This window comes from Donghicola sp. XS_ASV15, assembly GCF_041224595.1.
GTDB lineage: Bacteria > Pseudomonadota > Alphaproteobacteria > Rhodobacterales > Rhodobacteraceae > Donghicola.
The window spans coordinates 1-223,331 of record NZ_JBGFGN010000164.1 but is presented as its reverse complement, the minus strand read 5'-3'; the positions used below and the strand labels follow the sequence as shown (position 1 = coordinate 223,331).

Below are 223,331 nucleotides of genomic sequence, written 5' to 3'. Positions count from 1 at the left end.
GGTCCGGAATCTGGTGAGCCACCGCGAATCCAATACCAGTATCACGTCGCGCGGATTTGCCGATTATAACGCAGACAATGAGACATTTACGATCACAGCTGCAGGAAAAAAGTACGTAGACGAAATGTGAAATTGAAGCGCTTCTTAACCGAAGCGCTTTTTATATCCAGTGGGCAGCCATTTTAGTTCGCTTTTCCCGAGATGGTTTTTATCCCACACGAACCAAGCATACGCAGTTGTTCCGCTTCCTTTGCGAACGGACCCTGCTGGGTAGAAGGTGATCCGTTCCGAGAATACCCAAACCCTTGTCGGAGGGTATACATTGAAGATGTTTGCCTGACGTTTGCCACCCTCGAGAAATGCCAAGCGCAGGAGAAGCGCAAGCTTATTCTGCGCGAGTTCAAGTCCCTTATGAACAAACTCTTCTGCGCTATGAAACGGGGGGTTGGTGACAATGTTAGATGCGGTTTTATTCGAATTTAAGAAGTCGCAGTCTTTTTCGCCATATCCCCGATCGTAGAGATCAGAAGAGTGCACCTCGTAGCCGTATTCCTTGAATTGATCTGACATTGCGCCATTACCGCACGCGCATTCCCAGACATCGCCCTCGAAGGTTTCGTTTTCTATGAGGGCACGGGTTGCCCACGCAGGCGTTGGGTAAAAGTCAGGCCCCTCCAAATCTGCGACACGCTTCAGGGTGGGCTGAGGGGCCGTTACAAAAAGCGCCTTTTGTTTTTCAGACATCTGCTTCTCCCAAAAAAAATGGGTTCGCTGCGGGGCACAGCGAACCCGTAATGCGTGGCGTGGCGTAACTTACCCCTGAAGCGATCTCACTTCGATATCGCCTTCTTCGCGGGCCTGCATGGCCAGCACGGCGGCGTGGGCGCCGGCGGCGGTGGTGAAGTAGGGGATCTTGTCATAGAGCGCCACCGAGCGGATTTCGCGGCTGTCGGCCACGGACTGCGCGCCTTCGGTGGTGTTGAAGACCAGATCGATGCCGCCGTCCTTCATGATGTCGACGATGTTCGGGCGGCCCTCGTAGACCTTGTTCACCAAGGTGGCGGGCACGTCATGGCCGGTGAGCCAGTCCGCGGTGCCTTTGGTCGCGACAATCTCGAAGCCCATTTTGGCCAGAAGCTGGCCGGCTTCGAGCATCTGGGCGGTCTTGTCCTCGGTCTTGATGGAGACAAAGACGCGGCCTTCGCGGGGCAGGATGGTGCCTGCGCCCAGCTGGGCCTTGAGGAAGGCGCGGGGGAAGCTGCGATCCCAGCCCATGACTTCGCCGGTCGAGCGCATTTCCGGCCCGAGGATGGTGTCCACACCGGGGAAGCGGGCGAAGGGCAGTACGGCCTCTTTGACCGAGAACCACGGCATGTTCGGGTCCGCGAGGGTCATGGGGTCGGCGATGGGCATCTCGGTGTCCATGTCCGAACCCTCGGGGTAGGAGGGGCGGAGCGGGAAGTTCGAGAGCGGCTCGCCGGACATGACGCGGGCTGCGATGGACGCGATGGCGCTGTCGGTTGCCTTGGCCACGAAGGGCACGGTGCGGGAGGCGCGGGGGTTCACCTCGATCAGGTAGACGTCGCCGTCCTTGACCGCGAACTGGACGTTCATCAGGCCGACGACATTCAGTTCGAGAGCGAGCGCGACGGTCTGGCGCTTGATCTCTTCGATGATGTCCTTGGGCAGCGAGTAGGGGGGCAGCGAACAGGCGGAGTCGCCCGAGTGCACGCCAGCCTCTTCGATGTGCTGCATGATGCCGGTGACGTGGACATCCTTGCCGTCGGACAGGGCGTCAACGTCGATCTCTGTCGCGCCGGAGAGGTAGCTGTCGAGAAGGACGGGGCTGTCGCCGGACACAACCACGGCTTCGGCGATGTAACGCTCGAGCTGGGGCAGGTCGCGGACGATTTCCATGGCGCGGCCACCCAGAACGTAGGAGGGACGGATCACCAGCGGGTAGCCGATCTCTTCTGCGATCTTGAAGGCTTCTTCGTCGGTGGACGCGATACCGTTGTGGGGCTGCTTGAGGCCGAGGCGGTTGACCAGATCCTGGAAACGCTCGCGGTCTTCGGCAAGGTCGATCGCGTCGGGCGAGGTGCCGAGGATCGGGATGCCTTCTTCTTCGAGTGCGTTGGCCAGTTTCAGCGGGGTCTGACCGCCGAACTGCACGATGACGCCCTGCAAGGTGCCGTTCGACATTTCAACGCGCAGGATTTCCAGCACGTGCTCCAGGGTCAGGGGCTCAAAATACAGACGGTCCGAGGTGTCGTAGTCGGTCGACACGGTCTCGGGGTTGCAGTTGATCATGATGGTTTCGAACCCTGCGTCGGTCAGCGCGTAGCAGGCGTGACAGCAGCAGTAGTCGAACTCGATGCCCTGACCGATGCGGTTGGGGCCACCGCCAAGGATGACGACCTTCTTGCGGTCGCTGGGACGCGCTTCGCACTCGGGCTCGCCCATGACGGGGCTTTCGTAGGTCGAGTACATGTAGGGGGTCTGCGCTTCGAATTCCGCGGCGCAGGTGTCGATACGCTTGAACTGCGCGACGACGTTCAGGTTCTGGCGGGCGCGGCGCACTTGAGCTTCGTCGCGGCCGGTCAGCTTGGCCAGACGGGCATCCGAGAAGCCGAACATCTTGACGCGGCGCAGGCCTTCTTCGGTGACGGGCAGGCCGTCTTTCTTCAGTTCGTTCTCGACGTCCACGATTTCGCGGATACGGTCGAGGAACCAAGGATCAAAGGCGGTTGCGGCTTGGATCTGGTCGTTGGTCAGACCTTCGCGCATGGCCTGCGCAATGACGCGGATACGGTCGGGGGTCTGTTCGGCCAGTTTCTTGGTCACGGCAGCGACATCAGGCGCGCCGGGGATTTCGATCTCGTCAAAGCCGGTCAGGCCGGTTTCCAGCGAGGCCAGTGCTTTCTGCATCGACTCGTGGATGGTGCGGCCGATGGCCATGGCTTCGCCGACCGACTTCATCGCGGTGGTCAGGTGCGGCTCGGAGCCTGCGAACTTCTCGAACGCGAAGCGCGGGATCTTGGTGACGACGTAGTCGATGGTGGGCTCGAACGACGCGGGGGTCACCTTGGTGATGTCGTTGTCCAGCTCATCGAGCGTGTAGCCGACTGCCAGCTTGGCCGCGATTTTCGCGATGGGGAAGCCGGTGGCCTTGGACGCCAGAGCGGACGAGCGCGACACGCGGGGGTTCATTTCGATGACGACCATGCGGCCATCCTTGGGGTTCACGGCCCACTGAACGTTCGAGCCGCCGGTTTCAACGCCGATCTCGCGCAGAACCGCGATCGAGGCGGTCCGCATCATCTGGTATTCTTTGTCGGTCAGGGTCAGCGCAGGGGCCACGGTGATCGAGTCGCCGGTGTGCACGCCCATGGGATCGACGTTTTCAATCGAGCAGACGATGATGGCGTTATCCGCTTTGTCGCGGACCACTTCCATCTCGTATTCTTTCCAGCCCAGCAGCGATTCATCGACAAGGATCTGGCCCACGGGGGACGCGTCCATGCCGGTGCGGCAGTAGTGGATGTAGTCTTCGCGGTTGTACGCCACGCCGCCGCCGGTGCCGCCAAGGGTAAAGGCGGGGCGGATGATCGCGGGCAGACCGATGTCTTCCAGCGCTTCGAGGGCGATGGCGACGCCAGCTTCCAGATCGTAGTGGCCTTTGGCATCCTTGGGCGCGGTCACGATGGTCGCGCGGGGGTTTTCCAGACCGATCTTGTCCATCGCGTCGCGGAACAGGGCGCGGTCTTCGGCCTTTTCAATGGCTTCGCGGTTGGCACCGATCAGTTCTACACCGTGCTCTTCGAGGACACCCATGTCCGCGAGGGACAGCGCGGTGTTCAGGCCGGTCTGACCGCCCATGGTGGGGAGCAGGGCGTCGGGCTTTTCCTTGGCGATGATCTTGGCCACGACCTCGGGGGTGATGGGCTCGATATAGGTGGCGTCGGCCAGACCGGGGTCGGTCATAATCGTCGCGGGGTTCGAGTTCACCAAGATGACGCGGTAGCCTTCTTCGCGCAGGGCCTTACAGGCTTGTGCGCCAGAGTAGTCGAACTCGCAGGCCTGACCGATGATGATCGGTCCGGCTCCGATGATCATGATCGAGTTGATATCGGTTCTTTTCGGCATATCGGTAATCCCCAGGCTGGCAGTTCGGGCGCGGAGGGTGCGCAAATTGTCGTGCGTTATAGACATCGGCGACCCATCTGCAAGGGGGGATAGGGCCTAAGATGCGCCTCGGTAAAGAGCACATGGCGTAGCAGCCGCAGTTATCCGGAAAAAGGACGGAAAAAATCCCGCAGGGGGCGTTTTCTTTTCTGTCCTTGCGCGTGTAATCCCCTAAGTCCCGCCTACGGATGGCACAGGAGACCGTTTTGGAGATTCGTTTCGATCATGGCCCCATGGGTGAGGGCACCTGTTTTCAGGGCGCGCGCCGCGTGATCGAGGCGTGGTCGGCGGATCAGGTGGCTGCGGCTCTGGCTACGGTGGATGACGCTCTGGCGGGCGGTGCGTGGGTTGCTGGGTATGCCAGCTATGAGCTCGGCTATGCTTTGGAGCCGCGGCTGATGCCCTTGATGCCCGAGGGGCGGCGTGTACCGCTGTTGCGATTTGGCGTGTATGACGCGCCTGTGGTGCGCGATTTGTCGGGCGGTGCTGCGGAATTGTCCGATGTGGCCCCTGTGTGGTCGGCGGATCGGTACGAGGATGCGTTCGACCGTTTGCACGCCTATATCGGCGCAGGCGACATTTATCAGGTGAACCTGACCTTTCCGATGACCGCGCGCTGTTCGGGATCGCCCGAGGCGCTGTACGAGGGCCTGTCGCGGGTGCAGCCGGTGAAGCATGGGGCCTTGGTTCTGCAGGACGGGCTGCCCGCGATGCTGTCGCGCAGCCCTGAATTGTTCTTCCGCACCTCCGCCGATGGCGTGATCGAGACCCGCCCGATGAAGGGCACCCAGCCTCGCAGCGATGACGCCGCCGAGGATGCGCGCCGCAAGGCGTGGCTGGCGCAGGATGAAAAGAACCGCGCCGAGAATTTGATGATCGTGGATTTGCTGCGCAATGACGTGAGCCGCGTGGCTGTGCCCGGCTCTGTCAAAGTGCCCGAGCTTTTCCATGTCGAAAGCTACGCGACGGTGCACCAGATGACCTCGCTTGTGCGGGCGCAGTTGGCCGAGGGTGTGGGCTTTGCAGATATCATGGCGGCGCTGTTCCCGTGTGGGTCGATCACTGGCGCGCCCAAGGTCCGCGCGATGGAGATTATCCACGAACTCGAGCACGGTCCCCGCGACATCTACTGTGGGTCGATCGGCTGGATGGCCCCTGACGGGCGGTCCGAGTTCAACGTGGCGATCCGGACCTTGCTGGTGGACGGCGCGGATGTGACCTTGAACGTGGGGGGCGGGGTCGTGTGGGACTCCTCCGCCGACAGCGAATACGAGGAAGCCCTATGGAAAGCCCGCTACGCCCGCCTGCCGACCAAGGTTTCCGCCTGATCGAAACCATGCTCTGGACGCCCGAGGGTGGTTTCCAGCGCGGGGATGTTCACCGCAAACGTCTGGCCTTTGCCGCACGTCGGCTGGGGATTGCGCCCATCGGGGTCGAGGCGGCGCTGGCTGCGTTCACCGCTGACGGGCCGCAGCGCGTGCGCCTGACCGTTGACGCCGATGGCACGCCAGAGATCACCCATGCGCCCTACGCGCCCCTGCCAGAGGGGACGGTGTGGCGACTGGCCGTGGCCGAGACGCGGCTGGATGCCGATGACCCGTGGCTGGGCGTGAAGACCACCCAAAGACAGCTTTATGACCGCGACCGCGCCGCGATGCCTGCGGGTGTGGACGAGTTGATCTATCTGAACGGCGCGGGCCATGTGTGCGAGGGGACAATCACCAATGTCTTTGTCGATCTTGGGCAGGGACTGGTGACACCGCCCATCTCGGACGGTTTGCTGCCCGGTGTGCTGCGGTCCAGTCTGATTTGCGCGGGCAAGGTGCGGATCCAGCATCTGACGCTGGATGATCTGCGTGGTGCGCCAGCACTCTTTGTGGGGAATTCTTTGCGCGGATTGATCTCGGCCCTATTCACCGAAGCGTGAGGGAACGCTTGGGCGTGAAAACACGTTCTTTCTTCAAAGGTTTTTGAAAAAGGAACTGTGTTATGACGATTCTGACATTGCAGAAAAACGAAGAAGTTACCCATGACACCCGTCATCTGGTCTTCAACCGCCCAGAGGATTTCGACATCGAACCGGGGCAGGCCGTGGACCTGACGCTGATGCGTGACGGCTGGAAAGAAGAGGCGCGTCCCTTCACCCCCGTGATGACCGAGGATGCGTCGAAGATCGAGTTCGTGATCAAGACCTATCCCGAGCATGGCGGCGTGACCGACCAGATCCGCACGCTTGAGGTCGGCGAACAGGTCGAGGTTTCGGACCCGTGGGGGGCGATCCACGACGAAGGCCCCGGCACCTTTATCGCGGGCGGCGCGGGCATTACGCCCTTCATCGCGATCATGCGTCAGCGCGTGCAGGACAAAGGCACCATGGGCGGGGCGACGCTGATCTTCTCGAACAAGACCGAGGACGACATCATCCTGCGCGACGAGTTCGAAGAGATGCCCGGCCTGAAGACGATTTTTGTCCTGACCGACCAAGGGAGCGTGCCTCACGGAATGTACGGCGGCGCGATCAACAAGGACTTTTTGTATGACTACGCGAACCCCAAGCATGCACCCTTCTACCTGTGCGGCCCCGACGAGATGGTCGACGAGTTGGAAGAGACCCTGAAGAATCTGGGCGTGCCCGAGAAGGCGATCATCCGCGAGGACTTTTCTTAAAATTCCGGGGGCCGAAGCCCCCTTTCTACGCCTAACACGAAAACGAAATGGCGCGCCCTTGGATAGGGCGCGCCATGAGTATTTTCACAAAGCAGAAAGGGGCTTCTTTTTGCCAAAAATACTCAAATCCGGACATAAAAAGCAGCGCCGTTCCGCGAAGGAAGGCGCTGTTAAGTGAGGCTCGGGCGAGGGTCAGGCAACCCGTTGAGGTTCCTCGGGGTGGCTCAGCATATCAATTTGGCGCAGGAGCGTATGCATCGGCACGCTTGTGGTCACATCGGTGGCGCAAAGCGTGGGAAGCGTGCTGAGCGCGCCGGTGAGCGGTGTGTCGGTGATGACCAGCGCGATCTGTGCGCTGTCCGCCTTGGACGCTTGAAACGCTTTGAGATGCCTGACGGATGAGAAATAGAGTTGGACCGGAGCCTCCAACCTGTCCGAGATCAGCTCGAGAACATGGGCGGGCAGGGGCGGGGTGTCGTCGGTCCCTGCAATAATGGCGATGGCGCGAGGTTCGGTCGCCTCGGGGCTGGTGGTGAACCAGGTCTGGGCAATTTCGCGTGTGGTGGTCTGGAGCATTCTCAATTCTCCGTTCTCATGCCGGAATATCGGCGCAATGGTCAGGGTCAGAACAAGTCGGGTCTGGCTGACGGTTCCTATCTACGGGCAGCCAAAGCGGCTGCGGTGGCACTTCCTGCGAGTGGCAGCGTCGAGCGCGCCAGTCGATCTGCGAGGATAACGCTGAAGAACGGGTAAGTTTCCGTCACCTTATCGTGAGGGCGGTGTGAGGCACGCGCCTGCGATTGGACATAGGCATTTGGGCAAATGTGGATATGGCGCGGGGGACTGGCGCGGCGTAGAGATTTGGGCCGTTAGTTTCTTTGTCGAAAGGGCCCTGATCATGCGGGATTTTGCAACAGATGTGGTGTTGACCGACGGGGTTCTGGAATTGCGCCCGCTGCGGTCAAGTGATCGTGAGGGATTGTATCTGGCGGCCTCGGATCCCGCGACGTGGGCGCAGCATCCGGCCAAGGGGCGGGCCGAGCGGGCGGTGTTCGACCCGTATTTCGACTTTTTGCTGGGGGCAGGGGGCACTCTGGTCGCAGTCGAAGTGGCAACGGGGACCATTCTGGGCTGTTCGCGCTTCTATGATGTGCCGGACCAGGCCGACGGGATCGCGATCGGGTTCACCTTTTTGGGCTGCGCGTACTGGGGCGGGGCGTGGAACCGCCGGATGAAGGCGCTGATGGTTGGCCATGTGCTGCAAAGCCGCCCCGAGGTCTGGCTGCACATTGCGCCGGACAACATCCGGTCGCAGATCGCCAGCGGGCGGGTCGGGGCGGTGCATCAGTACGATGCTGATCTGGATATGGGGCAAGGTCCGGTGCCCTATAAATGCTACACGATCACAGCCCAGAGTTGGGCTGACGCCACGCGCACCCCGATCAAGGCATAAAACACGGCCGCCAAACGGGGCCTTGGCGCCCGAAATTGGCGGCTTCTCTTGACTTCTGGGGCGTGGGCATGTGTATCGGCGTCAACTTGATACCACCCGTCCGGAGAGCCTGATGCACACCTATCGCAGCCACACCTGCGCTGACCTGAACAAAGACAACGTTGGTGAAACCGTCCGCCTGTCGGGCTGGGTGCACCGTGTCCGCGACCACGGCGGCATTCTGTTTATCGACCTGCGCGACCACTTTGGCGTGACTCAGGTTCTGTGCGACCCCGACAGCCCTGTTTTCGCAGAGGTCGAGAAGGTCCGTAGCGAATGGTGTATCCGCATCGACGGCACCGTGAAAGCGCGTGACGAAGGTCTGGTGAACCCCAAGATCCCTACCGGCGAAGTCGAAGTCTTTGTCCGTGATATCGAGGTTCTGGGCGCGTCCGAAGAACTGCCCCTGATGGTGTTCGGCGAGCAGGAGTATCCCGAGGAAACCCGCCTGCGCTACCGCTATCTGGACCTGCGCCGCGAGAAGCTGCAGCGCAACATGACCATGCGCTCTGACGTGGTGTCCTCGATCCGTCGCCGCATGTGGGACAAGGGCTTCCGCGAATACCAGACCCCGATCATCACCGCATCTTCGCCCGAAGGCGCGCGCGACTTCCTTGTGCCTTCGCGTCTGCACCCCGGCAAGTTCTATGCGCTGCCGCAGGCGCCTCAGCAGTTCAAGCAGCTGATCATGGTGTCGGGCTTTGACAAGTATTTCCAGATCGCGCCCTGTTTCCGGGATGAGGATCCCCGCGCAGACCGTTCGCCCACCGACTTCTACCAGCTCGACATGGAAATGTCGTTCGTCACCCAGCAGGATGTGTTCGACACCATCTCGCCCGTGATCGCTGGCGTGTTCGAAGAGTTCGGCGGCGGCAAGAAAGTGGACGCCCCCGCCGAGTGGGCGCAGATCAGCTATCGTGACGCGGCCCTGTGGTACGGCACCGACAAGCCCGACCTGCGCAACCCGATCAAGATGCAGGTTGTTTCGGACCACTTCCGTGGTTCGGGCTTTGCGATCTTTGCCAAGCTGCTGGAGCAGGACGGCACCGAAATCCGTGCGATCCCCGCGCCCACTGGCGGCAGCCGCAAGTTCTGTGACCGCATGAACGCGTTCGCCCAGAAAGAGGGTCTGCCCGGCATGGGCTATATCTTCTGGCGTGACGGCGCGGACGGCATGGAAGCGGCAGGTCCCTTGGCGAAGAATATCGGCCCAGAGCGCACCGAAGCGATCCGTCAGCAGCTGGGTCTGGGCGTCGGCGATGCGGCGTTCTTCCTTGGTGGCAAGCCCGCGTCGTTCCAGCGTGTGGCCGGCAAAGCGCGCGATGTGATCGGCGAAGAGCTGAACCTGACCGACAAGGACCGTTTCGCGTTCGCTTGGATCGTGGACTTCCCGATCTACGAGCAGGACGAAGAAAGCGGCAAGATCGACTTCGAACACAACCCGTTCTCGATGCCTCAGGGCGGTATGGACGCGCTGAATGGCGATCCGCTGAAGGTTCTGGGCTTCCAGTACGATCTGGCCTGTAACGGCTACGAGCTGGTGTCCGGCGCGATCCGAAACCACAAGCCCGAGATCATGTACAAAGCCTTTGAAATCGCCGGTTACGGTGCGGACGAGGTGAACAAGCGTTTCGGTGGTATGGTTAACGCGTTCAAATACGGCGCACCGCCCCACGGTGGCTGTGCTGCGGGTATCGACCGTATTGTGATGCTGCTGGCCGAAGAGCAGAACATCCGCGAGGTCATCATGTTCCCGATGAACCAGCGTGCCGAAGATCTGATGATGGACGCGCCGTCGGAGCCCACCGCAGAGCAGCTGATGGAGCTGAACCTGCGCGTTATTCCGCAAGAGTAAGTCGACCTCGGCGCTATTGTGCCGAATTTAGAAACGTTCACGAGGCAGTGCGATGCGAATCGCGCTGCCTTTGTTCATTGTGGTCCTGTGTTTTTCGACAACTTCGGAGGCGCCCCATGGCGTTCGACCCCGTCTTGGCAGAAATCCGTTTTGGAACGGGTCTGTCTGCTCAGCGCTCTTTGCCAAATGGATCAGAGGATCTACTGCGTCGCTTGTCTGGCCCGGATACTGCAGCGCAGACCTATCCGGTCCCCAGCCTGATCGGTGAGGGCGGCGCAGAGGTCCGTCTGTACAACCAGCTTTTGCGCGCACGGAACAAGGCGCGCGGCACCAAGAACGAAGAGGCCGCCCGCAAGGAGTTGGTCGCGCAGCGCCGCAAGTTGCGCAAAATCGAGCTGCGGAATGCCCGTCATATTTTGTTGCGCGGAATATTGTCCGAGGACGGGTTTCGCGAACGGCTCGTTTGGTTCTGGTCTGACCATTTCACCATTGGCCCGCGGAACCAGCAGCTGCGGGCGAGCCTTGCCTCTTATGCCGAGGATGCAATTCGCCCGCATGTGGCGGGGCGCTTCGCGGACCTGCTTTGGGCGGCAGAGACCCACCCGATCATGCAGGTCTATCTGGATCAGCAGCGCAACATTGGCCCCAACAGTGTCGCGGCGCAGAAGTCGAAGAAGCAGCTGGGCCTGAACGAGAATTTGGCGCGGGAGATGCTGGAATTGCATACGCTGGGTGTGGGCGGCGGCTATACTCAGGCGGAAGTGACCGGTCTGGCAGGATTGCTCACCGGACTGCAAATCGAGAAATATACCCGGCCGGTGTTCAAGACGCGGACGGCTGAACCCGGTCCATTTATGATCTTGGGTCAGTCTTGGGGTGGCGCGCCAAAGACGCGCGAGGCGGACCTGCGCGCATTCGTTGAAGCGCTGGCTGTGAACCCGGTGACCCTGCGGCATTTGGCACGCAAACTGGCGGTCTATTTTGTGGCCGATACACCGGATGAGGGGTTGGTGGAGCATGTTGCCGCGGCGTTGATCGGCTCGAATGGCGATCTGATGGCGGGCTACCGTGCAATGCTCGAGCATCCTGCCGCATGGGATCCCGCGCCGTCGAATGTAAAGCCGCCGCTGGATTTTGTCGTCTCGGCGTGCCGCGCTCTGGATGTGCATCCTGCGATGATTGAACGGATGAAGGACCGGAACGTCCAGTCGAAGTTCCTCGTGCCGATGTCGCTGATGGGGCAGGCCTGGATGAAGCCGAACGGGCCGGACGGGCTGCCCGAAGCCGATGACCGTTGGGTCAGCCCCCAAGGTCTGGCCGAGCGCATCCAGTGGTCCATGACCGCGCCCCAAGCTCTGACGACCCGTTTGCCGGACCCCCGCGATTTTGTCGTGACGGCTTTGGCCGACCGTGCGCCAGAGGCCGTGAAATTTGCAGCCAAGGCTGCGGAAACCGAGTGGGAAGGGGTGGGACTCATCCTGTCGTCCCCCGCATTCCAGAGGAGATAAGGCGATGAAAAGACGTGATTTCCTGATCCGGTCCGCGCTCTTGGGCTGTTCTGCGGCGGCCTCGCCCTTTATGACGCCGGTCGCTTTGGCCTCGGCGCCGTGGGATGCGCGGCTGGTGGTGGTTATCCTGCGCGGCGCTATGGATGGCTTGGACATGGTGCGTCCGTATGGCGACCCCGATTATGCGGGCTTGCGCGGCGGATTGACGGGCGGCGGCGTGGGCGAGGCCGATCTGGACGGCTTTTATGCGCTGCACCCGTCGATGGAGCCTTTGCGCCCGCTTTGGCAGCAGGGGGCCTTGGGCTTTGCCCATGCGGTCAGCACGCCCTATCGCGATCAGCGCAGCCACTTTGACGGGCAGGACCTGCTGGAGGCGGGGACCGTGGGACTGGACACAGGCCGGTCGCGGGATGGCTGGCTGAACCGTCTGCTGCAAAGCGTGCCGGGGGTGAGTGGCGAGACGTCTTTTGCCTTGGGGCGTGACCAGATGCTGCTGATGCGGGGCGATGCGCCGGTCAGCACATGGGCACCCGAGTCTGACTTGAACCTAAGTGCGCAGGCGCGACTGCTGCTCGAAATGGTGAGCCATGATGATCCTCTGTTCAGCGGTGCGGTGACCGATGCCATTCATATTGCAGAAAGTCTGGGTCTGATCGACGTGCCGGAAACGGCGATGGATGCTCAGGACATGGTGAGCCAGCGGATGAAGGACAATCGCAAGCAGGCCGCGAACGGGCACCGCCTGCTTGCAGAGTTCGCCGCGGCCCGTCTGAAGGAAGAGGCGCGGATCGCGGCATTTTCTTTGAACGGTTGGGATACGCACAAAGGTCAGAAGCCTGCGATCAAGCGGGCGGGCACCCAATTGGCCGAGGTGATCGGATTGATGCAGACCGAGCTTGGGCCGGATATCTGGGGCAAGACCGTTGTGCTGGCGATGACCGAGTTCGGTCGAACTGCGCGAATCAACGGCTCGGCGGGCACGGACCACGGGACGGGCAGTGCCATGGTCATGGCGGGCGGTGCTTTGCGCGGGGGGCAGGTCTGGGCTGATTGGCCGGGCTTGGCCGAGGCGGATCTGTATGCCAAGCGCGACCTGATGCCGACCCGCGATGTGCGCGCCCACGCGGCGTGGACGTTGCGGTCGCTGTTCGGAATCGAGCAGAGTGTACTAGAGACCAAGGTGTTCCCCGGTCTCGACATGGGCGGCGATCCTCGGTTGGTGCTGTAATCAGGCGACGGCCAGCGCGTTCATCCGCTGTTGCAGCAGGGCGGCCAGATTGGCGCGCGCGGCAGCAGCGGCTTGACCGCCTTGGATCGCCCGAGAGAGGGCATCGACTGCGTCGGCCACGCTGCTGTCTTCGGCACTGATCGCGACACCCCGCAGGAATTGCAGGGCATATCCGAGCTTTGAGCAGGTTTGGTCGCGGTCCTCGTCCAGCATGTGTACCACGTGGCTTAGGTCGTCGTAATAGGCCAAGCGGTCAGGGTTGATCCGTTCTTCGTTGATCATACGCGGGCCTGTGGGGTGCCGGTTCACGGGCAGGAAGGACAGGATTGTCTCTTGAAACACTGACAGAGATTGCAGCGGTTTGGGGATAAAGGCATTGGCACCGGCTTGGAGCGCTGGGCCCTCGAGGCCGTGATCGCCAGAGATTGCGATCAAGACGGGCGGGCGCATGGCGGTGTCTGTCAATTCTGCGATCAGGTCGCAGCCGTTTCCATCGGGCAGGCCCAAGTCTACCATCAGGCAGTCGGGACGATAGATTTGCAGGTGACGGCGGGCCGAGCGCAGGGAATCGGCGCGGCGGATGCGCGCACCAGAGCGCATACACATCAGGCGCAGGGCCTCACAGGTATAGCGGCTGTCCTCGACCAGTAGCAGGCTGAGGCCGGTCAGGGGGCGCGCAGGGGTGGGGCGGGTCATTCGATAGGTCAGGTCATCGTCGTTCATCGGGCTTCTCCTCGACCCGGGCGGGTCTGGGTCAGAATACCTAGCGCATGGATAACGCATGGTTAATGGCCTGCGACCTTGGCGGCGCTTGCAATGTGCTGCGCTGCGGCGCGATAACTACCCGCGACCCAACAGGAGGAGACGACAGTATGATCGGACGTTTGAACCACGTCGCTATTGCAGTGCCAGATTTGCAGGCCGCCGCAGACCAGTACCGGAATGCCTTGGGGGCCAAGGTTGGCGCCCCCCAAGACGAGCCCGACCACGGCGTGACCGTGATCTTTATCGAATTGCCGAACACCAAGATCGAACTACTCTACCCGCTGGGCGACGATAGCCCGATCAACGGCTTCTTGGAAAAGAACCCCTCTGGCGGCATTCACCATGTCTGTTATGAGGTGGACGATATTATCGCAGCCCGCGATCACCTGAAAGAAACCGGCGCACGGGTTCTGGGTTCTGGCGAGCCCAAGATCGGCGCCCACGGCAAACCCGTCCTGTTCTTGCACCCCAAGGACTTTAACGGCTGCCTCGTGGAATTGGAGCAAGTCTGATGACAATCACCGCCGCCATCGTTCTATTCGCGGTATGCTGGTTCATGACCCTGTTTGTCGTTCTGCCGCTGAATTTGCGGACACAAGGCGACGAAGGCGAGGTTGTGCCCGGAACGCCGGCTGGCGCCCCTGCGGACTTTCGCCCCAAGCGCGTGGCTTTGATCACGACGATCTGGGGCACGTCGATTTGGGCGATTCTGGCTGCGGTGATTATCTTTGGCGGGCTGTCGATCCGGGATCTCGATCCGTGGAAGAGTGTGCGCCCGCAGCCGATCCTGACAGATCAGCAATAAGCGGTCTGCCGCGGTTAGCGCGGCAGACGATGATAGAGGTGGGTGAACATCGCGCAGCCCACCACAGGCACCAGCAGGTTCACCAGCGGGATCGACAGGGGCAGGGCCATCAACCCGCCTGCGATCCACAGGGTCAGCGCGTTGCGGCGACGCTGCTTTTTGACGCCCGCGCGGTCAGTGCGGCGGATCGCGACCATCTGGAAATATTCCCGCGCCAGCAAGAAGCCGTTCAGCGCCCAGAAGATCAGCGGCGCAAAGGGCGCGAAGATCAGATAGAGCACCAGCGCCAACAGGTTCGCGACCACGATCACCCCAAGAAAGCGGAACGAGTCTGCAATGTTGGTCGCCAGAGAGATGCGCTTGGGCGCAGGCAGGCCGGTGTAGTGCTTGTCCTCGACCGCGTCAGCGACGTCGTCCAGAAAAATGCCGGTCATGGCCGATGCCACTGGCACCATCAGGAATGTCGAGAGCAGCAGCATCAGCGGGATAGAACCCCACGAGACCACGTTGTCGACCCAAGTGACCTCGCCAATGAACGGCAGGGTCACAGAGTCCCCCAGCAGCCAGCCGACGATCCACATGACGATGGCATAGATGCCCGCCAAGAGCGCGATCGCTAGGCCGATCCCCTTGAGAAGGACCGACCGGAAGCGCGGATCGCTGAGCTGTGCGAGGCTCAGCGACAGGGCCTTGAGGATCTGGGTCATTCAGCGATCCAAGTGGTGATCTGGTCCAGATCGGGGCGCGGGCGGTCCGGCGTGGCAGCCGACGGGGTGCCAAGGTGGATGATGCCAGCCACGGTCTCGTCTGCGGTCAGGCCAAAGACCTCTTCGCGGAATTGTTTGTCATGGCTGAACAAGTTCGACACCCAGTTCGCGCCAAAGCCCATGGCCATCGCAGCGTTGACCAGCGACAGGCAGACAGCGCCAGCCGAGTAGGTCTGTTCGATCGCGGGGACCTTTTCGCTTTCTTTGGTGTTCTGCACCACAACGACAGCCAGAGGGCTATTGCCGTAGACACCGACGGGCTTGTCGATCTTGGCCTGCTCAATCCCCAGTTCGGGGCCGCGCTTGGCGATGGCTTGGGCCACACGCTCCAGCGCGGGCTTTTCCAGCACGACAAAGCGCCACGGCTCCAGTTTGCCGTGGTCGGGGCTGCGGGCGGCGGCGGTCAGAATGGTGGTCAGTTCATCGCGCGTCGGCGCGGGGGCCTTGAGCGCGGGGATGGGCGTACTGCGGCGGGACAGCAGGAAATCGAGGGCGGCTTGGTTCTTTTCGGTCATATTAACGTCCTAAACTTGTCAGGGCCTATGTCGGCAAGGTCGCGCAGCAGTTCAACCCTGAGGCAGCACATGCGCGGCGATATCGTTGATTTCCGCCTCGACCATGGCGTCATGACGGGGGCCGGGCTGGCGCGCGTCATAGGTTTCGCCCAAGGGGTCGGGAACGGTGATTGTGCTGCCTGACATCTCCTCTAGGACCGCGTGGCCGCAGAAGGGGACGTAAAATTCCGAGTAGCCCCCCTCGTGTGCCATCACGAGGCGGCCTTCGCAATGCTCTTCGGCGGCTTCCATCAGGCTGCGGGTCATCTGGCGATAGGTCTCGGCGGTGCACATCATACGGGACAAGGGGTCGACGATGGCCGCATCAAACCCGCAGGCGACGATGATCACGTCGGGGCGGAAGTCGTCCAGCGCGGGGCGGACGATCTGCTCGAACGCATAGAGATAGCCGTGGTGGCCGGTGCCGGGGGGCAGGGGGATGTTGATGTTGAACCCTTCGCCCGGACCCGCGCCGCGATCGGTATAGGCGCCGGTATCCTCGGGGTAGTTGCGGTCCTGATGCAGGCTGATGGTCAGGACATCGGGGCGGTCGTAAAAGATCGCCTCGGTTCCGTTGCCGTGGTGCACGTCCCAGTCGATGATGGCAACGCGGCCCGCCAACCCTTCGGCCATGGCGCATTCCGCGGCGATGGCGACGTTGGCAAGGATGCAGAACCCGTTGGGGTGATCGGGCAGAGCGTGGTGGCCCGGTGGGCGGGACAGGGCGTAGGCATTCGCGGTCTGGCCGGTGAGGACCGAGAACAGCGCCCCTTTGACGAGTCCCGCGCTTTGGGCGCAGATTTCAAATCCGCCGGGACCAAACGGGGCCTGATCGCCGAGTTCACCGCCGCCGCTATCGGACAGGCGTTTGAATTCCTGCAGAAAATGTTCGGGGTGGACTTGCCGCATGTCGGACCATGTGACCGGATCGGCACCGGACATCCGTAGCTCTTTGGACAGGCCAGACCGGTCGATCAGGTTTTTCAGGCGGCGCTTGGTTTCGGGTGCTTCGGGCAGACCACCGGCGACAAGAGGTTGTACCCAGCCGCCGACCGGATGGGTAAACGCATAGTGCCCGCCCCCGTGCCAGAAACATGCTTCGTCCCAGAAAAATCCTGTCGCCATCGGTCTAACCCCTGAAAATTTCGGTCAGACTAGGCGGGGGCGCTGCAGAGTGCTAGAGGGCAAATATGGCTGATCTCGACCTAACCCATCTGGCCCAAGTAGGCACCGAAATCCCTGTGCGTGTGACGCCCAAGGCATCCCGCAACGCGATCAAATCCGAGGATGGAGTGCTGCGAATCTATGTGACCACCGTGCCAGAAGACGGCAAGGCGAATGCCGCTGTGGTGAAGTTGCTCTCCAAAGCGGTTGGCGTACCGAAGTCGCGACTGGAGCTGGTAAGGGGGCATACCAGCCGCGACAAGGTGTTTCGCGTCCTGTGATCAGGCCTCGGCCCGGCGCAACGTATAGACCCCTTCGGGTAGGTCGAGCGCGGCACCAAGGTCGCGCAGTTGGCTTAGGCTAAAGGTGACTTTCATCACCTGATCGGTTCGCTGGTCATATTGTTCTAGTGTGACGCAATCCTCGAAGGCGTTGATGGTTACGTCCTCGGCCAAGGGGGAGGGGCCCTCGTCGACCAAGGTTACAACAGTCGCGTCAAACTCGTGCTCAATCGAAAACATGCTGCAATGCTACCGCGCCTCTGGCTGCTTTCAAGTCCTGCATGACATTTTGATGAACGAAGTATGTTCACACTTCGCTGTTCCATTGGGCGGATATGCCTAACCCTCTGGCAGAATGTAGAAATTCTGCTTTTGCGTTAATGTAGTGGGGCTTGCCTGCGGCGGGGATGCAACTATTTGCTGTAAAGATGAATTCTTCATTAATTTTTGGTACATTGACCAAGTGTTTCAAAAGTATCGGTAAGTCGAAAGGCGCTGGAAATACACGGGCGTTGGGCGCATTCTTCCTATAACATGAGACACCTTGTTTTGCTTGCTGCGCTGGCTGTGTTGGCCGGATGCGCTGTTCCCATTGACCAAACGCCCCCAAGAAATACGGGCGTTTCCTCCGTAAGCCCGGAGATCTCGGCGCGCGCTGACATGATCGCGAACCGCTTTGTGCGCGTGGTCGATCGTGTCGAACCGGTGGCCGAATCAATCTGCCGCGAAGAGACCGAGCGGCTGCTCTGTGATTTCAATATCATGGTTGATCCGAACCCGGACGCGCCGGCAAACGCCTATCAGACGCAGGATCGGTGGGGGCGCCCCATCATTATTTTCACCGTCGCCCTGATCGCAGATGCACGGAACGAGGATGAACTGGCCTTCGTCTTGGGGCACGAGGCGTCACACCATCTGCTTGGCCACATCAAGAAGAGCACCGAGGGCGCAAAGGCGGGGGCTGTGATCTTTGGCAACCTAGCCAGTGCCAGCGGTTTGCAGGACGAAGCCCTTGAAGACGCCGTCAATCTTGGTGCTTTAGTGGGGTCGCGCTACTACGCGAAACGCTATGAGCTTGAGGCTGACCGGCTGGGAACCCTGATCACGGTCGAAGCGGGGTATAACCCGATCCGTGGGGCGCAATTCTTTACCCGCATTCCTGATCCGGGCGACAGGTTCCTTGGCTCTCATCCGCCAAATGCCCAACGCCTGCAGGTTGTGCGAGAAGCCGCCGACGAACTCGGGTATTGATCTGTATCAACGTAGTAGGGTGCAACTAATGATGCACTCAGGCCAACCCATAGACTGGAGGCCTGAGAGATGTCTGTTTCCGAACGCTACGACCACCACGCAAAATTGGTTGCCCACATGGCGGATACGCTAGGTGTGGATCTGCTAGAGCAAATGCAACGCGGAGAACTGGACGGCGAAGACCTGCGCCAGATGGTGCACAAGTGTACGGGCTGCACCAGCCCCTGTGATTGTGCGGACTGGCTGGCTGCCAATGCGGCTGGGTCGGACGTCGCTCCGACCTATTGCCGGAACGCTCAGGCCTTTGAGTTGATGAAGGGCTAGGGTTCATGCGCTTTGCCTGCTAAGGCAGGGCCATGGAACAACTGGAAAATGTCGTGACGGACCGCGGGTCGAAATACGCGGTCTCTGGCGGTCCCGCTCGGACCAAAGCCGAAGCGGATGCGCTGCTCAAGGAGTTAAAGCGCAACAAGAAGTACGCAAAGGCGACCCACAACACGTGGGCGCTTTTGCCGTCCGAAGGTGAACCTCTGAAAAACGACGATGGCGAGAGCGGCGCAGGCATGGTGATCCTGCGGATGCTAGAGCGCGATGATGTCCGGGATACGGTCGTCGTGGTGACGCGCTGGTACGGCGGCAAACACTTGGGCGGTGACCGGTTTCGCCACGTGCAAACCTGCGTCAGAGCGTGGATTGATCAGTTCAGAGCATAGGCGATCCGGTGGGGGCCGGATCGCCAGAGCACACGCTTGGGGCGCAATTTACGCCAGCGTGCGCTTTTTGCGGCGGGACGCCATGCCACCCAGCAGCATCAGGCCAGCAGCCGCCATGGGCAGCGCAGCAGGAAGCGGGATGGGGGCGAGGTCGCTTTGACCAAAGATAAGTGCTTTGGCTTTGCCGGCCTTGTCATCGACTGCATCGATATAAAACGAGAATGTGTCGCTGGGCGATACAGTGAATTGATACGAGCCAACCTGATCCAAGCCGCCAGAGTTGTCGGTCAGTTGGATGTCAGTTCCATTCAAAATTAGTCCGAACGGGTCCCAGTTCGGAGTCCGGTCATAGCTGTTGTAGAGCCAAGTGGTGGCAAAGTTCACAATTCCTTCGAACCCAGTGAAAGTGAGCGAAGTCAGAACTCCCGAACCGCTTCTCGAGTTTGACCCAACCAATTTGTAGTAAAAGTCGAAGGCGGGCATGGTTGAGGTCTTGTCTTTGAAAGACCCGTTCCCGCCGCCATCATCGAAGGTACCGGTCGAGCCGTATGGACCTTCAAAATCCACAGTCGTCGCCTGCGCGCCGGTGGCCAGAAGCAGGCAAATTCCAGCTGCACTCAGAAACTTTAGCATAATTAAATCCTCAAATTGGAACGCCCCGTGCATTTCAGGACCAATCTATTGTGCCATTATTTTTTGACGCGTCTTCATGGAATTTTAATGATTTAGGGTTTTTTAGCTTATTTCCGATTAGGGGGTTTTCCTTGAAATGTCATATGGCTGAAATAAAAGGAAAAAATCCCACTGTTTTGAGGCAAAGTGAGGAGGCAAATTGTAGTTTTGTTTGTCTCTTATGGGGAAACAGTGCCGCGTAAGTCTCAAATGCAGAAAAACTAACGGTTTCAAGTAAAAAGCAGCGCCAAAGCGCCGCTTTTCTCGGAATCATCGGGTAGTGTAAGTGCCTATCAGGCCGATATTTTTCCCCAGAGGTCATACTCCCCTGCCTCGTCTACGTCGACTTTTACGATGTCACCAACCGACAGGCCTCCTGCGCCTTCGTCGATAAACAGGTTGCCATCGATTTCAGGAGCATCTGCCCATGTGCGGCAGGTCGCGATGCCATCTTCATCGATATCGTCAACAATCACTTCTAGGGTTTTGCCGACTTTTGCTTCGAGCTTGGCCTCTGAAATTGCTTGGGATTTCTGCATGAAGCGTTCCCAGCGATCTTGTTTGATGTCGTCCGGAACGTGGTCCGGCAATTCATTGGAACGCGCCCCGTCAACGTTTTCGTATTGGAAGCATCCGACGCGATCCAATTGCGATTCGTCTAACCAATCGAGCAGAGTCTGGAACTCTTCTTCGGTCTCGCCGGGGTAGCCAACGATAAAGGTGGAGCGCAGAGTAATGTCGGGGCACACGTCGCGCCATGCGTTGATTTCGTCCAACGTTTTGGCGGCAGCGGCGGGGCGCGCCATCCGCTTGAGCGTGTCGGGATGCGCGTGCTGGAAGGGGATATCTAGATAGGGCAGGATCAACCCCTCTGCCATCAGTGGGATCAGGTTGCGCACATGGGGGTAGGGGTAGACGTAGTGCAAACGCACCCAGGCGCCGAGCGACCCCAGATCGCGCGCCAGATCGGTGATGTGGGCGCGGTGACCGCGGTCCTCGGCATGCTTGATGTCCACGCCATAGGCGCTGGTGTCTTGGCTGATCACCAGCAGCTCTTTAACGCCATTCTCGACCAGCTTTTCCGCCTCGCGGACGATGGCGTGGGCAGGGCGGCTGACCAGGCGACCGCGCATGTCGGGGATGATGCAGAATTTGCATTTGTGGTTACAGCCCTCGGAAATCTTGAGGTAGCTATAGTGGCGCGGGGTCAGGCTGACGCCGCTGGCAGGCAGTAGGTCGATGAACGGATCGGGGCTGGGGGGCACGGCCCCATGGACTGCATCCAGCACCTGCTCGTACTGGTGGGGGCCGGTGACGGCCAGAACCTTGGGGTGATGGCCGGTGATGTATTCAGGCTCTGCCCCCAGACAGCCAGTCACGATCACACGGCCGTTTTCGTTCAACGCCTCGCCAATCGCCTCCAACGACTCCGCCTTGGCCGAATCCAAGAACCCGCAGGTGTTCACAATCACCGCATCGGCGCCCGAATAGTCGGGGCTGATGGCATAGCCTTCGGCCCGCAAGCGGGTCAGGATACGTTCGCTGTCCACTAGCGCCTTGGGACAGCCTAGGGACACCATGCCGATGGTGGGCTGGCCGGGACGGGCCTCGTCGCGGATCTGCGCGCGGGGGGCAATGTCGGGTCGCAGGGTCGGGGGGTTCTGGCTCATGGTTGGTCCACCGGCTAGCGGCCACAAGGCATGACCACCTTGCAACCAAAAACGACGAAAGGGGCCTGATCCAGCCCCCTGCTTCTTTTTGCTCTAAATACTCACTAACACGCCGCCGCCCAAGGGGCACCGACGCGTGATGATCAGCGGCGACGGTCCCGCTTGTTGTTCACGGGCTGGAACGCCACGCCAACATGGGCCTCGCAATAGGGCTTGCCTTGCTGGACAGGCAGGCCACAGAACCAGAAGTCCGGTGTCGCCGGATCGCCCACAGGCCACTTGCAGGTCCGTTCGGTCAGTTCCATCAGCGACAGCTTCTTCGCCTTCTTCTCGACTTCGCTCACTTTGGCCAGAGCCTCGGCGGGAATCTCGTTGGCCGAGGGCTGCGGGGGCAACGGCTGGCCGGCAGGAATGATCGCTTTGCGGGCAGGGGTGGTCACCGGCACAGGGCGCGGCTCGGGCGCAGGCGCGGCGGCCGCAGGGGCTGGCTCGGGCTTGGGCGCGGGTTTGGGCTTGGCTTCAGCTTTGGGCTTGGGCGCGGGTTTGGGCTCTGCAGCCGCGGCGGGCGCCGACGCGGCAGAGGCACCTGCGTTGCGGTTCGACAGACCCAGACGGTGCACTTTGCCGATCACCGCGTTACGGGTCACGCCACCAAGCTCCTTGGCTATCTGGCTTGCCGATTGGCCTTCGCCCCACATCTTTTTCAGAAGCTCAACGCGTTCGTCGGTCCAGGACATACAGCTTTCCTTGATGGTCACAGGCGTCCGGAGGGGGACTGCCTTATAGAATTTGGTCGAGGCCCTATTCTAATCATCCCGTGGCGCGTTACAAGGCACGCAAAGCATTCTAGGGAATTCGGACGATGTCACACATGAACGATATGGGCGAAAGACGCTTCGGACGCGTGAACTGGCTGGGCCTGATGACGCTGGCCGAACGCGAATGTCGCCGCTTTCTGGCTGTCTGGAACCAGACGCTGGCTGCACCGATTGTCACCGCAGGCCTATTTCTAACGATTTTCGCGATTGCAATCGGCCCAACCCGCGGCGACGTCATGGGCGTTCCCTTTGTGAACTTCATCGCTCCGGGCATCCTGATGATGACCGTGATCCAGAACGCCTTTGCGAATGTATCATCCTCGATTGTCAGTGCAAAAGTCCAAGGAAACATCGTCGACACCCTGATGCCGCCCCTCTCGGCGGGTGAAATGGTGCTCGGATATCTGGCGGGCGGCATCGTGCGCGGCGTGCTGGTGGCGGTTGTCATCGCCCTAGCGATTCTCTTGTTCCTTGGCACGGGCCTTAAGCACCCGTTCGTCGCGCTGGCATTTATCATCGTGGGCTCGGCCTTCATGGGCGGTTTGGGTATGGTCGCAGCGGTCTACGCGCGGAAGTTTGATCAAATTGCTGCGATCACAAACTTCGTCGTCACGCCGCTCGCCTTCCTGTCGGGCACCTTCTACTCGGTCGAGGCGATGCCCGTCGGCCTCTACCAGATCACCCACCTTAATCCGATTTTCTACTTCATCGACGGAGTGCGCTGGTCCGTCCTTGGGGTGTCGGATAGTAATCCGGTCTTTGGTTTCTGCTTCGGCCTGATCGCGGCGATCGCGGTAAACATGCTGGCATGGTGGATGTTCCGCACAGGCTACCGCCTCAAGGCCTAAGCGAATCTTCTTTATTTTTGCCCTGCGCCACGCTATGCGCAGGGCATGATGACCCAAACGATCACTCGTGCTGCAACAGCCCTGCGACGTCGACGCGCCTTTTTCGCGTAACGACAGCTGTCATCTTGTGCTTTTTTCGCACGCTTCTTTTTACAAAATACCCGTAATCGTTGACTTGAGCGGCCTCTCAGGCCACCAAAGCCTTCATCCACAAGGAAGAATGCCATGATCCCTTCGGTTCTGCCCACTTACAATCGTGCTCCGCTATCCTTCGTCAAAGGCGAAGGCAGCTGGTTGATCGAGGCTGACGGCCGACGTTTTCTCGACCTCGGTGCGGGGATCGCGGTAAACGCCCTTGGCCACGCCAACCCCGCCCTGACCGAGGCGCTGACCTCCCAAGCCCAGAACCTGTGGCATGTGTCGAACCTCTACCAAATCCCGCAGCAGCAACAGCTGGCGGACAAGCTGGTCGATGCCACCTTTGCCGATACCGTGTTCTTTACCAACTCTGGCACCGAAAGCTGCGAGTTGGCGGTCAAGATGGCGCGCAAGTACTGGCACGACAAAGGCCAGCCGGAGCGGCATGTGATCATAACTTTCGACGGCAGCTTCCATGGCCGCTCCTCGGCCGGTATCGCCGCCGCTGGCAGCGAGAAGATGACCAAAGGCTTCGCGCCCTTGCTGCCCGGCTTCCGCCATCTGCCTTTCGGCGATCATGACGCGATCAAAGAGGCTATGAACCAGCCCGATGTGGCCGGCATCCTGATTGAGCCTGTGCAGGGCGAGGGCGGCATTCGTCCGCTGCCCGATGTCTGTCTCAAGGGCATCCGCGCGCTGTGCGATGAAACCGGCGCCCTGATGATGCTGGACGAAGTGCAATGCGGCGTCTCGCGGACCGGCAAACTCTTTGCCTACGAATGGGCCGGCGTAAGCCCTGACATCATGATGGTCGCCAAAGGCATCGGCGGCGGCTTCCCCCTTGGCGCTGTCCTCGCAACCGAAGACGCCGCCAGCGGCATGACCGCAGGCACCCATGGCTCGACCTACGGCGGCAACCCCCTCGGGTGCGCTGTGGGCAACAAGGTCATGGAAATCGTCAGCGATCCCGCATTCCTCGACGAGGTGAACCGCAAGGCAGGACTGCTGCGGCAGGGACTGGAATCCCTCGTTGCGCGCTTCCCCGATGTGTTCGAGTCCGTCCGCGGCCTTGGTCTCATGCTGGGCATCAAATGCAAGGTTACCAACGTCGAGGTGGTCAAAGCCGCCTATGACGCGGGCCTGCTGACCGTGCCCGCAGGTGACAATGTTGTGCGCCTGCTGCCTGCCCTGAACATCCCCGACGAAGACATTACCGAAGCCCTCAACCGCTTTGAGAAGGTCGCAACCGAACTGCAACCTTGCTGACTTCATCTTTGTGAAAATACTCCGGGGGAGTCCGCGGCACGCGGACGGGGGAAGCGCCCCCCGGACCCCGGCCCCAAAGAAAGACACCGACATGAACCATTTCCTCGATATCCACAAAACGGATCAAGCCGACCTTCATAATATGATCGACCTCGCGGCGCGTATGAAAGCGGACCGCGCGGGCCAGCCCAAAGGTCGCCTGGACGCGGACAATGCGCTGGAAGGCCGTATGGTCGCTCTGATCTTTGAAAAGCCTTCGACCCGCACCCGCGTTAGCTTTGACGTCGGGATTCGTCAGATGGGTGGTCAGACGATGCTTCTGTCGGGCAAGGATATGCAGCTAGGCCACGGGGAAACCATCGCGGACACCGCGCGGGTGCTGTCGCGCTATGTCGATGCGATCATGATTCGGACCTTTGACGAATCGGTTCTGCTAGAACTGGCAGAGTACTCGGACGTGCCCGTGATCAACGGCCTGACCGACCGCACGCACCCCTGCCAGATCATGGCGGACCTTCTGACCTACCAAGAGCACCGGGGTGATATCGCGGGCAAAAAAGTGGTATGGTCCGGCGACGGCAACAACGTCTGCGCATCCTTCTTGCACGCGGCGGGTCAGTTCGGTTTCGACTTCACCTTTACCGGCCCCGAAAAGCTGGACCCCGAGGCAGAGTTCATCGGCTATGCCCGCTCCAAAGGCGTGCAGGTGTCGATTGAACGTGATCCGTTCAAGGCGGTCGAAGGTGCGGATCTGGTTGTCACAGACACATGGGTGTCCATGCACGATAGCCAATCGACCAAGGAACGGCGGCACAATTTGTTGCGCCCCTATCAGGTGAATGACGATCTCATGGCGGCCGCCAAGGACGACGCACTGTTTATGCACTGCCTACCCGCACACCGCGGCGAGGAAGTGACCAGCAGCGTGATGGATGGCCCCAAAAGCGTGATTTTCGACGAGGCGGAAAACCGTCTGCATGCGCAGAAAGCTGTCGTGCGCTGGTGCCTCGGGCTTTGACCCTCTGCGCGTTTGCACAGGCGATCTTCACTTAAAACCGCTTGATGTTCGCGCTAACGCCGTTAGATATCACACCAGTTTTGATAGGAGTGATGAATGGCTGAGGCACAGAAGATCGGTTTGATCGGCTTGGGGACCATGGGCAGCGCACTGGCGCTGAACTTGGCGGAAAAAGGTGCGCATGTCGTTGTCCAGAACCGGACCCACGCACGCGTTCCCGAATTCATCTCCGAGGCTGGTGATCTGGCCTCGAACCTAGAGGGCGCAGGCGATCTGGCCGATCTGGTCGCACGTCTGCCCCAGCCGCGGTTCATCATTCTGATGACCCCCGCAGGCGGCCCCACCGACGCAATGATCGAAGACCTGAAGCCGTTGCTGGCGCAGGGCGACACGCTGATTGACGCGGGCAACTCCGACTTCCACGACACCCGCCGCCGCACAGCGGACATGGAAGCCGCTGGCTTCAAGTTCCTTGGTATGGGCGTGTCGGGCGGCGAAGAGGGTGCGCGCCACGGTCCCAGCATCATGGTTGGTGGCACCGAAGACGCATATGCGCCCGTCAAAGACATCATCGAAGCGATCTCGGCCAAGTTCGAAGGCGCACCTTGCGCCGCACATCTGGGCCCCGATGGTGCGGGCCACTTTGTGAAAACCGTGCACAATGGCATCGAATACGCTGACATGCAGATGATCGCCGAGGTCTATGGCCTGCTGCGGGACGCTGGCTGGGACGCAGCAAAGATCGGCGCGCTGTTTGGCGATTGGGGCAAAGGTGATCTGGGCTCCTACTTGGTCGAAGTTACCGAAGCTGTCCTGACCGCCACCGACCCCGAGAGTGGCGCGGCCATGGTCGATGTCATCGCGGACAAAGCGGGCCAGAAGGGCACAGGCCGTTGGACCGTGATCGAAGCTCTGAAGCTTGGCCAATCCGCCAGCACCATCGAAGCGGCCGTCGCGGCGCGCTCTTGGTCGGCAGAGCCAGATGTGCGCAATGCAGGTGAGGCCGCTCTGGTCCCGGCTGGCACCGAAGCCGTCGTTGTCGAGCCAGAAGATCTAAAGAATGCGTTCCTTGCGGCTCGTATTCTGGCCTATGCACAGGGCTTCCGCGTCCTTCAGGCCGCATCGGACACCTATGAGTGGGATTTGGACATGGCCCGCGTCGCCGAGGTCTGGCGCGCTGGCTGCATCATCCGCAGTGTTCTGCTAGACGAGATCAGCAGCGCCCACAGCGCAGGTCTGCCAAGCGGTCAGCTTTATCTGGCAGATGGCCTGCTGCAGAAAGTCACCGGCGGACTGCCCGCTCTGCGCCGTGTCGTGGCCGCTGCCGCCATTTCGGGCCAGCCCGTTCCAGCATTGGCGAGCGCTCTGTCGTTCATCGACACCATGCGTCACGGACGTGGCACCACGAACCTGATCCAAGCGCAGCGTGACTATTTCGGCGCCCACGGGTTCGAGCGCGTGGACAGCGACGAAACCGGTTTGCACGGTCCCTGGGCCGGCCACGGGATGTAAGCGCAACGCGTTCCCCTGCACGAATCAAAAAGCCGCCCCGAAAACGGGCGGCTTTTTTTATAGAAGCCCGCGCCAGTAAATCACGGCACCCAACAGAACGATCACCGCGAACACCTTCAATAAAATGTCTGCGATCAGATGAAGGCGCTTTTTCCGGCGGTTTGGGTCGGCCTGCTTCAAAAGGTGTTTGCGCACAATCTTAGCATTCTGTTCTGCCGTCTTGGCATCGATCTGAAGCGCAAGTTTGGGATGACGGGCCAGAGCCGTGGTCTGATTAAACGCATCGGCGGCGCGGCGGATTTTACGCGGCAGCTTGCGACCGGCCCGTGCGGTTTGGGCTTCCAGGGATGCCCCCTTGATCCCCAATCGGGATTGCATCAGCCCCGAAAGTTCGGTTTCGATGGAGGCGATCTCGTTCGGGGTCATGGGTCTTCCTTCTCGCCATCCGGTCGCAAGATGGCTTATCAGGGCGCGGAAGAGACGTGAATGCAATTGAGCAGAGAAAGATTACACAAAAATGTTGAATTTTGACACCTACGGCGCCGGTGATCCTGCATTGATGATCGTTCACGGGCTATACGGATCCGCACGGAATTGGGGTGTGATTTCCCGCAGGATGGCAGACAGCCGCCGAGTGATTGCTGTCGATCAGCGCAACCATGGTGAAAGCCCATGGTTCGACGCGCATGGATATCTCGACATGGCGCAAGATCTAGCAGAGGTGATCGAAGCGGAAATGCCGAACGGGGCTATCGTTCTGGGGCATTCGATGGGGGGCAAAGCGGCCATGGCCTTGGCGCTGACGCGGCCAGAGCTGGTCAAAGGGCTGGTTGTCGCTGACATTGCACCGGTGACCTACGCGCATTCACAAATCCAGTACGTGGACGCCATGCGCGGTCTCGACCTGTCATCGATCGAGACGCGAGGCGATGCAAATCGCTTGCTCTCTGACATCGTGCCGGAAGAGGGGGTGCGCGCCTTCCTTCTTCAATCGCTCGACATCAAAGAGAAGCGGTGGCGGCTCAACCTAGACGTCCTTGGCGCCGAGATGACAGGCATCACCGGCTGGCCCCACGAACCGATGGAGGGACGTTCCTATGATGGTCCCGTCCTGTCGCTTGCCGGGGCGAATAGCGACTATGTCACCACCGAAGGACGCGAGGCCACTAAGGCGTATTTCCCTGCGGCCAAGTTCTTTAAAATTCCGGGCGTGGGCCACTGGCTCCACGCCGAGAAGCCGCGCGAGTTTGAAGCGGCCGTACGGACGTGGATTGACGCTCAGGCGTTCTCGTAAATCTGTTTGGCGACGAACCAGCTGATCGGCAATGCCACAACGAAGCCAACCGCTGCGGCGATCAGGATAGGCAAAAGGGTGTCATATCCCATCACCAGAACCACCACGATGAACGAGCCCATGAGGGTTGTGGAGATCAGGGAAAACAAAGTTGTGGCTAGTCGGAACATCGTGGCCTCCTCGGGCAGTTGCGCGTCACCCGAGGGGATTCGTATTCCAAGTGGGGAATGTGATCTTTGATCTGGATCAGCGTTTCTTCACATACTTGGTCAAGATGACGATCCGCTGGCCTTCGACGCGACCCTCAATGTGCTCTGCATTGTCTTGAACCAGTGAAATGCGGGGGACAGAGGTGCCGCGCTTGGCGGTAAATCCGCCACCTTTGACGGGCAGATCCTTGATTAGGACGACGGTGTCACCAGCGGCCAATTGCACGCCGTTTGAGTCGCGATGGATGACTTCCTTGATCTCGTTCTCGACCCAAGCGCGGCGCTCGTCATCCAGCCAGACCTGATCGCTCAGATCGCGGGCCCAGTCGTGATCGGACAGACGCTCTAGCAGACGTACTGCCAGAACCTGAGTGGCTGCATCCTCGGACCACATGGCCGAACCAAGGCAGCGCCAGTGATCAGGCTCGGTCGTCTCGGCGATCTGAGCCGCACAGACATTACAAATGTCGGTTGCAGCGCCTTCGGGGCCGCCGGTGACGGCGTAGGCAGAGGTCGCGGTTTCGGCAGAACACAGGGCGCAGGGCATCGGTAAACTTTCAGGTTGGGTCTCGTTGCCCTCCCTTAGGCCAAGAGGCGCAGGTCGAAAACATACATCTCTCCTGCGTCTTTCATCTTTGCCCAAATACTCCGGGGGAGTCCGCGGCACGCGGACGGGGGCAGCGCCCCCCAAATCCCGCCCAAAGAAAAAGGCGCCCGAAGGCGCCTCTCCAATCAATCGTCCATCTTGAGCGCGTTGATAAACGCCTCTTGGGGGATTTCGACGCGGCCGAACTGGCGCATCTTTTTCTTACCGGCTTTTTGCTTTTCCAGCAGCTTCCGCTTACGTGTGGCGTCACCACCGTAACATTTCGCGGTGACGTCCTTGCGCAGCGCGGCCAGCGTTTCGCGGGCAATCACCTTGCCACCGATTGCGGCCTGAATCGGAATCTTGAACATGTGGCGGGGGATCAGCTCTTTGAGCTTCTCGCACATGGCGCGGCCGCGCATTTCGGCGCGGGTGCGGTGCACCATGATCGACAGCGCGTCCACAGGCTCGTCATTGACCAGAATCTGCATCTTTACCAGCATGTCTTCGCGGTAGCCGGTCATCTGGTAGTCAAACGATGCGTAGCCCTTGGTCACCGATTTCAGGCGGTCATAGAAGTCAAAGACCACTTCGTTCAGCGGCAGGTCATAGACCGCCATCGCGCGGGTGCCGGCGTAGGTCAGATCTTCTTGGATGCCGCGGCGGTCCTGACACAGCTTTAGCACGTCGCCAAGGTACTCGTCGGGGACCATGATCGTCGCTTTGATGCGCGGCTCTTCGATGCGCTCGACCTTGGAGGGGTCGGGCATGTCGGCGGGGTTGTGCAGCTCGATCAGCTCACCGTCGCGCATGTAGATGTGGTAGACCACGCTCGGCGCGGTGGTGATCAGCTCGATGTTGTACTCGCGCTCGATCCGGTCGCGGATCACCTCAAGGTGCAACAGACCAAGGAAGCCGCAGCGGAAGCCAAAGCCCAGAGCGGCCGAGCTTTCCATCTCGTAGCTGAACGATGCGTCGTTCAGGGCCAGCTTCTCGATCGCGTTGCGTAGGTCGTCGAACTCGGCGCTGTCCACGGGAAACAGGCCACAGAAGACCACGGGGATCGAAGGTTTGAAGCCGGGCAGGGCGGTTTCGCAGCCCTTTTTCTCGGTGGTGATGGTGTCACCGACGCGGGTGTCGCGGACCTGTTTGATCGACGCAGTCAGGAAGCCGATCTCGCCCGGTCCAAGCTCCGCGATGTCTTGCATTTGCGGACGGAAGACACCCAGCTTTTCAACGGGGTACTGGCCGCCGGTTTTCATCATCTTGATCCGGTCGCCCTTTTTGATGACGCCGTCGATGACTCGGATAATGACCACAACACCGAGGTAGGGATCGTAGTAGCTGTCCACCAGCATCGCCTTGAGTGGTGCGTTGCGGTCGCCCTTGGGCGCTGGCAGGCGGGTCACGATGGCTTCGAGCACGTCGGGGATGCCGACGCCGGTCTTGGCCGAGATATGAACCGAGTCCGACGCGTCGATACCGATCACGTCTTCGATCTGCTCTGCCACACGTTCGCAATCGGATGCGGGCAGGTCGACCTTGTTCAAGACGGGCACGATCTCGTGGTCCGCGTCGATCGCCTGGTAGACGTTGGCCAGAGTCTGCGCCTCGACGCCTTGGGTCGAGTCGACGACCAAGAGCGATCCCTCGACCGCCTGCATCGAGCGGCTGACCTCGTAGGAGAAGTCCACGTGGCCGGGGGTGTCGATCAGGTTCAGCACATAGGTCTGACCGTCCTTGGCCGGATAGTCGATCCGGACGGTGTTCGCCTTGATGGTGATCCCGCGCTCGCGCTCGATGTCCATGGAGTCCAGAAGCTGGGCCTTCATGTCACGTTCGGCGACGGTGCCAGTCAATTGAATCAGCCGGTCGGCCAAGGTGGATTTACCGTGGTCGATGTGGGCAACGATCGAGAAATTGCGGATGTTCGAGAGCTCTGTCATGCACGGCGATATGCGGTGGAAAATAGGTTTGGTCAAGCGACTCGATGGGGCCAGAGCCCCTGTTTTGCAGCTTTTTGATCGACCGAGCACACCTAACAGATTCGTTCATCGCGCCAGATCACACGGCTGTTGCGATCCCGCTGCCCATTTCTGCGCATGATCTGACGTCCGAATGGATGGGTTCATCGGCAAATCAATGCCGATGACAACAATTCCATGGAGCAAACGGGTAGCGTTTGTTGAAAGAAAGCGGCGCTTACGGCATGCTCCTTGCAAATAGCAGTTTATAGCTAGGGACGAGCAGTGATGATCCGCAAAACCGTTACACTTCTGTGCACCGCCGGTCTTCTGGCCAGCGCAACAGCAACCGCCACGCTGGCAGGCCCCGTCGAACGCGCATGCCGCCAATCCGACCGCCCTCAGGCCTCGGCCTCGCTCTGTGGCTGCATCGGCCGTGTCGCCGACCAGACGCTGTCCCGCGCGGATCAGCGTCAGGCGGCAGACTTTTTCAAGGATTCGGACAAGGCGCAGGAGGTCAAAATGTCTGACCGCCGCAGCCACAAGGAATTCTGGGACCGTTACAAGCGTTTCGGCCAAACCGCAGAGCTTTACTGCTCCTGATCGCGCAGCGTGGCGATTAGGCCACGCGCAGCATCCTCGATCATATCCAGCGTGCCGTCGAAATCGCGGCTGTAATAGGGGTCCGGTACACCTGTGCCGGGCTTTTTGCTGTAGTCCGACAGCATGCGCACCGGCGTCGTGTTTCCATTGGGGCGGATGGCCTGCACATCGCGCTGGTTGTTCTTGTCCATCGTGATGATCAGGTCGAACCGGTCGAAATCCCCGCGCGTGATCTGGCGGGCGCGCAGGTGGCTTAGGTCATAGCCGCGCGCATTGGCGGCGATTTGCATGGGACCGTAGGGGGCCTCGCCAACATGCCACGGCCCTGTCCCCGCGCTGTCTAAAGTAAGCGCCAAATCCCCAGCCATTGCCCGCACAACGCCCTCTGCCGACGGCGAGCGGCAGATGTTTCCAAGGCAGACGAAGAGGATGCTGGTCATGGCGGGGTTCCTTTGTCAGGGTTGAATAAAAACGGGCTAACAGAGGGCGGGGCAATGGAAAAGATCGTGATTTTGACGGGTGCGGGGATTTCGGCCGAAAGCGGGCTGGGGACGTTCCGTGACGAAGGCGGCTTGTGGGCCGCGCACCGCATCGAGGACGTTGCTACTCCCGAAGGGTTTGCTCGCGATCCCAAGCTGGTTCAGAACTTCTACAACATGCGTCGTGCCCAAGCGCGCGAGGCCGAACCCAACGCCGCGCATTATGCCTTGGCCAAGCTGGAGCGAGAGTTCACTGGCGAGGTTACCGTCGTCACCCAGAACGTGGACGGGTTGCATGAACGTGCGGGCAGCCAGAACGTGATGCACATGCATGGCTTCCTTGAGGGGGCTTTGTGCGCAGGGTGTGGCCACCGTTGGCCCGCGCCCCTGAACATGAAGATCACCGACCGCTGCCCCAAATGCAAAGAGGTCGCCACGCGCCCTGACATCGTCTGGTTCGGGGAAATGCCCTATGACATGGAAGAGATCTGGGATCACCTGCGCAGTTGCGATTACTTCGTGTCTGTCGGAACCAGCGGGAATGTCTATCCGGCTGCCGCCTTCGTGCAGGACGCAGCACGCCATGGGGCCATCACGATCGAGCTGAACCTAGAGCCCTCTGCCGTGGTGTCTGATTTCGCCGAAAGCCATTGCGGCAAGGCCAGCGATATCGTGCCCGAGTGGGTCGAGAAAATGCTATCCGTCAGAAGATAAGGGCGGGCCGTTTCCGGCGCCGCCCTGCTTGGATCAGATGAGGTGAGCAGCCTTAGTGGCTATTCATCTTCCCATGGTCCATCTTTCCGTGCTCCATTTTGCCATGCTGCATGGCGCCGTGGGCATCCTGACGTTCCAGGTCGACGGGGATCTGGACTTCGATCTCGCCAGCCTTTTCAAAGACCAGCGTGACGTTCAGCATGTTTCCCTGTTCGAAGGGCGCGTTCAGGCCCATGAACATGACGTGATCGCCGCCGCGTGCCAGCGCGTGAGACCCACCTGCAGGCACGGGGAAGCCGTCTTCGACTTCGCGCATCTGCATGACGCCGTTGCCCGCGTCGATATGGGTGTGCAGCTCAATCTTTTTCGCTGCGTCCGAGCGTGCGTCGATCAACTGGTCGTCTTCGGTGCCCGTGTTTTCGATTACAAAGAACGCTGCGCCGGATTTGGCGACAGGCGAAGCCGAGCGCGCATAGGCATCTTTGATAGCGATTTCAGCGCCGGCGCACAGGGGCAGGGCGCAGACAGACAGAGCGGCAATCGCCTTGAGTGCGAAAGTCATAAGGATTTTCCTTGTTCGAGAATGGGTTGTTTTGGTCTGAGGTTGGGATCAGGCCAGAACAGGCGGTCCACGGGCGCAGGCCAACGGGGCGGCTGCGCTGTGGGCGGTCCACGTTTCGACAGGGAAATAGGCTATGCTGTGATGATAAGACGTGTGGGTCTCTGGTTGCCACACAGCGACTGCCGCCAGCAGGGTCAGCGCGCAGTCCGGGCAGTAGTGCAGGCTCGCGGGCTTGCCGTCGGCGTCGACACCGATGGTCACAGGGCCTGTGCCCGTACATAGCTCCATCTGCCCCACGGCGGGGGCCTGCCCGCGGATATAGCCCATGTGCACGGCAGTGAACGCCATAAGACAGGCCAGCAGCAGGCTGAAGATATGGAGGCCGAGTTTTCTCATCGCCAAAGATTTACGCAGGCCGCGAACCGGCCACAAGGCGGGGCATAAAAAAAGACCCTGCGCCAATGGCCGCAGGGTCTTTTTTGTCGAGTGCTCAAAAGCGGATTAGGCGGTTGCTGCCTGTGCTTTTGCGATCTCTTTTTTCACCTTCAGAGCGGTCGACGACAGCTCGGTGTCTTTTGCTTTTGCCAGGAACGCGTCCAGACCACCGCGGTGGTCGACGCTCCGCAGAGCAGCAGCCGAAATGCGTAGCTTCACGCCACGACCCAGAGTCTCAGACTGCAGGGTCACGTCGTTCAGGTTGGGCAGGTAACGACGGCGGGTTTTGTTGTTTGCGTGGCTGACATTGTTGCCAGTCATGGGGCCTTTACCGGTCAGTTCGCAGCGGCGCGACATGTTACTTTCCTCGTTTCGATCTCGATGTCAGTGGCTGGGCGCCACTGCGCCCTCGAATATCAAAGGGGCGCAAAAACCTACGCCCCTGGAATCCGTATCGCGGTCGTGTAGGTGAGATTCAGGGGAACGTCAAGCGATTCACCCGTCACTTAGGCCCAATGTTTTCAACATTTCTTGCGCTGCAAGGCTTGGCGTCGTCTCGCCTGCCGCGACCTCTGTCCCAAGGGCCTGCATTTTATCGCGCAAGGGGCCGGGGGCCGTCAACTGCGCGAGCAGGGTTTGGCGGACCTCTTCTTCGAACCAGTAGCGCGCCTGATCCGCGCGGCGCTGGTCAAAGAAGCCCTGTTCGCGGCGCCAACCGGACAGAGTCTGCATCTCGTCCCACGCGGTTTGCAGGCCGTTTTCCTCAAGCGCGGAGACGCACATCGCCTTGGGGAAGCCCTCGGGGTCTTGCGGGCGCTTTCGCAGCAGGCGCAGGGCACCGGCGTAGTCCGCTTGGGTGCGGGTCGCGACGGGCTTCAGATCGCCGTCGGCCTTGTTCACCAAGATAATGTCAGCAATCTCCATAATCCCGCGTTTGACGCCCTGAAGTTCGTCGCCGCCTGCAGGGGCCATCAGCAGGATGAACAGGTCGGACATCTCGGCCACCACAGTCTCGGACTGGCCGACGCCTACGGTCTCGATCAGGATGATGTCAAAGCCGCTGGCCTCACACAACGCCACCGCCTCGCGCGTGCGGCGGGCCACTCCGCCAAGATGCGATTGGCTGGGAGAGGGGCGGATAAAGGCCATGGGATCGCGGCTCAGCCGCTCCATTCGTGTCTTGTCCCCCAGAATGGAGCCGCCAGAGCGGGCCGAGCTGGGGTCCACCGCCAGAACCGCAACGCGCAGACCCAAGGCGGTCAGCATCATTCCGAAGCTTTCAATGAACGTCGATTTGCCCACCCCAGGCGTCCCCGACAGGCCGATCCGCAGGCCCTGACGACCGCAAGGGCGAAGGTATTCCAGCAGTTCGGTCGCCTGTTCGCGGTGGTCGGCCCGACCGCTTTCCACCAGCGTGATGGCCCGTGCCAAAGCGCGCCGGTCCCCTGCCAGAATGCGATCGCCCATGTCGGTGATGTTCATTGCCAAACCCTTCCTCCGTATCGCTGGCGTTTGTGCCAAGTGGGCAGGGCGCTGTCCACCCGTGGACGGGCGCAAACACCTGCGTCATAAGAACTATATGACCGAATTGCCCATTCACGCCGCCCTCGATGACCTGATCCAAGCCCTGCGTTCGCGCGGACGCGCCGTGCTGCAAGCGCCCCCCGGCGCGGGCAAGACGACCGTCGTGCCGCTGGCGATGATGCAGGCGGGCCTGACGGACGGGCGCGTCGTGATGCTGGAGCCGCGCCGCTTGGCCGCCCGCGCCGCTGCCGAGCGGATGGCCGAGACCTTGGGTGAACCTGTGGGCCAAACCGTGGGTTACCGAGTGCGCGGCGAATCAAAGGTGTCCAAATCCACCCGAATAGAGGTCGTGACCGAAGGCATCCTGACCCGCCGCATTCAGCACGACCCCGAACTGGCAGGCGTGGGCGCGGTGATCTTTGACGAATTCCACGAACGGTCGCTGAACGCCGATCTGGGGCTGGCTTTATGTTTGGAAGTCGCGGGCGCCCTGCGCGATGACCTGATGCTGGTGGCTATGTCCGCGACCTTGGACGCCGCACCCGTAGCGGCCCTTATGGACGCGCCCATGATCACCTCCGAAGGGCGCAGCTATCCGGTGGAAACCCGCTGGCTGGACCGTCCCCTTGGCCCCAAAGCCCGCATCCCCGAGGCCACTGCCGATCTGGTCGTTCAAGCTGTCAAAGAAACCGAAGGGGGCGTTCTGGTCTTCCTGCCCGGCGAAGGAGAGATCCGCCGCGTCGAGGGGCTGTTGAATGGCCGCCTGCCAGATGGCTGCGTCGTGCGTCCCCTTTTCGGGGCCATGGACTTTGCCGCCCAACGCGCCGCGATCCAGCCAGCCACGTCGGGCCGCAAGATTGTGCTGGCCACGTCCATCGCTGAAACCTCACTGACGATCCAAGACATCCGTGTGGTGGTCGACGCCGGCCGCGCCCGCCGGTCGCGCTTCGATCCAGCCTCTGGCATGTCCCGTCTCGTGACCGAGCGCGTCACCAAAGCCGAAGCCACCCAGCGCGCGGGCCGTGCGGGTCGCGTGGCCGAGGGCACGTGCTACCGCCTCTGGACGCGCGGCGAAGAGGGAGGACTGCAACCCTTCCCCCCTGCCGAAATCGAGAGCGCTGATCTTTCGGGGCTGGTGTTGGAGCTGGCCCAATGGGGCGCGGACCCCGCCGATCTGCCCCTGCTGACCCAGCCCAACGCGGGCTCCTATGCCGAAGCGACCGCGCTGCTGAAAATGCTGGGTGCTTTGGATGACAACGGGCGGATCACGGAGCATGGCCAGAAAATCACCCGCCTGCCGCTGCACCCGCGCCTTGCCCACATGCTGACGGTCGCAGGACGCGACGCCGCCCCCTTGGCCGCGCTGCTGGCGGACCGAGACCCCCTGCGCGGCGCCCCGGTGGACCTGTCCCTGCGCGTCGAGGCCGTCCGCGACACGCGCCGGTTCATGGAAGAGCGAAATTATCAGCCCCACCGCCCGACGCTGGAGCGCATCAAACAAGAGGCCAAGCGCCTGTCCAAAGACGCTCCCGAAGCTCGTGGCCTCAGCCTGCCCGAGATGGCGGCACTGGCCTATCCTGACCGCATTGGTGCCCGCCGCAAAGGCACAGCCCCGCGTTACCTGATGTCCGGCGGCAACGGCGCGGTCCTAGATGAAACCGACCCGTCCGCCAACGCGCCCTTCCTCGTCATCACCGACGTGGACGGAGACCGCCGCGAAGCCCGTATCCGCCAAGCCATCGAAATCCGCCAATCAGACCTGCGTGCCCTGTTCAAGGACCGCATCGCGTGGCAAGACATCTGCGAATGGTCCCCGCGCGAGGCCCGCGTGATCGCCCGTAAGCAGGAACGCCTTGGCGCGATCGCGCTAGACGACCGTATCTGGCAGGATCCCGATCCGGACCTCGTTGCCCAAGCGATGCTGGGCGGCGTGCGCCAACTGCCGCTGCCATGGACAGACGCTGCCCGCCGTTTCGCCGCCCGCGTGGAACTCGCCCGCCCGCAGGACCAGAGCCTGCCCTCAATGGAGGATGCCGATCTCTTGGCCGAGGCTGAAGAGTGGTTGCTCCCTTATCTCACCGGCGTGAAAACATCCGCGGCGTGGAAGAACTTTGACATGCTTCCCGCGCTCCGTGCACGCCTCGACTATGGTCAAATGCAGGCGCTGGATCAAAAGACGCCAGCGCATTTTACCACGCCCCTCGGACGGCAAATCCCGATCGACTATAGCGGAGAGCACCCCGAGATCGAATTGCGACTGCAAGAGATGTTCGGTCAAACCACGCACCCAACCGTGGCAGGGCAGCCTTTACGCGTGACGCTGCTCTCTCCAGCACGGAGGCCAGTCCAAACCACGATGGATATCCCCGGTTTTTGGGATTCTTCTTACCAGGATGTCCGTAAAGACATGCGAGGGCGCTATCCGAAACATCCGTGGCCTGAAGATCCGCGCGAGGCTGATCCAACTCTGCGCGCGAAACCACGGTCGTAATTTGAGTATTTATCGCAAAAAGAAGACATGAAGGCTCGCTTCTTTTTGCATTTAAATACTCAAAGCAAAGGCCGCCCCGAAGGGCGGCCTGAAAACTAAGCCTGCGCGCGGGCTTGCCCGCGCTCCGTCGGATTAGAGGTTCGGGTACATCGGGAAGCGTGCGCAGAGCTCTGCAACTTCGCCCCGGACCTTGGCTTCGATGTCTGCATTGCCGTCTTCACCGTTTGCGGCCAGACCGTCGACGACTTCGATGATCCATTTGCCGATCTGACGGAACTCTTCCTCACCGAAACCACGGGTGGTGCCGGCGGGCGAGCCCAGACGGATGCCGCTTGTGATGGTGGGCTTTTCGTCGTCAAACGGAACGCCGTTCTTGTTGCAGGTGATGTGTGCACGGCCCAGAGCGGCCTCGGTCGCGTTGCCCTTTACGCCTTTGGGGCGCAAGTCGACCAGCATCAGGTGAGTGTCGGTGCCGTGGGTCACGGTGTCCACGCCGCCCTTGTGCAGCTCGTTTGCCAGCGCCTGAGCGTTCTTGATGACCTGCTTCTGGTAGTCTTTGAAGTCGGGGCGCAGCGCCTCGCCGAACGCAACCGCTTTGGCCGCGATCACGTGCATCAGGGGGCCGCCCTGAATACCCGGGAAGATCGCCGAGTTCACCTTTTTCGCGATGGCTTCGTCGTTGGTCAGGATCATGCCGCCACGGGGGCCGCGCAGGGTCTTGTGGGTGGTGGTGGTCGCAACGTGCACGTGGGGGAAGGGGTTGGGGTATTCGCCCGCAGCCACCAGACCCGCAAAGTGCGCGATGTCCGCCATCAGGTAGGCGCCAACGCTGTCTGCGATTCCACGGAACTTCGCGAAGTCCAGCTGACGGGGGATCGCCGAGCCGCCAGCCACGATCAGAGCGGGCTTGTGCTCGTTTGCCAGTTCCTGGATCTGATCGTAGTCCACGTCGAGGGTCTGACGGGTCACGCCGTACTGAACCGCGTTGAACCACTTGCCCGACTGGTTCGGCTTGGCGCCGTGGGTCAGGTGACCACCCGCATCAAGGCTCATGCCCAGAATGGTGTCGCCGGGTTTGATCAGCGCTTGGAAGACACCTTGGTTTGCCTGCGAGCCCGAGTTGGGCTGGACGTTGGCAAACTCACAGCCGAACAGCTGCTTGGCGCGGTCGATCGCCAGGTTCTCGGCGATGTCGACATACTGGCAGCCACCGTAGTAACGGCGACCCGGGTAGCCTTCGGCGTACTTGTTGGTCATGACCGAACCCTGTGCTTCGAGCACAGCAGCCGATACGATGTTCTCGGACGCGATCAGTTCGATCTCGTCGCGCTGGCGACCCAGTTCCTGACGGATCGCGCCGAACAGGTCAGCGTCGCGGGATTCCAGCGATTCAGTGAAAAAGCCATTGTCACGGTGAGGGGCGTTCATGGGTGCCTCCATAGCCAAGGGGTACGATTGGCGCAGTACCTATAGGAAACTGTCACAAAGGCAAAGATCGTAAAACGACCTAGTGCATCTTGGCCGCGGCAATGCTGGTACTTCGGTGCAAGTTGTGATTGCTTCGGAGCAACGCTCAGCACCGGGACTCTGTTATGTCGATCCGCATCGCCTTTTCTGCCAGCAACGCCCCCATCGCGCAGTCTGCCCGGGAGGCCTTGGTGCGTCGCTATGGCGAGGTTCCTGTAGAAGAGGCAGATGTCATTGTCGCCTTGGGCGGTGATGGTTTTATGCTGCAAACACTTCATGCCACACAGGATTTGCCCGCGCCAGTCTACGGGATGAACCGCGGCACGGTCGGCTTTCTGATGAACGAATATTCCGAGGCGGATTTGCCCGGCCGTCTGGCGCGCGCCGAAGAAGAGATCATCAATCCCCTATCTATGAAGGCTGTGACCGTTGATGGCGAGGTGCACGAGGCGCTGGCGATCAACGAAGTCTCTTTGATCCGGAATGGGCCGCAGGCCGCCAAATTGCGAATCACCATCGATGGCCGTTTGCGCATGAAAGAGCTGGTCTGTGATGGCGCGCTAGTTGCCACGCCCGCGGGCTCGACTGCGTACAACTATTCGGCGCATGGACCGATCCTGCCCATTGGAGCGGACGTTTTGGCGCTGACCGCGATTGCGCCGTTTCGTCCCAGACGGTGGCGCGGGGCGCTCTTGCCGAAGAAGGCCGTCGTGCGATTTGACGTGATTGATTCGGGCAAGCGGCCTGTGATGGCAGATGCGGATTCAGCGTCTGTGACCAATGTCGCCTCGGTCGAGATCCAGATCGCCACCCACATCAAACACAAGATCCTATTCGATCCGGGCCATGGCCTAGAGGAACGGCTGATCCGCGAACAATTCGTCTGACGTGAAAAGGCGGCGCTCGGGTGAAGCGCCGCCTTTTGCGTTGGGGTGGCCCGCCCGTGGGGCAGGCCGCGTTTCGTTATGCCGCCGGATATCCAAGCGTCTTCAGCGCCGTCGCGATTTCGTCCAGAATGGCCGGATCGTCGATTGTTGCGGGCATCTTGAAGTCTTCGCCATCTGCGATCTTGACCATGGTGCCGCGCAGGATTTTGCCCGAGCGGGTCTTGGGCAGGCGGTCCACGACGACAGCCAGTTTGAAGGCCGCCACGGGGCCGATCTTGTCACGGACCAGCTTGACGCATTCCTTGACCACATCGGCGTGGTCGCGGTCGCAGCCGGAATTTAGACACAGGAAGCCAAGGGGCAGCTGGCCCTTCAGTTCGTCCGCCACGCCGATCACCGCGCATTCGGCCACATCGGGGTGGGAGGCCAGAACCTCTTCCATGCCGCCGGTGGACAGACGGTGGCCCGCGACGTTGATCACGTCATCGGTGCGCGCCATGATATAGAGGTAGCCGTCCTCGTCCTTCATGCCCGCGTCGCCGGTTTCGTAGTAGCCGGGGAAGGTGTTCAGGTAGCTCTTCTTGAAACGCTCTTCGGCGTTCCACAGGTTCGGCAGGGTACCGGGGGGCAGAGGTAGCTTGATCGCGATCGCGCCAAGGGTGCCTGCCTCGACCGGATGACCAGCCTCGTCCAGAATTTGCACATCGTAGCCGGGCATCGGCACCGAGGGGCTGCCGAGTTTCACAGGCAGTTCTTCGATCCCCAGCGGGTTCGCTGCGATCGCCCAACCGGTTTCTGTCTGCCACCAATGGTCAATGATCGGCACGTTCAGCTTTTCCTGCGCCCATTCGATGGTCGCGGGGTCCGCACGTTCGCCCGCCAGATAGACCGCACGCAGACCGCTCAGGTCGTACTTCTTGATGAACTCGCCGGTCGGGTCTTCGCGGCGCACAGCGCGGAAGGCGGTCGGCGCGGTAAAGAAGGATTTGACCTTATGCTCGTCGATAATGCGCCAGAAGGTGCCCGCATCGGGGGTGCCGATAGGCTTGCCCTCGAAAACGATGGTGGTGTTGCCGGTGATCAGGGGGCCATAGCAGATATAGCTGTGGCCCACGACCCAACCCACGTCCGACGCAGCCCAGAAGACTTCGCCGGGTTCGACGTTGTAGATGTTCTTCATCGTCCAGTTCAGCGCGACCAGATGACCCGCGGTGGGGCGCATGACGCCCTTGGGCTGGCCGGTGGTGCCCGACGTATAAAGGATATAGGCGGGGTGGTTGCCCTCGACCGGAACGCATTCCGCAGGCTCAACGCCGTATTGGAAGCCGTGCCAGTTGTAGTCGCGGCCCTCTTCCAGATGGGCGACTTCCTGTTCGCGCTGGAAAATCACGCAGAAGTCGGGCTTGTGCTGCGCCAGTTCAATCGCGCCGTCCAGCAGGGGCTTGTAGTGAACCACGCGGCCGGGCTCGATCCCGCAGGAGGCGGCGAGGATCGCCTTGGGGGTCGCGTCGTCGATGCGTACGGCCAGTTCGTTCGCTGCAAAGCCGCCGAACACGACCGAATGCACAGCGCCGATACGGGCGCAAGCCAGCATCGCTTCAAGCGCCTCGGGGATCATGGGCATGTAGATGATGACGCGGTCGCCCTTTTCGACACCCTTGGCGCGCAGAGCACCGGCAAGGCTGGCCACGCGGTTGCGCAACTCGAAATAGCTGATCTCGCGCTTGGTGTGGGTGACGGGGCTGTCGTAGATGATGGCGGTCTGGTTGCCGCGGCCTGCCTCGACGTGACGGTCCACAGCGTTCCAGCAGGTGTTCACCTTGGCGTCTGCGAACCATTCGTACAGGGGCGCATTGTCATCATGCAAAGCTTTGGTGGGCTTTTCATCCCAGTCAATCGCCTCGGCCTGAGCCATCCAGAACCCCTCGGGGTCGTCCTTCCAGCTCTTGTAAATATCCTGATAGCCCATGCCGTGCTCCTCCAAATTCTCCTCCGTCAAAGTGCTAGGGCACCGAGGGGCGTTTGGGCAAGCGCGTTACCGTCAACATAGGGCCGAATTTGCAAAATGCCGCAGGTGCAGCATCGTGTGGTTTGCAAACCCTTTTCAACTTTTCAGTCAAGCGGTCAGAAATCTGTCAATTTGCAAACCTCGGCCCCGTGGGGCTGCAAATCCGCGTGTGTTCAGAGAATCACCTGACCCTAAACGAGAACAGCACCGGAGGGCCGGTGCTGACCATTGGTGAATTCGGGCTATCGGGTTAACCGTAGTGGGCTACAGGTGTTCCCGCGATCGCAGCCATGTTCAGCAACCCGCGCGAACTGATCGAGTGGTTCACGATATGCGCGCGGTTGCCCATGCCCATCAGGATTGGGCCGACTTCAAGTCCGCCGCCCTTCATCTTGAGGATGTTGCGCACGCCGGATGCTGCATCTGCATGGCCAAAGACCAGCACATTCGCCGCGCCTTGCAGGCGGTTTTGTGGGAACACGCGCGCGCAAAGGTCGGGGTCAAGCGCAGCGTCGATGTTCATCTCGCCCTCGTAGACAAAGTCGCGGGGCAGGCTGTCCAGAATGTCGATCGCGGCCCGCAAACGGCGACCGGTGTCGCACTGGGTCGAGCCAAACTGCGACTGGGCACATAGCGCGATGCGCGGGGTCAGGCCAAAGCGTTTGACGTGACGCGCCGCGCCGATGACGGACTGCGCGATCTCTTCGGGGGTGGGTTCCGAGCGGACGTGGGTGTCCGCGATGAATAGCGGGCCGTCCTCTAGGATCATCATCGACAGGGCGCCATGGGGGCGGTGCTTTTTGCTGCCGAGGATCTGCTCCACGTATTTCAGGTGCCAGCGGTATTCGCCGAACGTGCCGCAGATCATGCTGTCTGCTTCGCCGCGCTGCACCATGACGGCGGCAATCGCGGTGGAGTTGGTGCGCATGATCGCACGGGCCAGATCGGGCGTGACGCCGTCGCGGCACATAATTTGATGATAGGTCTCCCAGTAATCCCGATAGCGCGGATCGTTTTCAGGGTTCACCAAATCAAAGTCGCGACCGTGGCGAATGTTCAGGCCCATACGCTCGCAGCGCATCTCGACCACTTCGGGGCGGCCGATCAGGATCGGTTTCTCGGTGGTTTCCTCGAGGATCGCTTGGGCGGCACGCAAGACGCGCTCGTCCTCGCCCTCGGCAAAGACGATGCTGCGCGAGGCCGAGCGGGCGGCGTCGAACACGGGGCGCATCAGCAGAGCGGATTTGAACACGGACTGGTTCAGGCGCTCTTTGTAGGCCTCAATATCATCCAGTGGTCGGGTCGCTACGCCGGTTTCCATCGCGGCCTTGGCAACCGAACTGGAGACGACGCCTACCAGACGCGGGTCGAACGGTTTGGGGATCAGGTAGTCCGCGCCAAAGGTCAGCTGTTCGCCCTGATAGGCGGCGGCAGCCTCTGCGCTGGTGGTCGCGCGGGCAAGGGCGGCGATGCCGTCAATGCAGGCCAGCTGCATCTCGTCGTTGATCTCGGTTGCGCCCACGTCCAGCGCGCCGCGGAAGATGAACGGGAAACACAGGACGTTGTTCACCTGATTGGGGAAGTCGCTGCGGCCCGTCGCGATGATCGCGTCAGGGGCCACTTCGCGTGCCAAATCGGGCAGGATTTCGGGGTTCGGGTTCGCCAGAGCAAAGATGATCGGCTGCTTGGTCATCTTCGAGACCATCTCGGGCTTCAGCACATTCGGGCCCGACAGGCCAAGGAACATGTCCGCGCCATCAATCACGTCTTCCAAGGTGCGGAGGTCAGACTTCTGGGCAAAGGCTGCCTTCTGTGGGTTCATGTCCACATCGCGCCCTTCGTACACCAGACCATGAATGTCGCAGAGCCAGACGTTTTCGCGTTTCACACCCAGTTTCAGCAGCATGTTCAGACAAGCGATGCCTGCCGCGCCGCCACCGGTCGAGACGATCTTGATGTCTTCGAAATTCTTGCCCGCCACGTGCAGCGCGTTGGTGGCCGCTGCGCCAACGACAATCGCGGTGCCGTGCTGGTCGTCGTGGAAGACGGGGATGTTCATCCGCTCGCGGCAGATTTTCTCGACGATAAAGCAGTCGGGGGCTTTGATATCCTCGAGGTTCACCGCGCCAAAGGTCGGCTCCAGCGAGCACACGATGTCAGCTAGCTTCTCGGGGTCGCTTTCGTTCACCTCGATGTCAAAGGCATCGATGTTCGCAAACTTTTTAAAGAGGACGGCTTTGCCTTCCATCACGGGCTTCGATGCCAGCGCGCCAATGTTTCCCAGCCCCAGTACTGCGGAGCCGTTTGTGATGACCGCCACGAGGTTGCCCTTGGACGTGTAGCGGGCGGCGTTCTGCGCGTCTTCCTTGATCTCAAGGCAGGCTTCGGCGACGCCGGGCGAATAGGCGCGGCTTAGGTCGCGGCCGTTGGCCATCGGTTTGGTTGCGCGAATTTCAAGCTTACCGGGCTTGGGGTGTTCGTGATAAAACAGAGCTGCCTGACGCAGCGTTTCATTCTGTTGTTCTGACATGACGCGTCCCCTCTGGGAATTTTTGTTTAGCGTTAAACTATTTCCCTTCGCGTTTAAAGATGGCGAATTGTAAAACCTTCGCCGCACTGCCGCAAAAATGGGTGACGTGGCGCGGTTCTGCCGGTCAGGCACTTGCCAATTTCGGTGCGACACGGTTCACTGCCTTTGACCATTTGATCAAACGGCGGAGAGCCCCGATGTCCCTGCGCGATGACGCGATGAAAGTCCGTGAAAACGCCTATGCGCCCTACTCGAAATTCAAGGTCGGGGCGGCCGTTCGGGCCACCGATGACATCGTGCATCAAGGCTGCAATGTCGAGAATATCGCCTATCCAGAGGGCACCTGCGCCGAGGCGGGCGCGATCGCAGCCATGTGCGCGGCAGGCGGCAGCCGTGACATCGCCGAGGTCTATGTGATCGCGGACAGCCCGACGCCTGTGCCGCCCTGCGGTGGCTGTCGTCAGAAGCTGGCCGAGTTCGGCAAGGCCGATACGCCTGTGACGCTGGCGACCGTCGATGGCGCAGAATTCAAAACCACGATCGGGGATTTGCTGCCCGGCATGTTTGACGCCAGCCATATGGTGCGCACCTGATGGACACGCGCGGTCTGCTGTCTGACCTGCGGGCGGGCCGCGTGCCTGCGTCCGATGACCTGCGGGCCTTTGCGCTAGGGCTGGGTACGGGCGAGGTCAGCGATGCACAGGCTGGTGCGTTCGCGATGGGTGTCTGCCTCGGCGCTTTGGGGCAGGAGGGGCGTGTTGCCCTGACGCTGGCGATGCGTGACAGCGGTGATTGCCTGTCTTGGGATCTGAACGGTCCGGTTCTGGACAAGCATTCGACTGGCGGACTAGGGGACTGCACCAGCCTGATCATCGCGCCTGCGCTGGTGGCATGCGGTGCCTATGTGCCAATGATCTCTGGCCGCGGGCTAGGGCACACTGGCGGAACACTGGACAAGCTGGAGGCGATCCCCGATTTGCGCACCGACCTGTCCGAGGCGCGATTGCGCCGTCAGGTTGCCGAAGTCGGCTGCGCGATTGTCGGGGCCACGGGCCGGATCGCGCCTGCGGACAAGCGGCTCTATGCGGTACGGGATGTGACCTCGACGGTGGATAGCCTTGATCTGATCACGGCCTCGATCCTGTCCAAAAAACTGGCGGCAGGGCTTGGCGCACTGGTGCTGGATGTAAAGTGGGGCACGGGCGCGTTCATGACATCGCCGGAGGCCGCGCGAGACCTAGCGCAGTCTCTTGTGAGCACCGCAAATGCGGCTGGGTGTCCGACGACTGCCCTGATCTCTGACATGAACCAACCGTTGGCCTCCGCCATGGGCAACGCTTTGGAAATTGCCGAGGCGATGGCGGTTCTAACAGGCGCTGCGCGTGGGCCGCTCTTTGATCTGTCCTGCGCTTTGGGTGCCGAGGTTCTGGTGTCTGGCGGATTGGCACAGACTGTCGCGCAGGGGATCACCCAGATGCAAACCGTGATCACCAGTGGCGCAGCGGCCGAGGTGTTCGAGCGGATGATCGCAGCCCAAGGCGGGCCGCGCCGGTTCGCCAGCGAGTGGGCGGCCTTGTTGCCCGAAGCGACTGTGATCCAAGAGGTGTACACGCCCGAAGCGGGCGTTGTGACTGCCATGGACGGCAAGGCGTTGGGGGCTGCCGTAGTCGCATTAGGCGGCGGCCGGTTGGTCGAGACGGATCAGGTCGACCCATCAGTCGGAATATCGGACATGGTGCGGTTGGGGCAGCGGCTCGATCGCGGCGCCCCCATCGCTCGCATCCATGCGCGGACCGAGGCCGAAGCAGACCGCGCGGCGCAGGTTGTGCTCGCGGCGGTGCAAATCGGCGAAGCGGTCGACGCTGCGCCTTTGGTTGTCGAAAGGATCACGGCATGACCCGCGCATTTCTGGTGGTAATGGACTCGGTCGGGATCGGCGGCGCGCCGGATGCGGATCAATTCTATAACGGCGATCTTCCGGACACAGGCGCGAATACCCTGGCGCATATCGCCCAAGCCTGTGCCGCTGGCCGCGCCGTAGAGGGACGGAGCGGACCGCTGGCGTTGCCCGTGCTGGACGCGCTAGGCTTGTCTGCCGCAGTTCAATTGGCAAGCGGCGCACGGGCAGAGGGCCTTGGCGCAGTGCCTTCTGGTTTGTGGGGCGCGGCAACCGAGATCAGCCGAGGCAAGGATACCCCGAGCGGCCATTGGGAACTGGCGGGGGTGCCAGTGCCTTGGGACTGGACGTATTTTCCCGACACCGTTCCTGCGTTTCCTAATGATCTGGTCGCAGAAGTCGCCAAAGCGGCGGGTGCCGATGGCATCCTTGGCAACTGCCACGCGAGCGGGACAGCGATCATCGACAAACTGGCCGAAGAGCATATCCGAACCGGACAGCCGATTTGCTACACCTCTGCCGACAGCGTGTTCCAGATCGCCGCGCACGAAGAGCATTTCGGTCTGGAACGTCTGCTAAAGCTGTGCGCGGACATCGCGCCGACATTGCACGAGATGAAGATTGGCCGCGTGATTGCGCGGCCGTTCGTCGGGGATGCCGCGACAGGCTACACCCGCACAACCAACCGCAAGGATTTCGCGCTCGCGCCCCCAAGCCCGACCCTGTGCGATTGGGTTAGTGGGGCAGGGCGCGAAGTGATTGGAGTCGGCAAGATTGGCGACATCTTTTCCATGCAGGGGATCACCCATCTGCACAAAGGCAGCGATGCGCAATTGATGGACCATCTGGATCGACTGGTGGACGACGCGCCCGAGGGCAGCCTGACCTTTGCCAATTTCGTCGAGTTTGACAGCCTCTATGGCCACCGCCGCGATGTGTCGGGCTATGCCCGCGCGTTGGAATGGTTTGATGCGCGGATCGGGCAGATCCTACCGCGCTTGCATGATGGGGATCTGCTGATCATCACTGCCGACCACGGGAACGATCCTACGTGGCACGGAACGGACCATACCCGCGAACGCGTGCCCGTATTGGGCTATGGCGTGGGGGCGAAGCCGATCGGACAGGTTGCCTTTGCCGACGTGGCTGCCAGTATCGCGGCACACCTGAATATCCCCGCCCAAGGGCCGGGAAGGAGCTTTCTATGACAGAAGAAGAGATGGAACATCCGCCAGTCAACCTGCCCAAGGTCGAGCTGCACACCCACATCGAAGGGGCCGCGCAGCCGGACTTTATCCGCCAGCTAGCGTTCGAGAAAAAGACTGACATCAGCGGGATTTTCGACGCGCGCGGGGCCTACAAGTACAAAGGGTTCCTCGAATTCCTACAGGTCTACGAGGCTGCGACCACGGTCCTGAAATCCCCCGAGGATTTTCGCCGCCTGACCTTGTCGGTGCTCGAGAATGCCGCCGAGAATGGAGTCATCTATATGGAAAGCTTCCTGTCGCCCGAATTCTGTGGCGGGGCAGATGTGGGCGCGTGGACCGAATACCTGCACGCCATTCAGGACGGCGCCGCCGAGGCGGAAAAAAAATACGGGATCAGTATGCGCGGCGTGGTGACCTGCATCCGCCATTTCGGACCGGACAAAGCCAAGCTGAGCGCGATCTGCGCCGCCGAAACAGCCGGTGATTTCGTGACCGGCTTTGGCATGGGCGGCGACGAAAACGCGGGCCACCAGCGGGACTTTATGTGGGCTTATGACTGCGCCCGCGAGGCTGGGCTGGGCCTGACCACACACGCCGGTGAATGGCGCGGCCCCCAAGAGGTGCGCGATGCCATCGACGATCTAAAAGTCACCCGCATCGGCCACGGCGTCCGCTGCATCGAGGATATGCGACTCGTCGAACATCTGGCCGAACGAGAGATCACGCTAGAGGTCTGCCCGGGCTCGAACGTCGCGCTCGGCGTCTATCCCGACCTAAAAAGCCACCCGATTGAGCGGCTGCGCGCGTACGGGGTGAAAGTCACGGTATCGACTGACGATCCGCCTTTCTTCCACACCACGATGCAGCAAGAGTACGCCGGACTGACGAAAACCTTTGGCTGGGATGCCCGCCACTTCAAAGAAATCACCCTCAATGCCGTTGCGGCTGCTTTTTGCGATACAGGCACCAAAGACGCGCTGACCAAACGACTGGAGGACGCATTTTGATCGACCAATCCAACCCGCCCCACCTGACTGTCGTCGATCACCCGCTGGTCCAACACAAGCTGACCCACATGCGCAAAGCGGGAACACCCACCGGTGTCTTTCGGCAACTCCTGCGCGAGATCAGCCAGCTCTTGGCATACGAGATTACCCGTAATCTGGAGATGACCAAAGAGACGATCGAAACCCCATTGTGCGAGATGGAAGCGCCGGTTCTGGATGGCAAAAAGCTGGCCCTGATCTCGATCCTGCGGGCTGGGAATGGCCTACTGGACGGCGTGCTTGAACTGGTGCCATCTGCCCGCGTTGGCTTTGTTGGGTTGTATCGCGATGAGGAAACACTGGAGCCCGTCGAGTACTATTTCAAAGTGCCCGAAGCGATGGACGAACGTCTGGTGATCGCAGTTGATCCCATGCTCGCGACCGGAAACTCCGCTGTGGCGGCCATCGACATGCTGAAAAAGGCAGGGGCCAAGAATATCCGCTTCATGTGCCTTTTGGCGGCGCCCGAGGGTGTGGAAACAATGCGCAAGGCGCATCCTGATGTTCCTATCGTCACCGCCTCGCTGGATGAGCGTCTGAATGAACACGGATACATCGTTCCTGGTCTTGGCGACGCTGGCGACAGGATGTTTGGTACCAAGTGATGTGGTAGTTATTGCGTTACCCCCAACCACTGTGCAATCTGTGCACAGTGTTACTGGGGGTTTACTATGAATAGACTCTTTGCGGCTGCCACCGCGTGTCTTGTGTCTACGGGAGCTGCATGCGCGCAGACACCCGTCAACTTTCCACCGTCCGATTTCGAGGGCCGCCAGTTTGTGGATAACAAGGGCTGCGCCTATATTCGCGTGGGTGTTGGCCCGACCGTAGACTGGATTCCACGCATGACCCGCAGTCGCGATCAGGTCTGCGGACTTCAGCCGACCTTCCGTACCCCAACCCAGACGGTCGAAGCGCCCGCCGCGCCCACACCTACGCCAGCACCCGCCGCAAAGCCTGCACCTGCACCGGCTAAAGTGGCCGTTGCGCCCACACCGCAGCCCAAAGTCGTCGTTGCAGCGCCTGCAACCACGACAAAACGGACCGCTAAATCCGCCCCGACGCCGACTGTCGCGAGCAAAGTGGCGACACGCCCCACGGTTGCGTCCAGAACCGTGCTTGCTCCCACCTCGGTGACCTCATCACAAGCTGTGCGGACCGCCTCGGCGCCCTCGGCTGTAGGATCGAGCGTCTGTCCGGAGCGTACGGGCGTCAGCGCCCAATACACCAACAGTCAGGGTGTCCGTTGTGGGCCTCAGTCGGTCTCGCCGGTCAAAGTTCTGAGCGTCGGCGGTGCAAACCAGCCACTGCCGGAACCGCCAAAAGGGTACACGCGCATTTGGCAAGACGATCGCTTGAACCCCTATCGTGGTCCGCGCACCGCGGCAGGCAACGCGCAGAGCGATGCCGTCTGGGACAAGCAGACCCCACGCAACCTGCGCACTGACCCCGGCGCCCAAGCTGTGCGAACGTCAAGCCTTGCTCCGATTTCAGTCCAAGGGGCCGGCAGCTACGTTCAGGTCGCGACGTTCTCGGTCGGCAAAAACGCGCAGCGCACAGCGCAGCGCTTTCAGTCAGCTGGTTTTCCGGTGCGCATTCTCAGCACGCGAAGCGGTCAGCAGATCGTTATGGTTGGTGCAGTCCCGGGCGGAAGCTTGCAGCAAACACTTGCCTCGGCACGTCAGGCTGGTTTCTCGGACGCGTTTATCCGCTAAACGTCAGGACTCGCAGATGCCTTGAATACTAATCCAGTCCCCGTCGCTCATAAGCTGCGGGGGCAGGGTTGCTTTGAAAGGATCAGCGGCGATCAGAGCCTGCGCTTCCGCGCGCGACGGGCCTAGTCCTTGTGCATAGGGAGTCGTAGCGATGCCCTTTTCCTTGAACAGTTCCAAAAGTCGCGCAGTCTCAATCGGGCGCTGTGGCGCAGACATCAGCTGGTCCGCATAGTCTTGTAATGCTTCGTCGGGCACAGCCCCTGTTGTAAGAAGCCTGATCACCGCCAGCAGGCTGCTGGCCTCCAATACCTCTGCCAAAGGATCATTTCGCGTGGCACGAAGGGATTCAGCCAAAGCGAAACCAGCAAGCACGCTGGGGTCTTCGAAGTCTTCCACCAGTGATTTGTGCAAAAGAATCGTGCCGCCAGGCAGGTGCATGGCCTTCTTCGGACCACCGGGCAGGATCATCAGTTTGCGGTGTGGTTGATCGTCAAAGAGTTTGGCACCAAGGCGAGATAGCGCCGGCGAGCCAAGGCTGTCACGACACTCTGCTCCCGTGCGGTCTGTGACATGATTAATCAGCGCGATCCCGATCTGGGCCCGTTTGACAGGGGGAACAACCGTGGCGGCATGGCTGCGTAGAACATCTGGCAACCACAAGAAAGAGGCCGCTGCGACGCACCCTGCCACCACCGTCAAGACGCCCCAGCGCAGGCGTCTCTGTTTCGGACGAGACCGGTCGATGGCAAGACGCAGTTTTTCTATAGCCTCAATCATGACGATCTCGTCGCCATCGATCTCTAGGGTCTCGCTCGGGTCTCCATCGGGGTGATAGATGGCAGGCAAACTACCGGGATTGGCGCGGGCGACAGCCGGGATCGACCAGTGCGTAAGTGCGCGGCTCTGCATATCCATGACAACAATGGTGGCATCCCCCAAGGACACGACAACGTCCTGCCGTGGGCAGTCTGGCCGTTCACGCCAAACGCCAACGGCTTCCAGCCGCTGATATTCCTTGAGTGCAGTCATGTGTGCCCGATCTTGTCGTTTTCTAACCGATAGCACGGGTTACAAAGCACCGTCCATGCCGGTCAACCTGCCTTTTGATCCGTCTCTCTTCTCTTTGGTTGAGGCATCTGGGGCAAGGGCGTCGGCATGTTTCTTTTTGCCTTAAATACTCAAAACGCCGCCTCTTTCGAGAGGCGGCGTCACGCTTGGTATTCTAATCGCGATTTCAGGCGGCGTATGCGTCGCCTTCGCCGTACTTCTTGTAGAAGCTACTGTTCTTGTCCGCCATCTGGCGCAGCAGGGCAGGGCACGCGAACCGCTCGCCGAACTTTTCGGTCAGCTGATCGCAGACTTCGGCGGCAAAAGGCGCGCCGATGATGTCCAGCCAGCTGAACGGACCGCCGGACCAAGGCGCAAAGCCCCAGCCAAGGATCGCGCCAACGTCGCCCTCGCGGATGTCTTCCAGCACACCTTCTTCGAACGCGCGGACGGCTTCCAGAACCTGCGCCATGAGCAGACGGTGCTGGACCTCGTGCAGATCGGGCTGCTGCTCGGCATGGGGGTATTTCGCCACCAAGCCTTCCCACAAACCGGTGCGCTTGCCCTTTTCGTCATAGGCATAGAAACCGGCCGCGGATTTGCGGCCCAAGCGCCCTTCGTCCGCCAGCCAGAACAGCACTTCATCCACATCGTCGTTGGTGTAGTCTGCGCCCATCGCGGCCTTGGTCGCCTTGGCGATCTTGACCCCCAGATCAATCGAGGTTTCGTCCGTCAGCTGTAGCGGGCCCAAGGGCATCCCGACCAGCTTGGCGGCGTTCTCGATCAGGGCGGGGCTGACGCCCTCGTGCACCATGCGGATGCCTTCGTTGATGTAGGGGATGATGCAACGGTTCGCATAGAAGAAGCGCGCGTCATTCACCACGATCGGCGTTTTGCGGATCTGGCGTACGTAGTCCAGCGCCTTGGCGACAGCCACATCGCCGGTCTTTTGACCCTTGATAATCTCGACCAGCATCATCTTCTCGACGGGGCTGAAGAAGTGGATACCGATGTATTTCTCGGGTCGCTTGGAGGCCTTGGCCAGTTCCGAAATCGGCAGGGTCGAGGTGTTGGTGGCAAAGATGCAGTCCTCGCCAATCACGGCCTCGACCTGAGCGGTCACTTCGGCCTTGATGGCGGGGTCTTCGAACACGGCCTCGATGATCAGGTCACAGCCTGCCAGCGCCTGATAGTCAGTGGTGGCGGTGATGCGGGACAGCACCTGTTCTTTCTTCTCGGGCGTGGCCTTTTTACGGGCGATGCCTTTGTCCATGTAGCTGGCGGTGTAGTCGCGTCCCTTGTCAGCGGCAGCCTGATCGCGGTCCAAGAGAACTACGTCGATCCCCGCCTGAGCCGACACCAGCGCGATGCCTGCACCCATCATGCCAGCCCCTAGAACGCCAACTTTCTTGACGGTCTGATCGGCCACTTCGGGACGGTTCGCGCCCTTTTCCAGCTTTTCTTTGTTGATGAACAGGGACCGGATCATCGCGCCGGAACTGGGGTTCATCAGGACGTGGGTGAACCAACGGGCCTCGATCTTGAGCGCGGTGTCAAAGGGCACCATCGCCCCCTCATAGACCGCCGACAGCAGCGCCTTGGCCGCCGGATAGACGCCCTTGGTGTTGCCGTTGACCATCGACGAAGCGCCGACAAAGGTCATGAAACCCGCAGGGTGATAGGGCGCGCCACCGGGCATCTTGTAGCCCTTGGCGTCCCAAGGTTTCACGATGTCCTTGTCGGTCGCCGACAGCACCCAAGCGCGGGCGTCGGCCATGGGATCAGCGCTGACCTCATCAATCACACCCAGCATCTTGGCCTTCTTGGGGGCGTTCAGCTTGCCTTCCAGCAGCAGTGGCGCCGCCGCCATTGCGCCCATTTTGCGGACCAGTCGGGTGGTGCCGCCCGCGCCGGGGAAGATGCCGACCATAATCTCGGGCAAGCCGATCTTGGCCTTGTCGTTGTCGGCGGCAAAGATGCGGTGGCACGACAGAGGCAGCTCTAGTCCGATCCCCAGCGCGGTGCCGGGCAGAACGGCCGCCACAGGCTTGCCGCCCTTGTTGGTCTTGGGGTCCATGCCCGCGCGTTCGATTTTGCGCAGCAACCCGTGCATGTTCATGATGCCGTCGAACAGGCCCTCAGCGGGGTTGTCGCCCGCGCTGTCCTTCATCTTGGCGATGATGTTCAGGTCCATGCCGCCAGCAAAGGTGTCCTTGCCGCTGGTGATGATGATGCCCTTCACTGCCTCGTCCGCCAGCGCGTCGTCCACCAGATCGTTCAGCGCTGCCAGTCCCTCTAGCGACAGCACGTTCATCGACTTTTCTTTGACGTCCCAAGTGATCGTTGCGATCCCTTCGGCGTCTTTAACCATAGTGAAATCGGTCATTTCGAATTCCTCCTCGCAGGTCTGACGCCCGCTTAAACCCGTTCGATGATGGTGGCTGCGCCCATGCCGCTGGCAACGCAGAGTGTGGCAAGGCCGGTGCTTTTGCCCGTCCGCTCCAGTTCGTCCAGCAAGGTGCCAATGATGATCGCGCCAGATGCCCCCAAGGGGTGACCCATCGCAATCGCGCCGCCGTTCACGTTCAACTTGTCGTGGTCCACGTTGAAGCGCTGCATAAAGCGCAGGACCACGGCGCTGAACGCCTCGTTCACCTCAAACAGGTCGATGTCGCTGATCGACATGCCGCTCTCGCTCAGGATTTTTTCGGTGACGGGCACGGGGCCGGTCAGCATGATGGTCGGGTCAGTGCCGATCTTGGCCGTGGCGCGGATCACGGCGCGGGGTTTCAGGCCGTGACGCTCGCCGAACTCCTTGGAGCCGACCAGAACGCCCGCCGCCCCATCCACGATGCCGCTGCTGTTGCCCGCGTGGTGGATGTGGTTGATCCGCTCAAGATGGGGGTACTTCATCAGGGCGATCTTGTCGAAACCGGGCATGACTTCGCCCTGATCCTTGAAGCTGGCCTTGAGCGCGCCAAGGGCCTGCATGTCGGTGCCGGGGCGCATGTATTCGTCGCGGTCCAGAATGGTCAGGCCGTTCACATCGCGAACTGGAACGATGGATTTGTCGAACCGTCTGGCGGCCCAAGCCTCGGCGGCGCGGCGCTGGGATTCCACGGCAAAGGCATCGGCGTCATCGCGGCTGAACCCGTATTCGGTGGCGATGATGTCCGCGGCAATGCCCTGCGGGACAAAGTAGTGATCCATGGCTACGGTGGGATCGACGGCCACAGCCGCGCCATCGCTGCCCATGGCCACGCGGCTCATCATTTCAACGCCGCCCGCGATATAGGCATCGTCCGAACCGCCCTTGATCTGGTTGGCCGCCAGATTGACCGCCTCCATGCCTGACGCACAGAAGCGGTTGATCGACAGACCCGGCACGTTCTCGGCCAGATCAGAGGCCATCACCGTGGTCCGCGCCAGACAGCCGCCCTGCTCCATGACTTGGGTCGCGTTGCCCCAGATCACGTCCTCAAACTCGTCACCTGCCAGATCCGAACGCTCTTTGAGTGCGTTCAGGATCGTCGCGCCCATACGGACGGCGGTAACCTCGTGCAGGCTGCCATCCTTGCGGCCCTTGCCGCGTGGGGTGCGCACTGCGTCATAGATAAAGGCGTCAGCCATCTGCCTCTCCTCCTAGTCAGATATTTGTGTGTCAGGCCCGGTCCGACGGGTTGCCAGGCATGAGGTCATACGGGTGTTTCCAGCCGGGCAGGGCGCTGATGCGGTCCAGCCAGGCGTCGATGTTTGGCCATTCGGCACGGTCAAAGCCGAACTCCTCGGGGTAGAACAGATAGCCGCAGCAGGTCAGGTCAGCGTTGGTTACACCGTCCCCTACGATCCAGTCGCGGCCCTCAAGGTGTTTGTCGAGAATGGCATAAGTGCCTTTCAAGCGCCCCTGCAAGAATGCGATCACCTCGGACTGGCGCTTGTCCTCAGGCATAAAGTTCAGCAGGAACCGCGCGATGCCAGCAAAGGACGAGAGCTTGTGATTGTCCCAAAACTGCCAGCGCAGAACTTCGCGCTCTTCCTCCGGCGTAGTGCCACCGAATTTACCGGTCTTCTCGCCGATGTACCGCTGGATCACCGCCGATTGTGTTAGCTTCAGATCGCCATCCACCAATACTGGCGCTTCGCCCATCTCGTTCACTTCGGTGCGGTAGGCTTGCCCGCGCGTCTCTCCATTAAAGAAATCGATATAGACCGGCTCCCACTCCAGACCGGACAGCTCCAATGCCAAAGCGGCTTTATAGGAATGTCCGCTCTCTCCGAAACAATGCAGCTTGATCGTCATTTCTAAATTCCTTTTCCGGTTCTGACCGATGGGGTCCAACAGTTGAGTATTTGCAGCAAAAAGAAGCCTTAAACCTTTCTGCGGATCATCAGCCTTTAACCAGAATCACCAAAGTTTGATCTCGCGGTACAGGCTGGGGAGCCGATGACCGCCCAAGGAAGAGCCCCGTTTCGGATGTACCGCAGTCGCGGCGCGCGACCCGATCCGGAGCGGGGTGATCTGCCTCTCTTTCTTGGTAAAAATACCCTCGCGCCGAAGGCGCTCTGACATATCCACCAGAACCGACTTCACCGTTTCCGCGCCTCGAGTTCCGAGTTGAACAAGCGCAGGCGATGGGGAAAGCGCTCCTCGTGCATCACGCTGTCGAAGTTTTCAAAGATGAACGACAGGGCTTCCCCCTCATCAAGCCCCGCCTCCTGTGCAAAGCGGCGAAGGCGGCGGTAGCCGTCTTCGGTCATGGCAACAGGAAATCGGCGGGTCAGGCGCAGGCGTTTGGGCATAGGTTCCTCGGTTTGATCAGATGGGGCCGAAGGTGCCGGCCCCTGTGGCTGATCAGAAGTTAGCGGCCTCCAGCGTCATCACCGTATCAGCGCCGGTCTCAATACGCGACAGGTGCAATGCGGTGGCGGGCAGTTGGCGCGCCATGTAGAACCGGCCTGTTTCGATCTTGGTCTGGTAGAACTCGGGGTCCGATGTGCCGTTTTTCAGCGCCGCATAGGACGCCTGCGCCATCTTCGACCACATCAGGCCCAGACACACGTGCCCGAACAGGTGCATGAAGTCATAGCTGCCAGAAAGCGCGTTGTGCGGGTTCTTCATGCCGTTCTGCATGAAGTACATGCCCGCCGCTTGCAGGTCCTTGCTCGCCTTTTTCAGCGGATCAAGGAAGTTGGCTTTCAGCGCCTCGTTGCCCTCGTTCTCTTTGATGTAATTCTTCACCATGTCAAAGAACGCCATGATGGTTTTGCCGCCATTCATCGCCAGCTTGCGGCCCACAAGGTCCAGAGATTGGATGCCGTTGGTGCCCTCGTAGATCATGGTGATACGGGCATCGCGGACGAACTGCTCCAGCCCCCATTCCTTGGTAAAGCCCGACCCGCCAAGGGTCTGCTGAGCCAGAACGGTGGTCTCGAAACCTTTGTCTGTCAGAAAGCCTTTGATGACCGGTGTCAGCAGCGAAATCATGGCATCCGCATCGGCGTCCGATTTGCGGTGCGCTTCGTCGATCATCTTGGCGCCCCAGAAGGTGAACGCCCGCGCTCCTTCGGTGAAGCTCTTTTGCATCAGAAGGTTGCGGCGCACATCGGGGTGCACAATGATCGGATCTGCGGGGCCATCGGGGTTCTGCACACCCTTGACTTCGCGGCCCTGCAGACGCTCGCGGGCAAAGCCCAGAGCGTTCTGGTAGGCGACAGCGCCTTGGGCATAGCCTTGCAGGCCTACACCCAGACGGGCTTCGTTCATCATGGTGAACATGGCGCGCATGCCTTTGTGCATTTCGCCGATCAGATAGCCGGTCGCGCCGTCATAGTTCATCACACATGTCGCGTTGCCGTGGATGCCCATCTTGTGCTCGAGGCCGCCACAAGACACCGCATTGCGATCCCCCAGTGAGCCATCCTCGTTCACCATGAATTTGGGCACGATGAACAGAGAAATCCCCTTGGTGCCTTCGCCGCCGCCGGGGGCTTTGGCCAGCACCAGATGGATGATGTTGTCCGTCAGGTCATGCTCACCCGCCGAGATCCAGATCTTGGAGCCGGTGATCTTGTAACTGCCGTCGTCCTGCGGCTCTGCCTTGGTGCGGATCAGGCCCAGATCGGTGCCGCAGTGGGGTTCGGTCAGGTTCATGGTGCCGGACCATTTACCCTCGATCATGTTGGGCAAGTATTTGGCCTTCTGCTCGGGCGAGCCGTGGGTCTGGATCGCCGAGATCGCGCCATGAGACAGGCCCTGATACATGTTGAAGGCCATGTTGGCCGACACGAACATCTCGCCCACGGCAGAGTTCACCAAGTAGGGCATGCCCTGACCGCCATATTCGGGGTCGCAGTCCAGACCGATCCAACCGCCCTCGCACATCTGGTCATACGCGTCCTTGAACCCCTCGGGGGTGGTCACGACGCCATTTTCCAGTTTGCACCCTTGTTCGTCGCCCACTTTGTTCAGCGGCGCCAGAACGTTTTCCGACAGCTTTGCAGCCTCGTCCAGGATGGCCTGCGTGGTATCGCGGTCCAGCTCGTCATAGCCGGGGATATCGGATTGGGCGACATTCAGAACATCGTGCAGGATGAACTGCATGTCCTTTACCGGAGCGGTATAGGTCGGCATTGGTCTCTCTCCCTTGGTCGCGGCGGATTACTCGGCCGCTTTATTCGTCTGCTTCAGCGAGGCGATGACTTTCTCCGCCCACTTCAGCTGGTCCTTCAGATCGTCGATGGCCTCGTTCAGCTCGTCACGCTGCTGCTCCATGGCGTGCAGGCGCTCCAGCCCGACCTCGTGGGTGCGGGACAGCTGTGTCAGCTGCTGGTCGCCCATGTGGTACAGGTCCAGAAGCTGGCGGATTTCTTCGAGGCTGAAACCGAACCGTTTGCCGCGCAGGATCAGCTTGAGCCGCGCACGGTCACGTTTGGTGAACAGGCGCTTTTGCCCGTCACGAATAGGAAAGATAAGCTCTTTGGCTTCGTAAAAGCGAAGCGTCCGAGGCGTTACGTCATAGGCCTCGCACATTTCGCGGATGGTCATGATGCGATCGTCCATGACGGGTCTCCTGATAGTGTTCGCGCACCAGAATTCGGTTTCTGGTCACACCATACTACAAGAGTTGACGTTGACGTAAACGGTACGTCACGTCACCTTTTTGTGTGACGGAGGGTCACTTTTGAACTGAACGGTTCATTTTTCTTTCAGAAGGCTCTCTTGCACTTCATCCCGCAGCTGTCGCAGCTCTGTCATGGCGGTTTCGATCTGGGTTTGCTGCTCGTGCAACTCGCCTAGCTGGCGGTTTGCCATCTCGATCCATGCTTCCATCTGGGCCGTGGTACCTTCTTTTTCGTAGATCAGCAGCCACTGGCGAATTTCTTCGAGTTGGAAGCCGAACCGGCGTCCGCGCAGAATCAGCGTCATACGCGCCACGTCACGAGGCGCATAAAAGCGCGACCGCCCTTCGCGCTCGGGGGCGAGCAGTTCGATATACTCGTAGTAGCGCAGGGTGCGCGGGGTAACGTCGAACTTGGCACACATTTCTTTGAAGCTGAGACGAGTCTCGGACATCTGGCTCCTCCTTGGTTGAGCCGGAGCGTAGGGCGAACAATGGGGCAGGGCAACTGTCACCCTTTACGGACGCGGCGTGAATGCTCCATACCAAGAGCAACCAAGGAGTTTACCAATATGAGCGCGGACAAGGCGAAAATCGCAGCGCAGTTTATACAGGCGATTCCCCACTCTCGGGCGTTGGGTATGAATCTGGTCGAGATTGGAGATGGCGAGGCCGTGATCGAAATGCCCTATGACACCAAGCTCATCGGCGATCCCGACACGGGCGTGATCCATGGTGGTGCCGTCAGCGCACTGATGGATACCTGCAGCGGAGCGGCGGTCATGAGCCATCCTGACGCGCCCACTTCGACCGCGACCATTGATTTGCGAATCGACTACATGCGTGCCGCGACACCCGGTCAGACCATCCGCACCCGTGCCTATTGTTACCAAGTGACCCGCAGTGTTGCCTTTGTCCGCGCCGAGGCGGTGGACGAAGACACTGCGCGCCCCGTCGCCACGGCCACCGGTGCCTTTACTTTCGAGAGGTCGAAATGAGCCGTCCCCGCCCCGAACCCGTTCAAGTGGTGAAACAACGTCGCGACGCCGCGCTCTCCGCTCTGGTCGAGCGCGTGCCTTACATCCAGTTCCTTGGGATCAGTTTTGATCGCCGCGGGGATGAACTGACCGCGACCATGAATTATGACGAAAAGCTGATTGGCAATCCGATGCTGCCCGCCCTGCATGGGGGCGCGACGGCGGCGTTTCTGGAAACGGCCGCGATTATCGAACTCAGCTGGCAAATGATCTGGCCCAGCATCGAGAGCGACAGCCATGAATTGCCGCCTTTGCGGATGCCCAAGACAATCGACTTCACAGTGGATTATCTGCGCTCTGGCCTGCCGCGCGACGCCTATGCCCGTGCACGGGTGAACCGCTCGGGCCGCCGCTACGCAAGCGTCCACGTCGAGGCATGGCAGGACAACCGCGAGAAGCTGTTTGCTCAGGCGACGGGGCATTTCATGATGCCCCAAAAGAATGACTGACACCCCCGTACCGCGGGCCGTGACCCATCGCAGAGTGCTCAAAATCGCTCTGCCTATCGTGCTGTCCAATGCCACTGTGCCGATCCTCGGGGCGGTGGATACGGGGGTCGTTGGTCAACTGGGTCAGGCTGCCCCGATTGGGGCTGTCGGCATTGGCGCGGTGATCCTGACAGCGGTCTATTGGATCTTTGGCTTCTTGCGCATGGGAACCACAGGGTTCGTGAGCCAAGCCGAGGGGGCAGGCGACCGCTCCGAAATCGCCGCGCTGCTGACGCGGGTGCTGATTATTGCCGGACTGGCTGGCTTTGCGCTGATCCTACTCCAGCAACCGATCTTTGCAGCAGGGTTTGCCCTCTCACCTGCTTCGACCGAAGTCGAGGCGCTGGCCCGCGACTACATGTCGATCCGCATCTGGTCGGCCCCAGCGCCGATTGCCTTGTACGGAATTACAGGCTGGCTCTTGGCCCAAGAACGAACACGCGGCGTTCTGGTTATCCAGATCATCATGAACGGCACCAATATTCTGCTCGACCTGTGGTTCGTGTTGGGGCTGGGCTGGGGCGTCCAAGGCGTGGCGCTGGCGACACTCATGTCGGAAGTCTTCGGCCTCTGCGTCGGTCTCTGGCTCTGCCGGACGGCGTTTCGAGTTCCCGCATGGCGTGACTGGCCCCGCGTGCTGGACCGCGTGCGCCTTCGTCAAATGGCGCTGGTCAACTCGGACATCCTGATCCGCTCCTTGCTGCTGCAAGCGATCTTCATGGGATTTCTGTTCGTCAGCGCGCGGTTCGGAGACGTGGCGCTGGCGGCCAACCAAGTTTTACTTCAATTCCTGAACATCACGGCCTACGCGCTGGACGGTTTCGCCTTCACCGCCGAAACGATAGTTGGCCAAGCCCTCGGAGCGCGCAGCACACCCATTCTGCGCCGCGGTGCGGTCCTGACCTCCGCTTGGGCTGTCGGCGCGTCAGTGTTGCTAGCCTGCGTCTTCGCTGTCGGAGGGGGCACCATAATCGACATCATGACCACGGCCCCCGAGGTTCGCATCGCCGCGCGAGAGTTCCTGCCGTGGATGGTGGCGGCCCCGCTCCTTGGGGTGGCGGCGTGGATGCTGGACGGTATCTTTATCGGAGCAACCCGCTCGCAGGACATGCGTAACATGATGATCGTCAGTTTTATGATTTACGTGGTCTCCGTTGTCGCGCTTGTCCCACCTTACGAAAATCACGGTCTCTGGCTGGCGTTCAACATCGCGTTCGTCGCCAGAGGGGTCACCCTTGGCCTGCGCTACCCCGCTTTGGAACGCAGCGCAGCCTGACTTCTTTTTGCTCTAAATACTCAAACAGAAAGGCCACTTCCCCATCGGAAGTGGCCTGACCAAAATGAGTGCGGGGCGCGGCCCCGCACGCTTTATCTTATTTCGCGCTGATGCGGCCGTCGGTATAGGGCGTGTAGGGCGCATTGGCTGCGATGTAATCCGCTGTGACGTCTGCCAGATCGGGGCCGAAGTCATAGGCGTTCTCTGCATCGCGGAACATCTTGTAGCCGTCGCCACCGTTGCGCACGTAGTTGTTGGACACAACGCCATAGGTCGCAGCAGGATCAATCGGCTCACCGCCAACCATCACATCGCTGATACGGCTGCCCGGCTCAGCGCTTGCGTCAAAGACAAAGCTCATGCCCGCGACTTGGGGAAAACGTCCGGCTCCTTCTTCGATCTCACTCACACCATTTTCCAGCGCGTCGATCATGGTCTGGCCCGTGACTTGGAAAGTCGAAAGGGTGTTTTGGAAGGGCAGAACGGTCAGGACTTCGCCCATGGTGACTTCGCCTGCGTCAATGCTGGCACGGACGCCGCCGCCGTTCTGGATGGCGATCTGGATGCCTTGGTCTTTGACACGGTCGAGCATCGCATCCGCGATCAGAGTGCCCATCTGGCATTCCATCGCGCGGCAAGAACTACGGTCGCCGTCGATGGCTTCGGCCGTCTCGGCCACGACTCTGCTGCGAATTTCTTCCAGCGGCTTCGCGGCTTCGGCGATGCGCTCGACAGTCGGCGCGTCTTCGGTCACGGCCGCGTCCATGATGATCGGAGCGCCGCTGGCCGAGATGATGTTGCCTTCATCATCAAAGACGACGTTCAGCTCGCCTAGGAATTTGCCGTAGGCATAGGCTGACAGGATTTGGGTGTCATTGACCACGGTGGGGTAAGGGCCTTCGGCGCCGTCCATTTCACCCAGAAGAGTGTTCGTGTGACCGCCGACGATCACGTCAACGCCGGTGGTTTCTGACGCGACGCGCTGGTCTACCGCATAGCCCGAGTGCGACAGTACGATGATCTTGTTCACGCCCTCGGCGGTCAGCTTGTCGACTTCGCCCTGAACCGCATCCACCGGATCGGTAAAGATCACCTTATCCCCGGGCGAGGCCAGCTCGTCGGTGTTCTGGGGCGTCAGACCGATCAGGCCCAGCTTCTCGCCGTTGCGCTCGATCACGGTAGACTTCATCAGCTTGTCCGCAAGCGCAGGCTCCATCGAGACATCTGCGTTCGACATCAGCACGGGGAACTCGACCGCATCCATGAAGCCCGCCAGCACTTCGGGGCCATCATCGAATTCGTGGTTGCCGACGGTCATGCCGTCATAACCGAGTTTGTTCATCATCTCGGCGGCAAGTTTGCCTTTGTAATAAGTGTAGAACAGGGTGCCCTGAAACTGGTCACCGCCATCGAAAAGGACGGTGTTTTCATTGCGGGCGCGGGCCTCTTCGACGGCTGTCACCAAGCGGGCACTGCCGCCAAAGCATTCGCCAGCTGCGTTATCCTCGGAAGAGCAGCCGCTGTCATATTTGCTGATGGGTTCGAAACGGGCGTGAAAGTCGTTGGTGTGAAGGATGGTCAGCGCATAATCGGCCGAGGCCGCAGAGGCGGTAATGGCCAGAGCGGCGCAGGTGCTGAACAGACGGATCATCGGGAAACCTTTCTTTCGACTCAGTCTAATGGGACGATGCTAAGGGCATTACATCTGAACTGGCGACATCTTTGTGAACTTGACGTGGGGGCGTGCAGGGGCCATCACCGCATTATGCTCATTTACAAGATCTTTCGGGCCCACGAATGGGCGCTTTTGGAAACCCAAGGCAGCACGACCGGCGCTCCGGTCGATGTGTCTGACGGATACATCCACTTCTCGACTGCGGCGCAGGCGCGCGAAACGGCGGCAAAGCACTTTGCCGGAGAAGAGGGGCTCGTCCTGCTTGGGGTGACGACGGACACCATGGACGGCGACCTGCGCTGGGAAAAATCGCGCGGTGGCGCGCTGTTCCCGCACCTCTACCGTGACCTGCGTATGACCGATGTGGCGTGGCACAAGCCGCTGCCGCTAGGGCCGGACGGGCACTGCTTTCCCGAGGAAATGGTATGAAGATTCTCGAACAGATTGGGATGCGGGCGATCCGGTCCTTTGATCCTGAAACGGCGCATGGACTGGCGCTCAAGGCGCTGACGTCGGGGCTGGCTCCGCGTCCGAAAACCGTGACCTCGCCGCGTTTGGCGACCGAATTGGCGGGCTTGTCGCTGCCCAACCCGTTGGGATTGGCAGCCGGTTTTGACAAGAACGCGGTGGCCTTGCATCCGCTGGCCAAGGTCGGCTTCGGCTTTGTCGAGGTTGGCGCGATCACCCCCCGCGCGCAGCCCGGAAACGCCCGTCCGCGCCTGTTCCGTTTGGAAGAGGATCAGGGCGTGATCAATCGCTTTGGCTTCAATAACGAAGGCATGGTTGTCGCGGCAGAGCGTTTGGCGCAGCGCCCGCGCGATGCGGTGATCGGCCTGAACCTTGGCGCGAACAAAGACAGCGACGACCGCGCCAGCGACTACGCCAAGGTTCTGACCAAGTGCGGGGACTATCTGGATTTCGCGACTGTCAACGTTAGCTCGCCCAACACCGAAAAGCTGCGGGACCTGCAAGGTCGCGAGGCTTTGACTGCACTGCTCGATGGCGTGACCGAGGCAAACAGCAAGCTGGACCGTCCGATTCCGATCTTTCTGAAGATCGCGCCGGATCTGGACCACGATGGCTTGGCCGAGATCGCGGAAGTTGCGATCCAGACAGGACTGTCCGCGATCATTGCGACGAACACGACCCTGTCGCGCGACGGTCTGAGCAGCAAGCACAAGGGCGAGATGGGGGGACTGTCGGGGCAGCCCTTGTTCGAGAAATCGACCCGTGTTCTGGCCGAACTGTCCAAACTGACCGAAGGGCGCATTCCTCTGGTTGGTGTCGGCGGCATCAGCAATGCAGATCAAGCCTATGCCAAAATCCGTGCAGGGGCTTCGGCGCTGCAGCTTTATTCGGCGCTGGTCTATGGCGGGCTATCGTTGGTCGAAGAGATCCTGCAAGGGCTGGACGAACGCCTGCTGCGCGATGGGTTCGCAACCGTCGAGCAGGCGATAGGCTCGGGGCGCGGCGACTGGCTCTGACCGGTTGATCTGCCGCAGTATCTGCACCACCTTTCGAAGGGCGAGGCATTGAGCCTCGCCTTTTTCATAGAGGGCTCGGGGATGTGCGGACGATTTGCAATAACGCTGCCGGATCAGGCGATGGCCGATGTTTTTGACGCAGCGCCCTCGAATGATCTGCCGGATACACCCAATTATAATGTCTGCCCGACGAATACAGTGCACGTCGTGGTTTCTGCCGAGGCGCGGCGGATCGTGCCCATGCGCTGGGGATTCATCCCGCACTGGTACAAGGCACCCAACGACGGCCCGCTGCTGATCAATGCCCGATCCGAGACGATCGCCGAGAAGCCCGCATTTCGCGAGGCTTGTCGCGAACGGCGCTGCATTCTGCCCGCAACTGGGTTCTATGAATGGACAAAATCGGCCGAGGATGCGCGGCTCCCTTGGTATATTTCACGCGCGGATGAACAGCCTATCGCCTTTGCCGGGATCTGGCAGGAGTGGGGCACGGGGGACGACCGAATGCGCACCTGCGCCATCGTCACCTGCGGCGCGAATGATCCGATGAAAGCGATTCACCACCGGATGCCTGTTATCCTTACGCCAGACAGCTTTGGCCTGTGGCTTGGAGAAGAGGGCAAGGGCGCCGCGCGGCTGATGCACGCCGCGCCTGGCGACGCACTGGTCTGGCATCGCGTTGATCCCAAAGTGAATTCCAATCGTGCAGAAGGAGAGGATTTGATCGAGCCGATCGCTTGACCTTCCTGAAAAGTTGCAATATCTCTCTGCCCACTGCGCGGGTGTTGTGTAGTGGTAAGACCTTAGCCTTCCAAGCTAATGACGCGGGTTCGATTCCCGCCACCCGCTCCAGAAACTTTCCATAAAATTTGGTGCCTGCTGGCAGATAAACTTGTCCAACGAGTTGCGTGCTTCTTTCGTGACTAGATTGCTTTGGTAGCGGCTGCTCAAATAAGTCGTCCGCAAAGCCCTTCAAGTCAGCATTCCCATGGCAGGTCCAGAGGGCCCCGATTGTGTGCAGATAGAGATTTCTAAGCATCTCGAACGCCTCACGTCCGCGAAGATTGGTCCGAACTCGTTTGGCAGAGGGCCTAAAGATCCGCCATACCGCGCAACCAAACTTAGCGAAGGGAAACCTTTGCTTGACCGCGTAGCGCCACGCGGCCATGTATCCCCCGTTATTTCGGAGGACCCATGGCACGAACTCCTGTTTTGAACGCGCAGCAAGTGGAACGCGAGAAATCCAAGCGTGTGGGCGCGTTACGCGCGCTGTTTCCGTTTCTGGCGCCATACAAAGGGCTCGCTGGTTTTGCCCTGATCGCACTGGTTCTGACGGCATCGATTTCGCTGATGCTGCCCTTGGCTGTGCGCCGCGTCGTCGACAATTTCGGCGCGCAGGACGGGGGGATGCTGAACCTGTACTTCAGCGCCGCACTTTTGCTGGCTGGATTGTTGGCCGTGGGGACTGCACTGCGCTATGCGTTGGTGACGCGCCTAGGGGAGCGCGTGGTCGCGGATATCCGCAAAGCCGTCTTTGGCCGCATGGTCGGGATGAGTCCCGCGTTCTACGAAAACATCATGACTGGCGAAGTACTGAGCCGGATTACAACGGACACGACGCTGATCCTGTCGGTCATCGGGTCGTCCATCAGCGTAGCGTTGCGGAACGTGCTGATCCTGTTTGGCGGCCTTATCCTGATGCTTGCGACGTCAGCCAAGCTGACGGCGCTGGTACTGCTGATTGTCCCGCTGGTCTTGGTGCCGATCCTGACGCTGGGCCGCAAGCTGCGCGTGCTGAGCCGTGAAAACCAAGACTGGATCGCGACCAGCTCCGGCGAGGCGTCCGAGGTGCTGCTCTCGGTCCAGACCGTCCAGGCATTTACCGCCGAAGCCGCCAGCCGCGCTCACTTTGGCGAGGTAACTGAAAAGTCCTTTGACGCTGCCCGCCGCCGGATCACCACGCGCTCTTTCATGACGGCGATTGTGATCTTTCTCGTGTTCGCGGGGGTTGTCGGGGTGCTGTGGATTGGTGCGCTGGACGTCCGCGCGGACCAGATGTCCGCGGGGGCCTTGGTGCAGTTCGTGATCTATTCGGTCATGGTTGCGGGCTCCGTCGGCGCCCTGTCCGAAATCTGGAGCGAATTGCAGCGTGCCGCCGGTGCGACAGAACGTTTGGTGGAACTCCTGCACGCGGATGATGCAGTTGTCGATCCCGAAGCGCCGGTCTCTTTGCCTGCCCCGGTCAAAGGCGAGATCACCCTTGATCATGTCAGCTTTACCTATCCCGCACGCCCCGACGCACCTGCGCTGCGTGACCTGTCACTGCATGTCAAAGCAGGAGAGACAGTCGCGCTTGTCGGCCCTTCTGGCGCGGGCAAATCTACTGTAATCCAGTTGTTGGAACGCTTCTATGACCCGACCGAGGGTCACGTCATGCTGGACGGCGTGGCCTTGGACACGCTCAGCCGCGATGCGTTCCGCCGACACATGGCGCTGGTCCCGCAAGATCCGGTGATCTTTGCGGCCTCGGCACGAGAGAACATCCGCTTTGGTCGCCCCGATGCAACTGATGCCGAGGTCGAAGCCGCCGCCAAAGCTGCCGCCGCCCATGACTTCATCTCTATGCTTCCTGACGGGTACGACACCTACGTTGGCGAACGGGGCGTTATGCTGTCCGGTGGTCAAAAGCAGCGCATCGCGATCGCTCGCGCTATCCTACGCGACGCGCCGGTCCTGCTTCTGGACGAAGCCACCAGCGCCTTGGATGCCGAATCCGAACGACTGGTACAGGCCGCCGTGGACGAGCTGTCCAAGGATCGCACCACCATCGTCGTCGCGCACCGTCTGGCAACTGTTAAAAAAGCTGACCGGATCGTCGTGCTGGAAGACGGGCAGATTGTTGCGCAGGGCACCCACGAAGAACTGGTCGCCGCTGATGGTCTCTATGCAAAACTAGCGCGTTTGCAGTTCACTGACGGCTTTTCAGGAGAAAAGTAACGCTACGGCGCAACAAGTTTATCTTTCGTTGCGTAAGTCTTGCGCCCCGCCGTTGCTCCGCTCACATTGAGAGGTGGGAGACAAGAAATCTGCGACCAAGCAGGTTCAGGGAGGAAGCATGCCATACGCGTCGTATGCAGATCGCGCTGCGATCGAAACAGAAATGCCTTGGGCGGACAGAGATGTGCCCAAGACCATGTACAAACTGCTGGAGCGCACCAAAGAGCAGTTTGGCAAACGTCCGTCGGTCAGTTTCCAGCTGACCTCTAGCCCCAAAGATGCGGGCGAAACCCTGACATGGGCGGAACTGTTCGAAAAAGTCACCCAGACTGCAAACCTACTGCGCAGTCTGCGAGTCGGTCCCAAAGATTCGGTCGCGCTGCTTCTGCCCAACTGCTCGGAAACGGTGATGGCGCTGCTTGGCGGGATGGTCGCAGGGATCGCGAACCCGATCAATCCGCTGCTGGAGCCAGAGCAAATCTCTGCTATCCTGCGGGAAACCAATGCCAAGGTGCTGGTGACGCTGCGGGCCTTTCCCAAAACAGACATCGCGCACAAGGCGGCCGAGGCCGTGCGCTTTGCGCCGAACGTGCATACCGTGCTCGAGGTTGATCTGCTGCGCTACCTCAGCCCACCAAAGTCGTGGATCGTTCCTCTGATCCGGCCCAAGGCGCCGGACTATGCCCACGCAGACGTGCTGAATTTCAACAAGGCGATTGCCAAACAGAATACGACGCTGGATTTCGTAGATGCCGACGAAGATCGCGTCGCTGCATACTTCCATACGGGCGGGACCACGGGCATGCCCAAGGTCGCGCAGCACAAGTATTCTGGGATGATCTACAATGGCTGGCTTGGGGCCAAGCTGTTGTTCTCTGCAGATGACAATGTCATCTGCCCGCTTCCGTTATTCCACGTTTTCGCCGTTCATCCAATTCTGATGTCGATGATGTCCAGTGGTGCGCATGTGATCTTTCCCACGCCAGCGGGGTATCGAGGCGAGGGCGTCTTCGACAACTTCTGGCAGTTGGTAGAGCGGTGGCAGGTGACGTTTATGATCACCGTCCCGACGGCTGTGTCCGCGCTGATGCAGCGACCTGTGGATGCGGATATCTCGTCGCTCAAGACAGCGTTCTCGGGCTCTGCGCCGATGCCTCTTGAGCTATTCAAGCGGTTCGAAAGCAGCTGCGGCGTCGCAATTTGCGAGGGCTACGGCTTGACCGAGGCAACCTGCCTTGTGTCGATCAACCCGCCTGCGGGGGAAAAACGTGTTGGCTCGGTTGGTATCCCATTCCCCTACACGGACGTTAAAATTCTACGTCAGTCGCCGGATGGGCCTGTGGAATGCAGCGTGGACGAAGTGGGCGAGATTTGCGTCGCGAACCCCGGTGTCTACGCGGGCTCTACCTACACAGAGGCGGACAAGAACCGGGACTTGTTCCACTACGACACCTTCTTGCGCACGGGTGACCTTGGGCGCATGGATGCAGATGGCTACCTGTGGATCACTGGCCGCGCCAAAGACCTGATTATTCGCGGGGGGCACAACATTGATCCTGCCGAAATAGAAGAGGCTTTGTTGACCCACTCGGCGGTCGCGTTCGCTGGTGCGATCGGACAACCGGATACGCACTCGGGCGAGATGCCCTGCGCCTATGTGGAACTTGTCGACGGGGCCGAGGTCTCGTGCGAGGAATTGTTGGCCCATGCCAAGAAACACATCCACGAACGCGCTGCGCATCCCAAGCATCTCGAAATTCTGGATGAATTGCCCAAGACTGCAGTGGGCAAGGTGTTCAAACCCGACCTGCGGAAAAGCGCGATTCGTCGCATTTATAACTCTGCACTCTCTGGGACGGGAGCAGAGGTGATCGAGGTCATCGATGACAAGAAGCGCGGGCTGACCGCCATCGTGCAGAAGGGCGCGTCGACCGACCCCGCCGCAGTTGAGACGGCGCTTGCAATGCATACGCGCCCTTGGGATTGGGCCGAGTAATGCAAAGGGGCGCAGCACGCGCCCCTTAATGTTTATTGCGCGGTATAGCCGCCATCGACCAGGTGGTACGAGCCCGTCACGAAGCTGGCTTGATCCGACAACAGATATGTCACGAGGCTTGCGACCTCTTCGGGTGTTCCAAGACGTTTTTGCGCGTGTTTTTCCGCCAGCGCGGTTTGGGTCGCGTCGTCCAGAGTCTGATCCACAAGCGGCGTGTGGATGAAGCCCGGGCCCACCGCTGTCACTCTAATATTGTCCACTGCGTGCTCTAGGGCGGCCGACTTCGTCAGGCCAATGACGCCGTGTTTTGCCGCGACATAGGCCGACGAATTCTCGATGCCCACCGAGCCGAGAATCGATGCGATGTTTACGATTGCACCGCCACCTGATTCTTTCAGAGCGGGGATCGCGTAGCGCATACCGTAAAAGACCCCGTTTAGATTGACATCAATCACCTGCCGCCAGCTGTCGGTCGGGTATTCCCCGACGGATGCGCTTGCCCCGCCGATTCCGGCGTTGTTCACTAGAAAGTCCAGCCGGCCCGTTTGATCGACCGCGAATTTCACCAAGCCCTGAACGGATGATTCGTCGCTCACGTCCGCCGCAAAGCCAAAAGCTGTTTCGCTGATCTCTTTGGCGGCTGCGTTCGCCTTGTCCTCTTTGAGGTCGGCGACCACGACCGTCGCACCGGAATCGGCCAATTGCTTTGCGATCGCATAGCCAATTCCTGATGCCGCACCGGTCACAATGGCGGTCTTCCCGGTAAAATCGATATTCATAACCTACTCCTTTTCCGCGAATTTTTGCGGTTGAGAGAGATATGGGCGCATTTTTTTGATCTGACAGGGAGGGGTGCGGAAACCTTGTGTGCCTCTGTGCAGAGTGCGCGCGCAAGTCTGCACGGAACACAGAAAGGGGGCAGATTATGGCGCTTGAACCGACTTGGATTTTCTGGGGTAAATGGTGCTGCAGGGGAGGATTGAACTCCCGACCTCTCCCTTACCAAGGGAGTGCTCTACCACTGAGCTACTGCAGCGTCCGAACCATAAAGGCGTTTGATCTGAGCGGGTTAGCGTCCTCTGATCAGAGGTGAATGCTGTGCCGCTGTGTCAGCGCCGTGTTGGTGAGGGGGCTTCTAATAACAAAATTCAGGGTGTGCAAGGGCAATCTGGACGGTTTTTTCATCAGGATGTAGGAACAGGGCATGAAAAAAGATTCCGAGCCCCAGAACCCCAAGAAATACAAGGATCCGAGCCGTGAAGATCGGCTGAAGGCCGCGCTCAAAGCCAACATGGCAAAGCGTAAGGCTCAGGCAAAGGCTCGTGTCACGACCTCCGAGCAGGACAAGGAAGAGAACTAATGGATTCAATCATCGTAAAAGGCGGCACCGAACTGCGCGGCCAGATCCCGATCGCCGGCGCCAAGAATGCCTGCCTGACGCTGATGCCAGCGACTCTTTTGTCCGAGGAGCCTTTGACCCTGACGAACGCGCCGCGTTTGTCGGACATCAGGACTATGACCCTGCTTCTGCAGTCCCTTGGAGCCGAGGTTCAGAGCCTGAATGATGGCCGCGTTTTGGCGCTGTCGTCGCACGGGTTGAACAACCACAAGGCCGACTACGATATCGTCCGCAAAATGCGTGCGTCGATTCTGGTGCTGGGCCCGATGCTGGCCCGTGACGGCCACGCTGTTGTGTCGCTGCCCGGCGGCTGCGCCATTGGCGCGCGACCCGTGGACCTGCACCTGACCGCGCTAGAGGCCATGGGCGCAGAACTTGAACTGAAGGACGGCTATGTCCACGCCAAGGCAGCGGGTGGCCTGAAGGGCGGGATCGTTGATTTCCGTTTCGCGTCTGTCGGCGCGACCGAGAACGCTCTGATGGCGGCGACGTTGGCCAAAGGCACCACGGTCCTGAACAACGCGGCCCGAGAGCCCGAAATCGTCGATCTGGCGCAGTGCTTACGCGCGATGGGCGCTCAGATTGAAGGCGAGGGCACCAGCCGAATCGAAATTCAGGGCGTTGAGCGTCTGAATGGCGCGACTCACCAAGTCGTCGCAGACCGAATCGAAATGGGCACGTACATGCTGGCCCCCGCGATTGCTGGCGGTGAAGTCGAGGTCTTGGGCGGTTCGATCGACCTGCTTGGCGCATTTGTCGAAAAGTTGGAGGCGGCAGGCGTCTCTGTTGCCTCAACCAAGGACGGTGTTCTGGTGTCGCGCAAGAATGGCCGCGTTGATGCGGTAGACGTCACCACCGAGCCTTATCCTGGCTTCCCCACCGATCTTCAGGCACAGTTCATGGCGATGATGTGCACGGCGAATGGCACCAGCGTTCTCGAAGAGAAGATCTTTGAGAATCGCTTCATGCACGCGCCGGAACTGATCCGGATGGGCGCCGATATCGAGGTTCACGGCGGCACTGCCAAAGTCACCGGTGTTGACCGTCTGCGTGGTGCACCTGTGATGGCGACAGACCTGCGCGCCTCTGTCTCGCTGATTCTGGCGGGTCTGGCAGCCGAAGGCGAAACCCGCGTGAACCGCGTGTATCACCTCGACCGTGGATACGAGAGCGTGGAAACCAAGCTTGGCGCCTGCGGTGCCAACATCGAAAGGGTCAAAGAAGAGTGACACAGGACGCCCGTTTCGAAGACGCCAGCCCCAAGCCCCTGAACATCGGGGCAATGGATGCCGATGACCTACAGGTGATTTCGGCCCTCGTACAGGATGCGGTCCTGCCCGTGGGCGAGATGACCTATGAACGCGGGGCAGGGCGTTTTGCCTTGCTGCTGAACCGCTTCCGCTGGGAGGACAAGTCTGCCGCGCGTCCTGAACGCGTGCAGGCTGTGCTGGCCTTTGAAACCGTGCGCGGCGTGTCATCCCAAGGCATCGACCGCAGCGACAAGGACACCGTTCTGTCGCTGCTATCGGTCGAGTTCGCCGAAAGCGATGCCCCGAGCGGTCACGTCACCCTGCATTTCGCAGGGGACGGCGCCCTGCGTCTGTCGGTCGAGGCGGTCGAGGCGACCCTGCGCGACGTGACCCGCCCCTATTACGCGCCTTCGGGCAAAGTGCCTGATCACAACGCCTGATGAGGCCAAAGCACCGGTAGTTCTTGAGGACAGCGCCCCTGCGGTCTATGTCTGCGCTCATAAAATTAGGAGCCGCAGCCCATGCCCGTATGCCTGTCCACTCGTGACGCAGATTTCGAAGCCCAGTTCACCGCGCTGCTCGGTGCCAAGCGCGAGGACAGCCCCGATGTGGATCATATCGTGGCAGAGATCATTGCGGACATCCGTGCGCGCGGCGACGAGGCTCTGCTAGAGTATACTGCGAAATTCGACCGAATGGACCTGAATGCGGATCAACTCGCGTTCTCGGAGGCCGAGATTGACGCACTGATCGCAGAGGTCCCCACCGAAGAGCGCGAGGCTTTGGAATTGGCGGCCGCCCGCATCCGCGCCTACCACGAGCGTCAAATTCCCGAAGATCAGCGCTGGACCGATGAGAGCGGCGCAGAGCTTGGCTGGCGTTGGACCCCTGTTTCGGCGGCTGGTCTGTATGTGCCCGGTGGTCTGGCGTCCTATCCCAGTTCGGTCCTGATGAATGCCATTCCGGCCAAGGTCGCTGGGGTGCAGCGTCTGGCGATCACCGTGCCGACCCCTGATGGCGTGGCGAACCCCTTGGTCCTGCTGGCAGCGCGCCTGTCCGGCGTAGACGAAGTTTACCGCGTGGGTGGGGCGCAGGCCGTGGCCGCGCTGGCCTATGGCACCGAGACCATCCAGCCTGTCGATAAAATCACCGGCCCCGGCAATGCCTTCGTCGCGGCAGCCAAGCGCCGTGTGTTCGGCAAGGTTGGGATCGACATGATCGCGGGCCCTTCGGAAATTCTGGTGATCGCGGACAAAGATAATAACGCGGACTGGATCGCTTTGGACCTGATGAGTCAGGCCGAGCACGACGAAAGTGCGCAATCGATCCTGATCACCGACAGCGAAGATTTCGCGCGCGAGGTCTGCGCCGCAGTGGATCGCCAACTTGAAACGCTAGAGCGTCGCGTGATCGCGGGCGCCAGTTGGCGCGATTTTGGCGCGGTCATTGTGGTAGACGATCTGGATCAGGCCGCGCAACTGTCTGACCGCATCGCGCCAGAGCACTTGGAGCTGTGTGTGGCCGACCCTGACGGCCTGTCGGACAAGATCACCCACGCGGGCGCGATCTTCCTCGGGGCTTGGACGCCAGAGGCGATTGGCGACTATGTCGGTGGCCCGAACCACGTGCTGCCCACCGCGCGCTCGGCCCGTTTCAGCTCTGGCCTCTCGGTGATGGATTTCGTCAAACGCACGACGCTGGCCAAAATGAACCCCGCCGCGTTGCGGGCCATAGGGCCTGCGGCTGAGGTGTTGGCAAAGTCAGAAAGCCTGCAGTCGCACGGCCTATCCGTGACCGCACGTCTGCAAACTCTGAATGATTGATTGCTATGGCTGCTACGATTTATCACAATCCCCGCTGCAGCAAATCGCGCAATGCCCTGACTATTTTGCAGGCCGCAGGGGAAGAGCCCGAGGTTGTTGAATATCTGAAAACCGGATGGACGCGCGACTTGCTGGAGTCACTTTTTGCGGACGCGGGGATCGCTGCCCGCGATGCCCTGCGCAAGGGCGAAGCGCCGGCCAAAGAGTTGAGGCTATCAGCGCCTGAAACCACGGATGATCAGATCATCGAAGCCATGATTGCGCATCCCATTCTGGTCGAGCGCCCGATTGTCCGCACGCCCAAAGGCGTCGCGCTCTGCCGCCCTATGTCGAACCTGTTGCCTCTGCTGGCCGCATCTCTGCAAGGCCCCGTGACCGATGCCAAAGGCAAGGTGCTGGTGGATAAAGAAGGAAATGCGCTGTGACCGAAACGCCAAATGTTGACGACACCTTGTTTCAGACCTTCGACCCTGCGCGTCTGTTCGAGGCGCAGCGCAGCACCCATGCCCCGCGCATTCTGGTTCTTTATGGTTCGCTGCGCGAGCGGTCCTATTCGCGCCTTCTGGCCGAAGAGGCGGGCCGCATTCTGACCCGCCTTGGTGCCGAAGTGCGGTTTTTTGATCCCAAGGGGCTGCCCTTGCCTGACGCCGAAGACGCCAACCACCCCAAGGTCTCAGAGCTGCGCGAGCTGGCCCAATGGGCCGAAGGCATGGTCTGGTCCAGTCCCGAACGCCATGGCGCGATGACCTCGGTTATGAAAGCGCAGATCGACTGGATTCCGCTGTCCTTGGGCGGCGTCCGTCCAACTCAGGGTAAGACACTGGCGCTCTTGCAGGTCTGCGGCGGAAGCCAAAGTTTCAATACGGTCAATCAAATGCGCATTCTGGGACGCTGGATGCGGATGCTGACGATCCCGAACCAGAGCAGTGTCGCCAAAGCCTTTCACGAGTTCGACGCGGCAGGCCGGATGCTGCCAAGCGCCTATTACAACCGCGTTGTCGATGTCATGGAAGAGCTGGTGAAATTCACTTGGCTGACCCGCGATCTAAACGATTACCTGCTGGATCGCTACAGTGAACGCGTCGAGACAGCCGAGGAACTGTCGCAACGGGTGAATCAGAAATCGCTCTGATCGGGGCAATCCGCTTGCACCTATCCCGATGGTCACTAAAGATACGGTCAAAGAAAGTAACTGTTAGTGCCCCCTCTTATGTCTCGTATCTCAAATATCACTCTGGACGACAGCGCCCTCCCGCCGCCGACCCCCGAGATTGAACAGGAACGCCGCGTGGCAATGTTCGATCTTCTAGAGGATAATAGCCTTGTCTTGCCTGCACGGGATGACCGTCCCGCGCCTGGCGGCCCCTATCATCTGGATCTGTCGATCCGTGACAAGCGTCTTGTCTTCGACCTGAACACCGAAGGCGGCGAGAAGGCCGCTGAATTTCACCTGTCACTTGGGCCGTTCCGCCAAGTGGTCAAAGACTACTTCCAAATCTGCGCCAGCTACTTTGACGCTGTGAAAAAGATGCCCCCGAGCCAGATCGAAGCGATCGACATGGCCCGTCGCGGCATCCACAACGAAGGCGCGCGCATCCTCCAAGAGCGTCTCGAAGGAAAAGCCGAGATCGATATCGACACGGCGCGGCGTCTGTTCACCCTGATTTGCGTTCTGCATTTCGGAGGGTAGTGGTTGACGCGGGAGGTGCCTCAGTCGGTTTTGTTCTGCTGCGATCACAACGCGGTACGGTCCCCCATGGCCGAAGGCTTGATGAAAAAGCTGTACGGGCAGCAATGCTACGTCCAGTCGGTCGGCGTAAAGAATGACATGGAGATCGACGGCTTTGCCGTTTCTGTCTGCAAAGAGGTCGGGGTGGAGTTGGACCGACACCAGTCCCGCAGCTTTGATGAGATGGAGCAATGGGGCGACGATCTTTCGTCCTATGACCTGATTATTGCACTGTCTCCCGCCAGTCAGCGGCGCGCGTTGGAACTGACCCGTTTCTTCCATCTCGACGTAGACTATTGGCCTATCCTCGATCCGACAGGTTTGGGGGAAACTCGCGACGCGAAGCTGGTGCAATATAGGGCAGCTCGTGACCAGATTGTTCAGCGGCTAACGGATGCATTCGGGCCGCCAGAAAGCGAGAATTGAATGAGCGCGACCGACGTACTGCGCCGTTATTACGACGCATTTAACGCAGGCGACACCGACGGCATGCTGGAGTGCTTGTGCGACGACGTGGCGCACCACGTGAACGAGGGTAACATCCGCGTGGGCAAAGAAAAATTTGCAGAGTTCAACGCCCACATGACCCGCTGCTATAAAGAAAACCTGACCGACATCGTGCTGTTCGAAGCCGAGGGTGGCACACGCGCAGCGGCCGAGTTCACTGTGAACGGCACCTATCTGGAAACGGACGAAGGCTTGCCCGAGGCCAAAGGCCAGACCTACCGTCTGCCCGCTGGCACATTCTTTAGCCTCGAGGGCGACAAGATCACCCGCGTGGTGACCTACTACAACCTCTCTGATTGGATTCGGCAGGTCCAGTGACCCTACGTATTGAAATCCTGAGGGGCGAAGCGCTGGACGCGGCACTCGATGATGTGGCGCGTCTGAGGATCACTGTATTTCGCGACTGGCCTTATCTGTACGACGGCTCGCTAGAGTACGAACGCAAGTATCTAGAAGTCTACCGCCAGAGCGATCAGACCGTGCTGGTGGGCGCGTTCGACGGCACGCGGTTGGTGGGGGCGGCCACGGGCACCCCGATGCTGGACCATGCCGAGGATTTTGCGACCGCCTTTGAGGGCGCGGGCTATGACCTTGTGAACATCTTCTACTGTGCAGAATCTGTTTTGCTGCCGGACTATCGGGGGCAGGGCGCAGGTCACCGTTTCTTTGACCTAAGAGAAGCGCATGCGCGATCAGTCGGGGCGCAATACACAGCCTTCTGCGGCGTGCAGCGTCCAGCGGATCATCCGATGCGTCCCGCGGACTATGCTCCGCTGGATCCCTTTTGGCGCAAGCGGGGATACCGTCCGCTCGACGGGGTCATTGCACGGTTCAGCTGGAAAGATGTGGGCGATACTTCCGAAACGAAAAAGCCGCTCCAGTTCTGGATACGCGACCTTTCGTCCGAAGGTTAAAGCTGAGGGGGCCAGGGGGTTGGGGGATTTGGGGTGAAGCGCTCGTAGCGGGCCACTCGTACTCTGATACCGACCGTTGAACTCTTTACCGTCACTCGCAAACATGCGCCGTTAGGAACAGCTTCTTCGCGTGGACGGGTGAAACGGTCACTCTGTAAAAGGTTACTTCCGACCAGTGGCGCCGCTGGCGCCCCTCTACCCGGCGTGAACCGAGTAGGATTGGTATACCGGCTATGCTTGCAAAAATCTTGGTCGCATCGGTGCAGAAATTACTGCCTTTTGTTGAGGCTCCTGACTTAAGGGTTGTAAGCTCAACGTCTTGCGAAGGGTCGGGCCTACATGCAAATTTTGGAATCACGTGAATGGGAGCCCAAAAGATGAAAGTCGCGACCGCAGCCTATCCGATTGAATGGCACGATTCTTGGCAAAGCTACGCGGACAAGGTCACGCGCTGGGTGCATGACGCAGCGGAGAACGGGGCCCAGATGCTTGTTTTCCCAGAGTATGGCGCAATGGAACTGGCATCCTTGGCTGGCGCAGAGCAGGCGGGGGATTTGGCTGGGTCGATTCGGGCCGTGTCGGACCGCGTGGCAGAGGCGGATGACCTGCACCGCCAACTGGCGCAGGACACGAAGACCTATATTCTGTCGGCAAGTGCGCCGGTGCCAGACGGGGATGTGATCGTGAACCGCGCTCGCTTCTTTAACCCCGCGGGCGCGATGGACTGGCAGGACAAACAGATCATGACCCGCTTCGAACGCGAAGATTGGGGAATCGCCGGAGGCGGCCCGCTCAAGATATTCGATACTGCGTTCGGAAAGGTTGGCATCCTGATCTGCTATGATTCGGAATTTCCACTTTTGGCGCGCGCTTTGGTTGATGCAGGCGGCGAAGCGATCCTTGTGCCCTCCGCGACCGAAGCGCTCAGTGGATACAGTCGCGTTCGTATCGGCGCGATGGCTCGTGCGCTGGAATGTCAGTGTGTAACGGTCATGGCCTCGAACGTGGGAGATGCCCCGTGGTGTGACGCTGTTGACCTGAATGTGGGGCGCGGCGGCGTCTTCTGCCCGCCGGATAAAGGGTTTGACCCCACGGGCGTTCTGGCCGAAGGTGTGATGAACCAGCCGGGCTGGACCTATGCCGAGATCGACTTTGACCAGATCGCGGAGGTCCGAAAAGACGGCGTGGTGCTTAATTTGACCCACTGGGAAGAGCAACTGCCGCGAGTTTCTGCGGTGGAATTGTCACCTTTCTGAGATTGTTCTTGAAAATCTGCTACAATCGGCCCAATTAGTGGCGCGTCCTACATGAGGGCGAGACTAATTATGGAGTGAACATGGCCAAGGAAGAATTGCTCGAATTTCCCGGCGTCGTGAAGGAACTCCTGCCTAATGCGACATTCCGGGTCGAGCTTGAGAACGGCCATGAGATCATCGCACACACGGCAGGCAAGATGCGCAAAAACCGCATCCGTGTTCTGGCTGGCGACCGCGTACAGGTGGAAATGACCCCCTACGATCTGACCAAGGGTCGGATCAACTACCGCTTCAAGTAAACGAAGTGGCTTTAATCCTCGGCTCAGGCAGCCCGCGCAGGCGGGAACTGTTGGCGCAAATGGGCGTCGTGGCCGATGATATCCGGTCGCCGGATATTGATGAAACGCCGGAGCGGGGCGAACAGCCCCGTCCATACTGCGAACGCATGGCGCGGGAAAAGGCTTTGGCCGTTCCCGGCGGTGCGGACGACATCATTCTCTCTGCAGATACGACCGTCGCGCTAGGGCGCCGCATCTTGGGTAAGCCCGAGAACGAGAAAGAGGCAGCCTCTTTCCTGCTCGCGCTGTCCGGTCGCCGTCACCGTGTGATCACCGCTGTTGCGGTGCGCAAGGCGGGCAAGCTGTGGGAAAAATCTGTCGTCACCCAAGTCATGATGAAGCGCCTCTCGGACAACGAGCTTAACACCTATCTCGCCAGCGGTGACTGGAAGGGCAAGGCAGGCGCATACGGGATCCAAGGCGCAGCCAGCGCGTTCATCCCGTGGATCAACGGATCATTTACTGCGGTTGTCGGTCTGCCGATGGCAGAGACCGCGAACCTCTTGCTCGCCGCAGGATATCCTCTTTACGGAGAATGAAGACATGAAAGGTCGTCTGATTGCCTTGGACCACATCGGAGAGGTCGAGGCTGCTGCACTTATGGTGGATGGCAAACTCGAAGACCTTCTGATCGACAGCGATATGCCGCGTCCGGGCACCATCTATCGCGCCATTGCTGACCGCCCCATGAAGGGGCAGGGTGGCATGTTCCTGAAAACGCCCGATGGCAACTGCTTCTTGCGTCAGACCAAGGGGCTGGCCCCTGGGGATGCGGTGCTGGTGCAGGTCACCGGTTATGCCGAGCCGGGCAAAGCGATGCCTGTGACCTTGGACGTCCTGTTCAAGAGCCGCTACGCCATCATTACCCCCGACAAGCCCGGTCTGAATATCAGCCGTTCCATCCGCGACGATGATCGCCGTGACGAATTGCAAGGCATCGCCAAGGGAACGATGCAAGGCAGCGAGTTTGGTTTGATCCTGCGTTCTGCCTGCGCCGAAGCGGACGACGAAGAGATCGCCGAAGATGTGACAGCCATGCTCGACATGGCGAATGCCGTGCTGGCAGACCGCGAAGGCTCTGAGCCTGAGAAGCTGGTCGAAGGCGATGGCCCCCACCTGTTGGCATGGCGCGAATGGTACGAACGCGCGACCGTCGACGCAGAGGCTGGCAGCTTCGAAGCCAACGGTGTTCTAGACGCGATAGAGGACCTGTCCTCTCCCAAAGTCATGCTCGAAGGCGGCGGGTTCATGTTTGTCGAGCCGACTCGCGCTTTGGTCGCCGTGGATGTGAACACCGGCGGGGACTCGTCTCATGCAGCTGGGACCAAAGCGAACTTCGCTGCTGCACGCGCCATTCCGCGCGCTCTGCGCCTGCGTGGTCTTGGCGGCCAGATTGTGCTGGACTTGGCCCCTATGCCCAAGAAAGAGCGCCGGACGTTTGAAACCAGCCTGCGTGCGGCCTTCAAAGCGGACGGGATCGACACCGCACTTCTGGGCTGGACGACCCTTGGCCATTTCGAACTGCAGCGCAAACGCGAGCGCCGTGTCCTACGCGATTGCTTGCCCAAGGTATGACCGATGGCCTGCCCGATCTGTGATAAGCAAACCGATCCGAAGTACCGTCCGTTCTGCTCCAAGCGCTGTGCGGACATCGATCTGGCCAAGTGGATGACCGGCTCTTATGCCGTGCCGTCCACCGATCCCGATGACTTGGAACAGGCCCTTGAGGAGGCTGAACAAAAAAAATCAAAACCCCACTGATTTTTTCTGTTTCGGGTCTGGACACTCCCGAGAACTGCGCATAATACAGCGCTCACCCGAACGGACAACGTTCACCCAGCCCGGGTAGCTCAGGGGTAGAGCAGTGGATTGAAAATCCTCGTGTCGGTGGTTCGATTCCGCCCCCGGGCACCATTTAACTCTCTGACAAAAAATGGTTTAGCTGGCACATCTGGTGCCAACCGAGGCAACATTTGTGGCCTGCTATTCGGCGACATATCTGAAGTCATGCCTGCGATGAGAGGCCCCATTCTCTAGCTGGGTCGTGGCGCATGAATGGTCAGCCGCACACCTAACCTAACTCTTTCACGCAGCCCAAGTGACCTGAATGCGGTGTGAAAGCTCACGTGCTTTCATGGGACAGCCGTGCAATCAGGTCGTCCATGACCGCTGCGTTTTGCATCCGTAAGATCGACTCGGCTGCCGCCATGTCGTGGCGCCGCATTGCGTCGATGAGCAGGGTCATCTCTTCGGCCATGATTTTGCGGCGACCCGCACCGTAGCGATAATTTCGGCGGAAGGCGAAAATTGTGTCCCACCCGCGCAGGAATACACGGAGCGCTTCTTGGTTGCCTCCAAATTCCATGATGCGGGCGTTGAAGCGACGGTTGCTCTCGATGGCCTCTGTGTCTCTGCCTGCGTCGATTTGGCTGCGGTAGTCTTCGGCCAGTGCTTCTAATTCGCGAATGCGTTCCAATGTCAGCTTTCGCATTCCGCTGCGCACAGCAAAAATCCGTAGTTCGGTGTTTAACTCGAACAGGTCCGTGACATAGCTGCTGTCCAGTTTTCGGACTGTCGCGCCGCGGTTGGGCTCGATGCTGACCAGCCCTTCGCCTTCTAGCTTTCGCAGGGCTTCACGCAGGGGCATGGTCGAAAATCCCAGCCGTTTGGCCAGTTCGCTGGTTTTCAGGCGCTCGCCGGGGGTGACCCGACCGGCAAGGATGTCTTCTCGGATCAGGTTGGTCACCTGATCCACTGAGTTTACGGCACTATCGGCTGGCAAAGTTGCTTCATCTTCCATGCGCAGAATGTTGATCAACCCGCCTTGCGGATCAAGGAGATATGTTCGGCGTCGATCAGGATCGTCCCGTCCTTGCGGCACAGGCGCACGGCTTCGGTAATGACCCCCGCAGGTCTCGAGCTGCTCTCGCGTTTGCAGGTGAAGTCCATTTCTACATAGACCTCGTCCCCCGCCAGAATCGGCGTTTTGAACCGCACGTCATTCCAGCCGAGCGACGCAATCGAGGTATCCTCGTAAAGCTTCAGTTCGGTCTTCAGTCCCTCCATCAGGGATAGACCATAGAGGCCATGGGCGATGATTCCGGGGAAACCGGCCTTCTTGGCGTAGCCCTCATCCGTGTGCAGGGGGTGATGATCCCGCGTTAGGCGGCAAAAATCCGCAATATCCTGTGCTGAAATTTTGTGCGTTCCGGTCGTGTAAGTCGTGCCGACGACCACATCTTCGTAAAACAGGTTCATGAGTAAGCCTTCTGCACCTGCCGCGCGATGATCATCCGCTGGATCTGGTTGGTGCCTTCGTAGATCTGGCTGAGTCGCACATCTCGGAACAGGCGCTCGATGCGGAACTCGCGGGAATAGCCGTTGCCGCCGTGGATTTGCAGCGCGTTCGAGATGTGAATCTGCGCCATATCGGTGGTGAACAGCTTGGCCTGCGCGGCCTCCATCGCGATAGAGTGGCCCGCGTCATAGAGCTTGGCCGCGTTGTGGATCAGCAGGCGCGCCGCCGAGATATCCTTGGCCATATCGGCAATCATGAACTGGATCGCTTGGTGTTCAAAGATGGGCTTGCCGAACTGCTTGCGGTCGTTGGCGTATGTGATGGCGTCTTCCATCGCGGCCTGCGCCATGCCCAATGCCATGGAGGACATCATCAAACGGGCAAAGTTGAAGTTCCCCATGGCCATCTTGAACGCGCCGCCTTCGGGGCCGATCAGGTTGGTGACGGGCACGCGGACCTCGTCAAATGTCACCATGCATTCGGCCAGACCGTGCATCCCCAGCAAGTCTTCGGACTTGCCTTTGATCACGCCCGCGCTGTCGGTTTCGACAAGGATGCAAGAGATGCCTTTGTGACCGGCTTCGGGGTCGGTTTTGGCAAACACCATGATTACATCGGCGATCTGGCCAAAGGTCACCCATGCTTTGGTGCCCTTGATCACGTACTCGTCGCCGTCGCGGATCGCCGTTGTTTTCATGGCCGCGACGTCCGATCCTGTGTCCGGTTCAGTAACAGCGGTAGCCGGAATGACGGAGCCGTCTAGGATGCCGGGGATCCAGCCCTTGGTGGTCTCCGACCCGTGGTGATCTAGGAAAATCGCGGCCTCGACCGGAATGGCGAATGCGTTGCCGACCGCGCCGGAGCCGCGCGCGATCTCTTCCATCACGATGCAGGCGGCCATGGCATCAAGGCCCACGCCGCCCGCGTCTTCGCTGAGTGCGACGCCGAACAGACCCTGTTCAGCCAGCGCGTTGTAGATTTCGCGGGGGAATTCATCCTCGCGGTCGATGGTGGCAGCCGCAGGGGCGACCACGTTTTCCGAAAGCTTGCGCGCGGTGTCCCGCACCATGCGCTGCTCTTCGCTGTAGAACTGATCCAATGAGATCTCCAAATTCCAAAAACTGATACTATTTGATCAAGAGCTATCGCCGCGACTCGATCCGGTCAAGTCGAGGCAATGCCCGCGTGAAAGGCATCAGAGGGCTCTCGGTCGCAAAAATAGACGATCACGTGTTTTGGATCGGCGTTATAAGCCTTTGCCGCTGCCGCTGTGATTGCGCGGGCGGCCTCCGCTTTCGCCTTCTGGGGTCTCGGAAAGGCGTGAATCTTTATAAAAATGCGGTAAAATTCGGCGTTTGTGCCAAATTTTCCGGCATGTCCGTAGGAATTTGCGGGTGCCGAAAAATAATAGCAGGTCACGATATCTGCGCTGATCCCGTAGGCATCGCAGAGCCCTTTGGTCATGGATTCCGTCGCAACCTCCCGTATTTCTTGGGAACAGTCGTTGTCGATGATTTCGATAAAGGGCACGGGTCTTCTCCTGTTGGTTGTGCGTGCGCAGCATTCGATACGAATAACGGGCGTTGACTTAGTATCTGATCAGAAGAAGGTTGAGTGCAACAGATTTACGAACAGGCCCAAATCGGGCCGCAGAAGGAAAAGACCACGATGACGTTCAAGGGCAGCTATACTGTTTGTGTGACCCCCTTCACCGCTGAGGGTGCGGTCGATTTGCAGGCGCTGAAGTCCTATGTCGATTGGCAGATCGAAGAGGGCGTGCACGGCCTGATCCCTCTTGGCAGCACGGGCGAATTCCTGTCTCTGACCCACGATGAGCGCACCGCTGTCGCCGATACCGTTATTCGTCAGGCAGATGGCCGCGTGCCTGTCCTGATCGGCACCGCCGCCGAATGGACCGACGAAGCTGTCGATCTGAGCAAGGAGGCAGAGACCCTAGGCGCGGACGGGGTGATGCTGGTGCCGCCATATTACTCGTCGCCCACCGACGCGGAACTGGTGGCCCACTTCACCCGCGTGGCCGAAGCGATTTCGATCCCCGTGATGCTGTATAACAACCCGTTCACCGCGAATGTGGACCTGTCGGCGGATCTGGTCGGGCGTCTGTCCGAAGTGGACAATATCTCTTACATCAAGGACACGTCCAAAAACGTGCACCGCGTGACCGAACTGCTTGAGGCGTGCCAAGGCCGGATGACGGTATTCGCCGGCTACTACCCGTGGGAAAGCTATCTGGCAGGGGCCGAGGGCTATAGCTCTGTCATGTCCAACATCGCGCCGAAACTGTCTGCCGAAATGTTCGACAAAACCGTCGATGGATCGGGGCAGGGGCATGACCTCTATGTCCAGAGCCTGCCGCTGATCAACGCGCTGGCCGGTGACCTGTATGTGTCGGCCACCAAGGCCGCGATGAAAATGATCGGTCGCTCGATGGGCGATCCCCGCCCGCCGCGTTTGCCCTTGCCCGAGGCCAAGCGCGCGGAGCTTGAAGGAATTCTACGAACACTCGGGTTCATCGCCTGAGCGCACGGCGCCTCGCGCCACAATAATAAAGACCCCTCCCCAACAGTGAGTTTAACAAGGATACGCATGATGAAACTGACCAACATTGCACTTTGCGCCGCTATGGCGATCACCGCTGTCGCCGCACCTGCCTTTGCTCAGGACATCACCCTGAAAGCCAGCCACAACGCGAACGCAGACGAGCCTTATGGCGTTGGCCTGCGCAAAATGGCTGAAGTTCTGGAAGCCAAGACCGACGGCGCGGCCACCATTAACGTGTTCGACAACGCCACCCTCGGTGACGAGATGGAGAGCATCCAAGGCACCCAGATGGGTACCGTGGACATCGCAGTGACCGCAAACTCGACCCTGTCGAACTTTGTCCCTGATCTGTCGGTCTTCTCGCTGCCCTTCATGTTCGAAAACGCCGAGCAAATGGACCGCGCCCTGAGCGACCCTGCCGTTCGCGACGCCATTCAGGCGGAGCTGGAAAAGCAGGGCTTCCACCTGCTGGCCGTCTTCTCGGCAGGCACCCGTCACATCATGACCAAGAAGCCGATCGAAACACTGGCCGACATGGAAGGCCTGAAGATCCGCACCATGCAGAACCCTGCGCACGTGGATACCTTTAACGCATTTGGCGCGAACGCGACCCCGATTGCCTACACCGAACTCTATGGCGCACTGGAAACCGGCGTTGTTGATGGCGCAGAAGCGGCCAACACCAACTTCTACTCGCAGAAGTTCTACGAAGTTGCACCCGACTGGGCCGTTGTTGGTTGGCTGGAGCTGGTCGCGCCCGTGATCATGGGCAAAGCGGCCTATGATGCTCTGCCCGAAGATGTTCAGGCGGCTCTGGATGAAGCGGGCCTTGAGGCCGGGAAATTCGAGCGCGCCACTTATCTGGCCAGCGACAACGCACGCTTTGCGGACCTGGAAGAGGTCGGCGTGAAGATGACCCGTCCCGACACCACCGAATTCCGCGAAGCAGCCGCCCCCGTTCAGCAGAAGTATCTGGAAACCGAGGGCCAGAAGAAAATCTTCGAACTTCTGAAATCGGTCGAGTAACCCTTCCTTACTTGACCTAACGTTCCCGGCCGTGTCGCTTCCTGTGCGGCCGGGGCTTTAAGATTGGAAAGTTTCGCCCATGTTCGCCCCTCTCGAACGCCTATGTCTGATTTTGCGTGCTGTCGCCTCTGCTGCGGTGGTCATCCTGTTCACCGTGATGATGGTCTCGGTTCTGGTGCAGATCGGCGGGCGATACGTCTTTAACTACTCCATCGCTGCCGCGTCCGAGATAGCGACGTTCAGCCAGATCTGGCTGGTGCTTCTAGGCTCCGGCGTTGCTTTGGCTCGCGGCCAGCACGTCGCAATCGACATGCTGCCGGCCAAGCTGCCGCTGCCCTACGCCCGCGTTGCGCTGGTCTTGATCGCCGTGGTTGTCGCGAGTTTCCTGTGGGTTTTGGCCTATGGCACCCAGCCCCTGATCAAGATGGGCGCGTTCCAGCTCTCGCCAGCCCTGCGCGTCCCGATGAAGTATATCTACCTCTGCCTGCCCATCGGCGCCGGATACATGTCGCTCGAGTTGCTGCTCGCCGTGATCCAGCGCTGGGACAATCCCTTCCCCCCGCCCGAAGCTGACCCAGACCCCGAGGAGGCCATCTGATGCTGGTTATCGCACTCGCCTTCCTGTTCCTTCTCGCCCTTGGCGTCCCTGTTGTCTTCGTCCTTGGCGCCTCCGCGGTGCTGGCGCTGATCACCACGACCGACGTGCCCGTCGCCATCGTCAGCCAGCGTGTCTTTGCCGGACTGAACTCCTTTACCCTGATGGCGATCCCGTTCTTTGTGTTCGCTGGCGTGATCATGGACGCAGGCGGCATCTCTCGCCGGATTGTACAGTTCGCCTCGGCTCTGATCGGCTGGGTCGTCGGCAGCCTTTACCAAGTCAGCTGCGTTGCGGCGGCGGGTCTGGCGGCGATCTCGGGCTCTGGCTCGGCGGATACCGCTGCGATCTCGGCAATCATGCAGCCGCAACTGCGCCGCAAAGGGTATGACGTCGACTACGGCGCGGCCCTGATCGCCTGCGCAGGCTCTATCGCGCAGGTCATCCCGCCAAGCCTGACCATGGTGATCCTTGCCGTCGTGTCCAACGTTTCCATTGGTGCGCTGTTCATCTCGGGTATCCTGCCTGGCGCAATGTGCATCCTGATGCTGATGATCATCTCTTATTTCAAAGCCCGCAGTGGAGGTGACGTTTATCGAGACAGCGAGCCCTTTACCCTGCCGCGCCTTGGCCGCACCGCATGGGCCGCTCTGCCCGCAGCTGGTATGCCCATCCTGATCCTCGGCGGAATTCTTGGCGGCGTGTTCACCCCCACCGAAGCGGCGGCTGTCTCCGGCTTCTATGGTCTGTTGGTGGGCGCGTTCGTCTACCGTGACCTGAAACTCAGCGCACTGCCCGGCCTGATCCTGAAAACCGCGTCCCTGTCTGCCGCTGTCATGCTGATCATCGGCACCGCGAGCGTCTTCTCTTGGCTGATTGCCAACGCGAACGTGCCCCAAATCCTTGGTGAATGGATCAAGAGCGTCTCGTCCAGCCAGGTTGTGTTCCTGATTATCGCGAACCTCTTGTTCCTGTTCGTCGGCATGTTCCTCGAAACCATCGCGGCGATCCTGATCATGGTGCCGGTCCTGGCCCCGATCGCTGTCACCATGGGCGTCGATCCGCTGCATTTCTCGCTGCTGGTGATCCTGAACTGTGCCATCGGCACGGTGACCCCGCCCTACGGTGTGTCCCTGTTCGTGGCATCCTCGGTTGCTGGACGGTCGGTGATGCAGGTGTCCCGTCGTCTGGCGTGGCCGCTGGCGGGCCTGTTCTCCATGCTGATCGCAGTGACCTTTATCCCTGAACTTACGCTGTTCCTGCCCCGCATGTTCGGCCTGATTGATTAACTAGAAAGACCACCACTCATGACCACACTCAAAGTCACCATCGCCGGTATCGCATTCGACGCCAAGTTCGAAGAAGACGCGCCCAAAACCGTCGCCGCATTCAAAGCGCAGCTACCCTACAAAAGCAAAGTCGTTCACGTGCGCTGGTCGGGCGAGGGCGTGTGGATCCCCCTTGGCGATACCGATTTCGGCGTCGACTACGAGAACCACACCACCTATCCCGCGCCCGGTCAGTTCGTGCTGTATCCCGGCGGCATTTCGGAGACCGAGATTCTGCTCGCCTATGGCGGCGTGAACTTTGCCTCCAAGATGGGGCAGCTGGCGGGCAACCACTTCATTACCCTGACTTCGAACCTCGATAAGCTGAAAGAGATCGGCCCCAAGGTGCTGTGGGAAGGCGCGCAGGACATCCTGTTCGAAGAAGTTTAAGCGAAAGAAAGACACGCCATGACCGCATCCCCCATCAGCTTTGGCGCCCGTCTGCGCCAGTTGGCCGACGCGCGCGGTGATCAGACCGCACTGGTTTTCCTGCCGGGCGTGGGGGAAGCGCAGACCTATTCGTGGCGTGACCTGAACGCGATGGCCGACCGCTTTGCCCGTGCGCTGGTGGCGCGCGGTGTGGGGCAGGGGGATGTGGTGGGCTTTGCCTTGGGCAACGTGCCTGCCCACATCGCGCTGGCCGTTGCGATCTGGCGGGTCGGCGCGACGACGATGGTGCTGGACCCCGGCATCAAGCCCGAAACCGCCGCCGCGATGAAAGAGCGTAGCGGCGCGGCTTTGGTCGTGTCCCAGCGCACGGGCGTCGGCGAGATGACCCAATGCGATTTCGAGGCTCTGGCGAATAGCCTGCCTGAAACAGGGGTCGAGGATCGCATCTCGACCCCCGGCAAGATCGTTCTGTCCGGTGGCTCGACCGGCCTGCCCAAGATGATGTGCGACGAACGGCCGTTCGTCCGCGTGCCCGGTGCAAGCTGGGGCCGCGTGGCTCCGCGTTTGGGCTTCCGCTGTGATCAAGTGCAACTGGTGTGTGGGGCGATGTCCCACAACGCGCCGTTCACTTGGGCGCAGAATGGGCTCTTTGAGGGGAACACGCTGGTGCTGATGGAGCGGTTCGACGCCGTCCGCGCCCTGCAAGTCATTGACGCATATCAGGTCGGTTTCGCGATGGTCGTCCCCACCATGATGGTCAGGATGTACGACCGCTTGGCGGCCAGCGGCGCGTCCCTAAGCAGCCTGCACGCCATGTACCACACCGGCGCGCCCTGCGCCGCTTGGCTGAAGGAAGCGTGGATCAACGTCCTCGGCCCCGAGCGCGTGACCGAGATGTATGGCTCTGGCGAAAACACCGGCCAGACTACGATCACAGGGGCCGAATGGCTGACCCATCGCGGGTCGGTCGGGCGCGGGTTCGAGACCGATATCCGCATCTATGGCCCCGATGGCATCCTGCTGCCCACGGGCGAGGCAGGCGAGATTTTCATGCGCCCCGATGACCTTGGCGGGCGCAGTCACTACGCGGGCCCGAACGCCCCGCAGCCCGAGCGTGACGCCGATGGCTATCAAAGCATCGGTGATGTCGGTTGGCTGGATCAGGACGGCTACCTTTACCTTGGCGGACGGCGCGATGACGTGATCAACACGGGCGGCGTCAAGGTGCATCCTGAAACCATCGAGGGTGTGCTGCTGCAGTTTCCCGACGTGGCGGATGCGGTGGTGTTTGGCGCCACAGATCGCGAATGGGGGCAACGCATCGTGGCCTGTCTGGAGCCCAAAGCAGGTGCACAAATCGACCATGCTGCACTGCGGAAATTCTGCGCAGAAAAACTGAGCCCCCAAGAGGTGCCCAAAGACATTTCTGTGTTGGATGCGCTGCCTCGCGACGGCTTTGGTAAGATCCGGCGCAAGGCCTGCGCCGCAGAATGGGCAGAGACACGGACCGACGCCTGAACAGCGCGGTAGATATCAGGGAAATCCAGTGAAGCCGTTGATGTGAATAGGAAACCTTCTTCGACTTCTACTATTTGAAAAACAAATATCAGGCTCATGAATGACTATCGCAGGCTATATTAACAGCCGCTTTTGATTGCTCTAGCCTGATCTCAGACAACACAAAGGGATCATCATGGGCGCACTCGACGGAATCCGGGTACTCAGCTTTAACCACTTCCTGTCCGGCCCTGCTGCGGCGCAGCATTTGGGCGATATCGGTGCGGATGTCATCACGGTCGAACCCTTGACCGGCGCGTTCCAGCGCAACTGGGCCGTGGCCAATAGGTTCGTGGATGATACCTCGGTCAACCATATCACCACGGGGCGCAACAAACGCTCGATCGCGGTCGATCTGAAGTCCCCCGAAGGTATCGCGGCGGTCAAGAAACTGATCGAAACCGCTGATGTGGTGATGGAGAATTTCCGCCCCGGCACGCTGGACAAACTGGGCCTCTCCGAGGCCGAGATGCGCGCAGTCAACCCGCGCATCATCATCGCGACCACCACCGGATACGGCATCGACGGCCCCTACGCTAAACGCCCCGGTCAGGACGTTCTACTGCAGGCGATGTGCGGTCTGGCCGCGCACACCGGCAGCATGGAGAGCGGTCCGGTCGCGGTTGGCTCTGTCCCGATTGACCACCATGCGGCGGCGCTGACTGTCGCAGGGATCATCGCGGCGCTGTTCGAGCGCGAGCGCACCGGTGTTGCGCGCCGCGTGGACGTGAACATGTTGCAAGCTGCTATGGACTTGCAGGGTGAATCCATCACCGCGTGGATGAACGGCGCCGAAAAGGCAGGTCCGCGTGGGCAGGACGGTATGGCCAACTGGTTCAGCCCCGCGCCCTACGGGATTTATGCGGCCAAAGACGGTCACGTCATGATTTCGATGTCCACGCCGCCGCAGTTGTCCGGTGCGTTGAACCTGCCGCAACTGGCGGAGCTGAGCGCGGACGAAGGTTTCAGCAAGCGTGGTGAAATCTCGCGCCTCGTGGCGGCGGGCATGGCCACGCTGACCACCGAAGAGGCCGTGGAAAAGCTGACCGAAGCAGGCGTCTGGCACGAGGTTGTCCGCGACTATGACGGTCTGCTTGACAACCCGCAGGTCGATCACCTGCAGGCCTTTACCGACATGCCGGGATCGCAGGGCTCGACCTTTAAAATGCTGTCCCACCCTGTCCGCTACGACGGAGAGGTCCCCCCCATCCGCACGATGCCTCCCGCCTTGGGCGAGCAAACCCGAGAGGTGTTGGCCGAGGCTGGCGTGGATGCCGCTGAGATCGATCGCCTGATCGATGCGGGCGTCGTAGTGCAAACCAACAAGATGCGCAGCTAAGCCTGCGCCCCGAGACTTGGAGTAAGTTATGGATTTTACGATTTCCGACGAGATGAAGATGGTCACCGAAGCGGTGGGCAAGTTCGTCCGCGAAAAGGTGCAGCCGCTGGAATGCGAGACCGAAGAAAACGCGGAAATTCCCGCCGATAAACTGGCCGCTGTCCGCGCCGAGGCGCAGGAACTGGGCTTTTACGCCATGAACATGTCCGAAGAGGTCGGCGGCGCTGGCCTTGGCGTGATGGATATGTGTTTGGTCGAGGAGCAGTTGGGGCAGACCTCGGACGCCTTGATCCGCCGGATTTTTGGGCAGGTCTACCCGATGCTGGAACAGTTCGAGGACGAGGCGCTTCGTCAGAAGTACCTCTATCCCACTGTCAAAGGCGACAAGATCTGCGCCATGGCAATCACCGAGCCGGGCGCAGGCTCGGACGCGGCGGCGATCAAAACCAACGCGCATTTGGACGGGGACGAGTGGGTTCTGAACGGGACCAAGCACTTTATCTCGGACGGTGACATTGCGGATTACGTGATCGTCATGGCCGTGACTGACGCCGAAAAGGGTGCGCGCGGCGGGATCACCCTGCTGATCGTTGACAAAGGCACGCCCGGTTTTCAGGTCACCCGCAACCAGCCCATGATGGGTCACCGCGGCTATGGCCACGCGGAGCTGTATTTTGACAACGTGCGTATCCCCAAGGGCAACGTGCTGGGAGAGGTCGGCAACGGCTTCAAGGTGATGATGGCCAACGTGGGTGGCATTCGTTTGGGCCACATTGGTGCCCGTGCGGTCGGCATGGCTTCCCGCGTGCTCGAGATGATGCGCGAACACGCAGCCACCCGTAAACAGTTCGGTCAGCCCATCGGCGACTTCCAGATGGTGCAGCAGATGATCGCCGACAGCGCGATGGAAATCTTTGCCACCCGCATGATGGTGCTGAACACCGCATGGGAAGAGGACAATGGCATGGACCCGCGCGACAAGGTCTCGATGGTCAAGGTTCAGGCCTCGGAAATGCTGGGTCGCGTGGCGGATCGGGGCATTCAGGTCTTTGGCGGCTACGGCTTTACCAAGGAACTGCCGCTAGAGCGCATCTACCGTGATGCCCGCGTAACCCGCATCTACGACGGCACCTCCGAAGTGCACCGCATGTTGATCGCCCGCTCGGTGATCAAGCGCGGCCTGACCCTGTAATCGAAAGGATTTCCCATGACCACGCTTCCCGCCACCGGCGACAGCATCACCTTTCGCAAGACCATGACCGTGGCCGAGCAGGGGTTTTTTACCGGCATCACCGGCAACATGACGAAATCCCACGTGGATCGCGCCTATGCCAAATCCGTGGACCTGCCCGATATGTCGGTGTTCGAACTCGCGGCTGCCGGTCTGCTGACCACCGCTTTGGGGCGCCTCTGCGGCGCTGACTGGCGGATAGGTAGCTTCAACGCTGCGTTTGGCGCGTCGTTCCCTGTGGGATCGTCATTGGCCGCCACCGCGACCGTGACCGAGGCTACCGATCAGGCCATCGACTGCACCCTGACCATCGCGGTCGAGGGCACAGAGACCATCACCGGCACCGCCCGCATGGTCCCGCTGAAGGGGTAAGCCATGTATGACATCCGCAACATTGACGAGCTGACCGTGGGCGACCGCGTGAGCGTCTCTAAAACTGTGACCGAGGCGGACGGCGCTATGTATATCGCCGCGACCGGCGATTTTGGCCCCGTCCACGTGGACGAAGGCTATGCCAGTACCACACGCTTCGGCGAACGCCTTGCCCCTGGCATTCTGGTCGCGGGCATCTGCACGTCCGTCCTGACCGCTGAACTGGTTGGGACTGTGGGCGTGTCGATCCGCGACAGTTTCTGGTTCACCGGCGCGGTCCGCTATGGCGACACGATCACCTTCGACATCTGGATTTCTTCGAAGGACGAAGAAAACCGCACCGTCGACTGGCAGGCCAGCGCCCGCAACGAAGAGGGCGTCGAAGTCCTCAAGGCTGATGCCACCCTGAAATTCCCGAGAAAACGAGTGACCCAATGACCATTTCCGCCAAAGACCTGCGTGGCATCACCGTCGCGACCGTCCTTCCCTTTGACGAAGCCGGTGGGATTGACTGGGATGGCTACAGCGCCGTTCTGGACCACTGCGCCAAGCCAGAGACGACCGATTGCGTCTTCGTAAACGGCCACGCGGGCGAAGCGACCGCTCTGACCGACGCCGAGAAGATGGAAGTCATCAAGCGCACCCGCGAGCAGATTTCCCCCGACCAGCCGCTGCTGGCAGGCGTTGTTCCCACCGGAATCCCCGACGCCCTGCGTCAGGCCGAAGCGGTGCGCGAGGCGGGCGCCGATGTGGCCGTGATCTTCCCGCCCGAAGCTTTGGGCGGCGGCAACGCCAACACCATGGCCGCGGTCAAGATGTACGAACTGCTGGCCAAAGAGCTGCAAATGCCCCTGTCGCACTTCCAGTTCCCGATTGCCTCTGGCTTTGGGCTGGCGACCAATGTGCTGGCCGAAATTGCGAAAATCCCCGAGGTTGTCGCGGTGAAAGAGGGCTCTGCCACTCTGCTGGCCTATGACGAAAACCGCCGCGCGATCAATGCTGCGGACGACAACACCGCGATCCTGCCCTCGAACTTTCACTGGTTCTTTAGCCAAGTGGCATTGGGTGGCGACGGTATTCTGTCGGGGCTGGCCAGCCTTGTGCCCGGTCTGCTCAAAGACCTGTGGGATGCGTCCGAAAACATGGATCTTGCGGCAATGCGCGCGGCGAATGATCGTCTGTATCCGGTGGTCCGCGCGATCTATGGCCCTGCACCCGTGGTCGACATGCACACCCGCATGAAGGACGGTCTTCAATTGATGGGCGTGATCAAGAACGCGGCCCCCCGTCTGCCCCTGCTGCCCCAGTCGGAAGAGATCCGAGATGGTGTCCGTCAGGCCCTGATCAAAGCCGAGGTGATGTGATGAGTGCGGCGCTGAACGGCGGCCTCTATGCGGCGACCATCTGCCCAATGCACGATACGGGTGGTCTGGATTTCACAGGCCTAGAGCATCACTTCGCTCAAGTTCTGTCCGATCCCGGTCAGGCGGGCCTATTGCTGAACGGCCACGCGGGCGAGGGCATCCACATGTCCCGTTCTGAGCAGGCCGATGTCGTTCGGATTGCCCGCGAGGTTGCCGGCAAACGCCGTATCCTTGCCGCCGTCAGCGCCGAAAATACCGAATTCGCCGCGGCCGATGCACAGGCCGCTCTGAAGGCTGGCGCCGATGCGATTATGGTGTTCGCTCCGTTTTCGTGGGGCTTGGGTGTGGATCCGCGTGCTGTCGTTGCGCATCATCGCGGTATTGCCGAAGCCACCGGCGCACCGATCTATCTGTTTCAGGGGTCGGTCGCCTCTGGCGGTCTGCATTACGACGTGGACCTGCTGAAACAGCTGCTCGAAATAGATGCCGTCGCAGGCATCAAAGAAGGCAGTTGGGAGGTCAAAGCCTATGAGACCACCCTGCGCACCACCCGCGAGGCGCGCCCTGATGTGGCGGTCATGGCCTCGGGCGACGAGCATCTGTTCGGCTGCTATATGCTGGGAAGTGACGGTTCTGCTGTTAGTCTGTCCGCGCTGGTGCCTGACCTGATCACGGCACTGGATACTTATGTGCGCGCTGACCGCATCGCGGATGCCCTGAAAATCCACACCGCGCTCTATGATCTGGCGCGTCTGGTCTATGCCCGTCCCGGCCATCTGGCCGCCGCACGGCTCAAGGCCTGCCTTGCCGCGATGGGCCGTATCGACAGCCCTGCCTGCCGCGCCCCCACCCCCCGAATTTCCAGCGCAGAGCTTGACGCCCTCATGGCTGCTCTGCGCCCCTGTCTGGAGCTTTCCGCATGACCGCCCTGCAAACCCACATCGTGTTCGTTGATGTCGCCCCCGAGGATGAAGCCGCCTTTGACGACTGGTACGAAAACACCCATCTACCCGATATTCTGGCCTGTCCCGGTTGGCTGGATGCCCGCCGTGAAAAATGTCTAGAAGGTGGGCCGCGCCACGTGGCGATCTACACGATCACCGGTCCCGAAGCCTATGAAACCCCCGAGTTCGAGGCTATCAAAGGCTTTGGTCCTTTCACGGACAAGGTCAAAAATTTCAAGCGCATCCGCCTGACAAAGTCCTGAAAACACAAGGATCAGAACCATTCCCGATATCCTGAACCTTCGCCAGTTGGAAATTCTGCGCGCCGTTGTGACCTATCGCACCACGGTCGGCGCGGCCGAGCGGCTGGGGATGTCTCAGCCCTCGATCTCTAACACCATACGGCATATTGAAACGGTTCTGGGTTTCCCCCTTTTCGAGCGTGTCAGCAATCGGCTGTCCCCGACCGAAGAGGCTCTGATCCTACTCGAAGAAGCCGAGCCCCTGTTCCACCTGCGCGACGCAGTGAACCAAAGGGCAGGGGATCTGCGCACGGGCCGAATCGGGCGCATCCGCATCGCGGCCACGGCCGAACTCAGCGAGTCCGTCCTGCCCCGCGTTATCGCCGACTATGCCCGCGATTTCCCCCGCATTCAGTTGTCACTGGAAACGCGCCCCTTGGACAGCGTCCTGCAAGTGGTCGAGAATGGCGTAGCGGATGTGGCCTTTGCTATGGCCCCCTATGAGCGGCAGGCAATGAACTACGAGCAGATTGCCGATTTGCGTCCCGTATGCTTGCTGCAAGAAAGCGATCCGCTGGCCAAACTCGACGTGATCACGGCCAAGGATCTGATGGGCGCCGCACTGATCGGACCGCAAGTGTCCACCCGGATCGGCCTGATGTTGGCCGATAGTTTTCGCGCGCAGGGGCTGGAGTATCGCCCTTCGATTGAGACGCGCTTTATGAACGCCGCTGTGCGTATTGTCCGCGATGGCTGGGGCGTTGCCTTGGTCGACGAGCTGTCAGCCCATACCGAATTACGCCCCGGTCTGGTGATCCGGCCCTATGGTTCAGAGCAGAGCTTCGATCTGTGCGCAGCCATGCAGAAAACCAAAGTCCCCTCGCGCCAGACCCGCCGCTTTATCGAGGTGTTCCGCGAACGGGTCGCCTTGCGGCTCAAAGAGGTGCGGGCTGAAAGCCAGCGGCCTATCGCCTGACTTTGGCTAGAGCCGCTGCGCCGCCTTCAACAATCAGGTTTGTGTCGTTGGTCACCACGATTGCCGCCGCGCCAAGGTCAAGCGCATAAGGTGCAACCAATTCGGGCGGTAGGCCCATCACACCGAAATCACAGTTGTTCTTTTGCGCCGCTTTGGCGATCCGTCCAAAGGCCTGCCTGACATCCTCGTGGTTTAGGTCGCCGCGCCGTCCAATCCCGTCTGCCAGATCGTTTGAGCCTATCATCAGCATGTCGATGCCTGGTGTCGCCGCGATCTGATCGACATTTTCCAGTGCTAACGCACTTTCGATCATTGCGATGACCTGCGTGCCAGCTTCTGCGCGCGCGCAAAGCTCTGCGGCGGGGACAATCCGGTAGTCCAATGCGGGCAAGGGGCCGGGTAGGGCGCGGCGCCCGTTGGGCGCAAAGCGGCAGAGCGCCGCGATGTTTTGCGCCTGTTCGGGCGTGTCCACATGTGGGACGATCACGCCGGAGGTCCCGCAGTCCAGAACCCGCGCGACATCCCCAGAATTTGGACCCGTCACACGCCCGTAGACGGGCAGTCCCGCTGCGATACCCGTGCTGGCGACCTGACCCAGATCGCTCAGTCCGAGCGGGCCGTGCTCCATATCGACAACAACGAAGTCAAAGCCTGCCCCACGCGCGAGCAGGATCGATTCTGCGCGCGCGGCCAAGCAGAGAGCGAGCCCAAAATGTGATCTACCCTGAGGTGAATCTGGCAAATTTGATGATCCAATTTTCATTTTGAGCAGCCTTTCTGATCTGAAGATGCCTAAATACTGATCGCTCTGGATCACAAAATTCAAGTAAATCACACTTTCGATGGCATTAAATACTCTGGCTCGCGATATTAATAGTCGCCGGCCTTTACTGCGCGGCGCGCACTGCGCAGCATCGAGAAAAGGCAACAAAATACCATTTGATCCAAGGTCTTGCGCCGTTGGACTGTGCCGAGTGAACGAGAGGTCCGCTATGCCATCCCCTGAAACCCCCACGACGGATAGGTCCGGCCAAGCGCAATCTGGCGCGTTTCAAAATGTGATCAGATTGGGTGCTGGCGCGCTGATGGTCCTGCGCCGTGTCGTGGACAGCGTTGCGCTCTTGCTCTTGGCGTATATGGCGGGGGCCATCCTGATCCAGATCATCGGTCGCTACTTCTTTAACTATTCGATCGCATGGAGCGAAGAGACCGCCACGTTTGCCCAAGTTTGGCTGACCTTGCTCGGTGCTGGGATTGCCATGCGCTACAACCAGCACGTCGGCGTTGACGTGCTGATCCGCAAAGCGCCGCTGCCTGTTCAGCGGGTTTGTAATGCGGCGGGGCTGGCGTTGGGGGTCTGGTTTTTGGCCGTTGTCGTCGTTGGGTCATTTTCAATGGTGGCGATTGGCTTGATCGTCAAATCACCCGCTCTGCGTATTCCGATGGCCTGGCCTTACATGGCTCTGCCGGTCGGCTTTGGCTACTTTCTGATCGAATTTGCCGTGACCTTCGCACCCAAGGTTCTGCGCCCCGAAACCGACAATTCTGAGGTGCCCGCATGATCTTCGCTGGCGGAGGCTTCCTCCTTCTTCTTGTGTCGGGCGTACCGATTGTCTTGGCTCTTGGGATTGCCGCTCTGGTGGCGATTGAGCTGACCACCACAGTGCCCCTGTCAATCGTGGCGCAACGGGTCTATGGCGGGATCAGCTCGTTTACCTTGATGGCCATTCCGTTCTTTGTCGCTTCGGGTCTGCTGATGGAGGCTGGCGGCATCGCGCGGCGGTTTGTGAACCTTGCCAGTGCGTTGGTGGGCTGGATCACCGGCTCGCTTTATCTGGTGTCGATCGTGACAGGCACGGGTCTGGCAGCGATTTCCGGCTCTGGCTCGGCGGATACCGCGGCCATCAGCGCGGTTATGACTCCCGAGATGCGCAAGCGTCGGTACAACATTGATCTGGCTTCGGCCGTGATTGCAGCGTCAGGCTCGTTGGCGTCGATCATCCCGCCGTCGATCGTCATGATTGTGATCGCGATTACCGCGAACCAGTCAATTGGCGCTATGTTCCTTGGCGGTATCGTGCCCGGACTCTTGGTTGTCGCGGGACTTATGGGGGGCTGCTGGTTGCACGCCCGTCAGGACGAAGCTGTTCAAACCGACCGCGAGGATTTTAGCTTCGACAAGCTGGCCAAAGCCTTCATCGCTGCACTGCCCGGCATGATCGTGCCCGTCGTGATCATTGGCGGCATCATCGGCGGCGTGTTCACCGCGACCGAAGCGGCCTGCGTGGCGCTGTTCACCACACTGCTGGTCACCATGGGTATCTACCGCGAACTGACCTTCAAGGATTTGCCGCGCCTCTGCCTCAAAGCGATCAGCCTGTCCGCCACCGTTCTGATCATCGTCGCCACAGCTTCGGTCTTTACCTGGTTCATAGCGACCCAAGGTCTGCCCGCCCTGCTGCGCGACTGGTTGACCGGCGTGACTGACAGCCCCTTTGTTTTCTTGCTGATCGTGAACGTCCTGCTGCTGATCGTCGGCATGTTCATGGAAAGCATCTCGGCCGTCCTGATCCTGCTCCCGATCCTGCTGCCCATCGCGCGCAGCTATGGCATCGACCCTGTTCAGTTCGGCGTCACCACTGCGCTGAACCTGTCCATCGGCCTGATCACACCGCCCTACGGCATCTGTCTTTACGTCGCCGCGACCGTTGCGGGCCGCCGGATCGAGCAGGTGTCGCGCAAAGTGTGGCTGCCCCTTCTTTGCATGCTGGTCGCGCTGATGCTGGTGACCTTTGTGCCTGCTGTTTCTCTTTGGTTGCCGTCGGTCCTGATGTGATCGGCGGACGCCAACTCCTCCTCCAACCAAAACATCAACAGGGAACTACCATGAAAACCGTTTTCACCACTTTTGCCGCTGTCGCCGCTCTGGCAGCTGCCGTGCCTGGCTTCGCTGCCGACTACACCTTCAAGGCCGCGCACACCAACGCTGCGAACGAAGTGCAGGACATGGGTCTGCAAAAGATGAAAGACCTGCTCGAAGAGAAAACCGACGGCGCTGCGACCATCGAAATCTACGCAGGTGGCCAGCTGGGTGATGAACAGCAAACCGTCGAAGGCGTGATGATGGGCACTGTCGATATCGCCATGACCTCGAACGCGATGCTGTCGAACTACGTCGAAGACTACAAAGTGTTCGATCTGCCCTTCCTGTTCCCCTCGATCCCCGCGCTGGGTGAGAAGGTCGACGCGAACTGGGGCATGATGGAAGAGGCGGCAAACGAGTCCGGTTTCGAATTGCTGGCAGTCTTTTCGTCGGGCATCCGTCACCTGATGACCGCAAACCCCGTGAACTCGATCGAAGATCTCGAGGGCATGAAAATCCGCACCATGCAGAACCCCGTGCACGTCAGCGCCTTCCGCGAGTATGACGCGAACCCCACCCCGATGTCCTATTCAGAGCTTTACGGCGCGCTGCAGTCGGGCGTTGTTGACGGCGCTGAAGGTGCCTCGACCGGTTATGATGGCATGAAGTTCTACGAAGTTGCGCCCAACTTTGCGCTGGTTGGCTGGCTGAACATGACCGCCCCGATCACCATGCAGAAGTCCAAGTTCGACGCACTGCCCGAGGATATCCAGACCGCACTTCTGGAAGCCGGTTCCGAAGCGGCAACTTGGCAGCGCCAGTACGTTGTCGATCAGGAACACCCCCTTTTGGACAGCTTCCGCGAAAAGGGTGTGAACATCACCGAACCCGATACCGCTCCGTTCATCGAGGCGTCGAAGCCCCTCTATGAAACCGAGCTGACCACCGATGGCCAGAAGGCGCTGTTTGAAGCTCTGACCAACTAAGTTACCCCCTGTCGGGGCCTGCACCCCCTTCCGTTCGTCCGCAGGCCCCGACGTTTTTTGAAAGCTTACCCAATGCTCGATATCGCTATCCGCAACGCCGAAATCGTCACTGCCGGTGACCGCATCCATGCCGAGATCGGCATCCGCCAAGGGCGCATCGTCGCGATCGCCGAAAACGTCGGGCTGGCGCGGCAGGATATCGACGCCAAAGGCCTGCTGGTCCTGCCCGGCGGGATCGACGCGCATGTGCACCTTGAACAGCCTCAGGGCGGCGGCGTGGTCATGGCCGACGGATTCGAGAGCGGCACGCGCTCTGCCGCGGCGGGCGGGAACACCACCGTCATGCCCTTTGCCCTGCAGCAAAAGGGACAGTCCCTGCGCGAGGCCGTCGATGCCTATCATGCTGCGGCCAAGGACAAGTGCTATGTGGACACCTCGTTCCACCTGATCATCACCGACCCGACCCCGCAGGTGCTGGGGCAAGAACTGCCCGCCATGGTCAAGGCGGGCTATACGTCCTTCAAGGTCTTTATGACCTATGATGACATGGTGCTGAATGACCGAGAGCTGCTAGATGTCTTCGACGTGGCGCGCCGCGAAAAGGCGATGGTCATGGTCCATGCTGAGGGCTATGACGCCATCAAGTACATGGCCCGTCGGCTGGAAGAGGCCGGTAAAACCGCGCCCTACTACCACGCCGAAAGCCGCCCCCAGAGTGTTGAGCGTGAAGCCACCCACCGCGCGATTTCCCATGCAGAACTGACCGACGTGCCGATCACCATCGTTCACGTGTCGGGCCGCGACCCGATGGAACAGATCCAGTGGGCCAAGAAGCGCGGAATGAACGTCTATGCCGAAACCTGCCCGCAATACATCGCTCTGACCGCCGATGACCTAAAGGGTCTGAACATGGACTTTGAAGGCGCGAAATACGTATGCTCGCCGCCCCCGCGTGATCTGGATAGCCAGAAGGCCATCTGGGAAGGCCTGCGTGACGGGACGTTCGACATCTTTTCTTCCGACCACTGCCCGTTCCGGTTCGAAGACGAAAAGGGCAAGGATGCGCCCGGCGCGCGCACCAATTTCAAATGGGTGCCGAATGGTATTCCGGGCGTCGAAACGCGCTTGCCGATCCTGTTCTCCGAAGGCGTCAGCAAGGGCCGCATTTCGATTGAGCGGTTTGTCGAACTGACTGCGACCAATCCCGCGAAACTCTTTGGCCTATACCCGAAAAAGGGGACCATCGCGGTGGGTGCGGATGCAGACCTGACCTTCTGGGACCCGGAGCGCGAAGTCACGATTTCCCAATCCCTGATGCACCACGACTGTGATTACACGCCGTACGAAGGGCTAGCGGTCAAAGGCTGGCCCGTTCGTACCATCCTGCGCGGCGAAACCATCGCGTTGGATGGTGACGTGCTCGGTGCCCCGACGGATGGCGAATATCTAGAACGTGGAACCAGCCGCGCGTTTGGTGGATGACGCGGCTGCGGCTCACCATCTTAGATATCGGTGGCCGGCAAAGGCGCCTATCCCCGTAGCAATAAAGATCGCTAGCCCATACCACGTGACATAGAACAAGGGTGAGTCCTCGTCGCAGTGCAGGGCGTAGCCAGCTGCGGCCAACCCACCAATCGCCAAACCCAGAAGTGCGCCGGTGCGTGTAGGGCGCGTCGTCGCCCCTTTGCGCAGCAAGCGTATTCCGGCGATCAAGGGCAGGGCTGAAATGGCCGTGATCGACACGAGGCAAGCAGCCGCAGTTTGCCCCATGATCTCTGTTCCGATGGCTGCGGGTTGCGTGTTTGATAGTTGCATCACAAACAGCGCGACGGCCACTAGCGCAGGCGGGATCAGCATCCACAAGGGCGGTGTTGCCGCGGGGCGCGAGGTCGACAAAGCAAAGGGCAGGGCGAGACCAGCCAGCAACAGTGGCACGATATTCTTTGCCAGCGTGACAGGTTCTTGGAGTGCCGCCCCGAGATCAGCACGAATGCCAAGGATGGCGAGAATTCCACCGAGACCCATGGCAAGAGCTACGCCGATCCATCCTGCCGCGCGGGAGAGGTCCAGCGGCTCGGGCGCAGGGCGCGCAGCGAGGTCGGCGATGAACGCGTCGGTGTCCTGAGGGGTCGTCAATTCTTGGTCCTTTCGGCAATGCGTGCCAGTTGTCTCAGAGCGCGGTGCAGGGCCACCCGCGCAGAAGAGGCCGAGAGCCCCACCTTTTCGCCTGCATCTTCGGCGCTTTCGCCTTCGAGGGTCATAGATCGCACCAGCGCGGCGCCGCGCCCGTCCAAATGGCTCAGCATGTATTCAGCGTCCTTGCCCGCCAGCGGTACAGCGGCCGACAGATCCTCGAGGGTTTCGGAAAACGGCTCGATCGGCACGTGAATGATAGCGCCCCGGCGGCGAAAGGCATCCACGACCTTGTAGCGGGTGATCGCATAGACCCATGGTTTGACGGGCGTTCCCTCTTTCCATGAGCCGCGCTTGAGGTGGATGGCCAGCAGAACCTCTTGGAGGATATCTTCGTGCTGGTGTTCGGGCAGGCTGCTGCCTTTGGCGCGGATGACGGTCCGTATTGCGGGCGTGATGCGGCGCAGGAACTGCGCAAAGGCCGGACCATCCCCTGCATTCGCGCGTCTTAACAGCTCTGCGAATTCGTCCGGTTCGGCCACTTTCTCCTCCGCGCACGTGTCGCCCCGTTTGGTCTGAGTATACGGCGCGGGCCGTGCGGCGCAATTGGCAGAGAGGGCAAGCATGGCTGTCTGTGTCACGTGTGATCCAGCCCCAACTTGTGATCCACCGAAATGCGCCCCGGTCCCATGGCGATCAACGCGATTAGGGCTGAGGCCCAGAGCCCGTGTGTGATCCAAGCGCCCGGATAGACGAAGATCTGGATCGTCGCGGTCATCACCAACAGGCCCAGAGCTGACAGGCGGGTAAAGAGGCCAATGATCATCAGGGCGGGTAGGATGTGTTCGGCCAGTGTGGCCAAAACTGCGGCCAGTTCATGGGGGATCAGGGGCAGGGCGTATTCGTGTTCAAACAGGAAGTACGTGCTGTCCTTGATCGAGACCCCCTCGACCTTGGTGCGGCCTGATTGCAGGAACACCGCAGCGGGAAAAATGCGCAAGGCGAGAGCGGTGAAGGATGCCGGAATGCGGTCCCCGAGCGCGTTCAATTTGGTGATCGGTGTCATGTCTTGGGGCTCCCTTCGGTCAGCACTCCGGCCTGCATCAGACTGACCAGCAATGGTTGCGGATTGAACATCGGATCCTTGAGCGATCCCGACGCGGCGGCAGAGGCCAGAGGGCGCCCCATGCGCAGGGCTTCGATCATCTCAGCTTCGGCCGGGCTAATTGCTGCGACGGGCACGTCGAAAATGCGGTCGCGCAGGACCAATGCGATTTCACCGCTGTGGCCGATGGGGTGCGTTTCGAAGCCGGGCTGATTGCGTGTCCAGATCGACACTGCGGCATAGCGCAATTTCAGAACTTGGACCGACGGATGCAGCCCCATGCGCAAGGTTTCTGGGTTGGCGCTGGTCAGCGTGCTGGCTGCGATCGGCTCGGCATCTGCTGCGTGAAAGGCCACACCGCGCGCGTATTCGATCCGCGCCACATCACCGAGGTAGGGGTACTCCTTTAGCGGCGAGAACCGGTCGAGGAAGATGGCAAACTCTTTGCCCCATTCCTGAAGGACGGGCGAGGTCGGCTTGTGATGCTCGATGAACACCCGCGCCATCGCGCCAAAGAACGCGTCACCGACCAGCCGCCGGATCACGGGGTAGCGGGCGTTCAGCGCTTCGGTCAGGCTGACCATCACGTTATTGCGGTAGACGTCAAAGCGCTGCTCGGCCTCTGACGGGTCGAGTGCGGTGATACCTGTGGGCAGCGGACCGCCTGTCAGGGCGCGGTCGAACGCCGCCAGTGTTTCATGATGCGAGGTCAAGGCGTGCCCCTCCTTGTGCCAGAATGTCTGCAGCAGCGCGGGCCTCGGCCGCCAGTATGGGCCAGTCGGGCAGATCGTTGTCCCATTCGACCAGCGTGGGCAGCGCGCCAGTCTGCGCGATGACATGGGCAAACAGGGACCACACGGGGTCAGCCACGGGCGAACCGTGGGCGTCGATCAGAAGGGGGCCAGAGGGCAATTCTTCGGTACTGTGACCGCCAAGGTGGATTTCCCCGACCGAAGTCAGCGGGAACGCGGCAATGTAGTCATAGGGGTCTTGGCCATGGTTGGTGCAGGACACAAAGACGTTGTTTACATCCAGCAGCAGCCCGCAGCCGGTGCGCTGAATGATCGCCTTTAGAAAATCGGTTTCGCTGATCGTAGATTGTTCGAACAGCACATAGGTCGAGGGGTTTTCCAGCAGCATCTTGCGGCCCAGAACTTCTTGGACCTGATCGATATGGTCGCAGATGGTCTGCAGTGTTTCCTGTGTGTAGGGCAGGGGCAGCAGGTCATTCAGGTATTCGGCCCCGTGGCTGGACCATGCCAGATGCTCGGAAAAACTGTCGGGCTGATAGCGGTCGCATACGGTTTTCAGGCGCTGCAGGTGATCTGCGTCCAAACCGCGCTGTCCGCCGATGGACAGGCCAACTCCGTGCACGGACAGGGCATAGTCGTCGCGCAGAGCGGTCAACTGTGCGTGCGGCAACCCGCCAGCGCCCATGTAATTCTCGGCATGAATTTCAAAGAAGTCCACGCGCCGCGCGTCGTTGCGGATGGCGGTGAAATGGTCGGGCTTGAAGCCGACGCCGACAGATGCAGGAAGTCCGGTCATGGCAATACCTTTGGGGCAAATGAAGGAAAGGGGGCGCCGTTGGGGTAGCGCCCCCAAGCGCGTCTTAGGCAGGAATGTCGCGGGTCAGAGCCTCGAGCGAGCCCATGCGCGATTTGCCCATGTCATCCGAAGGCAGCTCCATGCTGACGCAGGTACCTGCAGGGACCAGCTTCCATGCGTTGCCCTGATAATCGACTTTCGATGTGCCGGCGCAGGTGGTGCCGGGGCCAGCGGCACAGTCGTTCTGACCGGCCAGCGCTACGCCATAGCATTTCTCCATGTCATCCGCCGCGTGTGCGGGAATGGCTGCCATGGCACCCAGAGTACAGGCCAGCGAAGCACCCAGAACGATGTTGTTTTTCAATGCGGTCATTTTAGCTCTCCATCACTAAATCAAAGGGCGTTCTCCGTTGCCCTTCACTGATCAGTTCGCAGAGAGGCGGCCCATCGTTACGGCGCTCACACCCCCGTTATGGCGGTTGGGGAATCCGTGATGGGTGTTACAGAAATCGGCCGTTTTCGCGGGAATTTTCTGGATTTTTGCTCGGCCATTGGAGGAGCTTTGAAACAAAAAGGGCGCAGCCGTAGCCGCGCCCTTGGATATTTTGGTGCCCGCCCGTGCGGGGAGAGCAGGCCTTAGGCCTTCAGATCAAAGCGATCCGCGTTCATGACCTTGGTCCATGCCGCGACGAACGCCTTCAGGAAGGGCTCGGTGCCATCGTCTTGGGCGTAGATCTCGGCATAGGCCCGCAGGATCGAGTTCGAACCAAAGACCAGATCCACGCGGCTGGCGGTCCACTTGGACTGGCCGGACTTGCGGTCACGGATCTCATAGGTGCCGTCACCGATCGGATGCCAGGTGTTGGCCATATCTGTCAGGTTCACAAAGAAGTCCGTGGTCAGTGCGCCCTCGCGGTCGGTGAACACGCCGTGTTTGGTGCCACCGTGGTTGGTGCCCATGGCGCGCATACCGCCGACCAGCACGGTCATCTCGTGCGCGGTCAGACCCAAGAGCTGCGTGCGGTCCAGCATCATCTCTTCGGCCGAGACGATGTAGTCCTTCTTCAGCCAGTTGCGGTAGCCATCGTGGATGGGCTCCAGCGGTTCGAAGCTCTCTGCATCCGTTTGCTCGGCAGTTGCGTCGCCGCGGCCGGGGGCAAAGGGCACTTCGATATCGTGACCGGCGGCTTTCGCGGCCATCTCGACGCCGACGCTACCGGCCAGCACGATGGTATCCGCAACACTTGCACCGAACTGCGCGGCCAAGGGCTCCAGCACCGAAAGGACACGGGCCAGACGCTCGGGCTCGTTACCGTCCCAGTCCTTTTGCGGGGCCAGTCGGATACGGGCGCCGTTTGCACCGCCGCGCATGTCAGACCCGCGATAGGTGCGTGCACTGTCCCAAGCGGTGTTCACCATGTCCGCAACGGTCAGACCGCTGGCGGCAATCGCTGCCTTCAGGCCCGCGACGTCGTATCCGGTGGTGCCTGCGGGGATCGGGTCCATCCAGATCAGGTCTTCTTGGGGCACATCGGGGCCAAAGAAACGTGCCTTGGGGCCCATGTCACGGTGCGTCAACTTGAACCAAGCGCGCGCAAAGGTGTCCGCAAAGTACTCGGGGTCCGCCATGAACTTCTGGCAGATCGCGTTATACGCGGGGTCCACCTTCATCGCCATGTCAGCATCGGTCATGATCGGCATGCGGCGGATCGAGGGGTCCTCGACGTCAACCGGCATGTCCTCTTCCTTGATGTCAACAGGCTCCCACTGCCAAGCGCCTGCGGGGCTCTTCTTGAGTTCCCACTCGTGGCCGAACAGCATGTCGAACCAGCCCATGTCCCACTGGGTGGGGTTCTTGGTCCAAGCGCCTTCGATACCGGATACGACAGTGTCACGGCCGATGCCGCGGCCTTTGGTGTTCATCCAGCCGATGCCTTGGTATTCGACATCAGCCGCTTCGGGATCTGCACTCAGATCTGCCGCGTCGCCGTTGCCGTGGCATTTGCCGATAGTGTGGCCACCTGCAGTCAGGGCTGCGGTTTCCTCGTCGTCCATGGCCATGCGGGCAAAAGTCTCGCGGACCTGTGCTGCGGTGGCCATGGGGTCGGGCTGACCATTCACGCCTTCGGGGTTCACATAGATCAGACCCATCTGCACAGCGGCCAGCGGGTTTTCCATGGTGTCGGGCTTGGTCACGTCGTCGTAGCGGTTGTCCGACGGTGCGAGCCATTCTTTTTCAGCGCCCCAGTAAACGTCCTTTTCGGGATGCCAGATGTCTTCGCGGCCAAAGGCAAAGCCAAAGGTCTTCAGGCCAGCAACTTCGTAGGCAATGGTGCCCGACAGGATCATCAGGTCGGCCCACGAAATCTTGTTGCCGTACTTCTTCTTGATCGGCCACAGCAGACGGCGGCCCTTGTCGGTGTTCACGTTGTCGGGCCAGCTGTTCAGCGGCGCAAAGCGCTGGTTGCCGGTGCCGCCACCACCACGGCCATCAGCCAGACGGTACGATCCCGCTGCGTGCCAAGCCACACGGGCGAACATGCCGACATAGCTGCCCCAGTCTGCGGGCCACCAGTCTTGGCTGTCCTTCATCAGATCACGAAGATCTTGCTTCAGCGCTTCGACGTCCAGCTTTTCCAGCTCTTCGCGATAGTTGAAGGTCGGGCCAAAGGGCTGAACCTTGGTGTCATGCTGATGCAGGATGTCGAGGTTCAGAGCATTCGGCCACCAGCTGGTGACGGAATTTTCGTTTGAGGTTTGTCCCCCGTGCATCACCGGGCATTTGCCAGTCATCGGTGCGTTGCCGTCCATTGTTTTTCCTCCGAGTCATTCACGTTGGTTTGCAATTAAAGTGGCCTCGATCGCCTAAAGTTCCAGCAACTTTAGAATCGTTTTCGAAGCGCCTTGCTGAGGACAGTATGCATTGGTGTTGATAAAATATAATCGTATGTTTTTCTTGTTGTGATAATTTCATATTATCACAATTTCTGCACGCGCATCCTGCGCTGCAGCATGAGAAAGCCCCCACGCAGACCGGCTGCGCAGGGGCTTTGACTTACCAAGCATATATAGCGGTCAAGCGTAGAAACACGCCGCCAGATGTCGTTCGCCCATCAACTCAGGCCGGTCCGCGCGGCATTTGTCGGTGGCTTTCCAACAGCGCGGGGCAAAGGCGCAACCCGCGGGCACGTTCAGGGGCGATGGCAATTCGCCCGTCAGCTTGATCCGTTCCTTGTGGTGCTCTGGGTCGGCGACCGGAGTCGCGGACAGCAGCGCCTGAGTGTAGGGGTGCGAGGGGTTCTGAAACACGTTCTCTTTGCTGCCCTTTTCCACGGCGCGGCCCAGATACATCACGATGACATCATCGGCCACGTGACGCACGACGCTCAGGTCGTGCGAGATAAACAGATAAGCCAGTCCCAGACGTTCCTGCAGATCCGTCAGCAGGTTTAGCACAGACGATTGGATCGACAGGTCCAGCGCAGACACAGGTTCGTCAAGCACCAGCACTTTGGGGTCCAGCATCAGGGCGCGGGCGATAGCGATCCGCTGGCGCTGACCACCCGAGAACATATGCGGGTAGCGGTCGAAATGTTCAGGGCGCAGGCCGACCATGTTCAGCATTTGGCGGGCGCGATCTTCCTTCTCGGACTTGGACAGGTCAGGGCGGTTGATGACCAAGGGCTCCATCAGGATTTGCCCGATCCGCTGCCGCGGATTCAGCGATCCGTAGGGGTCTTGGAACACAATCTGCACCGACTGCCGCAGGGACGCCCATTGGTCGGGTGTCACCGCGTTCCCGTCCAAGGTCAGAGTACCGCTGGTGGGTTCCTCGATCATGGTGACCATTCGGGCCAGCGTGGACTTGCCGCAGCCCGACTCGCCTACCACGGCCAGCGTCTTGCCTGCATAGAGTTCAAAGTCCACGTCCTGCACGGCGCGTAGTGTTTGCGGTTTGCTGAAGAGTCCTCCGCCGACGGCATAGTGGCGCGCCAAATGGGTGGCGGTCATTACAGGCGCATCGGTCATGACGCGATCCTCCGGTCAGTGTTCAGCGGGTAGTGACAGCGGGCATAGCCCAGATCGGCGCCCAAAGGCGCAGGCGAGATCGTACGGCAGTGATCGTTCGCGAACTGGCAGCGCGGGCTAAAAAGGCAGCCTGCGGGCCGGTCGAACTGGCCGGGCACCACGCCAGGGATCGTCGGCAGACGCTTTTCGGTGGCGCGCTCGGGCAGGGCGCGTAGCAGGGCGTCCGAATAGGGGTGGTGCGGGGCGCGGAACAGGTCGCGGACGGGACGCTCTTCGATCTTTTGACCCGCATATTGAACGCTGACGCGATGCGCGGTTTCCGCTACCACTCCCATGTCGTGGGTGATCAGAACCAACCCCATCCCGCTGTCTTCGCGCAGGGATGTCAGCAGGTCGAGGATTTGCGCCTGAATGGTCACGTCCAGCGCAGTTGTGGGCTCGTCCGCGATCAGCAGCTTGGGTTTGCAGGCAATCGCCATAGCGATCATCACACGCTGGTTCATGCCCCCAGACAGCTGGTGGGGAAAGGACGACAGACGCTTTTCCGGCGCGGGAATGCCGACCTGTTCAAACAGTTCGATCGCCCGCTTATGGCGCGCGGCGCGGTCCATGCCCAGATGCTTGCGCAGGGCTTCCTTGATCTGCCAGCCCACGGTGAAGCAGGGGTTCAACGACGACATCGGCTCTTGAAAGATCATGGCAAGGTCTTTGCCGATAATCCGGCGGCGTTCCCTGCCGCTCATGTTCAAGAGGTCATGCCCGTCAAAGGACAGCTCGTCGGCGGTCACTTTGGCGGTCCACGGCAACAGGCCCATTAGCGCCAGCATGGACACGGACTTGCCCGATCCACTCTCGCCCACGATGGCCAGAATTTCGCCGTTCGCGACGTCCTGATCCACACTGTCCACAGCACGGAACATGCCAGTCGAGGTCGAGAACTCGACGCTCAGGTTGCGAATACGGAGGAGGCTCATGTCTCAGCTCCTTTTCAGCTTGGGATCAAGGGCATCGCGCAGGCCATCGCCCATCAGGTTGATCGCCAGAACGGTGATCAGGATGGCCACACCAGGGAAGGTCACGACCCACCACGCGCGCAGAATGAACTCTCGCGCTTCGGCCAGCATGGTGCCCCATTCAGGGGTCGGGGGCTGTGCGCCCATCCCCAGAAAGCCCAAGGCCGCCGCATCCAGAATGGCGGTCGAGAACGACAGCGCCGCCTGCACGATGATCGGGGCCAGACAGTTGGGCAGGACCGTGATGAACATCAGCCGCATTAGGCCAGCACCGGCGACACGGGCTGAGGTCACGTAGTCCTTTTGCCGCTCGGACATGACCGAGGCGCGGGTCAGGCGGACATAGTGGGGCTGCAAGACGATGGCGATGGCGATCATCGCGTTGGTCAGAGATGGTCCCAAAACGGCCACCAGCACCAAGGCCAGCAGCAGCGAGGGGAACGCCAGAATGATGTCCATCAGGCGCATGATAGTGGTGTCGAGCCATTGAGGTGCGAAGCCTGCCAAAAGCCCGATGATGATCCCCCCAGCCGAGGCGATCGAGACCACAACAATTCCGACAAAGAACGAGAACCTCGCCCCGACGATCAGGCGGGACAGCATATCGCGGCCCAAAGGATCGGTGCCCAGTGGGAACTGCCAGCTGCCGCCCTCTTGCCAAACAGGGGGCTGCAGGATGTTACCACGGTACTGCATGGTCGGGTCATGAGGCGCAATATACGGGGCCAGTGCGGCGACGATCAAAAAGGCGCCAAAGACCCAAAGGCCGATCACGGCCCCACGGTTTTCGCGGAAGTAGTACCAGAATTCACGCAGGGCGCTGGGACGGGACGGAGTGTTGGACATCTCGGTCATCAGCGTTTCCTAATCTTGGGGTTGATGATGCCATAGAGGACATCGACGGTCAGGTTCACGATCATCACCATCACGGCGATCAGCAGCAGACCGCCTTGGACCACGGGGTAATCGCGGCGGAAGATGCTATCGACCATCCACTTGCCGATGCCGGGCCAGCTAAAGATCGTTTCGGTCAGGATGGCGCCAGCCAGCAAGGTGCCCACGGACAGGCCAATCACGGTGATCACGGGGATCAGCGCGTTGCGCAGGGCGTGGACAGCATTGATGCGCGACGGCGACATGCCCTTGGCACGGGCTGTGCGGATGTAGTCTTCGCCCAAAACTTCGAGCATCGCGGAGCGGGTCTGGCGGGCGATGACCGCCAGAGGAATGGTGCCCAGAACGATGGTCGGCAGGATCAGGTGGCGGATCGCGGACCACAGCGCGCCCGACTGGCCGGACATGATCGCGTCATAGATCATAAAGCCGCTCGCATTCGGGAAGTAGTAGACTAGATCGATGCGCCCCGACACGGGCGTCCATTGCAAGATTCCAGAGAACACGATGATCAACAGCAGCGCCCACCAGAAGATCGGCATCGAATATCCGATCAGCGCGGTGGACATCAACGCGCGGTCAAAGAACTTGCCGCGGTTCACGGAGGCGATCACGCCAGCGGGCAGGCCCAGAGCCACAGCGAAAATCATCGCGCAGAGCGACAGCTCCAGCGTCGCGGGGAAGAGGGCAAAGAACTCGTCCCACACCGGACGCTTGGTCACAAACGAATTGCCCAAGTCGCCTTGGACAACGCCGGTCAGGTAATTCCAGAACTGCACGTACATCGGCTGGTCAAACCCGTATTGGGCGGTCAGCTCTGCGTGGCGTTCGGGGGACATGCCGCGTTCACCTGCCATCACGATGATCGGGTCACCGGGCAGCAGGCGGATAAAGGCGAACGAAATCAGCGTGACGCCGATAAAGGTCGGGATAAACGTCAGAAGACGCGAGGCGAAATATTTCAGCATTCCAGCACCCGTAGTTCGGTCGGGAAGGTTGTAAGGGATGTGCTCCCTGCGTCGGTGATCAGCACGTCATCCTCAATGCGCACCCCGAGACGTCCAGGGACGTAGAGGCCGGGCTCGTTGGTAAAAACGGTGCCAGCGGGCAGGGTCATGTGGTTGCCGCGCATGATGTAGGGGGCTTCGTGCACTTCGCGGCCCAGACCGTGGCCGGTCTTGGTCCGGATGTATTCGGCAAAGGGCGACGTTTCGAGCACGCCGGTGACCGCATCGTCGATCTCGTGCGCGGTGACGCCGCCACGAGCAATCTCATGGCCACGGTTGTTTGCGCGGCGGACGGTATCGTACAATTCCGCGTCTTCGTCTGCGACATGGCCAACGAAAAAGGTGCGCGTGATGTCCGCACAGAACCCACCCCAGCGCGCGCCAAAATCAAACAACAACGCGTCGCCGGATTTTATCGGGACATCGCGGGCCTCGGCATGGGGGCGGGCAGAGTTCTCGGCAGCGGCGACGATCGGGCGAAAGGCGTGGTCAGACGCGCCCTCGGCGAACAGGTTCAGGACCAGCGCCTGCTCAATCTGCTTTTCGGTGTGGCCCATCTGGATCGTTTCGAGGGTGCGTTCCAAAGCGCGTTCCGAAATCTGGATCGCGGTGCGCATGGCCTCGATGTCTTCGGGCGTTTTGATCATCCGCAGGGCCGAGATTTCGCGCTCTGCGTCCACGATTTGCACGCCAGCGCGGGCGGCAGTCATCGCGTGGTGGATAAAAACCCGCATGACCTGACCTTCGACTGCGATGCTGTCGGCGTTCAGGTAGTCCATGAAGCCCGCAAATGCCTCGGCATAGCCGGTCTGATCGCGCCAATCAAACACGGGTCCGTCAAAGCCGACGAGCTCCCAGCTTTGCAGCTCCAGATTTGGGACGATCGCTGCGGCACGTCCGTCGGCGCAGGCGGCCAGCACAAAAGGGCGCTCATTGCTCATGAACGGGTGGTGGACCACGCGGGTGAAGTTCGGGCCGGGGACCAGCGCGACTGCGTCGACGCCAAGGCTACGCGCCACGGCGGAGTAATCGGCCAGCCTGTCAGAGAGAGTGCCAGTCATGTGTCCCTCGGGAATAATGCAAAAAAGGGACCGGCGCTGGAATGCGCGCCGATCCCGATTGTCAAACGTTCGCTTACTTCAGGCCAACTTGGTTGAAGATGTGGCCCCCCAGCGGGTGCACAACGTAGCCGTCAACCTCGGGGCGGGTGACCATGTACACAACCGAGTGCGCAATGGTGGCCCAAGGTGCCTGATCCTTGAAGATCGCCTGAGCTTCTTCGTAGAGCTTGGTGCGCTCGGCTTGGTCGCTGGTCACCTTGGCGGCCTTTACGACTTCGTCGAACTCTTCGTTGCACCACTGTGCGCGGTTCGAGCCGCCCACAGCATCACAGCCCAAGAGAACAGCAAGGAAGTTGTCCGGATCGCCGTTGTCACCGGTCCAGCCCAGCAGAACTGCGCCGTCACGGTCGGTGGCTTTCGAACGCTCCAGATACTCGCCCCACTCGTAGGACACGATCTCGACGTCCACACCCACTTCGGCAAAGTCCGACTGCATCAGTTCTGCCATGCGGCGGGCGTTGGGGTTGTAGGGACGCTGAACGGGCATAGCCCAGATTTTCATCGACAGATCGCTGACGCCGGCTTCTTCGAGCATCGCCTTGGCGGCTTCGGGATCATAGGCGTCGTCCACGGTCGCATCGCTGTAGGACCACATGGTCGGCGGGATCGGGTTCTTGGCGATTTGGCCAGAGCCTTGGAAGACCACATCGATGATCGCCTGCTTGTCGATCGCCATGTTCAGCGCCTTGCGGACGGTGGGGTTGTCGTAGGGGGCAACCTGAGTGTTGTAGGCCAGATAGCCGACGTTCAGGCCCTCTTGCTCCAGCACTTCGACGCCGTCGTCAGCCTTCATCGCTTCGATGTCAGCGGGGTTCGGGTAGGCCATGACATGGCACTCGCCAGCTTGAACCTTCTGGTAACGGACCGACGCGTCGGGCGTGATCGCGAAGATCAGCGCTTCGACCTTTGCAGGCTCACCCCAGTAGTCGTCGTTGCGCACGTAGCGGACAACGGCGTCTTTCTGGTAGGCTTGGAACGTGAACGGGCCGGTGCCAATGGGCGACTGGTTCACCATCTCGGGGGTGCCCGCTTCGAGCATGGCATCTGCGTATTCTTTGGACACGATCGAGGCAAAGTCCATCGCCATGTTCGCGATAAACGGCGCTTCGGGGCGGTTCAGGTGGAAGGCAACGGTGTAGTCGTCAACCTTTTCGATCTCTTTGATCAGGTCGGGCATCGACATGCCGTTGAAGTATTCCCAAGTACCGCCGGACACTTCGTTGTAGGGGTTCTCGGGGTTGCCCTGGCGATCAAAGGTAAAGATCACGTCGTCCGCGTTGAAGTCGCGGGTCGGGGTGAACATGTCGTTCGAGTGGAATTTCACGCCCTGACGCAGGTTGAAAGTGATGGTCATGCCATCTTCCGAAACCTCATAGCTTTCGGCCAGACCGGGCTGGGTCTCGGTGGTGCCGACCTTGAATTCGACCAGCTGGTTGTAGATCGGGTGGCTGGACGCATCAAAGGTGGTGCCAGCAGTATAGAGCGCGGGGTCAAAACCTTCGGGCGACCCTTCGGAGCAGTAGACCAGAGCCTGCGCATGCGCGCCGCCAGCGGTCAGAGCCATAGCCGCAGCCATGCCTAGCATTTTTGCCTTAAGTAACATTCGATCAACCTCCATGTTGACTCTAATGGTGTGGATTTCCGGTGTCTGATGCACCGTTTGCCCGCTTGTGCGGATCTGCTCTCCGGCCGCGATGGGCCGGAAACTTAACCCTCGCCCTCGGTCGAGGCGGGGGGGAGCCGACGCTGGTCGTTGACCGTTAATACGCTGAGCGTTCCGGTCCAGAGTATGCGCGCCGGATGGTCGGTCAGGTTGGCCCATGCATGGGGAACAGTGCCGCTATAGTGCAGGCTGTCCCCGGGACGCATGGTAAAGGTCTGACCGTCGAGGGACTGTTCGATCTGTCCCTCGAGAATATAAATGATCTCCTCGCCTTCATGGGACACGGTCTCGGACTGGTAGCCCGCCGGAACGTGCATGATGTAGGACGACATTTCCGACCCGGGATAATCGTTGCTCAGCGCCTCGTAAGTGATCGAGGATCCTGCCAGCGAAAACTGCTCGCGCTGTGCGGCGCGGCTGATCGCATCGGTCGGCTTATTGGTTTTGATGAAATACTCCAGCCGCACGTCCAGCCCTTCGGCCAGTTGCGCCAGAGTGCCAAGTGTCGGCACCGCCAGATCCCGTTCGATCTGGCTGACATACCCGACCGAAACGCCTGCCGCTTCGCTCAGGCCCTGCAGGGTCATCCCCAGCCCTTTGCGCCGCTTTCGGATCAGCGCGCCGAGCTGTGGCCCTGTGGGTTTGTCCATAAGTGTGGGTGAGTCACTCTGCATGGCCGCGAGTATTTGACCACATGATCAATAAACGCAATAAATTTTTTTCTGTTGGTAAAATTTTTTTACTAAGCCATTCATGATGCGTGGAAATTGAGCATCTGTGTTAGTAGAACAAGGCTAACGCGACCTCGGGGCAAGCGCGAAGTGTTCCCCCACGTCAACGCAAATGGAGAGACTATGCTGCGAGTCAATGTCATCGGTGCGGGCAAGGTCGCGCGGACATTCATGCTCTTGTTCCAAGGGGCAAAAGGGATCCAAACGCAGGATGTGTTTAGTCGATCTATAATGTCCGCCGAGGACGCTGTCGAAGCCGCTGGCGGGCGGGCTGTTACCAGACTAGGGCAGATGCGACCTGCGAACTTATGGTTTCTGACTGTTCCAGATGACCAGATTGCGGCGGCGGCGGCGGAACTTGCGGCGTCTGGGGCAAAGCCTTCGGCGATTGTTCATTGCAGTGGTTGTCTGTCGTCAGCGGTGCTTGGGCCCCTTCTGGAGGCGGGATGGCACACGGCGAGTTGTCATCCGGTGCTTAGCTTTGCCGATCCATTTAGTGCGCGGGATCAGTTCGCGGGGACTTATTGTGCGGTCGAAGGGAATGAAGATGCGGCCGCGCTGGTTTCGGATGTTGTCTCGCGCTTGGGCGGTGAGCCGTTTCCAGTAGATGCGGAAAAGAAAGCTCTCTATCACGCCGCGGCGGTGTTCTCGATTAACTTTGCCGTCGTCTTGCAGGCCGTCGCGGCGGAAGCGTGGGCCGAGGCCGGCGTGCCGGATGACGTCGCGACTGCGCTACGGGACAAGCTCTTGGGTGGGGCGGCGGCGAATGTCGCAAAACTTGGATCGCAAGCGGCCCTCACGGGGCCGGCCGCGCGGGGGGACCGGGCGGTTTTAGACGCGCAGGCAAAAGAGGTTAGCGCGTGGCATCCAGATGCGGGGCGCATTTATCGCGATCTAAGCACCCTTGCAGGTCGGCTCAAAGCAACCGGAAAAACGCTACCCTAACGGATTAGGCGGATAGAGCGTTAGAGGACGCTGTCAGTGGCAGGGTTTCTGTATCCACCATCTCGAATAGATTGACGGTCGAGCGCGTGAGGCGTCGCGCCATCGCATTCATGACGGTGCTGTTTTGTTGGTAGAGCGCCAACATTTCGACAGCGATCAACTCTTTGATCAGCAGTCCGACCCGCTTGCGATTGCGTCGCACGACAATCACGGCGGATCTTTTTGTGAATGTCCCCGGTTGCAGGCCAAAGATAGACGCGAGGCAGTATATCGGCAGCAATTCGTTGCGGTTGCTGATGCTGCGAACAAACCCGTCGGCGTCCGGTCCGCCGATATCCTCGCGCCATGGGATAATCTCGATCACCTGTTCGAGGTTGATGGCACAGGGCTTTTCGGCATCTAGGAGCAGACATTGCAGATGTTGACCGCTATTTGCGGCTTTGTCTTCGGCATTTGTGTTCCTGACGGAGACTTTGCCAAGGTCCGTGATACGGGGCTCTTCTAGCATCGCGGCATAGTGCAGAACAACGAAGTTGTCTTGGTCGTCCCGAGATACAATGCCCTGTATCAGATGAGGGCACGCGTAAATGGTGTCGGGCACAGCGCCAAGATCCGTCTCGCTGATACGAATGATATCGACCACGCGGTCGACACGGATCGCGAACCGGTCTCCGTCTTTTAGGCGCACCACAACGGCCGAGGTCCGCTTGGTATCCGAACTGCCCGAGGACAGACCCAAGAGTGCGAGCGGGTCTAGCAAGGCCAGTTCGTACCAATGGGACTTGATTGTACCGCAGCAGATCTCGCTGCGAGCGCTCCAGCCATTGACTTCGGAAGAAGGGATCGTGGTCTCGATCTGGGTGATGGGCAGGCACATCTGGATGCCATCGGTTTCAAATAACAAAAAGCGGTCGCTGTGGTCCAGATTGCGCTTGGCCTCGCGGGAATCTCTGACCAGCGGGACGCTCTCCGAGTACAGCTCTTTGATGTCAAGCAGCGGGAAAACCATCTCATTGTCCGTGGCCATCTTGCCCACGATCCGAGAGGGCTTGGCCCGGTTGTTGTGCCGCAGCTCGTGGGCGTCGCAGTCCGTGCGTTTGACTAATTTCACGGCGGATTGGGCCACGATCCCCAAGAGCATCTTTTCGTGTGTCAGAATGACGACCACGCTCCGCTCTGATGTCTCAGTCCCGGTGCTGAGCTCTAGAAATTGCGGCAGGTCCAGCACAGGCACAATCTGACTGCGCAGCGCGAAACAGCCCAGAACGCCCTGCTCGATAGAAGGAAGAGGGTCGAATTGGGCAGGGCAGGGCACGACTTCGCGCACCTGTGTCACGGGGACGGCCACGTTGAATTCACCTAGATCAATGACCGCCAACGTGTCCTCTCCGGCATGCTTCGCAGAAGAGGCTTTGGATTTGGCTTCGTTGGTGGTCGTGATCTCCATGGCCCGCCCCTTTTAAGTGTTCACCGAAGAAAGTGCCTCGATCAGTTCGACGACTTCTTTCGAAACCGAGTCCTGATCCTTGGCCAGTTCCGAAATGGTCGTGATCGACTGCGCGGTATTGTCCACGGCCTCGACGATGCTGCCAAAGGCTTTGCTGGCCGATTGCGACCGTTCGGTGCCCATCGTGACTCGGCTGGTGCTCTCGGAAATCAGTTTGGTGATTTCCATTGCCGCTTCGGAACTGCGCTCGGCCAGTTTGCGGACCTCTTCGGCCACAACCGAGAACCCAACGCCATACTCGCCCGCGCGGGCCGCTTCGATGGCCGCATTGAACGCCAGAAGATTGGTCTGGTTCGCAATGTCGCTGATCACACGGACCATCTCTGAAATCTCGTTCGATGATTTTGCGATCAACTCGATGCTGTCGATAGCGTTGTCCAACGCTTCGTTTCCGGCGGCCGCGCTTTGTTTGGTGTCCTTGGACCGCGACAGAGCATCAGCGGTTGATCCATTGATCGCTTCGATCGAGCCTGCCAGACGCGCCACCGCTTGGGTCATCGCAAGAGTCTTGTCGTTGATCGCCTCTTCGAGTTGCACCTTTTCGGTGATGTCATGGGCGTACTTGATCACCCCTACGATGTTGTTCTTGGCATCGACCAATGGTGAATAGGTGGCATGGATCCAGACGTCGCGGCCGAACTTGCCCATCCGGTGGAACCTGCCATCGCGCGTCTCGCCTTTGGCCAGCGAGATCCAGAAATCCCTATATTCCTTTGATCGGATGTAATCCGGCGAGCAGAGCATCGAATGGTGCTGATCTTTGATCTCGCGCATGGAGTAGCCGATAATGCGCAGAAAGTTGTCATTTGCCTTGAGGATATTGCCATCGAGATCAAATTCCACCACGCCCTGCGAGCGGTCCAGCGCCTCGAATTTTGACTCAAACTCTGCATTGCGTTTGCGGCGTTTGGTGATGTCCGTTGCGAACTTCACGACCTTGACCACGTTGCCGTCAATATCAAAAATCGGGTTGTAGTTGGCCGAGATGAAGACCTCTTTGTTGTCCTTTCCAATTCGGACATATTCCCCCGTGTGATATTCGCCCCGTGTCAACTTGGCCCAGAATTCAGCATAGGCCGCGCTTGCAGCCACTTCTGGGCTCACAAACATGCTGTGATGTTCACCGATCACGTCTCCGGGCTGGTAGCCCATGAGCGCCAAGTAATTCTTGTTGGCATGAATGATGCGACCATCTGTGTCGAACTCGACGATACTCTGCGCGCGATCCAGCGCTTTGACTTTGCCCTCGAAGTCTGCGTTGCGCATCCGGTTGGTTGTGATGTCCTGCGCTACTTCGACGATTTTGGCGATGCGGCCATTTAGGTCCAAAACCGGCGCATAGGTCGACTGAACAAAGAAGCTCATCCCACCTGCGCCATATTTCCGGTACTCTCCCGTTGTGGGGCGACCAGCGGCAACCTCGTTCCAGAAACGATTAAAGGCGAGCGTGGGTGTGCCCTCGCGCGACCAGAGTGCCGCAGCGGACAGCTCCGGAAGATCGCCCTTGGTGTAACCGGTCATTTCGTAGAACTTGCCGTTCGCTTTTAGAATGCGGCCATCCGGCGCATATTCGACCATCATGTGGTGCTTTTGCACGGCGCCTAACACGCCCTCAAGCTCGTTGGTCTGGACCTTGGCTTCCGTCACATCCATCGCGATCTTGATGACCTTGATGACGGTGCCGTCCGGCCCTGTAATCGGGTTGTAGGTTGCCTGAATCCAGACCGGCTCGCCATCTTTGGTATAGCGCTTGTATTCACCAGAATCGAACTCGCCGCGTCCCAGCTTTTGCCAGAACTGCTTGTAGGCGGGGCTTTCCCGCTCTTCGTTGTCGACAAAAATCCTGTGGTGTTTGCCTGCGATCTCTTCTTTTCGATAGCCCATCAGGTTGCAGAAATTTGAGTTCGCGCCAATGATCGTACCGTTCAATTCGAATTCGATGACGGCCATGGCCTTGCCCATCGCGCGCAGGCGGCCCGTGTTTTCAGCGGCCGCCTCTTTGACGGCGGTGACGTCCATCGCGTATTTGACGATGCGCACGATTTTGCCATCGGGCCCAATGATCGGGTTGTAGTTCGCACGAATCCAGACAGAGCGTCCATTTCGGGTGACCCGCTCAAACTCCCCGTCGCGCACTTCGCCCTCGCGCAGCGCTTTCCACAATTCGGTATATTCGGGGCTGTCCGCATAGGATTTGTGGCAGAACATCCGGTGGTGGCGGCCAATCACATCCTCGAGCGTGTAATTCATCAAGCGCAGGAAGTTCTCGTTGGCGTATTGTACGCGCCCCTCGAGGTCGAATTCAATCACGGCCTGCGCACGATCGATTGCCGAAATCTGCCCAACAAGATCAGTGTCCTGGGGCACCAGATTGCCGATGATCATAAGCGATCCGTCGTTCAGATCGCCTCGGCCATGCAGCACCAAGAAGGTTACACCCTGCTTATCGTCCTTCAGATGAAGGTGCAGCATCTTGTGCCCGCCTTCGTCCGCGGCTTTTCTGAGCGATGCGAGCAGGTAGTCGCCCTCGCGGACATAATTGGTGATTGGCGTACCAGCGAGGTCGCGCCCACTAGGGGTCAGCACCGTATCGGCGACATCGTTGGTACTGACAATCATGCCGTCCTTGGAACGCACCTGCATCACGAGGCTTGCGCCCATCATGAGTTTTGATGCGGATGTCACCAGCGGTGCAGGGAAATCTCCGGGCATGGTGCAAACTCTCCTTCAGTCTTGCGGACCGTTTGTTCTAACTCAGGCGCCGGAATTCGCGGCGATGTACTCTTGGATTCGGGCCATCATGTCGGGCGACATGCTGCTGAAATCCGGTTGTGCAGAGCCGGGCGCAACTGGCCGCAAGGTGAACTGGCGCAGCACGTCTTGAACTTCGCGGATCGACTTCTGCATATTCTGTGCCGACTCGGACATCGTTTCGGATTGTTGCGAATTTTCCATGGTCGTTGTGGTGAACGCGCCAAGGGCGTGACTGATCTGCGCAGTTCCGCGTGACTGCTCTTGGCTGGACTGTTCGATACGCTGAGTCTCGCTCTCGATTTGCACAATGTTCTCGGCGATCGTGGCAAAAGAATGCTCGGTTTCTGCCGCCAATTCGGCCCCCAGCGAAACGCGTTTGGTGGAGTCTTCGATCAGATCGGCTGTCTCGCGGGCAGCCTTGGCCGAACGTCCCGCAAGGTTCCGCACCTCTTGGGCAACCACCGCAAACCCGCGTCCGTGATTGCCTGCGCGTGCCGCTTCGACCGCTGCGTTCAGGGCCAGCAGATTGGTCTGGAACGCGATGTCATCGATGGCCTTGATAATGCGGCTGATGTCATTCGAGGATTTCTGAATATCCTCCATCGCGGTGACCATTTCTGTGATCTTGCCCTTGCCGCCGGTAACTACGGCCATTGCGTTGCGGACCAGTTCGGTCGAGCCCTTGGTCGCTTCGGCGTTGGCTTGCACCATGGAGTCGGTCTGCTCCACACTGGCAGCGATACGCTCGACGTTTTCTGACTGCAGTTGGGTGTTTTTATTCAGACTGGTCGCGCTTGACGCCACATCCGAGATGCCTGCACTGAGGTGATGGATCTGGCGATCAACCTCTGACACTTTGGCATTCAGGCCGGTGAACGCTTTGGAGAATTCCTCGACAATGCACTTGTAGACACCAACATGACGCTCGGGATCGATGTCTACAGACAGGTTGCCGTCAGTCATTGCCTCTGTCAGTCGCGAGATTTCTTGTGATACGTCGATGAGGCTCTGGCGTGCCTGCGCGATCGCTTCAGAGATTTGGACGCCTTCGCCTTGGAGGTCCGGGACTTCGATTTCTGTATCGCCGTTCGCGATGGCCTTCATCGCGCCCATGACGGTATTCTTGATGTCAATGTGGTGCGCGATCATGTTGTTCACGCCCTCGGCGACTTTGGCGTAGGTTGCATCAAGCGATGGGTCGTTGATCCGCGCGCTAAACTGACCTTTGGCCTGCGCGTCGGACATGGTCGAGACGCCGTTGATCAGTGCTTTGACCTGATTTTCGGCATGAATGGCTTCGGTGCGGTCGGTCCATTCGACATAGACACATCGTAGGTTGCCGGCATCGTCAAATTGGGGCGTGGCAGTGAAATGCAATGTGCGACCACCAAGCACAAAGCCAGCTTTGTGTGCGCCCGTCATGCCTTTGATCAGGTTGCGCTGTCGCGAAGGAGTCTTGTGAAACTGGTCGATCGATTTGCCAATGACCTGGTTCACATCAAAGTCGGGCAAGTCCTGACGGATTGCGCCCTCCAGATCTTGAAACATGCTGTACGCGGCCTTGTTCACGTATTCCACAGTCATGTCCGACCGCGCGACCATGATAGGATTGGATAGGATATCCAGTGCTGCGCATGTTTCAGGGTTCAGGTTGGTCATGTCTCGTCTCGCCGGTTCAGAAATCGTCCTACTTATCAACGGCAAGTCTCAGGCATCGTTAGCCTATCTTTTGGTGAACCTGATCCGGAATAAGGCATGCGAGCTAAACAGCTGAGAAAATGTATGAGTCATAGATGTTTAACGTAGGTCTTCTGCCCTCGTTGATCTGATGGAGTGTGCTTTGGACAAAAAAGAAGGGGCGCAAGTGCGCCCCTTCGATACATCTTAATCCTATGGATTTACTCCGACAGAACGAACGGTGCGGTGTAGTTGCCTGCATTGTCCGCGTTGATGATCATACAGTCAAACAGCTGCTTTTCTTCTGCGACCTTCAATTCGCCGGTCTTGATGAAGTGGTCTGCCTGGCGCACTGCTTCTTCCGAGAAGATGGCGACGGGCTGCAGAACGGTGTAGGCCATTTCGCCTGCTTTCACTGCTTCGACTGCGTCGGGCGAACCGTCAAAGCCGCCGATGGTCATGCCTTCCAGCTTGCCCGCTTCTTTCAGAGCTGCGATTGCACCCAGCGCCATCTCGTCGTTACCCGAGATTACAGCGTTGATGTCCGAGTTTGCCTGCAGCATCGACTGCATCTTGTTGTAGCCTTTGGTGCGGTCCCAGTCGGCCACTTCCATCGCCACTTTTTCCAGATCGGGGTACTGGGTCAGAACGGTTTCGTAGCCGTTCGAACGGGTCTGTGCGTTGTTGTCCGAGGGTGCGCCGAATAGTTCGACATACTTGCCTTCGTCGCCAACGACTTCAACCCACTGCAGCGCACCCAGAGCCGCGCCCTGTGCGTTGTTCGACACCAGCTGCGCTTTGGCCAGACCCGACTGGTTGATCTCTGCGTTCACAAGGAACACGGGGATGCCCGCATCCACAGCCTTCTTCACCGCACCGATCGAGCCGTCCGCGTTCGCGGGGTCAAGGATGATCGCTTTGGCCTGGTTGGTGATCGCGGTGTCGATCAGGGTGCTTTCGGTGTTGGTGTCGCCCTTGTGTGCGCCAACGGTGGTCTCGTAGCCAAGCTCTTCGGCGGTTGCCTTGGCGACGGCACCTTCGGTGAACCAATAGGGGTTCGAGGGGTCGTTTACGATGATGGTCATCAGGCCGTCTGCCCAGGCGCCCGACGCCATCAGGGGTGCGGCTGCAACTGCTGCGAGCAGGATCTGCTTACCTTTGGTGAACATGGTGGTCTCTCCCTTTGGATTTGGTTGTTTGAAACTGTGCCAGCGGACCGGCGGGTATCTCGCAGGGGGCGGCTCCTCCTTTGGCCGGGTGCCCCTGCGCAGAATTCAGGATTTTCTGGGCTTGGCCTTGTACTGGATGCTGTTCAGCAGCACGGCCAGAACGATCACGGCGCCGGTGAAAACGGTCTGCCAGTAAGCACTTACCCCAATGATAACGAGGCCGTCAGACAGGAAGCCGATAACAAAGGCACCCAACATGGTACCGCGAATTGTGCCGCGGCCACCCGTCAGGGCTGCGCCGCCAATCACAACGGCTGCAATCGCTGTCAATTCGTAGGTAGTGCCTGCGGTCGGACCCGCCGAGGTCAGCTGCGAGGACAGCACCAGACCTGCGATTGCCGCACAAACACCGGACATCATGTAGACGGCGATCTGCACACGCTTGACCGGAACGCCGGACAGTTCAGCGGCGCGGGCGTTGCCACCAGACGCATAGAGCCAGCGGCCAAAGGACGAGCGCGACAGCATCAGGCCGACCGAGATCGCCAGGACGGCCAGAATGATTACACCGATCGGCACATTGGCGATGCGGTTAAAGCCCAGCCAGTCAAAGCCGGTGTTGCCGAGTTCCGGCTTACCCGCCAGATTGTTGAAGGTCAGGCCGTTGGTCATCAAGAGCGCAACGCCGCGCGCCACGTACATCACACCAAGGGTCGCGACAAAGGCAGGGACCTTGAAGTAGGCAATGAGCACGCCGTTGACCGCGCCGACAATGGCCCCAAGGACGAGCGTCAGCAGGACGACAGCCCAAACCGGCGGGTACAGGATGACGCCAGCGGCCTCGATTGTGACGCCCTGCATCAGCCAACCCGCGACCACGCCGCAAAGGCCAAGGGTCGAGCCGACCGACAGGTCGATCCCGCCGTTCAGGATGACCAGCAGCATCCCGATGGCCAAGAAGCCAAAGATCGCCACGTGGCTGGACATGGTCAGGAAGTTGCTGACCGAGAAGTAGAAGGGCGACAGGATCGAGAAGATCACAATAATCGCGATCAAGGCAAAGAAGGCGCGACCTTCGAGCAGCAGGCGGCCAAGGTCAAAGCCTTCGCCGAACAGACCCGAGCGCGAGGATTTCGAAGATGAACTGAGTGCAGACATGATCTGGGAACTCCGTATGGATTAAGCGGCCACGGACTCGCCAGAGGCGGCCATGATCTGTTCTTTGGTTGCGTCGGGTCCGAATTCGGCACTGATATGGCCCTTGTGCATGACGATGATGCGGTGGGCGATGGACAGGCATTCACTGACTTCGGAGGTCGAATAGAGTACGGCGAGCCCGTCACGGGCGCGCTCTGCGAGCAGGCGGAACACCTCGGCCTTGGCGCCGATGTCGATGCCGCGGCTGGGTTCATCCAGCATGATAACCGTGGGGTGGGTCGCCAGCATCTTGCCGATCACGACCTTCTGCTGGTTGCCGCCTGACAGCGAGCCGATTGCCGCGTCGCCACCGTCCGTTTTGACGGTCACGTCACGGATCGAGTCCTCGATCAGCTGGTTCTCGTCCTTGCGAGAGGTGAAAATCCCGCGCGTGAACTTGCGGATGCTAGCCAGAGACAGGTTCTGCCCCACGCTCATGGTCTGCACCAACCCGTCGCGCTGGCGATCCTCGGGAACCAAGCACAGGCCGGACTCGATGCGTTGGGCGATGGTCAGGTGGCTGACCTCGTGACCGTGAAGCCGGACTTCGCCAGCCGCTTGGCCCATGCGGCCCGCGACGGTTTCCATCAACTCGGTTCGTCCGGCCCCCATGAGACCATAGATGCAGACGATCTCACCTGCTTTGATATCCAGCGACAGGTTGTCGACGACGGCAAAGCCTGCGCCAGCCTCGTCCATAACGGTCAAGTCCTGAATTGACAGGGCAGGGGCGCCAAAGTCGTAGCCTGACGGCGGGGAGCCCAGATCGAAGTTCTCGCCCACCATGTTGCGGACGATCCACTCCAGATCGATTTCCGAACGCGGTGCGTAGGCGGTCATGTTGCCGTCGCGCAAAACCACGGCGTGGTCGGTGATGGTGAGCGCCTCTTCGAGGTGGTGTGAGATGTACACAATCGACACGCCGCGGCTGGTCAGGTCACGGATGACCTTGAATAGTACCTCAACCTCGGTCGCGGACAGGGCCGAGGTCGGCTCGTCCATGATCAGGATGCGCGATTTGACCGACAGGGCGCGCGCGATTTCGACGATCTGCTGCTGACCCAGACGCAATTCCTCGACCGGGGTCAGGGGATCAATGTCTTCTTCCAGCTCTTCCATCAAAAGACGGGTCAGGCGTTCTTCTTCGGCGTAGTCGATGCCGGTGGGCGTGCGGATTTCGCGTCCCAAGAAGATGTTGTCGCGTACGGTCATATTCGGCGCGAGGCTCAGTTCTTGGTGAATGATCGAAATACCCAAGGACTGCGCGTGGCTCGACGACGTGAAGCTGACCGGCTGACCGTCCAGCAGGATCTTGCCCGTCGTGGGTTGGATCACACCGGACAGCACTTTCATCAAAGTGGATTTGCCCGCGCCGTTTTCGCCGAACAGGGTCGTGACCTGTCCGCGGTGGATATCAAAGTTCACACCCTTGAGCGCGTGCACGCTGCCATAGGATTTGGCCACGTTGCGCGCAGCAAGGACAACCTCTTGGGTGTCTGGCGTTGCCTGTGGGATATCGTTCATTGGACCGACAGCTCCACCGGCGTGACCAGCCAGTTCTTGGCGCTGAGCATGGTGAACACGCCCGTGACCTCGATGGTTTTGCCGGTCAGGTTTTCGCGGTCCAGATCTGCCAGAACCTCGGCTTTCATGGCGTTGTTAATGCCCGAGCCTGCGTTCTGGTATTCGATCTGGTTGGTGAAGTCGCCGAACGAAATGGTGCCCATCGCGTCGCGCAATTCGGTACCGTTGACGGCAGGGCCGGTCTGGACGCGGACCTTGGCGTCCTCCATCCCCTCGATCGCGACGTAGAAGGTGCCAGATTTGCCTTCGCCCACAACGCCAGTAAAGGTCACGGGCATCACAGGGGCGATCCCTGCCATCACGCCGTATTTTTCGCCTGCGGCTTTCTTGTCGGCGACCGCCTCGACAAACAAGGTCTTGGCGTCGACGGCACGTTCCTGAACAAACGTGCGCACTTCTGGGAACGTCTCTGCCCCAAATTGTTCGGGCGAGAAGCCCTGTTGGCGCACATCCTGTTCAGATCCAATGCGTACAACGGTGGTGTCGATGGCCATAGCGGCGACCACGGCCAGACAGATTGCCCCAAAGATGATCGCAGGGCGTTTGCTATTCTGGGCAATCTGATGCTGGGTCTCGGACTGGTAACTCATATCGGTCTGACCTTTCCTGTGACTGAAAGACGACGTGCGGCGACTTGGAACATGGACAGGGTCATGCTTGCTGACAGCAAATCAGCCGGGACTCGTCCCGAAGTGAACGGGCGTTTTGGCGCATTCTCTTTTCCTCCCTCTGCCGGAACATCCGCACCCTCCACTGTGCATCTGGACCTTCCGGGTCACCGACCGTAGTCGATGATATAAATAAGTTATAAACCACAAATATTGCGGTAGCTCTCTCATGGTCGAATGCTTTCGGTCAAGGCCGTTCAAAAGATCGTGCACCTATCAGTGGGGTGCCTGTCGTTTGATTCTCGTCAGATTCGCGATGCTGATGTGGCATCAATTCGTCTAACGATCCCTTAATTTAAGGGGAATATACGGCCTCTTCCTATTCGAAGAGAGCGAGGCGCTGTGCCCCGTGTGTCGATAACTGTACATGAAATTTTTTACGACGAAAGTAAAAAATTACATGTACAGCGCCGAATGTTTGCGTTATGTCTGTGATATGAAGGGCGCACCTATGGGGGTGCATAGGAACTTTGCGCGTTGTTGATGGCGTTTGTGGTCAGGGGAGTGACCAGCCTGTCCGACGCGAAAGGGAGGATACTATGAACGGGTACGACACGAGGGTGCGGCCATGACCGATATCATTATCGGCATCGACGCGGGCACTTCGGTGATCAAGGCTGTGGCCTTTGACCTGCGTGGCCGCCAGCTGGGGACGAGTTCTGTCCTGAACCACTATCTTAGTGGTGCTGACGGGTCTGCGTGCCAATCACTGGACCAGACATGGACCGACTGCGCAACGGCTTTGTGCGGGCTCGGCGAAAAGATACCGGATTTGGCGGCGCGGACGGCGGCTGTGGCTGTTACAGCGCAGGGGGATGGCACTTGGCTGGTTGGCGCGGGCAATTGCCCTGTGTCGAACGCTTGGCTCTGGCTGGATGCCCGCGCGGCTCCGACAGTGCAAGACCTGGCAGCAGGCGCACTGAACCGTGCGCGGTTCGAGGCGACTGGCACTGGTCTGAATACGTGTCAGCAAGGCACGCAGATGGCTCATATGGACCGCTACGCGCCGCACCTGCTGGATGGCGCCGAGGTCGCGCTGCACTGCAAGGATTGGCTCTACCTGTGCCTGACAGGTGAAAGGGCGACCGACCCGTCCGAGGCCAGCTTTACTTTTGGCAACTTTCGCACCCGTCAATACGATGACTTGGTGATCGAGGCATTGGGCCTGACCCATCGCCGCCACTTGCTGCCAAAGATCATTGACGGCACGCAGATCACCCATCCGTTGTCCGCTGAAGCGGCTGCACAAACCGGTCTGCTGGGCGGAACGCCCGTGTCGCTCGGGTACGTGGACATGGTGATGACGGCGCTCGGGGCAGGGGTCCACACCGGAACCGCTGGCGCGGCGTGTTCGACCATCGGCTCGACAGGCGTGCATATGCAGGCGAAACGGTCCGGCGATGTGCACTTGAATGCCGAAGGCACTGGCTATGTTATCGCGCTGCCCGTGCCGGATGTGGTTACGCAGGTGCAAACCAATATGGCGGCGACACTGAACATCGACTGGGCTCTGCGTTTAGCCGCGGACTTGATGAGCGATACCGGCAAGCCTGTAGATTACTCGGATCTGGTTGGCCGGATCGAAGGCTGGGTCAGCCGCGCCAAGCCCGGCGCGATCATGTACCACCCTTATATCTCGGAGGCGGGCGAGCGCGGGCCGTTCGTGAACGCCAACGCCCGTGCAGGCTTCACCGGCCTCGCAGCCCATCACCGGTTCCCCGATATGCTGCGCGCCGTGATTGAAGGGCTCGGGATGGCAGCGCGCGATTGCTACGCCGCGATGGATGCTGACCCGACGGAACTGCGGATCACCGGCGGCGCAGCGCGATCGAACGCCCTGCGCCAAATTCTGGCCTCTTGCATCAAGGCCCCGGTGCGCGTCTCCCAGCGCGAAGAGGCAGGTGCCGCCGGCTGTGCGATGATGGCTGCGGTTGCCATCGGCGCCTATGACACCATGGACGATTGCATCGCGGAATGGGTGACCCCATTGCTCGGGCAGGCCGAACAGCCCGACCCCGAACTGTCCCGAATTTATGATCAGGTCTTCCCCGCCTATGTCTCTGCCCGTCAGAGCCTGCGGCCCGTGTGGGACACCCTACAGGGCGACCCTCGTGCGCCTTGGGTGAACGCGACCGATCCCAAAGATGAACACACTGAAATGACTTTGGACGCGACCCTCTTGTCCGAAAGGAGCGAGCCATGACTGATAAAATGGTCGATCTGTTTGTAATTGGCGGCGGCATCAACGGTGCCGGCGTGGCACGGGATGCGGCTGGTCGCGGCCTGTCCGTGGTGCTGTGCGAGAAGGATGATTTGGCCCAAGGGACGTCCTCTCGTTCCGGCAAGCTGGTCCATGGAGGCCTGCGCTATCTGGAATACTATGAATTCCGTCTGGTCCGCGAGGCGCTGATCGAGCGCGAAGTTCTGATGAATGCCGCGCCCCATATCATCTGGCCGATGCGCTTTGTCTTGCCCCATTCTCCGGATGATCGCCCTGCGTGGCTCGTGCGGTTGGGACTGTTCCTGTACGACCACCTTGGCGGTCGCAAGAAGCTGCCCGGCACCCGCACCCTGAACCTACGCCGCGACCCAGAGGGCGCGCCGATCATGGATCAGTACACGCGCGGCTTTGAATACTCGGACTGTTGGGTCGATGACGCCCGCCTAGTTGTGCTGAACGCGGTCGATGCCGCCGAACGCGGGGCCGAGGTTCTGACCCGCACCGCCTGCACCAGCGCCCGCCGCGAGGATGGCGCGTGGACCGTGACCACCAAGAATTCGATGACGGGCGAGGAACGTACCTTCCGCGCAAAATGCATCGTGAACGCGGCGGGCCCGTGGGTTACGCAGGTGATCAACAATGTGGCCGGCTCGAACTCCAGCCGGAACGTGCGTCTGGTTAAGGGCAGCCACATCATCGTTCCCAAGTTCTGGGAGGGGCAGCAGGCCTACTTGGTGCAGAACCACGACAAGCGCGTGATCTTCATCAACCCCTACGAGGGCGACAAGGCCCTGATCGGCACCACCGACATCCAATACGAAGGCCGCGCCGAAGAGGTGACCGCCGACGAGTCCGAGATCGACTATCTGATCAAGGCCGTTAACCGGTACTTTAAGGAGAAGCTCCGCCGCGAGGATGTGGTGCGCAGCTTCTCGGGCGTGCGTCCGCTGTTTGACGACGGGCAGGGCAACCCCAGCGCCGTGACCCGCGACTATGTGTTCGACATCGACGACCAGAATGGTGTGCCGATGCTGAACATCTTTGGCGGCAAGATCACCACTTTCCGCGAGCTGGCCGAACGCGGCCTGCACAAGATCGCTGACTACTTCCCGCAGATGAAGGGCGACTGGACCGAACACGCGCCTTTGCCAGGTGGGGATATGCCCGACGCGGACTACGAAGCCTTTCGCGAGAAAATGAAGGCCGACTACCCGTGGATGCCCCGCGCCCTGCGCAAGCATTACGGTCGCCTTTATGGCACGCGCATCGCTCAGATCGCCGGTGATGCGACGGCTCTGGACGGTTTGGGTCAGCACTTCGGCGGCAACCTATATGAGGCTGAAGTCGCCTATCTGGTGCAGAACGAATGGGCCCAAACCGCCGAGGATATCCTCTGGCGCCGGACGAAGCACCGCTTGCACATGACCGAGGCTGAACAGGCCGCCTTTACCGAGTGGTTCGAAGCAAACGTGGACAAGGCAGCGTAACGATGGCTCTGACACTTTCCCTGAACACCAATCCTATGGTGAACCGCTACGCTGACCCCGATGATCTGATCGAAACGGTGGCGCGGGATCTGAAGATCCGTGACCTGCAGCTGACCCACGAATTCATCAATCCCAGTTGGCAGGCCAGTACCATCCGCCGTCTGACTCGCCAGATGAAGGCCGCCATGGACCGGACCGGTGTGCGCGTGACCAGCGGGATGACCGGCCCTTATGGGCGGCTGAATCACTTTGGGCATCCCGACGCGGATGTGCGTCGCTACTACGTGGACTGGTTCAAGACCTTTGCTGACATCATCGGGGATCTTGGCGGGACGTCGGTCGGAACCCAGTTCGCGATCTTTACCTATCGGGATTTCGATGACGCGCAGCGCCGCGAAGACCTGATCCAGATCGCTATCGATTGCTGGGCCGAGGTGGCCGAGCACGCCAAGGGTGCAGGTCTCGACTATGTCTTCTGGGAGCCCATGAGCGTGGGCCGAGAGTTCGGCGAGACCATCGCCGAGTGCATGAAGTTGCAGGACCGTCTGACTGCCGCCGATATGGCGATTCCCATGTGGATGATGGCGGACATCGATCATGGCGACGTGACCAGTGACAATCCCGATGACTTTGACCCCTACGCGTGGGCGCGGGCCGTGCCGCAGGTCAGCCCGATCATTCACATCAAACAGTCGCTGATGGACAAGGGCGGGCACCGTCCCTTTACCGCTGAGTTTAACGCCAAGGGCCGTATCCAGCCGGAACCGCTGCTCAAGGCGTTCGACGAGGGCGGGGCGAAAGACAACGAAATCTGTCTCGAGCTATCCTTCAAAGAGCGTGACCCGAACGACCGCGAAGTGATCCCCCAGATCGCCGAGAGTGTCGCATTCTGGGCACCGCACATCGACAGCGGCGTTCAGGACCTGAATATTTGAGCCGACGCGACGACCTTTGCCGTGTTTGGCACGAAAAAGTCGCCTGCGGCGCTTGAACTTATCTTTCGGCGCGGGCACATCTGTACTGTTCTCAGGGCGGGGTGAAATTCCCCACCGGCGGTGATAGCCCGCGAGCGCCTGCCATAGCGGTAGGGTCTAGCAGATCCGGTGGAATTCCGGGGCCGACGGTTAAAGTCCGGATGGAAGAGGATGGTCAGTGGCACCGCTACACGCGGGGCCGGTGGCTTCTATCGCCTTGGGACCATTTGTTAATACCAAGGATGGTTCCATGACTGAAAAACTGAATATCGCCTTCATCAAAGCACGTTGGCACTCGGACATCGTCGATCAGGCGCTGGTCGGGTTTAAAGCCGATATGGATGCGTCGGACGTCGCCTATGAGGTGACTGCGATTGACGTGCCCGGTGCGTTCGAGATGCCCCTGCTGGCCAAGAAGCTTGGCGAAAGCGGCAAGTATGATGCGATCGTTTGTGCGGCTCTGGTCGTTGACGGCGGCATCTACCGCCATGATTTTGTTGCCCAAGCGGTTGTGACCGGCCTGATGGATGCGCAGCTGGCCACCGGCGTTCCGACCTATTCGGTCTCGCTGACCCCGCACCACTTCCAGCCTAGCCAAGAGCACATGGGCTTCTACTTCGACCACTTCGTCAAGAAGGGCGCAGAGGCCGCCAGCGCGGTCCGCATGGTCGCGGCCATCAACGTCTGATCCGACAGCGAAAGGCGGCGCGTGGCGTCGCCTTTTTCTTGTTGGTTGACTTTACCTTTGGTGAATTATTTTTCAGACTGAATAAAATTTTGCAAAGGCGGTGATGCACGGTGGCGAAGCCAAACGGAAACGGCGATTCAGAGATGTCCATGGCGCTGCGCGCGGCGTGGCTGCATTACGCGGGCGGCTTGACCCAAGCGGCTGTCGCCAAACGTCTTGGCGTGCCATCGGTGAAGGCGCATCGCTTGATTGCTCGCGCTGTTGCCGAGGGCGCCGTCAAGGTAACTGTCGAGGGCGATATCGTCGAGTGCGTCGATCTGGAAATGCAACTGTCAGAGCGCTTTGGCCTCGAGTTTTGCGAAGTTGCCCCCGATATCGGCGAAGAAGGGCTGCCGCTGCGCGCTTTGGGGCTGGCAGGGGCCAGCTATCTGCGGCGTGAGCTAGAGCACGGCGATCACGCGGTAATCGGTCTGGCCCACGGGCGGACCTTGGCCGCGAGTGTGCAGCAACTGCCGCGCATGGATGGGTTGAAGCAGCGTTTCGTGTCGCTCCTGGGGGGGCTGGCAAGAAATTTCTCGGCGAACCCGCACGAGGTGATGCACAAGCTGGCAGAAAAAACGGGCGCGCCTGCGTTTATGATGCCAGTGCCATTCTTTGCCAACACGGTCGAGGATCGTGAAGTCATGCTGCACCAGAAGGGCGTGGGCGAAGTGTTCGAGATGGCGAACAACGCGGATCTGAAAATCGTTGGAATTGGCACGGTAGAGCCGGATGCGCAGTTGGTGCATTCCGGCATGATCGAACACGAAGAGATTGAAGAAATCAAAGCCGCTGGTGGGCGCGGGGAAATGCTGGGGCATTTCTTTGATGCAAACGGGGCCGTGATGGAAACGACCCTGACAGCGCGGACCCTTGGAGCCTGCATGGGCGAGGGCGATGAGATCGTCGCGATTGCGGGTGGCGCGGATAAACTGGCCGCCATTCACGCTGTGCTCTGTAGTGGCAAGCTCAAGGGCTTGATTACGGATGAGTTGACCGCGCAGGCGCTGCTAAATCTCTGATCCGACATCGCTACAAAAAGGAAAAGCGGCCCGTGGGCCGCTTTGCACTATTCTGATTGTCGCCCGTGATTACAGGATCGACTGACCGGTTGCAGCCCAATCCTTGGCGAACTGGTCCAGACCTTTGTCGGTCAGAACGTGCTTGGCCAGACCTTTGATGACCGCAGGCGGGATGGTTGCAACGTCGGCACCCAGAACGGCAGCGTCTTTGACGTGGTTCGGCGTACGTACCGATGCGGCCAGAATTTCGGTCTCGAAACCGTAGTTGTCGTAGATCGCGCGGATGTCTGCGATCAGCTCCATGCCGTCGATGTTGATGTCATCAAGGCGGCCGATGAAGGGGCTGATGTAGGTTGCGCCTGCTTTGGCAGCCAGCAGAGCCTGGTTTGCGCTGAAGCACAGGGTGACGTTGGTTTTGACGCCCTTTTTGGTGAAGTAGCGACACGCCTTCAGACCGTCGAGGGTCAGCGGCAGCTTGATCACAACGTTGTCGGCGATCTGTGCCAGGTGGTCACCTTCGGCAACCATGCCGTCATAATCCATGGCAGCAACCTCGGCGGACACGGGGCCGTCGATCAGTGCGCAGATTTCCGCGATCACTTCTTTGAAGTCACGGCCCGACTTGGCGATCAGGCTGGGGTTGGTGGTCACACCGTCCAGCAGACCGTAGTCGTTCAGTTCTTTGATGTCCTCGACAACAGCGGTATCGACGAAGAATTTCATGGGGTCTCTCCTGATTAGGCCATCAGTGCTTTTGCACGTGCGATGATCGCCTCTTTGGTAATTCCGAATTGTTCATACAGCTCCTCTGCCGGAGCCGACGCGCCGAAGCTGGTCATGCCGATCACGTCATCTTCGCGGGCCACATAGCGTGTCCATCCGAACTTGCCAGCGGCCTCGACTGCGATGCGTGGAGCACTGCCCAGAGTCGCGGCCTTATAATCATCATCTTGGGCTTCGAACAACTCCCAGCTTGGCATCGACACGACAGCGACGGATTTGCCATCCGCATGCAGAGCCTCTGCGGCCTCAATGGCCAGCGACACTTCGGTGCCGGTCGCGAGCAGGGTGATATCACGGCCCTCGCCAAACTGGCGGATGACGTAGGCGCCCTTTTCCGACAGGTTTTCGCCGGTTTCCTCTAGGCGCAGTTGCGGCACACCCTGACGGGACAGGGCCAGCAGCGATGGGGTCTTGGCGCTGCGCATGGCGATATCCCAGCATTCCAGCGTCTCGACCACGTCGGCGGGGCGGAAGCTGTAGAGGTTGGGCATGGCGCGGAGCGATGCCATGTGTTCGACCGGCTGGTGGGTCGGGCCATCTTCGCCAAGGCCGATCGAGTCGTGAGTCATCACGTAGACGGTCGGGATCTCCATCAGGGCAGACAGGCGGATCGCGTTGCGGACATAGTCCGAGAACACCATGAACGTGCCGCCATAAGGGCGCAGGCCGCCGTGGACCAGCATGCCATTCATGGCCGCGCCCATCGCGAATTCACGGACGCCGTAGCCGACATAGCGGCCTGACTTTTCTGCGGTGAACTGGCTGTCGACAGCAGGCACGCGGGTCAGGTTAGAGCCGGTCAAGTCAGCCGAGCCGCCGATCATTTCGGGCAGGACTGGAGTGATCGCTTCAAGTGCGATCTGGCTGGCCTTGCGGGTCGCAACCTTTTGCGGGTTCGCGAACAGGTCCGCGCGGGCTTTGGCTATTGCAGTCTTGTAGGCATCAGGCAACTGGCTGGTCAGGCGACGGCTGAATTCACTGCGGGTGTCGGCGTCTTTGGCCGCCAAACGGGCTTCCCACGCCTGACGCGCCTCTGCGCCACGCGTGCCGATCGCCCGCCATTGGTCCAGCAGGTCTGCGGGAATTTCAAAGGGCGCAGCGTCCCAACCCAAGGCCGCTTTGGTCGCTGCGGCTTCGCCCCCGCCAAGGGGCGAGCCGTGCGAGCTGGCGGTGCCAGCCTTGTTCGGGGCGCCAAAGCCAATCACGGTCTTCATCGCGATTAGGCTGGGTTTACCAGTTTCTGCCTTGGCGGCGGTGATGGCCGCGTCCAGCTCGGCGGGGTTGTGGCCGTCACAGGATTGCACGTGCCAGCCGCAAGCGGCCAGACGGGCTGGGATGTCTTCGCTGAACGACACAGAGGTCGGGCCATCAATTGTGATCTCGTTGTCGTCGTACAGAACGATCAATTTGCCAAGGCCAAGGTGACCTGCCAGTGAAATCGCCTCTTGGCCGATGCCTTCTTGCAGGCAGCCATCGCCGAGGAACACATAGGTGTGGTGATCGACAACATCGCTACCGAATTCGTCGGCCAGACGGCGCTCTGCCATCGCCATGCCAACCGCGTTCGCGATGCCCTGACCAAGGGGACCGGTGGTGGTCTCAATACCCTTGGCGTGGCCGTATTCTGGGTGGCCTGCTGTGATCGCGCCCTTCTGGCGGAAGTTCTTGATCTGATCCAGCGTCATGTCTTCGTAGCCGGTCAGGTGCAGCAGCGAATAGAGCAGCATCGACGCGTGGCCGTTCGACAGGACGACGCGGTCGCGGTCAGGCCAATCGGGGTTCGCAGAGTCAAATTTCAGGTGGTTCTTGAACAACACGGTTGCTGCATCGGCCATGCCCATGGGCGCGCCGGGGTGGCCGGATTTCGCAGCCTCGACCGCGTCGATTGACAGGGCGCGAATGCAGTTGGCCAGAGCAAAAGTTGCGGGATCAATTGCGGCTTTGTCAGCCACCAGAACGTCTTTGGGCATCTCAGTCCTCCTTCGTTGGAGGTGTGTTAGCGCCCAAACTGAATCGTAACAAGAAAAAATCACAAAATCACAAAAATTGTGTTGATCATGTTATGTTTGATGTTACGACTGCACTCACCGTTTCGCTGGGGTATTTGAAGCCAAAGTGAAGCAGACAAAGGTTTGGAAGATGAAACGCGACGAGCGCCAACAAGCGATCATGGACCTGCTGGTCGAGCAGGGATCGGTAGATCTGGAGGATCTGGCGCAGCGATTTGTCGTCTCGAAAATGACCATCCACCGCGATCTGGATGAGCTGGAGCAGGCGGGCGTTTTGCGCAAAATCCGCGGTGGTGCGACGACCGAAGCAGGCACCCAGTTCGAATCCGATTTCCGGTTTCGCGAACGGCGCAGTGGCGCGGCCAAGGATCGGATGACGGACGAGGCGCTGAAGCTGGTCGAGCCCGGTATGACGGTAATGGTCAACGATGGCTCTACCGCAGCGGTGCTGGGGCGGCGTCTGGTGGAAAAGCGTCCATTGACTGTGATCACCAATAACGCCGCGATCATGGATGCGCTGAGGGATGAAAGCGGGATCACGCTGATCGCCTTGGGCGGGACTTATTCGGCGAAGTTTAATGCTTACTTTGGCGTTGTGACCGAAGATGCATTGGATCGCCTACGGGCGGACATTGCCTTTATCTCTGTGCCCGCGGTGGCGGGGATGGAGGCGTTTCACATGGACGACGAGGTGGTGCGCGCCAAGCGCGCGATGCAAGCATCGGCGCGGCAGAGTTGCCTTTTGATTAACCACACTCGTTTCGAACGCACGGCCCTGCACAAGCTGTGCGACCTCACTGATTACACTGCGATTATCACCGACGACACACCTCCGCAGGCCGCGCTAGACGCGATGGCCGAGGGCGGGGTGGACCTGATCGTCGCCAACTAAAGGACCCAAGGACATGACCGCCTCATTCTGGATCGGAACCAGCTGGAAGATGAACAAGACCCTCGCCGAAGCGATGGTTTTTGCAGAGGCTCTGGCCGCTGCGGATGGCGGTCGCGACGAGCGCATCCAGCGCTTTGTGATCCCGTCGTTCACCAATGTCCGTCAGGTCAAGGACGTACTGGCCGAGACCTCGGTCAAAGTGGGCGCGCAGAACATGCACTGGGCCGATCAGGGCGCGTGGACCGGCGAAGTGTCCCCCTTGATGCTCAAGGACTGTAACCTCGACATCGTGGAACTGGGGCATTCGGAGCGCCGCGAGCACTTTGGCGAGACTGACGAAACTGTTGGCCTGAAGACCGAAGCGGCTGTGCGTCACGGAATGATCCCGCTGATCTGCATCGGTGAAACCCTGCCCGAACGCGAAGCTGGCCGCGCTGCTGAAGTGCTGGAGCAGCAGGTACGCGGTGCCCTGTCCAAACTGTCGGATGACCAGAAATCGGCAGAGATTCTGCTGGCCTACGAGCCCGTCTGGGCCATCGGCGAGAACGGCATTCCCGCAACGTCAGAGTATGCGGATGCGCGTCAGGCCGAAATCATTGCCGTGGCCCAAGACGTGCTGGGGCGCAAAGTGCCCTGCCTCTATGGTGGTTCGGTCAACCCCGGCAATTGCGAAGAACTCATCAGCTGCCCGCATATCGACGGGCTGTTCATCGGCCGCAGTGCTTGGAACGTCGAGGGATACCTCGACATTCTAGCCAAATGCGCGGCCAAGATTTGATCCCAGAGGAGAGATCCACATGAAAATTGCAGTAGCAGGCGATAGCGCAGGCGAAGGTCTGGCAAAGGTTCTGGCCGATTACCTTGGCGACAAATATGAGGTGTCCGAAGTGTCGCGCACCGACGAGGGCCCCGATGCCTTCTACGCGAATCTGTCGGACCGCGTATGCAACGGCGTCCTGGATGGCACCTACGACCGTGCGATCCTGTGCTGTGGCACCGGCATCGGTGTGTGTCTGTCGGCGAACAAAGTTCCGGGCATCCGCGCCGCACAAACCCACGACACCTACTCGGCAGAGCGCGCAGCCCTGTCGAACAACGCGCAGGTTATCACCATGGGCGCGCGCGTGATCGGGTCGGAACTGGCCAAGGCGATTGCCGACGCGTTCCTGTCCAACAGCTTTGATGAAAATGGCCGCTCGGCGGGCAACGTCAACGCGATCAACGATCTGGACGTGAAATACCGCAAGTAACTCCCAAGGCTTGCGGTGATCGAAAGCGCGGCACACCCCAACGGTGCCGCGCTTTTTTGTGCCTTACTTCTCGGCTTCCATGCAGCGCAGATAGGCCTCGACCTCTTCTTTCGCGCCAAAGATCAGGGCGGAATGCTCGTGACCGTCGGTCGCGACTTTGTCGAGGATCTGCTGGTGGCCGTCCGTGGCCAGACCGCCCGCGGCCTGCATCAAATAGGCCATCGGCATCGCCTCGTAGACCAGTCGTAGGCGGCCGTTCTCATAGCCCTCGCGGCGGTCGCCGGGGTACAGGAACATGCCCCCTTGCAGCAGGATGCGGTGCAGATCGCCCACGGCTGCAGCAGGCCAGCGCATGTTGTAGTTCTTGCCACGTGGGCCGTCTTTGCCGGCCAGAATCTCGTCGATATAGGCGGTCATGCCAGCACCCCAATGGCGGGCGTTGGATGCGTTATACGCAATAACTTTGGTGGTTTCGGGCAGTTGCAGGTTTTCGACAGTGACGCGCAGCATGTCGCTGGCGCGGTCGTAGACGGCGATGGTCACGCCTTCATCCATGGCAAAGCCGAAATCCATCGAGTGTCCGAAGGACGCATAGCCTGCCGCAACGATTGAATGGCCGTCCTGCAAGAAGCCCTTGTCCGATGCGGGCACAATCGAGAACAGCATACCAAGGATCGCGCCAACGCCGATGCTGCCGGACCCGTCGATGGGGTCGATCGCAACGTCATAGGCGCCGTCTTCGTTCAGAGTCAGGACTTCTTCGGATTCTTCGGACAGCATCAGGCGCACGCCCGCAGCCTTCAGGACATCGACCATGTAAACGTGGGTGCCCAAATCAAGCGACTTCTGCTTGTCGCCGCTTTCGTTCACACCAACGATGGCCGCCGGATCGCCATAGAGCGCACCGGCCGCCAGACGGTCGGCGATGGGCATCAGCGAGTCCGCGATGGCTTTGATGATTTTGGCGGGACCACCGCGCGAGGCCAGATAGTCGTCCAGCGGCTGAGCGGTGCAAGCGGTGTGGTTGGTTAATTCCAGCATTCGTAACCCTTCGTGAAATGACTTGAGGGGCCACGTGGCTGTGCCCCGAACATCGGTGTGACACTAGCCATAGATCGGGAATGCAACAACTCTGCAATCGAGAAAAGCTGTTGCACCGCGTCTGTTTAGCGCAACCATCACAATGGGCGCATGTGGCGGGCCTGTGGTCGGCCCGCCAGCAGGTTCAGAATCCGATGGTTTTGAAGTCTTCGGCGCTGTGGCGTTCAGCCAGTTGGCCTTCGCCGGTGCGGTTTACCACATTGCCGCGCTGGACGGCGGGGCGGGCGGCCAGATCAGCGGCCCAACGCAGGACATTTTCATATTCGGACACGTTCAGGAACTCGGCCGACCCATCGTACAGGCGACCTTCGACCAGACCGCCGTACCAAGGGTAGATTGCCATATCCGCGATCGAATACTCATTGCCTGCAACGAATTTGCGATCCGCCAGATTGGTATCCAGAACGTGCAGCTGGCGCTTGGTTTCCATAGTGAATCGGTCAATGGCGTACTGGATCTTCTCGGGGGCATAGGCAAAGAAATGGCCGAAACCGCCGCCCACGTATGGGCCAGCGCCCATCTGCCAGAACAGCCAGTTGAACACTTCGGCGCGGGCACCAGCCTCGGTCGGCAGGAAGGCCCCGAATTTCTCGGCTAGATAGGTCAGGATCGAGCCGCTCTCGAACACGCGCTGGCCGTTCGAGCGGTCCATCAGCGCAGGAATTTTCGAGTTGGGGTTGATGTCGACAAAGCCGCTGCCGAACTGGTCGCCGTCCCCGATCTTGATCAGCCATGCGTCATAATCGGCCTCGGAGTGACCTGCCTCGAGCAGTTCCTCGAGCATGATTGTGACCTTCTGCCCGTTGGGTGTGCCCATCGAATATAGCTGCAGGCCGTGTTCGCCTACGGGCAGCTCGACCTCTTTGGTCGCGCCCGAGATGGGGCGGTTGATGTTGGCGAATTGGCCGCCGTTGCCGGGTTCCCAGGTCCAGACGGCGGGGGGCGTGTAGGGGGTATCGGTCATACTCAATCCTCTTGTTCAAACGCGTTAGCGGCAACTTAGGGGCGCAAACCGGAAAAGGGCAGGCCAAACTGCGAGGTTTTCTGTGAGAGAGGGCAGGGGCGGTGTGCATCTGCCTGCTGCCTGTACGCACATCTTGTCTGATGAGTCGCTTGGTGCGGAGTCGATTTGATCTAAGAAGAATCCGTAGATTCACTTTACTCGGATCTAGCACCCTGTTTTTCATGCTGATTACAAGTCTGTCATACGTATTGACAACTTGTCCGACAATTTGTCATACAAGTTGACGTCGGGCGCAGGAGGTGCGCCGAAGGGAGGACACTATGAACAAGATTTTGAAGATTGCTTCGGTATCCATTGTGGCGCTGACCAGCGCGGCATCCATTGCGCAGGCAGCAGAGTGGCGCGGGTGGGCAATCCACCCCGAGGATTATCCGAACACCGTCGCGATGCAGTCCTTTGCGGACCAAGTCGCCGAAGTCACCGAGGGCCGCATTGCACCCACCGTCTACGCCAACGGCATTCTGGGCAGCCAGCCCGACGCGATCGAGCAGGTCCGCAGCGGCGCGCTGGCTTGGGCGAACTTCAACATGGGTCCGATGGGTGAAATCGTGCCCGCGACCAACGTGCTGTCGCTGCCGTTCATCTTCCGCGATGTAGAACAAATGCACCACGCGATGGACGGCGATGTTGGTCAGCAGTTCAGCGACGCGCTGAGCGAGGCGGGCATCGTGGCTCTGTCGTGGTTCGATAGCGGCTCGCGCAGCTTCTACAACACCAAGAAGCCGATCCACACCCCCGCCGATGTCGAGGGTCTGAAGTTCCGCGTCATGAACAACGACCTGTACGTTCAGATGGTCGATCAATTGGGCGGCAACGCGACCCCCATGGCCTATGGTGAGGTGTATCAGTCCCTGCAGACAGGGGTGATTGACGGGGCAGAGAACAACTACCCCTCTTATGAGTCCTCCAACCACTACGAGGTCGCCAAGTATTACTCTATCACCAACCACCTGATCTTGCCCGAGTGCCTCTGCGTGGCTGAGTCGGTTTGGGAGGGTGTCTCGGACGAGGATAAAGCTGCGGTCAAAGAGGCCGCAATGGAAGCAGCTCAGCTCCAGCGCCAGCTTTGGGCTGAACGCGAAGCCAAGAGCCTCGAGGTGGTTGAGGCGGCCGGTTCCATGGTGAACGAGGTCGAAGATCCTGCGGCCTTCCAAGCGGCGATGGAGCCGATCTACGCGAACTTTATCAGCGCACATCCCGACCTCGAGTCGCTGATCAAAGACATTCAGGCGACTGAATAAGCGGGTATCGGGCCGCATGTCCCCAATGCGTGCGGCCCAGCATTCTTCGGGGAAGACCGACGTGGAACACGAACTAGAAAACACGGCGCGCGGGCCGGTTTACCGCGTTCTGGCGGCGCTGGCGCAGACCTGTTTGGTGATCGCGGGCGTGCAGCTGGTCACGCTGATCTCGATTTTTGGTTGGCTGGTGTGGGGCCGTTATGTGCTGAACGACACCCCTACATGGGTCGAGCAACTGGCACTGTTGCTGGTGGTGTGGATCACCTTTCTGGGTGCTGCGGCAGGCGTGTGGAACAAGAGCCACCTGTCCATCGATTTCGTCCGCGAGATGATGCCCAACCCGCTGCGGATCCCCATGCGCTGGATCGCCGTGATTGCTGTCTGTGTGTTCGGCGGGTTCCTTGCGTGGCAGGGTTGGACGCTGGCTGAAAAGACGTGGCCGCGGAATATCCCCATGCTCGGCATAGCCGAGGGCTGGCGCGCGGTGCCCATGGCGATCTGCGGTGCCCTGACCGTTGTGTTTTCCCTATATCACGTGGGCGAGTTGGCCCGTGGTGACTACAAACTGACAGGAGAGCTCTAGTGGGCCTCGCGGTACTATTCGGAATTTTCGGGCTGGGTCTGTTTTGTGGCATGCCCGTAGCATTCGCGCTGGGTCTGGCTGCGGTGGGTGGCTTTCTCTACGAAGGGCTGCCCCTGTTCATCGGGTTCCAACGCATCCTGTCCGGTGTCTCGGTCTTTTCGCTGCTGGCGATCCCGTTCTTTATCTTTGCGGGCGAGTTGATGATGCAGGGCGGGATTGCGAACCGTCTGGTGCGTCTGGCGTCTTCGGCTGTGGGGTCGGTGCGCGGTGGCTTGGGCGTTGTGAACGTCCTGTCTTCGATGTTGTTCGGCGGCATCTCTGGTTCGGCTGTGGCGGATACCTCGGCTCTTGGTTCGATCCTGATTCCTGTCATGAAGGACAAAGGCTACGACCCCGACTATGCGGTGAACGTGACGGTCACGTCATCGGTGGCAGGCATCGTAATCCCGCCCTCGCATAACATGATCCTGTATGCAGTGGCCGCAGGAGGCATGTCAGTCTCCAAGCTGTTCATCGCGGGCATCGTGCCCGGCATCCTGATGTGCCTGTGTCTGGCCTTGGTCGCTTATTGGGTTGCGGTGCGTCGTGGCTATCCGGCAGAAACCTTCCCCGGTTTCAAGGCGCTTGGCGTGGCGACCATCGTGGCACTGCCCGGACTGATGACGGCCGTGATCATTGTGGGTGGCGTTCTGTCCGGCGTGATGACGGTAACAGAGTCTGGCGCATTCGGGGCCATCTGGGCCATCCTCATGACCACGCTGGTCTACCGCGAACTCACATGGCCTGCTTTCAAGCTGGCGGTGATTACCTCGGTGCGGACGACAGCGCTGGTAATGCTGCTGGTCGCGACGGCCTCTGCCTTCAGTTATCTGCTCGCGCTGTATCGTGTTCCCGATCTTCTTGGAAATTTCGTTACCGGTATCAGCGATAATCCGTTAATCATCCTCCTGATGATCAATTTGATCCTCTTGGTTCTGGGAATGATTATGGACATGGCCGCATTGATCCTGATCTGTACGCCGATTTTCCTGCCCGTTGCGGTGGGACTGGGAATGGACCCAGTGCAATTCGGTGTGATCCTGATGATGAACCTAGGCTTGGGTCTGTGCACCCCGCCTGTCGGCGCTTGCCTGTTCGTGGGCTGTGTCGTGGGCAAAATCCGGATCGAGCAGGCGGTGAAATCGATCCTGCCGTTCTACCTCGCAATTCTGGTGGCGCTGATGCTCGTCACCTACGTGCCGGCGTTCTCTATGTTCTTGCCGAGCCTGATGGAGTGATTTTCATGATGAAACGACTATTGATCACTGGCGCTGCGGGCGGATTGGGCACCATGTGCCGCACCCGTCTGGCGCATATGGCCAACATCCTGCGTTTGTCTGACGTCGTGCCGATGGGAGAGGCTGCTGCCAACGAAGAGCATGTGGTCTGCGATCTGGCAGACGAAGCCGCGGTCTTTGAATTGGTCAAGGATTGTGACGGGATCATCCACTTGGGTGGTGTGTCGGTCGAGAAGTCCTATGACCTGATCGAGGCGGCTAACATTCGTGGTCTCTATAACCTGTACGAGGCGGCGCGCGCGAACGGCAAGCCGCGGATCGTGTTTGCGAGTTCCAACCATACGATTGGCTACTACCCGCAGGACCAGCGCCTGACCGCAGACATGCCCACGCGGCCTGATGGGTGGTATGGTATCTCCAAGGTATTTGGCGAAGCTGTTGCCAGCATGTATCACTCGAAGTTCGGCCAAGAGACGGCGCTGCTGCGCATCGGCTCGTGCTTTGAAAAGCCCAAGGATCGCCGGATGATGGCAACGTGGCTGAGCTATGATGATTTCGTGTCACTGATGGAGCGGGTGTTTGCAGTGCCGAAACTGGGCTGCCCGATCATCTGGGGCGCGTCGGACAATACCTGCGGATGGTGGGATAACAGCCATCTGGGATGGCTGGGGTGGAAGCCCAAGGACGACAGTGAAGTGTTCCGCGAAGAGATTGAGCAGCAGCCCCGCAAGGCCGCCGACGCGCCAGATGTCCTGTGGCAAGGCGGGATGTTTACGGCAGAACCTGTGCATCGTGACTGAGGCCGCTTCCGCCTCCGGCGGGAGTATTTTGAGCAAAAAGAAGACAGGAGCGCTTTGTGGTTTGGCTGTTGGGATGGCTTGGAGCGCAGAGGAGATGAGAGATGGGATTTGAACCGCACGGCAAGCATTTGGTGGCCGGTGAGTGGGTTGCGGGCGACGCGACGTTTAAGAACGAGCCGGTGAGCGGCGCTGCGTTCGCGTTCAGCGTTGGTACGCCCGAGCTGGTGGATCAGGCGTGTCAGGCCGCCGAAGAGGCGTTCTGGGAGTATGGCTATTCCAGCCGCGAGACGCGCGCGCAGTTTTTGGAAGCGATCGCCGACGAGATTGATGCGCGCGGCGAGGCGATCACCGAGATTGGGTGTGCTGAGACTGGCCTGCCCGAGGCGCGTCTGGTGGGCGAGCGCGGTCGGACTGTTGGACAGATCCGTTTGTTTGCCAGCCATATTCGCGCAGGGGACTATCTGGACCGCCGGTATGATGAGGCTCTGCCGGATCGGGCGCCTTTGCCCCGTCCGGACCTGCGGATGATGCAGCGGCCCATCGGGCCAGTGGCGGTGTTCGGGGCCTCGAACTTTCCTTTGGCCTTCAGCACGGCGGGCGGCGATACGGCAGCGGCTTTGGCGGCGGGCTGTCCTGTTGTGGTCAAAGGCCATGGCGCGCATCCCGGCACCGGCGAGATTGTGGCCGAGGCCATTGCGGCGGCGGTGGAAAAGTGCGGCATGCCCAAGGGTGTGTTCAGCCTGATCCAAGGCGGCAAGCGCGATGTGGGGCAGGCTTTGGTGCAGCACCCGCTGATCAAGGCGGTTGGCTTTACCGGATCGCTCGGCGGCGGCCGCGCGCTGTTCGACCTGTGCGCGCAGCGGGACGAACCCATTCCGTTCTTTGGCGAGCTTGGGTCTGTAAACCCGATGTTCATGCTGCCCTCGGCTGTGGCGGCGCGTGGGGCCGCTTTGGGCGAGGCGTGGGCCGGATCGCTGACCATGGGCGCGGGGCAGTTCTGCACCAACCCCGGGATCGCGGTGGTGCTTGAGGGTTCCGAAGGCGAGGCGTTCGCTGAAGCGGCGCGCGCGGCGCTGTCCGAGAGCGGCGCGCAGGTCATGCTGACCGACGGGATCGCGGCGGCCTACCGCGATGGCGCGGCCAAGATGCAGGGCGCGGCCGGGGTGCAGGACATGCTGACATCCATGTGCGACACCCGCGAAGCCAAGCCGTTCCTGTTCCGCGTTTCTGCCGATGACTGGATCGGCAACCACGCCCTGAGCGAAGAAGTCTTTGGCCCGCTCAGTCTGGTGGTCGTGGCCAAGGACGAAGCCCAGATGATCGAAGTCGCGAAGTCGTTCGTCGGCCAGCTGACCGCGACCCTGCACATGGACGATAGCGATGCCACTCTGGCGCGCCGTCTGCTGCCGGTGCTCGAGCGCAAGGCAGGCCGGGTGCTGGCCAACGGCTTCCCCACAGGGGTCGAGGTTTGCGACAGCATGGTTCACGGCGGGCCCTATCCGGCGTCGACAAACTTTGGCGCCACCAGCGTGGGCACCCTGTCCATCCGCCGATTCCTGCGCCCCGTGTGCTACCAGAACATCCCCGCGTCGATCCTGCCGGACGATTTGGCGTAAGACCATCCAAGGAGACTAGAAAATGACCCCCAACGAGATCAAAGCAGCCCTTGGTTCGGGACTGCTATCGTTCCCCGTGACCCATTTCGACGGCAACGGTGCGTTCCAGCAGGACAGCTACCAGAAGCATATCGACTGGCTCGCGGGCTTTGATGCACCGGTTCTGTTCGCGGCGGGCGGCACGGGCGAATTTTTTTCGCTGACCCCATCGGAAATCCCGACCATCGTGCAGGCGGCCAAGGAAAGCGCAGGCAAAACCGCTATCGTGTCTGGTTGCGGCTATGGCACCGAAATGGCGGTCGAGATTGCTCAGTCCGTGCAGAAGGTCGGCGCGGATGGCATCCTTTTGCTGCCCCACTATCTGATCGACGCCCCCCAAGAGGGCCTGTTTGAACACGTCAAGAAAGTCTGCCAGTCGGTCGATTTCGGCGTGATGGTTTACAACCGTGACAATGCGGTGCTGCAGCCCGATACCCTTGCGCGCCTGTGTGATGAATGCCCCAACCTGATTGGCTTCAAGGATGGCACTGGCGATATCGGTCTGGTCCGCCAGATCACGGCCAAGATGGGCGACCGTCTGACCTATCTGGGGGGTATGCCCACCGCAGAGCTGTTTGCCGAGGCCTATCTGGGTGCCGGGTTCACCACCTATTCCTCGGCCGTGTTCAACTTTGTACCCGCGCTGGCGAACAAGTTCTACAACGCGCTGCGGGCCGGGGATCGCGCCACTTGCGAAGACATCCTGAAAGGCTTCTTCTATCCGTTCATGGACCTGCGTTCGCGCCGCAAGGGGTATGCTGTTTCGGCGATCAAAGCGGGTGTCCGCCTGGTTGGCTTTGACGCGGGCACCGTGCGGTCGCCCTTGTCGGACCTGACCCCCGAAGAAGAGCAGATCCTGCAGCAGATCATCGACGCCAACCCCGTCTGAGGTCCAAAATGAAGATCACCGACGTTCGCACCCACCTGTTGGAATACCGACTCGAGACGCCGTTCGAGAGCGCCTCGATGCGGTTCGACCGCCGCGCCCACGTGCTGGTGGAGGTCATCTGCGACGATGGCACCATCGGGTGGGGCGAATGTTTGGGGCCAGCGCGCCCCAACGCGTCGGTCGTCGCGGCCTACAAGGGCTGGCTAATCGGTCAGAATCCCATGGAGACCGAGAAAATCTGGGCCACTTGCTATAATGCGCTGCGCGATCAGGGTCAGCGCGGGCTGGCGGTCACAGCCTTGTCCGGCATTGATGTCGCCCTGTGGGATATCAAGGGCAAGGTGCTGGGCCAGTCCGTGTCCATGCTGCTGGGGGGCCGCTTCCGCGAGAGCGTTCGCGCCTATGCCACCGGCAGCTTCAAACGCGACGGCGTGGATCGGGTCGAGGATAACGCCAGTGAAATGGCCGCTCACAAGGCTGCCGGTTTCCACGCCGCCAAGATCAAGATCGGCTTTGACGTAGACGAGGATCTGCGCGTCATCCGTGCCGTGCGCGACGTGATGGGCGACGACATGCGCCTGATGATCGACGCCAACCACGGGTATGACGTGGTGGATGCGGTGCGTCTGGGGAACAAGGCCGCCGACTATGAAATCGACTGGTTCGAAGAGCCTGTCGTCCCCGAACAGCTGGGGGCCTATGCCGATGTGCGCGCCCGCCAACCGATCCCCGTGGCAGGGGGCGAGACATGGCACACCCGTTGGGGCTTTGCCGAGCCGTTTGCCAAGCGTCTGGTGGATATCGCGCAGCCTGACCTTTGCGGGGTGGGCGGCTTTACCGAGATGCGGCGCGTGGCCGATATGGCGGCGACCAGCGGCATCCGTCTGGTGCCGCACGTCTGGGGCACGGGCGTGCAGATTGCGGCGGCGCTACAGTGGATGGCGACGCAGATCCCCAGCCCCGTGCGCCCCAATCCCGTCGATCCGATCATGGAGTTCGACCGGACCCACAACCCCTTCCGTCAGGCTGTTTTGACCACTCCGATTGAACACCAGAACGGCGTCGTCCAGATCCCGAACGCACCCGGCTTGGGGATCGAGATCAACCGCGACGCGCTGCGTGAATTTGCCATGAAGGATGCGTGATGATTGACCGCAAACTAACCGGCGAGCCGCCGAAAACCATCCTGCCGCGCGGCACCATCGACACCCAGATGCACATGTACGTGCCGGGGTATCCGGCGGTGGATGGCGGGCCGGGCCTGCCACCCGCGCCCCTTCCGACCCCTGACATGTACCGCCGCGCGATGGAATGGCTCGGGATCGACCGCGTGGTGATCACCCAAGGAAACGCCCATCAAGCGGACAACGCATGTCTTTTGGCCTGCGTGGCCGAGATGGGCGATCTGGGTCGTGGTGTGGCGGTGATCAGCAAGGAAACCTCGGACGCCGAAATGGAGCGCCTGACAGAAGCTGGTATCGTCGGCGCGCGGATCATGGATCTGCCCGGTGGAGCTGTGGGCCTGGAGCAGCTAGAGGCCGTCGATGCCCAGGCTGCCGATGCGGGTTGGATGACCGCCGTGCAGTTCGACGGCACCGCCTTGCCCGATCTGGAGCCGCGTCTGAAGGCACTGAAATCCCGTTGGGTTCTAGACCATCACGGCAAGATTTTCGGCGGCGTCACTCCCACCCATGTGGACGCGATCAAGCGCTTGATTGACACGGGCAATGTCTGGTTCAAGTTCGCGGGCTGCTATGAGGCGACGCTGGTCGGTGGCCCCGACTACCCCGATATCGCCGAAGTCGCTCGGGACATCGCTGCCTATGCTCCCGAACGCGTCATCTGGGGCACCAACTGGCCGCATAATCTGGCGAAAAAGACCGAAGATTACCCCGATGACGCTGACTTGACCGATACAGTTCTGTCTTGGCTGCCAGACGAGAAATCCTTGCAGTTGGCACTGGTAGAAAACCCTCAGGAGCTTTACGGTTTTCCCAAATGGGAGTGAGGCATGAGACTGGTTTCTATCGGGGAATGTATGATTGAGCTGTCGGGCGCCGGAGCGAACCTCTGGCGTTCGGGTTTTGCAGGGGACACGTTTAACACGGCTTGGTACGCACGGGCGACTTTGCCCGCCGGATCAGTGGATTACGTGACCTGCGTGGGCACCGATCCGGTGTCGCAGCAGATGCTGGATTTCATGGGGGCAGGGGGCATCGGCACCGAATACGTGATGCGCCATCCGACCCGCGTGGCGGGCCTGTATATGATCACGCTGAAGGACGGTGAGCGCAGCTTTACCTACTGGCGCGATCAGGCGGCGGCGCGCTGTCTGGCCGATGATCCAGCGGCTTTGGCCGCGGCGGTGGACGGGGCTGATCTGGTGTACTTCTCGGGGATCACCTTGGGCATTCTGACCGCTGATCGCCGCGCCGCTTTGCTCGAGGCTCTGCAGGGGCAACGAGTCGCTTTTGATCCCAACCTGCGCCCGCGCCTGTGGCCAGACACCCAGACGATGTGCGAGGCCATCATGCAGGCTGCGCGGGTCAGTGAGATTGCCCTGCCGAGCTATGAGGATGAAGCGGATTATTTCGGGGACGCGGACCCTCAGGCGACATTGCAGCGCTACGCGGATGCGGGCGCGACCGAAATCGTGGTCAAGAACGGCGGTGGCGACATGCTTGTGCTGGCGGACGGCGAAACCCACCTGATCGAACCCGGTCCCAAGGCGCAGCCCGTGGATACCACTGGCGCGGGCGACAGCTTTAATGGTGCGTATTTTAGTGCCCGCTTACAGGGCGTACCCGCACCCGAAGCGGCGCGTTATGCCCACGGGATCGCTAAGCAGGTGATTGGACACAAAGGGGCGCTCATGCCCATGGACCAGATCGCAAAGGACGCGGCATGACCCGCATTCTTGCCTTTGGTGACAGCCTAACATGGGGCCACAAGCCCGAAGATGGTACCCGCCATCCCGCAGAGTTCCTGTGGCCAAACGTACTAGAACGGGAACTCGGGGTCGAAGTGATTTCCGAAGGCCTCGGTGGCCGCACCACTGTGTTCGACGATCACTCCGGTCCCTGTTGCCGCAACGGCGCCAAGGTGCTGCCAATCCTACTGCAGTCCCATAGCCCGCTGGATTTGGTGATCGTGATGCTTGGGACTAACGACCTGAAGCCCACGATCTGTGGCCGCGCCGAGGGCGCAACGGCGGGGATGAAGCGTCTGGCGCAGATCATTCGCACGCACCCCTATGACGGCATCGGGCAAGCGCCCAAGGTGTTGCTCGTCTCTCCGCCGCCCTGCGTGATCGGGCCGGATGGTGTGACGGGCGGTGGGCGTGATGTGGCAGAAACCCAGCGCCTCGCACCCATGTATCAGCAGTTGGCGCTGGACCTTGGCGTTGCGTTTTTCGATGCGGGAACGGTTGCCACAACCTCGGCCATTGATGGCGTGCATCTGCCCGCAGAAGACACTGCTGCTATCGGCCGAGCTCTGGTGGAACCGGCGCGGGAACTTCTCGGGCTGTAGAGCTTAGAGCGCATCCCGCAAAAGGGCGCGGTAACGCTGCTGACTACCCTTGAGATGTTGACGCATGGCAGCGCGGGCGCCTTCGTCGTCGCCGTTTGTAATCGCGGTGACGATGCTGTCATGCTCGCTGTTGATCATCTCGATGTAGCGCTTCGAGGCCGCGTTCGGGTCCGCTGCGTCCAATCCACGCCGCGGGATGCTGTTGGGGCCGATCATCTGAAGAAATTCCCCAAAGCGCGGATTGTTCGTGGCTTCGGCAATAGCGAGGTGCAGGGCGAAATCTGCCTCAGTCGACGGTTCGCTGGCATTGTTGAGTAGGGTCACACTGCGCAGCGCGTCTAAGATATTTTCTTCTTGGGAGGGGCTTCGGCGTTGCGCGGCAAGGCCGGCGGCTTCGACTTCGACGGCAGTGCGGAGTTCCAGCAGTTCGATCATCGAGGATAGGCGTGCACTATCAATATTCGTGAACGGGGCGGCAACCTGCTCCGAAGGCGGCAAAATATAGACGCCGGAGCCTTGTCGCGCCTCGACCAAACCGTCTGCGCGCAAAGCGGCGATGGCTTCGCGTACGACGGTGCGGCTGACGGCGTGTTCGCGGGTCAGTTGGGCCTCGCTCGGGAGCTTGTCACCAGGATTGTAGCTGCCAGATTGGATCAGCGCGCGTAAATCGTCGCTGAGTGTAGCTACCAATGATCGTCTTGTTGGATGGCTGATCGCTTTGCTCCTGATTTCGGTGGGTTGGGCGGTGCCCATCCCTCTGAAGCGCCGTGGCGCTCTTGTCTTGTGTCCTGAGTATATAGTTACAGGACAGCCCAAGAGAATTGCAATTGCCGCTGTGCGAAGGGGTTAGATTCCTACGGGGGGCGGGGAACCGTTTCGGCTCTGATGGAGTTGGCTCATTGGCCGAAAAAGGAGAGATGCCGTGGTGGGAAAATACCTCTGGAAGCTGCGGCAGGTGCTCAAGGAAATCTGGGTACGGGTTCTTGGGTATGGTCTGGTGGCTGTGCTGGCGGCAGTGGTATCGCCCACGCTTGCGCCGTACGTGCCCCAGAATATGCGGTTCGATCCAGGCGACGGGGCGGTTGAAGAGGTCCTGCAGATCATCGCATCGTCAATGTTGGCGGTGACCACCTTCTCTCTGTCGATCGCAGTGCAAGCCTATGCCGCTGCCGCGACGTCCGCCACGCCTCGGGCGACGGCGCTGCTACAGCAAGACCCCACGACGCAGAATGTTCTGGCAACATTTCTAGGTGCGTTTTTGTTCAGTCTGATGGCGATTATCGGGCTCGAGGCAGGGCTTTATAGCGATGATGGCAAATTTCTGTTGTTCGTGGCGACAGTGCTCGTTGTGGCGACGGTTGTCTTGGCCCTGCTGCGCTGGATTTCGCATCTGATAAATTTTGGTCGGATGAATGATACGCTGGCGCGGGTCGAGCGTGCGGCGATCCAGTCGATCAAGGTTCGGGTCGAGAACCCTTGTCTAGGCGGTGTCCCACGGCTTGGCGCGGTCCCGCCTGACGCGCGTGCAATCTACCCCGTCGAAGTGGGATATGTGCAGCACGTAGATGTAGCAGGCCTGCAAAAAAATGTCGAAGAACAGGAGCGAGAGGTTTGGGTGGCAGAACCTCCGGGTCAATTTGTGCATCCTGCGAACCCGATCCTCTACGTGTCAGGCGGGCCACTAGACGAGGAGCAAGAGAATACCCTGCGCGAAGGCGTGACGGTCGGACCCGAGCGCAACTTTGATCAGGACCCGCGGTTTGGATTGGTCGTGATGTCAGAGATCGCGCTGCGCGCATTGTCCCCGGCTGTGAATGATCCCGGTACCGCGATTGACGTCATCTCGCGGCAGGCCCGTGTCCTGTCGCACTGGAAGCCTGTGTCCGTTGACGCTCCGGCGTGCGATAAAGTGCATGTGCCACCCATTACGGGACAAAACTTGATTGAAGACGCCTTTCACGCTCTTGCGCGGGATGGTGCGGGTTTTGTCGAAGTGCAGGTGCGGCTGCAGATGGTCCTGAGTGCACTGGCTGGAAGCGCGCCTGATATTTTCGAAGAGGCGGCGCGCGCGCTCGCGACACTCGGGATCGAGCGGTGCGAAACTGCAAAGATGTGCGAGGGTGACATGGCGAATGTCCAATCCCATGCATCTCTTGTTCGGAATGTGTAATTCCAAATTTGCGCCAAAAGTAATTTCGGAACCTTTTAACGAGTAGCGCGTCTCTGTACTAATTGCTGTATTTCGGGCGTCCGATTGGGGGGATATTTGTGAAGCAGACGATGAAACACGATCACGGTCCCGTCTGCGGGCAATTGGTGCCCAAACAGGATCTTCTTCAGCGCCTGCGCGACGAGAGCCGCAGCGCCCACGAAGCTCTGGATCAGAGCTTCCTTCCGTTTCAGAAAAATCCAGCAGAACACCTGAAGCCCTTTCTTGCGGCGCAAATGGCTGGTCTCACGGCATTATCAACAGCAGTGCGTACCTCGCCTGACCGCGAAACACTGGGTCTGATCTCTGAGATGTTGGACCGATTGGAGCAAGACTGCCGACATTATGGGCTCTCTGTTCCTGTGGTGCGGCACAAGCGTGAGCTGCATCCTGTGGCACTCTCCTACTTGGTGATCGGGTCGCGATTGGGGACCGAAGTTCTGCGGCGAAAGTTGATGGAAAGCGAATTGGACCACGTGCCACTTTATTTCGCGCCGCAAGAATACAAGGCAATATGGCGGGAATTGTGCCTCAGGTTGGGGGCAATGCCGGCTATCGGCGCCGAAGCAGAGGATATCTGCACTAGCGTAATTGCGGGTTTCGAGCTATTCCAAGAGGCTGAAACCCTGACACGCGATCTGACAGAGAAATCCTTGTGACAGATGCCATTTCTTCCGGTTCGCCCTACGAGGGCGAAGTTGATCTGACGACTTGCGACCGTGAACCGATTCACATTCTGGGGCGCGTACAATCCTACGGCGCGCTCGTCGCAGTATCGTCCGATTGGATGATTCAGCACGTCTCTGAAAATATCGGATCCTTTGTCGGATCGACGCCTGCAGAGCTTGTTGGTACGCCGCTGGACACGGTGCTGCCCGCAGCCGCCATGTCGCGCATCCGCGCCAAAGTTCTAGATGGCCGCGAAAGTGTGAACCGGTTGTTCGGTATCCGCCTTATGGATCCTATGGTCAGGTATGATGTGTCGATCCATCGGAGTGGCCGTCATCTGATCATCGAGTTCGAGCCAAAGGCAGACTCGACGCGCGATGATGATTCACTGTCCGACGTCTATCCACTGATCCAACGTATTCGCGCGGCGGGCTCGCTAACGCAGGTGACAACCGAAGCGGCACGGGCCGTGCGGCTCCTGTCCGGTTTCGACAGCGTCATGGTCTATCAGTTTCAGGCAGACGATTCCGGATCGGTGGTGGCCGAGGATCGCCGTGGTGATTTGCCTAGCTATATGGGGCTGCGGTTTCCTGCCTCTGACATTCCAGTGCAGGCGCGTGCATTGTACAAGCGCAGTCTGCTGCGGCTGATTGCTGATGTGAACGACGAAGGGGCCGCAATCCATCCCCAGGTCTCGCCCGAAGGCAAACCGCTGGACCTGTCTTTGTCGGTCACCCGTGCAGTTTCCCCGATCCACATCGAATATCTGCGGAACATGGGTGTCGAAGCTTCTATGTCCGTGTCCATCATGCGCAACGGAGAGCTTTGGGGCCTGTTCGCGTGTCACCATCGCACGCCGCGCCACGTAGAGTTTGAACGCCGCACAGCGATCGAGCTTTTTGCCCATCTGTTCTCTTATGAACTCACCCACCTTGAAGAGCAGCAGCGCAGCCGCGCCCAAGGAGAAATGGCCAACCTGCAGACCCGCCTGATGGCGTTGATGGCAGATGGCGATGACCTGTCGGAGAGTTTGCTCAAGGTTTCGGGGGATCTGCGGGATGTCATCCCCCATGACGGGATGGTGCTTTACGCTGATGGGGATTTCCACGCCACTGGCGGGACCCCGACCGAAGAAGAATTCAAGGGACTCGCACGGTTCTTGAACACCACAGCTGCGTCAGGTGTCTTTGCGACAGATTGCATCGGAGGTCAGTACCCTCCTGCAGCGGATTGTGTCGACCGGTTTGCGGGGCTGCTGGCCATTCCGATTTCGCGCCGGCCGCGTGACTATCTGGTGCTGTTCCGCCGCGAGATCGCAACTGCTGTGACATGGGCTGGAAATCCCACCAAGCCGGCCGTGCCAGGCCCGAACGGATTGCGCCTGACACCGCGCAAGAGTTTTGAAGCCTGGCGCGAGATCGTCGCAGGCCACTGTGCGCCTTGGAACCAACACACGCGTCATTCGGCGGAATTGCTTCGCGTCCTTCTGCTGGAGATTTTCCTGAAAATCACCGACGCGACGGCTGATGAACGCAAAAAGGCGCAAGAGCGGCAAGAGCTTCTGATCTCTGAGTTGAATCACCGTGTTCGCAATATCCTGAACTTGATGCGCGGACTGGTAAAGCAGAGCGTGCAAGAGCGCGACACTATCGGTGAGTTCACCACGCGTCTTGATGGCCGAATCCAGTCGCTTGCACGGGCCCATGATCAGCTCACAGATGACGAGTGGGATTATGCATCGCTTTTGGACCTGATTGATCTGGAACTGGCAGCTTATGTCGGCAAGAACAGCGAGCGGATTGAAATTCTGGGCACAGATGTTCAGATCGCGCCCAAAGCGTTCACCAATCTGGCTTTGGTGGTGCACGAGTTGGTCACCAACTCGGTCAAATACGGGTCTCTTGGAAGCGAAAGCGGTCGTTTGATCATCGCGTTGGGGCAGGACACCGCCGGTGCGTTGACCATCGATTGGCGCGAGCGCGGGGGGCCGCCCGTCACGCCGCCCAAGCGCCGTGGTTTCGGATCTTCGATCATCGAGCGTTTCGTCCCGTTTGAACTGCAAGGTGAGGCCGACATTCAATACAAGATGACCGGCGTCGAGGCGCGGTTCGTCATTCCGGCAAGCTACGTGCAGTTTGTGGCTAAAGAAACCAAGAGGGACGAGAACGCCGATGCTGCGAGCGGCCCCGTATCGTTGCAGGGTGTCTCGCTGGTTCTTGAGGATACTATGATTATCGCGATGGATGCCGCAGACATCCTGACCGAGATGGGTGCCCAAGACGTCAGGATCGCGTCAAACGTCGCGGATGCTCTGCGCGAGATCGAGGCAAACACCATCGAGCTGGCCGTTCTGGATGTGAATCTCGGGTCTGAACAATCCCTACCGGTGGCCGAAAAACTGGCCGAACTCGGTGTGCCTTTCATTGTGGCAACTGGCTACGGTGACAGGGATGATCTAACCGGTTTGTACCCGCCATGCCCCTTTGTCCGTAAGCCGTTTTCGAACGAAACGCTTGAAGTGGCTATATCCACGGCTATGTCGCACAGCAAAAAGTGATTTTGCTTTATGTGCTAAAGTCTGTAGGGTCGGTCATGTGAAAGGTGGGTTCCAGAGACGATGAGTATCCTTCTAGGTGATTTACATATTGACGCATCCGCGCTGGAGACAGTGATCGGGACCGTAGCGCGTCGCGCTGATCTTTGCGTCAAAGTCCTTGATCCGAAGGGCGTTATTCGAGCGGTGAACCCGCGCGGGCTCGACCTTTTGCAGGTTCAAAAAGATGACTTTTGCGGGAATGTTTGGACGGACCTGTGGGATGGCGAATCCCAACAGCGTGCCATCAAGGCGGTCGAGCAGGGGCTTGGCGGTATAGCGAACAGCTTTACCGGCACGTTCCAGACCGGAGACGGCGTGACGCGGTCTTGGGTCATTGAAGTTGTGCCGCTTGAGTTGCAGTCAGGTGGGGAGCCATCGCTGTTGGTCATCTCGTCCGATGTGACATCGCGCCCTTACACTCTTGATGCTTCGCCCGACGCAATCGCCTCTCTTGAGGCATTGTTCGAGGCAAACAAGGCTGCGCTTCATAATCTGAACAACATCGTGAGCATGACCGCAGGGGCGGCGCGCATTCTGTCCCGTCAACCAGATGCATCCAAAATCGAGATGCTCTCGCAGCACCTGCACGAGTGCAGCCTGAAGTGTAACGAAGCGATTGCCCGTCTGCAGGGCGCGGTCGAGGCTGTCGAAGGCACCCAGAATACGAAGAATTAACTCTTCGGCAGAGTGCGGGCCACCAACTCTACAAAGCTTGAATAGCTGTCAAAGCTGGCCGTCTTCGGGATGCTGGCCGGATCGGTCTTGTGGTAGCCGGCTGTGTACAGCAAAAAGGGCAGGTCCGCGCGGCGGGCGGTCTCTGCATCGACTTCGCTGTCTCCCACATAGAGAATTGCGCCTTCGCCCATTGCATCTGCGGCGGCAAAGAGCATGGCAGGGTCGGGCTTGTGATGGGGCAGAGTGTCGCCACCGACCACTGCGTCGAAGAATGATGCCAGATCCAAGTGCTTCAGGATCGCCTCGGTTGCAGCGAATGGCTTGTTTGTGCAAATCCCAAGCTTGTGCCCTTGATCTCGCAGCGAACAAAGAGCGTCAACAACGCCATCGTAGATTACGGTCAGGTCCACCGCACTGACGTAGCCAATCTTAAAGGCGGTCAACAGGCGACCTTGTTCGCTGTCTGGAATATCCCGCGCGGCCCGCATTCTGGCGACAAAGGTGGGTGCGCCATTTCCGATAAAGCTGCGGGTTTGCTCTAGGGTGATCGGGCTGTAGCCTTCGGCCCCAAGCACGCCATTTGCGACGGCTTGGATGTCCGGGGCGCTGTCGATCAGCGTCCCGTCCAAATCAAAAATGATCCGCGCCATTCAGAGTGCGCTTTCGGCCGCAGTGCGGATGGTGGAAATGTTCTTGCCATAGACGTCTGGCGCATCGACAGAACCGCCGCGGAACACCGCAGAGCCCGCCACCAAGACATCTGCCCCCGCAGCAGAGACCAGCGGCGCAGTGGTCGGATCAACCCCGCCGTCGATTTCAATGTGGACAGGGCGGTCGCCAATCATTTCGCGCAGTTTGCGGATCTTGGTGGTCATGTCGATGAACTTCTGACCGCCGAAACCGGGGTTCACGGTCATCACGCATACCAGATCCGTCAGGTCCAAGAGGTGTTCAATCGCATCCGCAGGGGTGCCAGGGTTCAGCGCGACGCCTGCCTTCATGCCAGCGCCGCGGATCGCTTGCAGCGTCCGGTGGATGTGAGGGCCTGCCTCGATATGAGCAGTCAGATAGTCGGCGCCAGCATCCGCGTAAGCGTCAATATACGCGTCCACGGGACTAATCATCAGATGTACGTCCATGACGGTTTTCACATGAGGACGGAACGCTTTGACGGCGGGCGGGCCAAAAGTCAGGTTTGGTACGAAGTGGCCATCCATGACATCCACATGGACCCAGTCAGCGCCTTGGGCTTCGATGGCCTGAATTTCCTGACCGAAGTTGGCGAAATCTGCCGACAGGATCGAAGGGGCAATTTTGATAGACCGGTCAAAGCTCATCTGGCGTCTCCTTGGTGGCGCGAAAAGCCGCGCGGAATCTTGATGATGGGTCTAGCGTATTTACCCGTTTTTGGCAGCGGCAAAATGCGCGCTGTGATACGAAGGTTGGGCTAAATGGTTCGCTCAAAAAATAAGCAATTGAGAGAATCATGGGTAATAATTGCGCGTTGCTTCATTGTGGTGTCACGCTCTGCGCGGGATAGTCCTCGCAGGAGGACAGAATGAAGACCCCGCCACTCATAGTTTTTACCGATTTAGACGGCACCCTTTTGGATCATGACACCTATGACTGGTCGCCAGCAGAGCCGGTTTTAACAAAGCTGACCGAGCAGGGTATTCCGGTCATCCTCACAAGTTCGAAAACCGCGCCCGAAATCGCAGAGTTGCGCAGTGCGATGGGACTCGACCGCTGGCCTGCCATTTGTGAAAACGGGGCTGGTGTGATGCCCGCAGGTGCAGGGGAGCTTCCTGATCCCGGACCCTATGCCAAGCTGCGCGCGGCCCTAAATGAGGTGCCCTCAGAGCTGCGGCAATACTATCGCGGGTTCGGTGATATGGATGCAAACGGCGTTGCCGATGCAACAGGGCTTCCTGTCGGTAGTGCCGCCAAGGCTGCGACTCGCGCATTTTCCGAACCGGGAATATGGTCCGGGTCGGACGCAAACCGCGACGCTTTTATTGCAGCCCTGGCTGATCTTGGGGTGACATGTCGGGATGGCGGTCGCTTTTTGACGCTAGGGTGGGGGCGCCTGAAATCTGATGCCATGGCCGAGGTGCTGGATATGTACGGCACACCGCCGAGCATCGCTTTGGGGGACGCGCCCAATGACATTGAAATGATCGAACAAGCCACCCATGGCGTGATCATCCCCAACCCACACCGCACGCCTCTGCCCCCTGTAAACGGAGAGCTGGAGGGGCGCGTGATCAGGGAACTTTCGCCTGGCCCGACAGGTTGGGCACACGCGGTTCAAACGCTCCTGCGCCGTTATGAATAATGAATAAGGATCAAAGCTTTGGCTGATTTTCACCAGAATGGACACATCGCTACGCTTCATAACCTGCGGGCCAAAACCGCAGAAGAAATGAGCCATGAGCTGACCACTTTTTCAAAGGACCGCAAGATCACCCTGATCCTGCCTTGTCTCTATTCCGAGTTGGAGCTGCCCGCGATTGAGAGCATCGTCGACGAGCTCTCGCGGGTCCCATATTTGCATCGGATTATCATCGGGCTCGACCGCGCGAATGCAGAGCAATATGCACATGCCGTCAAGTTCTTCTCGCGTCTTCCACAGAACCATGTGGTGATCTGGAACGATAGCCCGCGTAATCTGGCGATCGGGGAGCGGCTCAAGGCGCACGGGCTGTATCCTTCCGAGCCGGGTAAGGGAAAGAACGTCTGGGGTTGTCTGGGCTATATGATGGCCTGCCGCGATAGCTCGGTGATGGCGATTCACGACTGTGATATCGTGACCTACAACAAGGATATGCTCACGCGTCTCGTTTATCCGGTTGTGAACCCGCGGTTCCCCTATCAATTGTCCAAAGGGTACTATCCGCGGATCGGCGATGGAAAGATCAACGGCCGCGTCACCCGTCTGCTGGTCAGCCCATTGCTCATTGCCTTGAAGAAGGTGGTAGGGGACAAGGACTACATCGATTTCCTGCGCAGCTTCCGCTATCCGCTCTCGGGCGAATTCGCGATGCGTACAGCGATGTTGCCCGACCTGCGCATCCCCAGTGATTGGGGGCTGGAAATCGGTGTTCTGTCCGAAGCTTGGCGCAACTTGGCACCCAAGTCGGTGTGTCAGGTCGAGATCAGTGATGCCTACGACCACAAACATCAGGAGCTGTCACCCGAGGACGCGGAAACAGGTTTGAACCGCATGTCCACCGACATCTGCAAGGCGATCTTCCGCAAGCTGGCAGCGGACGGCACAGTCTTTACCGGAAACGTGTTTCGAACGCTCAAGGCGGTATACTACCGTACGGCTCTGGACCTGCTCGAAAGCTATTACAACGATGCCGAGATGAATGGCCTGTCGATTGACCGCCATAAAGAAGAGCGCAGCATCGAACTGTTTGCTGAGAACATCATGAACGCGGGTCATGCCTTCCTTGATAACCCGTTCGAGACCCCGTTCATTCCCACGTGGTCACGTGTGCACGCAGCGGATTCGATGCTGATGGCCGACATGCTGACAGCGGTCAAACAGGACTACGCAGATCTCGCCTGATCTCCAAGCTGCAAATCGGTAGCGACCCAGCTGAGGTATTCCCTGAGCGCTGGGTCGTTCCGTTTGCAGTAAGACCACTTCATGTGCTTTTGCACCGTGATGAATCCGGCTTGTCGCAAGATATCCAGATGCCGACTCGCGGTCGGCTGAGCGATCTGTAGTGCCTCGGCAATCAGACTCATACACACGCCGAATTGCTTAGGGTCCGCAGACCACTGACCTGCAAAGTGGGTTTCCGGTGCCGCCAAAAGGCGCAGGATCTGTAGCCGCTGCGCGCTGGCCATCGCTTTTATTTGAATTGATCGGTCCATGCGTCTATTCATATCGTTAATTAGCTAAATGACAATGGGAGGATGGTTGATGCTAAAGCTACCCCACACCTCGGTGATCGAAGGCAATCAGGTCCGTTGGGGATGCCTGGGGCAAGGACCTGCTCTGGTTGCTTTGCATGGCACACCGTTCTCCGCGCAGGTCTGGCGTCGGATCATTCCGCATCTTTGTGCGGACCGGACTGTCTATTTCTATGACATGCCCGGATACGGACAGTCAGAAAAGCGAGAGGGGCAGGATGTATCCTTGGGTGTCCAGAACACCGTGCTCGCTGGATTATTTGCGGAATGGAATTTGAACAAGCCAGATGTGCTGGCTCATGATTTTGGCGGCGCGACGGCCCTGCGTGCGTGCTACCTGAATGGTCTACGCTACAGGTCTTTGACGATATTTGATGCAGTCGCTCTTGCGCCTTGGGGCTCGCCATTTGTTCAGCATGTGCGCCAGCACCAAGAGGCCTTTGCGGGTATGCCAAGCTATATGCACGAAGCATTGCTTCGGGCATATTTGCAGACCTCGGCAAACGTGCCACTGACCCAAGAGGCGATGGGAATCTATGCAGAACCGTGGATCGGTCCGGTTGGCCAGCCAGCGTTCTACCGCCAGATCGCGCAAATGGATCAGCGGTATACGGACGACATCGAAGGGCTTTTTGGCGTCATGGACTGCCCAGTCACCGTTCTATGGGGAACCGAAGATGCGTGGATCCCGTTTGCCAAAGGCAAGGAACTCGCGGCCAAAATTTCAGAGGCACCGCTTGTTCCGATCTGGGGGGCGGGCCATCTGGTTCAAGAAGACCGCCCCGAAGCCATCGTTGCGGCGGTCCTGAAGACCATTCGCCTTACTGGCGATTGCTGATCCAGCGGCATTGATAAGGCTCGAGTCGGATTTTGGTCCCTGACGGATGGATCACGTCGCCGGTCAGCAGGTCGTACCAGTCGTGCCCGTCGATGAGGTTGATCGCGACGGGATCGATCTCAAGCACCTCGTCGCTGACGTTGTGGAGGGCAAAAATCGACTGATCTCGCTCCAGACTCTGGCGCCAGATGCCAAAAATCCGGTCGTCCAGTTGGAGCGTGAATTGCGTGGCGTTTGGATGGAACGCGGGCTGCCGTCCGCGGATCGCAATCCGTCGTTTCATCTCGGTCAGCACGCGGCTCTGGGTGCTTTGGGGATCAGACAGCGCGGTATTCAAGGCGGGATAATCCCAGCGATGGCGATTAATCGCGCGGTTCACACCCGTCTTCTCAACACCAGCCAGATCATTTGCGGTCGCTAGTAGAACATGGATGTAGAAGGCCGGGATCCCCTCTAGCGCCATGACAATGCTCTGGGCTGCAAGGAAACGTTCGATTTGCAGCGCGTCCTGCCCCTTCATCGTGCCCTTGAGCGCGTCAAAGAACGTAATGTTCAGCTCATACGGGCTTTGACCGCCATTGGGCAGGCTCCGCATGGAAACGAGGCCGCCGTGGGCTTTGACGCAATCGATGACCTGCTCGGTTTCGATAGGTGGCAGAATCCCTTCGGCGGGGCGCATTCCAATCCCGTCATGGCTGGCCGAGAAATTCAGGTAGGCACATCCAAGTTGAGCAGGGGGCATCGTCGCCTGCCATCGGTTCAGGTATTTCGCAGAGCCCGATAACATTGCGTGTAGCAGCAGGGGCGGCAGCGAAAAGTTGTAGACCGCATGTGCCTCGTTTCGATTGCCAAAGTAGGACAGATTTTCGGCATTCGGCACATTGGTCTCGGTCAGCAGGATCACAGGCTCCTGCGCGAAATCCGCCAGCAACCGCATCAGGCGCACAATGGCATGGGTCTGCGGCATATGGATCGATTTGGTGCCGATTTCCTTCCAGATAAAGGCCACGGCATCCAGACGAACGATGCGTACACCGTTGTCGATATGCAGACGGGTGACCCGCAAGAATTCCAAAAGAACCTCTGGATTGCGGAAGTCCAAATCGACCTGATCGTGGCTAAAGGTGCACCAAACGTGGCGTGTGCCGTTGGCGGTTTGCACTTCGCGCAGCAGGGGCTGAGTTCGCGGTCGCACCACGTCGGACAGATCATCTTCGGGCGAGGCCTCAAAGAAGAATTTGTCATAGGGCTCGTGGCCCTGACGGTATTCATTGAACCAAGTGGACTGGCTGCTGACATGATTCAGCACCAGATCGGACATCAGTTTGAACTCTTTAGCGATGCGCTGAATGTCCGGCCAATCCCCCAGAGTGGGGTTCACCGCGCGGTAGTCCGTTACGGCAAACCCGTCGTCTGAGGTAAAGGGAAAGAAGGGCAGGATATGAACGCCGTTCACCACACCTTTGAGATGACGAGTCAGAAAATCACGCAACAAATCCAAAGGTTTGTGCTGCCCGTCACGGATCGAATTCCCGTAGGTGATGACCATGCAGTCACGTTCTGACCACAGGTTGTTCGAAGGGAAACGCGCGCGTTTGCGGCGCGATGTGCCTTCGGGCCAGAAGGCGTCTTGAACTGCTTGGCTGAGGTCTGCGGGGTTGTGGTCGGGGTAAATCTGCGTGAGCAGGTCGTGCAGGCGGATCAGAAAAGGGTCGCGCATAATCAAATAGGGCCTTCTTTTTAGGCCAGACTAAGCGCTCGGTCTGCGAAGGAAAGCCCTGTAACTCAGGAAAGGCCCGTATGGCGGGCATCCGCTGAATAATTGGGCAAGGCGTTGTTCAGGCTTGGGGTGCGCAGAACAACTTGTAGAGCATATTGATAACCTGCGAGGTGCGATCATCAGCGAGGCTGTAATAGACGGTTTTGCCATCGCGGCGGGTCGCAACCAGACCTTCTTCGCGCAGACGGGCTAGCATCTGGCTGACCGCTGCCTGACGGATGTTCAGCAGTTGCTCAAGCTCGCCGACGCTGCGCTCTCCCGACCCCAGATGGCACAGGATCATCAGCCGGCCCTCATGGGCGAGGGTCTTTAGATAGGCCGCTGCCGCTTGGGCGCTGCTGGACATCTCTGTTGGTTCTGCTTGCAAGTCGTCTAAGGTCACTGTCGTTCGATTCTTTCGTTTAGTGGAAACAATATAGACACCGCGCAACGGGATTTCGAGAGGGTAGAGGTCTAGTCCGCTTCCGCAATCTTGCTAAGCAAACCTGCCAAACGGACGGGATCGGCAAAGAAGGGTGAATGGCTGCAATCCATCGCGTAGACGTCTGCCTCTGGCCAGGTTTCGGTCATCGTGCGCTGGTATTCAGGGGGGATGGTTCTGTCTTGGTCGCAGCGAATATAGCTTTTGGGAACAGAGGCGTAGTTGTCGCCGAGTTGGATCGCCGTTTCTTGCGGCTTAATTGCTTGTGGGCCCAGACGGGTCAGCGCGTAGGCGACGGTTTCGGGCGGGCAATCGTGATAGAAAACGTCTTGGGCCATTTCCGGATTGATCCCGAAGCTGAGCCCATCGGGGGACTTGATCACGGCTTTCATAAGCGGTTGGTAGGGAGCCTCTCGACGCATCTCTGCCAGATTGGCGCCATCACGGGGCGCGTAGGCGCATAGGTAAACCAGACGCGCGAACCGGCTGGGGTCCAGTTCGGCGGCACGGGAGATCGGGAAGCCTGCCATACTATGACCGACCACGATAGTCGGCCCCGCCATCGCATCCAGAATGGCATGCGCATATAGGTCCAATGTGACTTCGTCGAGGGGGGTGGCATCTGACCCGTGACTCGGCAGATCAATGGCACGCGCAGCGTGGCCGCGTGTGCCCAATGCGGGGATCAGGTCCCGCCAACACCACGCGCCGTGGCATGAGCCGTGGATCAACAGAAAATCACTCATGACAGGTGTCCAGTGGCGTTCAGAAAATCGGTCAGAACGCGGGCATAGGTCTCGGGCTGGTCGGCGCAGGGCAAATGGCCAGCGCGGCGGATCAAGGTGAACTCCGATCCGGGCACCAATTCGGTGGTTTCGCGCACCAGATCAGGCGGCGTCGAGGCATCGTTGACCGCTCCAATGCCCAAGGTGGGCAGCCTTAGTCCGCTGGTTGGCGTGTAAAAATCCGTGCCCCGGATCGCTTCCATTGCTGCGATGTAGCCCTCAGGCGAAGTGCGTTCGAGGATGTCTTTGATGCGTTGAATATGGGGCTGCGCTAGGTCTTGCCTCGGGAACCATCGCTCCAGCGAAGCTTTTACCATGGCCGAATGCCCTTGGGTCCGCGCCGCTTCGATGCGCTTGTCCCATAGGCTCTCGTGCCCAATACGTGCAGCGGTGTTGGACAAAATTAGGCTGCGCACCAGATCGAGCCGCTTCACCGCGATCCCTTGCGCCACCAATCCTCCGATCGACAGACCACAAAAGGCGACATCTTTCAGGCCAAGGTGTTCGAGCAGACGCTCAGCGTCACGCACCATCGCTCCCATCGTGTAGGGGCCAGAGGGCACGTCCGATTGCCCGTGGCCGCGCAGGTCATAACGGATAACGCGCAAGGTGTCAGGCAGGGCTGCGCAGACCGCGTCCCAGATGGTCAGGTCGGTTCCAAGCGCGTGGACAAGCACAAGCGCTGGGGCGTGTTTGGGGCCGTCGTCGCGGTAGTGGAGTCGCAAGTCCGGTAGGTAAGCAATGGGCATCTGAGACGTGGTGATGGAGGTTGTTAATCTGTGGAATTTAGGCCGCGGCCGGTATGGCGGCAACCTCTTCCAACGTGGGTGGTCGAAACCCGCCGATCAGTCCAGATGGGTCAGAGCCTGAGCAAAGATCGCAGGGTCGACGTTGCCGCCGGAAATGACGGCGATGACCGCATCCCCTTCGATCTGGTCCGCTTTGAAAAGCGTGGCCGCTAAAGCAACCGCACCGCCCGGCTCGGCGACGACTTTCAAGCGCAGGAAAGCGAGCGCCATCGCGCGCACCGCTTCGGCGTCGGTCACGATGATGCCGGGACCGCAAAGCCGCTGTAGTATGGGAAAGGTCAGATTGCCGGGCTGCGGTGTTATAATCGCATCGCACAGGCTTCCCGTGTGGCGATCGTTTGACAGGATCTGACCCGCCGCCAAGGAACGGGTCGTGTCGTCGAAGCCAAAAGGCTCAACAGGGCGCACCCGCATTTCGGGTGCGCGATCTTCTAGTGCCAGCGCAACCCCCGCCGTCAAGCCGCCGCCGCCGCAGCAGACCAGCACATCCGCTTGTGTGACGCCAAGGTCTGCCGCCTGCTCTGCTATCTCTAGGCCCACGGTGCCTTGGCCAGCGATCACCATTGGCTCGTCATAGGGTCTGACCAAGGTCAGGCCGCGCTCTGCACTCAGAGTTTCGCCGATGGCTTCGCGGCTTTCACCGCCGGCGCGGTCATAGGTCACGACTTCGGCGCCAAGGGCCTTGGTGTTGGCCAGTTTCAGGGCAGGGGCATCCTCTGGCATGACGATCACTGCTGGAACGCCGTGGCGCGCGGCGGCCATAGCGATGCCTTGGGCGTGGTTGCCGCTGGAATAGGCAAGAATGCCCTTGGCACGCGTTTCCGGGTCAAGGGCAGACAAAGCCGACCACGCACCGCGGAATTTGAACGATCCAGTGTGTTGAAGGCACTCTGGCTTGAGAAGGACGCGGCGACCCGCGATCTCATTCAAAAAGGGTGACTCCAGCAGCGGGGTGCGGCGGGCGTGGCCCTTTAGTCGTTCAGCAGCAGCGGCGATTGCAGCGATGTCGGTCATGCGGGAACCTGAATACTCTCTAGAACAGCGTTAATCGCCTTTAACGCCTCTGGTTCATCGAGAAAAGGCACGTGTCCGCGTTCAGGCACAGTGACCGAAACAATGTCGGGATGGCGGCGGGCCATCTCGGCCACCGTCGATTCTGACAGCAGGTCGGAATTTGCCCCGCGGATAACGGCAACCGGTTTGCCTTTCAACGCATCGAAAAAGGGCCATAGATCCGGCAGCGTGCCGTCAGTTGATTGTTCGGCCAAAGCCGTCGCAAGGCGCGGATCATAGCGCAGAACCACTCTGTTCTCGCCCTGCCGATACAAGGCGGCGGCATGGTCGCGCCAGCGGGACAGGGGCACATTCGGGTTCTCCTGGCCTTCGGATTTGGCCAACGCCTGCGCGGCGCTTTCCAGATCGGGGTAATCTGGTGTGACGCCGACATAGTCCTTGATCCGAGCAAGGCCCGCTTCGTCAATATGCGGTCCAATGTCGTTCAGGATCACACCTGCCAAAAGTTCGGGATGTGTGGCCGCAAGCCCCATGGCGATCAAGCCCCCGCGAGACGTGCCCAAGATCACAATGCGGTCCAGACCGAGATGTGCACAGAGTTCAAGCACATCGCTTGCCTCTCTGGGGACAGAATAGTTCAGATAGTCGCCGTCCCATTCCGACAGTCCACGACCGCGACTGTCTAGGGTGATCACTCGCACGCCTTTGAGATGGGGCAGGACATATAGAAAGTCGTCGCTGTTGCGGGTCAATCCGGGCAGACACAAGACCGCAAGGCCTTTGCCTTGATCTGTGTAATGCAGGCTCAGGCCATCACTGGTGTCAAAGCGGGGCATCAGATTTCCTCCAAAACATCTGTAACTGCAGTCAGGTCTTTAGAAACGAAACGTGGCCGCCATGGCATTCTGTCGACCGGCAACCCTGCACGGTTCACCCACAGCGTATTGAAGCCGTAGCCCGCGGCACCTGCCGCATCCCATCCGTTCGAAGAAACGAAGAGCACATCATCCGCGCTCGTGTCAAACGTTGAGCCAACCAGATCGTAAACGGCGTAGTCTGGTTTATAGACGCCTGCTTCCTCAACAGAAATCAAGCCGTCCAATAGATCGGCGACTCCGGCAGATGTGACAGCATCCTCCAGCATCTCCGGGTCGCCATTTGACAGTATAGCGCAGCGGACGCCGCGCGCCTTGAGGGCGCGCAGTGTGGCTGGCACTTCGTCATAGGCAGGCAATGCCCGATACAGGTCCAAAAGCTGGGCCCTGAGACTCTGGTCTTCGTGTAGGCCAAGTGCCTCTAGCGACCAGTCCAGACTGTCTTGGGTCACCTGCCAGAAATCGGTGTGTGCCCCCGTGATGGCCCTGAGCCACGTGTATTCCAGCTGCTTTGCTCGCCACCTCTCGGACAAGGCGGGCCAATGGTCCGCCAATGCCTGTCCCTCTGGCGTGGACGCAGCCTGTTTGGCGGCGCCCGACACGTCAAAGAGCGTGCCATAGGCGTCGAAAATACAGGTTGATGTCATCAAGGTCTCCTCCCCTTGTCGGGACAGAGTGCACGTATTCCCTATAAAATAAAAGCGGTTTGCAATCCGGGGGGACGATCCCTAAGTTTGTAAGCATCGCAAAGGAGAACCCGCGCAACGGACCGTGGCCTCCGCCAACTCACCCTCCGAAAATGTAGAAAGCGAGTCCCTCATGACCGAAGCAAAATCGGGCGATAAAGTACGCATCCATTACACTGGCACCCTGAACGATGGCAGCCAGTTTGACAGCTCGGCGGGTCGTGACCCACTGGAATTCACTCTGGGCAGCGGCCAAGTGATCGCTGGCTTTGACAAAGGCGTCACTGGCATGACTGTCGGTGAGAAAAAGGAAATCACCATTCCCGCAGCCGAAGCCTATGGCGAGCGTCAGGAAGAAGCCTGCCAGCCCGTGCCGCGCGCGGACATCCCCGCAGACATCCCGCTGGAAGTTGGCCTGCAGCTGCAGATGCAGACTCCCTCGGGTCAGGTTGTTCCTGTGGTCGTTCAAGAAGTCACCGAAGAGCAGGTGGTTCTGGACGCAAACCACCCGCTGGCCGGGCAGGACCTGACCTTCGCGCTGGAGCTGGTCGAGATCGCCTGATCTCTTAGCTCAAGTTGATTTGACAGGGCGGCCTTTGGGTCGCCCTTCATTTTTTGGGGGAGGCAAACGGAAAACGCGCACCCGTGAGGATGCGCGTTACGAGATCAGGTCGCGAGCAAGATCAGAGGTTGTCGGCCTGCGGCATCCCCAAAACATGGAAGCCGCCGTCAACCGTGATGATCTCGCCACTGGTGCATGCGCCGTAATCAGAGGCCAGATAGACAGCGGTGCCGCCCACCGCTTCGAGCGTGGCGTTGTCCCCGAGGGGGGCATTCGTGCCGGTGTGCTTAAAGGTTTTGCGTGCGCCGCCGATGGCTGCGCCTGCCAGTGTTTTCATCGGGCCGGGCGAGATCGCATTCACGCGGATGCCCTGTTGGCCAAGATCGTTGGCCAGATAGCGGGTTGCCGACTCCAGCGCTGCCTTGGCCACGCCCATCACGTTGTAATAGGGCGTCACGCGGTTAGAGCCCTGATAGGTCAGGGTCAGCAGGGTACCGCCGTTCGGCATCATCTCGGATGCGCGGCGCGCCACGTCGATGAAGCTATAGCAAGAGATTTCGAGCGAGTGCTTGAAGTTGTCACGGCTGGTGTTGATGAAACGGCCGGTCAGCTCGTTCTTGTCCGAATACGCGATCGCGTGAACGACAAAGTCGATGCTGTCCCAACGCTCTTTGAGCGCGGCAAAGCCTGCGTCCAAGGAGGCCTCGTTGGTGACATCCATGTCGACCAGCAGGTCTGAGCCCACGCTCTCTGCCAGCGGTTTGACCCGCTGACCGAACGCCTCGCCTTGGTAAGAGAACGCCAGTTCCGCGCCCTCGGCGGCCATTGCGCTGGCAATGCCCCAAGCAATCGAGCGGTTGTTGGCGACACCCATCACCAGACCGCGCTTGCCCTTCATCAAATCAGCCATCTTCTAAAATCACCCCAGATACTTGCTGAGCAGCATGGACCCGTTGGTCCCGCCGAAACCAAACGAGTTGGTCATAACAGTGTCGAGACCCGCGTTATCCACGCGCGCCGTTGCAATCTCTTCGGGCTTCAGCGCGGGGTCCAGCGTTTCGACGTTGATCGACGGTGCGATGAAGTCGTTTTGCAGCATCAAGAGGCAGTAGATCGCCTCTTGGGCACCGGTGGCACCTTGGCTGTGACCGGTCATCGACTTGGTCGACGAGATCAGCGGCGTGCTGCCCTCGCCAAAGACGCGGCGAACCGCTTCGACTTCGCCCACATCGCCCACGGGGGTCGAGGTGCCGTGCGCGTTGATGTAGCCAACTTTGCGCTCGGGGTTCAGGGACTGAAGCGCCAGACGCATGGCGCGCTCTCCGCCTTCGCCGCTGGGGGCAACCATATCGTGACCGTCCGAGGTCGCGGCGTAGCCGGTGACTTCGGCGTAGATTTTTGCGCCGCGGGCCAGAGCGTGCTCTAGGTCTTCCAGAACGACGATGCCGCCGCCACCACCGATGACAAAACCATCACGGTCCGCGTCGAACGCACGCGAGGCTTTCTCGGGGGTGTCGTTGTATTTCGAGGACATCGCGCCCATCGCGTCGAACAGACAGGACAAGGTCCAGTCCAGCTCTTCGCCGCCGCCCGCGAACATCACGTCCTGCTTGCCCATCATGATCTGCTCGGCGGCATTGCCGATGCAGTGCAAAGAGGTCGAGCACGCCGAGGTGATCGAGTAGTTGATGCCCTTGATCTTGAACGCGGTCGACAGGTTCGCCGAGATGGTCGAGCTCATACACTTCGGAACCGCAAAGGGCCCGATCCGCTTGGGCGACATGTTCTTCAGAACCGTCTGGTGGGCAGCGAGCATGGAGCTGGTCGAGGGACCGCCCGAACCAGCCACAAGGCCGGTGCGCTCGTTCACGATGTCCGACTCTTCAAGACCGGCATCGGCGATGGCCTGCTGCATGGCGATATGGGCATAGGCCGCACCGGGGCCCATGAAGCGCAGGGTGCGCTTGTCTAAGTGCTGGGTGACATCAAGGTCGATCGCGCCTGCGATCTGGCTACGAAAGCCGTATTCCTTCATGTCCTCGTTGGCGGTGATGCCCGAGCGGCCAGCCTTGAGGCTGTCCAGAACTTCGGCGGCATTGTTACCAATGGACGAAACAACGCCCAATCCTGTGACGACGACGCGGCGCATGGCGCACTCCTCTTCCCTGATGGAAATCGTGATGGATTAGCTCTCGGAGAGAGCGACCTTCATATCTTTGACCTGATAGATGACTTCGCCATCGGCCTCGACGATACCGTCGGCCACGCCCATGGTCAGACGACGGGTCTGCACGGCTTTGGTGAAGTTCACGCGATAGGTCAGCATTTTGCGATCGGGGCGGACCATACCGGTCAGTTTGACTTCGCCGACACCCAGTGCGTAGCCGCGACCCTGCCAGCCGCGCCAGCCCAAGTTAAAGCCGGTCAGCTGCCACAGGCCGTCCAGACCCAGACAGCCGGGCATGATCGGGTTGCCGGGGAAGTGGCAGTCAAAGAACCACAGGTCCGGTGTAATATCGAATTCTGCGATGATGTGGCCTTTGCCATGCTCGCCGCCATCGCCAGACACCTCGGTGATCCGGTCCATCATCAGCATCGGCGGGGCGGGCAGCTGTGCGTTTCCGGGTCCGAACAATTCACCGCGGGCGCATTTCAGCAGCTCTTCTTTGTCGAAGCTGGTGGGATAATCGGCCATCGAGGCGGCTCCTTACTATGGATTTACGGTCATTTCGCGTTTCGCACCCCTTAGCACCCGCGCGCAAAGGGTGGCAAGGGCATGACGATGATCCGCGGCGTTATACGTCCGATTGGATGATCAATTCGAGGCGTTGAAAAACCCTAGGGAAACGTCCTATATTCTCTTCTAACCCAGAAAAGCCCGAGGCAGCATGACTACCAAAGCGACAGAACGCGGAACCGACTGGCTTGCGACAGCAGGTTTGCGCCCGACGCGGCAGCGTTTGGCTCTTGCCGAGTTGCTGGTTGGCGATGGCCAAGACCGCCACGTCACCGCAGAGAGCCTGTATTCCGCTGCGCTGAAGCAGGGGCACAAGGTGTCGCTGGCGACAGTATACAACACCCTGCGTGCGTTTTGCGACGTGGGCCTGATCAACGAGGTGACGGTGGATGGCTCCAAAAGCTATTTCGACACCAATACCTACGACCATCCGCATTTCTATTGGGAAGACGAAGCGCGACTGACGGACGCCCCGGCCGAGGATCTGGAGATCATCAGCCTACCCAACGCCCCCGATGGTATGGAAATAGCCAAGGTCGACGTGGTAATCCGCCTGCGCCGCAAGTAACAGCCACGCACTGGGGAAGGGGAGGGGCCGCACGAGGCCCCTTTTTTATTGCTCAATTGTGATCTTCAGATCTTGGAGAGTCCTAACGACATCTTCTCTGGCAATGCGCCAGCTTTGCTGAAGGCCGAGCACACTTGCTGTGATGTCATAGTCTGGGTCGGTCTTTAGGCCGGTTTGTGCTGCCGCAAGGTCATGGTGGAAATCAGCCAGACCAAAGCTGCCCGCTGAGCCTGCGGTTTTGTGCACCATCGACGTGATCTCGACACGGTTCTCGTCCGTGTGTGGCATCTGGCCGAGTTGTTCCATGACCTGGTCTGTCTCGGACAAGAAGCGGCCCACCAGTCCTGCGATCTCTTCGGCTTGCAAATCGCGCGCAAGAGATTTGATGACGTTGTCTTCTTCGGCGTCCATGTCCCCGTCATCGAAATCGTCGTCGATGTCTTCGTCCTCTCCGATCCACTCGTTCAGGCGCTTGGTCAACTCGTTGCGCTGGACGGGCTTGTTCAGGACCGCATTCATACCTGCATCGATAAAGGTCTTCACCTCTTCGGGCATTGCGTGGGCCGTGACGGCTAGGATGGGGGTTAGTTTGTTCGGGCTGTCACTGCTGCGGATGTGTTTTGTGGCAGTTATGCCATCCATGCCTGGCATGCTGATGTCCATCAGGATCGCGTCATAGTGGTCAAGGCTGCTCTTTTCGACAGCCTCCATCCCGTTGTGGGCTTCTGACACCGTATGGCCCTGATGCTCTAGCATTTCGCGCAGGACGCGGCGGTTGATCTCGTTATCTTCGACCATCAGCAGATTTGCGTCACGGTTCGGGGTGGCGAGCGCGGCAAAGGGCATGGCTTCTTCGGAGCGCTCAGTCATCACGATGGGTAGGCGCACCCAGAAGAGGCTGCCTTCGCCCAATTCGCTTTCGACACCAATCTGTCCGCCCATCATCCGCACCAGTCGGCGTACGATGCCGAGTCCAAGGCCGGAGCCTTCGGCGTTGCGATCGTAATCGTTGTCGACGGTTTCGAAGTCGTCAAAGACACGATCCAGTTCGGTTTCTGGAATGCCGCAGCCGGTGTCAAGAATGCGCAGTTCCAGTTCATGCCGCCCGTCCACGGTCAGCGGTTCAAGGATTTCAGCTTCGACAGTGATCTCGCCATTGCGGGTGAACTTGATCGCGTTGTTCACGAGGTTGAGAAGGATTTGGCGCAGGCGGGCACGATCAGAGAGAACGCCCTGAGCCACATCGCCAACCCATTCGTAGTGAAGTTGGTTTTCGTTATTGCGCGCCAGCGCGAGTTGTGAGGCCATGACCTCTTGGATCAGGCGTTCGGGATCAAAGCTGGAGTTGTTCAGTACGTCGACGTCAGTCTCGAGCTTGGTCAGATCGAGCACGTTGTTGATCAGGTCCAGCAGAACGCGACCAGAGAACTCCATATTCTCTATATAAAAGCGTTGTTTTTGGTCGACCTTGGTCTGGCGCAGCAAGTCCAACATACCGAGCAGACCGTTCAAAGGGGTCCGCATTTCGTGGCTCATGATCGCCAGGAAGCGTGATTTCGTCTTCTCGCCTGCCAGCGCGCGATCCCGGGCGTCGACCAGTTCCCTCTCTGCTTGCTTGCGATCAGAGATGTCTCGAATAAAGCTGACAAAGAACGTCTCGTCATCGGTTTCGACCCGCTCAATTGACAATTCGACGGGGAAGATCGCGCCGTTCTTGCGCATCGCTTCGATCTCGATCCGGCCGCGGCCAACAAGACGTGTCTCTCCGCGATCCCGCATCCGCTGCATGCCGATTTCGTGGGCGCGGCGGTATTCTTCGGGGATGATCAGATCGGTCAGGCCGTGACCGACAGCCTCGGCGCGGGTGTGGCCAAAGACCTTTTCGGCCGCGCCGTTGAAATGGTGGATAAAGCCGTCTGTGTCGACCACGAGGACGGCGTCGAGCGAGGTGTCTAGAATTGTCTGGAGACGGGCAGCCAAGTGGCGTTGTTCGGTCGCAACGCGTTCGTTTTTGCCTGCAAGCCGGAACAAAATTAAAACTGTGATCGCCAGTGCGATCATCATGCCGATCGTCATCGCGCCAAGCAATTGCATGGTGCTCAGAATGGTCTCACGCGCAATCGAGGAAATTGCTACGAAATTCTGTAGGTTTTCAAGCGATGCACTGCGGACGAGCGATGCGATGCGCTGGTCCATTGCGCGAAGTTGGTTGATCCCGTCCGCGAGGGCGGCGTCATTCGCATCAATCAGCGGAATAGCGCGATCCAGTTCGTTTCGGATTACGCCAAAGATCGCACGCGTTTCCTGCCCGCTTTCATACTTGTACAGCCCCCGCAGGTTGGAAACCGTGTCGACGCGGCTGTAAAAGATGTCGAACTTCTGACGCAAATCCCTGAGCTTCGCAGGATCAGAAGAATGGCTGTCGGCATCCAGAAGCGAGCTCGAGAATTTCAGGTATTCGACTTCGAGCTGAGAAAGGGTCCAGATGACGCTGTCAGAACTGGCGTATTGCAGCTCTTTTTGTTTTTGGAAAACAGAGAGCGTCAGGGTTATGACGGACGCCAGCGCGATAAAGATGAACAGAATTAACGCGACCATTCTCAGGCCGCGTCCTTTTTGCAGGATATTTTCCGCTTTTGCTCTCCGCGTCACACCCGTGCCTCGGCCTTAGTCCAGAACTTCGATGGAACGGAGTTGCCAGATGCTGTTCGAGTAAATCACCTCGCTTTGGAATTTGATGTCCATATCGTAGGGGTACACGAGCCAGAGCGGACCTTTGGTGCGGACCGACATCGGCGCCCCATCCAGTTTGGTCGCGATCACCGGTCCCGGAAACCCATCCGTTCCTGCGTCCATCTCGATGGCGTAATCGTTCAGCGCGGTCGCGCGCAGTTGCGTTGTGCCAGCGCCCACGGCCTCTAGAATGGATTGCAGCGTTGGGCCGGAAAATTCGGGTTCGCCTTCGGTCCATTGGGTGGTGGTGGCAAATGTCTCCACCCCGAGAGCTTCGAGCATTTCAATGTCAAAATCCGCCTGATCGCCGTTGTTGGTTTCGGTGATTTGCCCTGTGACGGTCAAAACCACTTCTCCGCTTGGTGCATCAAGTGCAGCGGCGGCAATGGGGGTCAGAGCAAACGTTGCGAGTGTGACCACTTTACCCAGAAATCCTATGGCAGACATCAAGGCCCCTCCTATATTGAAATCTCTAGGAAATGACTTACCACGCCCTCCTAATGGCGGGCACCTGATCAAAGGGGCGTGTGGTACATCCTAAAGGTTGTATTTGGGTCAAAACCACTGACCAGGCTCCATCAGGCCCAAATCCATAAGCTGGGCCGAATCCCATTCGAACCTGGTCGACGCATGCCACATAAAGGTATTGATATTAAAAGCGCTTCCGGGGTTTCGCCGCAGCGCTTTGGCCGCACGAAAACTGGCGACGGCAGCCGTCAGGTTGTGGTGCCACGGACAGGAATAGGTATTGTATTCTTCCTCAGTGAACGTGAAGTCATCGCGCAGCAGCACATCGGGCTTTGCTTTGAAAATCGAGATTCGGTCGATTTTGCGTTTGGGCTTTGGAACGAATTCTTCGAAGCGCCATCTCAGACCTCCAAAGAAATCGAGCTGCCGTTCTTTGGGGTGGCGCATGGCATCAGGTCGGCCAAGTGCGAAGTAGCCTGAGCGGTCCAGATAGGCCTCGTCTAGACTGACAGCGTCGGGGTTTGCTTCCAGATCCTCCGCATAAAGGTCGATGACGTAGGTCAGCATCGCATCCCTACGCTCTTCGGTGTGGAAGGTGACCATCTCGCCGATCGTTCGGCTCTCGCAGAACGGAAAGAAAAGATACTCGGCGTTATAGCAGTAAAAGAGCCACTCTTTGGGCATCTGCATTGCAACCGCGTTGACGGCCTGTTGCACCGCGTGGTCCGGCAAAAGATCGTACGCAACGAAGTGAACCTTTTCCGAATCCGGACCCTCGGTGATGTGGGGTTCGATTTCGATCGTCGGCCCACCAAAGACGACCACGTGCCGAAATCCAAGGCACAGGTGGTGCAGAATGGTCGAGTCGACCTCGACCGGATCCTCTGCAAAAATCAGGGCCACCGGACCTTTGGCAAAAATTGCCGTCCCACGTTTCAAAAAGTCGTTCAAATTCGCGTAGTTCATTCGCTGATCCTATGATGCGATCGCGCACAGGTTGGGTCATTCTGCCCGCCATTGCAAGATAAGGCCCGAGGGGATAAAAGCTGCGCTCAACTTTCCCCATAGAGAACCGGAACCGCGTCATGGCCGAGCCCAAGAAGCTGTACATCAAAACCTATGGCTGTCAGATGAACGTCTACGACAGCGAGCGGATGGCCGAGGTCATGGACGGGTACGTCAAAACCGAGACACCCGAAGACGCGGACATGATCCTGCTGAACACCTGCCACATTCGTGAGAAGGCCGCTGAAAAGGTCTATTCCGAACTGGGCCGGTTCAAGAACCTCAAGGTCGAGAAGCCCGATCTACGCATTGGTGTTGCAGGCTGTGTCGCTCAGGCCGAGGGCGAAGAGATCATGCGCCGCCAGCCCATGGTCGATCTGGTAGTCGGTCCCCAGAGCTATCACCGTCTGCCCGAACTCGAGGCAAAGTCGCGCGCCGGTCAGAAGCCCGTGGACATCGACTTCCCCGAGGAAGACAAGTTCGAAAAGCTGAAAGGCCGCCCCAAAGCGTCGCGTGGCCCGACCGCTTTCCTGTCCGTCCAAGAGGGTTGTGACAAGTTCTGCGCGTTCTGCGTGGTGCCCTATACTCGCGGTGCCGAAGTGTCGCGTCCCGTTCAGCAGATCATCCGCGAGGCAAATGATCTGGTCGAACGCGGCGTGCGCGAAATCACCCTGCTGGGTCAGAACGTGAATGCCTACCACGGCGAAGGCGAGGGCGGCACGTGGTCGCTGGCCAAGCTGATTTGGGAACTGGACAAGGTCGATGGCCTGGAGCGCATCCGCTTCACCACCAGTCACCCCAATGACATGTCCGATGACCTGATCGAGGCACATGGCACCTGCAAAAAATTGATGCCTTACCTGCACCTGCCTGTGCAGTCTGGCTCTGACAAGATCCTGAAGCGGATGAACCGCAGCCACACCGCCGAAGAATACCTCAAGCTGATCGAGCGTATCCGCGAAGCTCGCCCTGATATTCTGATGTCGGGCGATTTCATTGTCGGCTTCCCCGAAGAAACTGAAGAGGATTTTCAGGCGACCATGGATCTGCTCGAGGCGGTGAAATACGGCTACGCCTATTCTTTCAAATACTCTACCCGTCCCGGCACGCCCGCAGCAGAGCGTGAACAGCTGTCCGAAGACGTGAAGTCTGAACGCCTGTCGCGCCTCCAAGAAGTTATCACACGTCACCAACGCGAGGTGCAGGATGATATGGTCGGCCGCAAGGTAAACGTACTTTTTGAAAAGCCCGGTCGACTAGAAGGTCAGATGGTCGGTAAATCAGAGTATCTGCACGCGGTGCACGTTCAGGCCGATGGCGTACAAGCTGGCGATCTGCGCGAGGTGGAAATCACTGAAAGCGGTCCAAATTCCCTACGCGGCCAGATCGCCTGATTCGGTTGCTAAACCTCTCAAAGTGTTGACTGTCCCGTTATTCTCATCATTATGGGGGTAACGGGCTTATTGTTTTCGTTTGGGTGTTGGTTACGTTTCTCTTAGCCGGATTTAAATCATTTTCCCCAATAGATTAGACATGAGCCTTTGGGGTAAGTTTGAATTAATGTTCCTATTTGCGAAAAAGTTCGGATCGGGGAAGGATCGATGACAAAAATAATTACACGCACAGTGAGCGCGGTTGTTGCAGCTTGCACTGTGGTGGTGGCGGGCGCTGCATTCGCGCAGCAAGGCTTCGTCACAAACGAAACATACGGGGTGCAAAGCGTGCGTCAGGGCGCGACCGTTACTGTCCAAGGTGAGCGTTACACTCCGACGATCTGGATTGATCCCGACGGGTGCGAGCACTGGGTGATGGACGATGGTGCCGAAGGCTACATGACGCCCCATGTGCGCCGCGACGGCACGCCTGTCTGCCACGAGCGCAACCTGTGCGGTGTCCTGAATACCGATCAGTACTTTGCGACAGACAGCTACAAAATCAGCAGCGCTGGCCGTCAAAGCCTGATGCAGTTCTTTCAGGGTGCGGATGCGCGCGCTTACATCGTTGCGGGTCACACGGACAGCCGTGCCAGCGACGAGTACAACATGAAGCTTTCGCTGAACCGTGCCAACGCGGTGGCTGCCGTCGGCAACTCTGTTGGCGCTCCGGTGATTGATATTCGCGGCTACGGCGAACGGATGCCCAAAGCATCTAACGCGACCGTAGAGGGCATGGCGCAAAACCGCCGCGTCGAAATCTTCTGCATCCGGTAAAGTGAGGAAAATATGAAACTCATCAAATCCCTTCTTATCGGTTCTTGCGTGCTGACCCTGGCCGCCTGCGAAGGTGGCACTTGGGAAGGTGGCCTCGTTGGTGGCAACAACGGTGATATGACCCGTGACCGCGGCATCGACTCCAAAGATCTGAGTCAGCTACAGGCCGGTATCTGGGTTGATCCGACCGGCTGCGATCACTGGATTATCGACGATGGCGTCGAAGGCTACCTGTCTCAGCGTCTCGACAAATACGGCAAGCCCGTATGTTCCGGCGCGGCCCCGCCGACCATTGCGACTGGCGACTTCAAAGAGGGCGCGACCGCAATCATCGGCGACCCGATCTAAAAATCGCAACTGCTTCAAAATTCACAGGAACCCCGGCTTCGTGTCGGGGTTTTTCATTATGTGCTTGTCACAATCGCGTACCAAGACTTGCGCAGGCCTTCTGAAGTTGGCAGCATCAAGAAAAGACTTAGCGGAGAGCAACTTGAAATTACGTGCCCCGTCCGCCAGCAGAAGTGAGCTGGCCCATGGCTGAACTCTTCATTGAATTCGAAGATAACCGTCTGCTGTCAACGCTTTGCGGCGAATACGACAGGCACCTGACCCAGATCGAAAAGGCGCTGACCGTTCAGTTGGTCCGCCGTGGGAACCAGATCACCATCATTGGCGAACAAGAGAATGCAGACACCGCTTTGGATGTGCTGGAGACCTTGTACGAACGTTTGGAGACCGGACGTCCGGTCGAGCCTGCGGATGTGGACCGCGAATTGCGGATGGACACCCATCCGCCGGAGCCCGCGTCGAAAGGCGACCAGCTCGAGATGTTCGGGCGTGGCAATTACGAGATCAAGACCCGCAAAAAGGTCATCGAGCCGCGCACCGACGCGCAGAAGGCCTATGTGAAGTCCTTGTTCGAGAACGAATTGGCCTTTGGCATCGGTCCCGCAGGCACCGGTAAAACCTATCTGGCTGTGGCTGTTGGCGTGTCGATGTTCATCGACGGCAAAGTGGATCGCATCATCCTGTCCCGTCCCGCGGTCGAGGCAGGCGAGCGTCTGGGCTTCTTGCCCGGTGCGATGGAAGACAAAGTCGATCCGTATATGCAGCCGCTCTATGACGCGCTGAACGATTTTTTGCCCGGAAAGCAGCTGGCCAAGCTGAAAGAGGAAAAGAAGATCGAGATCGCGCCGCTGGCCTTTATGCGCGGCCGGACTCTGTCGAATGCCTTTGTAGTGCTGGACGAGGCGCAGAATGCCACGACCATGCAGATGAAGATGTTCCTGACCCGCTTGGGCGAAGGCAGCCGCATGGTGATCACGGGCGACCGCTCGCAGGTCGACCTGCCGCGCGGTGTTCAGTCGGGCTTGGCTCATGCTGAGCAACTGCTAAATGGGATCAAGGACATCAGCTTCAGCTACTTCACGGCCAGCGATGTTGTGCGACATCCTCTGGTGCGCGCGATCATCGAAGCGTATGACGAGGACTCGCAGAAGGCGTTTGAACGCCAGCAGCAGCGTCAGCAGCAACAGTAGGGCACAGCATGATCACCGATTGCGTCATCGAGGACGACCGCTGGGAAGAGGTCGGTCTCGAAGAGTTGGCCGAAAAGGCCGCAACCGCAGTCCTCGACCATCTGAAACTTGGCACGGACGGCTGGGAAATCGCCGTCCTTGCCTGCGATGATGCGCGGATCAAAGAGCTGAACGCCGACTTTCGCGAAAAGGACAAGGCCACGAACGTTCTGTCTTGGCCATCCGAAGAACGCGCGCCCGATTCGCCGGGCGAGACTCCGTTTTACCCCGAAACTGCCGATCCCGACGGCCCGCCCGAAGAGTTGGGCGATATCGCAATTTCCTATGACACCTGTCTGGCCGAAGCCGAGGCGGGGGGCATTCCGTTCGAGAACCATGTGATTCATCTGACCGTTCATGCCGTGTTGCACCTGCTCGGGCACGACCATATCGATGACATGGATGCAACGCTCATGGAGGGGATCGAAACGGAAATACTTGGCAAAATGGGTATTCCTGACCCATATACTCTATAAAGCAACGGACAGGTTGCGGGTTTTGGAACAGGATTAATGGGCGACACCAACGACGGATCTTCTATCGCAGCGCCAGGCGCGCTTCCGGTGGATGGGGATGAAGCGGCAAATAACAGCGGATTCCTGCGGAAATTCTTTTCAATCATAGGCCCTTCTGGCGACGAGACCGAAGACGGTGAGGACACCCCAGACGGGGGCGCACCCACGGTTGGTCTGGCGAACTTGCGCCGCATGAGGGTCGAAGATGTCGCGATTCCCAAAGTTGAGATTGAAGCTGTCCCCAACGACATTTCCCTCGAAGGTCTGGTCGATGTGTTCCGCGAGAGCGGGATGTCGCGTCTACCGGTGTACGAGGGCACTCTCGACACACCCGTTGGGATGATCCACCTCAAGGACTTTGCCCTGAAGCACGGGTTTGGCGAGACCGAGACATTTGACATCAACGGGCTGATCCGACCGCTGCTTTTCGTCCCGCCGTCGATGACGATCGGGGTGCTGCTGCAAAAGATGCAGACAGAGCGTCGGCACATGGCACTCGTGATTGATGAATATGGTGGTGTGGACGGTCTGCTGACCATTGAAGACCTGATCGAACAGGTCGTGGGCGAGATCGAGGATGAGCACGACACAGATGACGACCAGTTCTGGACGAAAGAGCCGAACGGTCGTTACATCGTGCTGGCCAAGACGCCTCTGGACGACTTTGAAGAAGAACTGGGGCACTCCCTGACCGACAACGAAGACGTCGACGAAGAAGAGATCGATACCTTGGGTGGTCTGATCTTTATGTTGGCTGGCCGTGTTCCAGCGCGCGGCGAGGTGATCCAGCACCCTGCGGGCTTCGAGTTCGAGGTGATTGATGCTGATCCGCGACGCATCAAGCGCATGCGCGTCCGTCCAACACCCGAAGGCGGAGTGGCCGCTGAATGACCCAACGCTTGCGGCGCCTCATGATCGGGTGGGGCGCCCCTCTGGTATCTGGCGCCGTGGCCGCGATGGGTCAGGCGCCATTTGATTTTCTGCCCGCCCTTATTGCGGGTTTCGTGGCGGCTTTCTGGTGGTGGTCGCGATGCGCTTCGCCGAAACAGGCTGCCAAGTTCGGCTGGCTCTTTGGTACCGGCTATTTCGCTGTCACGCTGTCATGGATTGTCGAACCCTTCTTGATCGAACCAGAGGTGTTCGGCTGGATGGCCCCCTTTGCGTTGATCTTTATGGCGGGCGGTTTGGCGCTGTTTTGGGCGTTGGCGGGCTATGTGGCGCGCCAGCTTGGTGGTCATCCTGTGGCCTATGCGGGGATGCTCGCGCTGGTTGAACTCTTGCGGGCGTATGTGCTGACCGGCTTTCCTTGGGCGCTGGCCTCGCAGGGTTTGGTGGATTGGGGTGCCTATCAGGCCGCCGCATGGATTGGACCGCATGGCGTGAATTTGGTCTTCTTGACGGTCTGCGCGTCGGTGCCTTTGGTCGCGCGGCGGCGGTGGGTGGCTGTCCCCGTCGCGGCTGCACTCGGGGGGGGAACCTTTTGGCCCATTCCTGTTCAAGACATTTCAGAGAATGCTCCGATTGTCCGCATGATCCAACCCAACGCGGTTCAGAGCCAAAAATGGACTGACGACAACATCCGCAAGTTCTTTGACCGGCAAGTGGCCTTTACTGCGGCGCCTGCGGAAGCCCCTCCGGATTTTGTGGTTTGGCCGGAAACATCGGTGCCCTTTTTGCTCGAATACGCTGGTCCCGCGCTCGGCCATGTCGCGCAGCAGGCCGGGGGCGCCGACATTGTGCTAGGCATTCAGCGCCGCGGAGAGGCGAATGACTGGTACAACTCGGCTGCTCTGGTGCTGCCCGACGGCGAGATTTCAGAGATCTATGACAAATACCATCTTGTCCCGTTTGGCGAATATCTGCCATTTCAGAAGTTCTTTGATCGCTTTGGTTTGACCGGTTTGGCCGCCATGGGAGTTGGCGGTTACTCAGCAGGAGACGGGCCGCATCTGGTCGATGTCCCGCAAATCGGTCAGGTCTTGCCACTCATATGCTACGAGGCGATTTTTCCGCAAAATGTCTTTTCCGCGCCCGAACGTCCGGCGCTGTTGGTGCATTTGACCAATGACGCATGGTTCGGTAATTTCTCCGGTCCCTATCAGCACTTGGCGATTGCGCGGATGCGCGCGATCGAGTCCGGTATCCCTGTGGTTCGTGCCGCGAATACAGGGATTTCTGCCGTGATTGATAGTTATGGGAATGTCACCGGATTGCTTGGCTTGAACACTGCGGGCTATTTGGATCGGCCTCTCCCGCCTGTCCGAAAGGCGACAATCTACAGCCATATTGGCGATTGGTGCGCGTTGCTCTTGATTTTAGGAGTAGTTGCGACAGCTTTCCAATTTCGCGGTCCGTTTTCCGTTGACGCGGAAGAAGGACAGGCATAGGTCCCTTGTTCATATTCCTGTCACAACGGCTTCCTGACGTGGCGGGCAAACTTCTATCGGAGCACTTCAATGACCAGACAGAACTACATCTTCACCTCGGAATCCGTCTCCGAGGGGCATCCTGATAAGGTGTGCGATCGTATCTCGGACGCGGTGCTCGACGCGCTGTTGTCAGCCGAGGAAAACGCGCGCGTGGCTTGCGAAACCTTTGCGACCAGCGGGATGGTGGTTGTCGGCGGCGAAGTGGGCTTGTCCGATCAGGAGCAGCTGCGCAACTACATGGGCAGCATCACCCAGATCGCCCGTGATTGCATTCGTGACATCGGCTACGAGCAAGAACAGTTCCACTGGAACACCTGCCACGTGCTGAACTTCTTGCATGAGCAGTCCGCGCACATTGCGCAGGGTGTGGACCGTGATGGGGCGGGCGACCAAGGGATCATGTTTGGTTTCGCGACCAACGAAACCCCCGAGCTGATGCCCGCGCCGATCCAGTACGCACACGCGGTGTTGCGCCGTCTGGCGGATGCACGCAAATCCGGCGCGGAGCCGACCCTGCGTCCTGACGCGAAGTCGCAGATTTCGTTGCGCTACGAGGACGGCAAGCCGGTTGAAGTGACCTCGATCGTGCTGTCGCACCAGCATGCGGACGAAGCGCAGACCAGCGACGACATCCGCGCGATTGTCGAGCCCTATATCCGCGAGATCATCCCGGCTGAATTGCTGACCGCGAAGACCGAGTGGTGGGTGAACCCCACTGGGACGTTTGTGATCGGTGGCCCCGATGGGGACGCGGGCCTGACGGGTCGCAAGATTATCGTGGATACCTATGGCGGCGCGGCCCCCCACGGCGGCGGTGCATTCAGCGGCAAAGACCCGACCAAAGTGGACCGCTCTGCCGCCTATGCTGCGCGGTATCTGGCGAAAAACATCGTGGCTGCAGGTCTGGCAGACAAGTGCACCTTGCAGGTGAGCTACGCGATTGGCGTTGCGAAGCCCCTGTCGATTTACGTGGATTGCCACGGCACAGGGAAAATCGAGGAGGCCGCAATCGAGGCAGCGATTCCCCGCGTGATGGACCTGTCACCCCGTGGCATCCGCACGCATCTGGACCTGAACAAGCCGATCTATTCGCGCACCGCAGCCTACGGTCACTTTGGTCGCGCGCCCGAAGCGGACGGCGGATTCAGCTGGGAGCGCACCGATCTGGCAGAGGCTCTGGCCCGCGAGATCCGCTGATTTTCGGTGACATAGAGATATGCAGGCGGGGCCCCTTGTGGGCCGTGTTTCGTTTTTGAGTATTTAAGGCAAAAAGAAGCTGGGGCTTGTTTTGGGCAGAGCGCGGCTTTATTGGGCAGGCCATGAGCGACGAGACACCGAAAACACACCCCTCTGGCGCGCCTTGGCGTAACTTCTACGGACGGTTCAAAGGGAAAACCTTGCGGCCGAACCAGAAGGAGTTTCTGGCAGAGGATCTGGAGCCTTTGTCCCCTGGTCCGGTCGGTTGGGATGTGAACCCTGACCGCGAGAAGCTGGATGTGGAGGCCATTTTTGACGGGCGTCCGTTGTGGCTGGAGATCGGCTTTGGGGGCGGTGAGCATCTGGTGCACATGGCTAAGACCTATCCCGATATGGGGATCATAGGGTGTGAGCCGTTTATCAACGGTGTTGCCATGCTGCTGGGGAAAATCCGCGAGGCTGGCGTGACCAACCTGAAGGTGCACCCCGGTGATGCGCGCGATCTGTTTGACGTGCTGCCCGATGGCTGTGTTGAGAAGGCGTTCCTGAACTACCCTGATCCTTGGCCGAAAAAGCGGCACCATCGCCGCCGGTTTGTCACCCAAGAGCATTTGCAGCCCTTGGCGCAGGTGATGGCCCAAGGGTCTGAGTTCCGTGTGGCCACCGATATTCCCGACTATGTCCGCCAGACCATGCAAGAGGTTCCGCAAGCCGGTTTCGAATGGCTGGCCGAGGGGCCTGCTGACTGGCGCGCGCCTTGGGGGGACTGGATTTCCACGCGCTACGAGCAGAAAGCTTTGCGCGAGGGGCGCACGCCCCATTACATGACTTTCCGTCGCCGCTGAGGGCGATAGACCATGCCCTTTGTTTGCGATAACAGAAGGGCAGATTGATTGAACGAGGAACGCCCGATGTCTGCACATGGCACGCCCATCCCGATGACCGCCTATGCCTCTGGTCCGTTGACCGGCGAGGCCCATGTCCCCGGGGACAAGTCGATCAGCCACCGCTCGTTGATCCTTGGAGCTATGGCTGTGGGCGAGACCAAGATCACAGGTCTGCTGGAAGGGCAGGACGTATTGGATACCGCCAAGGCGATGCAGGCGTTTGGTGCCGAAGTCACCAACCACGGTGGCGGCAACTGGTCGGTCAAAGGTGTCGGCGTTGGCGGCTTTGCAGAGCCTGACAACGTGATCGACTGCGGGAATTCCGGCACTGGCGTGCGTCTGATCATGGGCGCAATGGCGACGTGCCCGATCACCGTGACCTTTACTGGCGATGCCAGCCTGAACAAGCGCCCGATGGCACGCGTGACCGATCCGATCGCGCTTTTTGGCGCGCAGGCGGTTGGTCGTAGCGGTGGCCGTTTGCCTATGACCATTGTGGGCGCGGCAGAGCCGACCCCTGTGCGCTACACCGTGCCGATGCCTTCGGCGCAGGTGAAGTCGGCGGTTCTGCTGGCTGGTCTGAACGTGCCGGGCGAGACAGTGGTTATCGAGAAAGAAGCCACCCGCGACCACACCGAGCGCATGCTGGCTGGCTTTGGCGCCGAAATTTCGACTGTGGAGACCGAAGAGGGCCGTGTCATCACCCTAAAGGGCCAGCCGGAGCTGAAGCCACAGGACATCACCGTACCGCGTGATCCATCGTCGGCGGCGTTTCCTGTCTGTGCGGCGCTGGTGACCCCCGGCTCTGACGTGCTGATCCCGAATATTGGCCTGAACCCGACCCGCGCGGGCCTGTTCACCACCCTGCGCGAGATGGGCGCGGACCTGACCTATGAGAACGAGCGTGTCGAGGGCGGCGAGCCTATGGCCGACTTGCGTGCCAAGTATTCGCCCAACATGAAGGGCATCACAGTGCCGCCCGAGCGCGCAGCTTCGATGATCGACGAATACCCTGTGCTGTCTGTGGTTGCGGCGAACGCGACCGGTGACACCGTGATGCGCGGCGTCAAAGAATTGCGCGTCAAGGAAAGCGATCGGATTGATGCAATGGCCAAGGGCCTACGCGCCAACGGGGTCGAGGTCGAAGAGGGCGATGATTGGTGGATCGTCAAAGGTCTGGGTGCAGGTAATGTGCCTGGCGGCGCGACCTGTGAGACCCATCTGGATCACCGCATTGCCATGTCCTTCCTCGTGGGGGGGCTGTGTAGCCAGCAGCCGATCAGCGTGGATGATGGCGGCGCGATTGCCACCAGCTTCCCGATCTTCGAGACGCTGATGGGCGGCCTTGGGGCGAAAATCGAGCGGACGTAATGTCTTGGGGCGGCCTTCGGGGCGCCCTATCGCTTTCAGAAGGGATGCATGGTTCAGGGCGGGTGCTTGTGCGGGGCAGTCAGCTATAAGGTCGATGCTGAGTTGGGGCCGATCACCGGTTGCCATTGCAACCAATGTCGTAAAATCAGCGGTCACTCTTCCGCGGCCGCCCCAGCGCCCAAAGACGCGGTCGCGATTACGGGCGAAGTGCGCTGGTATCGCTCTAGTCCCGGTACGCAGCGCGGGTTTTGCCCGACCTGTAGCAGCTATCTGTTCTGGGAGGAATTTGATGGTCTGCTTTACCTGATGGCGGGCACGTTCGAGGCCCCGACCGGTTTGACGATGGATAGGCACATCTTCTACGGGTATAAGGGCGACTACTACGAGGTCGATGACGGGTTGCCGTGTTATCAGACTGGTCGTCGTAGCCCCGTGATCAAAGGCTGAAACGGGGCGGGTTGCCCCTGTGGGCCGCTTGGGCTACCAATCTGTCCTCTGACCCAGATGGAGGCGAAAACGGTGGCGTTTACTGTGGCAATCGATGGACCTGCGGCGTCCGGCAAAGGTACGATTTCCCGAGCAATCGCGGCCCATTTCGGGTTCGCGCATCTGGACACGGGCCTGCTCTATCGTGCGACAGGGCGCAAAACGCTGGACGGAACCCCCGCGCTCGAGGCGGCTCAGACTCTGGTTGCAGAAGATTTGCAAGGGGACGGTCTGCGCGCACCCGAAGTGGCGCAGGCGGCAAGCAAGGTCGCTGCGATGCCTGACGTTCGCAAAGCGTTGGTCGATTTCCAGCGCGCTTTTGCGGCGCGGGCTGGGGGCGCGGTTCTGGATGGGCGCGATATTGGCACCGTCATTTGCCCCGATGCCGAGGTGAAGCTGTTCGTCACAGCCAGCGATGATGTGCGGGCCGAGCGTCGCTGGAAAGAACTGACCTTCAAAGGGCACAAGGTGTCGTTGGAAGAGGTACTGGCCGATCTGCGGGAGCGCGACCGTCGAGACAGCACCCGCGCAGATGCGCCCATGATTGCAGCCGATGATGCACTGCAACTGGATACCACCAGCTTGTCGATCGAAGATGCCGTCGCTGCCGCCGTCACACGGATTGAGACGCGTCAGGCGGAACTGGCCAAGCTCTGATGGGATAGGCTGACCTGCATTTTGCGATAGGGTTGGCCTTCTTTCAGCGCGGGTTTGCCAAAGGGCGCAAACCCAAAACGTGCGTAAAAGGGCATGGCGTTTTCGCGGGCGCTCAGCCACACGCGGGAAGCGCCTTGGTCGGCAGCGCGCGCCAAAGCATGACGCATCATTTGGGTGCCGATCCCCTTGCCCTGACAGTCGGGACGGGTGGCAAACTTGCGGATGCGGGCCGAGGTCCCTTCGCCAAACAGGGACAGGACGCACACCAGATCAGGCCCTAGATAGGCACCGAAATGCTGGGCCGACTCGTCGCCCTCCACGCGGCTGAAATCCACCGGATGATCGGGCCAAAGCACGGAATGGCGTAGGGGCAGGGTGTCCTTGGCGCTGATTTGAACGATTTGAACCTGCATTGGGGCCTGTTTCGCTGGGTTTCACGGGGTCTGGTGCTTGCCAGTGGGACGAAAATCGCTTATCCCGCGCCTCGTCAACATGGCAATGGCCAGACGGAACCCAAGGGTCGGATACACCAACCGGCCCTGATTTGTTTGAAAATCGCCCGAAAGACCAACCCAAAGACCGGCGGAGACAACCGCTCGGCCAGAAAAAACGTTAGTAAAGGAAAAACGGACGCTATGGCGAACGCAATGATGGAGGAATTCGAAGCCCTCCTGCAAGAAAGCTTCGAAATCGACACCCCCGAAGAAGGTTCGGTTGTCAAAGGCAAGGTCATCGCAATCGAAGCGGGCCAAGCCATCATCGACGTAGGCTACAAAATGGAAGGCCGCGTTGATCTGAAAGAATTCGCAAACCCCGGCGAAGCTCCTGAAATCGCAGTCGGCGACGAAGTAGAAGTGTTCCTGCGCTCTGCTGAAAACGCCCGCGGCGAAGCTGTTATCTCGCGCGAGATGGCACGCCGTGAAGAAGCATGGGACCGCCTGGAAAAAGCATACGCAGACGATGCACGCGTCGAAGGCGCGATCTTCGGTCGCGTCAAAGGTGGCTTCACCGTCGATCTGGGTGGCGCAGTTGCGTTCCTGCCCGGCTCGCAGGTTGACGTACGCCCCGTACGCGACGCAGGCCCGCTGATGGGTCTGAAGCAGCCCTTCCAGATCCTGAAAATGGACCGTCGCCGTGGCAACATCGTTGTGTCGCGCCGCGCCATCCTGGAAGAGTCGCGCGCCGAGCAGCGTGCAGAAGTCATCGGCAACCTGTCCGAAGGTCAGGCCGTCGAGGGTGTTGTCAAGAACATCACTGAGTACGGTGCATTCGTTGACTTGGGCGGCGTTGACGGCCTGCTGCACGTCACCGACATGGCATGGCGCCGTGTGAACCACCCCTCCGAGATCCTGTCGATCGGCGAAACCGTCAAGGTTCAGGTCATCAAGATCAACAAAGAAACCCACCGCATCAGCCTGGGCATGAAGCAGCTGCAAGCCGATCCGTGGGATTCGGTTGCTGCGAAGTACCCGCTGGAAACCGTCCACACCGGCCGCGTCACCAACATCACCGACTACGGTGCGTTCGTGGAGCTGGAGCCCGGCGTCGAAGGTCTGGTGCACGTTTCGGAAATGTCGTGGACCAAGAAAAACGTCCACCCCGGCAAAATCGTTTCGACCTCGCAGGAAGTCGAAGTCATGGTGCTGGAAATCGACGAAGCCAAGCGTCGCGTTTCGCTGGGTCTCAAGCAGTGCATGCGTAACCCCTGGGAAGTCTTTGCTGAGACACACCCCGAGGGCACCGTTGTCGAAGGCGAAGTCAAGAACATCACCGAATTCGGTCTGTTCATCGGCCTCGAAGGCGACATCGACGGCATGGTTCACCTGTCGGACCTCACCTGGGAAGGCCGCGGCGAAGACGTCATCGGCGACTACACCAAAGGCGACGTTGTCAAAGCGGTTGTCTCGGAAGTCGACGTCGAGAAAGAGCGCATCTCGCTTTCGGTCAAAGCAGTTGACGGCGATCCCTTCGCGGACGCAATCGGCGGCGTGAAGCGCGGCTCGATCATCACTGTTGAAGTGACTGCGATCGAAGACGGCGGCATCGAAGTCGACTACGAAGGCATGAAGTCCTTCATCCGTCGTTCGGACCTGTCGCGTGACCGTGCGGACCAGCGCCCCGAGCGTTTCCAGGTTGGCGACAAGATCGACGTGCGCGTCACCAACGTCGACAGCAAGTCGCGTCGTCTGGGCCTGTCGATCAAGGCACGCGAAATCGCAGAAGAGAAAGAAGCCGTCGAACAGTTCGGCAGCTCGGACTCGGGTGCATCGCTCGGCGATATCCTTGGCGCAGCGCTGAAGGGCAACGAGTAATCCTCGTTCCTTAAATCAAAGTGTTACGAGCCCCGCAGGTTTCTGCGGGGCTTTTTCGTGCCTGATTCGGCTGCGAAGTGCACAACTTTGGCGATTTCTGTGCTGCGGCATTCCTGCAAAAACGGGTTTGGCTGGTGGAAACACACCATTTTTGAGGTGAACGCTCCGATTTCATTTCGTTTTCAGATGTTTGACCCTATTATTAAATTTACAAGATACAAAGCTGGCGAGGGGGAGACATCTGATGATCCGTTCGGAACTCATTCAGATCATTGCCGACGAGAATCCGCATCTGTACCAACGCGATGTCGAGCGCATCGTGAACACCGTGTTCGAAGAAATCACCGAGGCGATGGCACGCGGTGACCGGGTTGAATTGCGCGGCTTTGGCGCATTTTCGGTCAAGAAGCGTGATGCGCGGATCGGTCGCAATCCTCGAACAGGTGAGACTGTTGAAGTCGACGAAAAATTTGTACCTTTCTTCAAGACCGGCAAGCTGCTGCGTGACCGGTTGAATGGTTTGGAAGAGTCTGAAGAAGAATAATGATCCGCTATATTCGTTATGCATTTTTGGCCGTGATTGCGGTCGTTTTGGTCGCGATCGCCGCGGCCAACCGTGAAGCTGTCAGCCTGCAATTGCTGCCCGAAGGTCTGGCGGACATCGCTGGCTGGAACTTCATGATCGAGCTGCCCTTGTTCCTTGTGATCTTTGCCAGCGTGATCACTGGTCTTTTGATCGGGTTCGTCTGGGAGTGGATGCGCGAACACAAGCACCGCGCCGAAGCTCGCCGTCAGAAAAACGCGGCGCAGAACCTGAACCGCGAAGTCGAGAAGCTGCGCGGCGAGAAGCACAAGGGCAAGGACGAGGTGCTGGCCCTGTTGGAGAGCAACGGCTAACCCATGCCCTCTGGAATCAGAGTTAAGATCTGCGGTCTGAGCACCGCAGAAGACGTGCGCGCTGCGGCAGAGGCCGGGGCGCGCTACGTTGGTTTTGTGTTCTTTCCCAAGAGCCCCCGTAACGTGACCATCGAACAAGCCCGTGATTTGGCCGTCGAGGTGCCTTTGGGTGTGGCCAAGGTGGCTTTGACTGTGAACGCGGATAACGACCTGTTGGATGCGATCACAGGGGCTGTACCGCTCGATATGATCCAGCTGCACGGGTCCGAAAGCCCAGAGCGTGTGACCGAGGTCAAAAAGCGCTATGGCCTGCCTGTGATGAAGGTCGTGGGTCTGTCGGGCGCGGATGATCTGGCGCGTATTGCCGAATACGAGACGGTTGCCGACCAGATCCTTGTGGATGCCAAGGCGCCCAAGGACGCGGATTTGCCAGGTGGCAACGGGTTGTCCTTCGACTGGCGTCTGCTGGAGGGGCGCGAGTGGGCGGTGCCGTGGATGCTGGCAGGCGGTTTGCACGCAGGCAATGTGGCCGAGGCGATCGCGCGGACGGGCACCCGTCAGGTTGATCTATCTTCTGGTGTCGAAAGTGCGCCGGGCGTCAAAGATCCCCAGAAAATCAAGGAATTCATGCAGGCCGCTCTGGCCTGATGCACCCCTTTGTGGCGGCGGTTTCGCGATGGCGGGACCGATTGCCGCTTTTCGCTGGAAATGCCGCTCTATGTTGCATATCCACGTGCAAAATCTCAGTTGAAAGGCGCCCGAGATGAATGATCTTTTCAACAGCTTCATGACCGGACCCGATGACAAAGGCCGCTTTGGCAAATTCGGCGGACGGTTCGTGTCGGAAACGCTGATGCCGCTGATCCTCGAGCTTGAGGAGCAGTACGAGCATGCCAAGACCGATCCCGAGTTCTGGGCCGAGATGGACTACCTGTGGAAACACTACGTAGGCCGTCCGTCGCCGCTGTATTACGCAGAGCGCCTGACCGAGCAGCTTGGCGGGGCCAAGGTGTACTTCAAGCGCGACGAGCTGAACCACACCGGCGCGCACAAGATCAACAACGTGCTGGGTCAGATCATTCTGGCACGCCGCATGGGCAAGACCCGCATCATCGCGGAAACTGGCGCAGGCCAGCACGGCGTTGCGACCGCGACCGTCTGTGCGAAATTCGGTCTGAAATGCGTTGTTTATATGGGTGCACACGACGTTGAGCGTCAGAAGCCCAACGTGTTCCGGATGCGCCTGCTGGGGGCTGAGGTTGTGCCTGTGACCAGTGGTCGGGGGACCCTGAAGGACGCGATGAACGATGCACTGCGGGACTGGGTGACCAACGTGGAAGAGACCTTCTACTGCATTGGCACCGTGGCTGGTCCGCACCCCTATCCCGCGATGGTTCGCGATTTCCAAGCCATCATCGGCAAGGAAACCCGCGAGCAGATCATGGAAGCCGAAGGCCGTCTGCCCGACACTCTGATCGCTGCGATCGGCGGTGGTTCGAACGCGATGGGCCTGTTCTATCCGTTCCTTGACGACAAAGAAGTCGGCATCATCGGTGTCGAAGCGGGCGGCAAGGGCGTGAACGAAAAGATGGAGCATTGCGCTTCGTTGACCGGCGGTCGTCCGGGCGTGCTGCATGGCAACCGCACCTACCTGCTGCAGGACGAAGATGGCCAAATCCTTGAAGGGCATAGCATTTCTGCAGGTCTCGACTATCCGGGCATCGGCCCAGAACACAGCTGGCTGCACGAAACGGGCCGCGCGGAATATGTCTCGATCACCGACAAAGAGGCGCTTGAGGCGTTCCAGCTGTCGTGCAGCACCGAAGGCATCATCCCCGCGCTGGAGCCTTGTCACGCGCTGGCCCACGTTGCCAAGATCGCGCCGACTCTGCCCAAAGACCACCTGATCGTCATGAACATGTGTGGCCGTGGCGACAAAGACATCTTTACCGTGGCGCGCCATTTGGGTGTGAACATCGCGGGCGAAGAGGGCCGCGATCTGGGCTAAACCCCGCCGAACAGCTTAATGACTGATGAACAGCCCCGCAGGTTCGCCTGCGGGGTTTTTCGTGTCTGGCCCATGAAAACAAGGGGTTTGGCGATGCCAGTTCACGTATGGCTGGCGTATGGCCCGCGTCATGACGTTCGGTGCAGCGAAACGTTCGCGTGAGACAGATGCAACCGGCTGATTCCAGTGAATCATTCCAATTTGAGAGAGTTGGGTGCGGGGCAGGGGAGGCGATCTGCTTGAGGTCTCCTGCCACGCGGCAGTGATGAAGAAGACCTATCGCGTTTGGGTTGAGGTTATTTTGAATAAAGTTCGGCGCAATGTTGCGAATTTATATATTGAGACCGACGGAACGCTAGGATCTGACGCGTATAAACCAGAGTTTATGCAAGAAATCCGGCGCATTTTTCACATGTTTATATCTCTGAGAGAATTCACGGACCTGTGAGAAGGCGGCAGGCAAGAGAGGTAGCCAGCGACAATTGCTGGCCCAAAAGGAGACCTCGAAATGACCAAGCTTTCAAAGATCCGCGTTGCCCTGCTTGCTGGTGCGGTAGCGATTGGTGCGCCCGCCAACGCAATGACCTTTGCCGATGTGGCGATCGCGGCCGCTGGTGCGTCCCATGCAGCGCGCGCCGGTCATGACAAAGCTGAACGTGCCAAGCCTGGCCGCTCGAAGAAGCAGCACAAAGGGGGCCGTAAGAAAGGTCACGGTAAGCATAAAGCGGACGAGACCGATGACACGTCGACTGACGATACGACGACAGACGATACCTCGACTGATGACACCACGGACGACACGTCGACCGACGACACCACGACGGATGACACCACCACTGACGATACGACGACCGACGACACCACAACAGACGACACCACTGCGGGCTAACCTCGCGGATCACGGATGCCTGTGACCCGCGTGACAGGCTTACAAACTTCGGGCTCCCTGCGCCGTGCGCGCGGGGGGCTTTTGGTGATTTTACGGGGCTCATCCTTGATACAAAAGCTACTGACTTTGATGTTTCTTTGCCTCTGGGTGCTGATGCCCGGTGCGGCGCAGGCGCAGTCCATCAAGGATGCGTTCATCGCGGAACTGGCCGCAGAGGGGTATTCCGAAATTCACGTCTCGCGGACGCTGCTGGGGCGGCTCCGTTTCGTGGCGACGGGCGCTGCCGGAACCAGAGAGCTTGTCGTTCTGCCCGGCAATGGCGCGGTTCTGCGCGATCATACTGTGCCGAAGGATGAGAGCGCCGAGGGCGACGCGCGGACCAAGACGGTGACTGCGGCCGAGGAGCCTGTGGCCCGGACCACCGAGGCGCCAGAAAAACCCAACAATCCCGAGCCAAAAGGCGACAAAGGCAAAGACCGCTCTGATGGGGGCGAGGATAGAAGCCGCGACCACGGGTCCGACGACAAAGGGCATGACAAGGGCGGAGACCGCGGAGGCCGGCGATGACAGAGCATGTCCAAAAGAAGCGCATCGAACGGGCGGCCATGGTGTCCGTCATTGGGTTGCAGGCCTTTTGCGCGCTGGTCTTTATCTGGGAAATTGTGATTTCTGTCTTTGAGCTGCCATTCAATCTGGTCCCATGGAGCCTGTTTGAACTGGTTGAAATCGGCGCTGCTGTGGGCTTGTTTCTGGGGATTGTTCTAGGGGGTGTTGTTCTACGGACCACCGCCCTGCGAGCGAAGCGCGCCGAGGATCGCTTGCGCGCAGCGTCGCGCGAATTTCTGGATCTGCTCGAAGAGCGGTTTCTGGAGTGGGGGCTGACACCGGCCGAACGGGACGTGGCGCTGTTTGCCTTTAAGGGGCTGTCCACCGCCGAGATCGCGGGGATGCGCAACACGTCCGAAGGCACGGTCAAAGCGCAGACCGCCGCCATCTATCGCAAGGCCAGTGTGTCCGGCCGTGCGCAGTTGATGAGCGTGATTATTGAAGACCTGCTGATGGACGAAACCCAGCCCAGTCCGTTCCGTCAGGCGGCAGAGTAAATTTCGAGCACTTCGAGCGGGATGATGTCGAGGGCGCGCTGGTGTGTGGCCTCGAGATCAACCTGAGGGGCGCAGCCCTCGTCATGGGCCTGTAGGAAGCGGCTGGCGCAGAGGCACCATTTGTCGCCGGGTTTCAAACCGGGGAATCCGAACTCCAGTCGCGGGGTGGACAGGTCATTCCCCACATATTTCGAGAATGCGAGGAATTCGGCGGTCATGACGGCGCAGACCGTGTGGCTGCCTTGGTCCTGCCAGCAGGTGTTGCACGACCCGTCGCGGAAGAAACCGGTCAGCGGATCGGTGGAGCAGGGGCGCAAGGGGCCGCCGTTCACGTTGAGGGAAGGTTCCTTTTCCATCTGCTCTGCCTTTCTGAATGCCTTTGGTAGGATAGCCCAGCGCGGGCGGCTGACCAGCCCTAGCGGAACTTGTCGGCCAGCTTTTGCAAGGGCGTGCGCGTGTCTTCGGCAGGGGCCTGCGGTTCGGGCGCGGCTGCGGGCTTAGGTTCTGGCTTCGCCTTGGGCTTTTTCGCAGGATCGCCGCCGGTGCTGCCATTGCGGGGCGGGTTCACGCGCAGGGCGACCGCGTTCTGGAATTTCGAATTGTCCCCACGGGCGAGGGCAGGGGCCCCGTCCGAGATGCCGCGCATCATGTCGTCGAGCCAGCCTTGTTCAGCCTTGGCGAAATCATTCAGCACGTAAGAGGCGACTTTGTCCTTGTGACCGGGATGGCCGATGCCCAGACGGACGCGGCCATACTCGGCCCCGATGTGCTGGTGGATCGAGCGCAGGCCGTTGTGGCCCGCGTGGCCGCCGCCCTGTTTGACGCGCAGCTTGCCGGGGGCAAGGTCGAGCTCGTCGTGAAAGACGATGACGTCTTGCGGCTCTAGCTTGTAGTAGCGCATCGCCTCGCCGACGGACTGGCCGGACAGGTTCATGAAGGTTTCGGGCTTGAGCAGGATCGCGCGGTCGGAGCCAAAGCGGCCCTCGGTGATTTGGCCGTTGAAGCGGGACTTCCACGGGGGGAAGCCGTGGTCGGCGGCAATCTGGTCCAGTGCCATAAAGCCGATATTGTGCCGGTTGCCTGCGTATTTCGCACCGGGATTTCCAAGACCGACGAAGAGGAGCATCTGGAACCTTCCTTGCTGATGTGTTGCGGTGGCATATATGCCAACTCAGGGCAGCCTTCGCCACCCTTGCCGCAATGACAAAGACGTAAAGGAGAGGCTGATGTACCTCACGATGAACCGGTTCAAAGTCAAAAAGGGATCCGAAGAGGCGTTCGAAGAGGTCTGGCGCAGCCGCGACAGCCATCTGAACACCGTTCCCGGTTTCAAAGCGTTCCACCTGATGAAGGGGCCAGAGGCCGAGGACTATGTCCTGTATGCCTCGCACACCGTGTGGGAAGATGAGGCGTCGTTCGTGGCGTGGACCAAGTCCGAGGCGTTCCGCATGGCCCACAAGGGGGCGGGCAGCAACAAGGACATGTATATGGGACCGCCAGAGCTAGAGATTTTCGAGACCGTCCAGTCGGTCGCCTGATCCCCAGACCCCAGACCACTGGGCAACAAAAAACGGAGCCCGAAGGCTCCGTTTTCCGTATCCGATAGGATCAGAGGGGGGAAGATTACTCTTCGCCGCCTTCTGCTTCTTCTTCGTCGTCGCCACCAACGAGGCCCGCGGGCGCCGAGATGTTCGCGATGACGAAGTCACGATCGGTGATGGTGGGGCGAGTGCCCTCGGGCAGGGTGATGTCCGAGATGTGGATCACGTCGCCGATCTGGCGGCCTGCCAGGTCAACAACCAGCTTCTCGGGGATGTCGCCTGCGGTAACCATCAGCTCTACGTCGGGACGTACAACGGTCAGAACGCCGCCTTTTTTCAGGCCGGGGCACTCTTCGTCGTTGATGAACTCTACGTGGATGTAGAGGTTCACGCGCGAGGTGCGGCGCAGACGCATGAAGTCAACGTGGGTCGGCAGGTCTTTGACAACATCACGCTGGACGTTGCGGCAGATGACGCGCACGTCTTCTTGGCCTTCGACCTTCAGGTTCCACAGCTGCGACAGGAAGCGGCCGTTCTTCAGCGCTTTGATCAGCTTGTTGTAGGGGATGTTGATCGGCTGGGGGTCAACGCCACCGCCGTAAACAATACCAGGGACGAGGTTCTCGCGACGAGCTTGACGAGCGGCCCCCTTGCCTGTCCCCGTGCGCACTTGTGCTTCGAAATCAAGGACTTCACGTGCCATGATTTAATCTCCAAAAATTGTGGGCATCCTCCAAGGGTGTATGCCCGGTCAATGCCGGTTCGCGCCGGCCCAAAAACGAAGCGTCCCGCGCTGGTGGGCTGCGGGACGATCCGTTCGCGGGCGTATAGTCGAAATTAGCTGAAAGGGAAAGAGCGTATGGGCGCAAAACAGGCCGGAAAGGCTGGAAAATCCCCTGTTTTGCGGGCGTAGAGGCTGTTTCGGGCCGCCGGTCAGGCGGCTGATTCGGTGTCCTCTTGGGGGGTGCTCAGATAACCGCCAGATGCAATGAGCGCGTCATAGAGCGCGTATTCATCGGCGCGTTCCTCGCGGAAGCGCAGGGCCAGTTCGTCCGAGATGGGGGTGGGGGCCTTGGGCGAGACGTTCTTGCGCGGGATTTTCATCGGCTCTTCGAAGATGTTGGCCAGAAATTCGTCCAAGAGTTCCGCGTGCTCGATCGCAAAGAGATGGTGCATGCCGTTCTTGCCGGATTTGCCCGCGAGAAAGTTCATTTGGGTGCCGACGGCGGCAACCGAAGGCGGTTTGAACTGGAGCGAGAGTTCGATGAACTGCTCGAAACTCATATTGGCGGTCGAGTTTTTGTCGTCGGCTTTGAGCCGCGAGCGGTATTTGTACCAGCTGCGCATCAGGTCGAGCGGTTCGCGCATGACGGCCATCCGTTCGGGGTGCAGGTTGAACGCTTTTCGCAAGAAGGGGCCGAAGCTGCGCTCGTACTTGCGCATGTTCAGGTGTTTCACCGCAGGGGCGCCGCGCATGACGATGTCGGCCTTGCCCTTGAGGGCGGCTTGGTAGGAGGTTGTGCCGGTCTTTGGGACGGCGAAGAAAACCAGATTGTGTTTCAGAAAGACCAGCATCAATTCATCCGTGTTTTCTTATGGTTGTCTGTGAGGGTGGCGACTTGTCAAGCTGTCTGACCGGTTGGAGGGGCTGTGTTGCGCGCGTGCCGCGCGTGGGGCCTGCGGCCTGATGGGTATTTGGGCCAAGAAAGAGGAGGCGGGGTCGCTGGAAATTCGGGTGGGGGTCGCGTATTGCTTGGAAATGATTGTGTTTGGAGGATGCCATGGCGCCTGAAGAGGTCGAAGCTCTTTTTACCCGCAGCAGTGGTGAGTATCTATTTGCCCGCTGGGGCCGCCCGATTGCGCCGGTGGTGTTCGGGGTCGAAGAGGCGACTTTGCAGGTGGTCAAGGGCGCGCTGGAGGCTGTGGTCGCGCTGGCGGGGCATCAGCTGGCCGAGACCGATCCGGAGCTGGGCTCGAACCTGATGGTGTTCTTTTTCCGCGAGTGGAAAGAGTTGACCGAGGTGCCGCACATGGAACAGTTGGTGCCGGATCTGGGGCCACTGGTTGGGCGGCTGGAAGCGGCGGATGCCAACCAGTACCGGTTCTTCCGGTTTGACAAGGACGGGGCGATCCGCGCGGCCTTTGTGTTCCTTCGGATGGACAAGGAGCTGTCCAAGGTGCCGGCAGAGACCCTGGCGCTGAGCCAGATCGTGCAGACCATGCTGCTCTGGTCGGACGAGGCGTTTCGGGATCGCAGCCCCTTGGCTGTGGCGGGGGATCATACGATCCTGCGGCCCGATTTTGCGGGGCTGATCAAGGCGGCCTACGATCCTGTGATGCCCGCGATGGCGCAGGACCCGAGCCACGCCCTGCGCTTGTCGGCGCGGGTGGCGATGTACGCGCCGGACTGACGCGGGGTGTAAGCGGGTGTTGTGGGTTGCTCGTGCTGAGGGGCGGCCTTAGGGTCGGCCGTGTTCAGCAAGAGGCACTTTTATGACGCACCGGTTTTCCTTGCGGGTCTATTACGAAGACACCGATCTGGCGGGTATTGTTTACTATGCCAACTATCTGAAATTCATCGAGCGGGCGCGGACCGAGTGGGTGCGCGGGCTGGGTGTGGATCAGAAGGCCCTGAAGGAATCAGAGGGAATCGTTTTTGCGGTGCGGCGCGTGGAGGCCGATTACCTGTCACCTGCACGTTTCGATGACGATTTGGTGGTCGAAACCACGCTCGAGGCGGTCACGGGCGCTCGCATTATTCTGCACCAACAGGTCAAGCGCGGCGAGGAAGTGTTATTTGCCGCACAGGTGACCGTGGTCGCGCTGTCCGAAACGGGCCATCCGGCGCGGCTTCCGGCGAGTATTCGCCTGCTTCTGCACTAAAAATGCCACTATTTCGCCTTGCTGACGCGCTTGTGTTGGCAAGGCACTCCAAAACTCTGTATTTTGCTGCGAAACTAACCGCGCATTGAAAAGTGCGGATCTGAAGGCAAGAGCAGGCATATGGACGCAACGACCCTCGCAGTGGCGCAGGAGATTGATTTCTCCTTCTGGGCCCTTTTTGCACGCGCGACATTCGTCGTTAAAATCGTAATGATCCTATTGATCGCCGCCTCTGTGTGGGCGTGGTCAATCATCATCCAGAAGTACATCGTGTACCGGAAGGCCAAGCGCGAATCCGCGGTCTTTGACGATGTGTTCTGGTCGGGCGAGCCCTTGGACGAATTGTTCGACAATCTGGGGCCGGACCCGGAGGGACGACAGGAACGGATTTTTGCGGCCGCGATGACAGAGTGGCGCCGCAGCCATGACGCCGAAGGCCATCTGATCCCGAACGCCCAAGCGCGCATTGAACGCAGCATGAACGTGGCGATCACCCGCGAGGCGGATGATCTGCAGGGGCAGCTGGGCTATTTGGCGACCATCGGGTCGGTGACCCCGTTCGTGGGTCTGTTCGGTACAGTGGTCGGTATCATGAACTCTTTCATTGAGATTGCAGAGCAGCAGAACACCTCGCTTGCGGTTGTTGCCCCCGGTATCGCCGAGGCGCTGCTGGCGACCGCGTTGGGTCTGCTGGCGGCGATCCCGGCGGTTGTGTTCTACAACCAACTCAGCACCATTTCGGACAAGATTTTGGGCGGGTACGAGGCGTTTGCCGACGAATTCTCGACCATCCTGTCGCGCCAGCTGGATAGCTGATCCATGGGCGCGGGTGTCATGAAACGAGAGAGAGCGTCCGGCGGCCGTCGCCGCAGTCGGGCGCAGCCGATGGCCGAGATCAACATCACGCCTTTTGTGGACGTGATGCTGGTGCTCTTGATCATCTTTATGGTCGCGGCGCCGCTGATGACTGTGGGTGTCCCCGTAGAACTGCCGAAATCGGCGGCGGGCGCGCTGTCTTCGGATCAGGAAGAGCCGCTGACCGTGACCATGACCGGCGATGGCCGCGTGATGATCATGACCACCGACGTGGCGATGGAAGATCTGGTCAGCCGTCTGCAGGCCATTGGCGCAGAGCGGGCGACGACCAAAGTGTTTTTGCGGGCCGATGGCAACGTCCCGTATTCGGATGTGATGACAGTGATGGGTGCGCTGAGTGCGGGGGGCTTCCCCGATATCGGTCTGGTGACCGATGCTGGCGGGGCGCGCCTGACAGGGTCTGGGAACTAGGGGCGAACGGTGAAGACCGGCACCTATATCTCTGGCGCAGGGCACACGGTGCTGCTGCTGTGGGTGATCTTTGGGGGCACCTTCAACTCGGAGCCTTTGCCTATCGAGAACGCCACCGATGTCTCTCTGATCTCGGCCGAGGAGTTTGCCGCGCTGACTGCGCCGCAGACCGCCGAGGACGCCGAAGAGGTCGTGCCCCAGCCGACAGAGGCCGAGACGCCACAGGAGTTGGATCAGGCGCTGCGCCCTCCCGAACTGCCTGTGACGCCGCCGCAGCCCGAGCCGGAACCGGAGCCTGAACCCGAACCGGTCCCGCAGCCGGAGCCCGAGCCCGTGATCCCCGAGGTCGCGGCAGAGGCCCCCGATGCGCCGCCGAGCGACACGCCGACGCCCGAAGAGGCGCCCCGCGTGGCGCCCGAGCCGGTCGAGGCCCCGCCCGAGGATGTCGAGGTTGCGCCCGAACGCCAAGAGGCTGCGGATGCCGAGGTGCCCGCAGAGGCCCCTGTGCAAGAAGAACAGCAAGCCGCCGCACCCGAGGCCGCAACGACAGAGATCGTGACCGAAGCCGAGGAGCCTGCCTCGTCGATGGAGCGGTCCTTGCGTCCGATGATGCGCCCGAACCGTCCGACGCCGCCACCGGTCGAGACCGCTGAGGCCGAAGAGCCGGCAGAGGAAGAGCCGCCCGCCGAGACGCCGGCAGAAGAGCCGGAACCAGCTGCCGATCCGTTGGCCGGTGCGCTGGAGGGCGCGTTGGCCGAAGCTTTGGGCGGCGCGACCAGCGAGCCTGCGCCAAGCCGCAGTGCCGCCCCGCCCCTGAGCGCCGGAGAGCGTGAAGGTCTGCGCGTGTCGGTCCAGCAGTGCTGGGTTGTGGACGTGGGATCGCAAGCGGCAAACGTGACGGTCGTGGTCGGCATGAACATGAACCCCGACGGAACCGTGGATCAGGGCAGTATCAACCTTGTGTCCGCGTCAGGGGGCGAAGGCCCCGCCGTCGAGACCGCCTATCAGGCCGCGCGCCGCGCCATTTTGCGCTGCCAACGCCAAGGATATCCGCTGCCCTCGGAAAAATACGAGCAGTGGAAACAGATCGAAATGACTTTTGATCCTTCGCAGATGAGATTGCGTTAGGGTCACCCCAGGAACAGAGACTCACCGAACGTGAGGATGGAGTAATGATGAAACCCTTTGCACACGCCCTCGCTCTGGCACTTGCTCTGGTCGCTGGCACCGCTGCGCCTGTTTTTGCGCAGGGCGGGCCGCTCCGGATCGATATTACCCAGGGTGTGATCGAGCCGATGCCGATCGCGGTCCCGCAATTCGTGGCGGAAACCGCTGGTGCGCAGGATATGGCCGCGCAGCTGACCCGCGTGATCGCCGCCGATCTGGTGGGCACCGGCCTGTTCCGCGAGATCCCGCGCGAGGCGCATATCAGCACCATCAGCAATTTCTCGGCTCCGGTGCAGTATGCCGACTGGAAGGCCGTGAACGCGCAGGCGCTGGTGACGGGCGCGGTGTCCACGGATGCGAGCGGTCGTCTGATCGTGAAATTCCGTCTGCATGACGTGTTTAGCAACGGCGAGATGGGCGAAGGCCTGCAGTTTGCGGGCACCACCGATGGCTGGCGCCGCATGGCCCACAAGGTCGCCGATCAAGTCTATAGCCGCATCACCGGCGAGGGCCCGTATTTCGACAGCCGCGTTGTGTTCGTATCCGAGCAGGGCCCCAAAGCCCAGCGTCAGAAGCGTCTGGCGATCATGGATTACGACGGCGCGAACGTGAACTACCTGACCGACAGCAGCAGCATCGTGCTGGCGCCGCGCTTTTCGCCCACAGGGGATCGCGTGCTTTACACCAGCTACGAAAGCGGCTTCCCCCGCATCTATGTGATGGACGTGGGCAGTGCGACCCGTCGCCCGCTGGCCGATCAGCCCGGCACCATGAGCTTTGCCCCCCGTTTCGGGCCTGACGGTAACACTGTGGTCTATTCGGTGACCGAGGGCGGCAATACCGACCTCTATTCGCTGAACCTTGCGTCGGGTCAGCGCAACCGTTTGACCAGTGCGCCCTCGATCGAGACTGCGCCGAGCTTTAGCCCCGATGGCAGCAAGATTGTGTTCGAGAGTGACCGCTCGGGCAGCCAGCAGCTGTACATTATGTCCGCGAGTGGCGGCGAGCCGACCCGCATCAGCTTTGGCGATGGCCGTTATGGCACGCCCGTGTGGTCGCCCCGCGGCGATATGATCGCGTTCACCAAGCAGAACAAAGGCCGCTTCCACATTGGCGTGATGCGCGTGGATGGCAGCGAAGAACGTTTGCTGACCGCATCGTTCTTGGACGAAGGCCCGACTTGGTCGCCCAATGGCCGCGTGATCATGTTCACCCGTGAAACGCAGGGCGAGAATGGTGCCGCAGCGCTGTACTCGGTCGATATCTCGGGCCGCAATCTGAAGCGTGTCAGCATTCCCGCAGGCGGATCGGACCCCGCGTGGTCTCCGTTACAGCGGTAACCGTATCTTGGGCGCAAGCCTTGTGTTATAAAGCTCAAAAATCGAAAGAGCAGGAATCTAAATCATGAAAACTCTTGGCACAATCGCAGTTCTCGTTGCGGCCCTTGGCCTCTCGGCGTGTTCCAAAACCGGTGCGGACCGTTTTGGCGCGGACGGGGGCGCTGGTGCGGGCGCAGGCTATGGCGCAGGCGCAAATGGTGCCTATGGCGATCCGTCGAGCCCCGCGTATTTCCAGCAGGCGGTTGGTGATCGCGTGCTGTTCCTTGTGGACCAGTCGTCGCTGACCGCAACCGCGCAGGAAACCCTGTACAAGCAAGCTCAGTGGCTGCTGACCAACAGCGATTACAAAGCAGTGATCGAAGGTCATGCGGACGAGCAAGGCACCCGCGAATACAACATCGCGCTGGGTGCGCGCCGTGCGACCGCTGTGCGTGATTTCCTGATCTCGCAGGGTGTGCCCGCGACCCGTCTGGAAACCGTGTCGTATGGCAAGGAACGCCCCATCGCTGTCTGTTCGAGCGAGGACTGCTATTCGCAGAACCGCCGTGCTGTGACCGTGATTTCGGGCAGTGCCTTTTCCAGCTGATTTGTGACCGCGTTTAAAAGGAGTTTGGGATGATCCGGCAGACCTTGGGTGCGCTGATGATCGGGACAGTTCTGGCTGTTGCGCCTGTTTGGGCGCAGCAGGCGGACGAGGCAACACTGGCGGATTTGCGTCAGCAGTTGTCTGTGCTGAATGTGGATATCCAGCGCCTGAAGCGCGAGCTGTCCACCACAGGCGCGCCCGGTGGATCGGTGCAGGGCGGATCGGTGCTGACCCGTGTGGACGCCATCGAATCCGAAATGACCCGTCTGACCAACCGGATCGAGGAGTTGGGCCACCGGATCGAAACCGTCGTCACCGCGGGTACCAACCGCGTGAACGATCTGAACTTCCGTCTGTGCGAGTTGGAAGCCAGCTGCGATATCTCGACCCTAGAGGATATGCCGCGTTTGGGCGGGGCAGAGACGGGGGCGGCTATGCCGGTCTCTCCGATCCAACCTGCGACGGGCGGGTCCGAGTCCGCTGGCACCGAATTGGCTGTCAGCGAGCAAGCGGATTTCGACCGTGCGCAACTGGCCCTGACCGAAGGGCGCTTTGACGAGGCGGCGGCGGATTTCGCTGCGTTCATCGAGGCGTATCCAGGCAGTCCTTTGACCGCGACGGCCCATCTGGGACGCGCCAAGGCGCTGAAGCAGCAGGCTGACACCCGCGAAAGCGCGCGCGCTTATTTGCAGGCGTTCTCCACCGATCCCGAAGGGCCCGGCGCTGCCGAAGCCTTGACCGGATTGGGATCGGCTCTGGGCCAGCTTGGCCAGTTGAACGAGGCCTGCGTGACCTTGTCCGAGGTCAGTGTCCGTTTCCCCGGTGATCCGGCGGTGTCCGATGCCAGCACGGCGATGGGCGATCTGGGCTGCTCGTGAGCGCGGCGCTTCGTAACGTCATTGCGCGGCTTCGGGCCGCGCCACAGCCCCTCGGCATTGCGGTGTCGGGGGGCTCTGATTCTGTGGGGTTGATGCGGGCTGCGGTGGCGGCGGGGCTGAAACCGCAGATCGTGACCGTGGATCATGGCCTGCGGGCTGAGTCGCGGGCCGAGGCCGAGGGCGTTGCCGAAGCGGCGCGGCTCTTGGGGTTGTCCCACGACATTTTGGAATGGACCGACTGGAGCGGGCACGGGAACCTGCAGGACGCGGCGCGCCGTGCGCGGCAGCGATTGATCGGTGCGTGGGCGGCGGAGCGCGAGATTCCCGTGGTTGCCTTGGGGCATACTCAGGACGATCAGGCTGAGACGGTGCTGATGCGGCTGTCGCGGGCGTCCGGCGTGGATGGACTCTCGGCGATGCCCGAGTGGCGCGAATCCTATTGGGGCCACTGGTGGCGTCCGATGCTGGATTGCCCGCGTCAGGACATCCGTGACTGGCTGACGGATAGCGGAGTGTCTTGGGTCGATGATCCGTCCAACGAGAACGAACGCTTCACCCGTGTGAAAATGCGCAAGGCAATGCCGCTGCTGACAGAATTGGGGATCGGGGCAGACGTTTTGGCGCAGGTGGCCCTGCACCAGCAGCAAGCGCGGGACGCTTTAGAAGAAATTACATCGGATTTGGCTGCGCAAATTGCCACAGTCGATGGCGGCGTGCTGGAATTACAGGCAGAGCCCCTGTGGGCCGCCCCGACAGAAATTTCGCGCCGTCTGATATTGGCGGCGTTGCGCTGGATCGCGCCCGCGCCCTATGCGCCGCGATCTGATGCGGTCGAAGGGGCGATCGCGAATCTGCGGGACGATCAGCCCACGACCTTGGCCGGATGTGCCCTGCGCCCGCGCAAGGGCACGATCGCGATTTTCCGTGAATACAACGCCGTGCGCGACATCACAGCCACGCCTCCAGCCTTGTGGGACGGGGTGTGGCAAGCCATCCCGCCGACAGGTGCCGAACCCGCCGAAATCCGCGCTTTGGGCCCCGAAGGCATGCGCCAACTGCCCGACGGGCGCCCCGACACGCGCCCCTACGCTGCCCTGATCGCAGAGCCAGCGGTGTGGAAAAACGATCGATTGATCGCCGCGCCGATGGCCGGTTGGGCCTGTGGATGGCAGATTCATCGTGAAATCGGGGCAGATGATTTCACTCAAAGCATCTTATCGCATTGAACCTCGCTTCTGACTCTCTATTTTGATGTGAAAAGGTCAGGGCGCGTCTCTGGCTTTGGACTTCAAGGAGATGACTTTTGCAAAACGCGCGTAGCATCGCATTCTGGGTCGTGCTGTTTCTGCTGGTCCTTGCCCTGTTCAATCTGTTCAGTGGCAGCGGCACCTCGATGCAGAGCCAGACCGTCAGCTATTCGGAGTTTGTGCAGTCTGTGGACAACGGCAACGTCGCCCGTGTGACGCTGGATGGGGAAACCATCCGCTTCCAAGGCAGCGATGGTCGGGACTACCAGACGATCAAACCCGGTGACGCTCAGATCACCCAGACCCTGGTCGACAACAACATTCCGTTCGAGGCACGGAGTCAGGAACAGAGCGGTCTTCAGACCTTCCTCGTGTCCCTGCTGCCGTTCCTGCTGCTGATCGGCGTCTGGATTTTCTTTATGAACCGGATGCAGGGCGGCGGCGGTGGCCGTGGCGGCGCTATGGGCTTTGGCAAGTCCAAGGCCAAGCTGCTGACCGAGAAGCATGGCCGCGTCACCTTTGACGACGTGGCAGGCATCGACGAGGCCAAAGAAGAGCTGGAAGAGATCGTGGAATTCCTGCGCAACCCGCAGAAGTTCAGCCGTCTTGGCGGCAAGATCCCCAAAGGTGCGTTGCTGGTTGGCCCTCCGGGTACCGGTAAAACGCTGCTGGCCCGCTCGATCGCGGGTGAGGCGGGTGTGCCCTTCTTTACCATCTCGGGCTCTGACTTTGTGGAAATGTTCGTGGGTGTGGGCGCAAGCCGCGTCCGTGACATGTTCGAACAGGCGAAAAAGAACGCGCCCTGTATCGTGTTCATCGACGAAATCGACGCTGTGGGCCGTGCCCGTGGTGTTGGCATCGGCGGCGGCAACGACGAGCGTGAGCAAACCCTGAACCAGCTGCTGGTCGAAATGGACGGCTTCGAGGCGAACGAGGGCGTGATCATCATCGCGGCCACCAACCGCCGCGACGTTCTGGACCCCGCACTGCTGCGTCCGGGCCGCTTTGACCGTCAGGTCACCGTGCCGAACCCCGACATTAAGGGCCGCGAAAAGATCCTGGGCGTTCACGCGCGCAAGACCCCGCTGGGCCCCGACGTCGACCTGCGCATCATCGCGCGCGGCACGCCCGGTTTCTCGGGTGCGGATTTGGCGAACCTCGTGAACGAGGCCGCGCTGATGGCCGCTCGTATCGGTCGTCGTTTCATCACGATGGAAGATTTCGAAAACGCCAAGGACAAGGTCATGATGGGCGCCGAGCGTCGCAGCATGGTCCTGACCGCTGACCAAAAGGAAAAGACCGCTTACCACGAGGCTGGTCACGCCGTGGTCGGTCTGGAACTGCCCCAGTGTGATCCGGTCTACAAAGCGACGATCATCCCGCGCGGTGGCGCCTTGGGCATGGTCGTCAGCCTTCCGGAAATCGACCGCCTGAACTGGCACAAGTCGGAGTGCGAGGAAAAGCTGGCGATGACCATGGCGGGCAAAGCCGCCGAGATCATCAAGTACGGCGAAGACATGGTCTCTAACGGTCCGGCTGGCGACATCCAGCAGGCGTCTGCTCTGGCCCGTGCCATGGTCCTGCGCTGGGGCATGTCGGACAAGGTCGGCAACATCGACTATTCCGAAGCCCACGAAGGCTACTCTGGTAACACCGCAGGCCTGTCGGTCTCGGCCCACACCAAAGAACTGATCGAAGAGGAAGTGCGCGGCATCATCCAACGCGGATACGAGCGCGCCTACCAGATCCTCACTGAAAAGAACGAAGAGTGGGAGCGTTTGGCCAAGGGTCTGCTCGAATACGAGACCCTGACCGGCGAAGAGATCAAGCGCGTCATGCGCGGCGAGCCTCCTCAGGCCTCTGGTCAGGATGACGAGGATGACGCTGGCTCCAGCAGCATCACGGCGATCCCCAAAACCCGCGGCAAGAACAAGCCGTCGGGGGACACACCGGAACCTGAACCCTCGGCATAACGCCATATCAAACGCCCCGCCCAAGAGCGGGGCGTTTTGCTTTTCCGGCCTCAGGCGCCCCGAACGAAATTCCCCGCTTCTTTTTGCCGAAAATACTCACTATCCCGAAGGGGCACACAGTCTCGACGGACGAAAGGACTCACCATGCCCGCCCTCAAGCCCACATCCTTCTCCGCAAAGATCACGTGGCTGGGGCACGTGCCAGACCGCGACGCATCGCTGGCGTCAGAGCCGCTAGAGCAGATGGACCTGACGTGGGCTGGCGTTGCAACCGAATCTCACGGGGGCGAAACCCGCCCTTCTTGCAGCCGCGTGAAATCACAACACCCCAAGGGCACCGAGATCGCCAATGTCCGCCAGCTAACGATTCTGTCGGCCGAGCAACTGTCTGAAATCGCTGCCGAGATGGGCGTTGATGCGTTCAACCCCGCGTGGGCGGGGATAAGTATCGTGATTGAGGGCATTCCCGATTTCACCCATGTGCCGCCGTCGTCGCGCCTTCAGGCCGAGAGCGGGGCGACGATTGTGATCGACATGGAAAACCGCCCCTGCCATCTGCCCGCCAAGGTCATTGAAGAAGAGGCGCCCGGCAAAGGCAAAGCCTTCAAAACTGCCGCTCTGAACCGGCGCGGTGTGACCGCTTGGGTCGAGCGTCCTGGTGCGCTGAAGGTGGGCGATACCTTGCGCCTGCACATCCCCGACCAGCCAGTTTGGCAGCATCTGGACGCCGCGCGCGCTGAATAAAGCGGTTAGGGCCGATCCGGCACTTGTTCTGAGGTGCAGAACCGATTACCTGCGGGCGCAACACTCGCCCGCAGGAGATATGACAGGATGGACAGGACGCGCCGCGCCCCTACCGAATGCCCCGACATGCCTACCTTGCGTGCCCAGATAGATGATCTGGACACCCAGCTTGTGGCCCTATTGGTTGAGCGCGCGACCTATATCGACCGCGCCATCCAGTTGAAACCGGACGCAGGTTTACCCGCCCGTATTCGCGACCGAGTCGAGGAAGTTGTCGCTAACGTGCGCAATAAGGCGGATTCGCAGGGGCTTGACCCCGATTTGACTGAGAGCCTCTGGCGCAAGATCATCGACTGGTCGATCGATCGCGAGGAACGGGTTCTCGGGACCCACAAGGAGTAACCAGATGACCGCGAAGATCATCGACGGCAAGGCCTTTGCGGCCACGGTACGCGAAAAGGTGGCAGGCCATGTTAGCCGCCTGAAAGAAGAGCACGGCATCACCCCCGGTTTGGCGGTGGTTCTGGTGGGTGAGGACCCCGCGTCGCAAGTTTATGTCCGCTCCAAGGGCAAGCAGACGGTCGAGGCTGGCATGAACAGCTACGAGCACAAGCTGGACGCCGCCACATCCGAGGCGGATCTGCTGGCGCTGATTGATCAGCTGAACAACGATCCGGCGGTTCATGGCATTCTGGTGCAGTTGCCGCTGCCCGATCATCTGGACAGCGATCTGGTGATCAACTCGATTGATCCGGCCAAGGACGTGGACGGTTTCCATATCTCGAACGTGGGTCTGTTGGGGACCGGTCAGAAGGCCATGGTGCCTTGCACGCCGCTGGGCTGCCTCATGATGCTGCGCGATCATCACGGGTCGCTGTCGGGTATGGACGCGGTCGTGATTGGCCGTTCGAACATCGTGGGCAAGCCGATGGCGCAACTCCTGTTGGGGGAAAGCTGCACTGTTACCATCGCGCATAGCCGCACGAAGGATCTGGCCGATGTGGTTCGCCGCGCCGATATCGTGGTTGCCGCTGTTGGCCGCCCCGAGATGGTTCCCGGCGACTGGATCAAAGAAGGCGCGACCGTGATCGACGTGGGCATCAACCGCATCGACGCTCCGGAGAAGGGCGAGGGCAAAACCCGTCTGGTGGGCGACGTGCATTTCGAGAGCGCTGCTGCCGTTGCGGGCGCGATCACCCCTGTTCCGGGCGGCGTGGGCCCCATGACCATTGCGTGCCTGTTGGCGAACACCGTCACCGCGTGCTGCCGCGCGAATGGACTGGCAGAGCCTCAGGGTCTGACCGCGTAAGCCGGTTCAGGATGGGCGAATTCAAAGGTGCGCGGTCCGCGGGACCGCGCGCTTTTTTGTTTGTGGGGTGCTCGGGACCTCACCAAAGCAGCAACGAAGCCTGCCCGCGCGCATGGACTGGCGTGACAGGCGGCGGCCTCCGTCTCAAGGAAAATAGCGGTATCCCCGCGTGCCGCGCGGAGCCTCCGCGATTTGCCTTGCGCCGGAGCCCTTTGCCCGTCTCTTGGTCCTGCGTGCGAGGGCAGGCTCCGAAGCAGCAGGGGTCAGGTGCGGCGTTCAAGCTTGGTGGCGAGGTGGATCAGGCTCTCGATCTCTTTGACGCCGCGGGCGCTGCCGATCCATTCGAGGGTACGGTCCAAAGTGGCGGTGTCGTCTGTGGCAACCTCGATCACCAGATCATAGCGGCCCGAGGCGCTGTGGATGGCCTTGACCTCTGGCAGGGATTTGATGCGTCCTACGATGGCCGAGGTTTCGTGAGGATCTGTGCAGACCAAAAGCGTGCCGCTGATGGCGGGGCGGGCGCCCGCGCCGAGGCGGATCGAGTAGCCCTCGATGACGCCGGATTTTTCCAGACGTTCAAGACGCGCTTGGACCGTAGTGCGGGCCAAGCCGATGCGGCGCGCGATGGTCGAGACGCTCATGCGGGCATTTTCCGACAGGGCTGCGATCAGGGCGAGGTCTGTTGCGTCAAGTTGCATGGTCTGCACCGGTCCTTGGGCAAATTGCTTTGCCGAATCATACGATATGACTTTGCATTTCGGCAAGGTGATGAATGCCTGACAGTCTGGCGCGGATGGATGATGGTGGCTGGACTTGTTGGATAGGCCGACTACTGTCGGAAGAAAGACCGCTATGGAGGACAGCATGGAGAAGTTCGGCAAGAGCCAGCCGGTGACGCGCCGCGAGGACATCCGTTTTCTGACCGGCGGGGGGCGTTATGTCGATGATATCGTGCCCGACGGCGCAGGTGTCGGGGTGTTCTTACGCTCTCCGGTGGCCCATGGGCGGATCACCACGCTGGACGTATCAGCAGCGCGCGAGGCGGAGGGCGTGCTGTGTGTGTTGACCTGCGAGGATCTGATCGCGGCGGGCATGAATGTGGCCATGCGCGGGATGGTTCTGACGAACCGCGATGGCAGCAAGGCGGCTGCGCCGGAGCGGCCCATGCTGGCGCGGGACGTGCTGCGATTCGTCGGGGAGCCTGTGGCGCTGGTTGTCGCCGAGACGGCGCAAGCGGCCAAGGATGCGGTCGAGTTGATCGAACTGGACTACGAAGAGCTGCCCGCAAAGCTGGATTATGATGCGGGCGGGCCTGTCGTGCATCCCGAAGCGCCGGACAACTGTGCCTTTGATTGGGACATGGGGGACGAGGCTGCGACGGAGGCAGTGTTCGCCGAGGCCGCCCATGTGGTGTCGCTGGAGATCGAGGACAACCGGATCATCGTAAACTCGATGGAGCCGCGCGGCTGTTTCGCCGAGTGGGACGGCAGCCGCTTGCACTTTGCCTTTAACGGGCAGGGCGTGTGGGCGATGAAGGGCGATCTGACCAAGGCGATGGGCTTGGAGCCAGAACAGATTCGCGTCACCAACCCCGATGTGGGGGGCGGTTTCGGCATGAAGGCCATGGGCTATCCTGAATATTTCGCGGTGGCGCAGGCGGCGCGGGTTCTGGGCAAGCCGGTGAAATGGTTCGCCGAGCGGACGGAGTCGATGCTGTCGGACAATGGCGGGCGCGATCTGGTGTCTTGCTGCGAGATGGCTTTTGACGCGGATCTGAAATTGGTGGGGTACCGCGTGGACACGCGATGCAATCTTGGGGCCTTTAATTCCGAGAATGGGCAGCTCATTCAGGCGGGTTTGTTCGCCAAGGTGCTGACCGGCACCTACGATGTGCAGACCACCTATTTACGGTCGCGCGGTTTTTACACCAACACGGTTCAGGTGGACGCCTATCGCGGCGCAGGCCGCCCGGAGGCGATCTATGCGCTGGAACGCTGCATGGATCACGCGGCGCGGATGCTGGACGTGGACCCGATTGAGCTGCGGCGGCGGAACTTTATCCCCGTGGATGCCTTTCCCTATAAATCGGCGTCAGGGGAGTTGTACGACGTGGGGGACTTCAATCGCGTTCTGGATCGGGCAGAGGCCGAGGCGGACTTAAAGGGTTTTGCCGCTCGTAAAGACGCGAGTGCGGCACAGGGGCGTCTGCGTGGCATGGGCCTGTGCTACTACATCGAGAGCATCCTTGGCGATCCGTCCGAAGGGGCGAAAGTCGAATTTCACGACGATGGCACCGTGTCGATCTATGTCGGTACGCAGTCGAACGGGCAGGGGCACGAGACCGTCTATGCGCAGTTCCTGAGCGACCAGACCGGCATTCCGGTGGAGCGGATTTCTGTGATCCAAGGCGATAGCGACCTGATCGCGCAGGGCGGCGGCACGGGCGGGTCCCGCTCTGTGACCACCCAGAACACCGCGACTTTGGCAACGACGGCCAAGATGATCGAAGCCTTCGCGGCGTTTCTGGCCGAGGCTGAGGACGTATTGGCAGATGATGTCAGCTTTGACGACGAACGCTTCCGGATCGAGGGGTCGAACACCGCCCCCACCATGCTGGAGGCGGCGCAGATGGCGCGGGATGCGGGGCGTGACGATCTGCTGACCCACGAGGCGCGGGCCAAGCTGCCCGGTCGGTCTTATCCGAACGGCGCGCATATTGCAGAGGTCGAGATTGACCCTGATACCGGCGTTGTGACCGTGGACCGCTATACCGTGGTCGATGATTTCGGCAACCTCATCAACCCTTTGCTGGCCGAGGGACAGGTCCATGGCGGGGTCGCCCAAGGGATTGGCCAAGCCATTTCCGAGCATGTGGTGTATGATGATACGGGCCAGCTTTTGACCGCGACCTTTATGGATTACGCGATGCCGCGGGCAGTCGATTGCCCTTGGGTGTCGTTCACGTCAGAGCCTGTTCCCAGCACGGCAAATATCATGGGAATGAAGGGCTGCGGCGAAGCTGGCACAGTTGGTGCACTGGCTGCTGTAGGGAATGCGGTGCAGGACGCCGTTTGGAGCAGAGGGATCACGCGGGTCGACATGCCGTTCACCCCTCTGAAAATGTGGGAGCTGTTGAAGAGCCATGCAGTGGCGGCTGAGTGATACGATTCTGGGTTGGCTTCGCGCCCGCCCCAAGGAAATCCACACGGCGCGGCAATACACCCGCCAGCCGGTCACTCATGTTATTATTCTCGACGGTACCATGTCCCGCCTCACCTTGGGGATGGAGACGAATGCCGGCCTGACTTACCGCCTGCTGCACGAGGTTGGGATGCCTGTGTCGCTGTATTACGAAGCGGGCATCCAGCTGCAGGATTGGCGCAGTTGGAACGACGTGATGCAGGGCCGGGGGCTGAACCGCCAGATCCGGCGGGCTTATGGTTATCTGGCCTCGCGCTATCATCCCGGCGATCGGATCTTCTTGTTCGGGTACTCGCGGGGGGCTTATGCGGTCCGCTCATTGGCTGGGGTGATCGACAGTGTTGGCCTGCTGAAGGGGCCAGAGGCAACGGTGCGCAATGTGCGCAACATCTACCGCATGTATCAGCGCGGCGTGCATGACACGGATCGCGCGTTCCTGAGCCGCGTGTGTCACGACGAGGTCCCCATCGACATGGTCGGCGTTTGGGACACGGTCAAGGCGCTGGGGAACCGTCTGCCCTTTTTCGCGGCGGCGGCGGACCGGAAATACAAGTTCCACAACCATCTGCTGGGGCCGTCGATCCGCCACGGCTATCAGGCGCTGGCGCTGGATGAGACGCGCGTCGGGTTTTCGCCAGTGATGTGGGAGACGACGGATGATTGCCCCTCTCATGTGGAACAGGTCTGGTTCCGCGGCACCCACGGGGATGTGGGCGGGCAATTGGATGGCTTCCTAGAGGCGCGGCCCTTGTCCAATATCCCGCTTGTCTGGATGCTGGAAAAGGCCGAGGACTGCGGGCTGACATTGCCGCAGAACTGGCGCTACCGTTTTCCCACGGACCCTAGGGCGCCGAACATGGGAACGTGGCGCGGTCTGGGAAAAGTGTTCTTGGCGCGCAAGGCACGGACCGTGGGCGCAGACATCTCTGAGTCGCTGCACGAAACGGTTCATGGCCGCTATGATGACCACGTGTGGGCCAGCGATCAGGCTGCGCGGGCGGCTGTGGTGCCCCCGCCGACCTTGGCGTCAGAAGCGATCCCGCCCAAGGATATCGTGATTAACTGATCGTAAGCATCGTGGTCGACGCGGTGGCGTAGAGCTTGCCATCCTCGACCCCAGTGATGCGTGCATGGGCGACGCCGGTGCGGCGGCCTGCGTGATCAACCTCGCCCACGGCCTCGACGTCCATTCCAACGGGAATCGGGCGGATGATGTTGACCTTGAGTTCCAGTGTCAGGGAATGCTCGCCGGGTTTGCTGGTGCTGTTCACCGCGCCGCCAAGCGCACTATCTAGCAGCGTTGCGTACCAGCCGCCGTGGGTCGAGCCGACCAGATTGGTGTGATCGGATTTGGGCGCACCGCGCAGGGTGACGGTGCCATGGGCGGCGTGGATCATGGAATAGCCCATCGCGGCCCAGATCGGGGGCTCGGGCGCTTCGCCATTGATGATCCGCAAAAGGTTGTCGAGCCCCGAAAGCTCTGGGCTTAGCGGGGCGTCGGAAGAGGTGTCTTTGGTCATAAATCCTGCCGGTCACGAAAAAGGGACATGCTGCGTGTGCAACATGCCCCGATTGTCTGGATCAGGCAACGTTCTCGAGCTTGACCTGTGGGGTGACGCCAAGGGCGTGGCACACGTCGCGGGTCAGTTCGGGACGGTTCAGGGTGTAGAAGTGCAGGTCTTCGACGCCCTCTTGCAACAGCTCGTCACAGAGTTCGGTGCACAGCGCGGTCGCCAGCAGGTCCTGACGGCCGTCGCGGATCGCTTTGTCGAACGCTTCGTCAAGCCATGCGGGGATCGAGGTGCCGCAAGCGGTCGAGAACTTCTTGACGCCCTTCCAGTTTTCGATCGGAAGGATGCCGGGGATGATCGGCGCGGTGATGCCTGCATCGGCGCAAGCGTCGCGGAAGCGCAAGAAGGTCTCTGCCTCGAAGAAGAACTGGGTCAGCGCTTCGGTTGCACCGGCGTCCAGTTTGCGCTTCAGCCACTCAACGTCCGCTTTGTGATCGGTCGCCTCGGGGTGCTTCTCGGGGTATGCGCCCACACGCAGGGTGAACTTGCCGGTATCGGCCAGCGCGCTGATCAGCTCGCAGCTGTCGGCAAAGCCTTCGGGGTGCTGCTGGAAGCCGCCGGTCCCTTTGGGCGGGTCGCCGCGCAGAGCCACGATCTGGTTGATGCCTGCCTCTGCATAGCTGTTGGCGATGTTCAGCGTCTCTTCGCGGGTGGCGTTGACGCAAGTGAGGTGAGCCGCTACGGGCAGACCGGTGGTCTTGTGCAGGGTGGTCACAGCCTCGTGGGTCAGGTCACGGGTGGTGCCGCCCGCGCCGTAGGTGACCGAAATAAAGCGAGGTCCCATGGGGGCCAGCACCTGCACGGTATCCCAGAGACGGAACGAAGCTTCCAGCGACTGGGGCGGGAAGAATTCGAAGGAAATGCGCGGTGCGGTCATGGATCAACTCCTTTGCTATGTCGCTCTTGTCTCATAAACGTCGTTGTGAGACAAACTCATTATTTTCAACATCAACATGAGCCAAACTCCAAGATGCACATCGAGTTCCGCCATTTGCGCAGCATCAAAGCCATTCACGAGGCGGGCGGTTTGGCCCGCGCGGCGGATATTCTGAACATCACGCAGTCTGCTTTGTCCCACCAAATCAAAGGGTTAGAAGAGCAGTGCGGCGTCGAGTTGTTCGTGCGCAAATCCAAACCCATGAAATTGTCGGCCGCCGGTTTGCGTTTGTTGCGGGCGGCAAATCGAATTTTACCAGAGGTCGAAGCCATTCAGGAAGAATTCATGGGGTTGCGGTCTGGCAAGTCCGGCAGGCTTCACATCGCGATCGAATGCCATGCGTGCTTCGAATGGCTCTTTCCGGTGCTGGAAGAGTTTCGCAAGCTGTGGCCCGATGTGGATGTGGACATCCGCCCCGGTCTGGCGTTTGACGCTCTGCCCGCCTTGCAAAAGGAAGAGGTGGATGTGGTCGTATCGTCGGACCCCGAAGACCTGCGTGATGTGATTTTCGAGCCGCTTTTCGACTATCACCCGATCTTTGTGGCTTCCAAAGACAACCCGCTGGCCAAAAAACCCTATATCGAGGCAACCGATTTCCGCGGCGAGACGTTGATCACCTATCCGGTAGAGCGGTCGCGTCTGGACATTTTCAACCAACTTCTGACGCCGGCCAAGGTCGAGCCCGCCGCTGTCCGTCAGGCCGAACTGACCGCGGTGATTCTGCTCTTGGTCGCCTCGAACCGCGGCGTTGCCGTTCTGCCTGATTGGGTGGTCCGCGAGGTGAAGTATAATAGTGACTATGTCACGCGCCCCCTGACCAAGAACGGGATCACGCGCCGCCTCTATGCCGCTCTGCGTGAAGAGGATCGCCAGAAACCCTATATGGTTGATCTGCTGCGTCTGGCCGAAGAAGAAGCACACAAGCTTCAGGCTGTTTGAACGGGAATCAGCCCTTGGCAAACGGGGTTTGAATGCGTAAACGGGCGCCTTGAGACAAAGGAGCCGGTTGGATGCAGGGCAGCGCAAATCTGAACATCATGATCAAGGCGGCACGCAAGGCGGGCCGTTCGCTGGTCAAGGACTTCCGCGAAGTCGAAAACCTTCAGGTCTCGCGCAAGGGCGCGGGCGACTTCGTGAGCCGCGCCGACCTGGCTGCAGAGCACATCCTGCGCGAAGAGCTGCTGGGCGCCCGTCCGACCTATGGTTACCTCGGCGAGGAAACCGGCGAAGTGAAGGGCGAAGACCCCACCCGTCGCTGGATCGTCGACCCGCTGGACGGCACCACCAACTACCTTCACGGCATGCCCCACTGGGCCGTGTCGATCGCGCTCGAGCACAAGGGCCAGATCGTATCGGCCGTGGTCTTTGACCCTGCCAAGGACGAGATGTTCTTTGCCGAAAAGGGCGCGGGCTGCTGGCTGAACGACCAGAAGCGTTTGCGTGTATCGGGCCGCCACCAGATCGTCGACTCGGTGTTTGCGACTGGCGTTCCGTGGGGCACCAAGCGCACTCTCCCCGCAACCATCCGCGACTTGTCGCGCCTGATGCCCGAATGCGCTGGCGTCCGCCGTTGGGGCGCAGCCTCGCTGGATCTGGCTTACGTGGCCGCTGGCCGCTACGAAGGCTACTGGGAACGCGAAATGCACTCGTGGGACTTCGCGGCGGGTATGCTGCTGGTCTCCGAAGCGGGCGGCATGGTTGGTCCGATCCGCGAAGGCCGCGATCCGCTGGAAGATGGCGAAATTCTGGTTGCGAACCCCGATGTTTACGACCGCTTCGCCAAGATCATCCGCGAAGTCTGATCACCGCGCTTCACCGATTTTCAAAGGCCGCTCTCTACTGGAGCGGCCTTTTGCGTTTCTACCTGCGCCTGACCCGAGGCACCTGAGTCCGGTGCCACGTGTAGTCGCGCTGGATGCTGCGCAAGCCGATCTGTCGATCCCAGAAACGGCGACCGCCTTTGCGCCGCCACAAGGGCCACGTCAGCGCAATCCCGGCAACGAACCCGCCGATGTGGGCCCAATAGGCGACCCCGCCTTCGTCGGTCGGCGTTCCCAGTCCGCCAAACAGCTGGAACGTAAACCACAGTCCCAGCATAAGCCACGCGGGCACGGTAATGACCCGCCAGATAATGATCAGGATCAGCAGAATATCGACACGCGCCTTTGGAAACAGCAGCAGATAGCCGCCCATTACGCCTGCGATTGCGCCCGAGGCTCCGACCATCGGGACAGAGCTGAACGGTTCCGCAGCGATCTGAAACACGGCTGCTGCCAAACCCGAGGCCAGATAGAACAGCAGATACCGACCCCTGCCGAACTGCTCTTCCATGTTGTCGCCAAAGATATAGAGAAACAGCATATTCCCTGCGATGTGCATGAAGCTGCCGTGCATGAACATCGAAGTGAACAGCGTGTACAAATGCTCTCCGTGCGTGATCAGCACGGGAAACATCGCATACTCTAAGTAGACGCGCTGCAGCTCTGCATCGCTGACCAAAAGCGGCCAATGACTGAAAAATGCCAGCACATTCGCCGCGATCAAGGCGTAAGTGACATAAGGCACCTGCCTCGACGGGTTCTGGTCTCTGATCGGAAACATATCTTATGAGATCGGGCGCGGAGCCCCTCCGGTCAAGGCCCACCCCGAATTAACCTTACTCATCCCTTCATCTTGGCCAAAATACCTCGGGGGTGCGGGGGCTGGCCCCCGCCTGCGCGTTCGAAGAAGGCGGCAGCCCATTGTAACTGCCGCCTACGTCTAGGTATCGACTGCGCTTAGGACGATGCAGCCAGCAGGGCGGCGTTTCCGCCCGCTGCAGTGGTATCGACGCAGACATGGCGCTCGTGACGGGCATGTCCGATGTCGGGTTGGCCGGTGATCAGAGGCAGGATCAGGCCAGTGCGTTCGCTCAGAGCCACGCCGTAGCCGCGCGCTGTTGCGTCATCGCCCCAGTAAACCACGCCAGAGATACCGCGCAGTGTGCGCAACGCGGCTGGCGCAACGGCTCCGGTAGCCACCACAGCTACACCGCCAAGGGACCGGATCGCCGCAGCTTGCTCTTCCGCGAGCGCCTTGGTCGGGCCAAGGCACAGGACAGGCGGTCGGGCCATTGCGGTCAAGCGGTTCGATTCGCCGGTCGGGCCGGGCAGGGTGATGGTCGATGGCGCTGGGCCTTCGCCCGCTTGGTCCACCAGCTTTTGCAATTTGGCTTCCGCCATCGGAACCGGCCACTCGGCGGCCTGCGCGGGGGCGGGGCGCTTGGTGAAACGGGTCAGATAGTTCGGGCCACCTGCCTTGGGGCCAGTGCCGGACAGACCTTCGCCGCCAAAGGGTTGGCTGCCGACGATTGCACCGATCTGGTTGCGGTTGACGTAGATGTTGCCTGCGTGGACAGCCTCGGTCACGTGCTGCACACGGTCATCGATCCGCGTTTGCAGGCCAAAAGTCAGGCCATAGCCCGTGCCGTTGATGTCCGCGATCACCTGATCGAGCTCGCCTGATTTGAATGTCGCCAGATGCAGCACGGGGCCAAAGATTTCGCGCTCCATTTCCTTGATCGAGCCGATGCGCAGCAGGGTGGGCTGGGCAAAGGTGCCTTTGCTCGGGGTATTCAGCTGGTGCAGAACGCGGCCCTCGGCTCGGGCGGCTTCGATATAGGTCTGGATGCCGGACTGGGCCTCGTCGTCGATGACGGGGCCGACGTCGGTGCTGATGTCCCACGGGTTGCCGACGGTCAGGGTGTTCATCGCGCCGATCAGCATCTTTTGCAGGTTCGGGGCGATGTCTTCCTGCACGTACAGGCACCGCAGGGCCGAACAACGCTGACCTGCAGATTGGAAGGCGCTTTCGATCACGGCTTGGACCGCCTGTTCGGGCAGGGCGGTGCTGTCCACGATCATGGCGTTCAGTCCACCGGTTTCCGCGATCAGCGGGGCACCGGGTGCCATGTGTTTCGCCATGGAACTCCGGATTTTCAGCGCGGTTTCGGTCGAGCCGGTAAAGGCCACGCCGCCCTCGCGGGCGTCCGAGGTCAGCGCCGCGCCCACATCCCCTGCACCGGGCAAGAGTTGCAGGGCCGTCGCGGGAACGCCAGCCTCGTGCATCAGTTGGACTGCGCGGAAGGCGATCAGGGGCGTTTGCTCGGCGGGTTTGGCCAGAACGGCGTTGCCGGTGGCCAGTGCGGCGGACACCTGACCGGTGAAGATCGCCAAGGGGAAGTTCCACGGCGAGATACAGGTGAAGGTGCCCACGGGCGCGGCTTCGGGTGCGTTTGCAGCGTAGTAGCGCAGGAAGTCGACGGCCTCGCGCAGTTCGGCGATGGCGTCGGGCAGGGACTTGCCAGCCTCGCGGCTGATCAGGGCGAAAAGCTCGCCGTAGCTCGCCTCAAACAGGTCGGCGGCGCGGTTCAGGACGGCGGCGCGGGTGGCACGGTTTGCGGCCCAAGGGGTGGCAGCGGACAGAGCGGTCTCCACGTCGGCTGGCGACGCAAAGCTGACGGTGCCTGGAATGTCGCCAGGGAGAGCAGGGTTCGCAACGTCAATCGCGGTTTCTGGTGCAGGCGCTCCCGCCAGCAAGGGCGCGGCGTGCCACTGGTGCGCGCGCCAGACGTTGCGGTCGTGCTCTACGGTCGACAGGGTTTGCGCGTGCTCGATGTCCCAACCCATAGAGTTGGGGCGTTCGCCGAACAGTTCGGGGCCCGTCAGCAGGTGATCGGGGCGACCCGTGACCGCGTCAAAGGGATCGGCGGCCACAACCGAAGGCGGGACTGCCTCGTTAACGATTTGGTTCACGAACGAACTGTTCGCGCCGTTTTCCAGCAGGCGGCGGACCAGATAAGCCAGCAGGTCGCGGTGGGCCCCAACGGGGGCGTAGATGCGGCAGCGGGTCTTTTCGCCGGTGTGCACGATGTCATGCAGGCTCTCGCCCATGCCGTGCAGGCGCTGGAACTCGAAGCTGTCGCGGTCGCTGCCCGCGTAATGCAGCACGGCCTGAACGGTGTGCGCGTTGTGGGTGGCGAACTGGGGGTAGATGCGGTCGGTCATTGACAGCAGCTTCTTGGCGTTCGCGATGTAGCTGATGTCAGTGGCGTGCTTGTCGGTGAAAACGGGGAAATCGCTGACGCCCATGACCTGCGCGTGCTTGATTTCGGTGTCCCAATAGGCGCCCTTGACCAGACGGACCATGATCTTGCGATCAAGGCGCTGCGCAGTTTCATAGAGCCAGTCGATCGCAGCACCTGCGCGTTTGCCATAGGCTTGGACGACAATGCCAAAACCCTCCCATCCGGCCAGACGGGGATCGGCCATAGCGGCCTCGATGACTTCGAGCGACAGGGCCAGACGGTTGGCTTCTTCGGCGTCGACGTTCAGGCCCATGCCCGCATCGGCAGCTTGGAGGCACAGCTTGGTCAGACGTTCGACCAGCAGGGGCATCATCGCGTCGCGCTGTGCCACGGTATAGCGCGGGTGCAGGGCCGAGAGTTTGACCGAAATGCCGGGGTTTTTGCGGATGTCCTGATGGGTGCAGGCGTTCGCGATGGCGCTGATCGCACGGGAATAGGCGGTGAAATAGCGCTCTGCATCCTCGTAGGTGCGGGCAGCCTCGCCGAGCATGTCATAGGAATAGGTGTAGCCGCGCTCTTCCATCTTGGCGGCGCGTTTCATGGCGGCTTCGATGTTCTCACCCAGCACGAACTGGCGGCCCATTTCCTTCATCGCGCGGCCGACGGCGGTGCGGATGACAGGCTCGCCCAAACGGCGGATGGCGCTGCGCAGATGGCCCACAGGTCCGGGCTTCTTTTCCTCGAGCACCTTGCCCGTCAGCAAGAGCGCCCAAGTCGAGGCGTTCACCAAGGACGAGGTCGAGTGGCCCATATGCTTGCCCCAGTCGCTGGGGGCGATCTTGTCTTCGATCAGGGCGTCGATGGTGTCGGCGTCGGGCACGCGCAGCAGGGCCTCGGCCAGGCACATCAGGGCGATGCCTTCGTCCGTGGACAGGCCGTATTCCGCCAGAAAGACCTCCATCAGGCCCGGATTGGTACGACCGCGGATGTCGGTGACCAGTTTTGCGGCGTTGGCGGAAATCTGGGCGCGATCTGCGGCGGATAGGTCTGCTGCCTCTACCAGAGCGGCCAGCACAGCGTCTTCATTGGCGTAGGTGGCTGCGTCAATCCGCAGGGGCAACGCCATCTTCTCATCTAGCATCATGGTGTTCCTTTCCCGTTTGGGCCATAATATAGAAGGATATGTGGTCAGTTTTCCCGATGTTGCGGAGTATGGCCATTCACATCGACTTTATTTTAGGGGTTTTGCGATGCAAGATGATCAAGCGAACCTTGACCGGTTCGATTACGCGATTCTGTCCGAGCTGGGCCGCGAGGCGCGGCTGAGTGTGACCGAGTTGGCCAAGCGGATTGGCTTGTCGAAATCCCCCACCCAAGCGCGTTTGCGGCGGCTGGAAATGTCGGGGATCATCATTGGGTATCGCGCCCTGTTGGATCCGGTGAAGCTGGGGCTGGACCACGTGGCCTTTGTCGAGGTGAAGCTGGCGGACACCAGAGAGGCGGCCCTGACCGCGTTCAACCGCGCGGTGGCCAAGATCGCAGAGGTCGAACAATGCCACATGATTGCGGGCAATTTCGACTACCTGCTGAAAATCCGCACACGGGACATGGCGTCCTATCGTCAGGTGCTAGGGGAGAAGATCTCGACCCTGCCGGGGGTCTCGCATACCTCGACCTTCGTGGTGATGGAGGCGGTCAAGGAAACCGTGTCTGGGGATTTGACTTGACGCAAGCGGGGTGCGGCACAGATCATCGGTATGATGAAACAGTTGCTGCTCTTGACGTTGTGGCCCGCTGCCGCGCTGGCCGAATGTCCGCCTGACCCCGCACAGGAACAGGCGCTCAGTGCGGTTGTGTCCCGTTTTGCCAAGGCGCCGGATCGCAATGTCGCGCTGGATTTGCACAACCGCATGTGGCGGGTTCTGACCGACGCGCCGGACCAGACCGCGCAGGACTATCTGGATGCGGGGATGGAGCGGTTCCGGATGGGCGATTTTTCGGCTGCGATTAAAGCCTTTGACGCCCTGACCGACTACTGTCCCAACTATGCCGAAGGGTACAACCAGCGCGCCATTATCCGCTTTGTCCAAGAGGACTACGAGGCCGCGCTGCCCGATATCGATCGTGCCTTGTCGTTGCTGCCCCAGCACTTGGGCGCCATGACGGGTAAAGCGATGACCCTGATCGCCCTTGGCCGTGACGCAGAGGCGCAAGTCATCCTGAAACAGGCGCTGACCCTGAACCCGTGGCTGCCGGAACGCGCTTTGCTAAAAGAGCCGCAAGGCGAGGAATTATAACACCTATTCCAAGTTGCATTCCCCGCACAGAACGGTAATGTCCGCGCACCCAGACACGTGCCCGCGTGATGGAATGGTAGACATAGGGGACTTAAAATCCCTAGGCCTTTGTGCCGTGCCGGTTCGAGTCCGGCCGCGGGTACCAACGCAAGCTCCAAGCCATTGTTTTGCCTCGGCTTTAACCCAGGTTGGAGCCGCTGTAGACCATGTCGGAGACCATTTTAGTCCCATACTCGTTCACCAAGGACGGTGTTTACTACTTTTCGCGCCGGATTCCGTCGGATCTTTCGCACTACTATCTCGCATCCCGCATCCAGTATTCGCTTCGGACCAAGGCGGCTCGTGTTGCAGCCTCTCGGTCGCAAAGAGCGGCACAGCAACTGGACGAATATTGGTACCATCTTCGGCTGCGGCAGAAGAATTTGCCTGGACAGCATATGCTTCGGCAAGCGCGGGATGGGGCAGGGATAGCCGCGTTCTCAAATGTCCATCAGGCACTACCGCAGCAGCCTGTAAGCGCCTCAGTGAAGCTCTCTGAAGCCGTGGGAATCTATCAACGGCTCAAGGGTCAAGGGAAGTCAGAGACGTTCCTGAGGGCGACAGAGCGGTCCTGTGGCTACGTCATCGACGCTGTGAAAGACAAGGACATCACAAGCTACACACGTGCCGATGCGAATAGGTTTCGTGACGCCCTGATTGAACGTGGTCTGGTCGGAAGTAGCATCACCCGCATCATGGGAACGGTCAGGGCAGTCATTAACTTCGCAGCTAGTGAGCTGGGCGTCAGCATCAACAACCCTTTCACTGGCGTGTACTATGATCGCACCGCTGGTGTCGAAGATCGTGAACCTGTGCCGATGGGTCACGTCCGTCAAGGTGGTGTAATTTGTCGGGTGGCCTGAGGTCATGATCAGGCGGCTTTTATGCTGAGAATTGGGTCTGTCTCCTCGTTGTCGATCTGAGCGAATGCCTCGACCATCATGTAGCGGCTGGCGGTTT

229 protein-coding genes, 4 tRNA genes and 2 riboswitches (1 of these 235 running past the window's edge) are annotated in these 223,331 nt (G+C 60.1%); of the genes, 142 read left to right on the top strand and 91 right to left on the bottom strand.

The genetic code is table 11. The annotated features are described in order from the left end of the window. Positions 1 to 130: the 3' portion of a hypothetical protein gene (locus AB9K37_RS19400; RefSeq protein WP_369842036.1), read on the top strand. 170 nt of this gene lie to the left of the window's left edge; the window shows 130 of its 300 coding nt (coding positions 171-300); its start codon lies beyond the left edge, outside the window; its stop codon occupies positions 128 to 130. A 14-nt stretch (positions 131 to 144) separates the two neighbouring features. Here the strand turns inward: AB9K37_RS19400 and AB9K37_RS19395 are convergent, their stop codons facing one another. Both AB9K37_RS19395 and carB read right to left on the bottom strand, forming a co-directional pair. Continuing rightward, positions 145 to 744 (bottom strand): NAD(P)-dependent oxidoreductase, encoded by a 600-nt coding sequence (locus AB9K37_RS19395; protein WP_369842034.1) that lies wholly within the window; start codon positions 742 to 744, stop codon positions 145 to 147. A gap of 69 nt (positions 745 to 813) precedes the next feature. Further along, complete coding sequence (carB, locus tag AB9K37_RS19390) at positions 814 to 4,146, bottom strand: carbamoyl-phosphate synthase large subunit (RefSeq protein ID WP_369842031.1); 3,333 nt, start codon at positions 4,144 to 4,146, stop codon at positions 814 to 816. A 245-nt stretch (positions 4,147 to 4,391) separates the two neighbouring features. On the opposite strand from carB, the gene AB9K37_RS19385 reads away from it, so the two are divergent. The 3 genes from AB9K37_RS19385 to AB9K37_RS19375 all read left to right on the top strand — a co-directional run bounded on the left by AB9K37_RS19385 (position 4,392) and on the right by AB9K37_RS19375 (position 6,852). Continuing rightward, positions 4,392 to 5,513: an aminodeoxychorismate synthase component I gene (locus AB9K37_RS19385; RefSeq protein ID WP_369842028.1), complete on the top strand. Its 1,122-nt coding sequence runs from the start codon at positions 4,392 to 4,394 to the stop codon at positions 5,511 to 5,513. After that, a complete protein-coding gene (locus AB9K37_RS19380) occupies positions 5,468 to 6,112 on the top strand; it encodes an aminotransferase class IV family protein (protein ID WP_369842025.1) in 645 nt (214 codons plus the stop codon). Before AB9K37_RS19385 ends, AB9K37_RS19380 begins: the two co-directional genes overlap by 46 nt. Before the next feature lie 62 nt (positions 6,113 to 6,174). Further along, positions 6,175 to 6,852 carry an FAD-binding oxidoreductase gene (locus tag AB9K37_RS19375; RefSeq protein WP_369842023.1) on the top strand — a complete coding sequence of 226 codons (678 nt, stop codon included), beginning with the start codon at positions 6,175 to 6,177 and terminating at the stop codon, positions 6,850 to 6,852. A gap of 192 nt (positions 6,853 to 7,044) precedes the next feature. Here AB9K37_RS19375 and AB9K37_RS19370 read toward each other — a convergent pair whose 3' ends face one another. Then, complete coding sequence (locus AB9K37_RS19370; protein ID WP_369842021.1) at positions 7,045 to 7,428, bottom strand: hypothetical protein; 384 nt, start codon at positions 7,426 to 7,428, stop codon at positions 7,045 to 7,047. 322 nt (positions 7,429 to 7,750) lie between these two features. Here AB9K37_RS19370 and AB9K37_RS19365 point away from each other — a divergent pair, with 322 nt between their 5' ends. The 4 genes from AB9K37_RS19365 (at position 7,751) to AB9K37_RS19350 (ending at position 12,935) form a co-directional block, all read left to right on the top strand. Then, complete coding sequence (locus AB9K37_RS19365) at positions 7,751 to 8,305, top strand: GNAT family N-acetyltransferase (protein ID WP_369842018.1); 555 nt, start codon at positions 7,751 to 7,753, stop codon at positions 8,303 to 8,305. A 112-nt stretch (positions 8,306 to 8,417) separates the two neighbouring features. Then, complete coding sequence (gene aspS, locus AB9K37_RS19360; protein ID WP_369842016.1) at positions 8,418 to 10,199, top strand: aspartate--tRNA ligase; 1,782 nt, start codon at positions 8,418 to 8,420, stop codon at positions 10,197 to 10,199. A 116-nt stretch (positions 10,200 to 10,315) separates the two neighbouring features. Beyond that, positions 10,316 to 11,707, top strand: a complete 1,392-nt coding sequence (locus tag AB9K37_RS19355) for a DUF1800 family protein (RefSeq protein WP_369842014.1) — start codon at positions 10,316 to 10,318, stop codon at positions 11,705 to 11,707. 4 nt (positions 11,708 to 11,711) lie between these two features. Further along, positions 11,712 to 12,935: a DUF1501 domain-containing protein gene (locus AB9K37_RS19350; protein ID WP_369842012.1), complete on the top strand. Its 1,224-nt coding sequence runs from the start codon at positions 11,712 to 11,714 to the stop codon at positions 12,933 to 12,935. Here AB9K37_RS19350 and AB9K37_RS19345 read toward each other — a convergent pair whose 3' ends face one another. Further along, on the bottom strand, positions 12,936 to 13,658 hold the full coding sequence (locus AB9K37_RS19345) for a response regulator (RefSeq protein WP_369842010.1): 723 nt from the start codon (positions 13,656 to 13,658) through the stop codon (positions 12,936 to 12,938). Positions 13,659 to 13,807: 149 nt separating this feature from the next. On the opposite strand from AB9K37_RS19345, the gene mce reads away from it, so the two are divergent. Then, the gene (gene mce / locus AB9K37_RS19340; RefSeq protein ID WP_072705042.1) at positions 13,808 to 14,212 is read left to right on the top strand and encodes a methylmalonyl-CoA epimerase; all 405 of its coding nucleotides are present in this window, start codon (positions 13,808 to 13,810) and stop codon (positions 14,210 to 14,212) included. Further along, a complete protein-coding gene (locus AB9K37_RS19335; RefSeq protein WP_369842007.1) occupies positions 14,212 to 14,505 on the top strand; it encodes a DUF1467 family protein in 294 nt (97 codons plus the stop codon). The genes mce and AB9K37_RS19335 overlap by 1 nt, the downstream gene beginning before the upstream one ends. 14 nt (positions 14,506 to 14,519) lie before the next feature. On the opposite strand, the gene AB9K37_RS19330 is transcribed toward AB9K37_RS19335, so the two are convergent. The 3 genes from AB9K37_RS19330 to AB9K37_RS19320 are packed head-to-tail and all read right to left on the bottom strand — an operon-like array spanning position 14,520 to position 16,951. Further along, the gene (locus AB9K37_RS19330; RefSeq protein ID WP_369842004.1) at positions 14,520 to 15,212 is read right to left on the bottom strand and encodes an EI24 domain-containing protein; all 693 of its coding nucleotides are present in this window, start codon (positions 15,210 to 15,212) and stop codon (positions 14,520 to 14,522) included. Then, the gene (locus tag AB9K37_RS19325) at positions 15,209 to 15,787 is read right to left on the bottom strand and encodes a nitroreductase (RefSeq protein WP_369842001.1); all 579 of its coding nucleotides are present in this window, start codon (positions 15,785 to 15,787) and stop codon (positions 15,209 to 15,211) included. Before AB9K37_RS19325 ends, AB9K37_RS19330 begins: the two co-directional genes overlap by 4 nt. A 51-nt stretch (positions 15,788 to 15,838) precedes the next feature. Continuing rightward, positions 15,839 to 16,951, bottom strand: coding sequence for a class II histone deacetylase (locus AB9K37_RS19320; RefSeq protein ID WP_369841998.1), 1,113 nt, complete (start codon positions 16,949 to 16,951; stop codon positions 15,839 to 15,841). A 65-nt stretch (positions 16,952 to 17,016) separates the two neighbouring features. Here AB9K37_RS19320 and AB9K37_RS19315 point away from each other — a divergent pair, with 65 nt between their 5' ends. Next, entirely contained in the window at positions 17,017 to 17,271 is a 255-nt protein-coding gene (locus tag AB9K37_RS19315; RefSeq protein WP_369841995.1) for a DUF167 domain-containing protein, read from the top strand. Here AB9K37_RS19315 and AB9K37_RS19310 read toward each other — a convergent pair whose 3' ends face one another. Then, positions 17,272 to 17,511, bottom strand: coding sequence for a hypothetical protein (locus AB9K37_RS19310; protein ID WP_072705059.1), 240 nt, complete (start codon positions 17,509 to 17,511; stop codon positions 17,272 to 17,274). Between the two features lie 420 nt (positions 17,512 to 17,931). Here AB9K37_RS19310 and AB9K37_RS19305 point away from each other — a divergent pair, with 420 nt between their 5' ends. The 3 genes from AB9K37_RS19305 to AB9K37_RS19295 all read left to right on the top strand — a co-directional run bounded on the left by AB9K37_RS19305 (position 17,932) and on the right by AB9K37_RS19295 (position 19,235). Beyond that, positions 17,932 to 18,522: a M48 family metalloprotease gene (locus AB9K37_RS19305; RefSeq protein WP_369841991.1), complete on the top strand. Its 591-nt coding sequence runs from the start codon at positions 17,932 to 17,934 to the stop codon at positions 18,520 to 18,522. 69 nt (positions 18,523 to 18,591) lie between these two features. Continuing rightward, positions 18,592 to 18,846: a DUF6455 family protein gene (locus AB9K37_RS19300; RefSeq protein WP_369841988.1), complete on the top strand. Its 255-nt coding sequence runs from the start codon at positions 18,592 to 18,594 to the stop codon at positions 18,844 to 18,846. A gap of 32 nt (positions 18,847 to 18,878) precedes the next feature. Continuing rightward, positions 18,879 to 19,235 carry a YigZ family protein gene (locus AB9K37_RS19295; protein ID WP_369841985.1) on the top strand — a complete coding sequence of 119 codons (357 nt, stop codon included), beginning with the start codon at positions 18,879 to 18,881 and terminating at the stop codon, positions 19,233 to 19,235. Positions 19,236 to 19,283: 48 nt separating this feature from the next. Here AB9K37_RS19295 and AB9K37_RS19290 read toward each other — a convergent pair whose 3' ends face one another. The 3 genes from AB9K37_RS19290 to AB9K37_RS19280 all read right to left on the bottom strand — a co-directional run bounded on the left by AB9K37_RS19290 (position 19,284) and on the right by AB9K37_RS19280 (position 22,314). Continuing rightward, a complete protein-coding gene (locus AB9K37_RS19290) occupies positions 19,284 to 19,868 on the bottom strand; it encodes a hypothetical protein (protein ID WP_369841982.1) in 585 nt (194 codons plus the stop codon). Between the two features lie 332 nt (positions 19,869 to 20,200). Continuing rightward, a complete protein-coding gene (gene rimO / locus AB9K37_RS19285; protein WP_369841979.1) occupies positions 20,201 to 21,577 on the bottom strand; it encodes a 30S ribosomal protein S12 methylthiotransferase RimO in 1,377 nt (458 codons plus the stop codon). Between the two features lie 143 nt (positions 21,578 to 21,720). After that, positions 21,721 to 22,314, bottom strand: coding sequence for a GcrA family cell cycle regulator (locus tag AB9K37_RS19280; RefSeq protein WP_369841976.1), 594 nt, complete (start codon positions 22,312 to 22,314; stop codon positions 21,721 to 21,723). Between the two features lie 125 nt (positions 22,315 to 22,439). Between AB9K37_RS19280 and AB9K37_RS19275 the strand changes: the two genes are divergently transcribed. The 4 genes from AB9K37_RS19275 to gndA all read left to right on the top strand — a co-directional run bounded on the left by AB9K37_RS19275 (position 22,440) and on the right by gndA (position 27,177). Further along, the gene (locus AB9K37_RS19275) at positions 22,440 to 23,243 is read left to right on the top strand and encodes an ABC transporter permease (RefSeq protein WP_369841973.1); all 804 of its coding nucleotides are present in this window, start codon (positions 22,440 to 22,442) and stop codon (positions 23,241 to 23,243) included. A gap of 225 nt (positions 23,244 to 23,468) precedes the next feature. Then, the gene (locus AB9K37_RS19270; protein WP_369841970.1) at positions 23,469 to 24,647 is read left to right on the top strand and encodes an aspartate aminotransferase family protein; all 1,179 of its coding nucleotides are present in this window, start codon (positions 23,469 to 23,471) and stop codon (positions 24,645 to 24,647) included. A 91-nt stretch (positions 24,648 to 24,738) separates the two neighbouring features. After that, on the top strand, positions 24,739 to 25,665 hold the full coding sequence (gene argF, locus AB9K37_RS19265; protein WP_369841968.1) for an ornithine carbamoyltransferase: 927 nt from the start codon (positions 24,739 to 24,741) through the stop codon (positions 25,663 to 25,665). A gap of 96 nt (positions 25,666 to 25,761) precedes the next feature. Then, on the top strand, positions 25,762 to 27,177 hold the full coding sequence (gene gndA / locus AB9K37_RS19260; protein ID WP_369841965.1) for an NADP-dependent phosphogluconate dehydrogenase: 1,416 nt from the start codon (positions 25,762 to 25,764) through the stop codon (positions 27,175 to 27,177). A 57-nt stretch (positions 27,178 to 27,234) separates the two neighbouring features. On the opposite strand, the gene AB9K37_RS19255 is transcribed toward gndA, so the two are convergent. Further along, a complete protein-coding gene (locus AB9K37_RS19255) occupies positions 27,235 to 27,603 on the bottom strand; it encodes a hypothetical protein (protein ID WP_369841962.1) in 369 nt (122 codons plus the stop codon). A gap of 91 nt (positions 27,604 to 27,694) precedes the next feature. Between AB9K37_RS19255 and AB9K37_RS19250 the strand changes: the two genes are divergently transcribed. Continuing rightward, positions 27,695 to 28,471 carry an alpha/beta fold hydrolase gene (locus tag AB9K37_RS19250; protein ID WP_369841959.1) on the top strand — a complete coding sequence of 259 codons (777 nt, stop codon included), beginning with the start codon at positions 27,695 to 27,697 and terminating at the stop codon, positions 28,469 to 28,471. Here AB9K37_RS19250 and AB9K37_RS19245 read toward each other — a convergent pair. The 3 genes from AB9K37_RS19245 to lepA all read right to left on the bottom strand — a co-directional run bounded on the left by AB9K37_RS19245 (position 28,456) and on the right by lepA (position 31,212). Next, positions 28,456 to 28,641 carry a CTP synthetase gene (locus tag AB9K37_RS19245; RefSeq protein ID WP_369841956.1) on the bottom strand — a complete coding sequence of 62 codons (186 nt, stop codon included), beginning with the start codon at positions 28,639 to 28,641 and terminating at the stop codon, positions 28,456 to 28,458. The two genes, AB9K37_RS19250 and AB9K37_RS19245, sit on opposite strands and share 16 nt — an antisense overlap. A gap of 76 nt (positions 28,642 to 28,717) precedes the next feature. Continuing rightward, positions 28,718 to 29,227, bottom strand: a complete 510-nt coding sequence (locus AB9K37_RS19240; RefSeq protein ID WP_369841953.1) for an alkylphosphonate utilization protein — start codon at positions 29,225 to 29,227, stop codon at positions 28,718 to 28,720. Positions 29,228 to 29,412: 185 nt separating this feature from the next. Continuing rightward, positions 29,413 to 31,212: a translation elongation factor 4 gene (lepA, locus tag AB9K37_RS19235; RefSeq protein ID WP_369841950.1), complete on the bottom strand. Its 1,800-nt coding sequence runs from the start codon at positions 31,210 to 31,212 to the stop codon at positions 29,413 to 29,415. 306 nt (positions 31,213 to 31,518) lie between these two features. Between lepA and AB9K37_RS19230 the strand changes: the two genes are divergently transcribed. Further along, entirely contained in the window at positions 31,519 to 31,833 is a 315-nt protein-coding gene (locus AB9K37_RS19230; RefSeq protein WP_072705103.1) for a hypothetical protein, read from the top strand. Here AB9K37_RS19230 and AB9K37_RS19225 read toward each other — a convergent pair. Continuing rightward, positions 31,821 to 32,273 carry a low molecular weight protein-tyrosine-phosphatase gene (locus AB9K37_RS19225; protein ID WP_369841946.1) on the bottom strand — a complete coding sequence of 151 codons (453 nt, stop codon included), beginning with the start codon at positions 32,271 to 32,273 and terminating at the stop codon, positions 31,821 to 31,823. The genes AB9K37_RS19230 and AB9K37_RS19225 overlap by 13 nt on opposite strands. A gap of 54 nt (positions 32,274 to 32,327) precedes the next feature. Between AB9K37_RS19225 and AB9K37_RS19220 the strand changes: the two genes are divergently transcribed. Continuing rightward, positions 32,328 to 33,026 (top strand): NAD-dependent deacylase, encoded by a 699-nt coding sequence (locus AB9K37_RS19220; protein ID WP_369841943.1) that lies wholly within the window; start codon positions 32,328 to 32,330, stop codon positions 33,024 to 33,026. A 52-nt stretch (positions 33,027 to 33,078) separates the two neighbouring features. Here the strand turns inward: AB9K37_RS19220 and AB9K37_RS19215 are convergent, their stop codons facing one another. The 4 genes from AB9K37_RS19215 to meaB form a co-directional block, all read right to left on the bottom strand. After that, positions 33,079 to 33,588, bottom strand: a complete 510-nt coding sequence (locus tag AB9K37_RS19215) for a copper chaperone PCu(A)C (RefSeq protein ID WP_369841940.1) — start codon at positions 33,586 to 33,588, stop codon at positions 33,079 to 33,081. A gap of 48 nt (positions 33,589 to 33,636) precedes the next feature. Beyond that, on the bottom strand, positions 33,637 to 33,984 hold the full coding sequence (locus tag AB9K37_RS19210; protein ID WP_369841937.1) for a hypothetical protein: 348 nt from the start codon (positions 33,982 to 33,984) through the stop codon (positions 33,637 to 33,639). A 105-nt stretch (positions 33,985 to 34,089) separates the two neighbouring features. Next, the gene (gene rpmB, locus AB9K37_RS19205; RefSeq protein WP_369841934.1) at positions 34,090 to 34,380 is read right to left on the bottom strand and encodes a 50S ribosomal protein L28; all 291 of its coding nucleotides are present in this window, start codon (positions 34,378 to 34,380) and stop codon (positions 34,090 to 34,092) included. Between the two features lie 138 nt (positions 34,381 to 34,518). Continuing rightward, a complete protein-coding gene (meaB, locus tag AB9K37_RS19200; RefSeq protein ID WP_369841932.1) occupies positions 34,519 to 35,505 on the bottom strand; it encodes a methylmalonyl Co-A mutase-associated GTPase MeaB in 987 nt (328 codons plus the stop codon). Positions 35,506 to 35,602: 97 nt separating this feature from the next. Here meaB and hrpB point away from each other — a divergent pair, with 97 nt between their 5' ends. Further along, the gene (gene hrpB / locus AB9K37_RS19195) at positions 35,603 to 38,038 is read left to right on the top strand and encodes an ATP-dependent helicase HrpB (RefSeq protein WP_369842050.1); all 2,436 of its coding nucleotides are present in this window, start codon (positions 35,603 to 35,605) and stop codon (positions 38,036 to 38,038) included. Between the two features lie 132 nt (positions 38,039 to 38,170). Here the strand turns inward: hrpB and glyA are convergent, their stop codons facing one another. Next, positions 38,171 to 39,466: a serine hydroxymethyltransferase gene (glyA, locus tag AB9K37_RS19190; protein WP_369841930.1), complete on the bottom strand. Its 1,296-nt coding sequence runs from the start codon at positions 39,464 to 39,466 to the stop codon at positions 38,171 to 38,173. A gap of 164 nt (positions 39,467 to 39,630) precedes the next feature. On the opposite strand from glyA, the gene AB9K37_RS19185 reads away from it, so the two are divergent. Continuing rightward, positions 39,631 to 40,392 carry an NAD kinase gene (locus tag AB9K37_RS19185; RefSeq protein WP_369841928.1) on the top strand — a complete coding sequence of 254 codons (762 nt, stop codon included), beginning with the start codon at positions 39,631 to 39,633 and terminating at the stop codon, positions 40,390 to 40,392. 76 nt (positions 40,393 to 40,468) lie between these two features. On the opposite strand, the gene prpE is transcribed toward AB9K37_RS19185, so the two are convergent. Both prpE and AB9K37_RS19175 read right to left on the bottom strand, forming a co-directional pair. After that, complete coding sequence (prpE, locus tag AB9K37_RS19180; protein ID WP_369841926.1) at positions 40,469 to 42,361, bottom strand: propionate-CoA ligase PrpE; 1,893 nt, start codon at positions 42,359 to 42,361, stop codon at positions 40,469 to 40,471. A 289-nt stretch (positions 42,362 to 42,650) separates the two neighbouring features. Next, positions 42,651 to 44,930: an NADP-dependent malic enzyme gene (locus AB9K37_RS19175; protein WP_369841925.1), complete on the bottom strand. Its 2,280-nt coding sequence runs from the start codon at positions 44,928 to 44,930 to the stop codon at positions 42,651 to 42,653. Positions 44,931 to 45,127: 197 nt separating this feature from the next. On the opposite strand from AB9K37_RS19175, the gene AB9K37_RS19170 reads away from it, so the two are divergent. The 6 genes from AB9K37_RS19170 to AB9K37_RS19145 all read left to right on the top strand — a co-directional run bounded on the left by AB9K37_RS19170 (position 45,128) and on the right by AB9K37_RS19145 (position 50,796). After that, complete coding sequence (locus tag AB9K37_RS19170) at positions 45,128 to 45,523, top strand: cytidine deaminase (RefSeq protein ID WP_369841923.1); 396 nt, start codon at positions 45,128 to 45,130, stop codon at positions 45,521 to 45,523. Beyond that, positions 45,523 to 46,827, top strand: coding sequence for a thymidine phosphorylase (locus tag AB9K37_RS19165; RefSeq protein WP_369841921.1), 1,305 nt, complete (start codon positions 45,523 to 45,525; stop codon positions 46,825 to 46,827). Before AB9K37_RS19170 ends, AB9K37_RS19165 begins: the two co-directional genes overlap by 1 nt. Beyond that, positions 46,824 to 48,035: a phosphopentomutase gene (locus AB9K37_RS19160; RefSeq protein ID WP_369841918.1), complete on the top strand. Its 1,212-nt coding sequence runs from the start codon at positions 46,824 to 46,826 to the stop codon at positions 48,033 to 48,035. The genes AB9K37_RS19165 and AB9K37_RS19160 overlap by 4 nt, the downstream gene beginning before the upstream one ends. Beyond that, entirely contained in the window at positions 48,032 to 49,042 is a 1,011-nt protein-coding gene (locus tag AB9K37_RS19155) for an adenosine deaminase (protein ID WP_369841915.1), read from the top strand. The genes AB9K37_RS19160 and AB9K37_RS19155 overlap by 4 nt, the downstream gene beginning before the upstream one ends. Further along, on the top strand, positions 49,039 to 49,686 hold the full coding sequence (gene upp, locus AB9K37_RS19150) for a uracil phosphoribosyltransferase (protein WP_369841912.1): 648 nt from the start codon (positions 49,039 to 49,041) through the stop codon (positions 49,684 to 49,686). Before AB9K37_RS19155 ends, upp begins: the two co-directional genes overlap by 4 nt. 66 nt (positions 49,687 to 49,752) lie before the next feature. After that, entirely contained in the window at positions 49,753 to 50,796 is a 1,044-nt protein-coding gene (locus tag AB9K37_RS19145; RefSeq protein ID WP_369841909.1) for an SPOR domain-containing protein, read from the top strand. A 3-nt stretch (positions 50,797 to 50,799) separates the two neighbouring features. Here the strand turns inward: AB9K37_RS19145 and AB9K37_RS19140 are convergent, their stop codons facing one another. The 8 genes from AB9K37_RS19140 to AB9K37_RS19105 form a co-directional block, all read right to left on the bottom strand. After that, positions 50,800 to 51,825 (bottom strand): hypothetical protein, encoded by a 1,026-nt coding sequence (locus tag AB9K37_RS19140; protein ID WP_369841906.1) that lies wholly within the window; start codon positions 51,823 to 51,825, stop codon positions 50,800 to 50,802. Between the two features lie 205 nt (positions 51,826 to 52,030). Then, a complete protein-coding gene (locus AB9K37_RS19135) occupies positions 52,031 to 54,229 on the bottom strand; it encodes a 3-hydroxyacyl-CoA dehydrogenase NAD-binding domain-containing protein (protein WP_369841904.1) in 2,199 nt (732 codons plus the stop codon). 32 nt (positions 54,230 to 54,261) lie between these two features. Then, positions 54,262 to 55,473: an acetyl-CoA C-acetyltransferase gene (locus AB9K37_RS19130; protein ID WP_369841901.1), complete on the bottom strand. Its 1,212-nt coding sequence runs from the start codon at positions 55,471 to 55,473 to the stop codon at positions 54,262 to 54,264. A gap of 31 nt (positions 55,474 to 55,504) precedes the next feature. Beyond that, positions 55,505 to 56,143: a glutathione S-transferase family protein gene (locus tag AB9K37_RS19125; protein ID WP_369841898.1), complete on the bottom strand. Its 639-nt coding sequence runs from the start codon at positions 56,141 to 56,143 to the stop codon at positions 55,505 to 55,507. A gap of 287 nt (positions 56,144 to 56,430) precedes the next feature. Continuing rightward, positions 56,431 to 56,643, bottom strand: coding sequence for a hypothetical protein (locus tag AB9K37_RS19120; RefSeq protein ID WP_072705163.1), 213 nt, complete (start codon positions 56,641 to 56,643; stop codon positions 56,431 to 56,433). A gap of 52 nt (positions 56,644 to 56,695) precedes the next feature. Beyond that, the gene (locus tag AB9K37_RS19115) at positions 56,696 to 58,474 is read right to left on the bottom strand and encodes an acyl-CoA dehydrogenase C-terminal domain-containing protein (RefSeq protein ID WP_369841896.1); all 1,779 of its coding nucleotides are present in this window, start codon (positions 58,472 to 58,474) and stop codon (positions 56,696 to 56,698) included. A gap of 27 nt (positions 58,475 to 58,501) precedes the next feature. Further along, on the bottom strand, positions 58,502 to 58,903 hold the full coding sequence (locus AB9K37_RS19110) for a MerR family DNA-binding transcriptional regulator (protein WP_072705169.1): 402 nt from the start codon (positions 58,901 to 58,903) through the stop codon (positions 58,502 to 58,504). 135 nt (positions 58,904 to 59,038) lie between these two features. Then, positions 59,039 to 59,416, bottom strand: a complete 378-nt coding sequence (locus AB9K37_RS19105) for a MerR family DNA-binding transcriptional regulator (RefSeq protein WP_369841894.1) — start codon at positions 59,414 to 59,416, stop codon at positions 59,039 to 59,041. A 117-nt stretch (positions 59,417 to 59,533) separates the two neighbouring features. Here AB9K37_RS19105 and AB9K37_RS19100 point away from each other — a divergent pair, with 117 nt between their 5' ends. The 3 genes from AB9K37_RS19100 to AB9K37_RS19090 are packed head-to-tail and all read left to right on the top strand — an operon-like array spanning position 59,534 to position 61,762. Next, a complete protein-coding gene (locus AB9K37_RS19100; RefSeq protein ID WP_072705174.1) occupies positions 59,534 to 59,959 on the top strand; it encodes a PaaI family thioesterase in 426 nt (141 codons plus the stop codon). Further along, complete coding sequence (locus AB9K37_RS19095; protein ID WP_072705177.1) at positions 59,956 to 60,447, top strand: PaaI family thioesterase; 492 nt, start codon at positions 59,956 to 59,958, stop codon at positions 60,445 to 60,447. The genes AB9K37_RS19100 and AB9K37_RS19095 overlap by 4 nt, the downstream gene beginning before the upstream one ends. Then, a complete protein-coding gene (locus AB9K37_RS19090) occupies positions 60,440 to 61,762 on the top strand; it encodes an MATE family efflux transporter (RefSeq protein ID WP_369841891.1) in 1,323 nt (440 codons plus the stop codon). The genes AB9K37_RS19095 and AB9K37_RS19090 overlap by 8 nt, the downstream gene beginning before the upstream one ends. A 97-nt stretch (positions 61,763 to 61,859) precedes the next feature. Here AB9K37_RS19090 and AB9K37_RS19085 read toward each other — a convergent pair whose 3' ends face one another. Beyond that, a complete protein-coding gene (locus AB9K37_RS19085; RefSeq protein ID WP_369841890.1) occupies positions 61,860 to 63,413 on the bottom strand; it encodes a bifunctional UDP-sugar hydrolase/5'-nucleotidase in 1,554 nt (517 codons plus the stop codon). Positions 63,414 to 63,527: 114 nt separating this feature from the next. Between AB9K37_RS19085 and AB9K37_RS19080 the strand changes: the two genes are divergently transcribed. The 6 genes from AB9K37_RS19080 to AB9K37_RS19055 all read left to right on the top strand — a co-directional run bounded on the left by AB9K37_RS19080 (position 63,528) and on the right by AB9K37_RS19055 (position 69,914). Further along, entirely contained in the window at positions 63,528 to 63,866 is a 339-nt protein-coding gene (locus AB9K37_RS19080; RefSeq protein WP_369841888.1) for a DUF952 domain-containing protein, read from the top strand. After that, a complete protein-coding gene (locus AB9K37_RS19075) occupies positions 63,863 to 64,921 on the top strand; it encodes a quinone-dependent dihydroorotate dehydrogenase (RefSeq protein ID WP_369841886.1) in 1,059 nt (352 codons plus the stop codon). Before AB9K37_RS19080 ends, AB9K37_RS19075 begins: the two co-directional genes overlap by 4 nt. A gap of 81 nt (positions 64,922 to 65,002) precedes the next feature. Beyond that, positions 65,003 to 65,662 carry an SOS response-associated peptidase gene (locus AB9K37_RS19070; RefSeq protein ID WP_369841884.1) on the top strand — a complete coding sequence of 220 codons (660 nt, stop codon included), beginning with the start codon at positions 65,003 to 65,005 and terminating at the stop codon, positions 65,660 to 65,662. Between the two features lie 37 nt (positions 65,663 to 65,699). After that, positions 65,700 to 65,773, top strand: a tRNA-Gly gene (locus AB9K37_RS19065). Positions 65,774 to 66,115: 342 nt separating this feature from the next. Next, complete coding sequence (locus AB9K37_RS19060; RefSeq protein ID WP_369841882.1) at positions 66,116 to 67,918, top strand: ABC transporter transmembrane domain-containing protein; 1,803 nt, start codon at positions 66,116 to 66,118, stop codon at positions 67,916 to 67,918. Positions 67,919 to 68,036: 118 nt separating this feature from the next. Next, positions 68,037 to 69,914, top strand: a complete 1,878-nt coding sequence (locus tag AB9K37_RS19055; RefSeq protein ID WP_369841880.1) for an acyl-CoA synthetase — start codon at positions 68,037 to 68,039, stop codon at positions 69,912 to 69,914. A 32-nt stretch (positions 69,915 to 69,946) separates the two neighbouring features. Here the strand turns inward: AB9K37_RS19055 and AB9K37_RS19050 are convergent, their stop codons facing one another. Both AB9K37_RS19050 and AB9K37_RS19045 read right to left on the bottom strand, forming a co-directional pair. After that, positions 69,947 to 70,693, bottom strand: a complete 747-nt coding sequence (locus AB9K37_RS19050; protein WP_369841878.1) for an SDR family NAD(P)-dependent oxidoreductase — start codon at positions 70,691 to 70,693, stop codon at positions 69,947 to 69,949. A gap of 182 nt (positions 70,694 to 70,875) precedes the next feature. Then, positions 70,876 to 70,950 (bottom strand) — tRNA-Thr (locus tag AB9K37_RS19045). 168 nt (positions 70,951 to 71,118) lie between these two features. Here AB9K37_RS19045 and AB9K37_RS19040 point away from each other — a divergent pair. From AB9K37_RS19040 to AB9K37_RS18965, 16 genes are all read left to right on the top strand, one after another. Further along, on the top strand, positions 71,119 to 71,274 hold the full coding sequence (locus AB9K37_RS19040) for a hypothetical protein (RefSeq protein WP_303967527.1): 156 nt from the start codon (positions 71,119 to 71,121) through the stop codon (positions 71,272 to 71,274). After that, on the top strand, positions 71,274 to 72,542 hold the full coding sequence (gene murA / locus AB9K37_RS19035; protein WP_369841876.1) for a UDP-N-acetylglucosamine 1-carboxyvinyltransferase: 1,269 nt from the start codon (positions 71,274 to 71,276) through the stop codon (positions 72,540 to 72,542). The genes AB9K37_RS19040 and murA overlap by 1 nt, the downstream gene beginning before the upstream one ends. Next, positions 72,539 to 73,003 (top strand): DUF2948 family protein, encoded by a 465-nt coding sequence (locus AB9K37_RS19030; protein ID WP_369841874.1) that lies wholly within the window; start codon positions 72,539 to 72,541, stop codon positions 73,001 to 73,003. The genes murA and AB9K37_RS19030 overlap by 4 nt, the downstream gene beginning before the upstream one ends. A gap of 81 nt (positions 73,004 to 73,084) precedes the next feature. Further along, positions 73,085 to 74,386: a histidinol dehydrogenase gene (gene hisD / locus AB9K37_RS19025; RefSeq protein WP_369841872.1), complete on the top strand. Its 1,302-nt coding sequence runs from the start codon at positions 73,085 to 73,087 to the stop codon at positions 74,384 to 74,386. Between the two features lie 5 nt (positions 74,387 to 74,391). Next, positions 74,392 to 74,811: an arsenate reductase (glutaredoxin) gene (gene arsC / locus AB9K37_RS19020; RefSeq protein ID WP_369841870.1), complete on the top strand. Its 420-nt coding sequence runs from the start codon at positions 74,392 to 74,394 to the stop codon at positions 74,809 to 74,811. Continuing rightward, positions 74,808 to 75,518, top strand: coding sequence for an arsenical resistance protein ArsH (gene arsH, locus AB9K37_RS19015; protein WP_369841867.1), 711 nt, complete (start codon positions 74,808 to 74,810; stop codon positions 75,516 to 75,518). The genes arsC and arsH overlap by 4 nt, the downstream gene beginning before the upstream one ends. A gap of 78 nt (positions 75,519 to 75,596) precedes the next feature. Further along, entirely contained in the window at positions 75,597 to 76,076 is a 480-nt protein-coding gene (locus tag AB9K37_RS19010; RefSeq protein WP_369841865.1) for a UPF0262 family protein, read from the top strand. Positions 76,077 to 76,079: 3 nt separating this feature from the next. Continuing rightward, positions 76,080 to 76,541: a low molecular weight phosphatase family protein gene (locus tag AB9K37_RS19005; RefSeq protein ID WP_369841862.1), complete on the top strand. Its 462-nt coding sequence runs from the start codon at positions 76,080 to 76,082 to the stop codon at positions 76,539 to 76,541. Beyond that, positions 76,542 to 76,940 carry a ketosteroid isomerase-related protein gene (locus AB9K37_RS19000; RefSeq protein ID WP_369841860.1) on the top strand — a complete coding sequence of 133 codons (399 nt, stop codon included), beginning with the start codon at positions 76,542 to 76,544 and terminating at the stop codon, positions 76,938 to 76,940. After that, a complete protein-coding gene (locus AB9K37_RS18995) occupies positions 76,937 to 77,536 on the top strand; it encodes a GNAT family N-acetyltransferase (RefSeq protein WP_369841857.1) in 600 nt (199 codons plus the stop codon). Before AB9K37_RS19000 ends, AB9K37_RS18995 begins: the two co-directional genes overlap by 4 nt. A gap of 377 nt (positions 77,537 to 77,913) precedes the next feature. Then, entirely contained in the window at positions 77,914 to 78,792 is an 879-nt protein-coding gene (locus AB9K37_RS18990) for a carbon-nitrogen hydrolase family protein (RefSeq protein ID WP_369841854.1), read from the top strand. A gap of 80 nt (positions 78,793 to 78,872) precedes the next feature. Then, a complete protein-coding gene (gene infA / locus AB9K37_RS18985) occupies positions 78,873 to 79,091 on the top strand; it encodes a translation initiation factor IF-1 (RefSeq protein WP_021097168.1) in 219 nt (72 codons plus the stop codon). Positions 79,092 to 79,096: 5 nt separating this feature from the next. Continuing rightward, the gene (locus AB9K37_RS18980) at positions 79,097 to 79,669 is read left to right on the top strand and encodes a nucleoside triphosphate pyrophosphatase (protein ID WP_369841850.1); all 573 of its coding nucleotides are present in this window, start codon (positions 79,097 to 79,099) and stop codon (positions 79,667 to 79,669) included. A 4-nt stretch (positions 79,670 to 79,673) separates the two neighbouring features. Then, positions 79,674 to 80,705 carry a ribonuclease E/G gene (locus AB9K37_RS18975; RefSeq protein WP_369841848.1) on the top strand — a complete coding sequence of 344 codons (1,032 nt, stop codon included), beginning with the start codon at positions 79,674 to 79,676 and terminating at the stop codon, positions 80,703 to 80,705. Positions 80,706 to 80,708: 3 nt separating this feature from the next. Beyond that, entirely contained in the window at positions 80,709 to 80,891 is a 183-nt protein-coding gene (locus AB9K37_RS18970) for a DNA gyrase inhibitor YacG (protein ID WP_369841845.1), read from the top strand. 78 nt (positions 80,892 to 80,969) lie between these two features. After that, positions 80,970 to 81,044, top strand: a tRNA-Phe gene (locus AB9K37_RS18965). 208 nt (positions 81,045 to 81,252) lie between these two features. Here AB9K37_RS18965 and AB9K37_RS18960 read toward each other — a convergent pair. The 4 genes from AB9K37_RS18960 to AB9K37_RS18945 form a co-directional block, all read right to left on the bottom strand. Then, positions 81,253 to 81,930, bottom strand: coding sequence for a GntR family transcriptional regulator (locus AB9K37_RS18960; RefSeq protein WP_369841843.1), 678 nt, complete (start codon positions 81,928 to 81,930; stop codon positions 81,253 to 81,255). Positions 81,931 to 81,944: 14 nt separating this feature from the next. Continuing rightward, entirely contained in the window at positions 81,945 to 82,388 is a 444-nt protein-coding gene (locus AB9K37_RS18955; protein ID WP_369841840.1) for a MaoC family dehydratase, read from the bottom strand. Next, positions 82,385 to 83,527 carry an acyl-CoA dehydrogenase family protein gene (locus tag AB9K37_RS18950; RefSeq protein WP_369841838.1) on the bottom strand — a complete coding sequence of 381 codons (1,143 nt, stop codon included), beginning with the start codon at positions 83,525 to 83,527 and terminating at the stop codon, positions 82,385 to 82,387. Before AB9K37_RS18950 ends, AB9K37_RS18955 begins: the two co-directional genes overlap by 4 nt. Positions 83,528 to 83,592: 65 nt before the next feature. Then, positions 83,593 to 83,958, bottom strand: coding sequence for a hypothetical protein (locus AB9K37_RS18945; protein WP_369841836.1), 366 nt, complete (start codon positions 83,956 to 83,958; stop codon positions 83,593 to 83,595). An 84-nt stretch (positions 83,959 to 84,042) separates the two neighbouring features. Between AB9K37_RS18945 and dapA the strand changes: the two genes are divergently transcribed. The 14 genes from dapA (at position 84,043) to AB9K37_RS18875 (ending at position 96,354) form a co-directional block, all read left to right on the top strand. After that, entirely contained in the window at positions 84,043 to 84,969 is a 927-nt protein-coding gene (gene dapA, locus AB9K37_RS18940) for a 4-hydroxy-tetrahydrodipicolinate synthase (protein WP_369841834.1), read from the top strand. A gap of 69 nt (positions 84,970 to 85,038) precedes the next feature. Next, positions 85,039 to 86,016, top strand: coding sequence for a TRAP transporter substrate-binding protein (locus AB9K37_RS18935; RefSeq protein ID WP_369841831.1), 978 nt, complete (start codon positions 85,039 to 85,041; stop codon positions 86,014 to 86,016). A gap of 79 nt (positions 86,017 to 86,095) precedes the next feature. Next, positions 86,096 to 86,614 (top strand): TRAP transporter small permease, encoded by a 519-nt coding sequence (locus AB9K37_RS18930; RefSeq protein WP_369841828.1) that lies wholly within the window; start codon positions 86,096 to 86,098, stop codon positions 86,612 to 86,614. Then, the gene (locus AB9K37_RS18925; RefSeq protein ID WP_369841825.1) at positions 86,614 to 87,900 is read left to right on the top strand and encodes a TRAP transporter large permease; all 1,287 of its coding nucleotides are present in this window, start codon (positions 86,614 to 86,616) and stop codon (positions 87,898 to 87,900) included. The genes AB9K37_RS18930 and AB9K37_RS18925 overlap by 1 nt, the downstream gene beginning before the upstream one ends. An 18-nt stretch (positions 87,901 to 87,918) precedes the next feature. After that, complete coding sequence (locus tag AB9K37_RS18920) at positions 87,919 to 88,329, top strand: DUF3830 family protein (RefSeq protein WP_369841822.1); 411 nt, start codon at positions 87,919 to 87,921, stop codon at positions 88,327 to 88,329. Between the two features lie 18 nt (positions 88,330 to 88,347). Further along, entirely contained in the window at positions 88,348 to 89,847 is a 1,500-nt protein-coding gene (locus AB9K37_RS18915) for a class I adenylate-forming enzyme family protein (protein ID WP_369841819.1), read from the top strand. Between the two features lie 175 nt (positions 89,848 to 90,022). Next, entirely contained in the window at positions 90,023 to 91,225 is a 1,203-nt protein-coding gene (locus AB9K37_RS18910; RefSeq protein ID WP_369841816.1) for a CaiB/BaiF CoA transferase family protein, read from the top strand. A 28-nt stretch (positions 91,226 to 91,253) separates the two neighbouring features. Further along, complete coding sequence (locus AB9K37_RS18905) at positions 91,254 to 92,417, top strand: acyl-CoA dehydrogenase family protein (protein WP_369841814.1); 1,164 nt, start codon at positions 91,254 to 91,256, stop codon at positions 92,415 to 92,417. Between the two features lie 15 nt (positions 92,418 to 92,432). Beyond that, positions 92,433 to 92,828: a hypothetical protein gene (locus AB9K37_RS18900; protein WP_369841812.1), complete on the top strand. Its 396-nt coding sequence runs from the start codon at positions 92,433 to 92,435 to the stop codon at positions 92,826 to 92,828. Positions 92,829 to 92,831: 3 nt separating this feature from the next. After that, entirely contained in the window at positions 92,832 to 93,266 is a 435-nt protein-coding gene (locus AB9K37_RS18895; RefSeq protein WP_176855656.1) for a MaoC/PaaZ C-terminal domain-containing protein, read from the top strand. Next, positions 93,263 to 94,192, top strand: coding sequence for a dihydrodipicolinate synthase family protein (locus tag AB9K37_RS18890; RefSeq protein ID WP_369841809.1), 930 nt, complete (start codon positions 93,263 to 93,265; stop codon positions 94,190 to 94,192). Before AB9K37_RS18895 ends, AB9K37_RS18890 begins: the two co-directional genes overlap by 4 nt. Beyond that, a complete protein-coding gene (locus AB9K37_RS18885; RefSeq protein WP_369841806.1) occupies positions 94,192 to 95,115 on the top strand; it encodes a dihydrodipicolinate synthase family protein in 924 nt (307 codons plus the stop codon). The genes AB9K37_RS18890 and AB9K37_RS18885 overlap by 1 nt, the downstream gene beginning before the upstream one ends. Next, on the top strand, positions 95,112 to 95,399 hold the full coding sequence (locus AB9K37_RS18880; RefSeq protein ID WP_177158348.1) for a DUF4286 family protein: 288 nt from the start codon (positions 95,112 to 95,114) through the stop codon (positions 95,397 to 95,399). Before AB9K37_RS18885 ends, AB9K37_RS18880 begins: the two co-directional genes overlap by 4 nt. A gap of 46 nt (positions 95,400 to 95,445) precedes the next feature. After that, on the top strand, positions 95,446 to 96,354 hold the full coding sequence (locus AB9K37_RS18875; protein WP_369841804.1) for a LysR family transcriptional regulator: 909 nt from the start codon (positions 95,446 to 95,448) through the stop codon (positions 96,352 to 96,354). Here AB9K37_RS18875 and AB9K37_RS18870 read toward each other — a convergent pair. Beyond that, on the bottom strand, positions 96,344 to 97,048 hold the full coding sequence (locus tag AB9K37_RS18870; protein WP_369841801.1) for an HpcH/HpaI aldolase/citrate lyase family protein: 705 nt from the start codon (positions 97,046 to 97,048) through the stop codon (positions 96,344 to 96,346). The two genes, AB9K37_RS18875 and AB9K37_RS18870, sit on opposite strands and share 11 nt — an antisense overlap. A 298-nt stretch (positions 97,049 to 97,346) precedes the next feature. On the opposite strand from AB9K37_RS18870, the gene AB9K37_RS18865 reads away from it, so the two are divergent. The 4 genes from AB9K37_RS18865 (at position 97,347) to hydA (ending at position 101,685) form a co-directional block, all read left to right on the top strand. Next, a complete protein-coding gene (locus tag AB9K37_RS18865; RefSeq protein WP_072703025.1) occupies positions 97,347 to 97,916 on the top strand; it encodes a TRAP transporter small permease in 570 nt (189 codons plus the stop codon). Next, positions 97,913 to 99,190 carry a TRAP transporter large permease gene (locus tag AB9K37_RS18860; RefSeq protein ID WP_369841799.1) on the top strand — a complete coding sequence of 426 codons (1,278 nt, stop codon included), beginning with the start codon at positions 97,913 to 97,915 and terminating at the stop codon, positions 99,188 to 99,190. Before AB9K37_RS18865 ends, AB9K37_RS18860 begins: the two co-directional genes overlap by 4 nt. 50 nt (positions 99,191 to 99,240) lie before the next feature. Next, positions 99,241 to 100,203, top strand: coding sequence for a TRAP transporter substrate-binding protein (locus AB9K37_RS18855; RefSeq protein ID WP_369841797.1), 963 nt, complete (start codon positions 99,241 to 99,243; stop codon positions 100,201 to 100,203). A gap of 72 nt (positions 100,204 to 100,275) precedes the next feature. Then, the gene (gene hydA / locus AB9K37_RS18850) at positions 100,276 to 101,685 is read left to right on the top strand and encodes a dihydropyrimidinase (protein WP_369841795.1); all 1,410 of its coding nucleotides are present in this window, start codon (positions 100,276 to 100,278) and stop codon (positions 101,683 to 101,685) included. A 12-nt stretch (positions 101,686 to 101,697) separates the two neighbouring features. On the opposite strand, the gene AB9K37_RS18845 is transcribed toward hydA, so the two are convergent. From AB9K37_RS18845 to AB9K37_RS18780, 14 genes are all read right to left on the bottom strand, one after another. After that, a complete protein-coding gene (locus AB9K37_RS18845) occupies positions 101,698 to 102,339 on the bottom strand; it encodes an NrsF family protein (RefSeq protein WP_369841792.1) in 642 nt (213 codons plus the stop codon). Continuing rightward, positions 102,336 to 102,878, bottom strand: coding sequence for a sigma factor (locus AB9K37_RS18840; protein WP_369841789.1), 543 nt, complete (start codon positions 102,876 to 102,878; stop codon positions 102,336 to 102,338). The genes AB9K37_RS18845 and AB9K37_RS18840 overlap by 4 nt, the downstream gene beginning before the upstream one ends. 95 nt (positions 102,879 to 102,973) lie before the next feature. Further along, positions 102,974 to 103,402, bottom strand: a complete 429-nt coding sequence (locus tag AB9K37_RS18835) for a DoxX family protein (protein WP_369841787.1) — start codon at positions 103,400 to 103,402, stop codon at positions 102,974 to 102,976. Beyond that, positions 103,399 to 104,154, bottom strand: coding sequence for a DUF2063 domain-containing protein (locus tag AB9K37_RS18830; protein ID WP_369841785.1), 756 nt, complete (start codon positions 104,152 to 104,154; stop codon positions 103,399 to 103,401). The genes AB9K37_RS18835 and AB9K37_RS18830 overlap by 4 nt, the downstream gene beginning before the upstream one ends. Further along, positions 104,138 to 104,989, bottom strand: coding sequence for a DUF692 family multinuclear iron-containing protein (locus AB9K37_RS18825; protein WP_369841783.1), 852 nt, complete (start codon positions 104,987 to 104,989; stop codon positions 104,138 to 104,140). Before AB9K37_RS18825 ends, AB9K37_RS18830 begins: the two co-directional genes overlap by 17 nt. A gap of 64 nt (positions 104,990 to 105,053) precedes the next feature. Beyond that, positions 105,054 to 105,362 (bottom strand): DUF2282 domain-containing protein, encoded by a 309-nt coding sequence (locus AB9K37_RS18820; protein WP_369841780.1) that lies wholly within the window; start codon positions 105,360 to 105,362, stop codon positions 105,054 to 105,056. Positions 105,363 to 105,625: 263 nt separating this feature from the next. Next, positions 105,626 to 107,800, bottom strand: a complete 2,175-nt coding sequence (gene katG, locus AB9K37_RS18815; RefSeq protein ID WP_369841777.1) for a catalase/peroxidase HPI — start codon at positions 107,798 to 107,800, stop codon at positions 105,626 to 105,628. 264 nt (positions 107,801 to 108,064) lie between these two features. Beyond that, positions 108,065 to 109,018, bottom strand: coding sequence for an ABC transporter ATP-binding protein (locus tag AB9K37_RS18810; RefSeq protein ID WP_369841774.1), 954 nt, complete (start codon positions 109,016 to 109,018; stop codon positions 108,065 to 108,067). Next, a complete protein-coding gene (locus tag AB9K37_RS18805; protein WP_369841771.1) occupies positions 109,015 to 109,992 on the bottom strand; it encodes an ABC transporter ATP-binding protein in 978 nt (325 codons plus the stop codon). Before AB9K37_RS18805 ends, AB9K37_RS18810 begins: the two co-directional genes overlap by 4 nt. 3 nt (positions 109,993 to 109,995) lie before the next feature. Then, positions 109,996 to 110,886: an ABC transporter permease subunit gene (locus tag AB9K37_RS18800; RefSeq protein ID WP_369841768.1), complete on the bottom strand. Its 891-nt coding sequence runs from the start codon at positions 110,884 to 110,886 to the stop codon at positions 109,996 to 109,998. Continuing rightward, positions 110,886 to 111,893, bottom strand: coding sequence for an ABC transporter permease subunit (locus AB9K37_RS18795; RefSeq protein WP_369841766.1), 1,008 nt, complete (start codon positions 111,891 to 111,893; stop codon positions 110,886 to 110,888). Before AB9K37_RS18795 ends, AB9K37_RS18800 begins: the two co-directional genes overlap by 1 nt. Next, positions 111,887 to 112,993, bottom strand: a complete 1,107-nt coding sequence (locus AB9K37_RS18790; RefSeq protein WP_369841763.1) for a M24 family metallopeptidase — start codon at positions 112,991 to 112,993, stop codon at positions 111,887 to 111,889. The genes AB9K37_RS18795 and AB9K37_RS18790 overlap by 7 nt, the downstream gene beginning before the upstream one ends. Positions 112,994 to 113,066: 73 nt before the next feature. Beyond that, positions 113,067 to 114,656, bottom strand: a complete 1,590-nt coding sequence (locus tag AB9K37_RS18785; protein WP_369841760.1) for an ABC transporter substrate-binding protein — start codon at positions 114,654 to 114,656, stop codon at positions 113,067 to 113,069. A 104-nt stretch (positions 114,657 to 114,760) separates the two neighbouring features. Further along, positions 114,761 to 115,366: a helix-turn-helix domain-containing protein gene (locus AB9K37_RS18780; protein WP_369841757.1), complete on the bottom strand. Its 606-nt coding sequence runs from the start codon at positions 115,364 to 115,366 to the stop codon at positions 114,761 to 114,763. Between the two features lie 204 nt (positions 115,367 to 115,570). Between AB9K37_RS18780 and AB9K37_RS18775 the strand changes: the two genes are divergently transcribed. After that, the gene (locus tag AB9K37_RS18775; RefSeq protein ID WP_369841754.1) at positions 115,571 to 116,392 is read left to right on the top strand and encodes a Rossmann-like and DUF2520 domain-containing protein; all 822 of its coding nucleotides are present in this window, start codon (positions 115,571 to 115,573) and stop codon (positions 116,390 to 116,392) included. Between the two features lie 4 nt (positions 116,393 to 116,396). Here the strand turns inward: AB9K37_RS18775 and AB9K37_RS18770 are convergent, their stop codons facing one another. The 7 genes from AB9K37_RS18770 to AB9K37_RS18740 all read right to left on the bottom strand — a co-directional run bounded on the left by AB9K37_RS18770 (position 116,397) and on the right by AB9K37_RS18740 (position 126,870). Then, on the bottom strand, positions 116,397 to 117,839 hold the full coding sequence (locus AB9K37_RS18770; RefSeq protein ID WP_369841751.1) for a chemotaxis protein CheW: 1,443 nt from the start codon (positions 117,837 to 117,839) through the stop codon (positions 116,397 to 116,399). Between the two features lie 12 nt (positions 117,840 to 117,851). Beyond that, the gene (locus tag AB9K37_RS18765) at positions 117,852 to 120,611 is read right to left on the bottom strand and encodes a PAS domain S-box protein (RefSeq protein WP_369841748.1); all 2,760 of its coding nucleotides are present in this window, start codon (positions 120,609 to 120,611) and stop codon (positions 117,852 to 117,854) included. A gap of 42 nt (positions 120,612 to 120,653) precedes the next feature. Beyond that, the gene (locus AB9K37_RS18760; protein ID WP_369841745.1) at positions 120,654 to 122,312 is read right to left on the bottom strand and encodes a methyl-accepting chemotaxis protein; all 1,659 of its coding nucleotides are present in this window, start codon (positions 122,310 to 122,312) and stop codon (positions 120,654 to 120,656) included. Positions 122,313 to 122,551: 239 nt separating this feature from the next. Next, on the bottom strand, positions 122,552 to 123,499 hold the full coding sequence (locus AB9K37_RS18755) for a D-ribose ABC transporter substrate-binding protein (protein WP_369841743.1): 948 nt from the start codon (positions 123,497 to 123,499) through the stop codon (positions 122,552 to 122,554). Positions 123,500 to 123,604: 105 nt separating this feature from the next. Next, on the bottom strand, positions 123,605 to 124,657 hold the full coding sequence (locus tag AB9K37_RS18750) for an ABC transporter permease (protein WP_369841740.1): 1,053 nt from the start codon (positions 124,655 to 124,657) through the stop codon (positions 123,605 to 123,607). 21 nt (positions 124,658 to 124,678) lie between these two features. Then, positions 124,679 to 126,220 (bottom strand): sugar ABC transporter ATP-binding protein, encoded by a 1,542-nt coding sequence (locus AB9K37_RS18745; RefSeq protein WP_369841737.1) that lies wholly within the window; start codon positions 126,218 to 126,220, stop codon positions 124,679 to 124,681. Then, a complete protein-coding gene (locus tag AB9K37_RS18740; protein WP_369841733.1) occupies positions 126,217 to 126,870 on the bottom strand; it encodes a DUF2291 family protein in 654 nt (217 codons plus the stop codon). Before AB9K37_RS18740 ends, AB9K37_RS18745 begins: the two co-directional genes overlap by 4 nt. A 646-nt stretch (positions 126,871 to 127,516) precedes the next feature. Between AB9K37_RS18740 and AB9K37_RS18735 the strand changes: the two genes are divergently transcribed. The 5 genes from AB9K37_RS18735 to AB9K37_RS18715 all read left to right on the top strand — a co-directional run bounded on the left by AB9K37_RS18735 (position 127,517) and on the right by AB9K37_RS18715 (position 133,379). After that, on the top strand, positions 127,517 to 129,151 hold the full coding sequence (locus AB9K37_RS18735; RefSeq protein WP_369841731.1) for an FGGY-family carbohydrate kinase: 1,635 nt from the start codon (positions 127,517 to 127,519) through the stop codon (positions 129,149 to 129,151). Further along, positions 129,148 to 130,656, top strand: coding sequence for a glycerol-3-phosphate dehydrogenase (locus AB9K37_RS18730; RefSeq protein ID WP_369841728.1), 1,509 nt, complete (start codon positions 129,148 to 129,150; stop codon positions 130,654 to 130,656). Before AB9K37_RS18735 ends, AB9K37_RS18730 begins: the two co-directional genes overlap by 4 nt. 2 nt (positions 130,657 to 130,658) lie before the next feature. Further along, complete coding sequence (locus tag AB9K37_RS18725; protein ID WP_369841726.1) at positions 130,659 to 131,591, top strand: sugar phosphate isomerase/epimerase family protein; 933 nt, start codon at positions 130,659 to 130,661, stop codon at positions 131,589 to 131,591. An 83-nt stretch (positions 131,592 to 131,674) separates the two neighbouring features. Then, a riboswitch (FMN riboswitch) is annotated at positions 131,675 to 131,807 on the top strand. Positions 131,808 to 131,880: 73 nt separating this feature from the next. Beyond that, positions 131,881 to 132,318: a 6,7-dimethyl-8-ribityllumazine synthase gene (locus AB9K37_RS18720; protein WP_369841723.1), complete on the top strand. Its 438-nt coding sequence runs from the start codon at positions 131,881 to 131,883 to the stop codon at positions 132,316 to 132,318. A 110-nt stretch (positions 132,319 to 132,428) separates the two neighbouring features. Further along, positions 132,429 to 133,379, top strand: a complete 951-nt coding sequence (locus AB9K37_RS18715; RefSeq protein ID WP_369841719.1) for a sugar-binding transcriptional regulator — start codon at positions 132,429 to 132,431, stop codon at positions 133,377 to 133,379. A gap of 69 nt (positions 133,380 to 133,448) precedes the next feature. Here AB9K37_RS18715 and fsa read toward each other — a convergent pair whose 3' ends face one another. Together fsa and tkt are read right to left on the bottom strand one after the other, a co-directional pair. Next, the gene (gene fsa, locus AB9K37_RS18710; RefSeq protein ID WP_369841716.1) at positions 133,449 to 134,102 is read right to left on the bottom strand and encodes a fructose-6-phosphate aldolase; all 654 of its coding nucleotides are present in this window, start codon (positions 134,100 to 134,102) and stop codon (positions 133,449 to 133,451) included. 14 nt (positions 134,103 to 134,116) lie between these two features. Beyond that, positions 134,117 to 136,132 carry a transketolase gene (gene tkt / locus AB9K37_RS18705; protein ID WP_369841714.1) on the bottom strand — a complete coding sequence of 672 codons (2,016 nt, stop codon included), beginning with the start codon at positions 136,130 to 136,132 and terminating at the stop codon, positions 134,117 to 134,119. A gap of 169 nt (positions 136,133 to 136,301) precedes the next feature. On the opposite strand from tkt, the gene AB9K37_RS18700 reads away from it, so the two are divergent. From AB9K37_RS18700 to AB9K37_RS18690, 3 genes are read left to right on the top strand one after another with little or no spacing between them, the layout of a single operon-like run. Continuing rightward, positions 136,302 to 137,063 (top strand): DeoR/GlpR family DNA-binding transcription regulator, encoded by a 762-nt coding sequence (locus tag AB9K37_RS18700; protein WP_072705355.1) that lies wholly within the window; start codon positions 136,302 to 136,304, stop codon positions 137,061 to 137,063. Positions 137,064 to 137,076: 13 nt separating this feature from the next. Continuing rightward, positions 137,077 to 137,841: a triose-phosphate isomerase gene (locus tag AB9K37_RS18695; protein ID WP_369841711.1), complete on the top strand. Its 765-nt coding sequence runs from the start codon at positions 137,077 to 137,079 to the stop codon at positions 137,839 to 137,841. A 19-nt stretch (positions 137,842 to 137,860) separates the two neighbouring features. Further along, on the top strand, positions 137,861 to 138,313 hold the full coding sequence (locus AB9K37_RS18690; RefSeq protein WP_072705360.1) for an RpiB/LacA/LacB family sugar-phosphate isomerase: 453 nt from the start codon (positions 137,861 to 137,863) through the stop codon (positions 138,311 to 138,313). A 63-nt stretch (positions 138,314 to 138,376) separates the two neighbouring features. On the opposite strand, the gene AB9K37_RS18685 is transcribed toward AB9K37_RS18690, so the two are convergent. Both AB9K37_RS18685 and yghU read right to left on the bottom strand, forming a co-directional pair. Next, positions 138,377 to 139,354, bottom strand: a complete 978-nt coding sequence (locus AB9K37_RS18685) for a class 1 fructose-bisphosphatase (protein ID WP_369841708.1) — start codon at positions 139,352 to 139,354, stop codon at positions 138,377 to 138,379. 184 nt (positions 139,355 to 139,538) lie between these two features. Continuing rightward, complete coding sequence (yghU, locus tag AB9K37_RS18680; protein WP_369841706.1) at positions 139,539 to 140,378, bottom strand: glutathione-dependent disulfide-bond oxidoreductase; 840 nt, start codon at positions 140,376 to 140,378, stop codon at positions 139,539 to 139,541. A 320-nt stretch (positions 140,379 to 140,698) separates the two neighbouring features. On the opposite strand from yghU, the gene AB9K37_RS18675 reads away from it, so the two are divergent. From AB9K37_RS18675 to AB9K37_RS18630, 10 genes are all read left to right on the top strand, one after another. Then, the gene (locus tag AB9K37_RS18675; RefSeq protein WP_369841703.1) at positions 140,699 to 141,679 is read left to right on the top strand and encodes a TRAP transporter substrate-binding protein; all 981 of its coding nucleotides are present in this window, start codon (positions 140,699 to 140,701) and stop codon (positions 141,677 to 141,679) included. Between the two features lie 61 nt (positions 141,680 to 141,740). Beyond that, positions 141,741 to 142,262 (top strand): TRAP transporter small permease, encoded by a 522-nt coding sequence (locus AB9K37_RS18670; protein WP_369841700.1) that lies wholly within the window; start codon positions 141,741 to 141,743, stop codon positions 142,260 to 142,262. Continuing rightward, positions 142,262 to 143,539 (top strand): TRAP transporter large permease, encoded by a 1,278-nt coding sequence (locus AB9K37_RS18665; RefSeq protein ID WP_369841698.1) that lies wholly within the window; start codon positions 142,262 to 142,264, stop codon positions 143,537 to 143,539. Before AB9K37_RS18670 ends, AB9K37_RS18665 begins: the two co-directional genes overlap by 1 nt. Before the next feature lie 5 nt (positions 143,540 to 143,544). Continuing rightward, positions 143,545 to 144,339, top strand: coding sequence for an NAD-dependent epimerase/dehydratase family protein (locus AB9K37_RS18660; protein ID WP_369841694.1), 795 nt, complete (start codon positions 143,545 to 143,547; stop codon positions 144,337 to 144,339). A 101-nt stretch (positions 144,340 to 144,440) separates the two neighbouring features. Then, positions 144,441 to 145,955, top strand: coding sequence for an aldehyde dehydrogenase (NADP(+)) (locus AB9K37_RS18655; RefSeq protein ID WP_369841691.1), 1,515 nt, complete (start codon positions 144,441 to 144,443; stop codon positions 145,953 to 145,955). A gap of 22 nt (positions 145,956 to 145,977) precedes the next feature. Then, on the top strand, positions 145,978 to 146,883 hold the full coding sequence (gene kdgD / locus AB9K37_RS18650) for a 5-dehydro-4-deoxyglucarate dehydratase (RefSeq protein ID WP_369841688.1): 906 nt from the start codon (positions 145,978 to 145,980) through the stop codon (positions 146,881 to 146,883). 8 nt (positions 146,884 to 146,891) lie between these two features. Then, the gene (locus AB9K37_RS18645; RefSeq protein ID WP_369841685.1) at positions 146,892 to 148,028 is read left to right on the top strand and encodes a mandelate racemase/muconate lactonizing enzyme family protein; all 1,137 of its coding nucleotides are present in this window, start codon (positions 146,892 to 146,894) and stop codon (positions 148,026 to 148,028) included. After that, complete coding sequence (locus AB9K37_RS18640) at positions 148,028 to 148,891, top strand: amidohydrolase family protein (protein WP_369841682.1); 864 nt, start codon at positions 148,028 to 148,030, stop codon at positions 148,889 to 148,891. The genes AB9K37_RS18645 and AB9K37_RS18640 overlap by 1 nt, the downstream gene beginning before the upstream one ends. A gap of 3 nt (positions 148,892 to 148,894) precedes the next feature. Further along, entirely contained in the window at positions 148,895 to 149,791 is an 897-nt protein-coding gene (locus AB9K37_RS18635; RefSeq protein ID WP_369841679.1) for a sugar kinase, read from the top strand. Beyond that, positions 149,788 to 150,414 (top strand): SGNH/GDSL hydrolase family protein, encoded by a 627-nt coding sequence (locus AB9K37_RS18630; protein WP_369841676.1) that lies wholly within the window; start codon positions 149,788 to 149,790, stop codon positions 150,412 to 150,414. Before AB9K37_RS18635 ends, AB9K37_RS18630 begins: the two co-directional genes overlap by 4 nt. A gap of 3 nt (positions 150,415 to 150,417) precedes the next feature. Here AB9K37_RS18630 and AB9K37_RS18625 read toward each other — a convergent pair whose 3' ends face one another. After that, on the bottom strand, positions 150,418 to 151,104 hold the full coding sequence (locus AB9K37_RS18625; protein ID WP_369841673.1) for a FadR/GntR family transcriptional regulator: 687 nt from the start codon (positions 151,102 to 151,104) through the stop codon (positions 150,418 to 150,420). 232 nt (positions 151,105 to 151,336) lie between these two features. On the opposite strand from AB9K37_RS18625, the gene AB9K37_RS18620 reads away from it, so the two are divergent. The 4 genes from AB9K37_RS18620 (at position 151,337) to AB9K37_RS18605 (ending at position 156,563) form a co-directional block, all read left to right on the top strand. Then, on the top strand, positions 151,337 to 152,584 hold the full coding sequence (locus tag AB9K37_RS18620; RefSeq protein ID WP_369841670.1) for a DUF2254 domain-containing protein: 1,248 nt from the start codon (positions 151,337 to 151,339) through the stop codon (positions 152,582 to 152,584). 110 nt (positions 152,585 to 152,694) lie between these two features. Continuing rightward, positions 152,695 to 153,282 carry a biliverdin-producing heme oxygenase gene (locus tag AB9K37_RS18615; protein ID WP_369841667.1) on the top strand — a complete coding sequence of 196 codons (588 nt, stop codon included), beginning with the start codon at positions 152,695 to 152,697 and terminating at the stop codon, positions 153,280 to 153,282. Beyond that, positions 153,279 to 155,849 carry an HWE histidine kinase domain-containing protein gene (locus tag AB9K37_RS18610; RefSeq protein WP_369841664.1) on the top strand — a complete coding sequence of 857 codons (2,571 nt, stop codon included), beginning with the start codon at positions 153,279 to 153,281 and terminating at the stop codon, positions 155,847 to 155,849. Before AB9K37_RS18615 ends, AB9K37_RS18610 begins: the two co-directional genes overlap by 4 nt. A 60-nt stretch (positions 155,850 to 155,909) precedes the next feature. Further along, positions 155,910 to 156,563, top strand: a complete 654-nt coding sequence (locus AB9K37_RS18605) for a PAS domain-containing protein (protein WP_369841661.1) — start codon at positions 155,910 to 155,912, stop codon at positions 156,561 to 156,563. Here the strand turns inward: AB9K37_RS18605 and gph are convergent. After that, a complete protein-coding gene (gene gph, locus AB9K37_RS18600) occupies positions 156,560 to 157,213 on the bottom strand; it encodes a phosphoglycolate phosphatase (protein WP_369841658.1) in 654 nt (217 codons plus the stop codon). The two genes, AB9K37_RS18605 and gph, sit on opposite strands and share 4 nt — an antisense overlap. Then, a complete protein-coding gene (gene rpe / locus AB9K37_RS18595) occupies positions 157,214 to 157,900 on the bottom strand; it encodes a ribulose-phosphate 3-epimerase (protein ID WP_369841656.1) in 687 nt (228 codons plus the stop codon). Positions 157,901 to 158,121: 221 nt separating this feature from the next. Here rpe and AB9K37_RS18590 point away from each other — a divergent pair, with 221 nt between their 5' ends. Further along, positions 158,122 to 158,898 (top strand): HAD-IIB family hydrolase, encoded by a 777-nt coding sequence (locus tag AB9K37_RS18590; RefSeq protein WP_369841654.1) that lies wholly within the window; start codon positions 158,122 to 158,124, stop codon positions 158,896 to 158,898. Positions 158,899 to 158,916: 18 nt separating this feature from the next. Further along, positions 158,917 to 160,137: a glycosyl transferase gene (locus AB9K37_RS18585; protein WP_369841651.1), complete on the top strand. Its 1,221-nt coding sequence runs from the start codon at positions 158,917 to 158,919 to the stop codon at positions 160,135 to 160,137. On the opposite strand, the gene AB9K37_RS18580 is transcribed toward AB9K37_RS18585, so the two are convergent. Continuing rightward, the gene (locus AB9K37_RS18580) at positions 160,119 to 160,319 is read right to left on the bottom strand and encodes an ArsR/SmtB family transcription factor (RefSeq protein ID WP_369842047.1); all 201 of its coding nucleotides are present in this window, start codon (positions 160,317 to 160,319) and stop codon (positions 160,119 to 160,121) included. The two genes, AB9K37_RS18585 and AB9K37_RS18580, sit on opposite strands and share 19 nt — an antisense overlap. 178 nt (positions 160,320 to 160,497) lie before the next feature. On the opposite strand from AB9K37_RS18580, the gene AB9K37_RS18575 reads away from it, so the two are divergent. Next, the gene (locus AB9K37_RS18575; protein ID WP_369841648.1) at positions 160,498 to 161,325 is read left to right on the top strand and encodes an alpha/beta fold hydrolase; all 828 of its coding nucleotides are present in this window, start codon (positions 160,498 to 160,500) and stop codon (positions 161,323 to 161,325) included. On the opposite strand, the gene AB9K37_RS18570 is transcribed toward AB9K37_RS18575, so the two are convergent. From AB9K37_RS18570 to AB9K37_RS18540, 7 genes are all read right to left on the bottom strand, one after another. After that, positions 161,309 to 163,045 carry a sugar phosphorylase gene (locus tag AB9K37_RS18570; RefSeq protein ID WP_369841645.1) on the bottom strand — a complete coding sequence of 579 codons (1,737 nt, stop codon included), beginning with the start codon at positions 163,043 to 163,045 and terminating at the stop codon, positions 161,309 to 161,311. The genes AB9K37_RS18575 and AB9K37_RS18570 overlap by 17 nt on opposite strands. A gap of 118 nt (positions 163,046 to 163,163) precedes the next feature. Continuing rightward, on the bottom strand, positions 163,164 to 163,451 hold the full coding sequence (locus AB9K37_RS18565; RefSeq protein WP_369842044.1) for an ArsR/SmtB family transcription factor: 288 nt from the start codon (positions 163,449 to 163,451) through the stop codon (positions 163,164 to 163,166). Between the two features lie 107 nt (positions 163,452 to 163,558). Then, positions 163,559 to 164,272 (bottom strand): alpha/beta fold hydrolase, encoded by a 714-nt coding sequence (locus AB9K37_RS18560; RefSeq protein ID WP_369841642.1) that lies wholly within the window; start codon positions 164,270 to 164,272, stop codon positions 163,559 to 163,561. Continuing rightward, positions 164,269 to 165,060 carry a 3-oxoadipate enol-lactonase gene (gene pcaD, locus AB9K37_RS18555; protein WP_369841639.1) on the bottom strand — a complete coding sequence of 264 codons (792 nt, stop codon included), beginning with the start codon at positions 165,058 to 165,060 and terminating at the stop codon, positions 164,269 to 164,271. The genes AB9K37_RS18560 and pcaD overlap by 4 nt, the downstream gene beginning before the upstream one ends. Before the next feature lie 96 nt (positions 165,061 to 165,156). Continuing rightward, positions 165,157 to 166,134 carry a threonine/serine dehydratase gene (locus AB9K37_RS18550; RefSeq protein WP_369841636.1) on the bottom strand — a complete coding sequence of 326 codons (978 nt, stop codon included), beginning with the start codon at positions 166,132 to 166,134 and terminating at the stop codon, positions 165,157 to 165,159. After that, complete coding sequence (locus tag AB9K37_RS18545) at positions 166,131 to 166,970, bottom strand: alpha/beta fold hydrolase (protein WP_369841633.1); 840 nt, start codon at positions 166,968 to 166,970, stop codon at positions 166,131 to 166,133. Before AB9K37_RS18545 ends, AB9K37_RS18550 begins: the two co-directional genes overlap by 4 nt. Continuing rightward, complete coding sequence (locus AB9K37_RS18540; RefSeq protein ID WP_369841630.1) at positions 166,970 to 167,659, bottom strand: haloacid dehalogenase type II; 690 nt, start codon at positions 167,657 to 167,659, stop codon at positions 166,970 to 166,972. Before AB9K37_RS18540 ends, AB9K37_RS18545 begins: the two co-directional genes overlap by 1 nt. Positions 167,660 to 167,828: 169 nt before the next feature. Here AB9K37_RS18540 and AB9K37_RS18535 point away from each other — a divergent pair, with 169 nt between their 5' ends. Then, positions 167,829 to 168,257 carry a peptidylprolyl isomerase gene (locus AB9K37_RS18535; RefSeq protein ID WP_369841627.1) on the top strand — a complete coding sequence of 143 codons (429 nt, stop codon included), beginning with the start codon at positions 167,829 to 167,831 and terminating at the stop codon, positions 168,255 to 168,257. Positions 168,258 to 168,378: 121 nt separating this feature from the next. Here the strand turns inward: AB9K37_RS18535 and AB9K37_RS18530 are convergent, their stop codons facing one another. From AB9K37_RS18530 to fabA, 3 genes are read right to left on the bottom strand one after another with little or no spacing between them, the layout of a single operon-like run. Next, positions 168,379 to 169,167: an enoyl-ACP reductase gene (locus tag AB9K37_RS18530; protein WP_369841624.1), complete on the bottom strand. Its 789-nt coding sequence runs from the start codon at positions 169,165 to 169,167 to the stop codon at positions 168,379 to 168,381. 9 nt (positions 169,168 to 169,176) lie between these two features. After that, positions 169,177 to 170,406: a beta-ketoacyl-ACP synthase I gene (fabB, locus tag AB9K37_RS18525; protein ID WP_369841621.1), complete on the bottom strand. Its 1,230-nt coding sequence runs from the start codon at positions 170,404 to 170,406 to the stop codon at positions 169,177 to 169,179. Between the two features lie 36 nt (positions 170,407 to 170,442). Continuing rightward, positions 170,443 to 170,952: a bifunctional 3-hydroxydecanoyl-ACP dehydratase/trans-2-decenoyl-ACP isomerase gene (gene fabA / locus AB9K37_RS18520; protein ID WP_369841618.1), complete on the bottom strand. Its 510-nt coding sequence runs from the start codon at positions 170,950 to 170,952 to the stop codon at positions 170,443 to 170,445. A gap of 193 nt (positions 170,953 to 171,145) precedes the next feature. Here fabA and irrA point away from each other — a divergent pair, with 193 nt between their 5' ends. After that, positions 171,146 to 171,562, top strand: a complete 417-nt coding sequence (irrA, locus tag AB9K37_RS18515) for an iron response transcriptional regulator IrrA (protein WP_369841615.1) — start codon at positions 171,146 to 171,148, stop codon at positions 171,560 to 171,562. 45 nt (positions 171,563 to 171,607) lie between these two features. On the opposite strand, the gene AB9K37_RS18510 is transcribed toward irrA, so the two are convergent. The 3 genes from AB9K37_RS18510 to AB9K37_RS18500 all read right to left on the bottom strand — a co-directional run bounded on the left by AB9K37_RS18510 (position 171,608) and on the right by AB9K37_RS18500 (position 175,729). Then, positions 171,608 to 174,160 (bottom strand): ATP-binding protein, encoded by a 2,553-nt coding sequence (locus AB9K37_RS18510; RefSeq protein WP_369841612.1) that lies wholly within the window; start codon positions 174,158 to 174,160, stop codon positions 171,608 to 171,610. 69 nt (positions 174,161 to 174,229) lie between these two features. Then, positions 174,230 to 174,742, bottom strand: coding sequence for an oxidoreductase (locus AB9K37_RS18505; RefSeq protein ID WP_369841609.1), 513 nt, complete (start codon positions 174,740 to 174,742; stop codon positions 174,230 to 174,232). A 108-nt stretch (positions 174,743 to 174,850) separates the two neighbouring features. Next, entirely contained in the window at positions 174,851 to 175,729 is an 879-nt protein-coding gene (locus AB9K37_RS18500; RefSeq protein WP_369841606.1) for a hypothetical protein, read from the bottom strand. Between the two features lie 119 nt (positions 175,730 to 175,848). Here AB9K37_RS18500 and miaB point away from each other — a divergent pair, with 119 nt between their 5' ends. The 12 genes from miaB (at position 175,849) to AB9K37_RS18440 (ending at position 187,097) form a co-directional block, all read left to right on the top strand. Then, the gene (miaB, locus tag AB9K37_RS18495) at positions 175,849 to 177,162 is read left to right on the top strand and encodes a tRNA (N6-isopentenyl adenosine(37)-C2)-methylthiotransferase MiaB (RefSeq protein ID WP_369841603.1); all 1,314 of its coding nucleotides are present in this window, start codon (positions 175,849 to 175,851) and stop codon (positions 177,160 to 177,162) included. Between the two features lie 207 nt (positions 177,163 to 177,369). Further along, positions 177,370 to 177,978, top strand: a complete 609-nt coding sequence (locus AB9K37_RS18490; RefSeq protein ID WP_369841600.1) for an OmpA family protein — start codon at positions 177,370 to 177,372, stop codon at positions 177,976 to 177,978. Between the two features lie 12 nt (positions 177,979 to 177,990). Further along, on the top strand, positions 177,991 to 178,326 hold the full coding sequence (locus tag AB9K37_RS18485) for a hypothetical protein (RefSeq protein ID WP_369841598.1): 336 nt from the start codon (positions 177,991 to 177,993) through the stop codon (positions 178,324 to 178,326). Positions 178,327 to 178,511: 185 nt separating this feature from the next. Further along, positions 178,512 to 179,516 carry a PhoH family protein gene (locus AB9K37_RS18480; protein ID WP_369841596.1) on the top strand — a complete coding sequence of 335 codons (1,005 nt, stop codon included), beginning with the start codon at positions 178,512 to 178,514 and terminating at the stop codon, positions 179,514 to 179,516. Positions 179,517 to 179,524: 8 nt separating this feature from the next. Beyond that, positions 179,525 to 180,031, top strand: coding sequence for an rRNA maturation RNase YbeY (gene ybeY, locus AB9K37_RS18475; protein WP_369841593.1), 507 nt, complete (start codon positions 179,525 to 179,527; stop codon positions 180,029 to 180,031). A 36-nt stretch (positions 180,032 to 180,067) separates the two neighbouring features. Next, positions 180,068 to 180,961 (top strand): hemolysin family protein, encoded by an 894-nt coding sequence (locus AB9K37_RS18470; protein WP_369841590.1) that lies wholly within the window; start codon positions 180,068 to 180,070, stop codon positions 180,959 to 180,961. Continuing rightward, a complete protein-coding gene (gene lnt, locus AB9K37_RS18465; protein ID WP_369841587.1) occupies positions 180,958 to 182,457 on the top strand; it encodes an apolipoprotein N-acyltransferase in 1,500 nt (499 codons plus the stop codon). The genes AB9K37_RS18470 and lnt overlap by 4 nt, the downstream gene beginning before the upstream one ends. A gap of 14 nt (positions 182,458 to 182,471) precedes the next feature. After that, positions 182,472 to 182,521: riboswitch (SAM-SAH riboswitch) on the top strand. A 5-nt stretch (positions 182,522 to 182,526) separates the two neighbouring features. Continuing rightward, positions 182,527 to 183,696, top strand: coding sequence for a methionine adenosyltransferase (metK, locus tag AB9K37_RS18460; RefSeq protein ID WP_072705521.1), 1,170 nt, complete (start codon positions 182,527 to 182,529; stop codon positions 183,694 to 183,696). A 122-nt stretch (positions 183,697 to 183,818) separates the two neighbouring features. Next, a complete protein-coding gene (gene trmB / locus AB9K37_RS18455; protein WP_369841584.1) occupies positions 183,819 to 184,541 on the top strand; it encodes a tRNA (guanosine(46)-N7)-methyltransferase TrmB in 723 nt (240 codons plus the stop codon). Between the two features lie 66 nt (positions 184,542 to 184,607). Beyond that, complete coding sequence (gene aroA / locus AB9K37_RS18450) at positions 184,608 to 185,954, top strand: 3-phosphoshikimate 1-carboxyvinyltransferase (RefSeq protein ID WP_369841581.1); 1,347 nt, start codon at positions 184,608 to 184,610, stop codon at positions 185,952 to 185,954. 48 nt (positions 185,955 to 186,002) lie between these two features. Further along, complete coding sequence (locus AB9K37_RS18445) at positions 186,003 to 186,401, top strand: GFA family protein (protein ID WP_369841579.1); 399 nt, start codon at positions 186,003 to 186,005, stop codon at positions 186,399 to 186,401. Positions 186,402 to 186,473: 72 nt separating this feature from the next. Then, complete coding sequence (locus AB9K37_RS18440; protein WP_369841576.1) at positions 186,474 to 187,097, top strand: d(CMP) kinase; 624 nt, start codon at positions 186,474 to 186,476, stop codon at positions 187,095 to 187,097. Here AB9K37_RS18440 and AB9K37_RS18435 read toward each other — a convergent pair. Next, positions 187,073 to 187,510 carry a GNAT family N-acetyltransferase gene (locus AB9K37_RS18435; protein ID WP_369841574.1) on the bottom strand — a complete coding sequence of 146 codons (438 nt, stop codon included), beginning with the start codon at positions 187,508 to 187,510 and terminating at the stop codon, positions 187,073 to 187,075. The genes AB9K37_RS18440 and AB9K37_RS18435 overlap by 25 nt on opposite strands. A gap of 222 nt (positions 187,511 to 187,732) precedes the next feature. Between AB9K37_RS18435 and rpsA the strand changes: the two genes are divergently transcribed. From rpsA to AB9K37_RS18395, 8 genes are all read left to right on the top strand, one after another. After that, positions 187,733 to 189,409, top strand: coding sequence for a 30S ribosomal protein S1 (gene rpsA, locus AB9K37_RS18430; protein WP_369841571.1), 1,677 nt, complete (start codon positions 187,733 to 187,735; stop codon positions 189,407 to 189,409). A gap of 244 nt (positions 189,410 to 189,653) precedes the next feature. Continuing rightward, positions 189,654 to 189,953 carry an integration host factor subunit beta gene (gene ihfB / locus AB9K37_RS18425; RefSeq protein WP_369841568.1) on the top strand — a complete coding sequence of 100 codons (300 nt, stop codon included), beginning with the start codon at positions 189,654 to 189,656 and terminating at the stop codon, positions 189,951 to 189,953. Positions 189,954 to 189,955: 2 nt separating this feature from the next. Further along, positions 189,956 to 190,306 (top strand): LapA family protein, encoded by a 351-nt coding sequence (locus tag AB9K37_RS18420; protein WP_369842041.1) that lies wholly within the window; start codon positions 189,956 to 189,958, stop codon positions 190,304 to 190,306. 3 nt (positions 190,307 to 190,309) lie between these two features. Then, entirely contained in the window at positions 190,310 to 190,954 is a 645-nt protein-coding gene (locus AB9K37_RS18415; protein ID WP_293707050.1) for a phosphoribosylanthranilate isomerase, read from the top strand. 115 nt (positions 190,955 to 191,069) lie between these two features. Next, on the top strand, positions 191,070 to 192,314 hold the full coding sequence (gene trpB, locus AB9K37_RS18410) for a tryptophan synthase subunit beta (RefSeq protein ID WP_369841565.1): 1,245 nt from the start codon (positions 191,070 to 191,072) through the stop codon (positions 192,312 to 192,314). A 508-nt stretch (positions 192,315 to 192,822) separates the two neighbouring features. Beyond that, on the top strand, positions 192,823 to 193,203 hold the full coding sequence (locus AB9K37_RS18405; protein WP_369841563.1) for a hypothetical protein: 381 nt from the start codon (positions 192,823 to 192,825) through the stop codon (positions 193,201 to 193,203). Positions 193,204 to 193,308: 105 nt separating this feature from the next. Continuing rightward, positions 193,309 to 193,770 (top strand): hypothetical protein, encoded by a 462-nt coding sequence (locus AB9K37_RS18400; protein ID WP_369841560.1) that lies wholly within the window; start codon positions 193,309 to 193,311, stop codon positions 193,768 to 193,770. Further along, positions 193,767 to 194,306, top strand: a complete 540-nt coding sequence (locus tag AB9K37_RS18395) for a helix-turn-helix transcriptional regulator (RefSeq protein ID WP_369841558.1) — start codon at positions 193,767 to 193,769, stop codon at positions 194,304 to 194,306. The genes AB9K37_RS18400 and AB9K37_RS18395 overlap by 4 nt, the downstream gene beginning before the upstream one ends. Here AB9K37_RS18395 and AB9K37_RS18390 read toward each other — a convergent pair. Together AB9K37_RS18390 and pth are read right to left on the bottom strand one after the other, a co-directional pair. Continuing rightward, positions 194,291 to 194,662 carry a DUF2237 family protein gene (locus AB9K37_RS18390; protein ID WP_369841555.1) on the bottom strand — a complete coding sequence of 124 codons (372 nt, stop codon included), beginning with the start codon at positions 194,660 to 194,662 and terminating at the stop codon, positions 194,291 to 194,293. The two genes, AB9K37_RS18395 and AB9K37_RS18390, sit on opposite strands and share 16 nt — an antisense overlap. 59 nt (positions 194,663 to 194,721) lie before the next feature. Continuing rightward, positions 194,722 to 195,432, bottom strand: coding sequence for an aminoacyl-tRNA hydrolase (pth, locus tag AB9K37_RS18385; RefSeq protein WP_369841553.1), 711 nt, complete (start codon positions 195,430 to 195,432; stop codon positions 194,722 to 194,724). A gap of 100 nt (positions 195,433 to 195,532) precedes the next feature. Here pth and AB9K37_RS18380 point away from each other — a divergent pair, with 100 nt between their 5' ends. Further along, complete coding sequence (locus AB9K37_RS18380) at positions 195,533 to 195,844, top strand: antibiotic biosynthesis monooxygenase (RefSeq protein ID WP_369841550.1); 312 nt, start codon at positions 195,533 to 195,535, stop codon at positions 195,842 to 195,844. An 85-nt stretch (positions 195,845 to 195,929) separates the two neighbouring features. Here the strand turns inward: AB9K37_RS18380 and AB9K37_RS18375 are convergent, their stop codons facing one another. Continuing rightward, positions 195,930 to 196,550, bottom strand: a complete 621-nt coding sequence (locus AB9K37_RS18375) for a 50S ribosomal protein L25/general stress protein Ctc (RefSeq protein ID WP_369841548.1) — start codon at positions 196,548 to 196,550, stop codon at positions 195,930 to 195,932. A 230-nt stretch (positions 196,551 to 196,780) separates the two neighbouring features. Next, positions 196,781 to 197,422: a hypothetical protein gene (locus AB9K37_RS18370; protein WP_369841546.1), complete on the bottom strand. Its 642-nt coding sequence runs from the start codon at positions 197,420 to 197,422 to the stop codon at positions 196,781 to 196,783. 206 nt (positions 197,423 to 197,628) lie between these two features. On the opposite strand from AB9K37_RS18370, the gene AB9K37_RS18365 reads away from it, so the two are divergent. From AB9K37_RS18365 to folD, 13 genes are all read left to right on the top strand, one after another. Then, positions 197,629 to 198,258 (top strand): hypothetical protein, encoded by a 630-nt coding sequence (locus AB9K37_RS18365; RefSeq protein ID WP_072705609.1) that lies wholly within the window; start codon positions 197,629 to 197,631, stop codon positions 198,256 to 198,258. An 82-nt stretch (positions 198,259 to 198,340) separates the two neighbouring features. Continuing rightward, on the top strand, positions 198,341 to 198,730 hold the full coding sequence (gene ybgC, locus AB9K37_RS18360; RefSeq protein WP_369841544.1) for a tol-pal system-associated acyl-CoA thioesterase: 390 nt from the start codon (positions 198,341 to 198,343) through the stop codon (positions 198,728 to 198,730). 120 nt (positions 198,731 to 198,850) lie between these two features. Next, entirely contained in the window at positions 198,851 to 199,546 is a 696-nt protein-coding gene (tolQ, locus tag AB9K37_RS18355; RefSeq protein WP_369841542.1) for a protein TolQ, read from the top strand. A gap of 3 nt (positions 199,547 to 199,549) precedes the next feature. Then, entirely contained in the window at positions 199,550 to 200,017 is a 468-nt protein-coding gene (gene tolR / locus AB9K37_RS18350) for a protein TolR (RefSeq protein WP_369841539.1), read from the top strand. A 9-nt stretch (positions 200,018 to 200,026) separates the two neighbouring features. Next, the gene (locus AB9K37_RS18345) at positions 200,027 to 201,145 is read left to right on the top strand and encodes a cell envelope biogenesis protein TolA (protein WP_369841537.1); all 1,119 of its coding nucleotides are present in this window, start codon (positions 200,027 to 200,029) and stop codon (positions 201,143 to 201,145) included. Between the two features lie 47 nt (positions 201,146 to 201,192). Then, positions 201,193 to 202,524: a Tol-Pal system beta propeller repeat protein TolB gene (gene tolB, locus AB9K37_RS18340; protein WP_293707104.1), complete on the top strand. Its 1,332-nt coding sequence runs from the start codon at positions 201,193 to 201,195 to the stop codon at positions 202,522 to 202,524. Between the two features lie 64 nt (positions 202,525 to 202,588). Further along, positions 202,589 to 203,110: a peptidoglycan-associated lipoprotein Pal gene (gene pal, locus AB9K37_RS18335; protein ID WP_072705558.1), complete on the top strand. Its 522-nt coding sequence runs from the start codon at positions 202,589 to 202,591 to the stop codon at positions 203,108 to 203,110. A 29-nt stretch (positions 203,111 to 203,139) separates the two neighbouring features. Next, the gene (ybgF, locus tag AB9K37_RS18330) at positions 203,140 to 203,988 is read left to right on the top strand and encodes a tol-pal system protein YbgF (RefSeq protein ID WP_369841534.1); all 849 of its coding nucleotides are present in this window, start codon (positions 203,140 to 203,142) and stop codon (positions 203,986 to 203,988) included. After that, the gene (tilS, locus tag AB9K37_RS18325; protein ID WP_369841531.1) at positions 203,985 to 205,214 is read left to right on the top strand and encodes a tRNA lysidine(34) synthetase TilS; all 1,230 of its coding nucleotides are present in this window, start codon (positions 203,985 to 203,987) and stop codon (positions 205,212 to 205,214) included. Before ybgF ends, tilS begins: the two co-directional genes overlap by 4 nt. Before the next feature lie 77 nt (positions 205,215 to 205,291). After that, on the top strand, positions 205,292 to 207,208 hold the full coding sequence (gene ftsH, locus AB9K37_RS18320) for an ATP-dependent zinc metalloprotease FtsH (RefSeq protein ID WP_072705564.1): 1,917 nt from the start codon (positions 205,292 to 205,294) through the stop codon (positions 207,206 to 207,208). Between the two features lie 144 nt (positions 207,209 to 207,352). Next, a complete protein-coding gene (locus AB9K37_RS18315) occupies positions 207,353 to 207,952 on the top strand; it encodes a sulfurase (protein WP_369841528.1) in 600 nt (199 codons plus the stop codon). An 87-nt stretch (positions 207,953 to 208,039) separates the two neighbouring features. Beyond that, positions 208,040 to 208,354: a chorismate mutase gene (locus tag AB9K37_RS18310; RefSeq protein WP_369841525.1), complete on the top strand. Its 315-nt coding sequence runs from the start codon at positions 208,040 to 208,042 to the stop codon at positions 208,352 to 208,354. Between the two features lie 4 nt (positions 208,355 to 208,358). After that, positions 208,359 to 209,261, top strand: a complete 903-nt coding sequence (folD, locus tag AB9K37_RS18305) for a bifunctional methylenetetrahydrofolate dehydrogenase/methenyltetrahydrofolate cyclohydrolase FolD (RefSeq protein ID WP_369841523.1) — start codon at positions 208,359 to 208,361, stop codon at positions 209,259 to 209,261. A 263-nt stretch (positions 209,262 to 209,524) separates the two neighbouring features. Here the strand turns inward: folD and AB9K37_RS18300 are convergent, their stop codons facing one another. Beyond that, complete coding sequence (locus AB9K37_RS18300; RefSeq protein WP_072705572.1) at positions 209,525 to 209,959, bottom strand: Lrp/AsnC family transcriptional regulator; 435 nt, start codon at positions 209,957 to 209,959, stop codon at positions 209,525 to 209,527. 166 nt (positions 209,960 to 210,125) lie between these two features. Here AB9K37_RS18300 and AB9K37_RS18295 point away from each other — a divergent pair, with 166 nt between their 5' ends. Both AB9K37_RS18295 and AB9K37_RS18290 read left to right on the top strand, forming a co-directional pair. After that, a complete protein-coding gene (locus AB9K37_RS18295; RefSeq protein WP_369842038.1) occupies positions 210,126 to 212,423 on the top strand; it encodes a xanthine dehydrogenase family protein molybdopterin-binding subunit in 2,298 nt (765 codons plus the stop codon). Next, a complete protein-coding gene (locus AB9K37_RS18290; protein ID WP_369841520.1) occupies positions 212,404 to 213,528 on the top strand; it encodes a DUF2235 domain-containing protein in 1,125 nt (374 codons plus the stop codon). The genes AB9K37_RS18295 and AB9K37_RS18290 overlap by 20 nt, the downstream gene beginning before the upstream one ends. On the opposite strand, the gene AB9K37_RS18285 is transcribed toward AB9K37_RS18290, so the two are convergent. Then, positions 213,521 to 213,982, bottom strand: a complete 462-nt coding sequence (locus AB9K37_RS18285) for a PaaI family thioesterase (RefSeq protein ID WP_369841517.1) — start codon at positions 213,980 to 213,982, stop codon at positions 213,521 to 213,523. The genes AB9K37_RS18290 and AB9K37_RS18285 overlap by 8 nt on opposite strands. 61 nt (positions 213,983 to 214,043) lie before the next feature. Beyond that, on the bottom strand, positions 214,044 to 214,910 hold the full coding sequence (gene metF, locus AB9K37_RS18280; protein ID WP_369841515.1) for a methylenetetrahydrofolate reductase [NAD(P)H]: 867 nt from the start codon (positions 214,908 to 214,910) through the stop codon (positions 214,044 to 214,046). 93 nt (positions 214,911 to 215,003) lie between these two features. On the opposite strand from metF, the gene AB9K37_RS18275 reads away from it, so the two are divergent. Both AB9K37_RS18275 and AB9K37_RS18270 read left to right on the top strand, forming a co-directional pair. Continuing rightward, entirely contained in the window at positions 215,004 to 215,909 is a 906-nt protein-coding gene (locus AB9K37_RS18275) for a LysR family transcriptional regulator (protein ID WP_369841513.1), read from the top strand. 71 nt (positions 215,910 to 215,980) lie between these two features. Next, positions 215,981 to 216,772 (top strand): inositol monophosphatase family protein, encoded by a 792-nt coding sequence (locus AB9K37_RS18270; RefSeq protein ID WP_072705583.1) that lies wholly within the window; start codon positions 215,981 to 215,983, stop codon positions 216,770 to 216,772. A gap of 58 nt (positions 216,773 to 216,830) precedes the next feature. Here AB9K37_RS18270 and AB9K37_RS18265 read toward each other — a convergent pair whose 3' ends face one another. Beyond that, the gene (locus AB9K37_RS18265; RefSeq protein ID WP_369841510.1) at positions 216,831 to 217,571 is read right to left on the bottom strand and encodes a rhomboid family intramembrane serine protease; all 741 of its coding nucleotides are present in this window, start codon (positions 217,569 to 217,571) and stop codon (positions 216,831 to 216,833) included. Positions 217,572 to 217,747: 176 nt separating this feature from the next. After that, entirely contained in the window at positions 217,748 to 221,176 is a 3,429-nt protein-coding gene (gene putA / locus AB9K37_RS18260) for a bifunctional proline dehydrogenase/L-glutamate gamma-semialdehyde dehydrogenase PutA (RefSeq protein WP_369841507.1), read from the bottom strand. 109 nt (positions 221,177 to 221,285) lie between these two features. Here putA and AB9K37_RS18255 point away from each other — a divergent pair, with 109 nt between their 5' ends. From AB9K37_RS18255 to AB9K37_RS18240, 4 genes are all read left to right on the top strand, one after another. Then, a complete protein-coding gene (locus AB9K37_RS18255; RefSeq protein ID WP_303962052.1) occupies positions 221,286 to 221,762 on the top strand; it encodes an Lrp/AsnC family transcriptional regulator in 477 nt (158 codons plus the stop codon). A gap of 30 nt (positions 221,763 to 221,792) precedes the next feature. Further along, a complete protein-coding gene (locus AB9K37_RS18250; protein WP_369841503.1) occupies positions 221,793 to 222,332 on the top strand; it encodes a tetratricopeptide repeat protein in 540 nt (179 codons plus the stop codon). 59 nt (positions 222,333 to 222,391) lie between these two features. Continuing rightward, a tRNA-Leu gene (locus tag AB9K37_RS18245) sits at positions 222,392 to 222,477 on the top strand. Between the two features lie 61 nt (positions 222,478 to 222,538). Then, entirely contained in the window at positions 222,539 to 223,234 is a 696-nt protein-coding gene (locus tag AB9K37_RS18240) for a DUF6538 domain-containing protein (RefSeq protein ID WP_369841501.1), read from the top strand. Positions 223,235 to 223,331: the final 97 nt, after the last annotated feature.

Coding starts and splice junctions, on each gene's coding strand:
- AB9K37_RS19395 (WP_369842034.1), bottom strand. CDS start 744: ATGTCTGAAAAACAAAAGGCGCTTTTTGTAACGGCCCCTCAGCCCACC.
- carB (WP_369842031.1), bottom strand. CDS start 4,146: ATGCCGAAAAGAACCGATATCAACTCGATCATGATCATCGGAGCCGGA.
- AB9K37_RS19380 (WP_369842025.1), top strand. CDS start 5,468: ATGGAAAGCCCGCTACGCCCGCCTGCCGACCAAGGTTTCCGCCTGATC.
- AB9K37_RS19375 (WP_369842023.1), top strand. CDS start 6,175: ATGACGATTCTGACATTGCAGAAAAACGAAGAAGTTACCCATGACACC.
- AB9K37_RS19370 (WP_369842021.1), bottom strand. CDS start 7,428: ATGCTCCAGACCACCACACGCGAAATTGCCCAGACCTGGTTCACCACC.
- AB9K37_RS19365 (WP_369842018.1), top strand. CDS start 7,751: ATGCGGGATTTTGCAACAGATGTGGTGTTGACCGACGGGGTTCTGGAA.
- aspS (WP_369842016.1), top strand. CDS start 8,418: ATGCACACCTATCGCAGCCACACCTGCGCTGACCTGAACAAAGACAAC.
- AB9K37_RS19355 (WP_369842014.1), top strand. CDS start 10,316: ATGGCGTTCGACCCCGTCTTGGCAGAAATCCGTTTTGGAACGGGTCTG.
- AB9K37_RS19350 (WP_369842012.1), top strand. CDS start 11,712: ATGAAAAGACGTGATTTCCTGATCCGGTCCGCGCTCTTGGGCTGTTCT.
- AB9K37_RS19345 (WP_369842010.1), bottom strand. CDS start 13,658: ATGAACGACGATGACCTGACCTATCGAATGACCCGCCCCACCCCTGCG.
- mce (WP_072705042.1), top strand. CDS start 13,808: ATGATCGGACGTTTGAACCACGTCGCTATTGCAGTGCCAGATTTGCAG.
- AB9K37_RS19335 (WP_369842007.1), top strand. CDS start 14,212: ATGACAATCACCGCCGCCATCGTTCTATTCGCGGTATGCTGGTTCATG.
- AB9K37_RS19330 (WP_369842004.1), bottom strand. CDS start 15,212: ATGACCCAGATCCTCAAGGCCCTGTCGCTGAGCCTCGCACAGCTCAGC.
- AB9K37_RS19325 (WP_369842001.1), bottom strand. CDS start 15,787: ATGACCGAAAAGAACCAAGCCGCCCTCGATTTCCTGCTGTCCCGCCGC.
- AB9K37_RS19320 (WP_369841998.1), bottom strand. CDS start 16,951: ATGGCGACAGGATTTTTCTGGGACGAAGCATGTTTCTGGCACGGGGGC.
- AB9K37_RS19315 (WP_369841995.1), top strand. CDS start 17,017: ATGGCTGATCTCGACCTAACCCATCTGGCCCAAGTAGGCACCGAAATC.
- AB9K37_RS19310 (WP_072705059.1), bottom strand. CDS start 17,511: ATGTTTTCGATTGAGCACGAGTTTGACGCGACTGTTGTAACCTTGGTC.
- AB9K37_RS19305 (WP_369841991.1), top strand. CDS start 17,932: ATGATCGCGAACCGCTTTGTGCGCGTGGTCGATCGTGTCGAACCGGTG.
- AB9K37_RS19300 (WP_369841988.1), top strand. CDS start 18,592: ATGTCTGTTTCCGAACGCTACGACCACCACGCAAAATTGGTTGCCCAC.
- AB9K37_RS19295 (WP_369841985.1), top strand. CDS start 18,879: ATGGAACAACTGGAAAATGTCGTGACGGACCGCGGGTCGAAATACGCG.
- AB9K37_RS19290 (WP_369841982.1), bottom strand. CDS start 19,868: ATGCTAAAGTTTCTGAGTGCAGCTGGAATTTGCCTGCTTCTGGCCACC.
- rimO (WP_369841979.1), bottom strand. CDS start 21,577: ATGAGCCAGAACCCCCCGACCCTGCGACCCGACATTGCCCCCCGCGCG.
- AB9K37_RS19280 (WP_369841976.1), bottom strand. CDS start 22,314: ATGTCCTGGACCGACGAACGCGTTGAGCTTCTGAAAAAGATGTGGGGC.
- AB9K37_RS19275 (WP_369841973.1), top strand. CDS start 22,440: ATGTCACACATGAACGATATGGGCGAAAGACGCTTCGGACGCGTGAAC.
- AB9K37_RS19270 (WP_369841970.1), top strand. CDS start 23,469: ATGATCCCTTCGGTTCTGCCCACTTACAATCGTGCTCCGCTATCCTTC.
- argF (WP_369841968.1), top strand. CDS start 24,739: ATGAACCATTTCCTCGATATCCACAAAACGGATCAAGCCGACCTTCAT.
- gndA (WP_369841965.1), top strand. CDS start 25,762: ATGGCTGAGGCACAGAAGATCGGTTTGATCGGCTTGGGGACCATGGGC.
- AB9K37_RS19255 (WP_369841962.1), bottom strand. CDS start 27,603: ATGACCCCGAACGAGATCGCCTCCATCGAAACCGAACTTTCGGGGCTG.
- AB9K37_RS19250 (WP_369841959.1), top strand. CDS start 27,695: ATGTTGAATTTTGACACCTACGGCGCCGGTGATCCTGCATTGATGATC.
- AB9K37_RS19245 (WP_369841956.1), bottom strand. CDS start 28,641: ATGTTCCGACTAGCCACAACTTTGTTTTCCCTGATCTCCACAACCCTC.
- AB9K37_RS19240 (WP_369841953.1), bottom strand. CDS start 29,227: ATGCCCTGCGCCCTGTGTTCTGCCGAAACCGCGACCTCTGCCTACGCC.
- lepA (WP_369841950.1), bottom strand. CDS start 31,212: ATGACAGAGCTCTCGAACATCCGCAATTTCTCGATCGTTGCCCACATC.
- AB9K37_RS19230 (WP_072705103.1), top strand. CDS start 31,519: ATGATCCGCAAAACCGTTACACTTCTGTGCACCGCCGGTCTTCTGGCC.
- AB9K37_RS19225 (WP_369841946.1), bottom strand. CDS start 32,273: ATGACCAGCATCCTCTTCGTCTGCCTTGGAAACATCTGCCGCTCGCCG.
- AB9K37_RS19220 (WP_369841943.1), top strand. CDS start 32,328: ATGGAAAAGATCGTGATTTTGACGGGTGCGGGGATTTCGGCCGAAAGC.
- AB9K37_RS19215 (WP_369841940.1), bottom strand. CDS start 33,588: ATGACTTTCGCACTCAAGGCGATTGCCGCTCTGTCTGTCTGCGCCCTG.
- AB9K37_RS19210 (WP_369841937.1), bottom strand. CDS start 33,984: ATGAGAAAACTCGGCCTCCATATCTTCAGCCTGCTGCTGGCCTGTCTT.
- rpmB (WP_369841934.1), bottom strand. CDS start 34,380: ATGTCGCGCCGCTGCGAACTGACCGGTAAAGGCCCCATGACTGGCAAC.
- meaB (WP_369841932.1), bottom strand. CDS start 35,505: ATGAACATCACCGACATGGGCGATCGCATTCTGGCAGGGGACCGGCGC.
- hrpB (WP_369842050.1), top strand. CDS start 35,603: ATGACCGAATTGCCCATTCACGCCGCCCTCGATGACCTGATCCAAGCC.
- glyA (WP_369841930.1), bottom strand. CDS start 39,466: ATGAACGCCCCTCACCGTGACAATGGCTTTTTCACTGAATCGCTGGAA.
- AB9K37_RS19185 (WP_369841928.1), top strand. CDS start 39,631: ATGTCGATCCGCATCGCCTTTTCTGCCAGCAACGCCCCCATCGCGCAG.
- prpE (WP_369841926.1), bottom strand. CDS start 42,361: ATGGGCTATCAGGATATTTACAAGAGCTGGAAGGACGACCCCGAGGGG.
- AB9K37_RS19175 (WP_369841925.1), bottom strand. CDS start 44,930: ATGTCAGAACAACAGAATGAAACGCTGCGTCAGGCAGCTCTGTTTTAT.
- AB9K37_RS19170 (WP_369841923.1), top strand. CDS start 45,128: ATGTCCCTGCGCGATGACGCGATGAAAGTCCGTGAAAACGCCTATGCG.
- AB9K37_RS19165 (WP_369841921.1), top strand. CDS start 45,523: ATGGACACGCGCGGTCTGCTGTCTGACCTGCGGGCGGGCCGCGTGCCT.
- AB9K37_RS19160 (WP_369841918.1), top strand. CDS start 46,824: ATGACCCGCGCATTTCTGGTGGTAATGGACTCGGTCGGGATCGGCGGC.
- AB9K37_RS19155 (WP_369841915.1), top strand. CDS start 48,032: ATGACAGAAGAAGAGATGGAACATCCGCCAGTCAACCTGCCCAAGGTC.
- AB9K37_RS19145 (WP_369841909.1), top strand. CDS start 49,753: ATGAATAGACTCTTTGCGGCTGCCACCGCGTGTCTTGTGTCTACGGGA.
- AB9K37_RS19140 (WP_369841906.1), bottom strand. CDS start 51,825: ATGACTGCACTCAAGGAATATCAGCGGCTGGAAGCCGTTGGCGTTTGG.
- AB9K37_RS19135 (WP_369841904.1), bottom strand. CDS start 54,229: ATGACCGATTTCACTATGGTTAAAGACGCCGAAGGGATCGCAACGATC.
- AB9K37_RS19130 (WP_369841901.1), bottom strand. CDS start 55,473: ATGGCTGACGCCTTTATCTATGACGCAGTGCGCACCCCACGCGGCAAG.
- AB9K37_RS19125 (WP_369841898.1), bottom strand. CDS start 56,143: ATGACGATCAAGCTGCATTGTTTCGGAGAGAGCGGACATTCCTATAAA.
- AB9K37_RS19120 (WP_072705163.1), bottom strand. CDS start 56,643: ATGCCCAAACGCCTGCGCCTGACCCGCCGATTTCCTGTTGCCATGACC.
- AB9K37_RS19115 (WP_369841896.1), bottom strand. CDS start 58,474: ATGCCGACCTATACCGCTCCGGTAAAGGACATGCAGTTCATCCTGCAC.
- AB9K37_RS19110 (WP_072705169.1), bottom strand. CDS start 58,903: ATGGACGATCGCATCATGACCATCCGCGAAATGTGCGAGGCCTATGAC.
- AB9K37_RS19105 (WP_369841894.1), bottom strand. CDS start 59,416: ATGTCCGAGACTCGTCTCAGCTTCAAAGAAATGTGTGCCAAGTTCGAC.
- AB9K37_RS19100 (WP_072705174.1), top strand. CDS start 59,534: ATGAGCGCGGACAAGGCGAAAATCGCAGCGCAGTTTATACAGGCGATT.
- AB9K37_RS19095 (WP_072705177.1), top strand. CDS start 59,956: ATGAGCCGTCCCCGCCCCGAACCCGTTCAAGTGGTGAAACAACGTCGC.
- AB9K37_RS19090 (WP_369841891.1), top strand. CDS start 60,440: ATGACTGACACCCCCGTACCGCGGGCCGTGACCCATCGCAGAGTGCTC.
- AB9K37_RS19085 (WP_369841890.1), bottom strand. CDS start 63,413: ATGATCCGTCTGTTCAGCACCTGCGCCGCTCTGGCCATTACCGCCTCT.
- AB9K37_RS19080 (WP_369841888.1), top strand. CDS start 63,528: ATGCTCATTTACAAGATCTTTCGGGCCCACGAATGGGCGCTTTTGGAA.
- AB9K37_RS19075 (WP_369841886.1), top strand. CDS start 63,863: ATGAAGATTCTCGAACAGATTGGGATGCGGGCGATCCGGTCCTTTGAT.
- AB9K37_RS19070 (WP_369841884.1), top strand. CDS start 65,003: ATGTGCGGACGATTTGCAATAACGCTGCCGGATCAGGCGATGGCCGAT.
- AB9K37_RS19060 (WP_369841882.1), top strand. CDS start 66,116: ATGGCACGAACTCCTGTTTTGAACGCGCAGCAAGTGGAACGCGAGAAA.
- AB9K37_RS19055 (WP_369841880.1), top strand. CDS start 68,037: ATGCCATACGCGTCGTATGCAGATCGCGCTGCGATCGAAACAGAAATG.
- AB9K37_RS19050 (WP_369841878.1), bottom strand. CDS start 70,693: ATGAATATCGATTTTACCGGGAAGACCGCCATTGTGACCGGTGCGGCA.
- AB9K37_RS19040 (WP_303967527.1), top strand. CDS start 71,119: ATGAAAAAAGATTCCGAGCCCCAGAACCCCAAGAAATACAAGGATCCG.
- murA (WP_369841876.1), top strand. CDS start 71,274: ATGGATTCAATCATCGTAAAAGGCGGCACCGAACTGCGCGGCCAGATC.
- hisD (WP_369841872.1), top strand. CDS start 73,085: ATGCCCGTATGCCTGTCCACTCGTGACGCAGATTTCGAAGCCCAGTTC.
- arsC (WP_369841870.1), top strand. CDS start 74,392: ATGGCTGCTACGATTTATCACAATCCCCGCTGCAGCAAATCGCGCAAT.
- AB9K37_RS19010 (WP_369841865.1), top strand. CDS start 75,597: ATGTCTCGTATCTCAAATATCACTCTGGACGACAGCGCCCTCCCGCCG.
- AB9K37_RS19000 (WP_369841860.1), top strand. CDS start 76,542: ATGAGCGCGACCGACGTACTGCGCCGTTATTACGACGCATTTAACGCA.
- AB9K37_RS18990 (WP_369841854.1), top strand. CDS start 77,914: ATGAAAGTCGCGACCGCAGCCTATCCGATTGAATGGCACGATTCTTGG.
- infA (WP_021097168.1), top strand. CDS start 78,873: ATGGCCAAGGAAGAATTGCTCGAATTTCCCGGCGTCGTGAAGGAACTC.
- AB9K37_RS18975 (WP_369841848.1), top strand. CDS start 79,674: ATGAAAGGTCGTCTGATTGCCTTGGACCACATCGGAGAGGTCGAGGCT.
- AB9K37_RS18970 (WP_369841845.1), top strand. CDS start 80,709: ATGGCCTGCCCGATCTGTGATAAGCAAACCGATCCGAAGTACCGTCCG.
- AB9K37_RS18960 (WP_369841843.1), bottom strand. CDS start 81,930: ATGGAAGATGAAGCAACTTTGCCAGCCGATAGTGCCGTAAACTCAGTG.
- AB9K37_RS18955 (WP_369841840.1), bottom strand. CDS start 82,388: ATGAACCTGTTTTACGAAGATGTGGTCGTCGGCACGACTTACACGACC.
- AB9K37_RS18935 (WP_369841831.1), top strand. CDS start 85,039: ATGAAACTGACCAACATTGCACTTTGCGCCGCTATGGCGATCACCGCT.
- AB9K37_RS18930 (WP_369841828.1), top strand. CDS start 86,096: ATGTTCGCCCCTCTCGAACGCCTATGTCTGATTTTGCGTGCTGTCGCC.
- AB9K37_RS18925 (WP_369841825.1), top strand. CDS start 86,614: ATGCTGGTTATCGCACTCGCCTTCCTGTTCCTTCTCGCCCTTGGCGTC.
- AB9K37_RS18920 (WP_369841822.1), top strand. CDS start 87,919: ATGACCACACTCAAAGTCACCATCGCCGGTATCGCATTCGACGCCAAG.
- AB9K37_RS18915 (WP_369841819.1), top strand. CDS start 88,348: ATGACCGCATCCCCCATCAGCTTTGGCGCCCGTCTGCGCCAGTTGGCC.
- AB9K37_RS18910 (WP_369841816.1), top strand. CDS start 90,023: ATGGGCGCACTCGACGGAATCCGGGTACTCAGCTTTAACCACTTCCTG.
- AB9K37_RS18905 (WP_369841814.1), top strand. CDS start 91,254: ATGGATTTTACGATTTCCGACGAGATGAAGATGGTCACCGAAGCGGTG.
- AB9K37_RS18900 (WP_369841812.1), top strand. CDS start 92,433: ATGACCACGCTTCCCGCCACCGGCGACAGCATCACCTTTCGCAAGACC.
- AB9K37_RS18895 (WP_176855656.1), top strand. CDS start 92,832: ATGTATGACATCCGCAACATTGACGAGCTGACCGTGGGCGACCGCGTG.
- AB9K37_RS18890 (WP_369841809.1), top strand. CDS start 93,263: ATGACCATTTCCGCCAAAGACCTGCGTGGCATCACCGTCGCGACCGTC.
- AB9K37_RS18885 (WP_369841806.1), top strand. CDS start 94,192: ATGAGTGCGGCGCTGAACGGCGGCCTCTATGCGGCGACCATCTGCCCA.
- AB9K37_RS18880 (WP_177158348.1), top strand. CDS start 95,112: ATGACCGCCCTGCAAACCCACATCGTGTTCGTTGATGTCGCCCCCGAG.
- AB9K37_RS18865 (WP_072703025.1), top strand. CDS start 97,347: ATGCCATCCCCTGAAACCCCCACGACGGATAGGTCCGGCCAAGCGCAA.
- AB9K37_RS18860 (WP_369841799.1), top strand. CDS start 97,913: ATGATCTTCGCTGGCGGAGGCTTCCTCCTTCTTCTTGTGTCGGGCGTA.
- AB9K37_RS18855 (WP_369841797.1), top strand. CDS start 99,241: ATGAAAACCGTTTTCACCACTTTTGCCGCTGTCGCCGCTCTGGCAGCT.
- hydA (WP_369841795.1), top strand. CDS start 100,276: ATGCTCGATATCGCTATCCGCAACGCCGAAATCGTCACTGCCGGTGAC.
- AB9K37_RS18835 (WP_369841787.1), bottom strand. CDS start 103,402: ATGACACCGATCACCAAATTGAACGCGCTCGGGGACCGCATTCCGGCA.
- AB9K37_RS18825 (WP_369841783.1), bottom strand. CDS start 104,989: ATGACCGGACTTCCTGCATCTGTCGGCGTCGGCTTCAAGCCCGACCAT.
- AB9K37_RS18820 (WP_369841780.1), bottom strand. CDS start 105,362: ATGACCGCATTGAAAAACAACATCGTTCTGGGTGCTTCGCTGGCCTGT.
- katG (WP_369841777.1), bottom strand. CDS start 107,800: ATGGACGGCAACGCACCGATGACTGGCAAATGCCCGGTGATGCACGGG.
- AB9K37_RS18810 (WP_369841774.1), bottom strand. CDS start 109,018: ATGACCGATGCGCCTGTAATGACCGCCACCCATTTGGCGCGCCACTAT.
- AB9K37_RS18805 (WP_369841771.1), bottom strand. CDS start 109,992: ATGAGCCTCCTCCGTATTCGCAACCTGAGCGTCGAGTTCTCGACCTCG.
- AB9K37_RS18800 (WP_369841768.1), bottom strand. CDS start 110,886: ATGACCGAGATGTCCAACACTCCGTCCCGTCCCAGCGCCCTGCGTGAA.
- AB9K37_RS18795 (WP_369841766.1), bottom strand. CDS start 111,893: ATGCTGAAATATTTCGCCTCGCGTCTTCTGACGTTTATCCCGACCTTT.
- AB9K37_RS18790 (WP_369841763.1), bottom strand. CDS start 112,993: ATGACTGGCACTCTCTCTGACAGGCTGGCCGATTACTCCGCCGTGGCG.
- AB9K37_RS18785 (WP_369841760.1), bottom strand. CDS start 114,656: ATGTTACTTAAGGCAAAAATGCTAGGCATGGCTGCGGCTATGGCTCTG.
- AB9K37_RS18780 (WP_369841757.1), bottom strand. CDS start 115,366: ATGGACAAACCCACAGGGCCACAGCTCGGCGCGCTGATCCGAAAGCGG.
- AB9K37_RS18775 (WP_369841754.1), top strand. CDS start 115,571: ATGCTGCGAGTCAATGTCATCGGTGCGGGCAAGGTCGCGCGGACATTC.
- AB9K37_RS18770 (WP_369841751.1), bottom strand. CDS start 117,839: ATGGAGATCACGACCACCAACGAAGCCAAATCCAAAGCCTCTTCTGCG.
- AB9K37_RS18765 (WP_369841748.1), bottom strand. CDS start 120,611: ATGCCCGGAGATTTCCCTGCACCGCTGGTGACATCCGCATCAAAACTC.
- AB9K37_RS18760 (WP_369841745.1), bottom strand. CDS start 122,312: ATGACCAACCTGAACCCTGAAACATGCGCAGCACTGGATATCCTATCC.
- AB9K37_RS18755 (WP_369841743.1), bottom strand. CDS start 123,499: ATGTTCACCAAAGGTAAGCAGATCCTGCTCGCAGCAGTTGCAGCCGCA.
- AB9K37_RS18750 (WP_369841740.1), bottom strand. CDS start 124,657: ATGTCTGCACTCAGTTCATCTTCGAAATCCTCGCGCTCGGGTCTGTTC.
- AB9K37_RS18745 (WP_369841737.1), bottom strand. CDS start 126,220: ATGAACGATATCCCACAGGCAACGCCAGACACCCAAGAGGTTGTCCTT.
- AB9K37_RS18740 (WP_369841733.1), bottom strand. CDS start 126,870: ATGAGTTACCAGTCCGAGACCCAGCATCAGATTGCCCAGAATAGCAAA.
- AB9K37_RS18735 (WP_369841731.1), top strand. CDS start 127,517: ATGACCGATATCATTATCGGCATCGACGCGGGCACTTCGGTGATCAAG.
- AB9K37_RS18730 (WP_369841728.1), top strand. CDS start 129,148: ATGACTGATAAAATGGTCGATCTGTTTGTAATTGGCGGCGGCATCAAC.
- AB9K37_RS18725 (WP_369841726.1), top strand. CDS start 130,659: ATGGCTCTGACACTTTCCCTGAACACCAATCCTATGGTGAACCGCTAC.
- AB9K37_RS18720 (WP_369841723.1), top strand. CDS start 131,881: ATGACTGAAAAACTGAATATCGCCTTCATCAAAGCACGTTGGCACTCG.
- fsa (WP_369841716.1), bottom strand. CDS start 134,102: ATGAAATTCTTCGTCGATACCGCTGTTGTCGAGGACATCAAAGAACTG.
- tkt (WP_369841714.1), bottom strand. CDS start 136,132: ATGCCCAAAGACGTTCTGGTGGCTGACAAAGCCGCAATTGATCCCGCA.
- AB9K37_RS18700 (WP_072705355.1), top strand. CDS start 136,302: ATGAAACGCGACGAGCGCCAACAAGCGATCATGGACCTGCTGGTCGAG.
- AB9K37_RS18695 (WP_369841711.1), top strand. CDS start 137,077: ATGACCGCCTCATTCTGGATCGGAACCAGCTGGAAGATGAACAAGACC.
- AB9K37_RS18690 (WP_072705360.1), top strand. CDS start 137,861: ATGAAAATTGCAGTAGCAGGCGATAGCGCAGGCGAAGGTCTGGCAAAG.
- AB9K37_RS18685 (WP_369841708.1), bottom strand. CDS start 139,354: ATGCTGGAATTAACCAACCACACCGCTTGCACCGCTCAGCCGCTGGAC.
- yghU (WP_369841706.1), bottom strand. CDS start 140,378: ATGACCGATACCCCCTACACGCCCCCCGCCGTCTGGACCTGGGAACCC.
- AB9K37_RS18675 (WP_369841703.1), top strand. CDS start 140,699: ATGAACAAGATTTTGAAGATTGCTTCGGTATCCATTGTGGCGCTGACC.
- AB9K37_RS18660 (WP_369841694.1), top strand. CDS start 143,545: ATGATGAAACGACTATTGATCACTGGCGCTGCGGGCGGATTGGGCACC.
- AB9K37_RS18655 (WP_369841691.1), top strand. CDS start 144,441: ATGGGATTTGAACCGCACGGCAAGCATTTGGTGGCCGGTGAGTGGGTT.
- kdgD (WP_369841688.1), top strand. CDS start 145,978: ATGACCCCCAACGAGATCAAAGCAGCCCTTGGTTCGGGACTGCTATCG.
- AB9K37_RS18645 (WP_369841685.1), top strand. CDS start 146,892: ATGAAGATCACCGACGTTCGCACCCACCTGTTGGAATACCGACTCGAG.
- AB9K37_RS18640 (WP_369841682.1), top strand. CDS start 148,028: ATGATTGACCGCAAACTAACCGGCGAGCCGCCGAAAACCATCCTGCCG.
- AB9K37_RS18635 (WP_369841679.1), top strand. CDS start 148,895: ATGAGACTGGTTTCTATCGGGGAATGTATGATTGAGCTGTCGGGCGCC.
- AB9K37_RS18630 (WP_369841676.1), top strand. CDS start 149,788: ATGACCCGCATTCTTGCCTTTGGTGACAGCCTAACATGGGGCCACAAG.
- AB9K37_RS18615 (WP_369841667.1), top strand. CDS start 152,695: ATGAAACACGATCACGGTCCCGTCTGCGGGCAATTGGTGCCCAAACAG.
- AB9K37_RS18605 (WP_369841661.1), top strand. CDS start 155,910: ATGAGTATCCTTCTAGGTGATTTACATATTGACGCATCCGCGCTGGAG.
- gph (WP_369841658.1), bottom strand. CDS start 157,213: ATGGCGCGGATCATTTTTGATTTGGACGGGACGCTGATCGACAGCGCC.
- rpe (WP_369841656.1), bottom strand. CDS start 157,900: ATGAGCTTTGACCGGTCTATCAAAATTGCCCCTTCGATCCTGTCGGCA.
- AB9K37_RS18590 (WP_369841654.1), top strand. CDS start 158,122: ATGAAGACCCCGCCACTCATAGTTTTTACCGATTTAGACGGCACCCTT.
- AB9K37_RS18580 (WP_369842047.1), bottom strand. CDS start 160,319: ATGAGTCTGATTGCCGAGGCACTACAGATCGCTCAGCCGACCGCGAGT.
- AB9K37_RS18575 (WP_369841648.1), top strand. CDS start 160,498: ATGCTAAAGCTACCCCACACCTCGGTGATCGAAGGCAATCAGGTCCGT.
- AB9K37_RS18570 (WP_369841645.1), bottom strand. CDS start 163,045: ATGCGCGACCCTTTTCTGATCCGCCTGCACGACCTGCTCACGCAGATT.
- AB9K37_RS18565 (WP_369842044.1), bottom strand. CDS start 163,451: ATGTCCAGCAGCGCCCAAGCGGCAGCGGCCTATCTAAAGACCCTCGCC.
- AB9K37_RS18560 (WP_369841642.1), bottom strand. CDS start 164,272: ATGAGTGATTTTCTGTTGATCCACGGCTCATGCCACGGCGCGTGGTGT.
- pcaD (WP_369841639.1), bottom strand. CDS start 165,060: ATGCCCATTGCTTACCTACCGGACTTGCGACTCCACTACCGCGACGAC.
- AB9K37_RS18550 (WP_369841636.1), bottom strand. CDS start 166,134: ATGACCGACATCGCTGCAATCGCCGCTGCTGCTGAACGACTAAAGGGC.
- AB9K37_RS18545 (WP_369841633.1), bottom strand. CDS start 166,970: ATGCCCCGCTTTGACACCAGTGATGGCCTGAGCCTGCATTACACAGAT.
- AB9K37_RS18535 (WP_369841627.1), top strand. CDS start 167,829: ATGACCGAAGCAAAATCGGGCGATAAAGTACGCATCCATTACACTGGC.
- AB9K37_RS18530 (WP_369841624.1), bottom strand. CDS start 169,167: ATGGCTGATTTGATGAAGGGCAAGCGCGGTCTGGTGATGGGTGTCGCC.
- fabB (WP_369841621.1), bottom strand. CDS start 170,406: ATGCGCCGCGTCGTCGTCACAGGATTGGGCGTTGTTTCGTCCATTGGT.
- fabA (WP_369841618.1), bottom strand. CDS start 170,952: ATGGCCGATTATCCCACCAGCTTCGACAAAGAAGAGCTGCTGAAATGC.
- irrA (WP_369841615.1), top strand. CDS start 171,146: ATGACTACCAAAGCGACAGAACGCGGAACCGACTGGCTTGCGACAGCA.
- AB9K37_RS18510 (WP_369841612.1), bottom strand. CDS start 174,160: ATGGTCGCGTTAATTCTGTTCATCTTTATCGCGCTGGCGTCCGTCATA.
- AB9K37_RS18505 (WP_369841609.1), bottom strand. CDS start 174,742: ATGTCTGCCATAGGATTTCTGGGTAAAGTGGTCACACTCGCAACGTTT.
- AB9K37_RS18500 (WP_369841606.1), bottom strand. CDS start 175,729: ATGAACTACGCGAATTTGAACGACTTTTTGAAACGTGGGACGGCAATT.
- miaB (WP_369841603.1), top strand. CDS start 175,849: ATGGCCGAGCCCAAGAAGCTGTACATCAAAACCTATGGCTGTCAGATG.
- AB9K37_RS18490 (WP_369841600.1), top strand. CDS start 177,370: ATGACAAAAATAATTACACGCACAGTGAGCGCGGTTGTTGCAGCTTGC.
- AB9K37_RS18485 (WP_369841598.1), top strand. CDS start 177,991: ATGAAACTCATCAAATCCCTTCTTATCGGTTCTTGCGTGCTGACCCTG.
- AB9K37_RS18480 (WP_369841596.1), top strand. CDS start 178,512: ATGGCTGAACTCTTCATTGAATTCGAAGATAACCGTCTGCTGTCAACG.
- ybeY (WP_369841593.1), top strand. CDS start 179,525: ATGATCACCGATTGCGTCATCGAGGACGACCGCTGGGAAGAGGTCGGT.
- AB9K37_RS18470 (WP_369841590.1), top strand. CDS start 180,068: ATGGGCGACACCAACGACGGATCTTCTATCGCAGCGCCAGGCGCGCTT.
- lnt (WP_369841587.1), top strand. CDS start 180,958: ATGACCCAACGCTTGCGGCGCCTCATGATCGGGTGGGGCGCCCCTCTG.
- metK (WP_072705521.1), top strand. CDS start 182,527: ATGACCAGACAGAACTACATCTTCACCTCGGAATCCGTCTCCGAGGGG.
- trmB (WP_369841584.1), top strand. CDS start 183,819: ATGAGCGACGAGACACCGAAAACACACCCCTCTGGCGCGCCTTGGCGT.
- aroA (WP_369841581.1), top strand. CDS start 184,608: ATGTCTGCACATGGCACGCCCATCCCGATGACCGCCTATGCCTCTGGT.
- AB9K37_RS18445 (WP_369841579.1), top strand. CDS start 186,003: ATGGTTCAGGGCGGGTGCTTGTGCGGGGCAGTCAGCTATAAGGTCGAT.
- AB9K37_RS18435 (WP_369841574.1), bottom strand. CDS start 187,510: ATGCAGGTTCAAATCGTTCAAATCAGCGCCAAGGACACCCTGCCCCTA.
- rpsA (WP_369841571.1), top strand. CDS start 187,733: ATGGCGAACGCAATGATGGAGGAATTCGAAGCCCTCCTGCAAGAAAGC.
- ihfB (WP_369841568.1), top strand. CDS start 189,654: ATGATCCGTTCGGAACTCATTCAGATCATTGCCGACGAGAATCCGCAT.
- AB9K37_RS18415 (WP_293707050.1), top strand. CDS start 190,310: ATGCCCTCTGGAATCAGAGTTAAGATCTGCGGTCTGAGCACCGCAGAA.
- trpB (WP_369841565.1), top strand. CDS start 191,070: ATGAATGATCTTTTCAACAGCTTCATGACCGGACCCGATGACAAAGGC.
- AB9K37_RS18405 (WP_369841563.1), top strand. CDS start 192,823: ATGACCAAGCTTTCAAAGATCCGCGTTGCCCTGCTTGCTGGTGCGGTA.
- AB9K37_RS18395 (WP_369841558.1), top strand. CDS start 193,767: ATGACAGAGCATGTCCAAAAGAAGCGCATCGAACGGGCGGCCATGGTG.
- AB9K37_RS18390 (WP_369841555.1), bottom strand. CDS start 194,662: ATGGAAAAGGAACCTTCCCTCAACGTGAACGGCGGCCCCTTGCGCCCC.
- pth (WP_369841553.1), bottom strand. CDS start 195,432: ATGCTCCTCTTCGTCGGTCTTGGAAATCCCGGTGCGAAATACGCAGGC.
- AB9K37_RS18380 (WP_369841550.1), top strand. CDS start 195,533: ATGTACCTCACGATGAACCGGTTCAAAGTCAAAAAGGGATCCGAAGAG.
- AB9K37_RS18375 (WP_369841548.1), bottom strand. CDS start 196,550: ATGGCACGTGAAGTCCTTGATTTCGAAGCACAAGTGCGCACGGGGACA.
- AB9K37_RS18370 (WP_369841546.1), bottom strand. CDS start 197,422: ATGCTGGTCTTTCTGAAACACAATCTGGTTTTCTTCGCCGTCCCAAAG.
- AB9K37_RS18365 (WP_072705609.1), top strand. CDS start 197,629: ATGGCGCCTGAAGAGGTCGAAGCTCTTTTTACCCGCAGCAGTGGTGAG.
- ybgC (WP_369841544.1), top strand. CDS start 198,341: ATGACGCACCGGTTTTCCTTGCGGGTCTATTACGAAGACACCGATCTG.
- tolQ (WP_369841542.1), top strand. CDS start 198,851: ATGGACGCAACGACCCTCGCAGTGGCGCAGGAGATTGATTTCTCCTTC.
- tolR (WP_369841539.1), top strand. CDS start 199,550: ATGGGCGCGGGTGTCATGAAACGAGAGAGAGCGTCCGGCGGCCGTCGC.
- tolB (WP_293707104.1), top strand. CDS start 201,193: ATGAAACCCTTTGCACACGCCCTCGCTCTGGCACTTGCTCTGGTCGCT.
- pal (WP_072705558.1), top strand. CDS start 202,589: ATGAAAACTCTTGGCACAATCGCAGTTCTCGTTGCGGCCCTTGGCCTC.
- ybgF (WP_369841534.1), top strand. CDS start 203,140: ATGATCCGGCAGACCTTGGGTGCGCTGATGATCGGGACAGTTCTGGCT.
- AB9K37_RS18315 (WP_369841528.1), top strand. CDS start 207,353: ATGCCCGCCCTCAAGCCCACATCCTTCTCCGCAAAGATCACGTGGCTG.
- AB9K37_RS18310 (WP_369841525.1), top strand. CDS start 208,040: ATGGACAGGACGCGCCGCGCCCCTACCGAATGCCCCGACATGCCTACC.
- folD (WP_369841523.1), top strand. CDS start 208,359: ATGACCGCGAAGATCATCGACGGCAAGGCCTTTGCGGCCACGGTACGC.
- AB9K37_RS18300 (WP_072705572.1), bottom strand. CDS start 209,959: ATGCAACTTGACGCAACAGACCTCGCCCTGATCGCAGCCCTGTCGGAA.
- AB9K37_RS18295 (WP_369842038.1), top strand. CDS start 210,126: ATGGAGAAGTTCGGCAAGAGCCAGCCGGTGACGCGCCGCGAGGACATC.
- AB9K37_RS18290 (WP_369841520.1), top strand. CDS start 212,404: ATGCAGTGGCGGCTGAGTGATACGATTCTGGGTTGGCTTCGCGCCCGC.
- AB9K37_RS18285 (WP_369841517.1), bottom strand. CDS start 213,982: ATGACCAAAGACACCTCTTCCGACGCCCCGCTAAGCCCAGAGCTTTCG.
- metF (WP_369841515.1), bottom strand. CDS start 214,910: ATGACCGCACCGCGCATTTCCTTCGAATTCTTCCCGCCCCAGTCGCTG.
- AB9K37_RS18275 (WP_369841513.1), top strand. CDS start 215,004: ATGCACATCGAGTTCCGCCATTTGCGCAGCATCAAAGCCATTCACGAG.
- AB9K37_RS18270 (WP_072705583.1), top strand. CDS start 215,981: ATGCAGGGCAGCGCAAATCTGAACATCATGATCAAGGCGGCACGCAAG.
- AB9K37_RS18265 (WP_369841510.1), bottom strand. CDS start 217,571: ATGTTTCCGATCAGAGACCAGAACCCGTCGAGGCAGGTGCCTTATGTC.
- putA (WP_369841507.1), bottom strand. CDS start 221,176: ATGCTAGATGAGAAGATGGCGTTGCCCCTGCGGATTGACGCAGCCACC.
- AB9K37_RS18255 (WP_303962052.1), top strand. CDS start 221,286: ATGCAAGATGATCAAGCGAACCTTGACCGGTTCGATTACGCGATTCTG.
- AB9K37_RS18250 (WP_369841503.1), top strand. CDS start 221,793: ATGATGAAACAGTTGCTGCTCTTGACGTTGTGGCCCGCTGCCGCGCTG.
- AB9K37_RS18240 (WP_369841501.1), top strand. CDS start 222,539: ATGTCGGAGACCATTTTAGTCCCATACTCGTTCACCAAGGACGGTGTT.